Origin of the sequence: Acidicapsa ligni (assembly GCF_025685655.1) — a bacterium.
Lineage (GTDB): Bacteria > Acidobacteriota > Terriglobia > Terriglobales > Acidobacteriaceae > Acidicapsa > Acidicapsa ligni.
Map to the genome: position 1 here is coordinate 1210131 of NZ_JAGSYG010000001.1, position 229005 is coordinate 1439135.

Consider the following 229005-nt stretch of genomic DNA (forward strand, 5'->3'; position numbering starts at 1 on the left):
TGAAATGAGCCGGTAGAGATCGCCCTGCGTGATGGTCTTCTGTACCTGTTTGTAGGCACCGGTCAGCCGCTTGATCGTAGACAAATCTGCATCGGAGAGCTTGTTGAGGTTGGCTCCGATGCCCAGCGATCCCTGCATGGAAACCAGCATTCGATAGGCCATCGAGGTGCTACGCTGATTCAGCCAGTGGGGCGAATCTGTCACCCAGGCCATCATGACCTGTACGGGATATGCGTAGGTAAAGCCATCCTGAATGGTGAGCCGGTCGAGCGGATCGGTGTTGTCCGATGGCCAGACTTCATCTGTGTAATGCAGGATGCCGAGGTCTACACGGCCACCGCCACCGGAGCAGCTCTCGATCTCAACATTGGGATGCTTGACGCGCAGTTCCGCGAGGATAGAGTACAGATTGCGCGTGAACTGTACGTAGACTTTCTTCTGTTCATCGGGTGGCAGTTGATCCCAGCCCGGCTCGCTCCAGTTGCGGTTGTAGTCCCATTTGAGAAAGGCGATCTGGTTCTCGGTCAACAGTTTGTCGAGGAAGCCATAGACGTAATCACGCACATCCTGGCGCGCAAGATTGAGCATCAACTGATTGCGTTCTTCACTGCGGGGACGACCCGGAAAATTGAGGACCCACTCGGGATGTTTGCGATAGAGGTCGGAGTCCGGATTGACCATCTCCGGCTCGACCCACAGGCCAAAGTCCATATTGAGCGAGTGGACCTTATCGATCAGAGGCTTGAGTCCGTTGGGGAATTTCTCTTTGTTGACGTACCAGTCTCCTAGACCTGCGTGGTCGGTCTTACGCTGGCCAAACCAGCCATCGTCCATCACGAAACGATCAATACCCAGAGCTGCTGCTTTTTCGGCGAGCGATTCCTGTCCGGCTTCGGTGACGTTGAATTCGGTGGCTTCCCAGGAGTTGTAGATCACTGGGCGCGGGCGTGGATTGGGCGCTTCGGGCAGGATATTGGAGACGGTGAAGTGATTGAGCAATCGAGATGCTTCGCCCATGCCGTTGTGTGTGTATCCCGCGTAGAAGACGGGTGTTTCCAGCTTTTCGCCGGACTTGAGCGGATAGCCAAAATCAAACGGGTTGAAGCCGCCGGTGACGCGGACAGCATCGAGCTGATCCTGCTCGACTGTGATGCGCCAGGAGCCACTCCATGCGAGCGCGCCAAACCAGACTTCGCCATGCTCTTCGTCAACTATATCGGCCGCATCATTTTTACCGATGGCGAACCAGGGATTGATCTGGTGGCCGCTAGAGCCGCGGCGGCTCTCGAGAATGCGCTGGCCAGGGCGAACTGCCTCCTGGTTGAGTGTGAACTCGCCAGCCCAGCGGCCGCTCAGGTAGCTCAGAGTGTAGTGAGCTGGTGGCAGGGCAAAGCCTGCGGCAGCAGCCTGCTCGATCATGATGGGCTTTGCTTCATGGCTTTCAATTGTCGCCGAGCGGGCTAGAATGCCGGTAGCCGGATCGATCCTGTAATGCAGAGTGACTGAAACGGCGCGACTGATGTCCTTCAACATGATATCGAGCGAGTGCTCATCGGACCTGAAGCTGCTGACGTAATGCAGGACCAGATCACGGTTTCCATCTGCAAATGTGACCTTGAGAGCAGGCTCATGAAACAGGCCAGTGCCCCATCCTGCGTACTCCTGCGGAGTGTTGTTATAGGAAGAATCGAAGGAGGCCCAGTCCGGATTGGATTTCGGTGGAGCGATGGTATCGCTGGCTCCGATCCTGCCGCCCCAGTAGATTTGCTGTAGCTCACCGCGCTCGTTCACGCCAAAGGCATAGGTTGTATCTCCGCCATCCAGACGGAAAACGGCCTGGAACGGTGCGCGAGCCGGCTGCGTGCCTGGGGTGCTCTGCGCATGCAATGCGCCGCCCGCAAAGGATATGCCAAGAGCAACGCAAAGAAGCAGCGAAAGGAAATTTGGAAATGTTTTCAAAAAGGGACGGTTCACTGAACTTTCTCCATTCGCAGCCATGCTAACACCCCCACATGGTCTCGGGAAAAAGGAAAGGGGATCAGCCGAGGCCGGTCCCCTTGTTCGTGCATTCAACAGTGCTTTTAAGACTGGACTTCTACCAGGGATGGATAGTCGATGTAGCCCTTGTCGGTGCCGCCGTAGAAAGTAGATCGATCTGGAGTGTTTAATTCGGCGTTGATGCGAAAGCGTTCCGAAAGATCCGGGTTGGCGATGAACAATCGACCGAAGGCAATGGTATCTGCGTATCCATCCGCGATTGTCTCCTCTGCGGTATCGGCGGTGTATCCACCTGCTGAAATCAGAACTCCGTCAAAGGCATTGCGGAAGATATGCGAGGTGCGCGGGCGAGAGTCATCGATAGGATCGCCGTTGCCCGCACTGCCTACGCGCGGCTCAACCAAATGCGCATAAGCAACGCCACGCTGCGATAGTTGCTCAAGTACATAATTGAAAAGCTCAACTGGATTGGAGTCGCCCATATCGGAGAACGTGCCGTATGGTGAAAGCCGAACGCCTACACGTCCTTTGCCCCAGACTTCAATCGTTGCGTCCACTACTTCGAGGAGCAGGCGAGCGCGATTCTCGATAGAGCTGCCGTAGATGTCAGTGCGGTGATTGGTCTTGTCTTCGAGGAACTGGTCGAGCAGGTAGCCGTTGGCGCCGTGGATTTCCACGCCATCGAATCCGGCAGCCTTTGCATTCTCTGCTGCGCGACGATAGTCGGCAACGATGCCCGGCAGCTCTTCAATCCCGAGCGCACGCGGCGTCTCAAAGGGTGCATGCTTGAAGTCCGCTGTAAAAGCCAGTTGCCCGTTGGCGGGGGCGATTGCCGAAGCGGAAACCGGCAGACCTTCATCTGGGTGCAGGGAACTGTGGCTGATGCGACCCACATGCCATAGCTGCAGAAATATATATGCTTTCTTCTCGTGGACGGCCTGCGTCACGAGCTTCCAACCCTCAACCTGTTCGGGCGAATGTATCCCCGGTGCGGCTGGATAGCCCTTGCCTTGCAGAGAAATCTGCGTCGCCTCGCTGATCAGCAATCCGCCCCTGGATGCACGCTGGCCGTAGTAAGTGGCGTTAAGTGCGTTAGGTACGTCGCCGGGCTGCGTGGATCGCAAGCGAGTCAGAGGCGCAAGCACCACGCGATGCGCAAGGTGGAGTTCGCCAACTTGAAGTGGAGAAAATAAATGAGAAAAATTCGACATATCTATCGGATGCGCTGTCAGCGGTTGGGATGCAGCCATCTCAAGATGTTCATCTTCCAAGATGTCCATCGTTAACGGATCGTCATTTCAGCTCTGTAACAATCCCGTTTACATCAAAGTCGAGCTTGAGGCTTAACAGTATCCAGCCGTGTCCGCTGTGGTAGGTTACAAACTTTGCGAAGTGTGGTTCCTTCTCGAAGTTTAACGCCAGATAGACGATCTGTGTTGACGGAGAGATCACCTGCACATCCATAATCTCGAAAGATTGATATAGCCCATCCGACTCCTGGAAATGTCGCAGGATTGTTGCCAGCCGGGTTGCATCTTCATTTCCTTCCCACCTGCTGCCTTTTGACCATGCTTTCATCGCTTCGTCTGCTCCCGAGGTTTTATATGTATTCAAACCCGCGAGGACGATTGGTGGCACGCCTGCACCGCCCTGCTTTTGAGCCTGGCCTGAAGCGACGGTGGTCATAACCAGTTGCCCAAAGATAACACTCAGCAGACCAACAAGGATGAGGTGCTTACGCATAGAAATACCTTTCCAGGATAGAGGTCATAGGTTTCGGAGGCGTATAGGCATAGAGTCGTTACTGCCTCCGTTTGATTGATATACTCCACCACATGAGCATAGCTCAAAGCAATGCATCGAGACGCATGTGAATACCTTTCCCTTACTCCTGATTGTTCTCGGCGTTTTTACTATCGCGTATCGCTATTACAGCGCTCTGCTTGCCACGCGCGCCTTCATGCTGGACGATCGAAACATTACTCCCGCTCATCGTTTCAAAGACGGACATAACTATGTGCCTTCGCCGAAGTGGGTGGTCTTCGGCCATCACTTCGCGGCGATTGCCGGGGCAGGTCCACTTGTTGGGCCGACTCTGGCGGCGCAGTTCGGCTATGCTCCGGGATTGATCTGGCTGGTGGCAGGCGCTGTTCTCGCAGGCGCTGTGCAGGATCTTACCGTGTTGATCGGTTCACTGCGACACAATGGAAAATCACTGCCGTATATCGTGCAGCGCGAGATTGGTCCAATTACGGGATTGTTCGCCATGATCGCGGTTGTGCTGATCCTGATCGTGGCCATGGCTGGCTTGGCAATTATTGTGGTGAATGCCCTCAGCCAAAGCGCCTGGGGCATCTTCACCATCGGCATGACCATTCCTATCGCGATGGTGATGGGCGTCTGGATGTTCAAGAGCAATGCGAACAAGGTCACTGTAATCGGTCCATCGATCTTTGGCGTCAGTGCGTTGATCGCGTCGCTGGTAGGCGGGCATTGGATGGCGAATTCATCCTTCGCGCATCTGCTGTTATTCGATAGTCATGAGATTGTGTTGCTGTTATGCGGGTATGGGTTTTTCGCGTCGGTGTTGCCTGTCTGGCTGTTGCTGGAGCCGCGCGATTATCTCTCGACGTATGTGAAGCTGGGCACCCTGGGAGCGCTGATCGCCGGTGTATTGATCGTCCATCCCAAACTGCAGTTTCCTGCATTCACACAGTATATTCATGGCGGCGGTCCGGTAATTCCGGGCAAGCTGTTCCCGTTTCTCTTTGTCACGATTGCCTGCGGAGCTATCTCCGGTTTTCACGCGCTGGTTTCTTCTGGAACGACACCCAAGCTCATCAACAAGGAAACAGATGCGCGCTTCATTGGCTATGGAGCAATGCTGGGAGAATCGCTGGTCGGCGTGCTGGCGCTGATCGCTGCGTGTTCCATGATGCCCGGAGATTACTTTGCGATCAATGTATCTCCGGCAGTGTTTGCAGGGTTGGGAATGCACGCAGTGAATCTGCCCGAGTTCTCGCGCGAGATTGGCGAGCAGCTTGCCGGTCGCACAGGTGGGGCTGTCAGCCTGGCGATAGGAATGGCGCAGATCTTTCGCGGCATCCCAGGTATGAAGGCGTTGATGGGCTATTGGTATCACTACGCCATCCTGTTTGAAGCGCTGTTCATTCTTACGACAATTGATGCCGGTACACGTGTAGCTCGATACGTCATGCAGGAGCTGATGGGCAAGATCTATAAGCCGCTTGGGCGTACAAATTGGCTGCCCTCAAGCCTGCTGGCGACTGGGTTTATCGTGTTCTGCTGGGGCTACCTGATCTGGGGTGGAACAATCGCGACTATCTGGCCACTCTTTGGCACAGCGAACCAGTTACTCGCATCGATTGCATTGGCCACGATGACTACATGGCTGGTCAATCACGGCAAGGCTATCTATGCATGGTGCACGTTGCTGCCCGCTCTGTTTGTGCTGATCACTACAATTTCGGCTGGCGTTCTCTCTATTGAGAATATCTTCTGGCCCATGGCAATGAGCAATGTCAACGTTGTGCAGGGATGGATCGAAAGCGGATTAATGGTGGCATTTATCATCGGCGCAATCGTGATCGTTGGCTCGGCCGCGGTACGTTGTGTACGCACATTGCGCGGAGTTCCACCGCCATCGGCTACTGCTTCGGAGACTGAGCCGGGTAAGGTATCGCTTGAACCAGCAGCGCCGTTTCGCTGCTGCTAAGGCATCATTTCTTTGCGGCTATGGGTAATGGTCTTATGCCATTGCCTATTTTGATTGCATCTGCTGCGTTAGCGCTGCCAACATCCTGCGAACTCGGTGAAACAGGCGTATCTGCCCACTGTACGATCAGCGAAATGCGCCGATTTGTCGGGTCGAACGGATCGTTCTTTACGCGCAACATTTGATCGGCATAGCCGCGAACCTGCGAGATTTGCTGCTGACCAACTCCATCGGACTGTAGCAGACGACGCGCAGCATTGGCGCGGTCTGCGGATAGCTCCCAGTTGGTGTAAGTGGCAGCCTGTGAATATGGTTGCGCATCTGTATGCCCTTCGAGTAGCAGATGATTGGGCAGCACCTTGATCTGCCCGGCCAACATGCTCAGCAACTGCTGCCCAGTCTCGCTGAGCGCGGCGCTCCCGCTCTGGAAAAACGTTCCGTTCTTATCTTCAATTAACTCGATACGCAGCCCCTCAGGAGTGATCGTAATTTCGATCTGCTTGGCGAGCTTCTCCAGGTCTCTTTGATCGCGGATCGCTTTCTGAATATCATCCTTGAGCTTCAGTACATTCTGCTTGTCAATGGGGATGTCCGGAATATTGTCCTTGCTGCCCAATTTATCGGAGCCGGTTTCCTTCTGAGAGCTTCTCGGATCATTGAAATAACCGCCCACTGCTTTTCTTATTTTCACGCTGGAATTCAAGAGCCAAAGCACGATGAATAACGCCATCATCGCGGTGACAAAATCGGCATAAGCTACTTTCCACGCGCCGCCATGATGCCCGCCGTGCGCGGCTTTTTTTCGGATAACGATGATCGGTTTTTGTGATGTGGACATAGCTTAACCTCAGGCTGCTGCTGCGCTGCTTGCGGAGATACCGCCGCCTCTGCAAGCTGTTTCGGTTTCGGCAAATGTGGGGCGCACATGCGCGGGAATCGCACGTCGTGCAATCTCAATTGCAATCAGGGGTGCATTGCCTTTGAGAAAGCTCAACAGCAGTACTCGCAGCACCTGGAGATATTCATTGTGCGCATCGGCTCCCTTGGTCATGTTGGCCCCCAATGGGCCGACAAGTCCGTAGCAGAGCAGGATGCCGAGAAAGGTTCCTACCAACGCGGCGGCTACCTTGTGTCCAACTTCTTCGGGTGGTCCGCCAATGGCTCCCATAGTGATGACCACGCCGAGCACTGCGGCCACGATGCCCAGCCCTGGCAGCGCATCGGCCACAGTCGTCAGTGCGGAGATGGGCTCGACAGCGCCGTGATGATGCACCTCCGTGTCGCGCTCCATCATCTGGTCCATGTCGAATGGATCTACACCGCCGGTGATAGCCATGCGCAGCGTGTCGCATACAAAGTCGCGCACGTGATGATCCTTGAGAAAGGCAGGATACTTTTTGAAGATGATGCTTTCGTTGGGAGACTCAACATCGTTTTCGACGGAGAGCAAACCTTCCTTGCGCACTTTATTAAGGAACTCGAACATCATCGTCAGAGTCTCCAGATAACGCGTTTTGCCGAATGGAGAAGGCTTCAGCACGCCGGTTACGCCGCCCACCATGGACTTGATGATGTGCATAGGATTGGCAATGAGGAGCGTGCCCAGTGCTGCGCCGCCGATGATGATCAACTCCGCTGGTTGCACGAGTACGAGCAGATTGCCTTTTTCCATGAGGTACCCGGCAACGATCGCGCCGAAGACTACTACGATTCCTATAATTGCGAACATGCCTTCCCTCCTGATTGGGTTACACAATTGCCGCCGGCGTGGATGCTGGACTGCATAGCAAGCTGCGCGTGCCGAAGCAGGCTGGAGAGCGTTGCCATGCTTGATGTTTCGGTGCCTGCCGACTCGCCATGTGCATAACTCGTAGCTTGTGCCGCGCCGATGCTTAAAGTCAGCTCTATACGATCGCCCCACCAGCGGAAATCGGCAGTCGGGGCAAGGGAACCAAGAAGCCGCGCATGCGCATCCAGCATCTCCTGCGAGCGCTCATGGGACAGAACTAGAAACTCGTTTTCGCCCCAGCGGCCAAGGGTTTCCGTCGGCTTGAGTCCGTTTTGCAATGTGCGTTCAACGATGGAGAGCATGGCTTCGCAGGCATCGCGTCCATGTGTAGTACGTAACACAGCAGCCTGGTCTACGGTCAGCCACAGCAGGCCAAATGGCACCAGGTTCGCGCTCCACTCCTGCCATGCCATATCGAGCCGATTGATCAGAACGCTGAGTACGCTCTGATTATTTGAGGCGCTTGCTTCGCCTGCCGACTCGCCATGTGGAAGCGTGTCCACTTCCTCAATCGGATAAAAACGCAGGACTGTTCCAAGGCGTGTTCCCAGTGAGTTGCGGAGGAGAACACGATGCAGCATCGCGGGCAGAGTGTGTCCGCTACGATGACGAAGATGAACCTGCGCCGGATAGTGCTGAGAGGGATCCAGCGTGCTTGTCGCAGGTATGTTTCCATCTGCGGGGTGCGATAAATCGGGGTGAGATAAATCCGTGCGAATGGGAATGGAGTACCGAGCGTCTGTGTGGTAGAGGTCAGCAGGGCATGGCCGCGAGAGCAGATCGGCACGCTGATGGCCAGTGATGGCCGATGCTGCCGCGCTCCAGAAAACGATGCGCGAATCTTCATCAAGCACGACGATACCCTCGCTGAGGGTATCGAGTGCGGCTTCTAAAATTTCAGTGTGATCTTTGTTGTTCGTCATTGCCGGGAACCCCTGAAACGCTGTTCAGGGGCTTTATCGGCAGAGAGAACTGTAACTTCACCGGCATTCGCGAGAAGAACTCAGCAGGTTACGCCGGTCTCCTGCCGTGGCAGAGATACGATAAACTCCGTGCGGCCTGGCTGCGAGTCTACGACGATTTTGCCGCCGAAACTCTGAGTCACAATCCGGTGAACGATCTCCAGCCCGAGGCCTGTACCTTTGCCTACTGGCTTGGTGGTATAAAACGGCTCAAAAATACGCTCAAGTGATTCAGCTGGAATGCCGATGCCATGATCGGTAATAGAAATGCACAGATGATCCTCGGCTAACGCTGTGGTGGAAAGCGTTTTAGGCTCAAGCCATGTACGAACTTCGATCTGCGCACCGTCAGGGGAGGCATCAATCGCATTGTCTACCAGATTGGTCCATACCTGACTCAGCGCTACGCCGGAGGTTTGAATGCTTGCCGGACTGGCATCGAAATGCTTTGTTACGCTTACCTGCTTCAGGCGCAGCTTGTGGCCCAGCATCGTGAGAGTGCTCTGGATGCTGTCGTGGACATCGACACTGCGCAGAGTGCAGCGGTCGTCGTAGGCGAACTTTTTAACAGCCATCACCAGATCTGAAACCCGGGTAACGCTATCCTCGATGGAATCCACCAGCGATACGCTTGAAACCAGGGATTCAAGCCAGTTCAACGGATCGGAGAGGCCATCGTTTGCAAATGCTTCTCGCGTGCATTCGAGGGCCTTGGGATTGAGCCCAATTCCTACCAGCGAAGGGGCAATTTTGTAGGCGTTTTCGACTCCCGCCGATTCCAGCCACTCAGCCATCGCTTCTTCCGCGTCGGATTGCTCCAGCGAACTCATGGCCGTAACGTGGGCATGGCTGATTGCTTCGGCCTGCAGATCGCGCATACAGGAAACCTGTTCCGGGGTCGTCTTGCGGTCGCAGAAGCGAAAACTCAGCTCCTGCAGACGAAGCAGGTTGGCTCGTAACTGGGATGCGGCCCGCTTGGCCGCCGAGCCGGGATTGTGTAATTCATGCATGAGGCCTGCGGCCAGCGTACCCAGGGACACCAGCTTTTCGCGGTGAGCAGCTTCAGCCTGATAAGCCTGCATGCGCTGAGCCATGTGGCTCAATACAACCTTGCGGATCGATGGCTGGCAGGACATCATGTTCCAGAAATCCGCTTCTGAGAAACGCAGCAGAATGGAGGGGGAAGTGGCAAAGACTCGAACCGTGGGGGGCTTGCCCGCCAGCAGCAGAACTTCGCCGAAGCTCTCGCCGGCCTTGGCGACGCCGAGCCGAAAGACGGAGCCATCTTTTTCTACCCGGTCGGCGCTGACTTCCCCTTCGAGGACGATGAAATAGGCCAGGACGGGGTCCGTCGGGTCGAGGATTGCTCCATCCACCGGGATGTGGAGCAGTTCTGCCCGGCTAAGCCCACAGAGGTCTTCGGGCGTAAGGTCTGCAAAAATAGCGACCTTACTCAGTTGTTCTGCAAAATCGCCGAGTTCTACTGTCTCGGTAATGGTTTGTGGTACTTCGCCCATGTGAGTTCTACCCGCACTGTCTTCTGGCTGATTCACTTCCGCCAGTAATTTCCGGCATCTTCCATATAAGAATGGATGTGACGCTGCCCCGAAGGATTCGATTCCTGTTACCGCTTTTTGGTTATACCGCTATTTTGATGTAACCCTTCGCTGCTTTCAATAGCATTTCAACCCTAGAAACTCGCAAGATACTGGTGAGCGAATTGGACGGCGATGGATCCTTCCCCTACCGCCGACGCAGCCCGCTTTACCGACCCATGTCGAACATCCCCGGCGACAAAGACACCAGGAACACTCGTTTCCAGCAGAAACGGATCGCGGTCCTGCTTCCAGGTTGCTGCAAATCCCGGTGCAGCTTTCAGTTCCGGTCCGGCAAGGATGAACCCTTTTTCATCTCGTAAAACTACGTTTGGAAGCCATTCCGTTCCCGGAACAGCCCCAATGAACACGAAAAGAGAGCCCGCTTCGCGTACCATTTCACCGGTTGGGCTACAGGTTCTGACGGACTGAAGATGGCCGTTGCCTTCGGCTGAGAGTACGCGCGTATTGGACTCGATCACGATATTGGGCGTACGAGCGATTTCGTCAATCAAGTACTTGGACATGCTCGCTTCCAGTCCATTCGACCGAACCAGCATGGTTACCTTGCAGGCAAATTTGGCAAAATGCAACGCTGCCTGCCCGGCAGAGTTGGCCCCGCCCACGATAAATACGTCTTCGTCCTTGCAGGCAGCGGCCTCGACCAGCGCTGCTCCGTAATAAACTCCTCGGCCGGTCAGGTGCTCCACTCCGGGAATATCCAATCGCCGGTATTCCACACCGGTTGCCAGTAGCAGGACATGGCTGGAAACCTCGCGCCCGTCCGATAGCACGACAAAGCGGTATTGACCTTCCACGCGCATTCCGACCGCACGCTGGGTCAGGAATTCAGCCCCAAAACGGACTCCCTGCATGTGTGCACGCCGTCCCAGATCCGATCCGGTGATGCCAGAGGGAAAGCCGAGGTAATTTTCAATCAGGGAAGAAGAGCCCGCCTGGCCGCCAGGAGCCTCGGGTTCTATGACCAGTGTTTTCAATCCCTCGGACGCGCCGTAAACAGCCGCTGCCAGTCCGGCCGGTCCGGCACCGACGACGATGATGTCGTAGAAGTCCTGTGCCGCCTGGGTACGCAGGCCTACACGCGTGGCCAGAGCTTCCTGCTCCGGATCCACCAGTGAGCTTCCGTCGGAAAACAGCACAACTGGCAGTGCTTCCGGGTCCAGGGAGCGTTCTTTCAGGAGCTGCTGCGCGTCGTCGCTTGCTGCCGCATCCAGCCAGCGGTAAGGAACGTGATTGCGCGAGAGAAAGCTGCGCAATTGATGGTCTTTGAGCGACCATCGATGACCGATCACCCGCAGTCCCTCAAACCTTGGCTGATAGCCCGCGTTCCAGTCCTGCAACAGGTCATCCAGTACCGGGTAGAGTTTTTCCTCCGGCGGATCCCAGGGCTTGGTCAGGTAATAGTGGATGCGTGCGGAATTGATGGCGCGGATCGCGGCTTCTGTATCGGCATAAGCCGTCAAAAGCACCCGGCGCGCTTTCGGATAAATCTCCAGCGCGGTTTCCAAAAACTCCACGCCGGTCATGCCGGGCATTCGCTGGTCGCTGAGTAAAAGGGCCACGGCCTCGTCGCGCACTTTCAACTGGCGCAGAGTGTCCAGGGCAGCAGGCCCGCTTCCGGCTCGCATGATGCGATATGTCGAGCCATATTTACGGCGGAGATCCTGCACCACCGCTTCCAACACACTGATATCGTCGTCTACTGCTAGAAGAATAGGCCTGGTCATAACCGTTCTTTATTCCTGAACTCAAGTGTAGACCTTTACATCGAACGGGCCAATTGCATCGTGCTGTTATCCATTATTTTCTCTCTGTGACAAGTAAGCATCATTTCTGTAGCGCACGAAGGAACATACCTGTACTCTTGTGAGTACTTACACGGTTACGAGCGAGCATTCTTTCGGATTCAGGGCTTACTAAAGGCATGTTTCCTGGCTCAAAATGCCTCAATGCGAGACATTCTTGGGCTGTTATGATTTTTGCCGATAACAGCCACAGAGGTAGAGTTCGCCGCTGTGTGCCTGTAAGTGACAGAAGCATAGGATACTCGCAGTATTTGGTAGGAAGTGAGGCTCGATTCATGAACAAAGTTATATTGGCTGATTCCCAGGCAATCTTCCGTGCGGGCACGGCCAAGGTGCTTGCGATGGATGAGAATTTGCGGATTATTGCTCAATGTTCCGATGTCGAGCGAATGATGCACGCGATCACTACATTTCCAGGAGCGATTGTGATCCTGGCCTCAGTTCTCAAGCCGGAGATAGGGCGTCTCAATATCCTGCTTACCAGTGCCGGCAGCCGTGGAATCGTCATTATCGAAAACTCCGAATCCTCGGCGCCTTATGTTCAGCAGGGATTTCACGGAGTGCTCTTTCGCAATACCTCTGGTTCGGCCATGGTGGAGTGCGTACGTCGCGTGGCCGCCGGTGAAATCTGGCAGCCCCTGCAATCAGCATTCGTCGAGATGGCGGATGAGGATATGGTCGGTACGCGCGTTCGAGATCGCCTGACGCCGAAAGAGATGCGAATTGTGGCTCTGATCGTGCAGGGATGCAAAAATCGCGAAATCGCTACCCGCCTCAGAACCACAGAGCAAGTGATCAAGAATTACCTGCGCTCCATTTATGACAAGACCGGTGTCAGCGATCGGCTGGAACTTGCGCTCTTTACCTTGCATCACCGCGTACTGGCAGAGGCCGCAGCGGATGTCGGCAGCCGAATCGATGCCGAGGAGCGAGCCAATACGACGGAAGCTGTCGGCAAAGTCGAGTCCATATCGAGAACCGGAACATAGGCCTCCCATAGAGGCCTATAACTACTCCGTCCGCAGAGCTTCCATTGGATTAAGCCGCGAAGCCCGCTGAGCAGGCAGCCAGACGGCCAGCAGGGCTACACCGGTCAAGATGATCGGCACGCTTATAAAGACAAACGGGTCCCAGCCTTTGACTCCATAAAGCAGACTGGCTATCAGGTGAGTCAGTCCGAAAGCCGCGCCCATCCCGATCACGACTCCAGCCAGCGCCAGGCGCATTCCCTGCCATACCACCAGCTTTGTGATGCGTCCGCGATCTGCGCCCATCGCCATGCGAATGCCGATCTCCTGTGTCCTTTGCTGCACGGAATAGGCCATTAGTCCGTAGATTCCAATCGCAGCCAGAATCAATGCTGAACCGCCAAAGATCGACAGCAGCAGCATATTAAAATCCTGGCGCGCGGTTGAGCGCACAACGATCTCCTCCATGGAGCGAACCCGCGCCACCGGCAAACCGCCGCTGGATTTGCGCAGTTCTTCACTTACCATGGCTGTCAGTTGATGCGGTTCCACCTTGGTTCGGATAATCCACGAAATCGGTGCCACTTTGGAATTCAGTTCCGTCAGTCCATCGGTCATCTGGGCCAGCGGAACGATCATCTTTGGCTCCGGATTGCGATTCAGCCCACCATCCCGCACGTCGCCGACTACTCCAACGATCAATCTTGCAGGCTCCTCAAACTCCGGTCCTACGCCGTGGCCGATCAGAATCTGTTGTCCTACAGGATTTTCGCCTTTCTTCCAGAACTGTTTGGCCATGGCTTCATTGATCAAGGCCACGCCCTGCGCTCCGCCGGTGTCATTGTCAGTAAAATCGCGCCCATGCAGAATGGGGATCTTGAAGGCGTCGTAATATCCAGGGGATACGGCCATCCATCCTGCGCCGTCAGGCTGGCCGTTCTGTGGCCGCCCCACGATAGTGAAGGGCAAACCAAACCCGCCCACTAAAGGCATCGAATTCGTTGCTGCGGCCGTGACCACGCCGGGCATCGCGTTCAGCCTCTGCCGCCCCTCGCGTATCACTTGCGCCACTCCGGCAGTCTTCTCAAAATTCGGCCCATTCATGGCCATCTCAGCGGTCAGGACGTTGTGCGAGTTGAAGCCCGGATCGACCAATCGCAGAGCCACAAAAGTCCGAATCAGCAGGGAAGCGCCAATTAGCAGAACCAGCGCGAGCGAAACCTCGCTCACCACCAGCAGAGAACGCATCTTGCTGGTCCGCAGGCTGCCGCCCGATCCCTTGCTGTTCTCTTTCATGGCGCTGCTGAGATCGGGCTTCGAGGCTTCAATCGCAGGAACAAGTCCAAAGAGAATCCCGGTCAGAAACGAGATGCCCAGCGTGAAAAGTGCGACATGCCAGTCCAAACCGACCAGCACTCCATTTTCACCAATTCTGGGAATATCGCCGGGGCTCGATGCCAGCAGCGCCCGCACTCCTACGACTCCCAGAATCATCCCGAGTATTCCGCCAGCGAGTGCCAGCACGATGCTCTCCGTCAGCAACTGACGAATGATGCGGCCGCGTCCCGCGCCGAGCGCTGAGCGAATGGCGAACTCCCGCCGCCGGCTTGCAGCGCGTACCATCAGCAGGTTGGCCACGTTGGCGCAGGCAATCAGCAGCACAAAACTTACCGCGCCAACCAGCACCAGCAGAGACGAGCGCACGTCGCTAACGACGGAGTCTTTGAGTAACTGTGCATCAAACCCGCCGCGCTGATTGGCCCCGGGATACTTGCGGTTAAATTCCGCCGCAGCCAGCTTTAACTGAGCCTGTACCTGGGATAGCGTTATTCCCGGCCTCATCCGCGCCGCAGCGACAAAATAGTGTGCCTGGTCGCTCGTATTTGGGTCGAACTGGTATGGAATCCATAGATCGGCAGCCGGGTCTGTGTCGAAATCGCCAGTCACTCCAACCACGGTGTAAGGTAGATTGGCGATTGAAATCGACCTGCCAATCAGATGTGGATCGCTCCCGAACTTACGCTTCCATAGCCCATTGCTCACCACCACGACATTGCCGCCATGTGGCCGGTCTTCGTCGCGAGTGAATCCTCTACCCAGTGCGAATGGCGCTCCAAAGACGCGGAAGTAGCCCTCGGTCACATGCACGCCGTGAACCTGCTCGGGAATGCCTCCGGTCAGGTTCATGCCACCGCCGCCATCGTAGCCTGCCACGTCCTGGAAGACACTGGTTTGTTCCTGCCACACATGCAGTTTGGTCGCCGACGCGCCCGGGCCTTCACCGTCCGGACTCGTGAGCAGAATCTGTACAATCCTGTCTGGCTCTGGGTAGGACAGTGGCTTGAGCAGCACGGTATTCACCACGGAGAAGATAGCGGTGTCAGCCCCGATTCCAAGCGCCAACGCGGCAACTACCGCGATGGTAAACGCCGGATTCTTAACAAACATGTGCAGGGCATGCTTCAGGTCATCACGTAAATTGTCCACGGTAACACTCCCCAATAGAGATTTGCTTCTGAACGGATCGCCAGATATGGACTGCTTTAGATTTATGGCTCAAGACGGATTCGTGGTCTAACGCCATTCCATATGCTGGGTTACGAAAAAGAGAAGAAGATTGTTCTCGAAAAATGCCTGACGGGGGAAAGTACTGTAAGGAAGACGCACCCACGCCGTCATTTGTAATCTGACACGCAAAAATTTATTGAATTAATTGCTTCGGTGAAGCTGGCGTAGAAAATCTCTACGCCAGAAGAGGAAGATTAAATAATTCAGATAATTCGTCTGCAATGCCGGCAGCGGAAGCCAGTATGGCATTGCCTTTCAACAGGCCGTCGCCAGCTAGAAAGTCATTGACTCGGCCGCCTGCTTCTTTCACGAGGACCAGTCCGGCGAGGCAATCCCAGGAATACATATGTGTCTCCATGCAGGCATCGACGCGTCCGGCGGCAACGTTGGCCACAGCCAATGCGCCTGACCCGCCTCCGCGAAGAGCCACACCTTTGCTCATTACTTTTTCCAGCACGGAGAGATAGGCTGCCTGTGGCTGCCGCGAAGCGCGCCCCATTTCAAGCAGGGATTGATCTAGCTGCGTAACCTTTGTTGTCTTGATCTTCTCACCGTTCAGAGTTGCGCCCATACCGGTCGCGGCGGCAAACAATTCATCGCTCATCGGTGCATAGATCACGCCGATTGAGGCTACGCCATTCAACACAAAGGCAATGGACACGCAGAAATGTGCGATGCCGCGGGCAAAGTTGGACGTGCCATCGATTGGATCGACGACCCATGTGCGGTCGCTCACCTGGCCGCCATCTTCTTCGCCCAGAAATGTGTCTCCGGGGAAAGCGCCTAGCAGGCGTTCACGCACCAGCTTTTCTACCTCACCGTCTGTTGCGGTGAGGTAATCGTGTGGGCCTTTGAATTTGAAGCTCATGGCGTCGCGATCCAGAAAGCGACGCTTCTGCAGAACTCCCGCCTCGCGAGCTACGGCGCAGGCAATCAACAGCCGATGTTGCAAAGAATCTTGTGTCATGTGCTCTTTCGTCTTGAAGCCACGCAGGTGGCGTACTAAAGCTTTTCGGCTACCGACTTGGCTTGCGTAAACAACAGCAGATAATCCGGGCCGCCCGCCTTCGAGTCCGTGCCGCTCATGTTGAAGCCGCCAAAAGGATGCGCTCCGACCATCGCGCCGGTGCACTTGCGATTGAGATAAAGATTGCCGACGTGGAACTCTTCCGCGGCATGATTGAGCCGGTCGCGGTCGTTGGTGTAGATCGAGCCCGTCAGACCGAACTCAGTGTTATTGGCGACAGCCAATCCTTCTTCATAGCTATCGACCTTGATAATCGCCAGTACCGGTCCGAAGATCTCTTCCTGAGAAATCACGGCATCGGCATCCACATCTGCGATCACGGTTGGCTCAAGGAAGTATCCACCAGCCTCGGTCGGCACAGCATTACCGCCGGAGACCAGTCGTCCTTCACTCTTGCCCTGTTCGATATATCCCAGGATGCTTTTCAGTGCGCTCTCATTCACGACCGGGCCGAGACTGTGATTCTCAACCGGATCGCCCACGGTCAGCCTGGAGACACGCTCGCGCACCTTCTCGACAAACTCGTCATAGATCGAGGCTTCGACAATCGCCCGTGAGCAGGCCGAGCACTTCTGGCCGCTGAAGCCAAAGGCCGCCGCGACAACTCCGTCTGCGGCGACATCCACATCCGCATCGGCGCACACAAGGATCGAGTCCTTGCCGCCCATCTCCAGCACCGTTCGCTTGATCCAGATCTGGCCGGTCTGTGTCTTCGCGGCCAACTCATGAATATCCAATCCAACTGGCTTCGAGCCGGTAAAAGCGATAAAGCGAGTCTTGGGGTGAGCGACGATGGCATTGCCGAAAGTAGCACCCGACCCTGGGCAGAAGTTAACCACGCCTGCGGGCAGACCAGCTTCTTCCAGCACATCCATGAACAGCGCCGCGATGGTCGGCGAATCGCTCGACGGCTTCAGAACTACGGTATTACCGGTCACAATGGCCGCTGCCGTCATACCCGCCATGATGGCGAATGGGAAGTTCCACGGTGGAATCACTGCTCCTACGCCTAGAGGAATGTACAGCAGGCGATTGTGTTCGCCGGGGAATTGAATCGGCGTAGTGGACTTGGCCAGCCGCAGTGCTTCGCGTGCATAGAACTCAAGGAAGTCGATGGTCTCAGCCGTATCGGCATCTGCCTCGGCCCAGTTTTTGCCGACCTCATAGGTGAGCCACGCCGAGAACTCGAACTTGCGCAGGCGGATAATCTCTGCCGCACGCAGCAGCAGCGATGCGCGGACATCCACGCTTACGCGGCTCCACGAATTGAACGCGCGAAGTGCCGCTTCCATTGCTTCCTGTGCATGTTCCGCGCCAGCCTTTTGATGAACGCCAACGATCTGCGCCGGACGGGAAGGGTTCAGCGAAGTGATCTTGCCCTTGGTCTTTTCGCGATGGCCTCCGATAACCAGGTCATACTCCTGACCAAGACGGGTGGCCACATCGGCGAGTGCCTGGCGCATGGCGCGGGCATTTTCCGGCTCGGCAAAGTCAACTAAGGATTCGTTCTCAAACTCGCCAACTGGCAAGCGCAGCGTGATATTCGGCAGCGTCGTAAAAGTCATAACTACTCAAGTCTAGCTGAGGAACCACACCCGTTGCATCTTGCATAAAAAGATCATTTACATCTTGATATGAATACTTGACACGAATATAGGACCAATTTAGTCTTCGTTTAGCGAAGTATCCGACACATTTAGTCCTCATTCTGGAACTGGCGTTTGGACGACTCTTTTTGATGCAGTTGCTTACGAGAGCACTGCGATGTAGAGAATTTCGCTGAGGCTCTTTTGTGGAGTGGAAGTGTATGCGTTTTGTTCGACTTACTGGATACTGCCTGCTGGTTCTGGGAGCTGTTTTATCCCTCGGAAATGTGCTGCACGCCCAGGAAAAACCCTATTTCGTCACCTACTCCACCGATCTGGAAGAGCCAGGCAATCTTGAAGTCGCTCTCAAAGGGCTGACCGCCCCGCCGAAAGATGCGAATGCTTTTGTCAGCCCGACAATCGAGCTCGAATACGGCGCGACCGCGTGGTGGACGACTGAGGTTTACGCGCAGGGGCAGGCTACCGTGAACGACTCGACTGTCTTCACCGGTTTTCGCTGGGAGAATCGTTTTCGCCCGCTGCCCCGCGAATACTTCGTCACCCCGGCTGTTTACGTAGAGTACGAATCGGTCAGCAATGCGGACAAAAGCATTCTTGAAATTACGGGGCACGATGGCATCTCGCGCTTCCAGGTCAATAATGGGCAAACCCACGGCATTGTGGAGCACTCGATCGAGGGCAAGCTAATTCTGTCGAGCAATTTCAAGGGTTGGAATATTTCCGAGAACATGATAGCTGAAAAGAACATGTCCAATGAGCCGTGGGAGTTTGGCTATGCACTTGGTGCGGCGCGTTCGCTTGCTTCGGCTGGCAGCGCAAGGCGATGCTATCTTTGCCGCCAGAATTTTGATGCCGGTGCGGAACTCTACGGAGGACTTGGCGACCGCTATAGCTTCGGTCTCAAGCAGACCTCGCAGTATGCCGGGCCAACCGTGGATTTTCGCGTACCGAACGGACCAACCGTCAGCTTCTCGCCGCAGTTTGGGCTGAATGACAACAGCATCGGCACGCTATGGCGGTTCAAGGTCTCGTATGAAATACAGCAGATCCGCGATCTATTTAAGTCGAAGGACTCACGATGAAAAAGTTACTTGCTCTGATTGCTCTGATCCTCTGTTCTCCGGCGTTGCTGATCGGCGCGTCAGATGGAAAATGGCTGCATCGCGTTCCCGATGAAGACCGCGCACGCCACAATCCTTTTGCCGGACAACCCTCTGCGGCTGCCGCGGGCAAAGTTCTCTTTCAGGAGAACTGCGCCAAGTGCCACGGAACGGATGCCCTGGGTCTACACAATCGGCCGAGCCTGCGTAGTGAACGCATTCACAACGCGACGGATGGTGAACTCGCGTGGATGCTCAAGAACGGCAACCCCTACAAAGGTATGCCGCCATGGAGTTCTCTGCCGGAGCAACAACGCTGGCAGGTGATCGCCTATCTGCGCACGTTGCCTCTGTCTGTGAAGTAAGTTCTTAAGCCAGGATTCAAGCCTCAGGAGTATGCAGTGAGATCGATTCGTAAGACAGTTCGCACAAGCAACAAGAACGCGCATGGGCGAGGTATCTTTACCTTCGCGACGGTAGTTCTGTGTTCCACCAGTCTCATCATGAATGGCTGCGGCGCGGGGCAGGCTCCGGTTGCTCCTGCCAGCGAAGCGACTACTCCCGCGGCTGATTCCATTGGCGAACGCATCTTTCTCGATACACGCTTCTCCGAATATTTCGCAACGCACATGACGTCAACGAATGCTCCGCTCGCTACCGGCGACCCTGTGGTTAATACCGTTGAGACAACCAATGGAACGCTGCCTGGGCCTTTTGCCGGGCAGGCGATGAACTGCCGTAGTTGTCACTTCGTCACTGAATTTCAAGGCGTGGCTGGCGCAGGGAACCGGACGTATGCAGATTTCACCACGCGCAGTCCAATTCCGCTGACGATGAATGGTTTCACCAACACACCGCGCAACGCCATGCAGATGGTGGACAGTTTCACGGCGCGCAATACGTCGCAATTTCTGCACTTCGATGGAGAGTTTGCAACGGGGCAGGACTTGGTTATCGGCACGATGACGGGCAGAAACTTCGGTTGGTCTCCAGCGCAGTACAGCCAGGCGATTGCACATATCGCCCGCATCGTTCGCGAAGATGATGGGTCAGACCAACTTGCCGCCGATCGTACGAACAGTCTTTCGTATGGCACTTTATTTCTTGGTACCGATGCGCGCATCACGAGCGATCTGTCTCTGCCTGTAAATCAGCGCGTGGATGTTACAACTGCAACCGACCAGCAGATAGTGACCGAGGTCGCCAACTGCATTACCCAGTACATGAAAGATCTACTTTTTCAACGCGACGAGTATGGGCAATACGTCGGCTCGCCTTACGATAACTTCCTGCGTGTTAATCATCTTCCTCAGCAGGCGTTGGCAGGTGAGACGCGTGCGGCTTACAACACGCGCCTATATGCCGCAGTGCTGGCATTAAATAATCCGATCTACATCACGACGGCCGATGGAAGTTTTGCCTATCATGCGAATCCATATCAGTTCGGTGCGACTGAGTTAGCGGGACTCAAGATCTTCCTCAAGTCCGCAACTGCTGGTGGAGGAAGTAATCAACACGCGGGTAACTGCGCCGCTTGTCATCAGGCACCCGATTTCACTGACTTTATCTTTCACAACACAGGCGTAGCGCAGACGGAGTATGACAACGTTCATGGCGCTGGAGCATTTGTAAAGCTTCACGTGCCGTCACTGACAGAGCGCAACAGTTCTTTTGATTTGTATCTACCGGCGAGCACCAATCATCCAAATGCGACGGAATCAATGCGGCGTGCAGCCTCTGCTGATAATCCGAATTATGCCGACCTGGGTTTGTGGAATGTATATCTGAATCCCGATATGCCTAACCCTCAAATGGGACTCGCAAGCTTTGTCTGTGCAGCGGGCAAGGATTGCTCTGTGGATAAGGGGTTGGCGAGTACGATTGCACAATTCAAGACGCCCGTGCTGCGCGATCTTGAAGACTCTGCGCCGTACTTTCATAATGGCAGCGCTCTCAAGCTCAACGACGTGATTGAGTTCTACATCAACAGCTCAAAGCTGGCGCAGAACGGGCTACTGCGCAATGCTCCCGCCGAATTTGCAAACATGTCGATTTCAGAAGAGGATGTAGCAGCCCTTGTGGCGTTTCTGCAATCGCTGACGGAAGACTACGACGACGCGTAACCAGAGTAATGCTCATGAAAGGAAATCACAGCCATGCAAACCGATAACCCGATGCACCCTGGGCGCACGCTAGCTCGTTATCTCGCGGATCGTTCTGTAACCGAAGTAGCCAGGCATCTTGGTGTCGCGCGACCCACGCTTTCACGCCTGCTGCATGGCAGGGCGGCCATGTCTCTGGATATGGCGCTGCGTCTTTCAGAAGCGTTCAAGACGGAGCCGGACTTATGGCTCCGCCTGCAGATGCAATACGATCTGTGGGTTGCTTCGAGAAGTAAGCGGGACAAGGTGACGCCGCTTGAGCCAGGTATCGTTGTCTAGCTGCTCTGTTTAACTAAAACAGACCAGCCAGGCTTGACCTTCGATTTAGCCTTCGATGAGCTTGTCTGTCTGCTTGCTCATCTTGGCCGTTCGTGCGATCTTATCCCAGTTGAATGGGCGTCCATCGATCGCGCGTTTTACTGTCTTGAAGAGCACTACCGAGAAGACCTGCCGATAAGCAAAGCGTTGCAGCCATATGTGGAAGAGGAGCCATCCATCGCCTTTGTTCGCAGGGTGTTTGCGCTCCAGACTGAACGCGATTGCCGAGGTTACAAAGTCGATCACCATGAAGGTGAGGAAGTAAGTCAACAGCTTCTCAAAGCTGGCCGTGCTTGCTGCTTCTGGATGATAGTAGCGGTCGACAAAAAACTGTCCTACGCCAATCAGGAACATCAGATCGATGAAGGGCGATACCAGAGGCAACAGCATCTGAAAGACGAGAATATTAGGCAGCGCAAAGAGGCCCATCGCCTTATTGCGCGTGAACGCAGCACGGTGCTTCCATATAGCTTGCAGCGTGCCGAAGGACCAGCGGAAGCGTTGCCGCATTAGTCCACTGGCATTGATCGGTGCTTCAGTAAATGCCAGCGAACGATCTTCGTAAACTACCTTGAGCCCCTGTTCTAACAGGCTCATGGTGAGGTCGGCATCTTCCGCCACAGTGTTGAGTGGATAGCCTCCGGCAATCTTCACCGGGCCAGTGCGCCACGCCCCAATGGCCCCTGGCACCACGGTCACGACGTTGAAGAGATCAAGCGCACGCCGCTCGAAATTCTGACTGGTGATGTATTCAAGAGCCTGCCATCGCGTCCAGAGATTGACGCGGTTGCCGACCTTTGCATTGCCCGCAACCGCGCCGATCATAGGATCTGCAAAGTGCGGAATGAGCTTTGAAATCGCATCTGAAGCGATGACTGTATCGGCATCGATGCCAACGTAGAAATCCTCTGTCAAGCGCTCTACTGCGTAGTTAAGCGCAGCAGCTTTGCCGCCATTTGGCTTGGTGATTACGGCTACTTTGCCCGATGCAATCTCTGGCTCGTATGCTGCGCGTGCGACCTCCGCCGTCCTGTCGCTTGAGCCGTCATCGATGACGATCACATGCAGGTTGGAATAATCCGAATTGAGCACGGAGCGCACCGTGCGCACGATCACGGTCTCTTCGTTATACGCAGGCACCAGCACTGCTACACGCGGGTTAAAGCCAGGCGTAGGTTCCTTGACGCGAAGCAGCCTGTCGATGATTGCCATCACACCGATAACGATGAGACGGCCGCTCATCAGCACGTCGCCAACCAGGAAGACCATGACGATGAAATGGCCGAACAACGATAGGATGCTGAAGGCTACGGAGTCTGCCTGTGCGCGCCAATACTGCAGGCCCGTGATCTTTGGCATCACCTCGGCTGTTGTCTTGCCCATGAGCGCTGAGACCGGCACGATCTCATAACCGTGAGCTCGCAACGCGTCGATCAGTACAGGAAGCGCGGCCACCGTTGGCGCACGATTTCCACCGCCATCATGCATCAGGATTACGCTGCCTTGAAACTGCGGCTTGTCCTTCATGTTCTCAAGCTGTGCCAGTACAGAATCGGTAATCTCTTTTGGAGATTTTCTCGGATGCTCGTTCCAGTCGTCCGTGTCGATCTTGTTGCCGATGATGGTGTAGCCCATCTGCTGCACGCGATAAGCCGGCTCAGCCTGATCATCCGTATCAGGCTCTTCGTCGATATCGTATGGAGGACGGAAGTAGAGCGGCTGAATGCCCAGTTTGCTCACAAACAACCGCTCCGTCAGATTCAACTCTAGTTGTACCTGTCGTGGCGAGATTTCGCTGATGTCCGGATGCGAGTAGGTGTGATTGCCTATCTCATTTCCTTCCCGAACTAACCTCTGCATCAGGCCCACATTTTCCTGGGCTTCTCTGCCGATCAGCATGAACGTACCTTTCACATTCTTGCTCTTCAGGATGTTCAGGATTTTCGGCGTCCATGTGGGGTCCGGACCGTCGTCAAACGAGATCGCAACACGTTTGGGATCGTAGCCGTAGTACTGCAACTGGTAGGTCAGCGGATAGATATCCATGTGCTCATCGATGACGAGCCGCCGTCTCGGATCGGGTTCGTCCGTATCCACCTGTACCGTGCGCTTGCCGGGTTTGGGGGTTCCCGTGATGCGAAGAATGTCGCCTGTACCTTCAACGTCCAGATCGTGACCTGGAGGCACAACACCCAGTGCGTTAAGAGCATCCGCGGTGTTGGGTTTGTCCCAGATGCTCCAGAGAGAGCGATCCTCCTGCCCCAAAGACCAAAGCGCAAATGTCTGCAGGCCCAGCGCTCGCGCGCCTCGCATCTCGTTCAGCAAAGTCACACTATCGAGAAACCACACTACATGGCGGATGTGATCGTCTTCATCAATAAATGAGTAGTGAGGGTTGAGCGAGTCGTAATCCAGATCCAGGTCCGCATCCGCGTCCGATGCTCTTTGCCACGACTCCTGCACACTTAAATCTTCGGTGTTCAGTACCTTTGGTTTGGGATGTTTCTTATCTTTTGGATCGGGAATCGACATCGTCCAATCGAAGCCATAATTGCCCACAGCGCAGATGATTTTTTCCTTGGGCACTATCTTCAGGACGCGTTGTAGATTACTGATAAACCATGTCTGTGAAGCGATAGGCCCGGGCTCGCTGCTCTCCTCATGCTCGTCGTAGTTCATGATGATGAGCCCATCGGAGTTGGCCGCCATACGCTTTAGATTGTCGTCATCCGTAGAAACCTCGACATTGATGTACAGCCGCAGGTTATGAGCATGCATGTCCGCATACAGGTCCTGAATGAACTGCATGTACGCGTCCACGGCGTTGTCGGGCAGATTTTCAAAGTCCAGGGAAAGCCCGTGATACATGGGCAGCCCTTTAAAAAAGCTCATGATCTGCGTGTGCAAAGCATGGCTCTTGTCACTGTCCAGTACAACGGCGCCAATCGCCGGATCGAAGCTCTTGGTTTGCGGGTTGTAACTCGTCAGGTGCGGGAAAATCTCCGTATCTTCCTTTGCCGCCGCGATTACATCCTTGATCTTGTTCTGGTCGTCGGGATCATGCACTCCACGACTATCGACTGCGCGATACTCCTGCAGATCGTCCTTCGACTCCGCCATCAGATTTCCGTCTGGCTCAGAAACATGCAGCCATACGGGAAACAGGATGTCGATCTGATGCACGTGCTCTTTGAACGAGGAGTAGCTGGCCTCATTATCCGGTTGATAATAAGCGGCGCGCACGCCTTCGCCAGTGTTAAATGGAATGTCGGAGGCTTTACGCTTGGTCTTGCGGTGTGCCGGTACCCCTCGCGCCTTTTCCGCGCGCAACAAATCAGACTGCCGATCCCGCACAGCCTTATAGTTGTGCTTGGGTATGGGCAGCAGCAGATCGGGCAGGTGTTGCTCGCGAAATACATTGAAAATGAAGATAGCCACAACTATCGTCAACAGCACGGCGGCTACGTCGAAAATGCGGCGCAGGCGCTTCCATCGTTTGCGTTGCGGGTCGAAAAATATCTGGTGATCAGGAGTCATTAGGGTCCGTTAAAGAGATAGGGAAGGAACGACACCGTTTGGGTACACTCGAATCGTATGGAAGCTGGTAAGGTGCGTCAATTGAAAGAGGACAAGATCGATCCTGTGGTCAAAAACGACCAATCCATCTTCAGTGTAAGCTGGCTGGGGTGGCGTGCCATTGCGGCTGTGCTCGGTGGTTTCATCCTACGCCTTTGGATGCTCTCTGCCTTTCCACAGGTATCCGGAGATGCACTCATTTACGGCAATATCGCCAAGAGCCTGTTGCAGAAGGGGCAATTCGCGATCACTGACGGCAGCGGCGTGGCGCATTCGACGCTGATTCGCCTCCCAGGATATCCACTTTTTCTCGCCACCTGCTTCCGCCTGTTTGGCATGGAGCATTACAACGCCGTTATCTTCACGCAAATCACGCTAGAACTCGTCGCCTGCCTGTTGCTCGCGGATTTTGTGCGCCGCATCTGGTCACCACGCGCCGGGCTGAATACGCTGTGGCTGGCCGCGATGTGTCCATTTACAGCGGTGTATGCGTCTGCCCCTCTGACGGAATCGCTTACCTTTGACATGATCTGCCTGGCGCTGTGGTCGCTGGAGCGTTATCTTGCCTGCCAGCGTGCTACTGCGGGCAATCAAATACGTCAGCAGGCAGGCTGGGGGCCGCTGCTGCTCTTTACCTTGGCCATCAGTTATGCCGCCCTGCTTCGTCCGGATGGCCCGTTGCTGGCGATTGCTTTATGGCCTGCTCTGCTATTTTCCCGCAGCCTTGGTGTCGCATTTACCCCGGCATTGCGCAGAGCTTTGCTGGTAGGCGCTTTGGCCGTACTGCCATTCGTTCCGTGGACGATCCGCAACTGGCAGACCTTCCATGTCTTCGAACCGCTGGCCCCGCGTTACGCAACCGATCCCGACGAAGATCCACATCGCGGCTGGCAGCACTGGGTCAGAACCTGGTGCCTCGATTTCGCCAGCACCTACGAGGTCTATTGGAACATCCCCGATAATCCACTGGATGTGAATACTCTGCCGGAAAGAGCTCTTGGATCTGGCGAGGAGCGCGCGCAAACACTGGCACTTATCGCCGACTACAACGACAACCAGGAGATTACGCCAGCCATCGACGCACGTTTCAGGGCGCTCGCCGAGCAGCGTACAGCCCGGTATCCGTTGCGAACTCTGGTGCTTCTTCCACTGGGCAGGCTGGGCGATATGTTGCTGCGTCCGCGCGTCGAAAATCTGACCATAGACCTGCGTTGGTGGGAGTATAACCAGCATCGCCCCGAGACACGTTTCTCCTGGGGTTATGCTGCGGTTAACCTGATCTTTCTGATGCTGGGAGTGGTGGGTTTTTGTTATCGTCCGCGCTACTGGCCGTATATGGCAGCCTATATTCTGCTGCGGTGCGCGCTGCTGCTCACTGTCGAGGCGCCTGAGACCCGCTATACGCTTGAGTTTTTCCCGATCCTCTTTGTGATGGGCGGAATCGCCCTGCAGCAGATCTTTCGTTCGCGGAAAAAACAGATAGCGTCTAAAACGGCCAGCGGCTAATGGCTGGCATCTGGCGGTTAGTATTTGACCGCCAGATACTAGTGATTGATGATTTTCGTGCCCGAGGGAGTCTTGATGGTGAAGGCATCCGGAGACACCGACGCGTTCAATTTGAGATTGTGATAACTCACTTCGCGATAGTTGCCGGATATGTCATAAAACTGCTGCTTGACCGCAATTCCGTTATCCAGGTCGATCCATAGGATCGCTTTCGTGAAATTTTTCTTCACGCTGTCCTGTAGCGGAGCCAGTTCGAGCCTAGCCGTCGATACACCATCTACCTTCTCGGCTCCGGCGTAATTGACCTTCCAGTTTTTCTGCATGTCTTTGCCACTGCCGCCGATTCCCAGCGCAAGAAACGTATCGTACTCCGCGCGATTCGGGCCAGCCTGGAAGACTGTCTCCTGCTTCAGGAGCGGCTCGTAAAGCTTGAACTGCCCTCCGGCGTAAAGCATCTCTTTGGGAACGGACTTGCCGTTGTCCGTCTTGAGATGCATAGCCATCGACAACTGTCCATTTTTGCGCTCAAACTGCGCTGTACCCGCCTGCACGTCCTTGTCCGGGATAGGCTCGGTCTGCACGTTGCTCCAGGTGATGTCCGCCGCCGCAGACTTGAACTTCAGCGAAGCGGAATCCAGCTTGGCCAGCACCATCTGTAGATCGTCTGCGCCATAGGCAGGGACAACCGCTGCAACGGGAACGAAAAGCAACGAGAGAAGTGTGATCGTGCGCAGATTAGTCATAGGTCACTCAGTGCACTTAGACGAGTAAGGGTTGGAGAAGGATGCCAGAAGCGGGTTTAACGCCGCGCCCAGACCTTCCACACGGTTGGCCTTCCGGAGGAATCCCAGACGGTTTCCCAACGGACGATGGCGACAGCATCCCCTGTTACTGGTTCGATCGCGCGTTGCAGTGCGTGGCTCACGGTCGAATAATTCGCCGAGGGATCGACATGAACATCGTTGTACTGCACGGTAACGATAATGCCGTGATCGCCATCGCCTGTCACCTGGATTGGATTCACGAACGACGCATTTGCGGGCGGCTTATCGCCGTAGTTCCACAGGTGCGGCGTAACGAAAATGAACGCCAGAATCAAGGTAACCATTACGTCGTAATGGAAGCTGCCTCGCTGGTGCGTCCAGAAAAAATAGCTTTTCAACGTCTTCTGCATTCCACCTTCTATTGCTGCTCTTAACTTTGTTTCACAATGTATTCCAGCCCACCCATGTAGGGCTTTAACACCTCGGGAATTTTCACCGAGCCGTCGGCTTGTTGATAGTTTTCAAGAATTGCCAGCCACGTGCGCCCAACTGCCAGACCACTGCCGTTCAGCGTATGGACGAACTCGTTCTTGCCCTTGGCATCCGGCCCCGTCCGCTTGAATTTGATATTGGCGCGACGAGCCTGAAATCCCTCGAAATTGGAACAGGAGGAAATCTCTCGATAGAGCTCCTGACCCGGAAGCCATACTTCCAGATCGTACGTCTTGGCCGCGGAAAATCCAGTATCGCCCGTGCAAAGCAGCAGGCGCCGATAGGGCAGCTCAAGCAGTTCGAGAATCGTCTCCGCATGCCGCGTGAGCTTTTCATGCTCCGCATCAGAGTCCTCCGGGCGCACGAACTTCACCAGCTCAACCTTCTGGAACTGGTGCTGGCGAATGATGCCGCGTGTATCTCTTCCCGCCGCTCCGGCTTCCGCTCGAAAACATGGAGTATAAGCCGTTAGACTCATCGGCAGCTTCGCATCTTCCAGAACTTCGTCGCGATAGAGATTGGTAACCGGCACTTCGGCCGTCGGAATCAGCCAGTGATCGTTGTCGCGATACTCACCGGGTACGAACTCCGTTCCATCTTCACAGCGGAAGAGATCCTCGGCAAATTTAGGTAGTTGCCCCGTCCCAAACAGCGACTTGCTGTTGACCATGAAGGGAGGCAGCACCTCGGTATAGCCGTGAAGCTCGGTGTGCTGGTTGAGCATGAAATTGATCAGCGCCCGCTCCAACCGCGCGCCCGCGCCCTTGTAGACGGCAAATCGTGCTCCGCTGAGCTTGGCTGCACGCTCCAGGTCGAGAATGCCTAGCGCCTCTCCTATTTCCCAATGCGGCCTGGGGGTAAAGTCGAAAGCCTTCTTGACTCCCCAGTTGCCGACTTCGACATTTTCAGTCTCAGAGCGTCCTAAGGGAACCTCATCGCGCGTCAGATTGGGGATGCGGGCCAGCGCCTGGCGCATTTCCTCATCGAGAGCGGTCGCAGCGGAGTCCAGCGCGTCGAGTTTTTCTTTGAGCGCCTTGGTTTCTTCCATGACAGTAGTTGCGTCCTGCCCGGCTCGTTTGAGCACAGCTACCTGCTGGCTCAGTTCGTTGCGCCTGGCCTTGAACTGCTCCGATTGCGTAATTGCCTCGCGACGGCGAGCGTCCAGCGAGTGGAAATCACCCAGCAGCGCGACGGGGTCTGCTCCACGCGCGCGCAGCTTTTCTTCTACCAACGGCAAGTTATTACGTACAAATCCCAAGTCGAGCATCGCTTATCCAGCTTACTATGACCTGTTCGCCGCTTCGGTTGCAGGGGCATCCAGGGGATCGGACTCTGCCCTGTCAATCGCATTATTCGCGGTCCCCATGGTGGCTTCTTTCCAGCCGGGGAGGGTCTGGTCGCCTGTAATCAGGCGCGCTCCATCGCTGAAAGTAAAGTACGTCCATGCCCAGGTCGCGAAAATCGTGATGCGATTACGAAACCCAATCAAAAAATAGATATGAACAAGCAGCCAGGTTGCCCAGGCCATGAATCCGCCCCAATGCGCCTTAAACGGCCACTCGATCTTGGCGACAGCCGCCAACCGGCCAATTGTCGCCATATCTCCTTTGTCGAAGTAGCGAAAATTGCCGCGTTGCTTTCCCGCAAGATCAGCCGCAATAGCCTTGGCCGCGTAACGCCCCATCTGCATCGCAGGTTGTGCAACTCCCGGGACGGGCTTGCCATCCTGCTCAAAATGAGCCAGATCGCCGCATATAAATACATGAGATAAATCCGGTGGATTCAGTTGGTTATCGACAAAGACGCCCCCGCGCTTGTCTACCGGAGCGCCGAGCAGCTTTCCGAGTGGCGAGGCCTGCACGCCGGCGGCCCACAGAATCACCACCGCCTCGATCCGCTCCTCGCCCACCTTGACATAACCTGGGCCAACTTCAGAGACATGCTTGTTGGTCCAGACCTCAACGCCCAGGCTTTCAAGCTGATTTACCGCCTTCTCTGAAAGATCCGGGGGGAAACTCGACAGGATTCGCGGAGAGCCCTCAATCACCAAGACCCGCGCTTCGGACGGATTGATATGGCGAAAATCCATCTTCATGTACAGGCGGGCAATATCTGAAACCGCTCCGGCCAGCTCTACGCCGGTTGGACCGCCGCCAATGATCACAAAATTCAACGGCGGATGCCAGCCATGCTCCAGCATGTGCCGTTCGGCGAGTTCAAACGACAGCAGTACCCGGCGACGAATCTCGGTCGCATCCTCAATCGTCTTGAGCCCCGGAGCAAATGGCTTCCAATCATCTCTCCCAAAGTAGGAGTGCGTCGCCCCCGTGGCCAGGATCAGGTAGTCGTATGGCAGAATCGTGCCGCTGGTTAGCGTCAGTTGGCCTGCCGCCGTTTCATGCGTCGTCTGGATGCTGACCACCTCATCCATCAACACCTCGGTGTTGGCATTCTTTTTCAAAATGGTTCGGATCGGCTGGGCGATCTGTGCCGGCGACAACACCGCCAGCGCGACCTGATAGAGCAACGGCTGAAACGTGTGGTGATTACGACGATCGATGAGCGTTACATCCACAGGCAGTTTGCCCAGTTCGAGAGCTGCATTGATGCCTGCAAACCCTCCTCCGACGATGGCAACACGGGGCCTGCGTCCAGGCTCAGGTTTGGATTCAGCAGTTAATTGGCTCATAAGGATGACGGTTCCTCACCCTGTGAGATGCGTACCGCGAGGCAAAAGTATCGCTCTTCCGTGCCGCTATTGCTCAGGGATGTTGCTCCACCGTGAATATAAGACTGCTTGCGTTGCCGGTTGCCGCCAGTCCAATCAGATTGGTGGGCTGGCCAGCCAGCGTAAGCGGAATCACCGTGACGCTGCCATCCAACGTTGACGTAAGAGTCGTCGACTGCGCCGCCAGCAATTGTGGCTGGGCGCATCGGCCATGCTGCGGACAGGCCGGAGCCCACGCATACAACTCCTGGTAAACCGAGACCGTGCCGCCAGCCATGGGATTGCCGTTCATATCCAGCACCCTCAGCGTGACGGGCAGCAGCATGTCCGTGGCAGAAAGACTCTGACTGGTGCCAGAGATGGCGGTGAGACTGGCAAACTCTGGCCGCGAACCAAACGCGTTGAAACTCGCGCATTGGCCGCCGCCATTCAGGCAGGCAACCGAAGTAATCGTCTGCCCCTCGGACAACGGTCCAACCGCAAGCGTCGCCGAAGCCACGCCCGCACTATTTGTTGTTGATGCCGAGCTGGATGTCGAGCCGGATGTAGTCATCCCCGGGACGCTCTGCCAGGTCACTGTCTGCCCCCCGGCAGGCGCTCCACCGCTCAACGCCAGCGCCTGTACCGGCCAGCTTGTCGTGGCACCAGCCGCCAGATACAGCGTTGGAGTCAGGGCATTCAATACCGCCGCCGGACCACCGTAAAAATGCGCCTGAACACTTGCCCCATTGGTCAGCGAAGCCGTAACTACCGCAATTGAACTGTTGATCGCCGTAACCGCCATCGTTGCCCGAGCATCTCCGCTCGCTGTTACGGAGCAGGTCGTCAGGCCGCAGCCCAATGTCGCCACACCGCTCGTAACGGAGTAGATCACTGTCACGCCTCCGGCTGGTGCTCCATTCGCGCCCTCAGCGAACACGGAAAATGGCTGAGGCACATCCATCGGAACCTGGTTCGCCGGAGCAGTCACCAGCACGAGACCATCGCCGCTGCCCGCGTCATAGCTAAACCCACCTGGAATGGCCGCAGCCGCATTGAACAGAGGCAGGTCGTCCACCTCAACATCCAGAGAGCCGATAACACCCGCCATCGCCGCAGGAACCAATGCCGTAATCTCATTCGGCAAAATACTCGTCACCGTGACCGCGACTCCGCCCACCAGCACGGAATCTCCTGCACGAAAACCCATTCCATGAATCACGATCGTCCCGCCACTTACCGGCAGGCGCGCCGGAGCAACAGAGTCTGCATAGAGCACCCAGCCTCGATATGTGTAGTCCGGACGGCCATCTCCGCGCTGGTCTGCGACTGCCAGCCGGACAATATCGTTCCCACTTGTAGCCACCTGCAACCTTGTCTCGCCGGAAACAAATCCATTTTGCGCCGGGGCCGAACCAGCCGCGGCAGACCCCACCAGATCGAATCCGTCCCACACACCAATCGCAGGCATCGCCTTCGTCATGGTTGAAGTTCCCGCCTCGTTCAGTGCCTGGGTGACGATCGTGAAGATGCGATTTCCTCGCACCGGCAATGTAAACCAGTCAGTCTGGCCTACCTGCCCAAGACGACTTGTCCACATACCGCTGGAGGGCAGCAGTTGCGGCGCGCCTTCAATGCCGATTGCTGGTGCCGCTATGCTGTTCCCTGCGTTCCTCTCATTGCTTTGTGGCTCATTCCCGACTGGCTCCAGCCCTGAGGGAGCTGAGTGAACAGGGTTCGCTTCTAAAGCAGATCGCGCAATCAGAGGCGCAACGGGTCTGGCTACGGGGCGAACGTAACCTTCCTGCAACTCGCTGGCCGAGTCTGCAATAGTCAGATCTAGTGTCTTTGCATTTCCCGCCGTCATGCCTTGAACGGTCATCGTGGCTAATGTTCCCGAGGGTGTGGGCGAGCCTAGAATGTATGGACCAACGGATATCTGGTCGATATACAGAGGGTTTACCGCTTCGAAGGTAATTTCATACTTAGCCTCAGTTGCGCCCGGAGGCAGCGGAATTCCGCTCAGATCAAAATAACCTTGTAGCGACGCGTCGTCGCTTCCAAATTGATCGAGACGATTGCCATTTGCATCGGTCCATCCGGTAACCGGATTCCCGTGATTCCCGCCAAAATATCCGCCTGAAACAAAGGTCGTCGTGTACTGATAAAGCGGGTTGCCGTTGGCATCGAGTGGACGCGCCACCACATTCACGCCCTGCATTCCCATTCCATTGCGAAAGCTGATCGTCCCTTGCAGGGATATAGTATTCGCCGCTGTGAGAACCTTGCCAGGAAAGCTGAACTGGTTCGCCGCTGTCACAGGATAGATGCGGTTCAACGCCGCAATATCGTCCAGCCGTAACGTGGTCGGATCGGGGATGCATTCGCCTCCGAACGAACTACAATCGCCGCTCAAAGGAAGCATCACCGGCCATCCCAGCGCGCCATTGATCTCGGTGCTTCCAGGCGACTGCGCACCGTCATTCACCTGCGAAAAATCAAGCCCAAGGATGCGCCCGAAGGCCCGCTCCAACTGGAAACTCATCATCGTCAGCAAGCTGGCATTCGTAGCGCAGCGGCCGTTCAGCAGAATGGCGCCATGGGCCATCGTCGCATCCGGATTCATCTTGTCAATCCAGACAAAGACGCCGTTCTGCCAGCAATTATCCGGCTCGCTGGCTCCCGTGCCTTCCAGCGCATCGATCACCGATCCGTCCGCGTCGAAGATCACTCCTACTGGAGTAGCCGTCGCAGTTGCCGCCACGTCGCTGGGCTGGGCGATTGCCGACATTCCACCGTTAACCACGCCGATTCCGGGCACGATGTTGGCTCCGCTCACATTCTCCGCCAACGGACCTTTGTTCATCAGTGTCACTGCCGCAGTTGGAACCGCACTCCACGTCGCCGCTGCTGCATCCACCATTTCAGTCGCCTGCTGATTGTTGACCAGGCTATTGAGAGGGCCCTGGTCAACAAAATAACCAACCTGTCCCTGCGCCCAGTGCACCGCTTGCCCCTTCACGCCGGGATTGAAGTAGCTGACTCCAGCAACAAATTTAGGGCCGCCCGCAATGCCTGTTGTAGCCGCCAGCAAGAGGGGTAGCAGGCAAACGAGAATCTTCAACCGGGAGAGTGAAGAACAGGGCAAAGTCAAGGCGCACGCCTTTGCGAAAGGAATCCGCGATGAGCCTGGGTGCTTTCGCTAATATCCACGCGCAGAGCACGCCAGCCATCACATCGACAAAGGTAGTGCGAACGTGAACTATTTCGTGCGGCAAAGATGCATGTGACGAAAGACCTGGTGCGCGTTTGGGAACACGCACCAGCACTATTCCCAAAGCGGGATACACTGCGCGTCGAGAACCCGCCATTGCTGCCGGAGACGGGGATCTAAATTTCAGGATAGAAATCGAAAAACGCATCAATGCTCATGCGGAGCTGTCCTTCGATTTCCTCGCGCGAACCCTCCAGCACATGCATGGTGACGTGGGCTTCGTGACCGTTGGCGAGTTTGAGCGTGGCGTCCTGAACCTGGGCAACTTCGCCCTCGGGCAACAACCGTAGACCATAGATAAGCGTGAGATTAGCCATGAGCCAATCTTATCCCTAAACGCGTTCCGCCGAGAGAGTCTTCAACCCGCGATGCTTGCGCAATCGCCGATTCATCGGTTCGGAGTAGAAGCGCGCCACCAGTTCTCCCAGCAGGCCCGCCAGCACAATCACTGTTAGAAACAGTACCGGCACGAGCCGCAAAGGCTTGCCCATTGCCAGAAAAATCTGGAAAACACCCAGCACGATAAACATATGCGTGAGGTAGACCTCATAACTGCGCTGCCCCATGCGCAAGATGGGCGCCAATACCAGCGATAGAAGGTTGGAGGCTCTCCACTCCGTCTGGGCCGCCACGGCAATCACCATGCACGCCCCAACCGTCAGGATGGTCATGCTCAAACCATTGCGGCCCAGTCCCCATTGATACACGTAAAGAGAAAAGAAAAGGGTGAGGCTCATGGTCGCAGTTCCGGCAATGCCCAGAGCCCACAGAGTGGCCCGCGAAAAGCGAACCCGCGCGATCAGCAGAGCCGTCAGGCAGCCGAGTGCGATGGCATCCATGCCGCCCAGGTAGGAGTATTCGCGCCAGACCTCGTTGTGGTTGAAAGCGACCGAGCGTGCAAACGGGCCGATCACCACAAACGCCAGCAGGAGCGGAACCAGAAACTTCCCCCGGCCCAGGAATCGGCAAATGAGCGGAAAGAAAAGATAGAATGTTTCCTCGACCGAGAGCGACCACAGGATGTCCCAGTTGCCGGGCAGATAATTTCTGCTGGCTTCGAGATAGTTGACGTGGAAGGTCAGCGCCGCCAGCAACGCCCGTCCCAGTCCGCCAGTTTCCTGCGAAACGACAAAATGCTCTACCCCGGCCAGGTGCAGGCTGCTCAGCACCGCCAGTAGTAGCAACAGCAGAGGTGCGATGCGCGCAAACCGGATGCGATAAAAGCCTGCAACACTGATTTGCAGCAGCGATCCCCATCGCCGCAATGTAGTTGAAGTAATAAGAAAGCCCGAGACGGCAAAAAAGATCTGCACGCCAAGCTGCCCATTCCACACCAGGGAGTAAACAAGCTGCAGCGGCAACCCCTTGGTGTAGGGCACATGGGCGAAGAGCAGTTGCATGTTGACGTGGTTCATCAGCACAAAAAAGATGGCCAGTCCGCGAAGCAGGTCCACCCCATCAAGTCGTGTCCAGTTCTGCGCGGGAGATGCATCTAAAGCCGAAAGCATGTCTTATTGTGCCTGACAAAATTAAGCGGCTATGACGAGGGGAGTGCTATGACTCCATTCCTCGCTCCTCATCTGTAGCCCAGGGCTTATGTCAGTTGCCCATCAAGCATATGAACTCTGCGGTGGGAGTAGGAGGCAGCTTCCTCGTCATGGGTAATCATCAGGATTGTTTGACCTAAGCGTTCATTCAGATCACGGAGCAGTGTGAGAACTGCTACCGAATTCTGGCTGTCGAGATTGCCCGTCGGCTCATCCGCGAGCAGAATTGCCGGATGATTAACGATCGAACGCGCAATCGCAACTCTCTGCTGCTGACCGCCCGAAAGAGCGCGAGGCTTGTGCTTCAAGCGGTCTACGATGCCCAGCAGGCTGAGGACTTCTTTGAAAGACGAGTCAAATTCGGTATCGTGACTGCCGATATATTTGACCAGCTTGATATTGTCTTCAGCGGACAGAGTGGGCAGCAGGTTGTATTTCTGAAATACAAATCCAACCGTATCTTTGCGCAGGTTGGTACGCTCTGCGTTCGTCATGTCGGATAAGTCCCTGCCGTTGATGCGGACGCTTCCACTGGTTGGCGGAGTGAGCCCGCCCAGAACACTGAAAAGTGTCGATTTGCCTGAACCCGACGCTCCCACAACGGAGATGAACTCACCCTTGTTCACTTCAAGATTGACGCCGCGAAGTGCATGTACGTTGATATCGCCTACGCGGTATGTTTTCGTTAACTGCTGCACCTGAATGATCGGAGCTTCACTCATACGAAAGCGCCTCCGTGGCATCCTGGCGAACGGCTTTAATACCCGGAACGATGGCGCCGATCAGAGAGCCCACGATAGCAATTCCGGCAGTGATAGGCCACCATCCGTACACCGTCTCCTGATACAGACCGCCTGGTGCGAAGTGCAGCATGACCCATTGCGTAAGATACGTCATCAAAATGCCTACGGCCGTACCAAGGATGGCGAGCAGAAGCGTCTCGCGCATCAACATGCTGAGGATCAAGCCAGAAGAACTTCCAACCGCCTTCAAGATTCCAATCTCTCTTGTCCGTTCGAGAACCGCGGTATACATCGCCATAAAGACCACAATGAATCCAACGATCATCGCGATTCCAATCACCACGTAGGTAAAATTGCGCAGCAAACCGAGGCTATTCACTGAGAGCATCGAGGTAAAGTACTCCATGGTAAAGATCGGATAGCCGGGATATTTTGCCCGTAGCGAATCAACCACCGATTGCGCATTACTCGGATCATCCAACCGAAGATAGATCTGGCTAAGTCGATGTGGGCTGCCTGTAGCGTCCTGCAGCGCTTTCAGCTTCACGCAGATTCGAGCAAGCTTGCCTGGTTCGTAAATGCCAGTAACGCGCCACGCATGAGCGATCAGATTGAGTGTGTCGCCAACGTGCAAATGCTTCTCTCTTGCATAAGGCTCGTCCACGATCACGTCCGTGTCTTGAACGGGCAGGCCACCTTCCAGAAATCGAAAACCGCCGCTCATCTTGGAGAACTGGTCCATATCCAACCCTGTAATTGAGTCGAACAACTCAAGTGGCTGGATGATCGTGCCGGTAGCGAGAACAACGTGGGGTTCTTTACTGAAAACGGCAGGCAGCTTGTCGCTCAAAGGGGAGGAGCTCAGGGAAGAGAGAATTGAGCTGCCCGGAGGCCGAACAAGGATATCCGCACCGGATCCGCGTGCGCGGCGGGCGGATTCGTGCAGTGTGCCATTACTGACGCCAACAAGCGTGAGGATCATTGTCACCTCTACCGCAATGGCGAAAATGCTCAATACCGTCCGAACAGGGCGATGAGCGAGATTTGCAAAAGTAAGCCTGTTAATCACGGAACTCAATTGTATCGGCTGAGGTATGGGAGTATGCAGGATCGCCTGGTCCAAGGATTGCCCGATCCAGCACAGATCTGGGAGTTTCGTAACCGCTTCGTTTAACCACCTCGTTCACCGGCCTCGCCCACCGGTCTAGCTCATCGGTCTTTGACGCGCAGCATGGGTCGAAACCATTTCTCCCGCATCAAACAGAAGCACACAGGCGAAATTAAGCCTCAGGCACAGGAGTTGAATAGGGCGATCAGCGTAACCTGTCCGATACAATCGACAGGTCAGCTCAATTCAAACAATTCTGCTCCAGGCATCAGGGAAAACAACATGGAAGAAATTCGCGATACAGTTATTTTGGGCTCAGGCTGCTCCGGCCTTACTGCCGCCATTTACAGCGCACGCGCTAACCTCAAGCCACTTGTCCTGGAGGGTCATGAGCCCGGCGGCCAACTCTCCATCACCACCATGGTTGAGAACTTTCCCGGCTGGCCAGACGGCATCCAAGGCCCGGAACTCATTGAAAACATGAAGAAACAGGCAGCTCGTTTCGGTGCTGAATTCAAGATGAGCCACCTTGTCTCGGTCGATCTGAACGTGCATCCCTTCCGCCTCAAGACTTCGAACGGCGAGATCGGCGCACGCACCCTGATCATCGCCTCGGGCGCCAGCGCTCGTTGGCTTGGTTTGCCCAGCGAACAGGCGCTCATCGGCCACGGCGTTTCCAGTTGCGCCACCTGTGACGGATTCTTCTTCAACGGCCACGATATTGCCGTGGTCGGCGGCGGCGATACGGCAATGGAAGAAGCGCTTTTCCTGACCCGTTTCGCAACCAAGGTATACCTGATCCACAGGCGTGAAAGCTTCCGCGCCTCCAAGGTCATGTTGGACCGGACGCTGTCGAACCCAAAGATCGTGATACTAACCAATACCGTCGTGGAAGAAGTGCTGGGCGTCGAAGAAAAATCGGTCAGGGGCCTGCACATCCGCAATGTCAAGACCAACGAAAAGAGCGTCCTGCCGGTTACCGGTTTCTTCCTCGGCATCGGTCATGAGCCCAACGCCAAGATGTTTCAAGGCCAGATCGATCTGGATGAAGATGGCTACATCCTCACCAAAGACAACGTCCACACCAAGATCCCTGGCGTCTATGCCTGCGGAGATGTGCAGGACCGCCGTTATCGCCAGGCGATCACCGCTGCCGGAACCGGCTGTATGGCCGCGCTCGAAGCCGAAAAGTTCCTCGAAGAACACGGCCACTGAGACAACGCCACGCAATACGTCACCACGGTTTGAAGACGAAGAAAGCGGCCGCCACGAGGCAAACTCCGGCGGCCGCATGATTCCAGCGAAGCTGCGTACCGAAGTACAGCATCGTGAACACGGCAAAGACACACAGCGTAATAATTTCCTGAATGACCTTTAACTGCACCGGGCTGAACCGCTCTGAGCCGATTCGATTGGCTGGCACCTGCAGGCAATACTCAAAGAAGGCGATGCCCCAGCTCACCAGGATCACCTTCCAAAGCGCATCCTGGCGATACTTCAGGTGCCCGTACCAGGCAAACGTCATGCAAATATTCGAGAGAATGAGCAAAATCACTGTCCACATATCAGCTAGGATAGGCCTTGACTGCGATGGGTTGTACGGGGAGCAATCTGCATGACCGAGCAGGCCGAAATCCGCAATAATCTGACGCGCCTTGAGGATTCCATTTCCGCTGCCTGCCGTGCCGCCAACCGGCCCCGTGCGGAGGTAGAACTGGTTGCAGTCTCTAAAACGCATCCAGCCGCAGCCATCGTTGAAGCCGTAGGCCTGAGGCTGCACATCTTCGGCGAAAATCGCGTTCAGGAGTTTGCAGCCAAGTCGGCCGAATTGCCGCCAGACGTGCGCCGCCAGATGCGCGTTCATCTCATCGGACACCTGCAATCGAACAAGGCTGCGAAGGCCGTAGAGGTCTTTGACGCCCTCGACACGCTGGATTCGTTGAAGCTGGCCGAACGCCTCAATGAAGCTGCCCTCTCGCTAGGGAAGCGTATGCCTGTATTGCTTGAAATCAAGCTGAGCCACGAAGAATCCAAGGCGGGCATTGTGCCCGATTCCGCCGAACTGGCCGAGCTTTTGGAACGCCTGCCGTCCCTGTCCAATCTTGATGCACAGGGCCTGATGACCATCGCCCCGCTGGACGTGCCGGAGGACGAAACCCGCGCTTGTTTCCGCAACCTGCGACTGCTCCGCGACCGCATCAGTGCCGCGCATCCCAGGCTGAATCTGCCCGTGCTTTCGATGGGCATGAGCGGCGACTTCGCGCTGGCCATTGCCGAGGGAGCAACACGCATTCGAGTCGGCACTGCGTTGTTTGGTCGCCGCGAATATCCGGCATGATTGGCCCTGCAATTCACAGCGTGATTCGCGAAACGGCAAACGGCTGCACAATCGCCGTCCGCGCTCAGCCCGGCGCAAAGAAAACTGCCATCCTCGGCATCTATGGTGAAGGCGAATCAGCCGCATTGAAGATTGCAGTTCAAGCCCCACCAATCGAAGGCCGCGCCAACGAAGCGCTGATCGCCTTCCTGGCCGGGACATTTTCAGTTCCAAAGTCGTCTATTCAATTGCTGTCAGGTGAGTCTTCACGAAGTAAGGTCTTCCTGTTGAAAGGTGTCATTCGCTCGCAGGCCGAGGGCGTCCTTGCGTCTGTGGTTGAATAACGGCTAGGCCTCATCCGTTACACTTCGATCAATCTATAGTTCGTCTTCCGCGAGGGAAAACCTGCCCATGTCGTCGCTTTACGTCATTCTATTGGTGGTTATAGCTGTCACGCTCATGGGCGTCTCGCTCTTCCGCGCATCTCTGGTCAAGACCAAGGCCGACTATCTCGTCGCTGGCCGTTCGCTGCCTGCCATCGTGCTTGTCTTTACGCTGCTCAGTTCGTGGATCGGCGCGGGTTCTCTCTTTGCCGGGGCAGAGAATGCCTACAAGAACGGTTTCGCTGCCCTCTGGCAGCCTGCAGGGGGATGGATCGGTCTGCTGTTGATCTATTTCATCGCGCCACGCGCCCGCAAATTTGCACAGTTCACCATCCCCGACCTGCTTGAAGCGCGCTATAACCAGACGGCCCGCGTGCTGGGCGTCATCGCAATCCTGTTTGCGTATGTCGGAATCACCAGCTATCAGTTCAAAGGCGGCGGCGCGGTGCTGCACCTGATCTTTCCCGGCGTGATCTCAACCAATATGGGAACGTACATCATCGCGATCTTCGTCATTTTGATGACGGCATTGGCGGGCATGTCTTCCGTTGCTTATACCGATCTGATCATCGGTTCGCTGGTCTCGGTCATCTGCCTTATAGCCGCGCCCTACCTGCTCATTCATGCAGGTGGATGGACCGGTGTTCGTGCAGCTTTGCCAGCAACGCATTTTGAGGTGCTCGGCAATCTGACCATGATGCGCGCGTTGGAATTTCTGCTTCCCACGCTGTTACTGATGCTTGGCAACCAGGCCATGTATCAGAAGTTCTTCTCGGCAAAAAGTGAGCGCGATGCACGCCGCGCAGTCGTTGGCTGGATCATCGGAACCATCGTTCTGGAAGTTGCGATCATCTCCATTGCAGTCTTCGGCTCGGCATTGTTTCCCACGGGAGAGGTCGCGAAAAACCCGAGCGAGATCATCGCCTACACCGCGCGTAACGGATTGCCTGCATTCCTCGGCGCACTGTTACTGGCCGCAGTTTTTGCCAAGGTTATTTCAACGGCTTCCAACTTTTTATTTTCCCCGGCGACGAATCTGGTCAACGATGTCTTTGTCCGTTATATCTCGCCCAACGTCGGTAACAAGCGCGTGCTGATTGTCTCTCGCCTGATGGTTGTTTTGCTCGGCTGCTGGGCGCTCTACCAGGCCGTCTACGCACAGAGCATTCTGGAGAAGATGCTCTATGCCTATACCGTTTATTCCGCCGCGCTGACACCGGTTATTCTCGCCGCGTTTTACTCGAAACGTGTCACTGCCTGGGGCGCCGTCGCAGCCATCGCTACGGGCACAGTCGTCACTGTCACATGGGATTTGCCAGCGGTTCGTGGCCTGTTCCCAGCGATCATCTCACAGCGGGACGCGATCTTTCCAGCGCTCATCTCGGCCGTTGCCGCCTTGATTCTCGTGAGCCTGTTTACGCCCAAACCAAGTGCTGAGCAGCTAGCTAAATTCGCAGGGTAACTCTATGCCTGTTGCGCAACTGACCTTAGACGTCCGCATCGAACACGCCCGTTCTCTCAAGGATCGAAGGCAGGTCGTTCGCTCCTTGAAAGACCAGCTTCGCCAGGGATTCAACATCTCTGTCGCGGAGCTGGACGAGGCCGTCACCTGGCAGAGCGCTACAATCGGGATTGTCGGCATCTCCAATTCGCGCGATTATTTGCGTGGCCAGATGGAAGAAGTCGAGCGCGCAGCAGCCCGCATGATTCACGAACTGGGTGCAGAGCTTGCCGACTCCTGGTGGGATTTTATTGAAGGCGAAGCCTGACGCGCTTGCAGCATAGGTGCAGGTGAATCAGGCTCACTCCTGATATTCAGGGCGAGCCTTTCTCGACAGCGTTTTGATGTGATTGGCAAGTTCAATCGTCATGTAGTGGTTCAGCTTCGCGTCGAAGTCTTCCCAATCCTTGCGAAATAACGCTCGGCAAATTTCCTCAAAGCCCGCAGCATTGCCGCACATCGCGCTCAGAAAACGATATGTAGCCTCCAGCGAACGGCGAACACGATCCGCCGGACCGGAGTCACGCCTGGCCATCTCAACCAGCTTGCGAAGAGCCACGGAAGCGCCGCCCGGCTGCGATTCCAGCCACTCCCAATGGCGCGGCAGCAGCGTGACTTCGCGGGCGACCACGCCTAATTTTGGCCGACCGGCTTTACGGATCGGCTCTGGTTCTGGCGGGGAGTTACCGCCTATTATCTTCGCGGGATCGGGCGAAGTTGGATCGAACTCTTCGCCATCATCGTCGTAAAAGGCTCGGGTAGGCGATGTTTCCCGCTGGGCCATGGTCTTTCTTACGATTTCGCGGACTTCGGTTTCGGTGCCTCGCGCTAGCACTCCGAAACTTTCAAAGACGGTGCATTGACGTTCGTTGGGTGATGTCACGGCTGAATCAATCCCTTTCATTGAATTAATATCCGGGTAAAATCAATTACGATTCAAATAATACCCGGGTATTAATGTCAGATGCAAGAGTTTTATCCGGATATAAATTTTAAATTTGCCCGGATAATATTCTTCATAAAGGAGATCGCTCGTAATGCCGGTTCGATGGTCAGATTCGGTGAATCTGGCTAATCAGGTGCCAGTGTATTGAGAACCAGCTTAGAAATACGCAAGCCAGCGCAACCAGGGTGAACTTGAGTTTGGTGATCCAGCGTAGGTCACGGGACCAGACTGCGATTCCCGAGATCACAGCCAGAAAGCTCAGGAACAGCAGCAGGCCGATGACGCAGTTGAGCGCGAAGAAATAGGGCGTCCAGCCAGGGCTGGGCGGCATTATGTCATCTCCCTGGGAGGCAAAAAAACTAAGGATGCTGAGGAACAGGAAGACCCAAAACCAGGCCGCAAGTTTTGCTCCGGTCGAGAGCCAGGCCGTACCTGGTTGAGGCGCTGGGCGAGGGCGTTTGCGCAGGAAGATTCGATGGCCGAGGCGGATGATCGTTGCGAGCACGACGGCGATCAGAATGGCAAAGCTTCCACCCAGGAGCGGAAAGATCAGGTCTCCGTTTTCAAACCAGGAAACGCGCTGATCCTGTTCGCCTGCGAATTCATTGGCGAGACGAACGACTTTACCGTGCTCATCGCGAATCGCAAAAATACGCTGCTGGTCGCCGACCGCTTGCCACAGGTCTTTCCCGATGGGTTTGAATTTGACGTCATGTCCGCGCAGGTCTTTGACGTCGTCCTCGACCAGCTCGCCATCTTTGTTGATTGTGACACTGCTTTGGCTGATCAGTGCGGCGATGCGGAGTTTGGTGCTGTCGGCGCGTCGTGTCGGTTGGTAGGCGCCTTCGACGGCTTCGAGTTCCTTCCGCGAGAGCGTCAGAAAATTCTGTTTGAGTGTCGCTGGAAAGTAGCGGTCGGAGAACATGCGGATGATCTCGGGGCGCGCGTGGCCGCGGCTGCCGACGGAGTTGAAGGAGACGAAGAGCACCAGCTTCTGCGTGGGTTCAACTGCGAAAAAACTGTGAAAAGCGGTGAGGTCGCCGCCGTGTCCAATCCAGCGAAGGTTGTTGCGCCACGTCTGGTAGAAGCCCATGCAGGCGGCAGGCATATCCTTGCTGGTGCGGAACTGGGGCGTCCACATGGCAGCAACAGTTTCGGGCTTCAGAATGCGTGTGCCGTCGAGTTCGCCGCCGTTGAGCAGCGCCTGCCCGAGCCGGCCCATGTCCGGGGCAGTTGAAGAGAAACCGCCTGCGCCAACGGGATTAAAAACTTCAAAGCCCTGCGGCGGTTTTTGCGTGTCGGCAAAGTAGCCTTCCGATACGGCAAAGCCTTTTGGGGCCGGTTGATAGAACGTCGAGTGCATCATCCTTAGCGGCAGATAGATGTGGCGCCTAGTGTATTCCTCAAAAGGCTCTCCGCTCACGCGCTGCACGATGTAGCTGGCCAGGCCCACGCCGTAGTTGGAGTAGCCCGGAATTGTGCCCGGCGGGAAGATACGATTCGGCTGGTTCTGAATGAGGTAGTCGCGCAGCGAGATTTTGTACTTCTGGTTGGTGGTGACGACGAGATTGGAAACCTCCTCAAAGCCAGCGGTGTGGGTCATCAGGTTGCGCAGGGTTACGGGTTTGCCAAAGGCAGGGCGAATCTGAAAGTCGAGATAGCGATTGACATCCGTATCGAGGTCCAGCTTGCCTTGCTCCTGAAGCTGCATGATCGAGATCCAGGTGGAGAGCTTTGAGATGGAAGCGAGCCGGAAAACAGTGCTGGCTGGATCGACGGGTGTTTGCTTTTTTATGTCCGCGTATCCATATCCTTTTTGCAGCAGCACCTGTCCATCTTTCATGACCAGTACACTGGCTCCGGCGATGTCACTTCGCTCCAGTTGCAAGGGCAGGATGCCGTCGAAGAATGCTTCCAGGTCTGCTGAGTCGAGCGTATGCGCCGTGGCGGGAACAGTCGGTACTGGCTGCGCCGGGGACGCCTGGCTGGATGGAGCTGCCTGGAGCTTCGGTTTTGGCAAGGCAGGCAGCGGGCTCGGCGTGGGAGCCTGAAGTGCGAAGACAGCGGTGCAGGGAAGAAGCAAAAGTGCAGCAAGCAATTTGAGCATGGATGCTCCTGAATGCAGAATAGGAAGGAGTATAGCAGCGAGGTTGACGCGCCGATTTACCTGTTCGCTGGCGGTGCCCATTCGTTGACTGTCCAGAGGCCGGGGATCCGGTAAACCGGGGTTTCGATGGTTCTGGAGGCAGGGCTCTGGTATGCTAAGAGGTTTACCCGGGAGGAATACTATGGCAGAACCAAGATCGCGTGTGTACCATCGAAACCGGGTTGCGGAGAGCCTGCGAGAGGAGATTGGAACGATGCTGGAAGGCCAGCTTTCCGATCCTCGCATTGCGCTCTGTTACGTGACGGAAGTGGCGATGAATCCCGGCTCGAAATCGGCGCGGGTGTATATCGCGGTGGATGGCGGCGAAGAGGCAGAGAAGCAGACGATCGATGCGCTGCTGGCAGCACGTGGTTTCATTCGCCACGAACTGCTGGAGCGGCTGGGAATGCGCCGCGTACCTGATCTCAGCTTTCATGTGGATCGTTCCGAGAAGTTTCAATCGCGCATCGACGAGTTGCTGGGCCGCGTAAAAAAGCGCCAGAAACCCGCTGCCGATGCGCCCCTGGATGTGACGGCTGATGCTGGCCTTGCACCGAAGACACCGACTGCGGAGTAAAACTGATTTCTATGGCGAGCCCCCAACCCATTCGACCAGACCGCTCAGAGAGACCTCCTCAGGGAGGATATTCCGATGCTCAGCCACCGGAGGTAACCGCAATTCTGGATGCTCTCCGCGACGGCGAGCGGTTTCTCGTCTGTTCCCACTCGCGGCCAGATGGCGATGCCGTCGGTTCGATGCTGGCAATGGGAATGCTGTTGCAGCAGATGGGCAAGCGAGCCGACCTGGTAACCGCAGACCGTGTTCCGGCGGTCTATCGCAGCCTGCCGGGAGCCGATGCCATACGCACAGTGATGCGTGTTCACGGACCCTATGATGCGGTGATTCTACTGGAGTGCGATGGCATTGAGCGTACGCGCCTGCGCGGGCTGGAACCGATGTTTCTCATTAACATCGATCACCATGCGAGCGGCAAGGACTTTGGCCAGCTCAACTGGATCGATCGTAATGCCTGTTCGGTGGGCGAGCTGGTGCATCGCCTGGTGCGGGTCGCTGGCGGTACGGTAACTGCCGAGATGGCAACCTGCCTGTACACAACGCTGCTTACGGATACGGGCGGCTTCTGCTACGGTGGCATTCAGGCAAGCACCTTTGCGCTGGCAGGCGAACTGACTGCGGCGGGCGCTGATCCCGTGCGGATTGCTCGCGATATTTATTTCGCCAATCCCATGTCGAAGATGATGCTGCTAGGCACTGCCTTGAGCACTCTGCAGCGCGACGAGGCCAACGGAGCAATCGCCTGGGTGTCGATTCTGCATGAGGATATGGTTCGCTGCGCAGCGGTGGAAGAAGATTGCGAAGGTGTGGTGAACTACGCACTTTCGATCGCGGGGATAGAAGCTGCGGTCTTTCTGCGCGAACTACCCGAGGGACGCATTCGCCTGAGTCTGCGCAGCAAGATTGGAAAAGATGGAAATAGTATCAACGTGGCGGCTATCAGCGAACGTCTGGGTGGCGGCGGGCATGAGAACGCCGCCGGCTGCACGCTGGATGGTCCGCTGGAAAGCGCTACGGAGCAGATTCTTTCGGCGCTTCGTGCGGCCATGCGATAGGCAGAGCCACGGGCAGCGTAGTTTTAACATGTTGCAGTAACACGATTTATCATTGCAGGGGCTGGATCTGGTAGCCTTTGAAGATTGGGCCCATTCCCCTATGAGGCCAGGAAAGTTTTTACACTGAGACCGGTAGATTGAGCCTGAACCCAGTGGAGATGCCTCTGCCACAGCCCACCTCGTCCCCTCTCCCGCGATTGCGGCTCCCCTCGGCAGCTCTCTGCTGGGAGGTGGTCAGCCTCATCGCTTTTACAACTTTTTTTGTTTTATACGGTGTAACCCCCTTGCTGGGCGGCGCCGGGCTGGGTCTGGTGGGGGCGGATGAGCCGCGTTACGCGCAGATTGCGCATGAGATGCTGCAGAAGCTCAACCATGCGCATACCATTCGCGAACAACTGAGCGCCTGCGTCACGCCCTATCTCTATGGACGGCCGTGGCTTGAGAAGCCTGCGCTTTACTACTGGCGCGCGATGTTCGTCTTTCGCGATTTTGGTGTTTCGGACTGGGCGGCTCGGCTGCCTTCGGTTAGTTTTGCGTTGTGGCTGGTGGGGTTGACGTACCTGCACATGCGGCGCTTCCGGCGAGGCGGCCATCTGGACGCGGCGCTGATCATGGCCGCCTGTGTCGGCATTCTGAGCTTTTCTCGCGGCGCTTCGACTGACATGCAACTGGCCGCCCCGTTATCCATCGGCCTGCTGGGCTGGTACGCGTGGTACGAGACCAAGTCGAAATTCTGGCTGTTCGACATCTACTTTTTTACGGCGGTTGCGACGCTGGCTAAGGGGCCTGTAGCTCCGTTCCTGGTGTTCCTCATCATTGGGTGCTTTGCCGCTCTGCGCCGCGAGTGGTGGATTCTCAAGAAGTCGCTCTGGTGGCCCGGAGTTCTGCTCTACTTCGCGATTGTGCTGCCGTGGTTTATCGCGGTGCAGCACCAGAATCCGACCTTCTTCCGTGAGTTTTTCATGGAGCACAATCTGGAGCGCTTCGCGACCAACCGCTACCAGCACGAGCAGCCAATTTACTACTACCTGATCGTGGTGCTGGTGGCTACGATGCCGTGGACGGTGATTGCTCTGCGTTCGCTGGTGGATGGAGCGAGCAAGTCGGTGATCGAGTGGCGGATTCGTCATTCCTCCGCGGAAAAGGTCTACCAGAGTCAGCCCGGAGATGCTTTTCCGGAGTTCCTGGTGCTGTGGGCTCTGATTCCGATCCTGTTCTTTTCCCTGTCGCAATCCAAGCTGCCGGGCTATATTCTGCCGTCGATTCCGCCGATCACGATTCTTACCGGGGATTATCTTTTCCGTTGCAGGGATAAGGGACTTCAACGCTGGATTCTGCTGGGGCACGCTCTGCTGGTGGGGATCGTTACGGCTGCTGTGCTGCTGTTGCCCTGGTTTGTGGCTCACGGCACCAAGGCTGCGCCTCCCGCCAGGGCGATGGTGGTTGCCGGGCTTACGGCTCTATCCGCGGCAGTGCTGGTTCTGCTGGTGGTATATCGCTGGGGAGTAGCCAAACTACGCGTGGCAACCTGCTCGGTCATGGTGGTACTGCTGCTATTCCTGTACGGAGTTGGGCCGGTCCTATGGATTCCCGGCGTCGAGTCAAGCAAGCATACGATCGAGTTGCTGGACCGCACTTACTCTGCGCGGCCGCTTGCAGAGCGGTTGACGAAGATTGTGCCGGACAACGAGACGGTTGCGGTCTTCCGTGTTCGACGCGATATGGAGTACGGACTGGCCTTTTATCGCAACCATGCCGTGGCCAATTATGACGAGGTCGGCGTGCCGCCGGAGGAGCACATCCTGGTGGTGCGGATGGCGGGTAAGAATGGTGTGGATCTCGGTTCGCCTGCGGCTTTGAAGGAATATCTGGAAGGCCGCAGATATGAGTCGCTTTTCAGTTGGCCAGAACAGGAATTGGAAGTCTATCTAGTAGGCCCCCGCTAGAGTCTGAACTCAAGATCCAGGCGGGTTATCCAGGATTGGTCCGGGAAATTGCTGCTGTACACAGGCACTCCGCATTCGGCGGGAATCTGCGGTATGCTTTTCCCAAACATCTGCCTGGATGTTGCAACGCCTGAAGTGTCTTTGAATCGTTGCATCTTCGCGGGGCATCGGTCAGGATGGGGCGACCAAGGTAAACCCGAGGCATTGGCTATGGCTTCCAGTCTTTCGCACGAGATCCTGGATCTGCGACACTTTGCCGCACCGATGCTGCGTCCGGTGCTGGAGGCGGAGAGCGCCGTGTGGCGCGAGCGCCTCAACTGGGACTATCTCGCCTCCGCGAAACTCCTCCTGCAATATCTCGACTCACGTTCTCTGCCCGGATATGTGTCCGTTGATGCAGGGCGCGTCACGGGGTATATTTTCTGCGTATATGAAGATAGCAAAGCAGTTATCGGCGACGTGTTCGCGCTGCCTGCCAGGGCTGACGCGCTGGAAGCGTCAGGACTGGAAGCGACTGGGCAAGAGGTCGAAGAGAGCCTGTTACAGCGCTTGCTGGAACTGCTGCTGCATTCTCCCGGCGTAGACCGAATCGAGTCCCAACTACTATTGCATCCTGCTGGGGCGCATTCTAGCGTCTTTCGTCAGGCGGGCTTTGAGGAGTATCGGCGACTTTACCTCAGCCGAAGCCTGACCGGCGAAATAGTCAACCCAACGACGGAACAGGCGGCCCTCTCTGAAAATCTGGAGTTGCGTCCGTGGCAGGATTCAGACCTGAACGCTGTCGGAGCCTTGATTGCGGAGGCATATCGCGATCATCCGGACAGCCGCATCAACGATCAGTATCGGACGGTGCAAGGAGCACAACGTTTTTTGCATAACATTGTGCGATTTCCGGGATGCGGCGTATTCGTTCCACAGGTGTCGCATGTAGTCGTCAAGCGTGGCCGCCGGGAGCCGGTGGCGCTTCTGCTGGGCTCGCGGGTGAGCGCGCATTGCGGCCACATTACGCAGATCTGCGTACATCCGGAGTATCGCCGCCAGGGGCTGGCCCGGCTGCTGCTGCGGGTTGCTGCGATGCAGTTCCAACGATTGGGAATGACGGAATTGACCCTGACTGTAACGGAGTCGAATCTGCAGGCAGTGGGGCTGTATGCGGATGAAGGATACAAGCTGGTTCACAGCTTCAATGCCGCTGTCTGGGTGAGACGGACAGCGGATAGGGACTGGGGATTTGCTATCAGGGAATAATGCCTGGGGACGGATTTGTTCTTCTATCCCCTGTTTCCTGTTTTCCGTCCCTGCTTCAGCGCGCGATGAAGAACATCAACCAGCTTATGACGATGGCCGACCCCGCGAAGAGCGCGAAGCATCCAGCTCCGTAGCGGAGCATCCGTGCGGGAGCTGTGCGCTGGGTGATTCCAAAGACGACCGATGTGAAGAGCGCAAAGAGCAGAACTGCTGTGAAGTGAGAGGGTGAGAAACTCATCGCTTCCTCCCTGTTGCCAGGTTGTGCGCATCCACGGCGGCAATGACATTCAGCAGGCCGGCAACGACGATGAAGCGGGTGCCGTAGTCGGCGGTGGTCACCTGGATAGTGTCCGCACCAAGACCGAGCTGGCGGCTGATGAGATAAATTAGTCCGTTGCCCAGATCACCGGCAAGTCCAAGCATATCGAGAATGTCGTGCGCGCCAGTGTAGAGCTTGCCCTGCATGGCGATTCCGAGAAAGAACATGCCGCCGATGGAGGCCAGCAGCAGTGCTCCGCGACCCCACTTGCGTTGCAGGAAGTGTCCCGCACCGGGGATGAGCCAGCCAGCAAGCAAGGGGCCGTATTGGAAGCCAGTAGCAGTTGCGGCCTTAGGGGTCGATGTCGCCATTTGTACTTATTTTACCTCAGCGTTGCTGCCCTATTGATTTCATTGTAAGGAGTTACGCTGTGGCAACGATGTTTGTTCCCGGGTTGGAGACCAGGGCTGCTTGAAATGCGACGTTTAACTGCTCTATCGCCTCTCCCGCTACCGGGTTCATACAACAGATGGACCCAGGTAGCAGAAGAGACCTTGTTACGTCAGCTCATCTCAGAATTCATAACGGAGACTGAATTGAATTTGACGCTCTGAGGAGTAGGTGTTTCCTTTCTGTGTCACCTGACCGAATGTACCGCTGGTTGGGTTGGTATCCGGCGTATCGAGGTTGGGGTGGTTGGTAAAGTTGAAAGCCTCTGCTTTAAAGGCGACCACGTGATTGTCATGTCCTGGAATCACATGGAAGTTCTTCAGCATGGCGATACTCCAACTCTGGAATCCAGGCCCGTATATCTCGTTACGAGTCCCTCGTGGAGCAAGTGTTCCGGGCGCGGGCTGTGCAAAGGCCGTCGGATCGAACCAGGCAGCGCCGTTTCCGTTTTCGGTGAATTTCTTGGACACATGCGGAGTCCGGGTCATATCCCAAAGCTGCGTACCTGCTCCCGGTCCAACACCGGCGAAGTCATCGCCTGTCCCGACTGAGAAAGGTTCGCCTGTCTGGGCCTGCGTCGTTCCGGAGAGCTGCCAGTTGCCGACAGCGCTGCGCAACATGCGGTTATCCAGGTGGTTGCCGTAGGTGATATCCCACACGTAGTTGATGACCAGCACATTGCGAATATCGAAGTCGCTTGGTCCGTAGTTCGGGTTGCGATCGTAATAGTTCGGCAGTTCATAGCCAGGGCTGGAGCCAAAGTCCATGCTCTTCGACCAGGTATAAGCAACGCCGAACAGCAGGTGGTTGGTCATACGCCGTTTCAGATCCACCTGCATCGCGTGGTACATGGAGCTTCCGGCATTCGTGTCTTGCAGGATGGCAGAAAAACCACGGTACGGCCGCAGCGCATCCTGTGAGATAACGCCTGGATTGGCCTGCACTGTTCCGGGACGAAGCTGGTTAACCTCGTCGATCTGCGAAAGATGAAGACCACGGCGCCCAACATACGAAAGAGTGAAGGTTCCAAACTTTGGAATCTCCTGTTCGACTGCCGTATTCCAGCTCCAGGCATTCGGATCAGGGAAGTCGTATGCCTGCGAAGAGAGCGAAAGCGGAAGAGCGTTGACACCTACACCGCCCGGGTTATCCACACTGCCGGCAGTCACTGTAGAACTGGGTTGGAATGGAGCATTGCCTCCAAGCTGTACCGAGTCGCTGATGCCAATACGCTGTACGAATCGCCCACCGCCTGCACGAATGACCGTGAGTGGAGCTATGTGATAAGTGATACCGATGCGAGGCTGGATATTGCTCCAGGTCGTTTTTGAGTACCCAGGACCAAAACCGCGGAAGAGCCGGTTGAACTGTCCGTTGAGAATATCGGGCGGTACATGACCCTGAGCAGACGATGGGAACCCGCCGCCCGGAATCACAATTCCGTTGTATGGATCGCCGCCTGTCAGTTCACCCGTGGTCGGATTGACTACCGGAGCAAGCGAAGGATCCCACGACTGTTGACTGAAGACAGACTGGTTTCTCCACAGCGCATAGAACGGCTGCATCATGCTGTAGCGAACGCCATATTCAAGCAGTAGTTTTGGGGTAGCATGCCAGCTATCCTGGGCAAAGATTTCACCCATATTGCCACGAAAGAGCGTGTAAGATTTCTGCCCGATTTCACCGTAAGTATCGAAGAGCCCAAGTGCTGCATTTCCGACCGCTGCTCCGGATGTCGGATGACCGCTGCGAGTATCGGTGAAGTTGAACTGACCGTTCTGGTTGTTGGTAGATCCAGGCGTCGTACTGCTAACGCTGATCTGGTCGAAGTTGTTCTCTCCTGACCGCTCCCATAGACCGCCAAATTTCAGCGTATGAGATCCCATCACCTTGGTCACGCTATCCGCAAGCGTAGTGATCACGCCGCCCGAGTGCGATGGATACGGCCCTCCATCCAGGGTCGTGAAGTTGGCAAGATCGATTGTCGGAATCTTGTTCGGAACCAGTTTCTCCGTCGCAGGATAGATGTATGGATAATCGATTCCATAGAGTGTGCGGTTAAAGAGTCCGTTGGATTCGTCGTAGCTGATGGTGATGTGATCCGCCGAAGCAGAGAACGTCGCCTCGTTGACCATGGTCGGGGAGATCGTCCACGTGTAATGCAGAACTCCAACCTGGTTAGGCCAATGCCATCTTTGCGGCGTGCGGTCAAAATTTCCAGCAAAGGGATTGACGTAATCATAGTTATAGTTCAACAGACTAAAACGAATGTGATGCGCGTCTTTCGGAACATAATCCAGAACCAGTGTGTCCTTCCTCTGGTCCTGCGGATAGGGTGCCTGTTCCTGCCAGTTGTAGCTGCTGCTATCGGCATTCGGTGCCGGATAGGCGTTGAGCAGCGCGAGACCATTGGGGCTAAGCTGGCCCGGAGTAATAACGTTGCCGTCATAGGGTGTGCCAGTCGTCGGATTCGCCAGTTGCACTACATTCTGGTAAAAGATGTTGGCGCTCAGAAGCTCGCTGAAGTTTCCCTGCCTCATCAGCGTCGTTGGAACCTTGCCTGTCTGCGTCACCGTCTGCCGGTAGCGAAGATATTCCTGCCCTGCAAGGAAAAACAACTTCTGCTTGGATGTATTGAACAGATGGGGTATGGTGACGGGTCCATTCAGATTCCAGCCAAACTGGTTGTAGCGGAAGGGTTGTGGATGTTCGCTCAAGGCCGGCTGATCGGACTGGTTGCGCCCCCACGTGTTGGCATTCAAGAAGGAGTTACGGAGATACTCGTACACGATGCCGTGATACTCGCTGGCCCCGCTTTTTGGAACCATACGAATCATGCCGCCTGAGGTTCCACCGTACTCGGCAGGATAGCCCGTAGTGAGGATCTGCACCTGCGAAGTCGAGTCCACATCGGCCACGCCAATCTGCGTGCCGTTGCCTCGAGTACGAATCATCGGTGCGCCATCCAACGTCAAGACACTTTCATTGGCGCGTGCGCCGTTGATCGTAGGCCCGCTGAAATCAGGAGCGAAGTTGAACGAAGAGATAGCAGCATTCCTGGTAACGCCAGGTTCAAGCTGTGAGAGATAAAGTGGATTGCGTCCATTCAATTGGATCGTCTTCACCTGCTCGCTCGTTACGAGTTGACCGGACGCTGCGGATTCAGTCTGCAATGTATTTGCATCCGCTTCAACTGTCACCGTCGCGCTCGTATTACCTGGCTTCAGCACCAGATCGATCCTGCTGCCGATGTTTGGATCGAGCCGATTTCCACTGCGAACCGCGGTTGCGAAGCCCTCGGCTTCAGCGCGTATCGTGTAACTTCCCGGTGCAAGGTTCGTGATGGTGTACGCACCACTGCCATTGAGCGTGGTCGAGCGTTCTGCGCCCGTCGCATCATTACGAATTGTAACTTTAGCGTTGGCAATCACTGCTCCACTGCTATCGGTTATCGTGCCGGATACCGAAGATGTGTCAGATTGCGCATAGGAGAAATGAGTGTTGAGTATAAGTAGCAAGCACAAGGTAAAGAGCGAAAACAACCAACGAGCAGATTTACTCCTGATTCGAGTATGCATATAGCCTCCAGGGGGAATGGGGCGGAAAATTGTTATACATAACGGCGTAAATATATCTGCGACGACTATGTAAGAAAAATCTCCGCAATCAGCCTTTTATTTGTGCTTTGATATGGTTGTCAAGGGGGTAAGTAACCGGCTAACCCTAAGCAACAGTTAGAGAATAAAATGCAACAAATGCGGAAGCACAACAGGAAGCCTAGTCATCATCGAGCAACTAGTTAAATATAACTATGTATAACTCAATCATTAGCATGAGATCGAGACGCGGTAATGACTTGTGAATAACTATGCTTTTAAATTTCTTATACCGATTGTTTTAATATTTACGGAGGTTGTCCTATCCGTCGAACAGGAAATAGCTTTCCGAAACCTTCTCACCGCTCGGATGCATGCCTGAGTCAAAGGCGCTTGGAGCACGCATCCAGATATGCGCATGCAACGAAGATGAGTTCTTGCAGCAGTGTATCGAATTGCTTTTCCGGCGCGGTGGATTCAAGCAATCTCCGGCTGACTCCGGTCATCGCTCCCTGGAGCATCGCAGCGATGAGTTGCGGATCTGTCGTAAACGGTTCGCGGGAGGTCATCAGCATTTCGACGACCGCCTTATTGAACCGGCGTCCCATCTGCTGCACGATCTTCGCTCCATCTACATCGGAGCTTACCGAGTAGAGAGCGACGCTCGTCTTCGCATCCCTCATCTTGGCTTGAAGAAAAGCAGTGATGAGAGCGGTGGCCATCTGCGAAAGTGTTTTACCTCTTTGCTGAAGACAGGCGAGCTCGACGGCTGCAAGTACTTCATCGAGATGACGTCTCAACGCGGCCTGTAAAAGCGCGCTCTTGTTTGGGAAATATTGATATAAAGTTCCAACGGACACCCCTGCCCGCAGGGCTACTCTTGTTGTGGTCAACCGCTCTTTTCCAACATGGAGCAAAACCTGAAGAGTAGCCTCAAGAATGGCCTCGACGCTTGCCGTCGAACGCGCTTGAACGGGCGATTTACGGGGCTGCAGGGAGACTTTGGATAGCTGTGGCAAATGCGAACTCCTAAACTGAAGCTTTCTTCATCTAATCACATAGAAACGGATCAAATAAACGGACCAAAGGAGAAACAGAATGACGAATCAGATCAGCCTGGGCGGTAGCTTTACGTTCCCAGGTACTTCGATGACAGTGAATCGCATGGGCTATGGCGCGATGCAACTTGCCGGTCCGCATGTGTGGGGTCCGCCGCGGGATGTCGATGCTGCGATTACAGTGTTGCGAGAGGCGATTGAGGCTGGCGTAAATCACATCGACACCAGCGATTTTTATGGTCCGCATGTCACCAACCAGATCATCAAGCAGGCTCTTCATCCCTACAGGGATGGCCTGGTGATCGTTACCAAGGTTGGCGCTCGCCGAGGTGACGACAAGTCGTGGATTCACGCTCTTTCGCCGCAGGAGCTGACCGATGGCGTGCACGACAATCTTCGCAATCTCTGCCTCGACGCATTGGATGTCGTCAATCTCCGAGTTGGAGGAATTATGGGGCCATCCGAGGGCTCAATTGAAGAACCGCTCACTGTACTTGCCGAACTCAAGCGCCAGGGATTGATTCGCCATCTGGGCCTCAGTAACGTCAGCCCGGGTCAGTTAGCCGAGGCGCAGGCAATTACAGAGATCGTCTGCATTCAGAATCTGTACAACGTTGCACAAAGGAGCGACGACGCCTTTATCGAGGACCTCGCAGCGCAGGGCATAGCGTACGTGCCGTTCTTCCCGCTGGGAGGGTTCACTCCGTTGCAGTCGTCGAAACTCGATGCAGCGGCCGCGTCGCTGCAGTTCACGCCAATGCAGGTTGCGCTTGCATGGCTTCTGCAGCGCTCACCGAACATGTTGTTGATTCCCGGCACATCTTCAACCGGACATCTCCGCGAAAATCTCAAGGCCGCGTCGTTGCAGATTCCTGTTGAGATAATCGCAGAGCTGGATTCAATAAGCGCAGGTGACAGAACTGGAGACAGTGCGCTGTAAGGGCGCGCCACCCATTGCAGGGGGCTTAAAACACATGCTGCTCAGGCGCGCAATTGGTGTTGGAGCGATCCACCAGGATCGTTTCAGCACCGCCGTCGGAGCTGAATGTGAGCGAGCACACGTGCCAGATTTTGTTCTGCTGCTGGCCCCACTCGATGAGCTTTCCCTGGCCGTGCGAACCAGCCAGCGGAATCTCCAGGTGGGCGTTGCCGTTGCCATCCATCGCAACAACACTGCCGCGAATGCGCCAGCCCGGCTGCATGGGAAGACCGATCTGCGCAGCCATCACAGGCGAGCTCTGCGCCGCGTAGATCGCCGGTTCTGCGGCTGAGCGGTTCAGGCTGCTGTGACGGAAGAACAGCAGGGCACAGAGCGCAAGCAGCGGGCAGGTAAAGACCAACGCAATGATCTGCGCGTTGCGTTGAGATTTTGAATTACCTGCCACGTAAGCTTCCCCGAGCGTTATTTAGATGCGGACCAACTCCTGCTGACGTGGGCCGGTGACCCAGGCTTTCCCCGGCGAGGTGAGCATGTTGACTTCGCTGCGGACGCCGAACTGCGGATGGAGTCCGAATTGGAAATCAGGCGGCAGATAAATTCCTGGTTCCACAGAGAAGCAGGTGTTGGGCAGGATCAGGCGCTCGTCGTGAGTTTCAAAATTGTCGAGATGCGCGCCGGAGCCGTGAAGTTCGATCGCGATATTGTGGCCGGTGCGATGGGTGAAATACTCGCCGAAGCCAGCCCTGTGGATCACTTCGCGAGCCGCGTCATCGGGCTCGTAGCCGTGGAGCGGGCGGTTGGTACTGAACGCTTGTTCGACAACGGAGATAGCTGCGTCGCGCGCATCGCGGACAGCAGTGAAGACCTGCTGCTCCAGCGCAGTAGGCTCGCGGCCTATGACGCCGGTCCAGGTGATGTCGTAGTGAATGCTGTTGGGCACATCCTTACGACCCCAGATGTCGATGAGCAGAAAATCCCCGTTTCGAATTGGTTTCGAATTGGCGGCGGTGGGCTCGTAGTGCGAGTCGGCGCTGTTGGGGCCTACGCTGACGTTGGGACCGTTCTCCCAGGTGAGTCCCTCGCGACGCATGGCCTCTGAAAACCACTGCACCATATCGAACTCGGTGATGCGACCCGGGTTGCCGGAAGCCGGATGAAGCACGCGGCCAATCTCGCGAAAAGCCTGCGCAAGAATAGCGTCAATAGCGCGTTCCGCAGCGGAGTGGCTGGCGATCTGGTCGGCAGTCAGGACCGCCTCAAAGTGGCTGACCAGGTCGGCAGAGCTGACAATCTCCTTGCCGAGGCTGCGCAGAAATTCAACAGTACCAGCATCGACCATCGACACATACATGATGGCGTTGCGCGGCGAGTATTGCATGGCCAGACGTCGCGTATCCGCGAGCATCGTATCAAGGCCCTTGGCAAGCTCCTGCCAGCTTGAGTATTGCCCTTTCGTTCCGGGGAGCGTATCCAGACGCCCCGCTTCAATGCGATGGACCAGTTTGCGCGGCTCGCCATTCGCAGGGATGAGGTAGTACCAGCGACGAGTGACGTGCGCGTGCGGGTCAAGCCCGAGAATGCGTGAGGCAATAGGATCCCGATGATGGTGGTCATAGAAGAGCCAGCCGTCGAGGGAGGCTTCGCGAAGGGCTGTCTGAATCGCTTCAAGCTGCATGGGAAAAGAATACGGCATTTGCCCACCCTCAGAAAGATGCGCTCCTGCACTACAAACTGGAAGGCTTTTCTGTAGAGCGGCTCATGCGATTTTTGCTGGCACTCGGGCAGGATGTGGAGAAAGTGGTGAACGCCAAGCCGCGATCGTGATCCGCTCGAATTGCGGATAAGGCAGCCTGACTGGTTGGTGCACCTTGCATCCGCAGTAAAGAATACGGCGGACGCAAGGCAGATTTGCAGCGGTGTTGATTTTAAAAAGTTACAGAAGCAGCGCGTGGTGAAATGCCGCTAAGCTCTGCGGCCCGGGCTTCAGCGTAGGCTGCGGCCCCCAGCAGGGCAGCGCGGCTCTCAAGAATTACGCGAACCGGCATGTTGATAAGCAACTGGCTCAAGCGTCCCTTATCGGTAAAGGAGCGCATGAATGTACCGTCCTTCAGCTTTTCAAGGATTCGTGGAGCGATGCCGCCGCCGATGTACAGTCCGCTGATTGAGAGCACCTTGAGCGCCAGGTTGCCTGCTTCAGCACCATAGGCCGAGACGAACATATCCACCGTTTTCTCGCAGATTTCACTCTTCGAGGCAAGGCCCAGCTCGGTGATGACGGCATTGGGATCTTCGCTGGCCATGCGGTCACGCAGCCATGCTGGCTCTTCCATGCCGCGCACGTCGCGCAAAAAGTCGTAGATGTTGGTGAAGCCCATGCCGCTGACGACACGCTCAAAGCTGATACGGCCGTTGTACTTCTGCTTGAGAAAGCGCAGCAGGTCGATCTCATCTTCATTGCGCGGTGCGTAGTCGGAGTGGCCACCTTCGGACGGCATAGGGATGTGCTGCTTGCCGTTCCAGATCAGGATGCCTTCTCCAAGGCCGGTACCGGCTGCGATGAGCGCTCGGTTGCCGATCTGCCCTGGGTCGCCTTCGGAAAGGGTATAAATCTGGTCGGCCTTAAGCTCCGCTACTCCGTAGCCGTTGGCTTCGAGATCGTTGATCAAAAAGACGTGGTCGATCTTCAGGTTGCGCGAGAGCTCGCGGCTGTCGAGTGTCCAGGGAAGATTCGTGAGGCGCAGACGGCCATCGCGAACCGGGCCGGGTACGCCAAAGCAGGCAGAGCTGACGGTGTCGGCAGCAAGAAACTCGCGAACGATTTCTTCCAGGCCCGAATAGTCCTTGGCGGCGTAACGTTCATCGCGGCTGTATTTGAGGTTGCCATTGGTAAAGTCATACAGCGCCAAATGAACTTTGGTGCCGCCTACGTCGCCTGCAAGAATCATCGAGTTCTCTCCAAATGGCCTTTGCCGTCTGCGCCGGTAGGTGGTAGTTGGGCTGCGGCAGCCTGATCCAAAATCAAAGTGAGTATACCGCTTGCTGGCCAGATGAGTTGAGATGGCAGAGTTTCTACATCCGTGGGTCCAGTGAGAACCTTATTGAGCACAGCGGCCTTGTCTGTCCCGGCGATGAGAAAGAAGACCTCGCGGGCGTGATTGATTACCGGCCAGGTAAGCGTGATGCGCCAGGTATCTTTTTGCGGAACATGATTGGCTGCAACCAACCGGCCCATTTCATGAATGGCTTCGGTGTGAGGAAAAAGGGATGCGGTATGACCGTCATCGCCCATGCCCAGCACAACTACATCAAAGCGCGGAGCCTCTGCGCCCTCAAGGCGGAAGCTGCGGCGCAGATCGAACTCGTACTCGGCGGCGGCAATTTCAGGCTCAAGTTCGCCTTGCATGCGATGTATCTGCTCCGGGCGCATAGGGACATGATCGAGCAGGGCTTCGCGGGTCATGCGAAAGTTGCTGTCCGGATCGTTCGGCGGCACTGTGCGTTCGTCGACCCAGAAGAGCTCAAGCTGGCGCCACGGAATGCGCTGAAAAAAAGGCTGTGAAGGATCGGAGAGCAGTTTGAATGTAGCTTTTGGAGTGGAGCCGCCAGAGACAGCAATGCGTGCACGGCCTCGGGCAACAACCGCTTCCTCGATCAGCTCGACAAGGTGGAGCGTGGCACGATGGGCCAGCGCTGCCGGATCTGGCTCGACAACATACGTAATATGCAGCGTAGATGGCATGAAATGCTCCAAAGAAAGGGAAATAGGAAGCAGGGACAAGAGGGCTAGAAGAGAGAACCAGGGAATAGATATGACTTCCAAATCTATTCCCTGGCTCTGGCTACCTGTTTTTACAGCTTGCGCCAGGAGTGGTTATCGCGTTTGAGAAGTTCGTCAGAGCAGTCTGGGCCCCAGGAACCGGCTTCGTAGTTGGGGAAGGTTTCAGGCTTCTTTGCTGCCCAGGCTTCGAGAATGGGTGTGTAAAGCGCCCAAGTCGTCTCCACTCCGTCACGATGGGCAAACAGTGTCTGATCCCCAAGCATGGCGTCGAGCAGCAGGCGCTCGTAGCCGTTCGCTGAGGACTTGCCAAAGGCTGAAGCGTAGTCAAAATCCATGGTCACCGGGCACACGGATACATTCTGCGTGCTGGGTACCTTGGCTCCGAAGCGCAACGAGATACCTTCGTCAGGCTGAATGCGCATGGTGATGACGTTAGGCTGAATCGGGCCGCATGGGCCGCCTGTCGGTGTGCGGTTAAAGAGCAACTGCGGCGGCTGCTTGAACTGGATGCTGATCTCGGTAGCGCGCTTCTTCATGCGCTTGCCTGCGCGCAGGTAGAACGGCACACCCGCCCAGCGCCAGTTGTCGATCTCAAGCCGGACGGCTGCAAATGTTTCCGTGCCCGAGTTGGGATCGACGCGTTCTTCCTCGCGATAGCCGATCACCTTGTTGCCATCAATCGTGCCGGGGCCATACTGGCCGCGAACGACATTCTTGATGGGGAGCGCGGGAATAGCCTGCCAGACCTTCAACTTCTCCTGGCGAACGCTCCCGGCAGCAAAGGACGAAGGTGGCTCCATGGCGACAAAGGAGAGCAGCTCCATCACGTGATTCTGCACTACATCCCGCAGTGCTCCGGCCTTTTCATAGAACGGCCCACGGCCTTCCACGCCCAGCGTTTCGGCAGCGGTAATCTGCACGTTTTCAATGAAGTTGCGATTCCAGACTGGTTCGAAGATGCCATTCGCAAAGCGGAAGACAAGGATGTTCTGAACAGTCTCTTTGCCCAGGTAGTGGTCGATGCGGAAGACCTGGCGTTCGGAGAAGACTGCGTTGACCTGGCGGTTCAGTTCCTTGGCGGAATCGAGATCGTGGCCAAAGGGCTTTTCGATGACCGCGCCGACGGTTCCGTTCTCCGGCTTGCTCAGACCGTGCGAACCGAGGTTCTCGACGATCGCGGTGAAGTATTCAGGCGCAGTGGCGAGGTAGAAAAGACGATTGCCACCGATGCCCAGTTCTTTGGCAATATTGTCCAACTCGGTCTTGAGTCCATCGTAGCCCTTCGCATCGTCAAAGTTCATTGCGAAGTAGCGGACCTTCTTCACGAAGGATTCCAGATGGACGTCGCCCTCTGTGGCGCCGCCAAACTCCAGGATGCCTGCGCGCATGTCAGCGGCAAACTCGTCGCCCAGCGGACGACGGGCAACGCCGACGATGGCGAATTCCTTAGGCAGCAGGCCGTTTTGTTCGAGATGAAAGAGTGCAGGAAGAAGCTTCCGCTTGGTAAGGTCGCCAGAGGCGCCGAAGATAACAATAATGGTTGGTTCAGGAATACGTTCTGTGCCCGCAGGGACCTTGGATAGGTCTTCAGGGCTGATTTTCATCTGTGCTGTGGCCATATTTCTTTGCCTCGTAGTGCAGCTTTTGGCTGCTAGCTTCTAGCCTCCAGCTCGATGCCGGAGGCTTCAATCGATTGTGGATTCTCACCCAGGCCGCAAAGATGAAAATGGCCTGGATGAGGTACCCGGTTCTTACAGCTGGTAGCTAAAGGCTAGAAGCCGTCTTTCAGTCTTTCTTTACAGCATGTCCACCGAAGGCATTTCGCTGGATGGCGATCATGCGGTCAGTGAAGTTGTTTTCCTCGCGGGAGCGAATGCGCCGGATGAGCGACTCGGTAATGACCGGTGCGGAAACATTCAGATCGATTGCCTCGAAGACCGTCCAGCGACCCTCGCCGGAGTCGGCAACGTAAGCTTCCAGTCCATCGAGCGTCGGATTCTTGGACAACGCCTCGGCCGTCAGGTCGAGCAGCCATGAGCGCACAACCGAACCGTGGCGCCAGATCTCGGCGATCTGAGGCAGGTTCAGGTCAAGCGATTCCTTCTTCTCCAGGATGGTGAAGCCCTCAGCGTAGGCCTGCATCAAGCCATATTCAATGCCGTTGTGAACCATCTTGGTGAAATGCCCAGCGCCAGCCGGACCAACGTGGCCCCAGCCCTTGTCCTTGCCGGGAGCAAGCGTCTCGAAGATGGGGCGCAGGTGCTCGACTGGATCTTTATCGCCGCCAATCATCATGCTGTAGCCCTCTTTGAGGCCCCAGACGCCGCCGGAAGTGCCCACATCGACGAAGTTGAAACCCTTGGCCTTGGCCTCGGTGTGACGACGGATAGAGTCCTTGTAATTCGAGTTGCCGCCATCGATCAGGATGTCGCCGGGAGCGAGATATGGCTCCAGCTTGGCAATGGTCTGGTCAACGGGGTCGCCGGCAGGAACCATGATCCAGATGGCGCGGGGAGCTTCGAGCTTCTGCACCAGTTCTTCAAGCGTTGTTGCACCGACATTACCGGTTGCAGCAAGCTTCGCTACGGCCTCAGCGCTAAAATCGAAACCGACTACCTGATGGCCACCGAGCCGAATCCGCTCTGCCATGTTGCCGCCCATTTTACCGAGGCCAATTAATCCAAGTTGCATTCGTCTTTCCTCCATTGTTTATCAAAGCTTTTTGGTTAGAGAATCTCTAACTTCCTAAGATCATGGCGAAGCTGTTCTTCACCGATAAATTGAATTGCAGTCATACCCGAAGCCGCTGCCGCTTCGGTATTAGTGGCGCGATCGTCGATGAATAGGATGCGTTTTGCAGGGCGTCCCACGATATCGATCGCGCGGCGATAGATCGCCGGGTCCGGTTTGCGCATACCGAGGTAGCACGAGCTAAGCTGCACTTTGAGATACGGCAGCAACTCGAACTTCTCCATGCGGTACTCATGCAGCAGCCGCGACTCATTGTTAAGCAAACCAACCATCCATTTACCAGATGCAGCAATTTCGCGAAGGACTCCGACAGCATTGTCCGGAAGAAGCTTGGATTCGAGCTTCATCTCCGCAATAAATGCATCTCGCGTGAAACTGCGCGGCTCGTAAAAGATGGTTGCATCAAGGTAGGCTTCATCGGAGAGCGTGTCGTTTTCCCAGGCGTCGTTAGCGTTGGCATGACGCGCTTCAAAGGCCGCGCGATCCAACTGGAAATGGTCGAGCACGGTAGCGCGCTCAACATGATCCCATCCATTGGTAAGGAAAACCCCGCCCACGTCAAAGAGAACTACGTCGAATTGATTGGCGTGGGTGCTCGCAGAAATACTCATCAGCAACGTACCTCAAAAATTTAGATGACCGCTGCACAAGAATAAGTGGCAAAAGAAACAGAATCGGTAGTGTCACCCAAAATTCATCTGAACTTATCCAGCTTGTTCCAACTCAGCACACCGGACTCACGATGCTTAACTTAAGTTGTTAACGCCCGCGAATATTTGGCTTCGATGGCCAAAAGTTTTTTGTAACGACGTACGAAACGCGGCTCCGTCGAGACAAAATTAGCGGCGAGAAATGTGTCGGCGACGTCATAAGCCGTCTCTGTGCCGATAATACGCGCACCCATCACCAGCACGTTCATTTCGTCGTGTTCGACGCCCTGGTGTGCGGAGTAGTGGTCATGGCACATTCCAGCGCGAATACCTGGAATTTTGTTCGCAGCGATGCATACACCGACGCCCGATCCGCAGATGAGAATGCCTCTGCTGGCGACTCCGGCACGAATGGCGTCGCCAACAGCTTCGGCTGCATCGGGATAGTCAGATGGCGCGGCGGAATATACGCCGACGTCCAGCACTTCATGGCCCTTCAAGGAAAGATAAGCGCGGACCTCCTCCTTGAGGGGGAAGCCCGCGTGATCGGAACCAATTACCAGTTTCATGACTGCATTTCCTCTCAGGTCAGTCCGTTCTATGCTTTGCCGAGCAGTGACTTTGCCTGGGCAGCCACGTTTTCAGCGGTGAAGCCGAGTTCCTTCAGAACCGTACCTCCCGGTGCGGATGCACCGAAGCGATCCAGACCGATGACTGCGCCCTTGGATCCGGCAAGATACTTCCACCAGCCGAGAGTCGCACCGGCTTCGATAGCTACCTTGGGTACGCCAGGCAGCAGAATCGAGTCGCGATACTGAGGGGTCTGCTCTTCAAAGATCTTCCAGCTGGGCAGCGAAACAACACGAGCCGCGATGCCTGCCTCAGCAAGCAGCTTGGCGCCGTCGATGGCCTGCCAGACTTCCGCACCGGTGCCGATCAGCACCACCTCGGGCTTCTCGACGTCGTGGACAACGTAGCCGCCCTTGCTGACGCCTGCGTAGGCATCGATGACATTCGGGTCGAGAATGGGGAGATCCTGCCGGGACAGGGCCATGAACGACGGATGATTGCGCTCTATCGCCAGACGCCAGGCGGCAGCGGTTTCATTGGCATCCGCAGGGCGGAAGTCAGTGAAGCCTGGAACGACGCGCAGGGCCATCAGGTGCTCGATGGGCTCGTGGGTCGGACCATCTTCGCCGACTGCGATCGAGTCATGCGTATAGATGAAGAGGGAATGCGTCTGCATGAGAGAAGCCAAACGCAGGGCCGGCTTGCAGTAATCGCTGAAGACGAAGAAGGTCGAGCCGAAGGGGATCAATCCACCGTGCGCGGCGATGCCGTTGACAGCCGCCGACATGGCGAACTCACGAACACCCCAGAACACATTGCGTCCGGTCGGATCGACGTGGAAGCTGGGGCTGTCCTTGAAGATGGTCTTGGTCGAGGCGGTCAGATCGGCCGCGCCGCCAAAGAGCTCGGGGACGGTCTTTTCCAGCGCATTCAGGACTGCTCCACCGGCATTGCGGGTGGCCTGCGGCTTGCCTGCAGGGAAGCTCGGAATGGCCTTTTCCCAGCCAGCCTTGCGCTCGTTCTTCTGGGTGCGCACAAACTCGGCGGCGAGCTCGGGATGAGCTGTTTTGTAACCTTCAAAGAGCTTGTTCCATTCCGCTTCGAACTCCGCGCCATTATCTACCGCTTTGCGCCAGTTCTTCAACGCTTCGTCAGGAAGGTAGAAGCTCTGATCCTCAGGGAAGCCATAGAACTTCTTGGTGGCCGCAGTCGCTTCCGCGCCAAGCGCTTCGCCATGCACCTTGTTGGTACCGGCCTTGGGGCTGCCGTAGCCGATGATGGTGCGTACGCCGATGAGCGTAGGCTTGCTGGGTTCAGCCTGACCGGCCTTGACGGCTTCTTCAAGCGCGACCAGATCGTTGCCGTCGCTAACGCGCAGAACCTGCCATCCATAGGCCTCGAAGCGCGCATAGACATTCTCAGAGAAGCTGAGCTCGGTCGGGCCGTCGAGGGAGATGAGGTTGTCGTCGTAGAAGAAGATCAGCTTGCCCAGGCCCAGTGTTCCAGCCAGGGAAGCTGCTTCATGCGAAACACCTTCCATCATGTCGCCATCGCCCATGATTCCGTAGGTGTGGTGATTCACGATCTCAAAGCCGGGCTGGTTGTACAGGGCGCCCAGGTGCTTCTCGGCAATTGCCAATCCAACGGACATCGCAAAACCCTGACCCAGCGGTCCGGTCGTCACTTCAATGCCGTCCGTGTGGTGATATTCCGGGTGACCGGGGGTCTTCGATCCCCACTGGCGGAAGCTCTTCAGGTCGTCCAGCGAAAGCTTGTATCCCGCGAGAAACAGGGTCGAGTAGATCAGAGCCGAGGCGTGGCCATTCGAAAGCACAAAACGGTCGCGATCAGCCCACTTGGAGTTCGATGGATTGTGCTTCATCAGCTTGTGAAAAAGCAGATACGTAATCGGCGAGCAGGCGAGAGGTGCTCCGGGATGGCCGCTCTTGGCTTTTTCTACGGCATCGACAGCCAGCAGGCGCAGGGTATCGATCGACAGTTGATCCAGATCAGTAGGGAGTGGTGACATAAGCTTGGGTGTTCCTTTCCTTTGAACAAAGTACGGTTACTGCGAATCGCGGAAGTAATGCGCGAGATGAGGAAGGCGTCAGCGAATCGGGCTCAGTTGGCATAACCCTCTGCCGGTCTGATGCAGGTTTACCGTCCCTGGCGTCCTGAAACTCTCTGTTTTCAACCCTCGATTCGAATCTCATAGTTATGACCGAGCCAGCGGCTTTCATCTGGCCAGAAGAAAGTTAATGATAGCCCAGTAGGGGTTTCTCCTTGAACTGGGGTGATATCCGCGGCGAATCCGGAGGACCCTAAAGCGCGGCTATTCGTGGAGTTTGTCGTCTTCCAGCCATCGGCAGACCAGACCAGGGAAAACCGGCGATCGTCGAGTACGCGCAGCGTGTCATGTGCGTCGATTGCCTGAATAGGCCTGCGCTGGCTGAAGATCTCGATGTTGTGGTGACGGCCAACACCCTTGGAGGATGTGCGCGGGTGCTCATGCTCCGATTTATAGCGGCCATAGCGCTGGTAGACAGGCTCGATTCGGTCGAAAACCAGGCCGTCGGTCGCAGAACGAAGCAGCTTGAGGTACTCCGCATGAGCCCAGACCAGCGGACAGGCCGAGCCGGCAGGTCCGCCAAATTTGAGGTGAACTTCCAGGCGGTCGGCGGCGTCCCAAACCTGCTCCGGAAGCATGTTTCCGGCAGTTGCGTACCCCTCGTAGGTCTTGATCAGGCTGCTGATGTCCCGGCCTGCAGCCAGCTCGTAGTGAGCGCGCTCTCCGGTAAGCAGCGGCCATACGCGGCCCTGGCCGTAGGAGAGGTAAGGACCACCGTCCGAGCCCTGCCCATAGCCATCCCAGTTGTATCGCAGCCATCCTGGACCCTGCGGCAGATCGCGCTTGAGTACCGCGTCTACGACCTTGAGCGAATCGACCATCAGCGGATCGTCTGCGTTACGGATGCCGTACCGGACCAGTTCTAGGAAGCCGGCGTCGATGATCTCGCGGGCCTCAAAGTCGTATCGGGTTCCCGGTGGCCGGTTGTTGAGATGAATTCGCTCCGTGCCAGGGCCCTCTTCCATGTACGCCTCGCCTGACTCCGGCGGACGGATGCGCATGTAGTGGCGCTTCACTTCGGGCAGCAGGACTCCGTCGTTTGTGACCGTCCAGTCCTCCAGGTGAGACTCGATCCAGTCGGCAAACTGTTCCAGAAACTCGCTCAGTTCAGCGGACTGGCGGCTGCGAACAATCTCCGCAGCGCAGATGAGGCCTCCGATGACCGCAGCCAGCGTGGACGGCGAATAGCCGCTGTTTTCTTCCCAGCGCTCCTGGTGGGTAATGGGTGCATTGCGGACGAGGAATCCAGCGGCGCGTTCGACAAACGGGAAAACGTCCCAGCTGCCGAGACCGCCCGCCTTCCATAGACGCCAGGTCAAAATCAGGGGAAAGGCGACCTCGTCGAGCTGAACGCCGGTCCAATACGGGCGGCCGTCGATCCAGAAGTTCTGCGCAAAGCTGCCATCCGGCCGCTGCGTACAGGCCAGGTAGACAAGAGCGCGGCGAGCGGTATCGACACGGCCACAGGCCAGCAGGGCCGTCGCGGTCTGCACCATATCGCGCGTCCAGACCAGGTGGTATCCACCCAGGTCATCGTCGCCTTTGGACTGTCCCCAGGGAATGGAGGCCGACGCCACAAACGCGCCGGAGTAGGTCTTGTCTTCGTGGGCCAGCAGGATGTTGTGGCTGGTCTGCATCAGCAGGCCACGGTCGCCGGATTTGGCGGCAAGCCGATAAGGACTGGCGGCGCGCTGCCACTGCTCTAGGAAACGGGCAGAATTCTGCGCGAAAGGCACCGAAAGAGCGCCGACGGTCTTGGAAAGAGCAGAGTGATAGCTGTCGCCGATTCCTATGCCGATTGTGAAATCCCGGTTGCCGCGTAGGTCGAGTTCGCCGGTAAGCGCCAGATTGCCGTTGGTCGCCGAGCCGAACTGCCAATCCATGCGGAAGTCCTCGATGAGATCGCGCCAGCCATCGCTGGCCCCGGCAAATCCACAACTGACCCGCGAAAACCCGCAATCGGCGGACATAGCCAAAGCCCATTGCGCCTTCCAGGCCAGCAACATCTTTTGCCCGGCAACATCCACGGCGCGGGCGGAGTTGCCGCCGCCTCCGCCATCCATGTGCGGCGCAAGCAGGGCATAGACGCGCAATTTATCCAGGAACTCTTCGCTGCCGTTGGGACCGGCCTCTATGCGCACATGCATCAGCACCACGCTATGATGCGGGTCGCAGATGATCTCTTTCACCAACTGGTAGCGGCCCTGTACGTCCTTGTTGGTGTAGCGGACTCCCAGCGCTTCAGGGTGGATGTACTCAAAGCTGGGGATCAGATCGCGCTTTTCCTCGTGAATGAAGCTCTCCCCGTCGGTGATCAGCAGGCCCAGGTCGCGGGTCTGCGGATGATCGATCGTCGGATGGTAGATCTCATTCAGAATGCCGTGTGAGACGGTAAACCAGACACGGCTTGAGGCGGAGTAAGCGGTTCCGACGGCGTCCTTAACGCTGGAAGTCCAGCGGGGCGTCATGCCGGGCGAGCCGAATGCCTCACCCTGCTGATGGAGCCATCGGTAAAGAGATTCCTGCGGCGTTGCCTGGGACGCTTCCTGTATCAAGACGAGACCCCTATGTCTTTCTGTTGTAGCCTGCTGAATGGAACGGCTGCCCGAACGAACGATGAAATTCACAGCATTTAAATCCACCGCCCGGAATCTTCACTGATCCTTTCACTGATCCTTCAGATGAGCGAAAGCGGCCAGAAGTTCCGTTGAACTAGATAGTACCTTTCTGGTGCATCGATGCATCTATCGAATAGCATCTTTGGCGCGGATGGCAAAAGCGTAATCCGCGAAAACCGCCGAATTTTCCGGCAGCGACGGAATGGAAGATGGCAGTCGTGCCATTAATTCCCGGTTACCGTGCCGGACAAGACAACTCAGTCACAACCCCGGACAGTACAATTCTAGTGAGGAGAGACACCCATGGCTTACGAACTAGCACCACTTCCTTATGACTACGCCGCTCTCGAACCTTTTATCGATGCGGAAACGATGAAATTTCATCACGACAAGCATCACCAGGCCTACATCAACAACGTAAACGCCGCTCTCGCCAACCATCCTGACCTGGCAGCTAAGTCTGTAGACGACCTGATCAAGGATCTGGCTTCAGTTCCCGAAGAGATCAAGGGCGCAGTTCGCAACAATGGCGGCGGTCACTCCAACCACACCTTTTTCTGGCGCATCATGGGGCCCGTCGGTACCGAGGGCGTTGGCGGCGAGCCGACCGGAGCCATCGCGGAGCAGATCAAGGCCGATTTTGGCGACTTTGAGACCCTCAAGAAGCTCTTCAACGAAGCTGGAGCCAAGCAGTTCGGTTCCGGTTGGGCATGGCTCATCTTCGTCGACGGCAAGCTCAAGGTAACCAGCACGCCGAACCAGGATTCCCCTCTGTCTCAGGGACATTACCCCATCCTCGGCAACGACGTCTGGGAGCATGCGTACTACCTCAAGTACCAGAATCTGCGTCCCAAGTACCTCGAGAACTGGTGGAATGTAGTGAACTGGACGGAAGCCAACAAGCGCTTTGCCACGGCAAAGAAGTAGTTCGCAGCAGGAACCAGCGATCAGGGAATAGAAGCCCGTTTTCTGATCCGGCAGAAATTTGGTGGGGGTGGGCATGATTCAACTGCTCATCCCCATTTTGCCGTCAAACCGAATGCAGAAACGCAACCCTTTCTCTCGATCCGGGTTCACAGTTATAGGAGTTACAGCACATGTGCGTACATAAAAAAGTTACCCAGGTGGGACGAGCAATGCTGATGGTCACGGCCGGACTGATGGCTGCGGGCTTGTTGGCAGCCCAGCTTCATGCCCAGAGCTTTATTCTCAGCCAGAATGGCAAATCGGTCGGTAAGGCAAACCTGTCTCTGAAGCAGGCTGCCGGCGGCTTCGATGCCTCGTCTGAAGTCAAAATCGACATGCCCGACCTGAAGTACAACTTCTCCAATAAGCAGATATTGGACGGCAGCTACCACTTGCGCTCCTCCGAGTTAAAGGGGTCCGTGAACGGGACTTCCGCGATGGTTACCACCATTCAGCAGGGCACACAGTTTTTGATGAAGATCAATGCCAACGGCCAGGCGACCAACACGCCGCTGACCTTCCATCCGCAGTCCGTGCTGTATCCCGACTTTGATCCAGGCGCGCTGCAACTCATGCTGTATCTCGGAGCCGCCAGAAACAACCGCGACATCTGGGCCATCATCCCCAAGCAGGCCGGTTCCATCTCGGCGCTCCGAATTGCTACGGACGCCGACCGTCAGGGAACTCTGGACGGCGTTCAGATTCCTGTGCATCACTTCACCGTGACGCTTGACACCACGAAAGCCGAAGTCTTCTCCAGCCCCCGCAATGAGCTTCTGCAAGCCGAGTGGAGCGATGAAGGATTCGCGATTGTGCGCGACGGATTTAAACTGACGCCACCCGCGCGGCCAAGCGCGCCGCCTCCGGCACCGGCTCAACCGCCAGCGGGTCAACAGGGCCAACAAGCGCAGCCAAATGGCCAGGCTCCGCAGCAAGCTCCGCAACCGCAGCAGTAAGTGCTAAACAGCACGCCCCGCTGCGACCGCTGACGACCACGCCCACTGGAAGTTGAAGCCTCCAAGGTGGCCCGTCACATCCACAACTTCACCGATGAAGAAGAGGCCCGGGATATCCCGGGCTTCCATCGTTTTGGCCTGTAGATGGCGGGTATCGATGCCGCCCGTTGTCACTTCAGCCTTGGCAAAACCCTCAGTCCCAACAGGATTGAAAGGCCAATGGTGCAGGGCGCGTTCACCCGCCTCAATCGCAGCGTTAGACCAGCCTGCAGGCGCGGCAACATTGGCGAGATGTTCGGCGAGACGCTGCGGCAAATGTTCGCGCAGTGCCTGCCTGAGAATCGCCCCATCGCGACGCGTCCCAAACAGCGGCGTAAGGATGGACTGCTCCGGCGCAAGATCGACGTGAATAGGCTGCCCCGGCTGCCAGTACGAAGAGATTTGCAGGATGGCCGGACCGCTCAGTCCGCGATGCGTAACGAGCAGCTTTTCAACAAAAGTAGTTTTTGCCGATGGCGTGCTCACACGCACCAGGGTTGAAACGCCTGCAAGCTGCGTCCATTCAGCCTCAACGCCGCCGAGCAGCACCGGCACCAGCGCCGGACGCGGAGCGACCACCGACATGCCAAACTGTTGCGCGAGTTCATAGCCAAAACCAGTCGCACCCAGTTTGGGGATAGAGAGCCCACCGGTTGCGATCACCAGCGATTCGCATTGGAACTCGCCCCTGGCAGATGCAATGCGAAAACCACTGCTGTTCTTTTCAACGCGAATGCTATGCGCATCCGGAACGTGTTCCACCTTGCCGCGTTCGCACTCCGCCAGCAGCAGGTTAAGAATCGCATGTGCGGAGTGATCGCAAAACAACTGGCCCAGAGTCTTCTCATGATAGGGAATGTTGTATTTGTGGACCAGTTCGAGGAAGTGGCTGGCCGTGTAGAGCGCCAATGCGGACTTGGCGAAGTGCGGATTGCCGGACAAAAAGCGGTTGGGCTCGCAGTGAATGTTGGTGAAGTTGCAGCGCCCTCCGCCGGAGATGAGAATCTTGCGCCCCGGCAGGCCGCCGTGATCCAGCAGGGCAACGTGACGGCCGCGCTGACCGGCGACCGAGGCACACATCAGGCCCGCTGCTCCTGCGCCGATGACGATTACGTCGTATTTCTGAATGGAAGCACTCACGCGTTGACCGCGTTTTCAGAGAGCGGAAAATTCGCGCGAACCAACGTCATTGCCTCTTCCTGTGTATGGATAGACCCTTCGAGCTGGGCCTCTTCAACCGCATGCAAAATGGTTTTAAACGCTGTTCCCGGGCGGTAGCCTGCGGCGATCAGTTCTCGCCCGGTAAGCAGCGGAGCGGGGCTCACTTCCTCAGGAGGAATGGCCTCGTAGCGCTCCTTCGCGAAGTTATAGTGATCGAGATTACCGCTGCTGGCGAGGCAATCCATGCGATGCAGCGCGAGATGTTCGGGAAAGTCTTCGAGGCGAAAAAAGCGCTTGAGCGTAGACGCCTTCATGCGAGGCGTATCGGCAAAGCGCATGTGATTCTGGATGAGAGCGAGGATCTGCGCCGTCTCATCCTTGGAGAAGCGCAGGCGTCTGCATATCTCTGCACCTATGCGAACGCCAACCTCGACGTGTCCGTTGAAACGAATGCGATCCTGCGGGTTAGCTGGCGGCTGATAGGTCGCAGGCTTGCCGATGTCATGCAGTAAAGCGCCCCAGGCCAGGGTCATCGAGCATCCCGCCTCAAGCTGATCAAGCAGCATCAACGTATGAATCCAACAATCGCCCTCGGGATGATATTGCGGCGGCTGCGCAACGCCTTTCAGCCTGGAAGCCTCAGGCAACACGTGGATGAGCAGGCCTGTCGCGTCAAGCAGTTCAAAAGCGCGGCGGGCGTGGCCTTCTGTCAACATGCGCGTCAGTTCTTCACGCACGCGCTCAAGGCTGACGCCCGCGACCTTGTGCGCCAGCGAACGAATTGCAGCCTGCGTCCGTGGATCGATTTCAAACTTAAAACGCGCGGCAAAACGCACGGCGCGCAACATGCGCAGATGATCTTCTTCAAAGCGCCGCTCAGGCTGCCCAATGGCGCGGAGTACGCCAGCATCGAGATCGGCAATACCGCCAACGTAATCCAGAACAGCAGCGCGCAGGTCTGCATTCGCTGCTACTTTCTCCGGATTAAGCAACAGTCCGTTGATGGTGAAGTCGCGACGCTGAACGTCCTCTTCCGCGCTGGTGGTGTATCGAACAGCATCCGGACGACGGCCATCGGAGTAAGCTCCGTCATGCCGGAAGGTAGCAACCTCGGTTACAACAGACTGCCCATCAACTTCATCTGCGACCAGCACGACGCCGAAGTGAGCGCCAACCGAAAAGGTGCGCGGAAAGAGATCCAGCACAACATCCGGCGTAGCCGACGTAGCCGCGTCATAGTCTTTGGGCTCTCGGCCCAGCAGTAGATCGCGAACGCAGCCTCCGGCAAGATAGGCCTGGTGGCCCTCCTCATGCAATTTGCGCAGGATAGCCCGTGCAGCAGCGAATTGTGGATTGATGGGCAACATAACGGCTGTTTCTTAGGTTACAGCGAGCGAGTGTTCGCGGTCGCTACACTAGAAGAATGAGTAGGAGTGGTTTGATTCTGGGGATTGAGTCGTCCTGCGATGAGACGGCAGCGGCGGTAGTCGAGCGTGGAGCGCAGACGCGCTCGTCCATCGTGGCTTCGCAGATTGCGACGCACGCTCCCTATGGCGGCGTTGTGCCGGAACTGGCGAGCCGCGAGCATCTTCGCAACATCGTGCCCATTACCCGCTCGGCTATGGCTGCGTCCGGTTACAGCCTGGCCGATCTGGACGCGATTGCCGTCACCAGCGGCCCAGGCCTGGCAGGTGCATTGCTCGTCGGAATAACCTACGCCAAGGCACTCGCCTTTGCGCTGGGTAAGCCGCTGATCGCGGTGAATCATCTTGAGGGGCATATCCACGCAGTGCTGCTTGAGGAGCGGCAGCGGCTTCATGCCGCTTCCGGCGCAGGTGAACCAATTCCACTGAACTCAGACGAAAATGGTTTGCCAATGCCCGCGTTGGCGCTGGTCGTCTCCGGCGGGCATACGCATCTTTTTCTGGCCAAGCCGCCAGCCGCCGGTCCGGAGATCGGCGCGTGGCAGTACTCGTTGATTGGACGCACGCTCGATGATGCAGCAGGCGAAGCGTTTGACAAGGTAGCCAAGCTGCTCGGGCTCGGTTATCCCGGAGGGCCGTGGATCGACAACCTGGCCCAGTTCGGCAACCCGACAGCGGTTCCGTTCGGCTTCACGCAGATCAAAGTGAAAGCGCATCTCGAAGGGAAAACGCCGCGAACCAAGGGCGCGCAGACCGCTCCTATCGCCGATCTTGACCGGCACTTTTTATTTTCATTTTCAGGGATCAAAACAGCGGTCCTGCGCTATGTAGAGGTCCACGGACTCCGCGCCAGTTGCGACGCACGGCAGCGGACGCTGATGGAGATGATCGGCTCCGGTGTGACGCCTACATGGCGCGATGCCCGGTCGCTATGCGATCAGCAAACATTGGATCTCATCGCGAGCTTCCAGCACGCAGTCGTTGGCAATCTGCTGAAGAAGACCTTCGCCGCAGCCGAGGCGATCGGCGCAGCCAGCGTGCTGGTGACCGGAGGCGTCGCAGCCAATCGTGAACTGCGCGTGCGCTTCACAGCCGAGGCAGCGGAGCGCGGTCTTCCTGTTGCATTTCCCACGCTGGCCATGTCCACGGACAACGCAGCCATGATTGCAGCAGCGGCCTGGCCTAGGTTTCTCGCAGGAGATTTCGCAGGATGGGATCTGGAAGCAAATCCGCGGCTGACCCTGGCATAGCCGCCGGATTACCTAAGGCTTGGACAGTCCATAATTTGGCACTTTCGGCGTTAGTTTGCGCACCAGGAATTCCTGAAAAAGATTGCCAACCGCGCTGAAGCCGATGCCGCTCAGTGTGTTTTCAAAGGTCAGGCCCGCTCCGTTGCGGTTGATCGCCGGGTAATAAATATTGGAAATCCCCGCTGCCGCCAGGCTACCGATGACACCGGAATAGTCGAACTGCCAGCGCCCGTTATCGCCTTTGCAGATGACCGCGTTGGCAATGGCATAGAGCGCGCGCGAGCGAATGCTCCCCGTACCCTTGTAGAAGTAGCGCGGATCCTGCTTGAGCAGGGATGGCAGAATCGCGCCTCCGATCATATTGCTGATGAAGCCATCGGCGTAATTGGCCGCGTAGCGCTTCGCGTAGCCCTTTGCACCTTGCCCATAGCCGTCAAAATCATCGTTGGCCTGCTGGATTCCTGCCACTCCTGCTGTAGCTAGAAAGGTGAATGGATCAATCGACGATCTCCAAGCGAGATGAAATTTTTGCCGGGAGTTGAGTGGCGGCGCGTTGGGAGCGTAGATGACGTAGAAATTGGGAATAGCTCCGAAAACCCGCTGCTTTTCCTCTTCCTTGAGCTGCTCCTCGGCGACTTCTACGCGGGATGCGGTGACGCGCACTTCGCTGATCGTTGCCGAGACTGGCAGCACAATCTCGGGAGCAGCATAATTTTCACCGGCATGCAGCAGGATGGAAACCTTCTGCGTAGTGAAGCCGTTCGACGAAACGGTGAGTTCAAATGGGCCAGGAGAAACGTCTCCAAAGCTGAAATGGCCATTCGTGTCGGATGTCGTCGAGCGCTCCGGCGACAGAGCCGGGCCAACCTGGGTAAGCGTGATCCGGACGCCTTCATACACAGCGTGATCCCGATCGACGACAGTGCCCTGAATACTTGCATGAACACTGGCAGTCAGGGGCTGTTCCCCTGCAGCGGGCGCAGATGGTTGCACCGGCCCCGATGCCTGCGCCTGAGGCGCGTCGGGCAGGTTTGTGTCAGCCATTAGGGGAATGAGGTTCCCCGTCCTGCCTGGAGTCGGCTGCTGGGCCAGTATGCAAACCGGCAGTCCACAGATTGACAGAGAAGCAAGCAGGCTAAAGCCCAGCCCAAACGATCGAGCCCGTCCGCAGGAGCGAATCCGAGAGATGATCTGAATGCGGCTGGAAATACGGCGGACAGAGCCGTTCGACGCGCTACACAAACTTGCCTCGTTTCAGATTCATTTGATTCCGCTCTGGGTTAAGGAACGATGCCTAGAGAATACCGGACAGGAACGTCTATATGTATTAGACGAATATTATGTTTCATTGGAGACGGCAAAGCCGTCGTTGTAAATCGGAGGGGTAACCGCCCGCTGATACAATCGTAGAGGCCCGAATCATGCCGACTTTGCTAGCAGAACAGAGCGTTAGCCGCAGGGATGTACACCCTTTAATGACTTTTCGTCTCTTTAATACCCTGAGTGGACAACTGGATGAGTTGGCCCCGGCAGATGGCGCAGAACTGCGGATGTACGCCTGCGGGCCGACGGTCTATGACTACGGCCACATCGGAAATTTTCGTACATTTTTACAGGTAGATGTGCTCCGCCGGTTTCTGCACCTGCGCGGCATTAAAGTCCGCCACGTAATGAACATTACCGACGTGGACGACAAAATTATCCGCAACGCAGCGGCTGCCGGGCTCTCGATTGGTGAGTACACCCCCAGGTTTGAGCAGGCATTTCTGGACGATCTGGATTCGCTGCGCGTAGAGCGGCCCGAAATATTATCCAAGGCTACGGAACACATTCCACAGATGGTTACGCTGATAGAGCGGCTTGCGGCAGTGGACGCGGCATACAAGACTGAAGATGGATCGTGGTATTTCCGGCTGGCTGCTTTTCCTGAATACGGCAAGCTGAGCAAGAAGGATCTCGAAGGCATCACCGACGGCGCGCGCGTTGACGTGGATGAGTACGAGAAGGATTCCGCCCGGGATTTTGCCCTGTGGAAAGCCTCCAAACCAGGCGAAACCAGTTGGGAGACCGCCATCGGCACCGGTCGGCCGGGCTGGCATCTGGAGTGTTCCGCGATGGCGATGAAGTATCTCGGCGAGAGCTTCGATCTGCATGCCGGGGGCGAAGACCTGATGTTCCCACATCACGAAAACGAAATTGCGCAGTCCGAGTCCGTGACCCACAAGCCCCTCGCCCGGCACTGGATGCATGTGCGTTTTCTGCTGGTCGATGGACGCAAAATGTCCAAGTCGGAGAACAATTTCTATACCCTGCGCGACCTGTTGTTGAAGGGCTACAAAGCCTCCGCGATCCGGCTGGCGCTGATCTCCGTACCCTATCGTCACCAGTTGAACTTCACCTTCGAGGGCCTGACGGAAGCGACGAACGCAATTGATCGCCTGCGTACTTTCGTGGCCAGGCTGAACCAGGCAAATCTCGCCGAGGGTACAACCGAGGCGCTGCAAGCCGCGGCCCATAAGGCTGAGACGGATTATCTGGCAGCACTGGGCAATGACCTGAACACCGCCGAGGCGCGCGCGCCTATTTTCGACATGGTGCGGACTGTAAACTCGGTGCTCGATCGACTGGCAACGGATGCCGGTTCCATCCGGGCCGGGGATCGCGCCAGCGTTCTGGCGGTACTCGACAAGTTCGACGCCGTGTTCGCGGTGATTGCCGACCACGACGCAGCGCCGACCAAAGCCGCGTTGGACTGGGCCGAGGAGCAGGGCCTGCTCGAAAAAGTCGCGCCTGAGCTGCTGGTGCGGCAGGGCTTGTCCGATGAGGAGATCGACGGATTGATCGCCGAGCGAAATGTAGCGCGCAAGCAGCGCAATTTCCGGCGTTCCGATGAAATTCGCGACGAACTGGCAGCCAAGGGCGTTATCATCGAGGACTCGAAGGACGGGGTTCGCTGGAAGCGCAAGTAGCAAATCCGCAATCGGTGATAGCCTGAGCCACAAATTTCAGACCGGATCGAGGTGTACCCGAGTACCCCCGAGCAGGCCCGCTTCGCCGTGGCATAAGATAATCGACCTCTGCTCATGCGACCCAGTGAAAAGCCTGATTGAATTCACCTGGGTCTCTTCATGATGGAGATGCAATAAGTTCAAAATGGTGGCACGCATCGCAAAACACACAGGTCTGAAGCCGGATGACCTCTGAGAAAGAACGGAGACCGTATGGAAGCCAATGAAGCAATGGAGCTGAAAGAGCACGCAGAGGGCGGCGCGAACGAAGCAGCGATGCGCCCCGTAGCATTCACCATGAGCGTCCTGGCTGTGCTGGTGGCGATCACCACAGTGCTCGGGCATCGCACCCATACCGAAGCCGTGCTGACCCAGAACAAGGCCACCGACCAGTGGAATCTGTATCAGGCAAAGAAGATTCGCGCGAATAATACCGCCCTGATCACGGATCTGCTATCCGTTGTGACCGTTGCGGACAAGGCCACCGAGCAGAAGATCGTCAAAGGCTACTCCGACCACCAGGCAAAGTGGGTTGATGATCTGAAGGAAGAGCAGGAAAAAGCCGAGGGTCTGGAGACCAAAGTGGAGCACGCCGAGGCACGGGCCGATCGCTTCGACCTGGGCGAGGCTCTCCTGGAGATTGCGCTCGTGGTTTCGTCCATCACTCTGCTCACGCGCAATCGCATGTACTGGCTGCTGGGGCTGGTCTTCGGAGTACTGGGAATCCTCTCCGCCTGTTCGGTACTGTTGCTCAAATAGCACAGGGGCAACACTCTCGATAACAGAGACTCAAGCCATAACTCGGGCGTGTTAGACTCGCCGAATTATGGCTTTCCCCTTGCTTACAACGGCCCTTCTTCTAGCGAATGCATTCGCATTGCCGCAAGCTGCTCCGCCTGCCCAATCTCAGGCCCAGCCAGCAACCCAGTCTCACACTCAGTCACAGGCTGAAGCTGCGGCAACCACGCTGTACATGAGCGATATGGGCTTCACCTACGGGTATCCCTCAGGATGGGAGCTCGTCGATACCAAGCCGCTGCTGCCTGCGGCTCAATCGCAGGCTCAGGCCAATGCGGCTGACGATCCGGAAAAGCGAGGAGCCGCTTGTGCGCAGATTGGTTTTCTGGCGCGGCATGGTAGCCCCGGCTCCGTGATTCTTTCGCTAAGCATGCCTTTTGAGTGCTTTGGATCGCGCTTTACCCAGGATCAGTTGCCAGGCGTCGGCGAGGGCATGTCTCTGGGCATCAAATCCAACTTCGACATCACCACCTCGATCAAAAACACCTACAAGCTCGGAAAGCACGATATGTGGATCGAGCGTGCCAAGGGCGCTTCCAAGGGACATCCCGAGGCAATTTACACCATCGAAACGGCCTGCGCGATTCTGGATCGAGGCATGGTCTGTCTACTCGGTATGGTGAAAGACGATGCCGCGCTCCATCTCTTCGAGCAGGGGCAGGTTTCTCTGGAAGGCGATCCGCCATCAGCCCTGGTCCCCGCAAATATCTTCGCCGGACAACCGTAGCTTATAGAGGAAGATACGGTTTTTGGAGCCAGTTTCGATGGATTTTGTGCCGGTTAGATAGGGGGAAACACTACCCCATCGAGCTTTTAGCGTGGTATGCTCACGCAAACCGGACTTCATCTGAGGGCTCCATGTACAGGTCGCTATCCCATCACCGTATCGCAGCTCCTACCAGCAAACGCTGGAGCAGGCTGCGGGCTCGTGTGATCGGGCCGCGGCGACATCTGCGTGTGTTGCCCAGCCGGACCCGCCCCAGTCTCTACGCTGGGGATTAGCCTCTTCCGCAAGTCGCCTGACTTGCGTCTTCCAAATCGTACTTTTATCCGACTGCGAGATTTCTCTTCCCAGATACTGCGGGAAGCAGAGGGTCGTGGGATGTTCCCATATCGTCGAAGTCATTCATTTAAGGAGAGTTAGCCATGTCAAATTCCCATTCAAACGCCGAACTATACGCCAGGGTTGGTCCCAAGCTACATGGGACAGTGCCCGGCCCCAAGGCAGTTGCCGCTGTCGCCCACGATGATCGCGTGATCTCGCCGAGCTATACGCGCTCCTACCCGTTGGTTGCCAAGCGTGGCCGTGGAATTCGCATTGAAGACGTGGACGGAAATGAGTTCCTGGACTTTGCTGCCGGTATCGCCGTGAACTCGACCGGCCACTGCCACCCTGAGGTGGTTGCCGCAATTCAAGCGCAGGCCGCAGAACTGATCCATATTTCGGGCACTGATTTTTATTATGAATCGATGGCCGTTCTCGCCGATCGCCTCTCGGCAGTCGCTCCCATGCCCGGACCGCATCGTTTTTACTACGGCAACTCCGGCGCGGAGGCAGTGGAGTGCGCGCTCAAGCTCGCCCGCTACCACACCAAGCGTCAGCATGTGATCAGCTTCTTTGGCGCCTTCCACGGACGCACCATGGGCGCTCTCTCGCTGACCGGTTCAAAGCCCCAGCAAAAGCGGCGCTTTTCTCCACTCGTACCCGGAGTGACGCATGTCCGCTATCCCTATGCCTATCGCGGTTGTAGCGGCGGACCGCAGGAAGAAGAAGCCTTCGGCCTGGGCTGTGCACGCTATATCGAAGAGAAGCTATTCAAGACCATTCTCGCTCCTGAAGAGGTTGCGGCAATCTTTGTTGAGCCAATCCAGGGCGAGGGCGGCTACGTGGTCGCTCCCGATAACTTCATGCGCGAACTGCGCGATATCTGCGACCGGCATGGCATTCTGCTGGTGGCGGACGAAGTGCAGTCAGGCGCAGGGCGCACCGGCAAGTGGTGGGCCATCGAACACACCGGCGTTCAACCGGATATCGTCTGCATGGCCAAGGGAATCGCCTCCGGAATGCCGCTCGGCATCTGCATGACGCGGGCCGAAATCATGGATTGGGTGCCGGGTTCGCATGCCTCGACCTTTGGCGGCAACCCGGTTGCGATTGCCTCAGCGCTGGCGACAATGGACATCCTGGAGCGCGAGGGTATCGCCAATGCAGAGTATATTGGTGGCAAGATTCTCGACCGCCTGGCAGGTTGGAAGCAAAGTCACCCTCTGGTAGGCGACATCCGCGGTCGCGGTCTGATGATCGGCATCGAGCTGGTTCTGGACAAGGAGACACGCGAGCCCGCACAAGCTCTCCGCAACCGGCTCGAGACGCTGTGCTTTGAAAAAGGACTGCTGGTTCTTGGTTGTGGAGAAACATCACTGCGCCTCTGCCCTCCGCTGATCGTCAGCGAAGATGAAGCGACAGTTGCCTTGAACATCCTCGAAGAAGCACTGTCCCAGGTCGAAAAGGAACATGCCGAAACATTGGAACTGGCCTCTGTCTAGGCATAGCTCCTTCATCTCTCATCGCTTCTGAATTGTTTACGACAAAACCAATCGCCCCAACGAGATAACTTCCTCGTTGGGGCGATTGTTCTCCGGGGGAGGGAGCTCGTAAACGCCGCATTTGACCAAATGCCTGCAAGTCAAACTGCTTGCCCAGACTGTCTGCTCTGAGCCTATGAGAATAGATGCACCAAAGCTAGTCATGCAAAAGAATAAGTTGCATTTTCCCTCCGAAAACGGGATGATCATTCCCAAAATGCAATCATGGAAAAATCTGCAAACGGGCGCATTGCAGCATTGCGTCTCCAGCCTGGACTGGCTTGCGAAGCGTCGTGGCCGCATGCCCGAGCAGCCTGCACATCTCGAAACAGGCGAGCGTGGCGAAGAGGCAGCTTTTTTCTTCCTGAGACGAAGCGGCTTTACCATCGTCGCCCGGCGCTGGAACGATGGCCCGTCCCCGGGGGATCTGGACCTGATTGCCTGGCATGAAGATATGCTCTGCTTTATTGAAGTGAAGACACGAACGACGCTCGGCATGGCTCCCGCACAGGCTGCCGTGGATCAGAACAAACGAAAGATTCTGCGCAGGCTCGCCGGACAATATATGCGGCAGCTCCCCGGCGACGATAGACCGGAGACGCGCTTCGACATCGTTACGGTCTATGAGCTGGCTGGCAAGCCGCGCGAAGTTCGATTGATTGCAGGGGCCTTTGGATGGAGCGAGAGGTCTGTGCGGGAGTATTCGAATTAACTTTGAGCGTCCGTGAACTCTTCATGCCACGCCATCTGAATCGCTTCGAGGCGGCTTTCATTGGACTTCACCGGATCGTCGGCGAAGCCATCAAGCTCAGTCACCATCTTGTGCAGATCGGTGAAACGAACGGTCAGCGGATCGGTGTCCGGAAACTTCTCCTGCAATTGAATACCGATCTCTTCGGAGTCGGTCCAGAGGATTTCGCGAGGCATGGTCTAGGCTCCTGGGGATTCTGCTGCGTTACTTTCCTTCGGCGAGCGTCAGCGGCTTGCCTTCCGAGGTGTAGTTCCGGTTCCACTTGGGAATTTCGACAACGTAATTGCCGGGCTTGGTGATGACCGCCTGGCATCCAAGACGCGAATTCAATTGCTGGTCGGCAGCCATATCGAGGCGATCGATTTCGTCGTCATCCGCTTCGCTGATACCACCATCCTGGATCACCCAGAGATGGCAGGTCGTGCAGGCGCATACACCGCCGCAGGCGTGATCCAAAAAGATATCGTTGTTTTCTGCGACATCGAGAAACGACATCGGCTTGCCGTGGTGATCGTAAGGCATCGTGCCGTATTCAAACTCAACAACGCGGCCCTCGGGTTGAAAGGTGACGCGCACGAGTTTGTCGGCTGGAATTGCTTTGGTTTCTGTATCGCTCATAACTATCTCGATTCTACTTAAATTCTGCGGGTGCGAACGGGTGAGGAGCATTCACTTGCTCGCCCAGATCGTCGCTCGCTGTTTGCATCGTCTTGCCGCGCATGGCTCCGGAGACGGCGGCTTCCATCATCTTCTCTGCAAGATTACGCGTGGCCTGGTCGAGGCCAGTAGTCGCAGCACGAATCGCATCCAGATCATTCCCGGATTTGACGGTGGCCAGATGTACACTGGCGGCTTCGATAGCCACGATCTCTTCGGCAGAGATCATCTGCCAGGCCGGGCTCGCAGGCGCTTTACCCACCTTATCAAGAATGTTCTCAGCCTCCAGGCGCGCCTCGATCAACTGCCGGGCTTCGAAGTCTGTCTCAGCGTTATCGAAGGAGTCGAGAATCATGCTCTCGACCTGTTCGTCGGTAAGGCCGTATGTCGGCTTGACCTCAATCTTCGCTTCCAGCCCGCTACGCTGTTCCCGTGCGGCAACCTGCAGAATTCCGTTAGCGTCGATGAGGAACTTAACCTCGATGCGAGGCAGTCCAGCCGTCATCGGCGGAATGCCCTTCAAGTCGAAGCGAGCAAGCGAACGGCAATCCTTGGCCAGTTCACGTTCGCCTTGCAGAACATGAATCGCCACGTTGGTCTGGCCATCGATGCCGGTAGTGAAGTGCTCTGTCGCCGACGCCGGAATAGTCGAGTTGCGCTGGATAATGCGTGCCACCACCCCGCCAAGTGCCTCAATACCCAGGGACAACGGCGTCACATCCAGCAGCAGCAGTTCCTCCGTTGCCGTCGAGCTTCCAGCTAGAATACTGGCCTGTACCGCGGCTCCCAGGGCCACTACTTCGTCAGGATTCAGTTCTGTGTGCGGCTGCTTGTCGCGGGCCGAAAGCTGGAAGAGTTCATCGACCAGTTTGCGAACGGCAGGGATGCGCGTCGAACCGCCAACCAAAACCAGCTCCTGAATCTGATCGGAAGTGACGCCTGCATCCGCCAATGCCTGCCTGCACGGTCCCGCGGTACGGTCCAGAACGGGCTGAATAAGCTGCTCGTAGACTTGGCGCGGAATCTCGCGCTGATAGCGTAGATTGCCCGGCAATTCGATATCGAGCTTGGCCACAAGCTGCGAAGAGAGCGTGATCTTGGCCTCGATAACCGCTTTGCGCAGCGCCTGAATCGCGTCCGCGTGGGGACGCAGGTCGATGCCGTGATCGTTTTTGATCTCGTCCAACGCAACAGCCAGCAACAGGTTGTCGATGTCGTCGCCGCCAAGATGCGTGTCTCCGTTGGTCGCTATGACTTCAAAAATGCCGTCATTGAGCTTCAAAATGGACACATCAAAAGTGCCGCCGCCCAGATCGTAAACAGCAATCACGCCCTCTTTGGCGCGATCCAGACCATAGGCCAGAGCCGCAGCGGTCGGTTCATTCACAAGTCGCAGCACGTCGAGGCCCGCCATGCGTCCTGCATCGCGCGTAGCCTGTCGCTGAGCGTCATTGAAGTAAGCGGGCACGGTGATGACTGCCTTCGTTACCGCCGCGCCAAAGTAGCGCTCGGCGTTGCGCTTGAGTTGACGCAGAATGTACGCAGAGATCTCCGAGGGAGTGAAGTGCAGGTTGCCGAGACGAATGCGCAGCACTTCGCCGGGCTGGATATCGTCCGCGAGCCGAAAGGGAAAGAGTTTCAGCTCTTCTTCAATGTCTTCAAGGCCGCGCCCCATCAGGCGCTTGACGGAGTAGATAGCGCGCTCCGGATTCTCGATCAGGGCGCGATTGGCCGAGTTGCCGACAGTGACCGTAGGCCGCGCAGGCTCGGAAGCTGCATCGGTGACGTCGAGGGCAACAATCGAGGGCACAAGATTCGAACCGTCCACGCCGGGAATGACCACCGGTTTATCGCCTTCCATATAGGCGATAAGAGAGTTGGTAGTTCCAAGGTCGATTCCGACTATGCGTTCTTCAGGCATTTCTTTTGATTCCTAAACTGTTGCGGTTGAGAGCACTTCGTTAACATCGCGAACCAGGTTGCGCAGATAGCGGCGGCGATCGAGCAGCGCGGCCATTGCGTTCGCAGCTTTTTCCTGCGCGGCGGCATCGCCCGAATCCCAGATCGCGCCTTGTGCCGTCAGGTCATTATCGACGGTCGCCAGCAGGCTTTCAAAATGTGTGCGCGCCTGTGTCAGATCGCGATGCAGAGTCGGGTCATCCTCACCCATCTTCTGATTCATGCGCATCTCTTCAAGCTGCATATTGAGTTCGAAGACCTCTTCAAGCAGGTCTGCCGGCGGCTGGCGATCAGGAGCCTTGCCGGAGCCGGAGTTCTCCTCGCCGATCTTGAGCCCCGTAAGCTTCAGCAGGTATTCCGTGCGTTGGAGCGGGTCTCGCAATGTGCGGTAAGCATCGTTAAGCAAGGCTGTATTGGCCAGGCTCCATTGCTGTTCCTGTGCCGACGCACGCGCAAAGCGATCCGGATGTAAACGGCGGCTGAGACGATGAAACTCACGCTCCAGCGCTTCGACATCCAGGCTGAGCCTGCGTTCGAGGCCGAATACCTGAAAATAATCCGCGCCGGAACCGGGCTGTACTTTATTGCAGGCAGGGCAGAGCAGCGCTGAATCTGTGAGCGCGGCGTTACATGCCCAACAGGCTGCTGGGACTGAGGTTGTCGAAGATGTGGCCATGATTGTGAGACTCGAAAAACGAAGAATTGCTTATGAAAAGGACGAGCCGCATCCGCATGAGCGCGTCGAGTTGGGATTGATGAAGTTGAAGCCCTGCTTCATCAGCGTCTGCTCGTAATCGAGCGTCATCCCATGCAGATAGACGAAGCTCTTGGGATCGACAAAGAGACGCACACCGTCAAACTCATACACACGGTCGCGTTCCCGGGGGTTCGTGTCAAAACGAATGCTGTACGACAATCCCGAGCAACCGCCACCGAGAACCCCAAGACGCAAACCGCCCTGCTCCGGCGAAATGCCTTCCTTTTCCATGCCGCTGCGAATCTTCTCGATAGCACGCGGCGTAACGTCGATTCCCTTGGACGATGCTTTCGCGGCAGGATTCGAGCTGGACGCAGAAGCACTCGGCAGCACTGCCGCCTGGCTCTGCTGGGCCATTTGAGCAATCTGCTCCGGGGTCTGGATGTTGACGAAGTCCTGCATGGGTTTCAGCTTTCCGATTCGTGGTTCAAAAAAACGACGGGGACTTTCGCCCCCATCCGGTATTAGTGAGCGGCTACAGCGACAGCTTCCGCAGTCTCTGCAACGCCGTTCTTCTTCTTCCAGTCACCGATCGCGGCGCGGATGGCGTCTTCTGCCAGAACCGAGCAGTGAATCTTAACCGGGGGGAGGGCCAATTCCTTCACAATATCGGTGTTCTTGATTTCAAGCGCCTCTGCGACAGTCTTGCCCTTGACCCACTCGGTCGCGAGCGAAGAACTGGCGATTGCCGAGCCGCAGCCAAAGGTCTTGAACTTGGCTTCTTCAATAACCTGAGTCTCGGGATTGACGCGAATCTGAAGACGCATCACATCGCCGCACTCCGGAGCGCCAACCAGGCCCGTACCTACTTCATCGGAGCTCTTGTCCATCTGACCGACGTTGCGAGGATTGTTGTAGTGGTCGATTACCTTATCGCTATATGCCATTGGAGACCTCCTTAGGGGTCAGTGCTACTTGTTTTGATGCAAATGCCTTGCAGTAAGGTGCTGTTTAGTGCGCAGCCCACTCAATCTTGCTCAGGTCGATGCCTTCTTTGACCATTTCATAAAGAGGAGAAAGTTCGCGCAGCTTCTTCACAATGCCGATCACCTTGTCCGCGACGTAGTCCACTTCAGCCTCATTGTTGAAGCGGCCCAGACCGAAACGAATCGAGCTGTGCGCCACATCGTCACCCAACCCCAGCGCCTTGAGCACATAGGACGGTTCCAGAGTGGCCGAAGTGCAAGCCGATCCGCTCGAAACAGCCACATCGTTGATGCCCATCAGCAGGCTCTCGCCCTCGACGTAAACAAAGCTCATGTTCAGATTGCCTGGCAGGCGATGATCCCACGAGCCGTTGATTTCTACATAATCCAGTTCCGACTCAAGCTTCTTGCGCAGACGATCACGCAGACCCTGTAGCCGGGCTGCCTCGGTAGCCATCTCTTCGCGGGCAATCTCGCAAGCCTTGCCAAAACCAACGATGCTCGGCACATTCAGCGTACCGGAACGCATGCCGCGCTCGTGGCCTCCGCCGTCAATCTGGGCTGAGATCTGCACACGAGGATTGCGGCGGCGGACATACAGCGCGCCAACGCCCTTCGGTCCATAAAGCTTATGTGCCGTCAACGAAAGTACGTCGATGTTCATCGCGTTCACGTCTACCGGAATTTTGCCTATTGCCTGCACGCCATCGGTGTGGAAGATCACACCCTTTTCATGGCAGAGTTTGCCAATCTCCGCGATAGGCTGGATGACGCCAATCTCGTTATTCGCTGCCATGATCGTGACCAGAATCGTTTTGTCGTCGATCGCGCGCTTTAGATCTTCCAGATCGATGAGGCCATCTGCCTTTACCGGCAGATACGTTACGCGATAGCCGTGCTTTTCAAGGCGCTTGCAGGTATCCAGCACCGCCTTGTGCTCGGTGACCTGGGTGATGATGTGATTGCCGCGTTCTTTGTACATCTCGGCAATGCCTTTGATGGCGAGATTGTTGCTCTCGGTCGCACCAGAGGTAAAGATGATCTCCTTGGCGGTTGCGCCAATCAGCTTCGCAATCTGCTCACGCGCGTGCTCCACGGCCTGCTCTGCTGCCCATCCAAAGGAGTGATTGCGGCTGGCGGCATTGCCGAATTTTTCCGTGAAGAACGGGAGCATAGCTTCGAGCACACGCGGATCCATCTGGCTCGTCGCGTGGTTGTCCATATAAATCGGCAGGGTCACGCCTGCGGGTAGTACTGGGGAATTTGCCAAAGTGCTCATTCTCTCTCCACTTCAATCACTGCTTTTGAACTTGCGTTGCCAGAGACTGCCTGCTCTGGGGCCTCTCACTCGGAGTCGGCGCAAACTGAATCGTTACATCAAGGTCAATGAAACCAACTGGTGCGACTTGGCACGGGATGCCGCTGTTTCATGATCCACTAGGTCATAAATACTGATGCTTTGAAGAACCCCGGCGATGCTGTCATTTACCCGTGCCAGCGGTTCTTTAACCGTGCAGTGCGGCTCCACTTCGCAGGACTTGCTGCCTTTCGTGCAGGAAGTGATGAAAAGCGGCCCGTCGATCGCATGAATCACCTCAAAAGCCGAAATAGTGCGAGCTTCCTTTGAGAGCGCATAACCGCCGTTCATGCCTGCATGAGAACGCAACAGGCCGACTTTCGTCAGCCGCTGCAACACCTTTGCCAGAAGCTGCGAAGGAATCCCATAGGTATCGGCAATATCCTTGGCGCTGACAGATGGCGTCTCCGGATGCTCCGCCAGATACTTGAGCGCCATCAGGCCGTAGTCCGCTTTTTTAGTGAGCCTGAGCATACTCGACCTCGAAGTGCCTTCATCAAACCGGACCCGTTCGGTCCTATATCAGTGTACGGCCATTGCAACCGTGATTTCAATGGGCAGGTACGAATATCGGCTCCTCGGAGCCGGCAGACCGTGATATTTTGCGCATTCCGGGAAAAAGTCTGCGAATCTTTATCAAATCTCTCTTGGACAATAGAGGAAGGCTCGATACAATCTGGCGGAAAGACCTTCAAAAACTGGTCCCAAAATTCAAAATGGCTAGCCCCTGCAAACACCCGAGAGTCCGGATCGTCTCCCGTCAGGAAGACGTGGAATATGTCGAATGCCTTGAATGCGGCGAGGTATTTGATTCCGATGAGTTTCGCGATATGGAAATCGAGGAAAAAGCCTCGGATGAAATTGAAGACGAAGCAAACTGAGCCCTGACCGTTCTCCCGGCGTCTACTTCGCCGGCTATACCCAGGCTAAGGGCGGCGCTGCTGAATCGAGACGACGCTGCCACCGGAGCCAACCTCCGCTCCGTGCCCGGTCACCGTACCAATGCGTTTGGAAGCCACCCAGGCGTAATGGAAGCCGGAAGCGACCGTGAGCAGAATCGTGGTATCCAGTGCGGCTGCCCGCGCTACGGCTACCCATGCCTGCGGGTAGATGAGGTAGAGCAACACCACCCCAATCGCCACCACCTGGCTGAAACTGTTGATCTTACCCAGAATTGTCGGGTGAAAATCCCTCAGCCCGGCAATGGAGTAGAGAATCCCAGCCACCAGCAACATGCCCAGATCCCGCCCAAAGACCATCACCGTGACCCGCGCCTCCAGGATGCCCATGTGGGTAAGTACAAGAAACAGCGAGCTCAGCAACAATTTATCGGCGACCGGATCAAGGTATTGGCCAAGCATGGTGCGCTGTTGCAGCCAGCGAGCGAGGAGCCCGTCCATCGCATCCGTGCAGGCAGCAACGATGAATAGCGCAAAAGCGATATGAAATCGCCGTTCCATGACCGCCACGATCAGGAAGGGGGACAGGCAGATTCGCAGCAACGTAAGCAGATTGGGCGCCGTGCGCAAGGGGTTGATGCGCCGCGCAGGCACCATAGAATGAACATTTAAACCTGTTACGTCCGGACTGGAACCCATCCCCAGCATGTTAACGCAGTCTTACAAGAATGCCCACACATTATGACGCTGGCCATGTCGAGCCAAATTGCAAAACCGGACAGTTTGGACCGCAGCCGATCTTGCTGGTAGACTAAATAAAGACTTTTGCAGGCGCGTAGCTCAGTTGGTTAGAGCGCTACCCTATCCCAGTGATCCTTTGTTTTCATCATTTACCATCCTTACTGGATAACTTACTGGATGTCCTGCCCCCATATTTGATCGAGTCTGCATCTCGCGTTACTTGTCCTCCTCAAGGAGGAACAAACAATGGCTCGAGCAAGAACCTATGCAGATCGCGTCAACATCATCAAGATGATCAAGATCGACGGCAAGTGGCCCTTCGCCCCCGTCGTCGAGCGTAACGGCAAAATCGTCCGGGATCACGTCCTGGTCAATGGGAAAGACGAACACCACCCGGAAGGCCGCTACTACCTGGAGTGGTACGAGGCCGGGAAGAAACGCCGACAGCCAATCGAGAGATTTGAGGAAGCTGTCCCGGCCGCTCGCGCCAAGTTCATTGAGCTCCAGGCCCGCAAGGCCGGCATCCTGGTCGAACTCCCGAAGCCAGAGATTCGACCGGTGTCCCCTGCGCCCGCTCCGAACTCGGAAGCCTCGGAACCGGATCCCAGTCGGCTGACCATGGTGGTCGCTATCGACCGGTATCTGGAGTTCTGCAAGAAGCAGCGCAGCCTCCGGACGTTTCGCACCTACCGGCCGGCTCTCCAGAACTACTTTCTAAACTCGTTCACCAAGACGTATGTGGACGAGGTCGATCGCGACGACATCCTCCGATACATCGGCTACTGTTTCGACCATGGTCTCGCCGCCCGCTCGGTTTACGACAAGGTCGTGACCGTGCTCACCCTTCTCAAGCGCCATGGACACAAGAAGCTCATCGAGTCCAGCGACTGGCCCGACTACGTCGAGACCATCCGGCCCGTTTACGAACCCGAAGAGATTCATGCCATGCTCCGGGTCGCCACTCCCATCGAGGCGCTTCTGATCAAGTTCTTTCTCACCTCCGGGTTCCGGAATCGCGAAACGCGGTTCCTGTCCTGGTATGACCTCGACTTCCGGAACAGCCTGGCGCGCGTCACGTCCAAGCCGATCTGGAAGTTCAATCCGAAGAACTATGAGGAGAGAGCGGTGCCTCTACCGACTGCAATGATCGAACAACTTCAGCAGCTCAAGGAGGAGCGTGGCGCGGGCGCGGCCGATCTGGTGTTCCCCAACACCGTCGGAAAGCCGGATACTCTCCATCTCGAGATCATCAAGAAGGTGGCATGGAGAGCCAAATTGAACTGTGGGCAGTGTGTCTCGGAGCGTGGATTTAAATGTGCTCAGGGACCATACTGCGAGCGGATCTTTCTACACAAATTCCGGCACACCTTCGCTACCCAACACTTGCGCGACGGCATCGACATCCGCACTCTGCAGAACTGGATGGGACACCGCAGCATCAAGTCCACCATGGTGTATCTGAAAGGCATCCAGTCGAGAGACGCGCTTGCCAAAGTGAATGCTGGAGCGTTGGCAGCGTTCGTTGCCTGAACGAATCACCTGGTTTCGCCTAGTTGGAGAGCGCCGAAGAAATTCTTCGGCGCTCTTTTTGTCTTTGCAGCACTCAACGGGCAAGCTGATCGTCAATTTGACCGAGTTTCGAACTCGTCCCATGATCAACCGACTTCCGGTAGCTGTGCTGCTGGGAAAGGCTAGGACTTTGTCATGAAGCTGGTCGAACTGGTCGAGAGCAGGAACGAGCCGTTGCGCGTGCGTGATGTCGCACCGATCCTCGGAGTTTCCACTCAGCAGGTTTACAAGATGGCCGCCAATGGTCATATACCGTCCTTCAGAATCGCAAGCTCGATACGTTTCGACCCTGAGGATTTCGCGGAATGGCTCAGAAAGGGATGTCCGCTACGGAGCGGAGCCAACTCGAGCCGGCCATCCCGACCTGCCTGAGGGCGGTATCTCTTTCTACGCTTCTGAATTTGACTGAGTTCCGGAGCGATCGCATTCTATGCCGACCTTGAGGAGGCGCTTGTGGGGCAACGGACAAAGAACTTCACTATTGCAGTACTTGTGACCATCCTCGATGCAGGCGTAGTCGTGCACTACGGCCCGATTCTATGGCAGGTTTTTGGACCGGTCCCGTGGATGAGGCTCGCTCTGCTACTTCTTGCGGGTACAGGGACGTTTACGCTAACGGACATCTGGTCCAGACCCTTTAGCGGCTCTGGTCGGCGTCCCTTGCTTACCGAGATTAGTGAAGGTGGCGCGGCAGGCAGCCCTCGAAATTCCAAATTGGAGGGCGCCGGTGTTTGATTCCCTCGCGGATCTCTCAACAAAGCTCACGGCCACGGGATACTTTATCGACCCAGTGATGACCCAGGTTGTCTTCCTCGCGGCCAAGCTGCAGAAGCCACTTTTGCTCGAAGGTCCGGCCGGATCGGGCAAAACTCAACTTGCCCTATCGGTCGCAGCGGCTGCAGGCACGCATGTGGAGCGGCTGCAATGCTATCGAGGCGTAACTGAAGCTCAAGCGATAGGCAGCTTCGACGCTGGCCTCCAACGACTTTATATGGAGTTTTCGAAGGGACATCACGAGGACTGGAAGTCTGTACAAGCAAGCCTCATAGGCCGCGATTTCTTCCGGCCTGGACCGTTGATGCGCGCACTGGAATGCGAACGCCCCTGTGTTTTGTTGATCGACGAATTGGACAAGGTAGACGAAGGTTTTGAAGCAATGTTGCTTGAAATTCTGTCCGTTTGGGAACTCTCTATTCCCGAGTTCGGAACCGTCCGCGCTCGCAGCATCCCATTCGTTGTTCTCACAAGCAACGAGGAGCGAAGGCTCGGCGATCCGATTCGTAGACGCAGTCTCTATGTCCGGGTAGAACACCCGACACCGGAACGCGAAGCTGAGATTATAGCGAGCCGCACACCAGAGGCTAATGATTCATTCCATCGCGAGATCGCCGGAATCGCTCTGTCGTTTCGCAATTATTCGTTGGAGAAGCCGCCGTCCGTCTCCGAGATGATTGACTTTGCTCGCGCGCTCGAAGTTCTCGGAACCGAGCGAGTTACCGAAGACCATCGCGATGTCTTGATGCCGTTTCTTGCGAAGACAGAAAAGGATAGACGGCACCTTATGTTGCGCGAAGGCTTCAAGAGCCTCCTTGATGATGGTGCGCGGTTCGCCGAAAAAATGGCCGCACAGCAGGAGGTGTCGGGATGAAACATCTCGCCCTCCTTGCGGTTCTTATCTTGCCAGGCGTTGCGCTCGCACAAAGCCCGAGGAGCTTCGAGGAAGAATGCGTTGGGCGATACGCGCGCCAGTACCGTGTGCCGCCAGAGCTCATTGGAGCCTTTATCGACGTGGAATCGAACTGGAATCCGCATGCGATATCGAATAAAGGCGCGATGGGAGTTATGCAATTGATGCCAGCGACAGCTCGACGTTTTGGCGCGGACCAGCCCTTCGATCCGGAGCAGAATATTGCGGCCGGCACGCGATACGTGACAACTCTGATGTGGGAGTTCCACGGAGAAATGCGTTTAGTCGCCGCTGCTTACTATGCCGGAGACAGATGGGTTGGAAAGCGCCTCCTCGAGTATCGCAATCCGGATGTCGTCGCGTACGTCGAGGCGGTGCGACGGCACTATGTAAGGCGAAAGTACCTCACCAATCAACTTCAAAGGAGATAACGAAACATGAGACTTCGTTGGCTTATTCCGATCGCACTTCTTATCCCGCTCCGAGCCACCGCCTCCAATGGAGATCCGTCCGGTCGCGTCGTAACGCTCACTCTTCAGCAGGGTTCTATCACAACGCTCCATCTCCGCCCTGAGTTCGAATCGATTATCCATTTGCCTGAAGAGGTGACCTCAGTGGTTGTCGGCAGTCCAGGCTCCTTCAAAGTCGAACACAGCGAGGGCGAGCCCGAGTATGTCTATGTAAAACCCCTCATTCGTACTCGTTCGCAGAGCGATCTGCTGATCGCGACGAAGTCCGGCCGGCACATCGTCCTTGAACTTATCAGCGATGGAGGGAACGCGCCTACGGCTCAGCCTGTCGATTTTCTGCTTGAATACCATTCTCCCCGAAGTCTTCTGGTCGCTGGTAGCCCGGTTACCGAGACGGCACGCCCTAGCGCAGCCGAACCTGCCGCTGTGTCCAAAGCAACTCGCTCGCCAAAAGCTCTCTCAGCCATTGACGTGGAGTTTGAGCAACAGAAGTCGGTCAACGCCCCTGGTTGGAAAGCCTGGGACGGTCAACAGATCAAAACGGCGATTGGCGATATCCGCCAGTGGAACAATCAGACAGCAATTTCCTACTCCGTCTTCAATGCAAGTGATAAGCCAGTGGAAATCGTGCCACCACAAATCCAAATCACAGGTCTGACTTTCGACAAAAAGAAGAAGAAGAAAAAGAAGGCAGGCATTCTTGCGGACCAACTTGAGATTAGCGACTACCGTCTGAGCACAACTCGTTTAGAGCCGGGCGGCCGAGCCGACGGCGTAGTTGTCTTCGATCGGCCGAACTTCAAGCAATCGACTGAGAAGCTTTTCCTGCAGATCGCCCAGGCCGATCAGGTCGACAAGCCGGTTCTGGTGCAGCTCCCCTTCACTCCTCCCATCTCGGCTAACGGACGATAGAAAGGACTATCCACTATGCAATCCAATGCAACTAACGGAAACGGTCGTAGGCTAGAGCCGTTGGATCTCGAAGAGACTGCCGAACCCGCATGGGCAGAAAGCCCTAGCTCTGAGCAATCTTTCCGTAAAACCCAAGACGTTCCGGTCGCTGCAGAGCAAATCGCAACCCGAGCGACCGCGGACAAACTGTCTGGGCCCAACAAAAACAAGGTTCTAATCATTGGAGGCGGTCTCCTTGCAGCAGTCTTGTTCTTTGTCATGACCATGTTCGTAGGCAGATCTCCTGGAAAGAAAAAGACAGTTTCAGGGGTCGCTCACACTCCACAACAGAGCATCGCACCAAAAGGCAGCGTGACGCCTGTCATGGACACGGTACACAATCCGACCCAGGCTGACTCGAGCGGACAAGTCAGTCCGAACGACATCAACCGCACCAAAGCGAGCAGTGGGCATACGACGGTCAACAAGCCCTTGGCCTCTACTCAAGCAGCGATTCCGCCAAGTCCTACCGTCAACGGCAGCCTCGGCAGCGTTCCCTCATTCGCAGATACGCAACAGCACTGGGAAGAGCCTAGACCCTATGGAGAAGCCCCTGCACCTTCGACACCGCAAACGCAACAGAACGCCTTGAAGGAACCATCTCTTGTCTTCGTGAGGAATCTTACGCAGAGTACGAGCGCCTCTTCCAGAGGCGGAACAACAGAGGAAACAGCGCCCGTGCTTGATTTCGCTCCAGGAACCCGCATCCTTGCGAAGCTCACAACGGAGATATCAAGTGCTGTACAGACACCTGTCATTGCAGAGGCGCAGTACACCTATGCCATAGGCGACCGCGTCGTAATACCGGCCGGCGCCAAGTTTATTGGTCACTTGGAGCAGGCTGATCGTAGCGGCCTCGTGAGCGTGAAATTCGACGAGGTAGACCTAAAAGACAACGACAAAGAAAAGATCGAAGCATTGGGCATTGGCCTCGATCTCGCTCCAATCAAGGGAATCGTCTCAGGAAAAAATACTGGAAGGAATTTCCTGGTGCGAACCGCCTCTGGCATTGGCTCGGTAGCTGCGATGATCGTTGGTAATAACACGAGCTCCAGCTTCTCTGAAGACGACCTCATCCGTGAGAGGATCGCTGAAAACGCCGGGAACGCGGGCGACACAGAACTAATGAATCTTGCGGTCACGAACAAGGTTGTCGTCTCTGTGCCAGCAGATACGAAGATCTACGTTGTCTTCGCGAAGCGCGAGCAAAATACGGCTACGCTTCGCCCGATCGATGCGAAAACCCCTTGAAATATCCAGCTGACTGCATAAATGATAGCCCCGGCATCATGCCGGGGTTTTCGTTTGACGATGCGGCGCGCATGGCAGGCGATCTCATGCAAGCGTCGGCATAGGGAGATTGCGGCGAATCCAATATTGGACTTCGCCCTATTACCGGCTCCCATGTGGCACTGTACAGGACGCCCAATCATCGACCAGGGCAGCACCTTCTCGCCCAAGTCAAACAGAGGACGCGGGATAGTACTGGCTGCATAAATTGGTCCTTGGCGCGAGCCCATTCCCATAGGGGTCGCCTCCCTCCAATTCTAGGGGGAGTCACAGCGAAGACCAGACCTGTCAGCTATAACGGCCCATCCCCTTCGCCTTTGACCAATCGACGACTTCCATTGGTCAATAAACGAAACGCCCCATTTCCGACCCCTCTGTATCAACGCATGTCTCGCCCCATCATTTGGCCAATTGGGTTAACACGATATTTGCCCACATGGCGGTCCTGATGTGTCAGTCCTCATGATGACTGAGTTCGCGATGAAGCCAAGCCTCGTTTCCCGAGTTTAGAGGGTTTGCAGTGCCCGGACGGCATCCCTTTAGGCCGCTTTCTACTCTGCCTCTCTTCCTTATTGGTCTCTTCGGAGACTGAATTCTCAACACTACACTGATTTTCCCGCGTTCCATTATTTGACCGAGTTCTGAACTAGACGCATTTTTTCCTACACACGGATGCCGCGAGCAGCCGCGTACAGGAGAGAAAAGATATGAACACTGCATTGGCCTTCTGGCGGCCTGCTCGAGTGTCCGCCACATCATCTCAACCCACCATTCATCGTCCCCCTCAACCGAACTGGGTCCGGATTGCCCTTAAGTTCGCGCTCGCACTCATATTCCTCGGCAACCTCGTCCCGGTCGTTGCCAACGCACAGAACCTCGGCACCTCGCCTCAGTTCGGGCAGGCTGTCCAGGGACAACAGGCGACGACTGTCGAAGGCACGGTACTTAACATCGTCAACTGGGGATGCAACGTGATCGCACCCGTGATCGCGGTGGCGTGCCTCGGCATCGCTGGCTGGCACTTCAAGAGCGGCCGCGGATACATGGGCTGGGGAGTGTCCGGCGTAGCTCTCATGGTCATCTCTGGTCTCGGACGCATGGCTGAGGGCTTCATCACACAAGCGCAAGGCATTCAGTAAGGAGCCCGCGATGCCTGTGCCGCAATTCCTTTCGGATCTCCTTCAGTTATTGCTCGGTCTCGCCGTTCCCGCTGCGTTCTGCACGTTAGCCGCGGCGGGAGTGAGCCTTCGGCACGAAGGAGGTACCAACTTCCATGTCAATGGACGAACCGGGAAGTGGGTGTTGTGGACCGTCATATTCCTGACGCTCCCGCAACTTCTGTCCTGGATTGCGGCACAAGGTATCACGGTTCCATCGGGAAGCGGATCGATCGGAACAAGTTGGCTTGCGAGCATGCAAACGATCTTCACGAACTTCGTCAATCAGATCGTCGTCGCGAAGTTCGTTCCTGTCCTCGCTGCATATTTCGTACTCAAAGCTTGCCTCGATGGAGCGGCCGGTGAAAACCCCCTAGCATCCATCGTGGCTGCTCTCTTCCTGATGTCGTTGTCAGCCACGATGCAGCTCATGCAGGGATGGAACGATGGAAGCCAGTATGCGACGACGGACATGCTTGCCTCCCTATGGAATTACGTCGTTGGGCAGATCATGCCAGCGGCGGCCGGTCTGGCCTGCGTGGGTGCCGTCATCAACTTCGTCAGGCACAGACCCTGGACACGATTGATTCTTGCAGCGATCTCTTTCCTGAGTGTGAGCGGTCTCCTCACACTCTTTCAAGCTATGGCGGCATAGGGAGCCCACGATGAGTCTCAACGGCGCAATCACCAACCTCGCATCCTGGGCGGGAAACACCATGATGCCGACGATGGCTGGGATGTTCTTCGCGAGCGCAGTTTATCGCTACAGCAAGAGCAGTCCCTTTGAGCACCTTCTCTACGGCGGCTTCGCTTCACTGATGTGTTCGGGAATGCTTCGTGCATTGGAAGGCTTCGTCCAACATGCGGGCGCCACCAATGCTGATGCCTTTTGGATGGCGAGCATGAGCTTGGTGAACTGGACTGCCAACGTAATACTTCCAGTTTTCGCGCTCACTCAACTCGCCGCGATGGCGCTGCACATGGGCGGAGTGGTCTCAGAGATATATCCGGGCTCGTCCTGGATCAGGAAGTTTGTCGCTGCTGTCGCTGCCCTGATGGTTTCGGGCATCATGCGGCTCGCGGAGTCGCTGGTAACGCAAGCGCACGGAATAGGAGGGTAGGTCTATGAGTCTCGATTTGACCCCGGTTCATCGCAACCTCAATACGAAGGTCTCGTTTTTGGGTCTTGAATTTGAGGACCTGATTCTAGTGCTCGCCTTGGCCGCACTGATGAACCTCCTCGCACACTTCGTCGGTGACACCGCGCATGTGCTTGGAATGCCTCTCAACGTCTTCATGGAGTTTGTGGTGCCAGCGCTGGCCGTCCCATTTCTCATCCTGTTCAAGTATGGGCGTCCGCGAGGCTATCTCACCGATTTGATCCGATCGTTCTTCGCCCCGAAGGTGTGGTGCGCACTTGAACGAGATTCGGAGTTGACGCAGAGTTACATCGTCGGAGAGGAGGAGTGAGCCATGCAAGCTTCGATACAAAGGACGCCAGATGGATCCGTTGACGTACATCTCGACACGGAAGCTGCACGCGCTGTCTTCGCGAGTGTCCTGTTCGCTGCCCGATTCCATGAGGGCGTTGCCCCTCTCGCTCCAATTGCAGAAGAAGGACTACGAGACGTTCAACCGAGTGTGGCTCAGGGAGGATCAGGACCATGCCAATGACTTATGAACAACACGACAAAAAACTAAAGTCGCCTGCTGTTTGCGAACTGCTGCCTCTACGTGACCTGCCCGCGGGAGACAACGTGATGGTGCGTACCAATGGAGCCTTCGTCGCCGGCTATGAACTTCGTGGCATTCTTGCCTACTTTGCGACCGATGGCGACCGAAACCAAACAAAGTCGATGCTCGAAGCCCTCTTTCGCAGCATTCCAGATGTCAGCATGCGACTACAGTTCCGCTATGAGATTTCCGAGCATCTTGGTGACCTTCTCGACAGCTACGTTCAGCAACAGCGTAGCGAGCAGCCTGAGGTCATGGCCCTCGACGCTCACCGAATGAGGATGTGGATGGAAAAGGAGCACAACGGCTTTTACTTCGAGAATCGTCTACACATCTACCTCGTATGGGATCCGCGAATCCACGCCAAGCTGTATCACTCGGCGCAGCAGAACCGGAAGCTCGGCGGGTTCACCATGAGCCAGAAGAAGGCAATCGAGCGGACGCGCCGGGAGCATGAAACGTATCTCGCAGAATTTGAGTCGATCTTGCGAGGTATCGAGGGATCGATGGAGGCGGCGAATCTTGGTAGCAGAAGGCTATCAACACAGGAGTTGTTCGAGGAACTTAAGCATTCCCAGCATCCGTCTCGGCGCGACCACCGCCCTTATGTGCCAGGCGAAGAGATGTTTGAGTATCGCAGCGCGCGAGAACAGGCAACGCAGTCAAGCATCCTCAATGAGACAGAAAGCTACCTCAACATCGATGGATACCTTCATTCCGTCGTGAGTCTCAAAGAGTTACCGGACGCGACGTTTCCCGGCATGTTGCAGAACTTCTCCACTCTTGGCTTTCCCGTCGTCATCAGCGCACAGGTCGTCATTCCCGACCAGGTGAAGGTCCTCAAGGGATACAAAAAGCGCCTGCAGAAGATGACCGCTGCGCAGAAGGATGCGAATGGCAATTTCAAATCCAATCCTGAAGCGGAAGTGGCTCAAGCACAACTATTACAGATTCAGCGGGACATCATCTCTTCTTCTCTCAAGACAGCGAAGCTGAGCCTCTCCGTTGTGGTGCGGACCTCCCAACAGGCGATCACACTTAGCGATCTGGAACGCTCTGAGCGGGAGCTCGCCAACCGAACGCAGGAGGTACTAAATGCCTTCACACACATGAATGGTGCGAAGGCCGTAATGGAGACCATCGCGAAGCGGCGAATCTTTCTCGGGACATTGCCCGGTATGGCCGAGCCTGACAAACGCGATCAGGACATGCTCACGTCGAATGTCGCCGATCTCGTACCGGTAGAGATGCCGTGGACCGGGACCCGCCGCAGTCCACTGATCTTGTTTGAGACACCCTATCGGCAGCTCATTCCCTTCTCGATGTTTGATCCCGATCTCTCCGACGCTAACGGATTGCTAATGGCAAAAAGTGGTGGAGGAAAGACACTCGCCGCGCAGCAAATGCTGCTGATGGCAGCTCGCGCCAATCCCCTTATCTCCATACTCGAACGCGGCGATTCATACCAACCATTGGTTGAGTTGATGGGCGGCGAGATGATTGAAATGTCGCTCGACAGTGACCAGACGATTAATCCATGGGACCTGCCAAGAGGAGAGACCAGGCCCTCGAACGATCAGATTTCGTTTCTGAAGAACCTGACTCGCCACATGCTTGGGGAGAACACACCTCCGGACCTGGACATCGACCTGCTCGATAGTGTTCTGCTCGAAGCGATTGCCTCTACCTATAAGCGCTGCAGCGCTAAGACCTCGAACCCGGTGCCGATCTTCGGAGATCTCGCGGCGGAACTCGCGCACTGGCAAGACCGCGATCGTAACCAGAAGATCAACGCGATGGCGCAGATGGCTTCGACGAAACTACGTGCCTGGGTGGACGAAGGACCGTACGCGCGGCTCTTCGACAGGCCGACTACGGTTCAGTTGAACAATCCATGGCTTTACTTCAATGTCGAAAAGCTGAAGGATGACCCTCGCCTCGAACGGGCCATGAGCCTGCTCATTGCTCATACCGCGACCTATCGAGCCTCGGGCTCCACGGGACAGCCGAGTATCGTACTGCTCGATGAGTGCTGGGCGTTGCTGGAGTCGCCGATCCTGGCGAGCGTCGTCGTTCAGCTCTTTCGGACCGCTCGAAAGCGCAATGCCAGCGTATGGGGCATCAGTCAGACCCCCGAGGACTTCGTGGGCACTCCGGATAGGCCGAATGAGCATGGCGCCGGCATCGTCAAAAACGCGACGACCAAGATCATCGGCAAGCAGCCCGGCGACATGACTGCTCTCCGTGAACACGTCCACTTGAACGAGACTGCCCTCAATCAGATCAAGACCTTTGCGCACCCAAAGAAAGGCCACTCCGCCGAGTTCCTCATCGCTGTTGGCGAAAAGGCGGAATCAACCCATGCGATTCGAGTCGTTCCGAGCGCAGTCGACTACTGGATCACGACCACGTATGCGCGCGAGCGGAATTTTCGGAAGTACTGGCTGGGGCAGCACCGGCAGCTTCCATTGATCGAGGCATACGAGGCGTTGGCGGCAACGTATCCTCGCGGTCTTGCAGAGTTTGGCCCTCTGGCAGTGGAATTGTCCGGAGAGATGCAGGAGGCGGTCGCCCAATGAATCAAGAAGACACCAGATCAACGGACGATCAACCTTCGGATGACTCGTCTCGCATCGCCGGGTCACCCGTCAATCCGAGGCCGTCCATCGGTTCTCGTTGGAAGAGGAGACTGATGCTATCTCTCCTTGCTCTGGAAGTGTGCTTCGCCGTGCCGCGATTAGCCCACGCTCAATTCAGCATCTTCAATTCGATCTTCAGTTCCATCCAGAGTGACATGGGCACCTCGCTCAAAGCGATCAACCAGATCAAACAGCAAATACAACAGCTCTATCAGACGACAGTCTGGCCCTTGGCGGCGCTCAACCAGGCGCGGGGGTTCGTGTCGAGTTCGATTAACACCTACCGCAACTCCATGAATCAAATCTTCACCACCAGATCCAGCAGCGCTGTTCTTCCAGGTCCTCAACAGTTCGAGACCTTACTGCATAGCCGGCTGTCGTCCCAGATCCCCTCGCTGCAAACGAGTTTCACTACCAACTATGGCGCGATTCCCCAAGTGAATACAGTGCGGCCCCAGGACCGCGTCATGATGGACATGGACGACGCCTTGGGCCAGCAGAACCTCAAGACAACCCTGATCGCCGATCAAGCTCAAGACGTCACGATTCAGGCGGCGAACCAAATGGAGAATCAGGTAGCCACGACTACCCCCGGCTCCAACCCATATCTAACGGCAGAGGCCCAAGTAGCGAATCTCCGGTGCCAGGCATACATGCAAAAAATGCTTGCTGCAGAGCTACGGCAAGAGGCCGGCCGTATCGCCCATGACAACGCACTCGTAAAGAGCAGGACCACGTCATCCGGCGGGATTAACAGTATGGTCACCGGAGCGCTCACCGGACATTGAGGAGAATCGCCATGACAGACACGAAGAAAAACCCGATGAAGCTGCGCAAGCCCTTCTTCTCGCGGCGCAAACAACAACCTGAGCCATCGAAGACGATGCCTGACATCACGGCCACTCATCCCGTGCGTCGTTGGTATCGGCCGACTCTTTTGAAGACTGTCATGGTGGCGCTCGCGCTGGTGATCATCGTGCCGACTCATGCAAATGGTCAGTTCGGCATCGACACCGCTGCAATCATTGCGGCCTTGCAGAAAATGCAGTCGCTCATGAGCACTTATATGGCGGCTCCGCTAAAGACCATTAACCAATCCGAACAAAGTATTTCCAGTTACGAACAGCAGGTGATGTACCCCTTGACCGCGATCAACCAGGCCAAGAGCTCAATCACGCAGTTCGAAAGTCAATTCACGAACATCAACAACATGTTCCATGTGAATGTGTCGAGTGCCACGTTGCCGCAGTCACAGAGTTTCGAAACGACCTTGCTGTCCCGCAATGCGAGCAATGTTCCAAGTGTATCTTCCCAGTATCAATCGGTGTATGGCGTGGTGATGGCGCAGAACACGGCGTCGCCTCAAGTCCGGACGATGACCGACATGACGGACGCGCAGGCTCAGGATGCTATGAAGCGCGCACTTCAGATCGATGCGTTGGCGGAGAGCGAACTTACTGCAGCGACCCAGATGGGTCAGCAAATCTCACAAGCTGCACCGGGGAGCGCTCCAATTCTTGAAGCAGAGGCCGATATCTGGGTCGTCCGGGCGAATGCCTATACGCAGGCAGCCTTGGCGGAACTGATGCGAACCCGTGGCATCGATCTAGCCAACCAGAGCAAGACCTCGAAGCTCGCGGCCTCCGACAACATAAACAACAACGGCGTCGTAAGCGGAGCGCTGACCAATAGGTGAGTCCATGATGATGCTCTCAATCTTTAGCCTTCATTCAAACATGTCAGCTCTCGCGTTCTTTCAGGGAACGCAGTTGAGCTTGTTCGAAAGCTTTCTGACCCAAGCCATCTCAGGGATCAATTCGACCAGCATCACGTCAGGCATGCAAAACGTGGCCTACGTGGTACTGCTTGTCGGATTCCTGTGGCAGGTTTATCAAGCTTCTCTGCATGGTGGCGATGTTCGCGGATTGGGTGTCAGTCTCATCAAGTACGTGGTCACAGCAGTTGTCGTGATGAATTACAGCGCAATCTTTACGACGGTCAACCAGGGCTTCGTCAACGCGGGCAACTGGATTGGTAATGCAACTGGGTTTGGCAATCTCCTGGACAACTGGAAGACAGATATCAGTACCCAATACAGCCAGGATGGAGTACAGCAAATGTGGGGCTTGGTCACAGGCTCTATCGCTGGCCTGATCGACGGGGTATTGATCCTGGTGGCCTATCTTCTCTATCCGTTCGTTATCGCCATCTTCGGTTTCTTCTATATTTTTTATGGTTCGGTCCTTTATATCTTTGGTCCGATCGTCATTGCGCTCATGCCGCTTGGTGCAACGAATCGCATCGCCAAGGCGTATGTAGAAAACGTCTTTATCTGGAATGCGTGGCCGATCTTATATGGAGGTTTCGGCGCTCTGCTCGGCGCGGTTCAGATGGGCCAGGTTGGGCAGATGCTGAACCAGAACAATTTCCTTGGGGGGCTCGGTAATCTCGAGGGCTCGTTCCTGATTGGTGCAGCGAGCATCATCTACTCTCTGGCGATCGCGGTAATACCTTTCATTGCCAAAAAGATCGTCAGCGGCGAGGTGGGAGCGACGGCAGGCGCATTGATAGGTGCGGCAGCTACCGCTGTGACTGCCGGTATAGCTGCAACGGAAGGAGTTGCTGCGGGGATATCCGGCGCCTCCTCAAGTGCTGGTCCGGCCGCCCAAGGTGGAACGAATTCGTCCGCAGCTTCTTCTCCTCGCTCTTCGACGGGCGGTCAGGGCAATCAACCCGCGGCTCCCCAAAGGGGCGCCCCAACAACAGCAACGACAGCGAAGTCGTCTTCAGAACGTTTTGCTACGCAGCTATCGGAAAGCGGCTCCTCTTCGGACACTCAAGGCGATATGGTCGCAGATAATATACGCGGCAGCTTCAATGACGCATTCAATCCGCGGCAGGAGTCAGCGTCGGAGCCCACACATAACTCAGAGCAAAGTACCGGTTCTGACCAGTCTGCTAGTGCACCTTCGCGGGAAGGCCCGTATCGGGATGCTTCATCGGTATCCGCGGGGAAGGGTTCACGGAATGCCGGTCGAACAAGTGCTGGACGGGGTCCTACGCCAGCTCTGATGCGTCCGCACGGCTTGGCCACATGGGGTGCTTTCCATGCTGCACGACTGGCAACGAAGGGTGCGATTGGGGCAGCCCGCGTAACAGGCATAATGCCCCAGCGCACCAGCGGGAATACCAGAGAAACAAATCCCTAATGAATGTTTAGGTACGAAAGGAGACGGGGTATGGCAAGCAAGGAAGCGACAGCGAATGATATTGGACCGCGCCCGAAATACTACGAAATGGATGGGGCGCGTCTTGCAAATGCAAATCGAGCATGGCTGCTCGCTTTCATCATGGCTGCCCTCGCAGCACTCGCGCTGGTATTCGCCATAGCGGTGCGCCTAAAGCCTCCGACGGTGATTCGTATTGGGGCCGATGGCGAGCCAGTTGTTGTCGGCCAGTCGTCGCCCGTGTCTACGAGCTCTGCCGGCGATCCGTATCTGAGCGAAATCTTCGTGAAGCGCTTCCTTTCGGATTACCTCAATTACAGTCCTTCCAACGTAGATGACCATTGGGCCACTGCTTTAAACCGGATGACTCGAAACCTTCGCGGTCTCACCCTTAAGGCAATGTCCGACAACAATCTACGTGGCAAGATCGACGACGACCAGATCCAGTCCGTCTTTCACCTTCGTGAGGTCGACCCGGTGGCGGGAGAGCCTCTGACTTATCTTGTTTACGGCGTGAAGGATGTCCACCACATCACGAACGGCAACGAAGTCACCGATCACTTCGTGAACGAGTACAGAATTCGCCTCGTCGCGGACCGACGTAGCGAAGCCAATCCTGATGGCCTCTGGATCGCTGAATACAGCGAGCACCCCATCGACGGGGAGCGCAGGAACGCCATCCTTTCTGCCTCCGACCAGACTGGCAACCAGTAAGGAGAAGCATCCATGGAAACAGTTCAACAGAAAGCAGTCGATCAAATGCCACAGCAAGTGCCGGCCACGACGAGTGGAAGAAAGGGACGAAAAGGTCGTTTGCCGGAGGAATCCGCGCGTTACTTCCTCGCGAAAGAGGGTTCGTCTCCACAGAAGCCGGAGCTTGGAGAAGAAGCACCCAATGAGAGCCAGGCTCTCATCAAGGCATTCCAGCAAAAGACCGGCGTGATCTACGTCGTAACGGCCTACCGCGCGGAGGCAGAGATACAAGGAGGCAATCCGGTTTTGATCAAACGGCCGTTGGCGAAGTAGCGGCAGAGGTCAGCAACGAATTTCAAAGAGGAGATAACCCTGATTTCAGGCTCTGTCAGCCTCTCTTGAACCCTTATCGCATGGCGATGAGGAATTCCGCGCTGACCCGGTTTCCATCACTGAGACCTGGTTCGGTTCATAACCACCCCTAACACAGGTGACCAGGAGCGAAGAGATGGGACTCGGGACAGCGAGATCTCAATCACTTATCTGGAGCGCCAGACAGTGAGGAGAAACGATGACAGCGAATACGATGCAATCCGTTACCGGCCACTCGAAGCTCATTCTTGAGTTGTCGATTGACTCGTTTGGAATTGTGACACGCAAGAATCCAGAACTGGGCCGGAGAGACACGCTTGAGGGAACACTCCTCACGCAGGTCTATCCGGGCATCAAGGTAGCACGCGTGAGTGTGCCGACCGAGCTCGACTCCTATGAGCAATCACTGGTCGAGAGCCGGATGGCCAACCTGGTCTATCAGGGGGTGCAGTACAAACTTGCAGGCGCTAGCGGGGCGGCGAAGGACGGACGTTTCTACTTCGTAGATTCCGATCATGCGAAGGACATTGCTGAGCGCTTTCAGCACTGGCCGGAGGCAGCGATGGTGTATTTCTCCATCCTCATCTCTGACTGCAAGACTGTAATCGAAGAAATAAACGTGACTGTTCTTGTGGTCAAGGATCATGTCCTTGGCACCAACGACTGCCGTGGATGGCTCCGAGAATCCCTGTACCGGAAGCTCCAGCTTCCCCAGGATCGATTCGCCCAGTTTCGACTGGCCTTCGATGCACGTGAACCGAAGCAGGCTAAAGGTGCTGTAAAGGCAATGAGCGACCGCGCAGCTGACAAGCTCGGGGTCGATATCATTCTGCCGGAAAGCTCCTGCAAGCCCGAACTGAAGGGATCAGGCAAGTTCATCCCCCAGGCGAAGACCACCGGAAGGCTTATTCAGGGACCGGTCATTCTGGGAATCAAGCAGTCCTCCCGAAAGACCTTCTATGGCTCAAGCTACACGCTGGCCGAAAATGCTTCAGAAGAAGCCTTGCGTACCGAAATCATTCCTCCGACCATCGAGGAAGTTCGTCAGGTCCGCAAGGCATGGGAGAACGGTGATTATGCCGCTCTCCTGAAACTGTTAGGACGGAACGAGGAAGAGGAGATTGGCTTTGACGATAGCTTCGATACAGAAAGCTTCGATGAAGCCGCAGTCACCGCTTCCCAGGAAGGTTGTGATCCGTCAGAAGCGGTGCTTCTGGCTGACAAGAGCGGCAGCGCGATTCGCATTCCGTTCGTTGCCAACCAGTTGAACCGTAAGCTGGCACGCTGGGCCTTTCGCGCAATGACAGGAGGGACACTTCGTCTTCCTGCGTTCGCTCTGGCCGACGACGGAGTCCTCGTAGAGCACGGAGGGAAGATACTCTCTGCGTCTGATTGGATCCCGAAGGATAGCGCCATTACCTCCCTTACCTCAGAGCAGAGTTTGTGTGTCCGGTATCCCATCCGGATGCAGGAGGATCTGTTGCCTGTCCGCCATCTCCGTGATGACGAACTAGTAGCGCGTCTATCAGAAGCACTTGGCAAAGCAGAATTACCTGAAGGGTTGATTCACCACATTCTTCGCACCCAGCTTCGTATGCATGGAACCTACATCCTGCACTCGGAGATGGCGGCAAAGAACGGCGGCGACTTCGACTACGACACAATCTGCACCATTCCGTCCGATCAGTTTCCGCGGTTTGTGGCGGGCCGGATCGCGTATGGAGAGCATTTCACCAATCCAGAGAAGACCAAGACCAAGGCCCGTTCTCTGTGGTGGAACGTACATCTGGTTGCCATGAAGGCACGTGGGAACAAGATCGGTACCATCACCGATCTGAAGACTTCGTGCGTGGCGGCCGGCAGGATTGACAAGGCTTACGAGCTTGTCATTCAACTGCAAAACGCTCTTGACTCCCTCAAACACAAGGTCAGTGTGGATGAAGGAGTCGTGAGCGAAATCCGCAAACAGGTCACTCCCGCTCCCTGGCTTCGCTTCAAGCGTGAGCGCAGGGTGTCGGATATGCCCATGCACCTCGAAGTCGCCAACACCGACAAGGTTGGCCGGATGTACAACGTGGTGCGCAAGGAGTTAGGCGACCTGGAACAAGAAAAGATGGCTATGGAGGACTTCCGCGGTCTATTTACTGGCCAGACGGTCAGTAAGGAGATGTTCAAGGAATGCCAACTGGTCAACAACATCTTTGGCGACATCGCAACCCGCATCGCTGAACGCGAGGCCAGTCTCCGTTTGGAGCTGAGCAATGCGCAGGCGTTCTGGGAAGCGGTCCGTCAGGGAGAAGACAAAGAACTGCGGAAGTCAGCCGTGCTTGCTCGCAATAAGGCGCAGGCAGCGGTCTGGGAGTCTGAAAAGGAGGCGAAGCAGCAGTTTCGCTCGCTCAACCTGTTCATGCACTTCTGGGCGCAGGGCAAAGAGGACAACCGGGCAGCCTGGGCACAGGGTATGGCACATGTCGTCACCAGTGGCAAAGGTACCGGAGCGGCCCTCTTTCACAGCTTCCCGCAGGAAGTAGTCGATGCCTTCGCAGAACAAACCGGAGGAACCAGCGTTCCGGTGCGGCGGCCAAAGACGATCGATGGATACGTCGAGTTCGATGAAGAACAGCGCGCATATCTCATCGAAATTATCCCCAATCCGGGGAGCGAAGACACAAAGAAGGCGATCTTTCTCTTTCAGTACAAGGGGAACCGCCAGCTCGTCTTCGAAGACACGAGGATCTCTCCTTTTGGGGCAGATCCCTCTTAGCCCGGCCGGAGGAGGTGCGGCTTTCACTGCGCCTCCTCTCGCTGGAGATTCTGTCGCCTCGAACAGGCGCACGGAGGAGAATATGAACCGCTTATGGCTTGCTTCGATAGCGCTGCTCGCAATCTCGGCGAAGGCGCAAAACATCAATTTCCCCGACATCCCACATATCCACACAGCATTGAATCACCTCACTGTGATTGATGTTGGAGAACCCATTCAGGGGGTTGCTGCCGCCGATCCGGATTCCTTCCAGATCGAACGCGAAAACGACAAGGTGCTTCTCCAGCCTCTCAAGGAAGGGGCATCTACCAATCTGATCCTATGGACAGCGTCACGCCAGATCTCTTATGAGCTTGATGCGCCGGGGGACCTGGCCAAGATGAATGTTTTGGTGCGGAATCTTCCCCCTGCCACTCACGTAGCAGCTGACGCACCAACCTCCAACGAGCGGCAGCAGATCGCAACGGCGGCCACAACAGAGGCGATACTAGGAGCCAAAGAAATTCTTCCCGAGCAACCGGCAAAGACGCCACTCGCCGCAGTATCAGCCTCCGTGGTCCGGGTTTTGCATACCAGCGGCGGAACGTATATCCAATACGTGATCGTCAATCATTCGAGTTCACCGTTTCGGGTGACCACCCCATCCGTCACCCACCTTCAGCCAACTCAGACTCAGGTGTCACTGGTGGCTCTTCGTAATCGGCAACTCTCAAGTCAAACGCTGAGCACTTTCAAAGCACGGCCCGATGGGATCGTGAGCGACGTTTCAGGTGAATCACAACAGGCCGACATCGCTCCGGGCGCTTCGACGACGGGCTATGTTCTCGTTCGAACAGCGGCTGGTTCTGCTCCGGAAATCTATCAGCTGAGTTTTGGATCGACACCGTTGGGACCTCTCGTTGAGGCCGTGGTGATCTGAGATGGCCGGCGATCGTCTCATCACGCCCGACGAAGCACGGCAGATGTTGCGGCAGATCTACTCCGCGGACGGCGAGATCAACCTCCGAGATGTGCTGCGCAGAAACGCATCGGACCCGATAAGGCCGTTTACTGAGAAAGGCCGACTGCGTCCTGGCACACTCCTTGTTATCAGTGGCGCAATGTTGTTCCTGCTGATCGCGATCTTCCTGTACTTCAGCATCGGCGCGAGAGGGTGAACACCATGTATGACGACCGTAGACAGTCGCCGCGGGGTGCTGAGGATGTTGCCGGGATCGTCGTTCTCGGAGTCTGCGCTCTTGTTGCAGCATTTTGGTATGTCGGCGTGTCCCGCTTGCACCTTCGCAACTCACAGTGTCTCGAACTATTTCTCGATCTCGCCATTGTGCTATTTGGTGCAGGGTTCATTCTCTCCGACCTCGTAGGCAGACGGGTGCGTCGAGAGGAAGCATGGCCCCATCCGGCTTTACATATACCGGGCGTCGTTGAGGAGCTAAATCTTGGCCGTGCCCACGACGAAGGCACCACTTTGCTTGGGTATAACGTTCACGGCGAACCGTGGTTCTGGCCGGATTCCGTCCGGCTCAAGCATGGGGTGATCGCCGGCGGAACGGGTGCTGGAAAAACGACATTTTTGCAGAGCATCATTGCGCAGGATGTGAACCGTACCTTCCACGGCAAACGCATGCCCATCATTATCTTTGATGGCAAGGGCGACCAGGCATTTGTCCAGGAGCTGTTACCGCACATTGAGGCCGCCGGCCGCATGGAAGATCTGCGGCTGATCGATCCTTCCAACCCGCAGGAGTCATGGTCGTACAACCCGCTCTACAGTCCCGATTCGCTTTACCAGGAGCACGTTAACTTCATTTTCAGCTCGTTCGGGATGCGCGAAGACTTCTTTGCCGGACATCAGGAAGCGTACTTATCGGATCTGGTCCGCATTCTCTATTACACCGGCAAGGTCTTTAACATGCGCGATGTCCTCGTCATGGCCCTGGACGAAAAGGTGCTTAACGAGCAGATTGGCATTGCGCAGAAGAGGATCGAAAGCAGCACATCTATATCCCTGACGATGCGAATGAACTTCGAGATGTCCGTCAAGGTGATCCGCAAATCCCTCGCTGACCGCGAGAGAGTCGCCAAAATTCAGGGCCTGCTCAATGAGTTGCTTGCGTTCCTCGAGGACGACCTTTCTATCGTCACGGGCTCTTACCAGAACATGCTCACGATTGAGGATGTTGTCGATAAGAGCCTCATCCTCGTCATCTCGCTGAACTCGAACAAGAATAAACGGGCCAGCGAAGCTCTCGGTAAGATTCTCCTTCAGAATATCCGGCTCATGGTCGGCAAGCGCTACCAGCAGATGTTGACATTGAACCTGGAGGAAGAGCCTATCCTCAGTGTGATCTGCGACGAGATTGCACGCTACGCGGATCCCGACTTTCCGCAAGTACTGCAGACCGCCAGGGGCGCTCGTGTCTCCTTTCTATTTTCCTTTCAGGCGGTGCCGCAACTCGAGAATGTGAGCCGTGCGTTTGCCGAGGAAGTATGCTCAGCCCCGGGAACCAAGATGCTCATGAATGGTACGGACGAGTCAACCGCCCAGTGGTTCCTAAAAGCATCGTCTCGTGTCCTCCGTAAGCGCCGCAGCCTGGCCGTCCGCAGGACCGGGGTCTTCAGCCAGAAGTACACAGAGACCGGCACCGGCAACGAGAGTGACTTCCGTGAGACCAGATCGCGCGAAGAACACATCAAGAACATGCCGGTCGGCCAATTGGAAATTCTTATGGTCGATTCACGGGAGGGCACACTGCACTCTCACCTCCATGCTCGCCAAGCATTGACCTACCGGCCGGAGGAGATGAAGTCCCTGCTCTATCCACGAATGCAGGATGTCATCGATCCCAAAGTTGGAGCCAATTTGCGATTCAGCGGTGACGAGCCGCGTCGCGGCCGCCGCAGGACCGCCGGTACATTGGCGAGTTTCTGGACCGGGGAGGAAGCATGAGATCCGTATATCATACGGCGCTTTTCGGCCTCACTCTATGTGTTTCGTCCGTCTGCGCAGCACAGTCCCCACAACCGGCCGCACCATCCCATCCGGCTGCGAAGCGCTCCCAGGGTGTCATCGACTATGCCCTGGGAAAGATCAACCCAGGCAATAAGGACTATGGCGACTCTGCCGCTAACGCACGAAGCGAGGTTGTCGGCGCTACCATCCAGAATCTCTATTTCTGGTCGAATGTTGTCAGTCTCACACTTCTTGCCGGAGCGTCCGCAGCACTTGTGCTCGTCCTTCGCACGCAGGATAAGCGGGAGATCATCGCCGCGAATCTTATTTCCCAGCTATGGAATGGCCGCGTTGTCGACCGCAAAGAGATCGTTCGCCGCACGGGACTCTACAACGCCCTGGTGGAGGCGAAGAACTCGTCTCTCACTGCAGTGTCTCCCGTCATCGAGGAAGAGAATCGGGACGTTCCGATTTCTGATGGGACGATACGGACACAGCCCGGACAAAAGAGTCGGGTACAATCAAAGACGGCAGCGCCCAAGTCGCCGTCCTCCACAGGAGAGACCGGCACTTTGCCTCCCGGTGAGCTGGCAGAAAAAGCCATATTCCTGGAAGGCCAAAATCAGGCGCTCCGCAATTCAGAACGCAACCTTAGAGACCGCCTGAATCAGGTTTCCCTCGATTTAGAGCAGGAACGGCGTCGCAATCAGACGCTGAAAGGTGCGTAGGAGGATTGTGTGAAAACACCCAATGACTTCCGGAATCAGGATGAATGGCTGGCGTTTGTGCGCACTACAGTTCCGCCAGCAGACGTTCCTTTTGCTCTCGCCATGGGGCGCACGGGCTTGTTTCAGCAGTTTTATGAGATCCGGTCAAAGCCGTTCCCGCAGCATTTTTCTTCCGAGATTGAGCGTATCTCCGCTCTGCATGAGCCGGACAGAACCAAGGAGATGGAGACTCTCAACGACAGCATCATGGGAGACGCGATCCAGTTCTTGATGACGGCTGCCGCCGGAGTATCGACCGGAAGCGAGCCCATGTACCAGTTCACCCCGCGAGGAGTGATCGAGGAACTGCAGGAACACCTGCGGACAAAGAACCCCTACTTCGCTCTGTGGACCCACTACCGGGAGAACATCACAGGACGAGATGGCGCTCCGGATTGGCGCGAATATGCGATCCAGAAGATGCAGACCAATGATGATCGAGAGATTGATTTTGCGGTCCTGATCTCCGAATTGGGGCGGTGTCTTGAGCTGTACTACCAGCGAGAGATGGCACTTCCCAAGCGTTTCTACTTTCAGATCTGGTTCCTCTATCGCACACATGGTCCCGAACGCAACGTGATGACGCGGGTACTGGTGCAGGAGCTGGTGGAAGGATTGGAGCCATGCGGGTCCGCATAGTTGGCCTCGGTACGAACTGGTGGTCGGCGCGTCCGCTGGACGCGGCCGACCGCTTTTGTTTTCGGCGCAATGCTGCATGGTTCAATTCGGCCGGTCTGAAGTATGGGAACCGGTTACGCCTCTGCTGGGTCTATCCGGGACAGGTTCGCTTCAATCGATCCAGCGGCTTCAACCCTGAGTTTCCCAATCGCGTCCTTGGCAGCAGTTTCGAGTGCAAAGGACCGAACCGGATGCACGACCGAATGCATTTGCTGGCCACCCGCCGGCTCGGCCGAGACGAAGAACCCGAACGATATCTCGTGACCTTCACGGAACAGATCTGCGGTACGATTCGATTTAGCCGTCCAGGTTGGATGAGCAATGGTACGCAGTTGATCTCTGTCAGCCTGCGCCATGATCGCTACGAAGTGATGGCGCTCATGGGCGCAGACGACTGGATCGCAAGCGACATCGGCCCTTGGAAGCTTTCCCAGGATTGCTCACGATTGGTTCTTTCAGATTCCATTTCTGGAGGCCAGCCATGAGATACCGCAAGGGTTGCATTGCCATTTCCGACGAGCACGATCTTCCTGTCCTGCTCCACATTCGGAACTCACGAGCCATCACACTCAACCAACTCCACCGTCTCTTGGCCGGGGAACGAAGCGGCGTGCACCGCCGCAGCGTGCAATGGAGAGTGACCCGTCTGGAACAGGCCGAGCTTGTCTCGCGCATGACATCGAGCCAGTTCTTTCGCCAGCCGATCTATCGAATCACGACGCTCGGCCTCGGTTATCTCGAGATGCGCGGGCATACATTGATTTCGCTTCCGTCGACTGGCCGCCACATTCTGAACGAAACGCAGGTCTTTCATGCGCTCGAACTGGTCGAGACCCGGCTGGCATTGCGCGAGGGAGGACTGCTCCAGTCCTGGCAAAGCGAGCTCGAAGTGACATCCAGAAACCTTGTCTTCTATGGCGGCGCCTCGAAGGATTACGATGCGCTCGCCACCCTTCGGACCGAAGAAGGGACACGGAGGCTCGCCCTGGAGTACGAGCGAACGATCAAAAGTTCGGCACGATACAGGGAGATTCGAGAGGTGCTGAACGCAGACAAGATGGCAAATGCGATTCTTTATCTCACCTCAAACCACGACGTCTCGCATGTTCTTGCAATCGAATTGCGCGGCGTGAAGAAGACCATCGGCGTAGCACTGAGCGAAGATTTTCGTCACGATCTTCTCATCACTCCCGTGATGATGATCAGTCCAGCTCCCGCAGTCACATCATTTGGTGAGTTCCTTCAACACGCTGCGCTGGTCACACATGCTGAATCCGGGATGCTTTTGCCAGCCCTTTGACTACCAGTTGCCAACCGATAGCCAGCCGATTGAAACCCAACTGAGTGCCGATAGCCAGCCTTTTCTGTGCGATTGAGCAGATTTGGTCCTCGTAACCCCTCATTCTTTCAAGCGTTTGCGATCTGACTATCCCTCTGTTTTGGGTTGATTTTCGGCTGAGTAGTGAAAAGTGAACGGATTTGCGAATTGAAGCCTGTTCGGTCACTGCGCCCCACAGAACTCATCTGACAACGGAGGTAGTAGATGTGCCACTCACTCGATGAAGTGAAGCGCCTTGTTGCGCGCTTCTATGGTTCCGTCGCGTTTATGATCAATCATTCCGGCGGAAAAGACTCTACTCGCATGCTCGGTTTTGCTCGTGAGAACTTTCCCAATGTCGTCACCCTTGCGGTGATGGCCGACACTGGATTCGAACATCAACATCCGATATCGGCTATGGACTTCGCACGCTCCCGGTGTGCAGATTTCGATGTTCCACTCACCGTTGTCCGTAACCCCCACCGTACTTATCTCGAGATGGTGGAGCAGCGTGGCATGTTTCCGTCGGCGCAATACCGGCAATGCACCTCGGATTTGAAACGTGGGCCTATCGAGAAGTACATTCGAACGCTTCCGTATCGGCTGATCTTTAACTGCATGGGAATTCGTTCAGAAGAATCTCGGCCGCGTTCGAAGTTGCAGCCGTTGTCATTGAATTCGTCGTTGACGACGCGGACTCGCACGGTCTACAACTGGTTTCCGATCTTCGGACAAACTCTATCTGACGTGCTGGCGTGGCACCGTGAGAACACTATTCCGCTCCACCCGGTGTACGTGCCTGATTTCCATAACGACGGAACTACTGGCGGTTATTTGCGCCGTTTGTCATGCCGTCTCTGCATCTTTTCGACGGACGCCGATCTGTTAGCTATCCGCCAGCGCGATCCTGAAGCATTCCAGGCTGTCTTGGAATTGGAGAAGAAGATCGGCTTCACGATGCGCTCCACCGGCAGTCTGGTGCAGATCACCGATGCGGCGCAGTCTGTGGTCGACACCCGTAGTGCCCAGGGGTGTCTTCCTTTCTAAGCAGCAATCCCCCCAACTCTCCTTCGTTGTTTCCACCGCCATGCCCCACCTTAACGCTGCCGTCTGGCAGTCCCCCTGGCTTTCGGGAATTGAGTCCCGATTTCATTCCCACATTTTTCTCCCGTCGCTCTGTTCACCACTCTCCCCAACAGCCAACCGGCGTGCCTCTACGCCGGTTGCACCAACGCATTTTCTGGAGGCCACCCAATGCTGATGCTGTATCTATTCAAGGTTGAGGTGTTCGACCTCGGCCTCAACTACTCGTATTCGACCGACTGCTTTGTCATCGCGGACACGCACGAAGATCGCGGTCGGCTCATCCGTTACCAGTTCGGTAATCACAACGGGAGCGTTGTGAAGCGGTCAGTGCTTCTGGGAGCAAGAGCGTTGTCGTGTTCAGAAGTTGTCTTGCTAGAGAGGTCGGCTGGCACAACTGACAGTGTGTGGCTCGCAACTTGCTTACGGACACGACCCTCTATGCCGAATGTCCGTCACCTCCCTCGCCTGGAGAGTGATGAAGACATGTACGAACTTATGGAGCAAGCGCCTGACCGTTATGACGGGCTCCCGCTCCTGACGGATCAGTACATCCACGGCAAACACTTCTCCCGGAACGGTTCAGTCGCGGCCAGCTTATCGACCGCGGCGTGAGCCGCGATGTAATCACTATCCACGCAGCCCCCTGTTCCCCTCATCCCTCAACCAAGGAGAAACTCATGTCCTCTCTTCCGTCACCTGTTGCGGAGGTGACGCACCGTCACACCTCCACTCTGCCCACCTACTTTCTCACCCGGATCGTCATCGCCGTCTTCCTCACGGGGATGGACACCCTCGTCTTCGTGAAGTCCGCCCTCGAAGGCCTCCGCAACAGCATCAGCATGCCCATCTTGCACTGGTTGCTGATTCTGGCGTTGCTCGGCATTGCTCTCTCGTTGGCGCATGTCTGGTACAAGACCTTGCGCTATCGGCGGCCAACCAAACCCAACACCCACAACCCGTTCCTCTAGAAAGGAGAGAACTCATGACCCGCAGTCTCGGAAAGATGTTCGCTTACCCCCTCATGGATTGGCACGACCAGGCCAAGGACTCTATCGATCAGGACGTCAATGCCTTCCTCGAACTTGGTGAAGCCATCGCCACTCGGTGGATCCAAACCCAAAAAGGCGTGATGCTCCTGCAGATGGTACCTGGCGACCTTACCTCCGGCGCCATCTATGTGCTGGATCGCATTCGTCAGGTCTGGTACATGCTTTCGTTCGAAGCCTGCGAGTGTGAGTTCAGCAAAGAGAAGTTCGATCTAGCCTTCTGCGAGTACAAGCTTTTCCACTACGTCGACCAGCCCGGTCTCCTTCTGGACCGAGTTCCTGCCGGCCGAGCCTAACCTTCCCAGTTCCGGCCCAACCTGACAACTCAACAATCAACCCACTTCTTTCTCAAGGAGAAGCCGCTATGCGTCTGTCCGCAGGTCGAATCCGCTCCATCAATCGCTGTCTCGCTTTTCACGGCAGCATCATCTGCAGTGGCTCGGATACACCAGTCCGCCGTGCCGTTCTGCTGCCGAAGCCACCGTCGCCCACGCTGAAAGTCGTCGCCGTGCCGAAGCAGAAAGCCGCCTGAACCATCCACCTCAAGCCGGAATCGGCGAGCAAGTGCGTTCCTCATGCACTGGGCTCGCCGTTTCCTTGGAAATTTGACCGAGTTGTGAAGCCGGGATAAAACCTCCCCAGATTGGAGAAAGGAGATACCTCGTGTACGCCAACTTCCGTGTAACCCGCGATACCGCGAGCGACTTCATCCGGCTCTTCGTCAATCGCCGTGCCTTCGGCATGCAGGCTCACAAGCCATTACCGAATGGAAAGGTCCCATACTTCCTGGCGAAGGACTGGACGACCAAACAACCCAAACCCCTCGATAACGATGTCGTGCGAATGCATCTGAACGGCGATGTCACCATCAACCTCTACGCCATCAATCCAGAGACACAGAGGTGCAAGTGGGTGGCGATCGACGGCGACTTCGATGGCGCTGTCGAGGCCCTCTTCAAACTTCAGTGGGAACTCAAGCAGGACGGTGTAGAGGCTGCCATCGAGCAATCGCGCCGAGGCGGTCATCTATGGATCTTTGCGGAGACGCCTTTGCTCGCTGCGGAATGCCGTATCTATATCTACAACCTTGCCCTCCGCCTGGGGGTTCCGATAGTCGGCGGCGGTCTAAAGCAAGGCATCGAGGTTTTTCCAAAACAGGACACCGTGGAAGACGGTGAGTATGGCAACGCACTTCGGGCGCCGCTCGGTGTTCATCGCAAGACCAACCGGCGTTATTGGTTTTACGAAGCGTCGACTGAGCCAGAGCCACAGCTGGCTTATCTGAACGGCCTTAAGAAACTCACTGAGGCCGAACTCCACACCTTTATTAAGGGTATGACTCTGCCGGAGAACTACAAGCCTCCTGTACATGAGCCGTACGTCCCTCGTCCAGCTCGAGACGGACAACAGGAGTTCCGGATTCTCGACTATGTGCGGCCACGCACAAAGGATCGACGTAACTGGTGGGCACCATGCCCATCGTGCAGGCAGGCTGGCAAAGACAAGTCGGGAGATAATCTCGCCATTCAGATCGCCAACCCGCGCTACTACAAGTGCTGGGCTGGCTGCAGTGCGGATGATATCCGACTCGCGCTGGGTCAACCGATCCGCAAAAAGCAGATGGCATAGGGAGGAGCGAGACGATGCAAGCAAACAAAACCAACAGGGCTGACAAGAACACCTTAGCTCCTTCCCCATATGTCCAGTACGGCATTCCGCTTGGCCGCTCCGCACTTCGAGGGCTCGAGAAGCGAGGTATCTTCTGTCAGACCTCCATCTCGGTAGAGCACCAGCATCTAGCGAAGCGATATGTTTTACGCGGTGTGGAATCAGGCGGAGCTGTCTCGGACATGGGGCGATACTGCGCTTACCTGGACATCGACGGCTCTCCTATGCCGTGGTTGCAGCCGATCGATTCAATCTCGGGTAATGGCCGACATGCTGTGGTCGTGGCGCCCGAGTTCATACGGCTTGAGATGTTTCGTATAGGCAGGACCTACGAACTTGCCGTTACGCGGCACACACTTACTCCGCAAGAAGGATTGCCCAAGCCCCGAATCACGTCTGTCCTTCTATTCCGTGGACGCGACGGCACTCTTTCGCTTGACCTTTGGGCGCCGGAGAATCGTGCGCTCCGGGGTACGATTACGCCGTCTTTCTACTCGGAAGGCGGCGAACTTCGCGAGATTCCAAAGAGCTTCCAAGATGCAGTGAAGAGTGCTACGAATGCCTTAAGCTGCCTGGCCTGCAAGCATGTGCATGTTGCCGTTGCGCGAAGCACGCAACGGAACCTGCTCGCATCGGTCTGATACAGAACTACAGAGGAGCAACGATGTCTCAGCATGTGTTTCGCACGACGGACCGCGTTGGACAGCTAGTCACAGTCACGCTTGGCTATGATCGTCCCCTCGATTACGTCTTCTGCACAGTGTTTCGTGGCGGCGAGGAGGATTCACCACTTTACACAAACCTTGACGACGAGGACGCTGGAACACACCTGCAGGAAGTTAGCTACTACCGCAGTGTGCTGGAAGGCCTCGGCATCGACGTGCCCGAGACGATGTTTGCCGAGGTCGAGTCAGACCAGGCAAATGTTGTAGGCAACCGGTTCGTTGACCACACAAAGTAAAACTTCTGGACGGAAGGACATTCCGAACGATCACCTACCCCACCTTTTGCGGTGGGGTTCACTTTGCACGTCATTTGACGAAGAAGGGACGATTCTATGTGCTGCTGTGATCAACCTACAGTGAACGGTGAGTTCGGCTACAAGTGGCAGCCGAATGATGCGCCGATGGTTCGTAGACCCGATGCTCCTGAACTTCTGGAGGGGCAAAGTCTTCTCCACGATGAGGCAGGCCGTTGCGGAGGACTCGACAGCCACTGCCACCACTACCGTGTCGTGCAGTGGTATTCCAGCGTATATCTTCTGGTGCGTCACGGTGGCGGCGATGAATCCTTCCGACTCTGCACCACAGAGAGTCTTCTCGATAGCTTGTCAGCACTTGATTCGACGGCACGATATTGGTTTTTGAACGCTATCTATCACGCCTACGGCGACGGGACAAAGGTAGCGACGGAGAAGACAAACAATTATTGGCGCATGGCCGCGGCAGATGGCCGCATCAAGACCCGGAAACTGCGCGGGCGGGATGCAGTGAAGGTCTCTGTCGAGCCGAAACTCGATCCCATCCCAAATTGAATAGCTTGTCACCATGGAGACGATCCGGTGGCAGGTTTCGAGGACATCCAGGATGAAAGCCGATTTCAGCTACATGACCGGGAGCGACGGTTTCACGAGCATCCTTCCCGATACCCCTGAGGCAGAACGCGAATACAACCGCATTTTTGCCGAAACCGGGAGCTTACGACTGACGCCATTGGAGTTCCACGAGTTCCGGCAGAAGGCACGCGCCGCCGGCTATTCGGTACGGAAGCTCACGCCCAACAATGCAGAGATAAGCGTTGGAGAACTCGCTGGGTTGTTGGAACAAGAGAACCAGTCGTTTTGATACCACGAAGTTCGCCCAAGTGGCGGCAAGCTCGGGCGAGCAGTAGGAAAACCAGCAAACAAACAACAATTTCATTCCTCAGGAGGTCCTCATGGCGAGGTCCGTCAATAAAGTCGTCTTGCTTGGCAATGTAGGAAAGCAGCCCGAGGTTCGCAATACTCGGAGTGGCACCGTTGCCGAGCTCTCTCTCGCAACCAATGAACGCCGGCCTGACGGTCAAGGCGGATGGCAGGATCACACAGAATGGCACAGCCTCGTCGCCTTTGGGCGAACCGCCCAAATCATCGCCGAGTATGTTCGCGTTGGCACTCCGCTCTTCATCGAAGGCAAGCTGCGTACGGATTCATGGGACGACACTAACGCTGGCGTGAAGCGGTACTGGACGAAGGTCATGGTCCTCAATCTCGTCCTGCTCTCCCACGGTGAGCGGCGTTCGACCGTTGAAGACTATCGAGCGGATCCGGAAGATTTTGGCTCTTCCTATGCCCACATCCCGGATGGGCAGATCACCGCTGATGAAATTCCGTTCTGATCACTGCGTTGCTGAAGTTGAAAAGGAGATCACATGCCGACTCCAAGGAAGTTTTCTGCCGAAGAGCAACGGAAGCTGTTTGCCCTTCTCGAAACACCGTTCTCGCCTTCTGAAGTGAAGTGGCGTGTCGTTCGGAAAGGACAGCGAGGTCGCCGTGGCAAAGTTCTGCCATACGTCGATCCACGCGCTTACACCGACCGCTTGAATCAGCTCTTCACCCCTGCCGGATGGTCCCGGACGTACAACCTGGCCGCCGTCCCGAATGTGGTCAGGAGGATTGACGGCCGTGAAGTCGTCACGGGCAAGGTCCTCGTCAACTGCATCCTGACCATACATCGACTCGGCGTCCATACCGGAAACGGGGAGGAATGGGCCGACAGCTCTATGGCTGTCACGTCTGCGGAAGCGCAGGCTTTCAAACGGGCATCAAGCTGCTTCGGTCTCGGCCGCTATCTTTATCGCATCTCCGAGCGCTGGGTGGACCTTGATCGTCGCGGAATGCCAAAGCGCTTTCCGGCTCTGCCGTTATGGGCATTGCCACCGGACGTCATCATCGAGCATGGCGCAGAGCCAAGAGGGCCGATCGACCCGAAACTAACCGGGAAGATCGAAGCCTTCCGCAAGCTGTTGGGAAGTGCCGTCTATACGGAGATCCTCTCCCGAGCCGGCTTCTCCCATGATGCTCGGCTGATCCCAAATGCGAACCGCCAGAAAGACGCGCTCAAGTGGATGGAAGCGGCTGCACGCGGCTATGACCGCGTGCGCCATCTCGCATCGGGCCGCGGTGCAGAGCAACTGGACGCGGTACTCCAGCATTTGAAGTTGAATGCCGTACACGACCTTCCCAGCCTCGACGCATTGCGCTTTGTCGTCGACACACTCGAATCCTTGTTGCCCCAAAATGCAGCATAGCCAAGTCGTTTCAATCAAATCCCAACCAAGGGCGGCGACCAGCCGCCCTCTTCGTTTGGAGGAACCATGCGCAACGTGCAGATGCTTCGCACCGAACCAAACTTCGTGAGCGTACCCCTCGAACATGCAGTCTACTGCGAAAACTGTGAAACCGTCTCGAACTCCCGGAGAGACCGTTGTGGAGTGTGCGGGAGCGAAGCGATTCTGGCACTCGCAGCCATGATTGGCGGAGTTCCGCCCAGTCCTGATCCTGGTGCCCCGTCGCAGCGCAGATCGTGCCGATTTTCGCCTTGGAGCGGCTAAGCGCCGCATAATCCGAAGGGAGCCTCATATGCCTGCCTCATTGCTGATAAAAGATGCCCAATCGCCCTACAATATAGGTATTGTTCGGGAGTCGACTACTTTGACGACTGCTTCACAACAGTATTGGGCACTCCGGCAGGTGCAGGTAGAGGCTAAGATTGCTCGCTTTGAGTCAACCGCCTCCACCCCGGATGCGGAACTCAATTGGAAGAAGTTCTGCGCCGGAGGATTCTCGTTTCTGGATCGCCTCCTACGGATAGCTAGTGACCGCTTTGAAGGGCCGCTTCGGGCACAATGGAATGGAAATAAGCATCTTGCACGAGACGCCAAGCGACTATTTATGGCCGATGCGATTGTCGAGATTCTGATTCCGTTCTCTCATGACCCCCTCCAGTTCGTGAAGCTCGGTCCACGCTCTACAGCGTATGAAACTAGTACATTGAAGGCTTCTGACCATACCCACTTCTATGAGCTTGGAAAGCCCTATCTTGGAATCTCATGGAAGAGTGTTTGCCTGTTTGCTCTGACCCCCAGCGGACAATGTGTACCGCTGGATACGTTTTATGTCGATACTCCAGACGGCAGTAGATGGTCCACTGATCCGGTCGTGCCCGGAGTATTTGCAAGTGTCGCCAAGGAATTCGGTCCTAACCTGAAGTTGATCGAAACTCAGTTTGCGCCGTTTCTGAGCCTACTCACACGGAAGCGGAACTTGGCGAGAGAGGAAAATGCCCTCTCTCGAATAACAAACTCAGTGAAAGTTTGGGATCACCTTCATCTGCCTGAAGCGCAAAAAATTGAAATACTCCGCGCAGTGGAACTTTTCGAGAGAGGTGACCCGGCAGCGCCAAACGGGTTGCTTCTCACTGGACCGTCTGGAGTTGGAAAGTCTCTACTTGGAAAGACCATCGCGGAGACCGCAGGTTGCAACTTTCAGCATCTGACGCCAGCGACACTCAAGCTGGATCACCTTGGAGGAAGTGGACGCAAAGTGCGCGAAATATGGGAGGAGGCTCGACGAAATGAGCCATCTATTCTTTACCTCGATGAGTGTGAGGGAATACTCGGACGCCGGGGCGCCGCTGAGACAGACATAATTTCTACCGAGATCGTCCAGGCTTTTCTTTCCGAATGGGACGGCCTGGATAAAAGCTCTCGAGTCTGGGTAATTGGGGCGACCAACCGCAGGGATCTCCTGGACGACGCCATTCTCTCTCGATTCGGGTGGGAAATGCAGATCAGTCTGCCTTCAGAGGAGAACCGCATTCTCATCCTCCAACAGGAACTAAAGGATGCGGGTATCGAATTCCCATTGTCTCCCGAACTCGGACCTCTGACGCAAGGAATGAGCGGTCGAGACCTTCAGGAACTTGCCCGTGCTGCGCGACGTGCCGCTCATCCGGAAATAGCCGGGGAAGAACACCTGCGGGCTGCGATCGGTAAGCGGAGAACGGGACGTAATACTCAGGTTTCGCCCCAGTCCCGATGGGTCACATTAGTTATCGATCCGAACACGATGAACCGACTGAAGCTCGTTTGCAACCTCCTGCGAGAGTCTGACAAATGGGCAGCACAAGGTTTGTCGATTCCTCGCGCACTCCTCCTCGACGGTCCTTCCGGGACGGGCAAGACGGAGATTGCAAGAACCCTTGCAAACGAGAGCGGACTGACGTTCGTGGCGGCGACGACTGCGGACGTCAAAGCCAACTTCCTTGGACATAGCGGCAATCGGGTCAAACAACTCTTCGATCGAGCGCGATCGAATTCGCCTGCCATCCTGTTTCTCGACGAACTCGATATCATCGCCCCTAACCGATCGAGCGTCGGCGGAGGCGATCCCTTGACTGATGAAATCGTGGGGCAACTCCTCCAGGAGATAGATGGGATCCAGATTCATGACAGTCATGTCTTCCTTTTGGCAGCAACCAATCGGCCTGACGCGATCGATCCGGCTGTACGGAGCAGGTTTGAGGAGACTCTGGTCATTCCATTGCCGGACAGGAACAGCCGTACACGGTTGATCTCGATTTTCCTAGGCGGCAAGAAGCTCGGGTTTCCGCTCGAAGATGGGGCGGTCCTGCTGGCCGACTTGTCCGATGGCAGAGGTTGGAGCGGGCGGGACCTGAACAACTGGATTCGCTCGGCTGAACAGAAGGCCCTGATACGTGCTCTCGAAGCTGGCGGCCCGGAACATTACTTAATAGGGCTCGACGACTTCGACTGATCTGTCTCTGGGCCGCAGTACCCTTGTGGTTCGACGAGCGCGTTCGAGCCTTCCTCATCGTAACCCCTTTATCGGAAAGATTCACACGGATAAGAAGGCCGCCATTATGCGCGGCCTTCGCCTTTACATGCCCCAAAAGACGTTCCGTTGGGTCAATCCGCGGTGTGCCCAAAATGGACCCGCACCACAACATCCCTATGCAGGCATGGAGAGACTATGCGCAATGTTGCTCGTATCAAACTCGGATACTATCCGCTTCCACCATCGGAGGGAGAGCGTCTCAGAGGTTTGCTGAAGTTTCCTACTGAGGGAGCTTCTGTGTTGGATCCCTGTGCCGGCACCGGCGCAGCGCTCCATCAGCTTACGGAAGGAGCTATCGTCGAGCGATTCGCAATCGAACTGGACGCGGACAGAGCTCAGCGTGCGACTGAGGCGGGCATCACCACCGTTCACGGCAATCTCTTCGATGTGCAGGCTAAATCAGGGAGTTTCTCATTTCTTTACCTCAATCCACCTTATGACTCCGAGGTTGCTGCTTTTGGTAACAAGCGCATGGAACTGCTCTTTCTGCAGCGAACGTTTCGCTGGCTTGTTCCGGGTGGCATCTTGCTCATGGTCGTCCCTCACGCTCAACTCGAGGATTGCACCGATCTTCTGTCCGACGCATTCAGCCGGTTTCAGGTATTTCGACTGACTGACCCGGAATCAGAGCGCTTTGATCAGGTCGCCTTGATCGCCGTGCGCACTCGTGTCAGCGGCGCGGATTATGAGAAGAACCGAGAGTTCCTCATATCGACGATCTGGCAAAAATCCCTGCCTCTTCTTACGGGCGAAGAGCCGCCCTATAACGTGCCCCCATCTGCCTCCGCAGAGCTGTTCTATCGAGGGCTTCCTCTGGACGAAGTAGAAGGCCTCGTCTTGTCATCGGCCGCATGGAACAAGACGCGCTCTTTTCTTCTTCCGAAGGAAGAGTCCTCTGTGGGGCGGCCGATCACTCCTCTGCATGGGGGACACGTTGGCTTGCTTTGTACGGCAGGTCTGCTTAACGGTGTCTTCGGTACTGAACAAGAACGCCACATCGCTCGATGGAGGACCGTGAAGTACGTCACCACCTTCGAAGAGAAGATCGACGGTTTCACCGAAGTGCACAAGCGAGAGCGGTTCTCGAACGAACTGGCACTCGTCTATGAGGACGGACGGACGCTGGTGCTCACCGATGAGAAAAAGAAGGAGAACAAGGATGCAGAACGCACATCTGAGGCTCGGGCGGCTTGAGTACCAGCGAAGCTCTGTCAAAACGCAGACGCACATTTTCGTCCACGTGTCGCAGTACGTCGGCGAAGACGAACAAGCGCATCTTCTCAGCTACTTCGGGAACGATGCGGAGGTTGCAGCGGTCACGGCTGCCATTCAGGAGAATCACCGGTTCGACCTGATCTTTCCGGATGGAAAGAAGCAGCGAATCGGTTTCGGCTCAGACGCCACCTGCTACAAGGGAAACCTCAACCTGCCGAAGCAAAAGAAATCCCTGCGTCATATCGTCGCGGTCTCCTCATGGCTTCATGCCAATGGTGGCGCCGGCCGGACTTTTCTGCTCAATGAGGACGCTGAGGATCTGGCATGGGCGACGCTGGTGAGTCTGCAGGGGCTTCCTGCCGATCCTCGCTGGGGCACCAATATCCTTAAAACCTTGCGCCAGGAGAACAAGCTCGTTTCATTGGCAGGAATCGGCTGTACCCCTGCGGTCGTTCACGCTACACGCCAGGAACTCCTGGAACGTATCGGTCAAGCATGCTCCACCCAAGTATTGCCCTTTCCCGAAAAGAACGGACCTATCCTCTGGCCGTCCTTTGAAGTGAAAGACGTCTTGGCGCAGGGCATGAGTTCTTAGGAGGTGTTATGCAACAGCCACTCAACGAACCCAAGACCTTTGCTGAGATGGTGCTCGTACTGCTTGAGGATCGATTTCCCTGGTTAGGCAGCGATGAACCTGTCTCGGGTGCAGACACCGTCGAACAGCTCTCCGCATTACACCAGCGACTGGTACAGACGCGAAGTCTCAACAGGAGTGTTCCCCGATAACTCCATCCTCTCTTGAGAGGTACAGAAGCGCAAAGTAACTGCTCATCAGACGGGCCGGCGAAAGCCGGCCTTCAACATTTTCAGAGCCGCCTGGAGGCCGAAGTGGATACCTACCATGATTACCTTCGCACCTATAGTGCAGAACTCGGGACACGCATCGTTGAGATGTATCCGCCGCTGCAAGGTCCGAAGGATCCTATCGCACCCGCGCTGAAGGGTCTTCTGCGAAAGCCATTACCGGCCCAGGCGATGACAATCACGGGAGCCGCGAAGTACCTGCAAATGGAAGACTCGGTCCGACTCGTTGGCGAATGTGGGACCGGGAAGACTCTGATGTCCATCGGGATTGCCCACGCCCATGCGGACGGCAAGCCTTATTCGACGCTGGTCATGTGTCCACCCCATCTCGTACTGAAGTGGGCCCGCGAGGTGCTCATCACCGTCCCGCGAGCGCGCGCCTTCGTCATCTATGATCTGCGCAACGGCGGTGATCCCTCCAAACCACACGGTGTCGTGGAAGTCGGCATGCGCAATGGACACGCCGTCGCCAGAGGTCTCAAGACGAGCGTCTCAGAGCTGCGGAAGATGAAACGCAAAGGCTGGCGCAAGCTGTGCTCTGGTCCGGCATACTTCATCGTCAGCAAGGAGACCGGCAAACTCAGCTACTTTTGGAAGCATGCGTATACAGTTCCGAAGTCTGGGAGTTCGCGTACCTGCGTCACGAATCCAGATACAGGCGCGGTCGTTCCCAACCCGGAAGGTGGCCATCTCCTTAAAGCAGACTTCGACGAGGTGAAGTACTCGGAGCAGATCATGCGCCCGGGCGGAACAACCAACTACTCTCCCTTGTGGGAGGCGGACCGATCGAAGATTCAGCGAGTAGCGCCGCTTGAGTACATTGGCCGCTACATGAAACGTTTCTTCGACTACTCCTTCGCCGACGAATTGCACCAACTCGCGAACGACACCGCACAAGGGAATAATCTCTCTGTCCTGCGGCGTTGTGCCCGCAAGCTCATCGGAAACACCGGCACCCTAATGGGAGGGTATGCGTCCGACCTTTTCCACATCCTTTATCGGATGGAGCCCTGGAAGATGGTAGAAGCCGGTTACGAGGCAGGCAATCAGGGGCAGACTGACTTCCAGTCAACCTATGGAGTGCTTGAGGCGATCGAGAAGATCCCGGACGCCGACAAGGCCTGCACTCGTTCCGCCAAAAGCACGGTGCGTCTCTCGAAGAAGCCAGGCGCTTCGCCTCTGCTCTTCGGGAAGTTCCTAATGAGCTCGACTGTCTTTGTTTCGCTTGAAGACATTGCCGACTTTCTACCGCCCTATGAGGAGAGCGTCTGCGAGGTTGCCCTCGATCCAGAACTCCGCAAGGCTTATACCAAGATTCAGGAAGACATCCAGAAGGCACTCCAGGCGAACCGCGGGAACCGCAGCCTGATGAGTCTCATGCTGCACCGCCTGATGCTGTATCCGGATCATCCTTTTGGTATCGGAGAGATCTGGGGCAAGCGGTTCGATCCCAAAGTCAATCGACTCGTGCCGTTTCTCGTTACGACCGCGCCCGATCTTCCGAAGGACGATTTGTACGCGAAGGAACGTAAGCTAATCGAAGACATTCGGGAAGAACTGCGACAGGGCAGACGGTGCCAGGTCTTTGCAACCTTCACTGGGGAACACGATGTCCCAGAACGGCTTCAGAGCGTGCTGCAACAGGCAGGCTTTCGCGTTGCCGTTCTGCGCTCCAGCGTACCCACTCTCAAGCGAGAGCAATGGTATGAGAAGCAGGTAAAGGAGGGAGCGGAAGTCATCATCGCCCATCCGAAGCTGGTCGAGACTGGACTCGACCTGCTGTGGTTCCCGACGATCTACTTCTATGAGACGGGTTACTCGCTTCACACGTTGCGGCAGGCGTCGCGCAGGTCATGGCGCATCGGCCAGCGGCTCGATGTCCGGGTGAAGTTCCTTATCTATGACGAGACAACACAGCGCACCTGCCTTCGACTGATGGGCAGGAAGATGCTTGTGGCGCTCATGATGGAAGGTAAGTTCTCCGGAGAAGGACTCCACTCGATGGATGCCGATGACGACATGCTTGCCGCGATGGCGCGTGAGTTGGTCGAGAAAGGCGGCGTGGGCGAATCTGCCGATGCCGTCTGGGGTGAATTGCGTCGAGAACGGGCTGCACAGTTAACTGCCGCACCCGCTGCTCCTTCGCTTCCTGCGTTCGAGATGGATACAGACACCGACGATTTGTTCGCTGGTATCCACAAAACATCCGCTGCGCCCGCTCCTGGGCCTGTGCTGGTGCATTCGCAGCCGAAGAAGAAGAAAGAGCCTCTGTGGCCGACAGGGTATGTCATCGGGGATCAGATGCGACTCTTCGGCTAATCCCAGGTGTTCACCCGAGTCAGCCACGTGCTACAGTTCCATCGGGAGAACAGCTCCAACGGGCCAGCTTATGGCCTTACAAAGGCAGGAAAGAGAGTCAGCTTCGGCTGGCTCTTTTTCTTTGCGTGGAGAGTTATGCCCAAAGGACCTTTTCTTGCGTCCGAGTTCACCCCAACACAATGGTCGACAGCCGAGGAAAAGGCGCAGTTCGGGAACACGCTCCTGCACTTCATCGAAAGCGAATGGAAGGAGACGCTGTTCACCAAGAAGCTCTACAACCGGCTAATGAACACGTTTGGCCATATAGCCCATTATGTGGAGGGCGCGATTATGCGGAGTGTCACCACGAAGACCGCTGGGAATGGCGCTCCGGCACCAGATCGCTCCGCATAATCCCAGCCTAAATTTGCTCTCGAAAGCCGTAAGGACGTAGTCTTATCTTGATCGTGCGTATTTTCCGCCAATTCGGTGCATTGGTCTTGCTGCTGGCAAGCTGCCTGGCTCCAGCGATGGCCTGCATGGTTCCCGATGCTCAGATGAACACCGAGGAGCGTGCGTGCTGCCGGGCGATGAAGAGCCAATGCGGGCAGATGGAAATGCCGGCATCGCATGGCTGCTGCCAGAAGACTCCGGCGAGCGTACACGATAACGCGCTCGACACGAAGGCAGTTGTATTCCACCCGATTGTAGTTTCCTTTATCTGGTTGGCTGCTTTTGAGTTGGTACATCCGGACTCTATTGTCACCGGATGGCTCGAACGTCCAGACTACTCTCCACCACAATCTCCGCCCTCGACCATCTCCATCTTAAGAATCTAGTCCGCTCCTCTCTCGCACTCTACTTTTGCCGAGCGCGCTCACTTGTCTGCGCGTTTTGGCGACTGCCATGAACTGCATTTGAGATTGGAGCTTCCGTATGAACGTGGTCCCTTTGTTGACCGCCACGCTTGTGCTGACCGCCGCGTTTTCTGCTTTTGGGCAGACGCCGGAGGTGAGCACTCCCACACCCTTGTCCCAGCTTTTAGCTGAGGCCGGGGCAAACAACCCACAAATCTCCGCCGCCAATTATGGCGTGCGAGCGGCCCGGCAAATGGCACCGCAGGTGACTACGTTGCCGGACCCGAAGTTCACCTACCAGCAGTTCAGTGTGGGCAGCCCGAAGCCGTTTGCTGGGTACACCAACAGCGACTTTTCCTACATCGGTGTCGGAGCGTCGCAGGAATTGCCCTATCCAGGGAAACTGCGGGCGCGAGGGACCGTAGCCGATCGTGATGCTGACACCAAGCAAGCCGAGGTTGAAGTTACGAAGTCCGGCATCGCCGATGTGGTAAAGGCTGACTATCTTCAGTTGGCTTATCTGCAACAGACACTCGGAATCCTGCGACAAAACGAAACGGTGCTTGACCAGCTTATTCAGGATGCAACGGCCCACTATCAAGTGGGCCAGGGAATGCAGCAGGATGTCCTGCAGGCGCAGGTGAACCGGACGAAGATCGTGAAAGAGATCACGATGCACCATCAGCAGATGGGAGAGATACAGGCCCATCTCAAAGGGCTGCTTAATCGGGATCAGAGTTCGCCGGACATTGTTACGGAAGACCTGACCGCTACTCCGATCCAACGGACCTCCGAGGAGCTTCTTGCGATGGTCCGGCAGAGCAACCCCCAGATCCAGGTCGATGCAAGCTCCATTCGGAGACAGGATGCGCAGGTGGCGTCCGCCAAGCGTGAGGGCAAGCCGGACTTCGAGGTCGGTTATCTCTACGAGAACACCGACCGCAAGTACCGGGACTATTACATGTTCTCCTTCGATGTGCGTCTTCCTCGCAGGAAGCGTGTCGATGCAGAGATTGCAGAGGCCACAGAGAGACGCTCCGAATCGCAACGGACACTCGACGCGCATCTGCAACAGCAACTCGCAGAGGTGCAGCAAGGCTATGTCAAAGCAACCAGCGATGACGAGCTATTGAAGGAATACAAGGAAGGTCTGATCCCGCAATCCGACGCAGCCTTTCGAGCGACATTGAGCGCCTACGCCTCCAACCGCGAGGAGTTCATTCATGTTCTTTCTTACTTCACCGACACCCTCAACCTGAAACTCGAATACGCGCAGACCCTCGTGGATCACGAAGCCGCCTTGGCCCATCTCGAAACTCTGACAGGAGCGACACTGCGATGAACAAATACATTTTGAGAACCTCACTTGTCTGGATCATTGTTCTTGCAGCTATCGCAGGGATATGGGCCTTCCGCTCTCATTCAATCAAGCTGCCAATGTCACAGAAGTCGCCGATGTCCGGGGAGATGCAGCCTGTAGCCTCTGGTCCGGCTGTCGCTGCGGACGAGGCAAAGCCATCCATGCCCGACATGCCAGAGATGAAGATGGATACTCCGCTGGTTCCGGTGCAACTCACACCCGAGCGGATGCAGAGCATCGGCGTGCAGACCGGCACGGTCGAATACAAACAACTGAGTGATGATATTCGTGCGACCGGCACGGTAGACATCAATGAGCGTCTCCTCTCTTACGTGCAGGTACGCTTTCCCGGCTATATCCGCAAAGTCTTCGCCAATGCCACCTATCAATATGTCAGAAAAGGTGAACCACTCTTCACCATCTACAGTCCGGACCTCGTAGCAACTCAGCAGGAGTATCTGCTGGCACGGCAGAACCAGAAGACCATGAGCGCCAGCACTGTCGATGGTGTTGCGGACGGTGCGGCTACACTTTCCACCGCGGCAGAACAGCGATTACAGCAGTGGGATATACCCGAGAGTGAAATCGCAAAGCTCAAGGAGACCGGCAAACCGGTCACTGACCTCACCATCAACTCACCAGTTGAGGGATACATTACCGAGCGAAATGCTCTACCCAATATGTATGCCGAACCCTCGACCAAGCTCTACACCGTTGCCGACCTGTCGCGCGTGTGGGTCTACGCCCAAGTCTTCCAGGACGACATAGGCCGGATAAAGCCTGGCGATTTGGCGCAGCTTACTGTCGATTCGTATCCAGGCCGCACCTTCTCCGGCCAGATCGAAGAGATCCTGCCCCAGGTAGATATGGCGACGCGCACGGTTCGCGTTCGGCTGGCGATGGCCAATCCGGGACTCAAACTGAAACCGGGCATGTTCGTGAATGTTGATCTGAAGACCAGCCTGGGAAGACAACTGATCGTGCCTGCTTCGGCAGTCTTTCAATCCGGCACACGGCAACTGGTTTTCCTCAATCATGGCAACGGCAGTCTTGAGCCAAAAGAGATCACCATCGGTCCCCGCGTCGGCGATGACTTTGTAGTGCTCAAGGGACTGAAAGCACACGACTCCATCGTGACCTCAGCCAACTTCCTCATCGACTCGGAGAGTCAGTTGCAAGCTGCGGCAGGTTCCTTCGTGCCACCCCCACCGGGTTCCGGGGGAAGTTCTTCAACAGCGAATGCACCTGCTGCACAGGCAAACATCGACTTCACTACCGATCCCAACCCGCCGCAAAAAGGCAGCAACGTCTTTCGGGTGAAACTTACAGGCGCAGATGGAAAGCCCACCACCGGAGCTGACGTTTCGGTCACGTTTTATATGGCAGCGATGCCCGCGATGGGAATGGCCGCAATGAACACAAATGCCAAACTCATCGACAAAGGCAACGGCATGTATGAGGGAAGCGGTTCACTTGGCTCGGGCGGCACATATCAGGTCACCATCTCCGCACAGAAAAACGGTCAATTGATCGCAACCAAGCAATTGCGCGTGAACGCGACAGGAGGCATGTAATGCTTTCCAAAATCATCGAAATCTGCGCACGCAATCGCTTTCTCGTTTTTACTGCTGTACTGCTACTTACCCTTACCGGAATCTGGTCGCTACAGCATGTACCGCTGGACGCACTGCCCGACATCTCGGATGTGCAGGTCATCGTTCACACGGGTTGGGCAGGTGAGCCCCCCGATGTCATCGAGGACCAGGTGACCTATCCCATCGTCACCAGTCTGCTGGCGGCTCCGCATGTCAAAGCCGTTCGCGCGCAGACCATGCTTGGCGACTCCTACGTCTACGTCGTTTTTGAGGACGGCACGGACCTCTACTGGGCGCGCTCGCGGGTTATCGAGTACCTGCAACAGATCAGTGGGCGTTTACCCGAGAACGTGCATCCTTCGATTGGTCCCGATGCGACGGGCGCGGGCTGGGTCTATGAGTATGCCATCGTCGATAAGAGCGGCAAACGCAGTCTTGCCGACCTGCGCAGCTTACAGGATTGGCATCTGCGCTATGCGCTGGAGACTGTGCCCGGAGTTGCCGAGGTAGCCAGTATCGGTGGTTTCGTCAAGCAATATCAGGTACAACTTGATCCCAACAAACTCCTTGCCTACGGCATCCCTCTCTCTGCCGTCATCGACAAGGTGAAGATGAGCACGAATGAGGTCGGCGGTCGCGTTCTTAACCTGAGCGGCGCGGACTACATGATCCGCGGCCTCGGCTACCTGCGCTCGCTGGACGACCTCGCTACGGTTGCCGTCGGCAGCAAAAATGGGACACCTGTCCTGATACGCGACCTGGGAACGGTGAGCTTCGGCCCAGACATCCGCGAAGGAGTTGCCGAGTGGCATGGAGATGGAGAAACCGTTGGCGGGATTATCGTCATGCGTCAGGGCATGAACGCGCTGAACGTCATCAACGGAGTGAAGCAGAAATTGCGTGAGATCGCCCCGTCTCTTCCGCCCGGTGTCCAGATCATGACGGGATACGATCGCTCCGACTTGATCGAGGCTTCGATCAAAACGCTCCAGCGTGATTTGACCGAAGAAGCCATTATCGTCAGCCTCGTCATTATCATCTTCCTGTTTCATTTCCGTTCTGCACTCATTGCAATCATCGCCTTGCCTATCGCGGTGCTGATGTCTTTCATTCCTATGTACTGGCTAGGAGTGAGCTCGAACATCATGTCGCTGGGTGGCATTGCATTAGCGATAGGTGTGCTCGTCGACGCCTCGATTGTGATGGTTGAAAATGGCTATCGCCATCTTTCAGAACGGCAGGAAAACGATCCAAGCCCGGTATCCGAATCAGAGCGGCAGACGATTCTTATCAACTCGGCCAAGCAGGTTGGTCCGGCACTCTTCTTTTCGTTGATTATCATCGTCGTTTCCTTTATGCCGGTCTTCCTGCTCGAAGCGCAGGAGGGGCGCATGTTCCGTCCGCTGGCATGGACCAAGACCCTGGCGATCGGATCTTCTTCCATTCTTGCCATTACCCTCGTGCCAGTCCTGATGGTCTTGCTGATTCGAGGGCGGCTCAAACCGGAGAATGCGAATCCCATCTCGCGTGTCACACAGGCAATTTACCTGCCCATCCTGAAGTTCTGTCTTCGCCATCGTTGGCTCACCATTGGGGTCAACCTGATCTTTCTGCTGGTCACGTTTCCGCTTGCAACACGTTTGGGCAGCCAGTTCATGCCTGCCCTCTTTGAAGGTTCCGCGCTTTATATGCCGACTGCTCTCCCCGGCATCTCCATTGAGCAGGCGAAGGTACTCCTGCAACAGCAGGATCGCGTCCTTCGCAGCTTCCCGGAAGTGGCCAGCGTATTCGGCGCGGTTGGCAGATCAGACAGTGCAACTGACAATGCGCCACTCGATATGTATGACACGACACTCATGCTCAAACCACGGGAGCAATGGCCCGCCGGGATGACCTACGAAAAGCTCATTCAGCAGATGGATGAGAAACTCCAGTTTCCGGGACTCTCGAATACCTGGACGAGCCCGGTCGAAAATCGCCTGGACATGGAGCTGACCGGCATCAAAACTCCGCTGGGCATGAAGGTGCAGGGGCCGAATGTCGACGGCATTCAGCACCTGGCTTCGCAGCTCCAGACTGTTCTCTCTGGGCTTCCGCAGGTGCGATCCGTCTTTGCTGAGAAGGTCGCGCAGGGTTTTTATGTCAATGTCGATGTGAATCGGGAGGAGGCTGCCCGTTACGGTCTCACCATTGCGGACATTCAGACAGCGGTTTCATCTGGCATCGGCGGGCAAAATATTGCGGAAAATGTCGAAGGCCGCGAACGCTATCCGATCAATGTCCGCTACCAGAGAGACTTCCGTGACAATGTCGAGCAGATGCGTGGAGTCCTCGTCGGTACTCCATCCGGGGCACAGATTCCTCTGGGGCAAGTAGCGAAGATCTCATTCACGCATGGGCCTGCCATGATTCGGGACGAAGACGGTGCGCTGACGGGGTACATCTACATCGATCTCAAAAACTCCGACTACGGCGGCTTCGTCGCACAGGCAGACAGACTGATTCATGACAAACTCGCCTTGCCTGCAAATTACACCTTCCAATGGTCGGGAGAATATGAACTGGAACTACGCGCCAAACAACGTCTGCAACTGATACTTCCAGTCGTCTTCTTCGTGATCTTCCTGTTGCTATACCTTGTCTTTCACTCGGTAGCTGAAGCGCTTGTCCTCATCTTCCCAACCATCTATGCGATGAGTGGAGGGTTGCTCCTGCAATGGCTGCTTCACTACAACTTCAGTGTCGCGGTGGCGGTCGGCTACATCGCGCTCTTTGGGATCGCAGTGGAGACCGGCGTGGTCATGGTGGTGTATCTTCATGAAGCTCTCGAACACAAGCTGCAATCCGGCAAGGCATTGACGAATGCCGATGTGGAAGAGGCAGCCATTGAAGGCGCCGTTCATCGTTTGCGGCCAAAGCTCATGACCGTCTGCGCCGTTCTCGCCAGCCTGGTCCCGATCTTTTGGGAATCCGGCATCGGCTCCGACGTCATGAAGCCGATTGCCGCGCCTATCGTCGGCGGCATGATTACTTCCACCATCCACGTCCTGATCCTTGTACCCGTCTTCTTCGTCATGATGAAGGAACGCGCACTACGGAAAGGACAGCTACACGCAAAGAACCAAGTCGCTACACATTAGTCCGGGGAGATCAATCCAGCCTTCAGCGGCCTCGTGGGAGGAAACATCGAGTCTCCTCCCACGACTTGACTCTGGAGTACACTCCAGACTTTATGCTGGATTCAGCAAGGAAGGCGAGATGCAGATCGGTCAGGTCGCACAGAGCACGGGACTGAGCATAGACACCATCCGCTTCTATGAGAAGCAGGGGCTGGTTCATGCACCTCCGCGTAGCTCAGGAGGATACCGGGTCTATGACGACCGGGATGTGGAGCGGTTTCAGTTCGTGGGCCGCGCCCAGAATCTCGGCTTTTCTCTTCAGGAGATACGAGAGCTCTTGGTCATTGAGAACAGCAAGGGAGATGGCTGCTCCCACGTACATGACCTGATCGCGGCAAAGATCGGCCAGGTGAAGGAGAAGATCGCGGAGTTGAAACGGATTGAATCGCGGCTGACAAAGGCCCAGAAGCAGTGCAGCGCGGCACTGATGAAAAGCTGCCCTGCGGAATGTCCAGTTCTCGAAGAACTTGAGTCGGGTGCGAGAAAGAGTTGACATGAAAATCGAGATCTTATATTTCAAGGGATGCCCGAACCACGAGCCAGTTGTAAAGCAGGTTCAGCAGATATTACGTTCCGAACAAATCAATGTGCCGGTTGATGAGATAGAAGTCACAGATGCAGCGATGGCCCAAAAGGTGGGTTTTCTTGGCTCACCAAGCATTCGCATTGATGATTTAGATATTGAACCGGATGTTCGTGGGCTACAGACATTCGGGTTTGGCTGCCGGACCTACTCCGATGCGGAGGGGCGGCGATCCGGGATTCCCTCCGCAAATATCATCAAACGGGCCTTATACGAGGCGTCGGCTCCTGGTGTCACGTCTATGAGCGAGCCAGGATGAACAAAGGTCAAAAGACCGACTATGGCGTTCTTGCCGCCGGAGGTGCTGCGGCAATCCTTGCCTCGACTTGTTGCCTCGGACCTTTAGTTCTTGTACTGCTGGGTTTCAGCGGTGCGTGGATTGGGAATCTGACTCGTCTGGAGCCTTACCGCCCTTATTTCTTATTGGGAGCTATCATTGCGCTCGTCTTTGCAGCGCGCCGTATCTTCCGATCTGCTAGTGCGTGCAAACCGGATGAAGTTTGCGCCCTGCCGAGAACGCGTCGTCTCTATAAGCTGTTGTTCGGAATCACCGTTCTGCTTGTGCTGGTTGCAGTCGCATTTCCGTATGTCGCCAAATTCTTCTACTGAGTGTTCGCTATCGAGGAGGTAATAACCTTGAAGACTTTCAAGTGTACCGTCACTGTTCTATCCGCTCTTTTGCTCGCCGTCCCAGCCTGGGCCGCCACACGCACGGCTACGCTCGATGTTCCAGGTATGACCTGTTCGACGTGCCCCATTACCGTCAAAAAGGCGCTGAACAGGGTCGCGGGAGTCTCGAAAGTGGATGTCAGGTTTGAAAAGAAATTGGCCGTGGTCACTTACGACGATGCCAAAACCAACGTGCAGGCCCTTGTCAAAGCCACGACCGATGTTGGCTTTCCCTCCACACCGGAGATACCGCGCAAGTAAGGAAAGGAGGAATGTAGGGTGAACGCGGATAATTGCACAACAAAGGATCTCGTCGTTAGTCGAAGCTCAATCAGGCTTTGGTATTTACCTGCGGTCCTTGTATTGACCGGATTGGCTTGGCAGCAGGGGCGAATCTGGCTCTGCTTCCCGGCATTCACAGTGATGGGAATAGCATGTCTTGCCAATGCTGCCCGGTGCGGACGACTCCATTGCTACGTGACCGGCCCTCTTTTTCTTGTCGTAGCTCTCTATGTTCTGCTCGCCGCATTCCAATTTGTGCCAATGTATGCAAGCCTTACCTTCCTGATCGCTCTCGGCATCACGTCACTCACATTTATTGCGGAAAGGTCCTTCGGAACATATAGGGGCAACAGTTGTCGATGCGTGCGATAGATATTCTTTAGAGCCCTCCGTGGCGGAGCAGCAGCCCGAGACTCCCTGCTTGATAGAGGATCAGGACGCCGAGTGCGATCAACACGACGGGAGCCACGCGATGCCCATACCGGCGAATGGGCGAACCCAATGTTGGGTGATTGACCATCCAATGCGCGACGAAGCACCACAGTGCGGTCATCACCATGAATATCAATCCGATCACGGCAATTTCTTTGTGTGACCGGATAGCTAACGAAGGTATATAGATCCCGATGTTGTCGCCGCCATTCGCCAGTGTCACGAGCGCCACAGTTGTCGCACGTCCGTTACGTCCGGCATTGACATGGTGCTCTAAACTCTCTTCTGTCGCATTGCGTTCGCGGTACAGATCGAAGAGTTTGTTCACGCCAATCAGAATCGGGACCACTCCTAACAATCCGATATAAGCGCGTGGAAACACGAGAGAAAGCAGGGATGCTGCCACGCTCACGCCAAACAAAGCAGCAATTCCAAGGTACTGACCGAGCACAACATCTCGCGCACGGAACTTCGGGTCGGCGAAGAACCCGATCAGCACAAAGACATCATCGATATTGGTCGAAGCAAAGAGCACGATGGCCATGCCAAGCAGTGCGAGCAGAGAATCCATTCATCAGACCGTTCGTATTTTGAAGTAGCGCAAGATACAGCGTACTTCAAAGAGCAGAAGGACCCACTGCACCGCGCGCGGTCATGTTGTCTATCCGCAGCCTTTGTCGCGCATGGCCCGGCTTCCTTCGATGATAATGGGGACTCGTATTGTGAAAGAAACCTCGGGAAAGGGTGCGTGCAGATGAGCGACTGCGGTTGCGAGGCGAAGACCGACTCTCCAGCACAGCGACAAGTTCTCTCGATCGCTCTGGGGTTGAATGCCACCATGTTCGTCGTTGGCCTGGTTGCCGGGCTGATTGGTCAGTCGAGCGGGTTGATCGCCGATTCTCTTGATATGTTTGCCGACGCGGTTGCCTACGCCATCGCATTGAGTGCTTTCAACCGCGGTACGGCCTTTAAGGCGAAGGCTGCAATGGTGAGTGGCGGAGTGCTGCTGATCCTTGGTATCGGTGTCCTGTTGGATTCTATCCGCAGAGGTGCATTCGGCAGCGCTCCAGAGAGCCACGTCATGATGGGTGTTGCGAGTATCTCACTTCTGGTAAACGCAACTGTCCTATATCTTTTGGGCAAATACCGCGATCAAGGAGTGCATCTGCGCGCCACCTGGATCTTCACCCGAGTGGACGTGATAGCCAACCTCGCGGTCATTCTCTCCGGTATGACGATTTTGCTTACTGGGTTCCGTTTCATTGACCTCATTGTCGGCGGGGCCATCGGGCTGTATGTCATCAAGGAAGCGTTCGAGATCATCGGCGAAGCGAGGGAAGCTAGCGAAAAAGCGCATCAACCATAAACAGTGTCAATTCCTGCTACTTCACTGTTACATGCAGTCGAGCGCTTTTCTTCTTCCCGGTCGCTTCCACATAATGCACAAAAGCGTAGTAGCTTGAAGGCTGATAATACTTTGAACCCAAGGTTATGTCGCCACAGTACCGGTTCACGCCATTTTGACGCAGATGGGCGGTTGTGGGTTCCTCTTGGAGCCTGCCGACGAGCAACCTGAAATCCACGCTAACCCCTTGGATGTTACTAACGCTAGTTGGATTACCACCTTGGAACAGAACGCAAAAGTGATTTTCGCCCCGTGTCAATTTGCCAGTGTCATTCGTTAGCACGATGGACATATTTCTTGCTCGCTTCGTTGCAATTGTCTTATCTGGAACGTTCACAGCGGGCGACGCCGCAACGAACGTCTCACCGAGAATGAACATCACGAAGAGATACGAAGTCGCTTTCCGAAATAATTCTGATTTGGCCTTCATAGAATTCCTCCTACTGGTCCCCGATCAACTTGGACTCTTTGCGTCTTTCAACCCATAGATAGAGGGCTGGAAGAACGAGCAGTGTCAGTAGCGTGGAAGTGACCAATCCGCCGATAACAACAGTTGCCAGAGGCCGCTGTACCTCTGCGCCAGCTCCGTGAGACACAGCCATAGGAATGAAGCCCAGGCTGGCTACGAGTGCAGTCATGAGGACTGGCCGTAAGCGTGTATGCGCACCTTGTTCCACGGCAACCTCAATAGGCAGATCCTTCTGGTGCAGTTCGCGGATGTATGTCAATAAAACGATGCCATTCAAAACAGCGATTCCAAAGAGCGCGATGAAACCGACTCCGGCTGAGATGCTGAACGGCATTCCGCGCAGAAGGAGGGCGACGATGCCTCCCGTCGCGGCCAAGGGAATATTCAGAAAGATCAGTACTGCGGGAAACGCGGACTGGAAGTTAAGATAGAGCAGGACGAAGATGAGCGTGAGCGCCGCAGGCACGACGATCATCAGCCTTTGGCTTGCGCTCTCAAGCTGCTCGAACTGACCGCCCCACTCCAACTGATATTCACTTGGAATAGTCACCTTCGCGGCGACTGCTCTCTGCGCGTCCGCCACAAAACCCGCCAGATCACGTCCACGGACATTCACTCCGACACTGATTCGGCGTTGCCCGTTATCGCGGCTGATCTGTGCAGGGCCTTCCTCGTCCTGAATATCGGCGAGTTGTGCCAGCGGAATGAAATGTCCCTCTCCATCGCCGACACGCAGATTGCTGATAGCTTCGGAACTGGCGCGCTGTTCCTGCGGGAAGCGCACCTGCATAGTGAAGCGGCGGTTTCCTTCCACGATCTCGCCTACCGGCTTACCGCCGATGGCTTCGATGGTATCGAGCACATCCGATTCATCGAGACCATGACGAGCGAGAGCTTCGCGCTTGATGCGGATTCGCAGGTAAGGCAGCCCGGCTACCCGTTCCGTATTGACATCGGCTGCTCCAGGTACTTTGCTGACCACCGCCGCAATCTGGTCGGCTTTTCGCCGCAGCGTGTCCAGATCGTCTCCGTAGAGCTTGATGGCAATGTCGCTACGCGAGCCGCCTTCCATCAGCTCCTGCATACGCATCTGAATCGGCTGCGAAAAGCTATAGACTGCGCCGGGGGCTTCTTCCTGCAGGCGCTTCTGCATCGCATCGATCAGTTCCTCTTTGCTGCGCTTTGTCGGCCATTGATCCACGGGCTTCAACGTCACGTACACATCGCTTTGGTCGATAGCCATCGGATCGGTTGCAACTTCAGGGCTGCCAGTGCGACTGAAGACCGTGGCTACTTCCGGGAACTCGCGCAACACGGTCTCGATGATCTGGTTGCCGTGCAGGGACTCGGAGGTGGAGATGCCGGGCACCCGGTACATCATCACCAGAATGGAGCCTTCATCGAGCGAAGGAATGAACTCGGCACCAAGGAACGGAATGGCGATCAGAGAGACCGCAAAGATGCCGACGGCAATCCCTGCGGTCCAGACTGGATAATGCAAGGCTCGTTGCAGAAGCGGACGATACCACTGATCCATCTTCCGCATGAGCCATGTGTGTTTCTCGGCCACTTTGTTGCGCAGCACATACCAACTCAGGACCGGCATCAGGATCAATGCGATGACAAGCGAAGCGAGCAGGGCGAACAGAACCGTTGCCGCCATCGGCTTGAACATCTTGCCCTCGACTCCGCCCAACGTCAGGATCGGGATGTAAACCAGAACAATAATCAGCACTCCAAAGAAGATCGGTTTGGCGACTTCACGGGCCGCCGACAGAATCACATCGCTGGCTTGTTCCTCCGGTTGTTTCTGATGCAGGCGGCGAAGGATATTCTCGATGATGACCACCGAGCCATCGACAATCAGGCCGAAGTCGATTGCGCCAAGGCTCATCAGGTTGCCCGAGACCTTCGCCTGCACCATGCCGATAAAGGCAAATAACATCGACAAGGGGATTGCGAGCGAAACAACGACACCAGCCCTGAAGCTCCCCAACAGCAGAAGGAGAACGGCAATCACCAGAATGCCGCCTTCGATCAGGTTCCGAGTGACCGTACGAATCGTCCGGTTCACCAGATCCGTGCGGTCGTAGAGCTGTTCAACGCGCACGCCTTCGGGGAGAGTCTTCTGAAGGTCGGCCAGACTGTCCTTGACCCGAATGGCGACGGCGCGGGAGTTTTCTCCGATCAGCATCATGGCGACGCCAACGACGATCTCTCCCTTGCCGTCCTGTGTGGCGAACCCTCGCCGCACCATCGGCGCGAAGTGGACGTTGGCGATATTCCGAATCAGGATCGGAGTGCCAGTGGACGAGTTTCCGACTACGATGTTTTCGATGTCGGACAGGCTGCCGATCAGTCCTTCTCCACGAATAAGAGACTGCTGTTCGGAACGCTCCAGATACGCGCCACCGGCGTTCGCATTGTTCTTCGAGAGAGCTTCAATGACGCGGCGCAGCGGTATGTGGTATCCGGTCAGCTTGTCGCTGTCCACTTCCACCTCATACGTCTTCAATTCACCTCCCTGCGTGTTCACTTCGACAACGCCGGGCACACCGCGCAGTTTCGGAGCAATGTCCCAATCGAGGATGCTTCGCAGCTCCATCGGGCTGTGTCCCGCGCCAGTGACCTTGAACTGATAGATTTCTCCGAGGCCAGTGGAGATCGGACCCATCTCGGGCACGCCTACTTCTGCGGGGATCGATTCTTTGGCTTGCGGCAGACGTTCATTGACCAGGGTTCGACAGAAATACGGGTCCATGCCGTCTTTGAAGTAGACGGCGACATAGGAGAGTCCGTATTTGGAGGTGGACTGGATGCGCGTGATTCCGGGCAAGCCACGCATGGCGGTTTCGACGGGAAACGAGATGAGCTGTTCGACTTCCAACGGAGAGAGACTTGGAGCGCGAGTCAGTACCAGGACCTGATTCGGTGTGATGTCCGGTTCCGCGTCGATGGGCAGGTTGCGCAGAGAGAGGAATCCGATGGCTGCGACAAACACGGTCGCCAGCAGAACCAGAACACGATAGCGTAAGGCAAGTTCGACAAGGCGCTGCATCGTTAGTCCTCCCCCAACTCGCCACCGGCGAGGATCGATTTCAGATGGAAAGCGCCCTGCGTCACAACCGGCTCTCCCGGCTTTAGCCCACTGATAATCTCTGTCTGGTTGTTGACGGTGACGCCTTTCTCTACCTCGCGTTTTTCAAATTGCGTTTGGGAGCGGCGAATGAAGACCACATTCTTGCCCTCCACCTCCTGAAGAGCACTTGCGGGCACGGCGATAGCCTGCTTGCTGAACTTGGTGGGAAGTTCGATGTTGGCGAACATATCCGTCTTCAGGCGCAGATCGCTATTGGCTACTTCGCAGCGAACACGGGCCGTTCGCGTCTGCGGATCGAGCACATCGCTGATGTAGGCCACTTTGCCCTCGAAAGACTGGTTGGGATAGGTATCCACTGTGATGAAAGCACTCTGCCCAATGCGGAGCCGTCCGAGGTCTTTTTCATATACCTCTGCCTGGACCCACACGCGAGAGAGATCGGCAACGGTGAAGACATTCCGGCCCGCATCGACGACATCTCCAGGAGATGCCTGCGTCTTGGTCACGACTCCTGAGAAGGGCGCTTTCAACGGAGTCAGAAATGTGGCGCGAGGATTATCATCGGCAATTCCAAAACGGTGAAGCCGCTGGCGTATGCCGTCGATCAGGGCTTGTTGCGAACGAATGTCCGCTTCGATCCCTTCCTTTTCGGCCTTGCTTGACTCGGAATCTTTTTCCGCCCCAGCGCCAATGTCCGCAAGACGGCGGCTACGCTCTGCCTGCCGGGTCGCCGGAATCAGTTGCGCCTTGAGGCGTTCGAGATCCGCGCGTGCCGATTGTTCTTGCGTAAGGAGTTCTCCAGCCTCGATGTTGTCGAAGACCGCAAGTGTCTGTCCGGCTTCTACCCGGTCTCCGATCTTAGCCCGGACTTCTACGATGCGGCCACGCGCCAAGGGGCCAATGATTCCGATCTTGCTATCAATCGGCTGGACGGTTCCAGTAGCCCGAAGGTACTCGTTCAACTGCGTAACAGCAGCCGGAGCGACGACCATGCCGATGTGCTGTTGCGCCGATACGCTCATCTCGACGAGATTGCTTTTGTTGGCGGACTCCGCCTGCGACTCGCCTTCCTCTTTCTGAACATTCTTTCGATTGCAGCCGGTGAACAGCAGCGTGCCGCAGAGAGACAAAACAAGAATGCGTTTCATGGATGGATTCCTCCTGTGGCGCGTTGAACTTCTGCCCATGTGCGGGCGGCATCTGCCTGCGCGTCGATATAAGCCAACTGGGTGTCCACCAGACGGCGCTGCTCGTTAAGCACATCGAGCAGCCGTAATTGTCCGAGCTTGTAAGCCTCGCGGATCACGGAGAGATTGTTCGTTGAGGGATCGAGCACCCCGCTCTGGAGAAGCTGTAAGGAATCCGCAGCCGTGCGCCACCGCTGGTAAGCTGCTTCTACTTCGAGTGGAATATTCCTCTCCAGATACTCTCTCCGCAGTCTCGCGCCGGAGGTGCGGGCCGTTGCAGCCTGCACGTTGCCAGCCCCGCTCCGACTGGTACGGAGCGGTATGGAGACTCCGAATTTGAGAATGTCGTCCCGGTCTCTTAGGGGGCTGAGTGCACCGCTGCTGTTATATCCAAACAGGCCGTCGAACTGGTTATCCTGCCGGGTGTAGCCAGCCGAGAGCGTCACGTCCGGTTTTGCTTCCGCTTTTGCCAGCTCGATGCCCGCCGCCTCCTGTTCTTCCTCAAGCCGCGCTGTCTTCAAATCCGAGCGGTTCTCCAGAGCCTGCCGTTTCAGAGTGTCGAGGTCCGTCGGAGCCGCTGCGGGAATCTCGGAGTCTGGAATCGGTGCGGTTTGGTCAAGCCCAGCCAGGCGGCGCAATTCAAGCTCCGCCGAGGTAAGACGGCCTTGTGCACTTCTGCGGGAGACTTCAGCGCGGCTGATCTCGACTTTGAGCAGACTGGCTTCGAGTGGGGCGACATCGCCTTCCTTGACACGAGCCTCGGTGAGTCGAAGCGTGTCTTGATTCAGACCAATCAGATCGCTCAGTACCTTCAGCTTGTGCCGCTCCGCGGATACCTCTGCGTAGGCTGCCGTAATTTCATACGCGAGTTGCGTGGAGCGCTGCTGAAAATCAGCTTCCGCTATGCCGACAGAAAACTCGGCGACGCGGATGCGCCTTCCTCTTTTCCCGAAGGTCTCGATGGATTGGGAATATTCCGCCCCGTATTGCTCTTCTCCGATGGTGCCCAGCGGTTTTCCTGTCGCTCCGTCCAGACCAAGAACCGGAGCAGGCCGTACTCCAGCCTGTCGCGTGAGGCCCTTCGCTTCTGCTATCCGTTCCCGGACGGCAGCCAGGTCTTTATTGTTCGCAATTCCTGCGCGCACCAGATCGTCCACGGTAGAAAGCGTGGACGGAACCTGCTGTGCTCCCAACAACAATGCCGGGAACAGCAGTGCGGGCAGGAAGAAGACACTTCTTCCTCGCATACACATCTCCTGAATTAGCTTTTGAGACCGACTGGACTACGGATTTAAGAAAGCTGGGGAGGATGGTCGATATGGGAGGGAGCAAAGAGAGGTTGTGGAACTGCCTCATCCGGGTATGCCGGAACCACCGTCTCTTGAGGTTCAAAGACAAGAGGTTTCACGGCGACCATGTGCGCGCAGCAGCACAGGCAATTGTCGCCTGACTCCTGTGGTTGGCCCTTGTGATACGGATGCGAAATGGAGCAGTCGGAGTCTGGGAGAAGATCGCAGGCAAGAATCTCCACGCTCGCAAAAAGCACGAGAAACATTGCCGTAAAACGAAACGTCTTGGACCAGAATCGCATCTGTCTCTATCTTGCCACAGTCGAGTGTCTCGGAGCCCCGCTTAGCGCGATTCAGTGGGAATCAGGCGAATCGTTATGCTGGGACGGTATGGGTGCTCAACCTCTCCTGTGCCAGCAATTGCAGAACACGTCGCCTGATCTCATCGCGGGTCTCTCGTACTGACTCAATCCCTTGTCCTTTGGGGTCCGGCAGCGGCCAGTCGTCGCGCCTGAGACCGGGAACGTAAGGGCATTCATCGCCGCACCCCATCGTGACCAGCATCTCGGCATTTTGCGCCAGCTCTGCTGTGAGTTTTTGCGGTTTCGCATTGCTGAGGTCGATTCCCACCTCGCGCATCACCTGGACAACTACTGGATGCACATGCTCGGCAGGGTGGGTTCCGGCGGAGATGGCTTGTGCAAGACCTGGATCGGCTAGCTGGTTAAAGAATGCCGCCGACATCTGCGAACGTCCGGCATTGTGAACACAGGCAAAGATAAAAGTACGCATTTATTCTCCAACTTCTTTGATTGGCGCGATCTATTGATGCCCGATCTTGTCGATTTCCTTCTGTATGGCGAGTTGGCCGAGAGTCGAGAGAGGTAAAGACAGGAACAGGCTGATTCTCCGATCCAGAATGGAGAAGGTGTCACGAAACGCCCGCTCTATTTCTGCTGGCGTGCCGACGGCGGCGGCAGGATCGGGCACTCCCCAGTGGGCCGTCAAAGGCTGTCCTGGCCAAACCGGGCAGATCTCCTTGGCAGCGTTGTCGCAGACGGTAAAGACGAATTGAAGCTGGGGCGCATCCGGTTTGGTGAACTCATCCCACGACTTGCTGTAAAAGCCTTCGGTGCTGAGTCCTGCAGCCTCGATCTGTTTGAGCGCTTCAGGGCGGACAATACCCGCAGGATGGCTCCCGGCGCTGTATGCGGTGAAGTTGCCGCGTCCCTTACGGTTCATGATCGCCTCGGCCATGATCGATCGTGCCGAGTTACCGGTACAGAGAAACATTACGTTGTAGTGCTGTGCGGCCATCGTTCGACTCTCCTCGCTCATCCAGCGCTTCACTTTGCCGGAGCGCAGCAGTTCGGCCCGCAACAAGGAGCCTGAGCGGTCTCGGAGGGTTTGACGGCGTAGACCTTAACGCTCGCCGCTGCAGCATTGACGTCATACTTGGAGAGCAGGTCAGTTAGGTCTTGATGCAGGCTCGCTGGTGTATCCGTCGAGCAGCAGGATGTGGTGGCCTCGGAGTCCATAGAGGGCGAGCAGCAGCCAGCTTGGTTCTCGACTTTGGCATAGGCATTCAGATCTGCGCCGCTGTCCACGATCTTGACGTGCTCGAACCCAGCAGCAAACAGCCCGTCCCGGTAGTCATTGATGAGAATCGCGCCGCCGATGCAGCCGACGTAGGCCGCCATGCTGGCCGCTACCTCGGGCGGAAGTTCGCTCTTAAGAGCAATATCGCTCACAGCCAGCCGGCCACCCGGTTTCAGCACTCGCGCAATTTCCCGGAAGACGGCGGGTTTGTCAGGAGCGAGATTGATCACGCAGTTGCTGATGACGCAATCAACTGAGGCATCAGGCAGCGGAATCCTATCGATGGTCGATAGATGGAACTCCACATTCTTGTAACCACCTGCAATCGCGTTCGTGCGGGCTCGCTCGATCATGGCCGGAGTCATATCGATGCCGATCGCCTTGCCCTCAGGTCCGACCAGGGGAGAGGCGAGAAATACATCCAGGCCGCCACCCGAGCCGAGATCAACCACGACTTCACCCAGGCGAATCGATGCAATTGCTGTTGGGTTCCCGCATGAGAGCCCCATGTTGGCTTCCGCCGGGATGGAAGTCAGTTCCTCAGCGCTGTAGCCAAAAGCCTGGGCAACAGCGGTTACACCTGCGTCATCGCTGGACAGCGAACTCTCTGCCACCGCTCCGTACTTCGACTTCACCGATTCAAGTAGCTGCTCTGCCATGATGTCCTCCAGACATATCTGTCAAAGCGACTATATTTCTTTCCTACACATCCGTCAATGCGAATATAATTCGGACATGGCAGCGAAACAGGCATTCAACATCGAGCGGTTCTTTCAGGCACTTGGCGACAATACTCGCCTCCGGTTGCTCAACCTGATGGGCGACCAGGAAATATGTGTGTGCTACTTCGTCGAAATTCTGGATCAACCTCAACCGAAGATATCTCGTCACCTTGCATATCTGCGCAGCGCCGGCATCGTTGCAACCCGACGAGACGGGAAGTGGATGCACTACCGGATCGTCATGCCGCCCCACATCGGAGCCACCCAGATTCTCCAACAGACTCTCGGTTGGCTGAAGGAAGACCGTGCGATGCAGGCTGACCGTGCACGGCTATCCAAGGCATGCTGCACTCCCGCTAAGTTCGTCGCGCTTCAGGGCGCACCTCTTCCAATTCCTGTTGATCCAAGTACCGTTTCCGCGTCGAGGTAATCCTATGTCCAGCACCCCCTATACACAAGGCCAGGTCTGCGCGCCAATGCCGCGCAAGAAATTGTCTTTCCTCGACCGTTACCTAACGCTCTGGATCTTCCTCGCCATGGCGATAGGTGTCGCAGTCGGACACTTCGTTCCTGGGTCGGCGGCCTTTGTGAACAGTTTTCAATCCGGCACCACAAACATTCCCATTGCCATCGGACTGATCATCATGATGTACCCACCTCTGGCTAAGGTTCGGTACGAGAAACTTGGCGAGGTCTTCCGCAACCGCCGCGTCCTCGGCCTTTCGCTGGTTCAGAACTGGATCATTGGCCCGCTGCTCATGTTCGGCTTGGCTTTGACGTTCCTACACGGTGAGCCCGCATACATGCGCGGTCTGATCCTGATCGGGATCGCCCGTTGCATTGCAATGGTATTGGTCTGGAATGAGTTGGCAGGTGGAGACACAGACTACGTTGCCGGCCTCGTCGCACTCAACAGCGTCTTCCAAGTCGTTTTCTACAGTCTTTATGCTTGGGTTTTCATCACAATCCTGCCCACTTGGTTCGGCTATCAGGGATCGGTTGTGAACATCAGTATCGGGCAAATTGCTCACAGCGTCTTTATCTATCTGGGAATTCCATTCCTCGCGGGTGCGCTAACGCGATTTGTACTTGTACGAGTGAAGGGCGAAGAGTGGTACCGGACGCAATTCATTCCTAAGATCAGTCCCTTTACCTTGTTCGCGCTACTGTTCACGATCCTGGTCATGTTTTCCCTTAAGGGGGATCTGATCGTCCGCCTTCCGTTCGACGTCCTGAAGATTGCAGTTCCGTTGGTTGTCTATTTCATCATCATGTTCCTTGTCAGCTTCTGGATGGGCAAGAAACTTGGTGCGGACTATGCGCAGACGGCGACCCTCTCCTTCACCGCAGCCGGAAACAACTTTGAGTTGGCGATCGCTGTGGCTGTCGCAGTCTTCGGCCTGAACTCAGGCGAAGCTTTTGTTGGGGTGATTGGGCCGTTGGTCGAGGTCCCCGCTTTGATCGGCCTCGTTAACGTGGCGTTCTGGATGCGTAAGCGATACTTCAAAGCGGCGGAGCCAGGGTTCGAGGTCCATCCCGTTGAGACCGCTCCATAGACATCCGGACAAGGGAGAAGCAAGATGAAGTTTCTGATCATAGGTGGCAGCGACGCCGGCATTGCCGCTGGACTCCGCGCTCACGAACTCGATCCGAGTTGCGATATTTGCCTCGTGCTTGCCGACGAGTTTCCCAACTACAGCATCTGCGGTCTGCCCTTTTATCTGAGCGGAGAGACCCCCGACTGGCATTCGCTGGCTCACCGAACGGAGTTCCCGGGCATCTCGCTTCTGCCCAGTCACACCGCAGAACGTATCGACCCAAAGTTGAAAACCGTTCAGGTGCGGCGCAAGGACGGCAATGAGGTCGAGATTGCCTACGATAAGTTGCTGATTGGGACAGGCGCCCGTCCGGTTCGACCGTCCATCGAAGGGTTCGACTTGCCAGGGGTATTTCCGCTGCACACGATGGAGGACAGCTTTGCCGTCCATCGATTCCTCGATGAGCGGCAACCGAAATCAGCCGTCATCGTCGGGGCCGGGTATATAGGTCTGGAAATGGCCGATGCGCTTACTCACCGCGGTATCCACGTCAGGATCGCAAGTCGTACGGAAAGGATTCTCGCGACAGTCGATCCATCTCTCGGAGAGCACGTCGAAGCGGAGATGCAGAAGCATGGTGTGGAGGTCTTCAATCGCGTGGAGATCAACTCAATTTCGAATTCAGGTGAGCAACTAACCGTTTTGGGCACATCGGGCTTCGCAGCCACCGTCGACCTGGTCCTCGTTGCAGTCGGCGTTCGGCCTAACAGCGAGCTGGGTATTGCCGCTGGCATCACAACCGGAGCAAAGGGTGCATTGCAGGTCAGCCGGCACATGGAGACCAATCTCCCCGATGTATACGCGGCTGGCGATTGCGTGGAAACATGGCACAGGCTCCTCAATCGGAACACTTACCTGCCGCTTGGCACGACAGCGCACAAGCAGGGACGGACGGCCGCGGAGAACGCGCTCGGTCACACCCGCGAGTTTGCTGGTTCCCTCGGAACTCAGGTCGTAAAGCTTTTCGACATTGTCGCGGCACGGACGGGGCTACTCGAAGATGAAGCACTAAAAGCTGGATTCGATCCGTTCACGATCGAGACAACGGTGTGGGATCACAAGGCATACTATCCCGGCGCTCGCGAGTTGCGTTTGCGTGTGACAGGCGATCAGCAAACCGGAAAACTCCTCGGAGCACAGCTCCTGGGACACAAGCAATCCGAGGTCTCGAAGCGTGTCGACGTGTTTGCCACCGCTCTCTTTCATCGCATGGACGTTGAGGAATTAAACGAGCTCGATCTGAGCTATACCCCTCCACTATCAAGTCCCTGGGACCCGATTCAAATGGCATCTCAGGCTTGGACGCGAGCTTTGAGTGCGGCACAATCGACCTCCCTGCAAACGGCTTAGCGAACAAGCAGATATTTACTCTGGATTTCGTCCGCTCGGAATTGTCTCCTTGATCCAAAGGAGGCAACATGCTCGAACACCACGTAAGTGCAAAAATCACTCGGAAAAGGCTCTATGCGGGGCCTGCCGCTAATCACGTCGACGACTTCTCGGATTGGTTACATGCCCGAGGGTATAAGAAGCGAACGGTCTTTAGGATGCTTCAATCCTTCGCAGCGTGGACCGATTGGCTCACCAAGACTGGAAGAACTACTGGAGACTTTGCCGAGGGGCTGCAGGAGTGTTTGAAGTATCTAGCCGAGGTGCCCTATACCCCTTACCAACGAGGGCCCAGACTGGAATCTCTCAGCGTTGTACGGCACTTCCTTCGGTTCCTCGAAGAACGCGGCCTACTTCCGGAAACTACGTCCCGCGATTCTCACGTCTCCTCCGTGCCGATGCTCCGAGAGTTCTATTCATGGATGCTCGAGCATAGAGGTGTCACGCGGGTAACTTTGGATATTTATCAAAGAGTGCTCGAAGAGTTCGTCACTACGGTCGGAAACAATCCAAGTGCTTACAGCCCAAGAACGCTGCGCGAGTTTGTTCTAACGCGAGGAGCACGCCACGGTTCCTCGTACGCGAAGCTGGGAGCTACAGCAGTGCGCAGCTACCTTCGATTTCTTGGAGTTACAGGACGTTGCAAGGTGGGACTGGAGTACGCGCTGCCTGCTCATGCTTCACGGAAATTGTCATCGATACCAAAGTTTCTCGTATCTGAAGATGTAGATCGCCTCGTTGCTTCCTGTTCCACCGACAAAACCGGACTGCGAGATAAGGCCGTGATCCTGCTTTTGTCCCGTCTAGGGCTTCGTGGGGGTGATGTCGTTCGGTTGCGCCTGACCGATATTGACTGGGAGAACGGAAAGATCAAAGTGTGTGGCAAAGGGCGCCGTCACGAGTTGCTCCCGCTGCCCCAGCAGGTGGGAAAGGCAATCCTGCGATATCTCCAGAAGAGTCGTCCGGCATGTAGAGCGAAGGAGTTGTTCGTTACGGTCCCACCGCCGTATCGGAAGCTAAGCTATCAGGCAGTGGGCGGCATCGTGCGTAGGGCCATTGATCGCGCCGGGGTCAGCTCACCTGCGTGCGGGGCTCATGTTCTCCGGCATTCTGCCGCGACAACGATGCTGCGACAAGGTGCATCCCTTGCCAGTATCGGATCTGTCCTTCGCCATCGTTCACCACAGACGACTACTCGGTATGCCAAGGTGGATATCGGGATGCTATCCACGGTCGCCCAGTCGTGGCCGGGGGTGGTGTCATGCTAATGACCTCCGTCGAACGCTATATCGCACTCCGTCGAAAGCTTGGTTATGGCCTCCTTCAGACAGATCGGTTGCTCAAGGCATATGCCCAATTTGCCAAGTGCCAGGGTGATACCTACGTCAAGGTCTCAACTGCCGTGGCATGGGCAACTGCGGCGTCTACTCCGGGCACCAGGTACGTTCGCCTCAATGCGGTCGTGCTGCTTGCTCGTTTCCTTCACGCGGAAGACGCAGGTCATGAAGTCCCTCCGTCACGCCTATTCCCACCTCCACAGGGCAGATTGATGCCTTACATCTACTCCGCAGATGAGCTGAGCAGACTCGTCGCTGCCGCGACGAAGCTTCCCAAAACATATGCTCTACGCCGAGCGACGTATGCGACACTCTTTGGCCTGATCGCTTCTACTGGACTGCGGATATCGGAGGCGCTCAATTTACGGTTGAGCGATGTTCAGCCAGGCGGCGTTCTTCTCATTCGTAGAGGCAAGGGCGGCAAGAGTCGGCTGATCCCTTTGCATTCGACAGTTGTGGCGGCATTGAATGCCTATCTCGAGTCCCGCTCGATACTTCCCACTGCCGATGATCATTTGTTCCTGTCCGCGGGGATGCGGGCCATTAGCCGGAGTATGGCGAATTACACCTTTCGCCGTCTGGCGTTCCACGCTGGAATCACCCAAACGGGGACCCGCCCTTGCCGAATTCATGATCTTCGGCACACGTTTGCTACTCGATCTTTGGAGAGGTGTCCGACGCGACGTGAAGATGTTGCTGCTCATTTCGTTGCGCTGGCGACGTACCTTGGGCATGTAGACATCACGCACACCTATTGGTATCTCGAGGCGACCCCAGAACTGATGACAGACATTGCCGCGTCTGCCGAGGCTCTGGTCGGCAAGGAGGTTGCATGACACCCATCGCACCCCTCATCACTGCCTTTCTCCGAGAGCACATGCCGGTCGAGCGCGGCTACAGTCCCAACACCTGCGAAACGTATGCTCATGCGTTTCGGCTCCTGTTCGAATATGCGTCAAGCCGTCTCCGGAAAAGGCCATCTCAACTGTGTATAGAGCACATCACCGCAGATTTGGTGCTCGACTTCCTCGGACATATCGAAAAAGCTCGCTCAAACTCCTCCGTTACACGTAACTCCCGCCTTGCCGCAATCAAAGCCTTCATGCGGTACGTCGAATTGCGCGCACCGTCTTCCCTTGAGCAGGCGCATCAGATCCGTGCGATTCCAACGAAGCGACATGATCAAGCCCTGGTTCAACACCTCACCATGAAACAGATGTGGGCGATCCTTGACGCTCCAAATCTGGCAACTCGCTTAGGCATCCGAGATAGAGCGATGCTGCATCTTTGCTTCGCTTGCGGTCTTCGGGTGTCTGAGTTGGTGGAGTTGCCTCTCGATGGCTTGTCCCTGCGGCATCCGCCAAGCATCCGTGTGTGCGGAAAGGGCAGGAGGGAGCGTTGCCTCCCGCTATGGAAGGATACTGCCAAGGATCTGCGAGCCTGGTTGGCTGTTCGTGGTCCGGTCCGCACTTCGGAGCTATTCGTGAATGCTGCGGGAGATCCCATGACACGAGCTGGCTTCGAATACGTCCTCGAGAGGCACGTCAAGGTCGCAGCTGAGAAGCTTCCCGACCTAAAGGGGCGTTCTGTCTCCCCTCATCAACTTAGGCACAGTTGCGCTGTGATCATGCTTCAAGCCACTCGCGACGTTCGAAAGGTCGCACTTTGGCTGGGCCACAGCGATATGCGCACAACGGAAGTCTATCTTCGTGTTGATCCGTCTGAGAAGCTCGAGGCTATGGAGGCGGTTCTTCCACCGAGCCTGCGTCGTGGGCGCTTCAAAGCCCCTGACGCTTTGATTGCATCTCTCCTGGGATCACCATAGCGCACACTTTGCAGCATGGGATTATGCGGAGTGAGATGGCGTCGGAACTGTGCTCTTACGCGGTTCTTGCGTCGACGCTCCGCATAATCACGCCCTCCACATAATGCGCGTTATGCGGTGCACCGCATAACGCCCACTATAACCAAGGGGGCTTCTATAGCGAATGGTTCACCACAGAGCTGGACCGCCTGCGCTTCCTCGATCATCTCTTGCGCTGGCCCTGCTATGGAGATCCGGCATATACCTTCTGCGATGTCGAGCGAGCCTTACAACGTGAGGTGCGCGCCCGCAATTACCGCGGGAAGCAGCAAGTCGTTGTTGCAGAGGCGATCCGTGCCTTCGAGATGGCAACACTCGAAAAGCTTGAGGCGAAGTATCGACAACCTCGCTCGGAGAGCCTCTCTTCCGAGCAGAGTGCGCGCACAGGTGCTTCGATCCGGCAATCGCCACCGGTCGCCATCGAACCGGCCCAAGGGACTCTGTTCTAAATCTCATCGTATCCAGGAGGCGACATGGGATACCCCGTGTTCTACAGTGGCGAAGTCGACGTGCAGCCACCGCTCTCAGCGGCACATGCCCTGATGGTGGAAGACGTCGTGAACATGCGAGAGACCGACGAGACTCGTCCGATTTTCGCAGCCATCCAAGCAAGTTCAGAGCCAGACCTGCCGGGGTACGGCGGTCAGCTCGTCGTTTCGGAAGACCGCTTCACTCTCGGCCCAGAGGAGGGAGAAAGCCGTCATGGCCTCCGTCCCTGGCTTGTCTTGTTGTTGGAGCACTTTTTCATTCCGCAGGGCTACGTTCTCAATGGGGAGATCAGCTGGGACTCGCCGGACGACGCGGAAGACCGAGGTACCGTCTACATCGAGACCAACAGACTAGAAACGACGGATGTCCTTTTCTTCGATCCGGGTCCGTCGTGGAATCCCAACGACTACGCAGATGACGTTTTGAAAGCCGCCCTTCAAAGTCTATTGGAGAGTGCGGATGCTACCGGCTGCACACCGGATCTCTCCGTCGTTGCGAGCGAACCGCTCACTAAAGTTCGTGAACTGATGGCAAAGATTCCGTAGCAAAGAGCCCTTTCCGTCCCGCCCGCGCCGCCCATTGAGGCGGCGCTTTCGTTTGCCCAAACCGATTCCCACCAGGGAGACGCAATGGAAGTCCATTCTCTTGAAACCAACTCCTCTGTTCCTCCACCGCTGATATCCGCTCCTCGAACCCAGAAAGCCCGGGGTATCGCTGCCCTTGCACAGTTTCAGGCGGCTCATCTCGTCCCGCCCTTTCAGGTGTATCCAGCGGATCGGGTCCTCCCGGAACAACTGATTGGATACTTCTCCCGCCCCTGTCCGATGCGGCCACGTCATGGATTTGTCGATTCCCGCACGATTTCCAACGTCGAGGATGGACAGGATTTGATCCGACGCACCCTTGACGCTGACCCGGAGGCGGAGATCGTCACCATGCCACTCGTCAAAGCTGCGTATAGCGGTATTTGGACGCGAGGATCGCTTACGGTCGGTATGGGGCATGATGGTGCCACGTGCGGGACCTCGGCATGGTCCATCCCGGCTTTGGGCAATCTGGTATCGGACTTCACCATGGGAGAGGCGGGTGTCCAGGACACTCCGTACGTGGAGGTGCTCTGGCCCAAGGATGATTCCGGCTATCGACTGGTCCAGCTTCGGGATGGTCCAGAACTGCCGCAGACAGCTGATTTCATCCCGGGTCGCATGAAGGTCGAGCGCGTGATTGTGGCATACGGCGACCTCCTGGCGTGGGAAGAGGAGATGCAGGACGCCGAGACGGGTACAGTCGTCTACCACCCTAACGGTTCTCTCGCGTCCCACTATGCCATTCATGCGGTACTCAACTGCGTACCGCTACTCATCAGCCGTGAACCGCAGGTGGGCGAATGGCTCGAGCCTAAAGGTGAAGCTCCCCGCGGTTCCGACATCGAGGCGCTTCGGGCAGGATTTCACTTGGCGCTTTCTCTCAAGGTGACCTATGAGGAAGCAGCGCATGTGATGCTCGCCGGCTGCCACCATCTCTCTGTCTGGACCGGAAAACACGACGATCTGCTCGGCCTCGCGCTGGGATTCGCCTACCGCCTCACCATTGCTGCGGCTCTGGGGGAGATGAGGCATGTTCCGGACAGCGGAAGGGATCGGGACGAGATCGAGTGTCGGGACGATGTCTACGATGCCTGCTGGAACGCTATGCGCGCTCCCGCCACGCGAAGTTCGTACGAGGCGGCCTTACGCGACTTTCACGGACTCATCTGGAAAAGGGGTTATGGAGGCGCGAAGTGGTTTTACTTCGCGCGATGGGCAGCGCTCCTGCACAACCACCTTGTGACGGGAGAGGCAGAGCTCGCCTTGCAGACGCTGAATCAATTGGTCCACTGCGCCCACAACAACGGATGGGCGTTCAACAAGTTTGTGCCCAACGAAATGCTGACACAGACGGCGCGGAATCCCATCTCGACGCTCATTCTGTGCGGCCCTCTCCTCTATCGTGTCCACCGCTTCGTCGATCAACGTCGGCTCAACCTTTCACAGCGCTTCCTTCACCATGCGGCTCCAATTCGCATACCGGTCGGAGAGCCCAACTTCGAAGTAATAGACGAGGAAGAACGCGAGGACGACTGGTCCGAGAGAAGGAGCTGCGATGTGCCGTTGGCAAGACGAAAGTCCAGATCTCTACGACGTGGAGTTCGAGTTCGAACAAGCGCTCTTCGAAGATTCTCGACTGCAGAAGACATCCCCTTCTAACCAAGTCAGTCACTACTCGTGGCTGGCGCCACTCTGCGCCCATCAGCCTCAGTGTGTCCTCAAGAGTACGGAGGGCGGGTGGAGCGTCTTCGCGGGGGCGGGTCCGGACTGCATCAGCAGCATGAACCGCTTTGATCTCCTGCTCAATCTCTCCGGCGACTCCCTCTTCAGGCGGCACATCATCCCTGTGCCGGCGCTCGCACAATGGGAGGGTGATGGCCCAATGTCACGCGAGATTGTGCTCGATTGGCCCGACATGGGGATCGTGGAGCTGCCTCGTGCCTTCTGGGTGAAGCTCGTCGAACAGCTCACCGTCACGAATGCGAGCATGCTCGTCTTCTGTGTTGGTGGTCACGGACGGACCGGCACTGCGATCGCTTCGTTGATGGTGGCGTGTGGCTGGACCAGCTCCGATGCGATCGGATGGGTTCGCGCCCACTACTGCGGCCGCGCCATCGAGACCGATGAACAGGAGCAGTACATCCGTTGGATCGCCGGCGAGGTGACTGAAGCTTCTCCCAAGAAGACCAGGAAAGAGCGTCGTCTGAAGCGGCTTCCTTTCTGAGCTTAGGTTCGCATCGCCACATCGCAACGAACGTAGAGCGCTCCACATGAACCTGAAATTCCTATCCAGGCCCGTATCGCGCGGGCCTTTCTCTTTCCGGAAGGGTGACCTATGTCCTACCCACCTTCAGAGCACCACAACAGTTGCCCCAGATGCCCGATCGTCGGAGAGAATCCGCAGGACAAACCCGAGTGGTATCAATTCCTCGCACTCCGATTCAACATCCGCATCGCCCAAGGGCTCACTCGTATCGAGATGCTGCACCGGGTTGACCCCCCGGCGCTGGCCACCTGGCTTGAGTCCACTCAAATTTGGGAAGCTCATCTCGATCATCTACCGCCCGATCTCGGGCCGGGCATCATGGTGACCCTGCCAAACAACTGTGGAAGGCTCTTGATCGACGGCAACCATCGCGCAGCCCAGTCGCTTCGGGAAGGGAGGGAATTCCTGGTTTATCTGTTACCAGAGAGGGCCACCTATAAGCTCCTGTGTAAGAGCATGTCCAAGCGCGAAGCGGAGTTCTACTGGAAACGACTGAAGGCGTCGTGACCAAAGTTGGTTAGTTTGGTTAGAAGTCAGGTAGGCATCACCATACTTACCCAAACCGTGATATCCTCAGAATGCGAATGAGAGGCGAAGACGATGGCGGTAAAGACCCAACGCACTTCGATGAAACGGGATGTGAGGATTGCGAGCTACGACGCCGTCCTCCCCAGAGTGATGGTAGGAACCGGCCGCGAGGTCAGCGCTGCTCTCAGCCAAAGTCCGGCGCGCCGCACCCTGGCCGTAACCTTTGACAGTGAGCAAGAACAAGAGGCAGCGGAAGAGGTTTATCGCCGTATCGGCGAATTTCTGCCCCAACTTATCCGGTCACGCCGGCAGGACAAACTCTCGAAGGTCGTCGAAGGCTTGCTTCCCGAGATGGCACCCTCCCGATCCGCCCTTGTGCAGGTCCGGATGCAGGCGGAGGCACGCTCGCAGATCCTCACTAGCGGAGACTACGTTCGTGCGGCCGATGTCGCGAAGCTCGCCGGTTACAGCGACAACAATCCGAGTGCCCAGCCGAGCAAGTGGAAGCGAGATGGGGCGATTTTCGTGGTCGAGCACAACGGTGCCGACTACTTTCCACTTTTCGGCCTGAACCCGGAGAAGAGCTACAAGCCGTATGCAGCGGTAGCCGAAGTGCTCAAGGTGTTCGGCGCGAAGCGGAGCGGATGGAGCATCGCGTTCTGGTTCGCTGCACTCAATAGCTTCCTCGACGATCGGCGTCCCCAGGACCTGTTGGCGGCCGAGCCTGATCTCATCGTTGCCGCGGCGAAGGATGAGGTGGAGGGGCAACAACATGGCTAAGCCCGCGGCTTCTTTGGAGCCGGGCCGGGCCCTGGACGCGACTCTGATTGAGTGGGGAAAAGACAAGACCTTCTACCGCGTGCATCACGAGCGCTTTCGCGGAGATGCTTTCAACCCAACTCGCCGCGGCAACGCAAGGTTCAGCCCGATCTACGACCCATCCGGAGCGGTCATCCCGACCCTCTACGCGGGGAGCACTCTCGACTGCGCTCTGATGGAGACCGTCTTTCATGATGTTCCCTATAAACCCGGATTCAAGCGCATCTCCCTCAGTGTTCTCGACGGACAGGTGCGCTCGGTCATCACATTCAAGCGCAACCTGCAGCTCATCGATCTGGGCACAATTGCGCTTCACAAGCTGGCGATCAAGCGCAACCAGTTGATCGATACGACGAAGGCCCATTATCCCCGCACCAGGAGGTGGGCTGAGGCGCTTTACAAGCAGGTCCCAAAGGCGCAAGGACTTCGATGGACGTCACGACAGGATGACCGTGGTCACGCCGTCCTGCTTTTCGGATCACGGATCAAGCCTACGGACCTCGATGCAGAGCCTGAAGCAGCATCCCTGATCGAAGAAGGTGAAGTCATACTGCCTGTGCTCGATCTCGCCCTCAGACTCGGTGTCGTTCTCGTCGATTGAGCGATACCCTCCGGCGTAAAAACTGTTACCCACCTAAAGTCTCCTCGGGCGCCTCGACGCCGCGACTCCCCTTGTCCGTAGAGTTACGGAACCTCTCATCCATCCATTCATCACCTGAGAGAGTGGGGAATTTTTGAATCGCAAACATTCCAACCGTTGTAAAGGAGAAGACCAGCGATGGCCACCACGACCACCACCAAACTCAAGACAACTGTGCTTTTACGCGAGTTTTACTACAACGGCGTTCGTATCCCCGATCCTGGGCCAGAGATGACGGTCGATCAGGTCCGCGACCTGCTCACCCCACGCTTTCCCGAGATCGCCACGGCCTCAGTAGAAGGTCCGGAGGATACAGGCAATGTGCTGCGCTACAAGTTCAGCCGCGCGATCGGGGAAAAGGGCTGACTTATGTCCTCGTCAGGGATGACAAACGATGAACTGCTCGCGCTGTTCGCCGCCAAAGCATCAGCGCCTCCGCCGGAGGCGACCCAGCTTCTCGTGAGGCACCTGAAATGCAAAGAATCGATCGCAGTCGCACGGATCGTATCCGACGCCATCCACCAGCACACCATGCACGGGAGCCAGAGGCTTGCACCGCCGTCAGAACTATTGCCACCTCTGGCGTAGCCACGCTGGCTCCATCCTTCGCGCAGGCATTGCCATCCCTGGCCGATGTGTCCACCGCCTATACCCATGAAGCACGCGCCGAGCTACTCTACGACCTGTGCGCGGCTCTCTCAAAGCAGGGTCTGGGAACGCCGGAGACGTGGGAGACCTGCAAAGAAAACTGTCTGGTCTTCGCCGAACATGCGATCATGCGTGGGATCGGAGAAGACCGCTGGAACGTTCTGAAGCGCAATGCTGAGTACCATCTTTCGGTCAGCGACGTTGCCGATCAAGACGGCTATGATGTCCCTCTCGGCAACGGCAAACTTGCCGTTACGATCGAGTGCAGCGGGTGCGGGTATCTCAAGATCGGACCTGCCATCGACGCGCTTGAAGAAGAAGCAGACGGTTTGGGAGCGGCCTTCTACTGGATCCTGACGTATGCGCTTTACCGCGTCATGCGGGTCTACAACCACTCCGACGCACTGGAGTATGAAGAGCGGCTAAGGGAATCGGCGGAGCATGAGGAAGACCGCGGAGATCAGTATGAGTTTCCCGAAGTCGAGAAGGCCATTCCCGAGTGCATCCGCAAGACGCTCGAGAGCGGCTATCGCGAAGCATACCGGAGCGCCAGGGGTATATTGCGGCATCACCGCAGCGAACGTTACAAGACATGGCTCGAAAGGCTCTATCGCATAGAACGATTGTCGAGACTCCGCTCCAAGCGGGAGTACCTCGATGGCGATTATTACGATGGTCCACCTCTGCCATCCCTCCTCATTGCCTTCAAAGAGCACGATGCTGTTACCGCGTGCTTCGATGAGGAAGGCCAATACATGCTCGAAGGCAGCGCCGAGCCCGCACTCATGGTGCACTTCACTCCGAGCAAGCCGGAAGAGGTCCTCGTCGCGATCCAACGGGTCGAGCGCTTTCTTGCTTTCAACTATGAGCTCTTTCAACTTGTGGAAGAGCTGCAAGAGTGGGAGAAACGTCATGCAGGTACATCTGTCGATCGGGGAGAACCATCGCTTCGAGCTGCGTGAAGCGCTACTTGTCTACAAGGGCAACCAGAGCAGCTTCATCACACACCACGAGATAAACCTTCATGAACAAGCACCTCCCACGCTCGGGCCTGCCCAACCCCTGACGCTGTCGTTCGTTGAATCTCTTGTACGCTCCCTCGGAGGAAATTCCGATGCAGAGGTGCTTCCGGAGAATGTCCTGGCCAAAGGAGAACGGACGCTTGTCTGGTGGAGTCCGGCGAGATACGAACAGATGTTTTACACGAATGCGGAAGGCAAGGCATCGGACCTCAATGGGAAGACCTTTGCGCAGCCGCCATTGGTCTGGAGAGTTTCGCACGGCCGCCTTAAGATTCGTGCGTTGACGGAAAACAAACGCCCCCACGCAAAGACCAAGCTGGCATTCGCGCCATTCTGGAATATCTCCAATAGCGGAGAGGTCTGCCTGGGATCGATGCGTTGTCCTGATTCGGCCGCAGCATCCGCAATTTCTGCTTGGGAGCGGGGCTTCTACGAGAGCGCATTCACGCATGGAAATGTAACCCGATTGACCCGGCACAAAGGCGGCTTCGAAGCGATGTGGGGCGAACTGGCAGGCAAGCGTAAACCTTTCCCATGCAGCCAACTGATCTCCATGCCGGAGACATTGGCTCAGTTTGTGCGTGGCAGCGGTCGGTAGTCCGGCAAGGCTATAGAGAGGAGAGGCGCTATGCGCATAGAACACTTGATTCCTTCCGATCTTCTTGGCCGGCGACCGGTTCGCGTTCTGGTTGTCGGTGCGGGAGGAAGCGGCAGTGCCGTCGTGATGGGACTGCCGTACCTCGATCAGGCGATGCGAGCGTGGGGCCATGCCTATGGATTGGACGTCACGCTGATGGACGCCGACGTCGTATCGGAGACCAACTGCGTTCGTCAGCCGTTCTCGCTCTCGGACGTTGGGCTAAATAAGGCCACGGTCCTCATCAATCGCATCAACCTGTTCTGGGGCACGAGTTGGTCCGCTCTTCCTCATTTCTTCCACGAGCGCTCGCTCGATCGAAGCTATGATCGGGTACCCGATCTGGTCATTGGGTGTGTCGATACACGGGCAGGCCGGAGGGCTATCGATAGCGCCTTCCAGCGAGCTTTGGGCCTATGTTGCTACTGGTTGGATCTTGGCAACAACTCTGCCAGCGGACAGTATGTTCTTGGCCAGCCACAGAACCAGCGCAATCGAAGAAAGGCAGAGCGCCTGCGTACGGTGAGCGAACTCTTTCCCGAGATCATCGATACGGACGCCGGCGAGAGTCCGCTGCCAAGTTGCTCCGCGATCGAGGCCCTCGATCGGCAGGAACCATTCATTAATCAGACCCTTGCCTCGAGCGCTCTGGCCATGCTCGCCCAACTCTTTCGTTATGGTTCTCTCACGTACCATGGCGGTTTCTTCAATGCCCGGACCGGACAAATGAGCGCACTTCCGATCGATCCCGCGCTCTGGAAAAGGGCAAGGCGTCGGGCCGGTGCAGCGGCTCGCCAATTGACCGCAACTTAGTCTCGATTGCGATCGAGAAGGCTATCGTGGAGAAGATAGGAGCTCTCCTCCATGGCACCCCTTGATCCCGTTCTAGCCCTTGAAGCAAAAGTCCTTACCGTACTCGCCTTCCGCAACGGACCTATCGAAGACCTGCATGCTGGGAAAACCTGCCCCTTATGCTCTGGCGAACCCGAGTATTCCCACATCACGGATGCGGAGATGAAGAAGTTGATGCAATCCGCTGTAACCCAGGTCTACCGTCTCCTCTGGCAAAGAGAGAATGACGCCGAAGGTTACGCCAAAGCGCTCGCGCTCGGAGAGCGTTACATCAAGAACTGGGACGACCCAGTACCCAAGACATGATCTTTCACCTGCGAGGAAATCCATGTTCAAAGAACTTGCCCCCTACCTGCGGCAGCGCGCCGTCCTGATGACCGTGACCCATCTGGAAGATGACCAGATCCGCGTAAACATCGTTCCCAAAAAGCTCAAAGACGGCGAAAACGAGGCTCTGACCACACCGCTTAGTGTCACCGGGACGGCCGAAGAGTTGGATCGGGAGTTGCCCGATACCTTGACTAGCTATGTCGCCTCTCACCTCCAGCTGAAGAACACCCTCGAAAAGGCGAAAGAGGAGATGGAAGCCGCAGCCAAAGCAGCTCAAGCTGAGGCGCGCGCGAAATCGAAGACTTCGGGAAAGAAAGAGCCTTCAGGCCAAGCGGTCACAAAGGCGGCTGAAACTGCGAAGTCGGTAGAGCTTCCGAAGCCTGCTGCGCCGAAGAGCCCCAGCCTCTTCGACATGGGACCAGCGCCATCTCCCGAGCCTGCTTCTCCCACCCCGGCTCTTAGCGTCCAGAGTGAATCCTCGGAAGAGGACGAGATCCTTTCCGAGATCAATGAGGACGAAGACAGCGAAGAGCTTCCGGACGCGGCATAGGAGTACACGGAGCATGGGACGCCAGAAAGCCATCGGGCTTTTGGCGTCCCTTTACTCCGTTAGCCCGTCCTGGCCTCCCAGCGAGAGCTGTCTAAATTTAGAATCGAGTCCCTTGGAACCAGGTCGAGAGTATCCCCTTCTTATGCCTGATCCAATGCGATGCCAATATTGCCGCAGTAAGAACGAGGATCGAAGAACGAACAATCTTCGAAACTCGAATAAATCGTACACCCGATCCAAATCGTCAGCACCTAGAGATCTTGCCAGCATCTACGCGAATCAGGCCATCAGAGCGTGAAGCTCACAAGCCTTCGCAGGAGATCACTACGTTTCAAGACGCCTCCAGCAGATCCGGAGCCTAGCTCTGGTTTTTTCTATTGCGACGGAAGCCATAGGCCTTCTGCAGAAAATCTATCCCCTCTTCAGTTTCTCCTGTCATTCCATCTCACACTCGAAAGGCTGCATTCCATGGCTGCTGCAACGATTCCTGTTCCCACCGAAACCAAATCGCCGGCTCCCGTGCTGATGGAGCTGGCCGTCGACCGGGGTCAATTCCTGGCCGAAGTGCAGGCCGCAACCCGCGTCACGGAGGGCAAGAGTACCATCCCAATCCTCACCCATCTCCTGCTAAGGACGACTAACAATGGTGCACTCTCCGTCACCGGAAGCGATCTCCAACGTACGATCACGACCGAGTGTCCGGCAGCCGTAAAGTCCCAGGGAGCAGCCGCAGTTCCTGCGCAAAAACTGCTTACGTACCTCAAGCTGCTTCCGAACGGTCAAGTCAATCTCAAGCTCTTAGGAAACGATCGACTTCAGATCACGGCTGCAAATTCGCGGACGAAGATTCCGGGGATGAAACCCGAATCCTATCCGGCGATTCCGGTTGCATCCGGGGTGCTAATCCGCCTCAGTGCACGCGCCTTGCGCACAGTGATCCGTCAAAGTCTCTTCGCTGTAGCCACGTCACAGGACAAGTATCTTCTAAACGCCGGATTGCTCTTGCTCCGTTCCGACCGTATGGGTATGGTTGCCACCGATGGCCGACGCTTGTCGATGGTTGAAGTGCATGACGAAGCCCTCGCAGGGGAAGAATTGAGGAAGGTGCTGCTTCCCAGGGAATGCATGAGCGACCTGCTCGCTTTGTTCTCCTGGTCCAAGGAAGAGACGATCGAGTTCCGCGAAGACGAGACCTGTCTTTACTTTCAGCTCGGCCCTCGCAAACTAAGCGTACGCAAGCTCACGGACCAGTTTCCGAACTATGAGGCGATTCTGCCGCGTGACAATACCAATTCTGTCGTCCTCGCATCGTCCGATCTGCTCGCTTCGGTGCAACGCGTCCTCCAGTTCGCCGATGAGCGTTCGAATGCTGTCAAGCTTCACCTTGCCGACAACTTGCTGACGCTCAGCGCGTCGATGGCGAACCACGGAGAATCTCAAGATTCACTGCCTTTGAGCTATAACTCCACTCCGGTGACGATCGGATTCAATGGAGCCTTTCTGATCGAGTTCATTAAAACCATCGGAGCGGAAGGAGAACTGCGCCTATCTCTCAAGGATTCCGCTTCTGCGGCCGTCATCACTCCAGAGGCATTCAATCCCGAATATCAGCAGCGCTACGTTGTGATGCCGATGCGCGTATGAAGACCGCTGTTTCTCTCCTGCAACGCGGGACGCCGATACCGATACTCACACTACCTTCCTATAATGAGGTAGATGCAACGTGTTCGCCCTTTGGCGTACGTGCTTGCGACTGGAGGCCAGCCATCGCGAAGGCGTATCCCTTGAACTGGCCCGCCGGGTGGCAGCGAAGTTCCACCCGGCGGCGCTCTCAATTCAGAAAATCGTACGATTCTGCTCACCGTTCTCTCCTTTACGAGATCGGTAAGATGGGCGGGACAAAGATCATTGTCTCCACGAACCTCCCACTGTATCGGGATGGCTACCCGATGACCAGCGCCATGGAACCTAACGACCCCGGGGTAGCTGTTTATTTTGTGCTCGAAGGCAAGCCCATGGCGTTTGCCTGTGACCGGTTCCAGTATGTGTACGAGAACATCGAAGCAATCGCTAAGACCATCCATGCCTTGCGTGGTATCCAGCGCTGGGGCGCTTCCGACATGATGGAACGCGCCTTCACAGGGTTCAAGGCTTTGACGGACGGCCCATCGGAGGACTGGAGACAGGTCCTCGGGTTCGATATGTTCGAAACGGTGACACGAAAGATGATCGAGTCGCATTATCGCGAATTGGTCAAACAGCATCACCCGGACATGGGCGGCGATCGTGAAGACTTCGAGCGGGTGATGCGAGCTCGCGAAGCAGCAATTGACGAATTGACCTATACCAGCGAAAACTGAGTCTTTTCGTTTCGGGTGCTACGCCTGTGTCGGGACATGCGCCACGATGCGATGTGGTTCGATCCCTCCCTGTGTTCAAACCAGTACCGATGAAAAGCCATCCCCGGATGGCCGTTTCCATTTCCGCGCCTCTCGACGCCGGAGGACACATGCTCTTTGATATATCGGAGTTCCGCGCACCGCTACCGAACGATGTTCAGGTCTTTGCGTCCGGCGCGAACCGCCTTTCGGAAATTCGAGGATTCGCAAAGCTGGGAATCGCCATCGGTGTGGCCGTGAACCATCTGAATGAATCTGCCATCGCCGAACTCATTACCATCCAGCAGCCTGTGATGATCGACAGCGGCGCATTCAGCGAAGTCGTCGCCGGCACTAGTGGCATCCGTGTGACTTCACCTATCACCGACCAGGAGTGGCGACGCAGGCTCGCCATCTATCTTCGGCTCGCCTCTTCGCTCCGCCAGAAAGCGATATTGGTGGCACCCGACCAGGTCGGTAACCAGCAGGAAACATTGCTGAGGCTCGAGCGATATCGCACTGAGCTTACTTTGATCGCTGCTACGTCAGCGACGCTCCTTTTGCCGTTACAAATCGGAAGTATGTCTCATATTGAGTTTCTGACGGCAGCCGAACGCGCAGCAGGTATCCCTCTGGTGCCCGCAATGCCAATGCGCAAAGCTGCAACTTCGATCTTCGCCCTGACGGAGTTTGTTCGGGAAGTAAAACCCCGCCACGTTCACCTTCTCGGCATGGGAATCGAAAACCATCGCGCTAACAAGATCCTTCGACTCATCCGACATTTCAGTCCGCGGACGAGCATCAGTCTCGATTCGAACCGGATGCGTGCCGTGACGGGCATTGGGCGGCCGATGACGATGACCGGGACAGCGTTACGGTCGACCGACGCGGAAGGCATCTACGCTGAGGTCGACTCGCCGGTCCTTGCCCTGACGGGAGACCGTTTCGATTACACCGATTCGATCGCTTTCCCATCAGGGTGGTGCACCGCTGAACAGCTTTACTCGATCGCAGTATCCGTAGGTATGCTGGCCGGTGAGTCCGCGAAGTTTCGTCGCGATCCCGACAGCTTTCTTCAGGGACCGTTCCGCGACAACGCTGAGATCTCCTGGATGGAATACCCACTGATGGAACTGGGGCTCAATCGAGCCTGGGAAGCCTACCTCGACCAGACAATCCGATCGGCGGTTCGCACAGCCGCAATCGTGAGCGTCTTTCAGGACTCCTCCATTCGAAGGCGATGTGCCTAATGACGCTTTCTCGGAGTGGCGAAGATTTCCGCGCCGACATCCGGTGCTGGCATGACACTTTTCGCTTCCAGTCGAATGAAACGCCTTACCCATTCCACCCACCCACACCGCGAGGTACTTCCATGGCCCACCTTCCCGTACTTACGAGGGACCAACTCATCGAGATGGCTATCGAGATTCTCCGTGTAACGAATGACGGTGACGAACTTTCACCACAGGACCTGAAGCTCGTTGAACTTGCGGTCAACAACAGGCTCGACTCCGAAGGTATCGCTTTGTTCCAGGAGCTGTACGGCAACGCCGCCAAAGCTGAAGGCTACACGAAATCCTATCTATTCCAGATCGAGCACCTGACGATCGACCAGCAAGGCTTCGTGTATTGGAGGGGCTCCATCGTCGAGCATTTTGATCATGCCCTCTGGAAGCAGGCCGGCTGGAAAGAGCGCATGCTGTCCGATGCGCAAAGCGTGGCCGCACGCTGCCGGGATCTCGAGCTCCGAGGAATACGGCCGAACGTATCGAATGTTCTCAACGGCCACTAAGAGTTGTACGGTGTGTTTTGCGGAGACTTCGCATCAGACCTTCTCCACCCGTCACATCTCCTCTATCCATCGTAGGCCCGGACTACGGGCGAAGGACGCGTCATGAAACCCGCCCTACATACGTTTGCCTATAGCGACCCAGTTCGTCGCATGATTGATCCCTATGAATGCGGATGGCAGGATGGCGGATGTTTTATCTTCGCCGTCGCCCTCTGTCTCTGGCTCGCTCCTGATGCTGAGCCCGCCTGCCTTTATCGAGCATCGCTCAAAGACGAACAGACTGCCGACCACTGGGTCTGCCATATCGATGGATTCTTCCTCGACAGCGACGGAGTGTACACCGAGGCCGGTTTGCTCAATCAATGGAACCATCATCCCTGCATGAAGGAAGCGATGATGCTGGAGGCTCCGGCGTATCCGCCTCGCGTCGTCTCCGTACTCACAGACGATCGTGTCTCGCGAGAGATCAAAGCGTTACTGGAGGCCAGAATTCGGTCACCCGAAGAAAGACGAACTTCTTTCCGTGCTTGGCCGCGGACTCGAGGACTTCGTGCCGACCCAGAACCGAATAGCTTAGTTCGGGAAAAGACGTTCCCCCCCCAAAAATCCTTAGAGGAGTCGCGAATGGCAAATGCAACGAATCTCTCTGTCCTTGAACTCTTGGGGATGGCCAACGAAGCTTATCCGGACGGATTTCTCGCCTGCTACTTCGACAAATCTACAGGCCAGCGTAAAGAAGGTTCGGGAGACAGCCTTGCGCAGTTCATCGTCTCGGAGCTAACGGAGACCTTCGATCCCCAGGCCTCTTCAGTCGAGCAGCGAGAAAAGGCCCAGCATGTCTTGGAGAACGCGATCGGCACTCTTCGCGGGGTGGTCGACCGACTCGAAATGTCAGCGGCAACTCCCATCCATCTCCGCCTGGAGAGATTGTGTGACGTGCAGAGGCTTATCAGCGAGTTCGGGGAATGGGGTGAACATCCCAAAGTCCCGCGCTCGGACTGGCAATACGAGGTCGCGAACGGCGACTCCCAGCGCGGCTATTGGGACTTCGTGGCGGCAAAGCTCGAATGAGTGCTTCTCGGCAATGCGGTAATGGCATAACGACTCTGGCTTCATCTAGTCGTGTTGTGGATGCTCATTCTGTTCTGCAGGAACACGACCGCCGGAAAGAAGTCGCACAAGGCGCGGAAAAATTAGCGCCACAATAAAATAGGCGACCGTGACGGCGAGCGCCAGCAGAGGAAGCCCCGCGCCGCAAGCCATTCCGATCCCGGTGACGAGCCAGACGGTGGCAGCGGTGGTGAGGCCTGAAACCCGGTCGCCTCGGACAAAGATCAGCCCTGCGCCGATGAAGCCAATGCCAGTCACGATCTGCGCCGCCACACGAGACGGATCCAGAACAACACGACCATCGATCAGGACGTCTGTGAATCCGTACTTTGAGACCAACAGGAAAAGGGCGGCTGTGGTACCGACGATCGTATAGGTGCGAAGCCCGGCGCTTTTGTGACGGAGCTCGCGTTCCAGTCCAACAAATGCTGAGAGCAGAAATGCAATGCCCAGCTCAATGATTTGATCAAGACTCTGTCCCGTTGGCTCGATGATCCGCATGCAACTATCTTATGGAACTCGGCCTTAGCTTGGCTAAACAGGGCGGCTCCTAGCATCCGACTTGCCTCATAGCGGATGGCCAAGTGCGTGGCCGGTGCTCGATAGACGACCCGATCACCCGAATCAGTTTTGTGAGGCGATGGAAGAAGCAGGCTACTAGCTTGCTCCCTCTTCGCATCGTGAAGGAGCACCTATGACAAAGGCGAACAGAATTTCCCCTGCCCTCAATCCGGATGCCAGAGTCCTACTGACAACGCAGAAGGATAACGGCACGAACTCCATCCATCTAACCCTGGCGCTCAAGATCGACCTGGCCCTGTTGCGCAGGCAGAAGCGAGCTCTTATCGGCCTCCACGAGGGTTCCCCAGTGTCGTCCGAACAAGAAGAGGCCGCCGAAGGCATGCTTAACATGATCGACTTCATTCAGGATTCGATCCTCGATCAGCAACTAGCGACTGAACAGGACATCTTCCCTTCTTTGCCGAGCCTGTTCGACGTCGTGTAGATGCTGATTCCTAACCGCTAGTGCGGCATTCACAGAGGGTTCGAAATCGCAATGTGGCCGCCCGGCCCGGAAGGACACGCGGCACATCATCGCGGTGCCGCGTTGGCATTAGGACGCGCTTCATCCGTCTAGCCGACCGAAGAACCTGAAAGCCGGTCACCGAGGAGATAGACATGAGACGAAGTCGAATCCGGATCGCCATGGATGCTGGAAAGCTCTGGGCCGAACAACAGCTGAAGAAAGGCATCCAAATTACTCCTTCCTCCGCCGAAGAGGCGGCCAGCGAGAAATTTGCTCATATGGGATCGCGGCACCTGTTCTGGTGTTCTGCACTCGATATAGCACCGCAGAACGCCGCGGTAGAAGACGATGCAGGAGATAAGACTGCCAGCGCTCCCAACTCTCGATAGCCTGAGCCTTGCAGCCGGATCGTGATGGAGGTCCTGATCATCGGTCTTGATCGGGACGAAGCGCATGTTCTTGCACTCGACGGCCTCGGCAATGGCTTCCGCATCAACGAAGTCGTTCTTGTTGGACGTCACAAGCGGCTTCACGAACTGCGCTGCGATCAGCCTCACATCATGGCCTTGCTGCCGTAACGCTCTACCGAGAAAATGCGCTCCTGAGCAGGCCTCCAGACCGATCAGCGAAGTCTGCATGTTCGCCGTGAATATCAGTAGTTGCTTCTGCGTGAACTTCTTCTTCACCAGCACCTTGCCGGCGGCACCGAGCGCCACGAGGTGAAACGTCGTCTTGCCCAGGTCAATGCCTACCGAACGAATCTGCATGTCGATGATCCTCCTCTGAAACCGCTGCTTACATCCTCCGCCCAAGCGGAAGGGGGTTACAGCGGCGAACCATCTCATTAGCCGACTAAGGGAATGTTTGCAAAGGAACGGCATTCTCCGAGCCCGGTTGGTGCAGATTATTCTTCTATTCTCCTCCGTGATACGCTTCTGCTGGTAAGCAGCCCCTGGTCCTCGGTCGGATACAAAAGGAGCAGCCCGAAAGCAGATTTATCCTTGAGAAAAGCGAGGTCTTTATGCCCACAGACGGATTGAGAGACCCCTGCTATGCTCGATTGACCGAGCAGCAGGAAATTGATGCAAAAGCTGCTGACGACATAGGTAACCTAGATCTGCTGAAGCTGGTCTGCCATAAGTGTGGCCAGACGATAGGGGCAAAGGTAATGCCTGCATACAAACTGGCAACCAACGCCGGGAAGCATTTTGAGGCTGATCCTTATCCGCATGAACGGCCCAAAGCACAACGGCCCCGTGCGCTCAAGCGCGGCCCCCGCAAGTAAGGTCAATCTGGCCGGTGGCCCGCTCGAGTGGTGAGGTCAGGTGGCCCGGTCATAAAATAGTCCGGAAATCGTCGTGCCCCATCCATCCACGGTTTTATCGTGGATGGATGGGGCACGAAGCACAATCAACGCGCAGCCAACTAACGCCAGCCTCGATTACTCCGCATAAACGCCCATTGCGGAAGCCATCGGTCTATCTTCTAGGCTCAACGAGTGCATTGGCCTGAAGACGCCAGTTGAGATCCGTAACATAGACGGTGAGTATCGACTGGCACGTCGTGTTCAAGCAAGATAGTTCTCGATCATTAGTGCTAGCTCTTTTGATCAGGTTTGGGCTCATTGTCTCAAGCCAAACAAGCCCGTGCGTCTTCATTAGGGATATCAAAACGCTATATCACGCGCAGATTCAAACAATCGCGTCCGCATATCGTGATGCTACACGGTTCAGGAGAGCGCGGGATAGCTCGTGTAGCCGGCAGCGTCTCCTCCGTAGAAAGTCGTTGGGTCCGGTTCATTCAGAGCGGCGCTGAGTTGCAGCCGCCTTGGCAGATCCGGATTGGCTAGAAACGCACGGCCGTATGCGACTGCGTCCGCATGCCCACTCCGTATCGCTTTCTCGCCCTTGGGCCCGTCATATCCACCATTCACAACGTAGAGACCTTTCCAAAGCGTTCTCAGGTAAGCAGACAACGCGAGATCCTCCTCGCTGCTTCCCTTGCTGTCCTGCGCCTGTTCAACGACATGAAGATACCCGAGCCCATAGCCGTTGAGTCTTGCAACTGCGACGGAGAAGGTATCGCGTGGGTTGTCATCCGACATATCGTTAAAATCAACCGTCGGAGAGATGCGCACGCCGATCTGCTTGCTGTCCCAGGCTTCCAGAACCTGTTCAACTGCTTCCGTGAGAAAGCGGACTCTATTCGCGGCAACACCTCCGTATTTATCGGTTCGCTGATTCGTTCCTGTTCGGAGAAATTGATCGATCAAGTATCCATTCGCCGCGTGAATCTCGACCCCGTCGAATCCGGCTTCCTTTGCGTTGGCCGCTGCCCGTTGATAATCGGCGAGGGTTTCTTTGATCCCGCTAGCCGTCAATGCAACCGGCTCTGAAACCTGTGCTGCACCCGTGGCGATATGCGTGTGGGCATTGGCGCGGATTGCCGACGGAGCAACGGGTTGCACGTTGTTTGGCAGCAAGGACGAATGAGAGATTCGGCCGACATGCCACAACTGCAGAAAGATTCGGCCTCCACTCTTATGAACGGATTCCACTATTTGCTTCCACGCTCGCACCTGCTCATGGGAATGAATCCCTGGAGTATTGAGGTACCCCTTGCCCATGGGCGAGATCTGCGTCGCCTCGGTCACGATGAGGCCAGCCGAAGCGCGTTGGGAGTAGTAGGTAGCCGCGAATTCGCTCGGCACGCCATCTGCGTCGGCGCGTGTGCGCGTAAGGGGCGCCATGAAGACGCGATTTGCCAGGACCAAAGATCCAAGCTGAACAGATTCGAACAGATTCGGCATTACTGTACTCCTGTTGGTCTAGCGACGCAGTGGGTTGTTTGTGATGAGCCGGTGCTGGAGAATCTCTGTTAGGTTTCGACACGCCCGCTCGGTTCCTACGCTGCAGCCAAGGCGGCGTAGGAACCTCTACTCAACAGACCGTCGTTACTTCGCAACTGCGCGGGCAGCCTCTTCGATCACATCGACTACCACGTCCGGGAAAGTGACGGGGATGGCGTGCGAAGACTTCAGCTCAATGACGGTAGAGTGGGCACGATCGGCTTCGAACTCGAATTCTGCCTGGGGAATGACGGGATCGAGCAGGGGCCTGATTTGCCAGCTCGGCTTGCTCGCCCATGCAGCCGATGTCAGTTTATCGTTGAGGGCTTGCAAGGCGATGGGGCGCTGGGTGGCGATCATCAGCGCGAGCACGCTCTCGGGCACGTCGGCGGCGAGGAGGTAGCTGTACTTCTCGGCTTTGACGAGGAGATTCGTGCCGGTGGTACCGTCGGGCAAGGTGTATGGGATCAGATCGACGGACGAGGCGAAGTCGCCGCCGGGAAACCGTTCGAGGCAATCGTTTGTAGATTCCCCGACCCCGGGCATAGGGGAGCCCGCGTAGACCAGGCCCTTGACCTTGGGGTCATCCCCGGCCTGGGTGATGACGGCCCCGCCGTAGGCATGAGAGACGAGGATTACGGGCCCCTCGATCGTGTCCAGCAAGCTACGCAGGTAGGCAGCGTCGACGAACAAGCCCCGCAAGGGATTGGAGAAGACCTTGAACGGGTAGCCTTCCCGCTGGAGCCGCTGGATCACTCCATGAGTCCAGAGCGACGAGTCTTCGACGGCCCCGTGTACGAGCACGATAGTAGGCTTTAGTGATTTGATATCCATTGTGATTCCTCGCCATGAGTGTTGCGTTAGGGATGGGCGGCTGGCTTGCGCATTGAGCCAAGCCGCCCAAGATCATCATCTGTTTCGTAATGAAGAGCCCGCCGAAGGCCCTATTTCTGGGCGACCACCTGCAGCCGATGAACCTTAGGAGCCACCGAAAATAGCTCCTCCGCCTTCTCCACAAGCTCCTGCCCAGCCTCGCCGTTTACATGGGCTTCGCGTGCAGCTTCATCATTGAAGGTGTCGAAGACTCTATAGACTCCAGTCTCCCCCTCGACTTTCGCCGCGTGCCACGACAGCGTTCCAGGCTCTTTTCTTACCAGCGTGGCCTCCTTCTCCAGAAACGCCTCGACTTCCGCTTCCTTCCCCGGTTTAGCCTTCAACTCAACAAGCAACGCGAACTTAGCCATTTCGACACATCCTTTCTTGAACAGTGGTTTGGTTGATAGTTCCTTCTGTGCGAGGTTCTAGGCCTCAGACTGAAATGCCGGATCGAGTTCCGTAGGGGAAATGTGATCCAGGTAATTGCTCATCGTCTTGAGAGCGACTCCGATCAGAACCTCAAGTACCTGGTCCTTTCTGTACCCGGCGGCGAGAAAGTTATCCATGACCTCCGCGCGCACATGTCCGCGTTCACGGACGATCACCTTAGTGAGGGCGACAAGCGCCTCTAACTTCAGATCGGACACAGGTTGGTTGGCCCTTACTGCCGAAACAACCTCGGCCGGTACATGCATGAAAGCCTTCAGCAGCGTGCTGTGAGCTGCCATGCAGTAGCCGCAACTGTTCTCAACGCTGGCGGAGAGCAGGATGATCTGGCGCTCCACGGCACTCAGGCTGCCCTTATCAAAGGTTTTTTCCAGCCCTACATAGCCCTCGAGCAAAACAGGAGAGTTTGCGAACACTCCAAAGAGGTTTGGAATGAACTTGAACGACTTTTGGATATTTTCCAGGATTGGACGAGACTTCTCAGGTGCGGTTTCCACGCCGAGCGGAGTGAAGAGGGTGATTTGCTGATTCATTTGGTGTATTCCCTTCGTAAACCTCATTCAAGACAGACAGGTCTGTCTTGAAGCATAGAAAGAGTAGAGACAGACTGGTCTGTCTTCTGTCAAGATAAATCCGATGAAAGCACAAAAACAATCCGATCCGCGGGAGAGAATCCTGGAGGCTGCCGACCGCCTCTTCTACACAGAGGGTGTACGTGCAACCGGTACCGAGAAGATCATGTCCGTCTCCGAGGTCGCAAAGGCGACCTTCTATCGGCATTTCCCGAGTAAAGATGACCTCGTGATCGCCTACCTTGAATATCGCGACCGATCCTTCTTTGAATATCTCGATACCCCTGCGCCCCCGGAAGATATCCATGAAGCCTTAGCCAGAATCGAACGGGTCGTAAATCGAGCCGACATCATCGGATGCCCGTTCCTTCGGATCGCATCTGAGTACCCGGATTTTGACCACCCCTTCCATCGCGTGGCGGTCGAACACGAAAACAAGTTTCTTGCCTATTTAATCAATCTGCTAGAGCCCTTCGCAATCGACACAAGGGCGGCGGCCGCGGCGTTACTTAGCGTCGTCGATGGAGGCCTCACCACGAGAATGCTCTATGGGACATCGAAAGAGGTTCCGATTCTCGCGCCCGCCGAGGCAGTACTCAAAAGCTTTCAGAGCGCGCGCACTCAACGCCGCAAATGATGGCTGTCATGATGAAGCCTCATCCCGGCAAGTCCCCCCGGGTTCAGCTTGCGGAGCGCGGTCTGCCCTCTCTCGATTGATGACCCAAAACATCAAGTGAAGTGTGCGCACTTTTACACCCCCCCCCTTCCACTCTTCCTGGCCTTTCTTTGCGCCTTCATCGGGGCCGCTTGGCGTCGCCTGGTGCAACATCGTCGATGCGCTCATCAAGGCCGGGTAAAAAGGCGGCTTCACGCGAATTGGGGAATGGGACGACCGGAAGACGGTCTCTTCTGATTGCGCAAACGAAAGGCCGCTATGCCCCTTAGGCACGTAGAAGCTGCACTTCGCGCATGCCATCCGATGCGGACATTGGACGAAATAAGCGTTCGTACAGAACCCATGTCCAAGGTCATAGTAACGCCAGGGCTCATCGCGAGCGCTCACACCGTTACTCGGACAGCGCGCCGCCGCCGACACTCTGAATCAGTTCGCCCGGGTTTCGGATCAGCATGTCGAGGAGCATGGAATCGCCTACCTCTATCGGCTTCGTTGCGAGGCCACTTTTCCGACTCGCGAAGAGTTTCTGGTTGCCCTACCCGCTGTGGTGGACCCCAAAGCGCGCAACGGCCGGAGTGGTTCGAAGAAAAGTGGGACGCGCCCCAACGCATGCTCTTCGGATGAACGTGGGCCGAGTCTAACCGCGCCCTGAAAGGAAAACCTATGTTTGAGGCATATCGAATTCTCCCAGTGCTCGAATGGGAAGGCAATGATGAGAGTCGACAGCTCGAATCATTCACAACAATCGAACTGGCAACTGAAGCCCAGCGGCGGATGCTTGAGATCGACCCCGATGCCGATCTTGATATTCGTCTCTTCTGGACGATCTACGGCATCAACGCGGAGTCCAATGGAATGCGCTCCGAGGAAGCCATCTCCGATGTGGAAGATTAAGCCGCGGCACACGCCCTCCTGAGAAAGCTCATCGGTCCATTCGCCACGGACCCGAAGGCCCCCAGCGGGGGATATTACGTCCGCCTGTCGAATGAGATGAAGTCGACCGATCTCCCTTTCAAAGCATCAGACTGGACCACGGCCGATGCCGACAGGTTACTCGGCCTCGCGGATCAGCTACTCGATGACTGGGCAGAGGACGCGGTGCAGGGCGGCAAACCGGATGAGGATTATGAACGACGTTCGGCCGAGTGGACGGCAATTGGACCTCTGCTGGTCTCCGGGCCGACCATGCTCCGGGGGCTTAGGGAGATTCTTGACGTCTGCCAAGGCTCCCCCGACCCAATGGCTATGCACTGCGCTGCATTGGCTGGTTCCGCTATCGCGGCGTCGGATCATCGGGTCCCCTGCGGGTGAAGAGGATCCGATCCCGGAATCTCACTCGGGCAAAAACTCGCACAGCGCGTGCGAGTTTTGTAAGTGATTCATTCACAGGACCTTGTGAACTCCTACGCATCTTCGTCGAAGCCAGATAACAGTGACGCCACCTGGCCTGGGCTTGGGAGCTGTCCTTGAAGATCTCTAGGTACGTCCGGAGTGACGGAGTAAGCCGAAACGCCGATCGGAGCGGAGGACTGTTTCAAGGCGTACTCCACGACCAGTCGATTTTTGGATTTACAAAGGATGATGCCGATCGAGGGTTGCTCATCCGGCAGCCGGACGGTTTCGTCCAGCACAGAGAGATAGAACTGCATCTTCCCGATGAATTCAGGCTCGAACTCCCCAATCTTCAGTTCCAGGGCGACCAGAGCGCGCAGCCGGCGGTGATAAAGCAGCAGGTCGATAAAGAATTCACGCTCGCCGACCTGAACTCTATATTGGCTGCCGACGAAGGTGAACATGTCCCCCATCTCTCGCAGGAAGGACTCTACGCGGCCTGTGAGAGCACGCTCCAGTTCCTTCTCGCTGTGCTCATTCTCCAGATCAAGGAATGCAAAGGTGTACTCATCCTTGACGGCGAGTTTTGCCTGGATCTTGACGCTTTCGGGAAGCACAGACTCGAAGTTCGTCTGACTGTTCAGGGTCCGATGAAAGACATGGTTCTCAATCTGATGGACGAGTACGTCGCGAGTCCATCCGTATTTTCTGCAACTGCGAATGTAGAATTCCCGTTCCTCTTCGACCTTGCATTTCTCGAGGATTGTGATGTTGTGCGACCAGCCTATTTCTCGCACGAGCTGTGCGAGTTTTTCACTACCCTGATACGCCTCATAGAACGTTTTCATTCGCCAGAGGTTTGCGGCAGAGAATCCATTCGCTCCGGGAAACTCCTCGCGGAGATCCCGGGCAAGATTGCCCACAACCGATTTGCCCCAGGTGTCTCCCTGCTGCTTCTCCACGATCATGCGCCCGATGTCCATGTAGAGAGCGATCAGCCCCTGATTGACGACGCGCAACGCATCGAGCTGGGCCGAGCGGATTCGCTCTTTGAGAGCCTTCAGAAGCCTTTCGTATTCCTGCGGTGAAGCCGGGGTATTCGTCACAGCCGCTTGATCCATCCCAAACCAGTTTAGCCGGAAGCCCGAGCTAATCCACCCTCCTCGCGAGGACGGTGTTTCTTACCCTGCACCTACAAGGAAATTCCATGAAACCATCCAAGCTCTATGAGGCGCTTCATGCGCTCATTGGCGAGCGTGTGCCCCTGCATATATGGGGACCATGCGGCGTCGGCAAATCTCAGATCGTTGGGCAAGTGGCTGCCGACCTTAGCTACAGCTTCCTCGACGTACGGGCTGTGCAGCTTGACCCGGTCGATCTCCGAGGGTTACCTCGCATCGCGTCGGACCAGACCGAATGGGTGCCCCCGAAGTTTCTTCCGACTACTGGAAAGGGCATCCTGTTTCTCGATGAACTGACCTCCGCGCCGCAGATGACGCAGGCTGGCTGTTATCAACTTGTGCTCGATCGCAAGCTTGGGGAGTACGAACTGCCCGATGGATGGGTTGTGATTGCTGCCGGCAATCCCGCTTCCGAGCGCGGCGTCCACTTCGCGATGCCGCGGCCGCTGCGCAACCGGTTCGTGCATCTTGAACTCGAGGCAGACCTCGATGATTGGTGCCGATGGGCCGTCAAATCCGGGATCAGGCCGGAGATCATTGCCTTCCTGCGTTTCAAGTCAGAGCTGTTGCATGCGGCCGACATCACGGCAGATGCCAACGCATGGCCCACTCCGCGTTCCTGGGAGATGGCATCGAGCGTTCTGTCAGGCATAGCTCGCCGCAGGCAAAGCGCCTTGCTCTCCGGCACGAACGAATTCGAGACGCAGCTTCTGGACGGCACCGTAGGGACGGCGGCCGCCTCCGAGCTAACAGCGTTCCTTCGTCTCTTCCGGCAGCTTCCGTCGATCGACGAGGTCCTGCTTACCCCGGACACGGCGACGGTGCCAACCGAGACTTCGGCACAGATTGCCATCTCAACCGCACTCGGCCGCGTTATCTCAGACGCCTCCATCGGGAGAGCGCTTCGGTATCTCGACCGCCTGCCGACCGAGATGCGCGTGATGGCGATTTGTGACGCCGCCGCGCGAGACAAAGCCATCACGCATACCCCAGATTTTGTTCGCTTTGGTGTGCAACACAGGGAGGTCCTTCAATGATTACGGAGCGGGCGATGCTCGTCGCTGTCCATATCAGCCTATGGACGGCTGTCAAACATGATCGCAAGATTAGCCAGGATGTCGCCCATCAACACGGCGCCCATCTCGGAGCCGGTCGGTACAACAAACATCTTCTCAATGGAGCTGACAAGCTGGATGCGCTTCGGACGCTCGCCGGCCAGATCCGCCAATACCTCTACAAGATCACCTTGCCATGGTCCGACGAGGGTCTGCGGCTGCTGCCGAATGAGCTCTACTTCGACCTGATGAAGCGTATGCGGGAGTTCGAAACAGCGTTCGAGCAGGGGGTCGAAGACTTCCTTTTGGTATATCCCGGTTACATCGAGCAAGTGAAACCGGAGTTGAACGGTCTCTTCCGCGAGGAAGATTACCCTTCTCTGGACAGGTTGCGGGGGAAGTTCTCTCTGTCTCTCAAGATTCTGCCGATCAAATGCGGTGCCGATTTTCGGGTCAAGATGTCGGCCGAAGAACGGGCGCGCATTGCGCGGGAGATCGATGCCGACGTCCGGCAGGCGCTCACAGAGGGGACCGAGGATCTATGGAAGCGCTTGCGGGAAGTCGTCTCGCATATGGTCGCCCGCCTGAACGAGCCGGAGTCCCGGTTCCATGCGTCGATGGTCACCAACGTAGCCGAGCTGGTCGAGATCCTGCCACGGCTTAACGTGAACGGCGATCCAGACCTCAATCGTTTGGCCACCGAAGCCCGCGAGCGTCTGTGCAACTACTCCTCACAGGAGTTGAAGAAGCACGATCTCCTGCGGGTCACGACAGCAACCGATGCCGCGGACATCGTCGCGGAGATGGACAATATCCTGCGAAATCGAGATGCACAGACGAAGCTCGTCCCCGTCCCCGTTGCGGATCCTACGGTGGACCAGATCTTCTCCCATATGTCCGCGTTCCTGGAGGCGCCCGCCGCCGCATGAGAGATGACATACCCGTCCTCAAACGCATCGAGAAGGCCCGTACTACCCTCCTTCTCGACCATCCATTCTTCGGCTCGCTTCTTTTCAGGCTCAAAGGACGTGAGACCCGCTCGGTGAAGACGATGGCCACTGATGGCATCTCGCTCTACTACAACCCTGACTTCGTCGATACGCTCAACACTTCGACGCTGGCAGGCACACTCGCGCACGAGGTCATGCATCCGGCGTTGCGCCATCACACTCGCCGCGCCGGGCGCGATCCAAGGAGATGGAATGAGGCCTGCGACTATGCCATCAATCCGCTCTTGCTCGATGCGGGACTCAATCTTCCCGAGGGAATTCTCGTCGACGATCGCTTCCGCGGAATGAGCGCGGAGGAGATTTACAACCGGCTGACATCGGAGAGCGAAAAGGCATCCGGTGCGGATGAAGAGGCTCAATCAGGCGATGGAGGTCAAAGCTGCGAGCCCGACGACAACGGGAAGGCAGACGGGCCGATTGCCCCCACCAGTGACGGCGGAGTCGGCCAGGTCCTGGATGCTCCTGTCGGGGGCGAGGACGTGCCCGATGTCGAAGAACAAGAGCGCGAATGGACCATCGCCGTTCATCAGGCAGCTACGGTAGCAACTCGCGCCGGAAAGCTTCCCGCCGGTGCTGACCGTACGCTCGAAGGAGCGGCGGAAGCATCGGTCAACTGGCGCGAATTGCTCAGCCGCCTCTGGTCGGAGACAACACCTGCGGACTACAACTGGGCTCGTCCGAATCGCCGCCACATCTGGGCAGGGCTTTATCTGCCGGGCGTGCAGCGGGAGGGTGTCGGAGAGATCGCCATTGCAGTCGATTGCTCTGGCTCCGTGAACTCGCGACAGTTGCGGCTCTTCGAGGCCGAGGTTCGTTCGATCCTCGAAGGACAGCGGCCACAACGAGTCCACGTCCTCTACTTCGATGCGGTCGTTCACAAGGTCGAGACGTACCAAGCCGGCGAACAGGTGTCGCTCAGGCCTTTCGGTGGCGGTGGAACGGAGTTCGGGCCGTGCTTCGAATGGTTGGAGACGAAGGGGATCCAACCACAGACGTTGGTCTTCCTGACCGACTTGTACGGGAGCTTTCCTCCTTTCGCACCCGACTACCCTGTCCTCTGGGCATCAACGGGCAGTCGACAGGCACCCTTCGGTCAGGTCGTTCCGATGCAGGCTGCCTAACTACATAGGAGAGGGAAATAACCTTGCAATCCAACGCCGGGATTCGCGAGACAGTACACGTGGATCCCCGTACGATTGCAAGATGACCACTGAGATTGATCCCCACCGTCTCATTCAACTACCTGAATCCAGGAGCCCCTTCCGCAGCAGTCTGACTATGGTCGTCGGTTCAATGAGGAGTGCTGGTGTGGGCTACCGTGAGGCCGTTCGCCAATTCGAAGCTGCATACGTGAGCGAGGTTATAACGATAAATCGTGGACATCTTGGCAGGGTTGCAGCGCAATTAGGAATGCACCGTAATACCGTTACGCGTATGCTTCGTGACTTAGACCTCAAGAAGCGGTTCTAACCTGTTGAGCCCTATCTTCCGGCAGCGAACCTCGCGAGCAGATGATCGAACCCTCTCTGAGCGACGTAAGCCAGCGCTAATGACGGTTTACATCGGCTCGCCGCTCACCGAAGCGGGAGATCGGCCAAATCTGGTTATGATGTTGAAGATGTTCTTGGATATGTTCCGCCTATGATCGCCTCGACTTCCGGAAGACCCTTTGTGGTGCGTGATCCAGTGCACGGCTATTTAACCGTGGCTCCCCATGAGCGATTAGTGGTCGACGCGCCGATCACACAGAGGTTGCGGCGTATCGGCCAGACGGGACTGGCCGAGCTGGTATTTCCGGAAGCAAAGACATCCAGGTTCGTCCATAGTCTGGGTGCCATGCATCTCGCCTCTCGGTTCGTGGTCGCCGCTCTCGAGAATGCGACCCAAAAGGATGTCCAGGACTTTTTCGCGGATGTGCGGAAAGAGATCGACTGGGCGACTCTTCGCCCGGAAGACTTGGATGAGTTGCTTCAGCATTCGGGGGCGCTCGATGCTCTGTCTGCTATTCGCTTTTCGAGCTTCACGGACCCAGCGTCTTCGCAAGGGAAAGAGAACCGTCGATTGCTGGCCCTGATCGAAGGTGCCCTGAGACTGGCTGCACTGTTTCATGATCTCGGCCACCTGCCTTTCAGCCACGATTTGGAGTTCGCACTGCAGGACTTCGCCTCCTTCAGGGAATCTACGGGTAAACCGTTGCCATCCTCGACTCGCGCCATTGCGAACTCAAAGGCTCCTCATGAGGAGATTGGACATGCTCTCGCAGACATCGTCTTTCGGCTCTTACCCGAATCGAAACAAGCCGTACGGCATGTATATTCATTAGCCGGACGAATCCTCGACACTCCTGAGCCGGACTACGGCGTTTTCAAGCACCAACCGGCCTCAGCTCTTCAATGGCTCCATTCGTTGGTGGACGGGGAGATCGACGTCGACCGGGCTGACTACCTCTTGCGCGATGGACAGGCATTGGGGCTCGACTTTGCGCAATATGATCTGGATCGTCTGGTCTCAAACCTCGTGCTGATCAGAACGCCCGAATTGGGGTATTCCACGGCGATTAATGAGCCGGGCTTAGCAGCCCTCGAGAGCTATTGCCTGACCCGCTCGCGGAGCCATCAGGTCTTTGTAAGACATCACAAGGTCAGCCAGGTGGGGACGGCACTTCGATACGCTTCGTCTCAGTTGATGGATGTAGCTGCTGCAGAACCTTTGTTGGAGTTCCTTGCGAACCTAAAAACCGTCGACTCCGACGAGGAACGGTCGGCCGCCCTCGGGCAATATGCTGTCCTCGACGACGGCTGGTGTTTCCAGGCTCTGCGGACGCTCCAGAAAGATACCAAGGAACCTCTGCTTTCCGCCTGTCTCGGAGTAGCTCTTGATCGAGCGCCACGGCTCAGAAGCATCTGGAAGAGAAAGGGCGACCTCACCCCGGAGCAATTCTCGACGCTCAAGGCACATATCCAGGATTTGACATCCGCAGATGGTAAGGTTCGACTCCAGGGCGCGAGACGACGGTTGACCAAGAAGGGTGTCCTCTTTGCGCTCCATCGCTTCCGTCCCTACGTGGAAGATCGTTCCTCCGGGGAGAGCGTAATGCTCATTCGAGCGAAAGATGGTCAAACTCGCCCCGCATCCCAAATGAGTCCGCTCATTCGGCATCTTCGTGAGCTGTGGACGGAAGATATTCATCTATATGCCTTTGCGGAGCAAAACAACCCGATTACTATCGACGAGGTCCTTGCTCTTCTCGGTACCGAAGAGGACTCTAGCGCGTAAATGGGGGCTGCCGGGCTGAAGTGGGACGTGTCATAATGAAGACGGTTGATGCTCAAAGGGGTCTAAATATGTTCAATTTCCAAAATGCGCTTCAGCGCTGGAACGGCGAGTATATTAGCTTGACTGACCTCCAGCGACGCCTGAGCGAGCTTCGCCTTGAGCATCTTGGCGAGGTTCCCCCTGAAGTTGGCGTGCGGGAATTGCTTCTTATGGCACTGGAGCGTGGCTGGATCGTGGAAGAACAGTCCGGTCAGCTGCATATCCAGGTCCCGGAAGAAGTCGCGGCTTAATCCTGTTTCGGGCCGTCCCCGTAGCGAGAGACCGTTCGCTCAACTAGGAGCAAAACCTTGAGAGCTGAATTACACGAAGAGTTTGTTGCTCTTTGTGCCCTCTTCCCTTCGGGGGAGTTGTCGGAGGAGGAGTGGGCGCTTCTGCAAGTCCATCTTGCATACTGCGACTCCTGCCTTGCGACCTTCCGGAACCGCCAGCACCTCGCGGAGAATGGCTCCGCTACCGCGCTCAACGGTCGATAACGTCAATTGCGGAATAGCAAGCACGAGAGACCCCAACATGGGTCATGGAACATGCTTCTAATTCCGGCAGGCATTGGATGCCAATCTTCGCCCAACCGGCGACTTAGGGCTGCACTCGATAGGGGCTTTCACAGCTTCACAGACCCAGCGCTGCAAAGCTCTAAGCCCGGCCAATTGAAACTGTGAGTCGCGTCCAGTCCATCAGAAAACCCATGAAGAGCGACGAACGGAGGGGCGGTACGCCCCTTTGCGGTTGAGCAAGTCTGCCGGGACCTACAGCGAAGCCCGGTATTGGTCCCTGTCGGTCCGTAGCTTGCCGAGATACTCGGCACCATCGGCGGAACGCAGGAAATCTACCTGTTGCATCCAGTTCTGATGTCGAGAGTCGTTGGCCTCCCAGATCGCGCTGGCGACATGGGACAACAGCCGATTGAACCATTGCTCGGTCATTCTCTGAGCGAGATCGCCGCGGTTTTGGCGACACCATGCAATCGCCGTATCCATGAGAGAGTTTAGCCGTGCGGCTTGTGGCGGGTGAGAGAGCTTGTATACGCTCTCCGCATCAAGTTGCGGGACTGGTCTAAGCATGAAATAGGCGCCTATCGCGACAACCACCAATGAGAACAGCAGGTCATCCTGATCGGCGAGAGAAATAGTATTCCGGTTCAGAACGGTTAGTCCCTCAGATCGCTCGACTCCAGCGATCCAGTTTCCCATGATGTGATAGATCGCGTATGAATCCGCGTCAGCCTCCAGAGCTTGCTCTGAAAGACCTCCAGCGTACCCGTCATCATGAATTTCGTGGCGGAGAGTTGATCCTTCAAACCCCATAACAGAATGGCCGTGGACGATATGGGTGTACTCGTGCGAAACGATAAAAAATATGGCGATGTGGAAGAGCACGAGACCGAGGCCATCCGAGATATCTTCCGCTGCGTCGAGTCCGAGCAAAGAAAGTAGATCTATGGAGCGGCTAAGTCGTCCGCAAAGCGTCATCAGGGTCTCGATGAGGGGTATTGTCACACCGATAAAAGAGTATCCGTCGTGGCGGAAGGCTATCGCGTTCGAGAGGGATGATCGGATGTAATCGAAATGAAAGGGCGGATGGCTCCGATGCTCCGGCACTTCCCGTTCATTCGCGAGCGCAAAGTTGAGGCCCTGTTGGAGCCTGAGGAGAATTTCCTTGAGACCCGGAATCTCCAGACATTCGAGGTCATCTTTGCCCTGATAGATTTGCTGCATGGAAGGTGTCTGTGCGTGGAAGTAACGGTCGAAGAGAACTTCGGGCGGAGTGGACACTTCTATAGTGTCTCGCTCCAACCTCCTATCCAGCTAGTCAATTGTGCGAGCGTTGAGGCAGCAGATGTCCCTGTGACATTCTGAATACAGTTAAAAGACAAGTCCGCACTCCGCAGCCATCCGATTCCTGTTTTTATGATCGCGAGTATTCCCGGTGTCTGCGACAGAGGTGATGATTCATGGCCGATCGACGAACTTGCCGAGGATGTGGCGTGGACATGCGTGGAACCGCAACTCGGGAGCACATTCTTCCTCAGTGGCTGCACCCGTACATTGAGCTACCGGGCGTGAATCTCAACCATCGGGCCGTCGACGAGGAAGGGGTTACCCTCCTGCGAAGTCACGATCTCAGGAACTTTACCTTCAAGTCCATCTGCAGCAGCTGCAACAATGGCTGGATGTCACGGCTTGAGGCGGATGTGAAGCCGCTCCTCTTGCCGCTTATCGAGGGAAGGCGTTCGGCTGGCTCCCTCGCAGAGGCAGAGATAACGCTTCTCGCGCGCTGGGCGTTCAAGACTGCCTTCATGATCCTGCCCGGACAGAAGACGAATTCCGTACCGTGGCACCTATTTGAGAGATGGGCAGCCGGCGGAGCCGGTGATCCAAATCCCGCAGTCGTTTTTGCATTGAGTAACCTGCAGAGCACGAAGGGATTCGGTTATGTTACCGAGTCAGATGACCTGGAAGACTCGCCAGTGCACCCAGTCAATTTAAGAGTTGTTATCTGTATTCGGTCACTACTCCTCGTCGTTTTGCTGCCGTTGGACGATCGGGCACGAGTTCCTGGGATAGGCCACCCCTTGTACCGGTTGCTGTGGCCGCCCAATGTCAAACCCATCTATGTGCCGGGTGAAGTCATTACAGACGCTGCCCGAGAATACGGTGCATTCATCAAGTATCTCGCTGGTTTCGCTCACGCTGGCGTTCCATCCGATCGCGCATAGGGATCTGCTCTGGGAGTTCTCTTTTGAGCAATGTGAGATGCATGTCGTCGGCGCATCGCCGGCCTATGGACCTGGGTCTGGCTTAGAAGGGATCGGCCGACTGCTCTCGCTCCGCGAGAGGGGAGAGAGCGCTTGATCTGCCCACAGCAGACCTTTGACAGATCGCCAGCGTCGATTCAAAGCGACTTTCCGATTCCTCTTATCTAACCTCCAGATTTAGGGATTTATATACTTAAGTCCCTTTGAAGTTTTGACGAGGATAATGAGCTTAAGGAGCCCGTTCTGATGACTGAAAAAGAGATAGTCGAGGCGGCAAACACCGAAATTCGCCAATATGCTGAGGGTCGCCGCAAAGATGTCGCGCGGGGGGCAGAGACGCCTGAACTGGCCGCGTTATTGGTCCAGAAATATGGGTACGGCGTGCTCAAAGGAGTGCGAATTGCCCTTGGGCGCGCAATCAGCCACGATGTACTCGATGAAGAGGTTGCGAAGATCGATCCTGACTGGCGCGAGCACATGCACCAGCGTTGGGCGGCGCGACCGGCTGAAGTCGATAAGAAGACTTTGGAAAATTAGTTATAAAATCCCCCAATTTATCAACATTCCGTTCGATCACGTCTGCTTCCCGGAAACGGTGTCGGTCGATAGCGGGTTTCATTGGCAGCAGGAGGAGCATTGTGCGCTCTTAGATTTCCTGATTCAAGGAGGAGATTTCAATGGACAATTTGGTCCGCATCTTTACCGATGGCTCTGCCATCGGTAACCCAGGGCCCGGCGGCTGGGCAGCGGTATTGATTTGTGGCAGGAAACGATGGGAGATGTCGGGCGGTATCGTTTGGACAACCAGCTCCGAGATGGAGCTCGTAGCGGCGATTCAGCCTTTGCGTTCTCTTGCCTGCGGAACTCGTATCGAGCTTCGCTCTGATTCTCAATCCTTGGTTCGCGGTATGCGCTTCCTTGTTCAGCGATGGCAGACCCAGGATTGGATCAATCGGCGAGGCATCCCTATCCAGTACAGACACCACTGGGAAGAGCTCTCGATTCTGAACTCCAGACTTCACATTCAGTGGCGCTGGTTGAAGGGGCACAATCATCACCCCATTCAATGCAGAGCGGATGAACTCGCCTACCGCGCCGCCAGAGAACATTGGAACCTTCAGAGGAAAGCTGCTTAGCGGGCTTCCTCATCGGTCTCCAACAAAAACGACAAATTTTGAAAAGGAGAAGGCTATGACGTCTGTAGTTGAATCCAACTCGCTGTTCCAGATCGATGGTGAGCTGGATGACCTGTTGGAAGAGATGCAGTTACAAGCCGAGGGTGGTTGTGAGGTGCCACCGGAACTGATCGCCCGGTTCCACTGCTTTTGCAACGCCCACGGGGAGAAAGTCGACAGAATTGGACGTTTCGTGCGGATGATGGAATCGCGCGAACAGCATTGCCGGAACGAAGCTGCGCGCCTTGGCGACAGAGCGCGTGCGACCGCGAACAAGGTCGAGCGAACCAAATCTATGGTTCTTTACTACCTAGTCAGCCGCGATCTGAAAAAGGTCGAGGGCCAGGAGTTTACGCTCCGTATCCAGAAGAACAGCCAGGACTCCGTGAAGGTCACCGACGAGGAAGCCATCCCCACAGCGTATCGAAGGATCGAAGCGAGGATGGACGGCACCCTTTGGCAAACCGTCCTTTCGCTGCTGCCCGACGAACTGAGTAAGTCCCTTGAAATGTGTGTTCACGAAGCTAGGCCCGATTCAGAGGCAATCAAGTCCGCAGTCTCGAGACAGGAAGAGGTTCCGGGAGCCCTTGTCCAACGCGGTTCCCATCTCAGGGTCGCCTGATCCATCTCTTCGGCGTGTCAAAGTGACGTATGCTTGGACGCCGGCTAAGCTGTCAGGCCCAGTCTGATCTTCTGGACACTGGGTGTCCCCTCGAAACGTTTAGGCGACATCAATTCCCTCCAGAAACTGGCTCAAGGTCAATCCAAAGGCCCGGGCCAGCGCGGCCAGATTTCGAAGTCCGACCTCCCGAACCCCTCGTTCGAGATCGGAGATGTGAACCTCGTGGACTCCGGAGTGTTGGGCGAGGTCAATTTGCCTCCAGCCCTTCTTCTTCCGAAGTTGACGGATTCTGTCTCCGACTTGTATGCATACGTCCGCCTGCATTCACCTAGCATTGGCTTAGTGTAAGCACTATATTTAGTGCATGCACTCTCTGGCGGCTGATTGGGCGAGATTCTCCGGCAGTCAATCCAACCCCAAAAATCACTTTCATGCTGATGCTCTGCGAGGCGCGCTCATTCAGGGTAGCTAAATCTTGCGCTCGAAATCGAGGCCAGGACGCGATGCAGCATGTTTCAACGCAACCTGAATAAAGCGAGAAACTCCTTGATAAACATGACTTTACACGAGTTGGTTGTTCAAATAGCGCGGGCTCTGGTCGATTATCCGGACCGAGTGAGACTGGACTCCCGCCAAGAGGATGGAAAGGCGATTCTCCGTCTGTTCGTCGATCCTAAGGACGTCGGTCAGATCATCGGAAAGGACGGTCGCATCGCACGCTCACTGCGGACCATCGTGGGCGCAGCCAGCATGAAGCTCCGATACCGCGTATCGCTCGAGATCATGAACAGGCTCGATGCAATGGAACAGGGCGGCAATGGCGAATCAATGTCCAAGACAGGCTTACCTCACAGCGAGGAGGAACCCAATGAAGCGTGATTCACAGACTGAAAAGAGAGGAACGCGGAAGCGCGGCTTGAGCCAAACCCCGTCCTTGAGACCCGAAGCTGCTGCTCCTTCCCTAAGTGGCAGCTTCCGCTTCAACGAAGCCGTCGGTAAAGTGATCGACCAAATCACTTGGGTCTCGATGCCGGGAGATGTCGGGGCTTTCGAAGTGCGCTTCACTGACGATACGTTTCTGTTTCTTGAGCCGCTCCCCCGATTTGTGTTCAGAGCGAGACTGCTCAGATCGACGGATGGCCAAATCGAAGACCTTCGCGACTACGGCGTTCTGCCCGATCGAGCGGTGGCGTAAGACCTTTCTAGGTCGGCGAGGCCCTTATCGCAGCAGTTCCCCTGCGCCGCTCATTTTGGCCTCTCCTTAGAGAGGCCAGGCCTCTTCCTCTACGGCATAACTGGTCAGTTCGCCCTCTTCCGGATTAGGATTCGATGAACTCACAAAGTAGGCCACCTGTCTATCTACGTTCATAGATAGAGATCGCTGCGGATTGCCGAAATGATAGTGCAATGCCGCACGCGAACCGCCGACAAAAAACAAGCACTCTCGACCAGGCCTTCCGCGTTGTGTTGAAAGAGTTGCGCGAAGCGAAAGGTTGGACTCAGGGCGACCTCTCGGAGGCGTCGGGGTATCGGCAAAACTTCATCAGCAATATCGAGACCGGCAGGCAGACTCCTCGCATCACCGTCGTGTTCGATCTCCTCGAAACACTCGGCAAGAGGCCCGATCTCTTTATGAGAGCCGTGCTGAAGCGGATCAAGACGAAACCTCCGGTCCCGAGAACCCGGCGGCAATAGGCCTCAAGAGTCCTTATCTACGTTCGTGGATACCGTTGGGCGACCGCTGGATTACCAAAGATGTGTCGGCATTTCATTAGATCCTGTGAAAAATTCGGGATGCCCGCATGCTCTTTCTTGCAATATTGACCCTTATAACCTGTCACGACGCGGTCGCTGCCGACTATAATCACGACTAAATAGTCGCAATGCCCGCCGAGTTCACACCCGACTAGGATCAAATCCATTGTCACTGCCAGGTGTTATGAAATCTATTCTTCTCGTGGACGACGAACCTGTTGTCTCGGCCGGTTTGCAGCGCACTCTCCGTCGTTTCGGCTTCATCGTTGAGCTAGCCGAAACTCCTGAGGCAGCACACGCATGGATCGAAAAGTCACAGTTTGACCTGATCCTCGTGGACTTTGACCTCAGCAAGTCGTCCGGAGGATCTAGTCCTGGTATCTATGGAACGGGGCTAGTCCGCGAACTCCGTGCGGCCAAGATCAACGTTCCGATACTGATGTATACAGTGCTTGAAGGGGAGTGGTATGAGACTGCTTCCCTCGACGCCGGAGCCGACGACTTCATCCTCAAACGTACTTCCAAATCAACTCTCCTCTCGCGGCTTCATGCCCACATCCGCCGGCACGAACGGGAGATGGGGAAGAGTCCGAGCAGCACGCGCAGGCTCGGTATCGGGCGTTTCGTCCTGGACCGGGAAGCACACGTTCTGGCCGCTGACGAGAAGCCGATCCCCCTCACGGTAAAGGAAACGAGGCTTCTCGAGGTGCTGGCGGCAAGTCCCGGAAGGATCGTCCCCACTCAGGAGATATTGGACAAAGTGTGGGGAAATGAGCTGCAGAAGTCCCCTGCCGCTCTGACCAGCGCGATCAAGCGGTTTCGTCAAAAGCTCGACGAGAACGACGTGCAGGACATGATCGAGAACGTCAAAGGACGAGGCTTCAAACTCGCGCCGGACAGTCTCGGTGAAACACCCTCCCGATAGTTTGCTATACGGTCAGTGACCGAGCCGGAACACTCTCGTCTCCGCGTCTATAAAGGATGCATTGCGTGAGCCCGCGTGTCCTGACCGCGGTTTGAAGGACACATCCGCACGATCGATATGAGATCAGGCTGATCTGCTGGTACGTCCACAACAAGCTCTCAACAAGTCCTCTTTCCAGTCGGCCAATTCGATGGTCACTGATGCCACGATCATCGATCGCGGGGGCTCTCCCATCCAGGTGAATTTGCTCTCCCCCCCAGCAATGGAGGGACGATCCTGCCTATTTCCCCTCAAATCAGAAATCCCTTTCCAGCGCGTAGAGCTATGTAAGGAGGAATACTTGAGCGCACAGAAGCTTCAGAAGATCGATAAGTCTCGTGACCATGAGCAGGTATTCCTCAATCACTATGACTGGCTGCTCAAATGGGCCCGACAACTTGCCCAAGGTTCTCGGGAAGAGGCCGAGGATCTGGTGCAGGACCTATATGTAAGGTTCGTCCAGTCCAAGGCAGCGCCGGATCTTACAGATGATGACCGCCTCCGCGGCTATCTCTATCGAACCCTGAAACACCTCTTTATATCGAGAAAACTCCGAAACGGTGGAGACGCATTGTCGAGTCTGCTCGTCGTCGATTTCGATTCGCTCGAATACGCTCTCACTGCGGTAGACCGAAGCCAACTTCTTCTGGTTCGAAGCGATCTGGCGAGTATCTGCGAGTACGCCTGCATACGTCGGAGCACCCATCGAGCTGCCAATGCCCTCATCCTCAGATTCTTTCTGGGATATTTTCCATCCGAGGTCGTTGCGCTTCTCCAGACGAATCGAGCCGCAGCAGACAAGCTGATTCAAACGGCCCGTCTCGAAGCGAGGACTTTTCTCGCAAAGCCAGCCAATCTCCACTTCATGGGACTCGACACGAAACGTACTCCGAGGTTTCCAGCGTATCTTCCCGATGATCCCACTGCGCTGCTCGCCGAACTTCGTCGGCGCATCTTCTCGGAGCCTGAAGGCGCCTGCCTCTCCGAGCTCGAAATAGAGGAGAAATACCATCCAACCTCCGAGCTTAGGCTCACGACTCCGGAATTGGCACACCTGTTGAGCTGCAGCTCTTGCCTCGATCAGGCGAATAAGACATTGGGGTTGCCGACTCTCTCACAGCGGCTCTCGTCTGAGGGCGGCGACCACGATGATTCCGATCCATCAACGCCCCGTATTGACGACCAAGGACCGCGGCTTAGAAGGAAGTTCCGCGAGACCTTTGAACATCGTCCCATGAAGCTCCAAGTAGCGGTGAACGGCGAAGTCCATGGCGTTCAACTGATCACTTCGGTCCATAGCAAATTTCAGATCAAGCTGAAGCCTCTAACCCGCCTCGAATTTGTAGAGGTACTGAGTGAGCAAGGGGTCCGTCTGCTCTATCACGATCTGGAAGACGGAGATATCGACAATCCTGTAGCCCAGAGTGCCGAGGTGCAGCTGAGCGACGATCGGAAACTCACCGTCGTTGTAACCCTGGAAGGGGGAGTGCCGGTCGTTGAGGTCTCTTACTTCGATCCTCTTGTCGAGGAGAGCTCGGTCGTAGACGCGGCTACCTTCTCCTCGGGAAAACAGAATCCGACCAGAACCGCGCGAAGCCACCAGAAGCCGCATAGCGGTTGGACGAAGTTCGTCTCATGGCTGCGCGACATCAACTGGACCTGGAGTCGAAACCTCGTTATAGCGGCTTTGACTGTCTTAATGATCGCGCTCAGTTTCATCGTTGCCGACCGCCAAATCGGAAGGACTAAAACCCCTATTGCTTCTCGACTCCTTGCCGAAGCACAGCACAGAGGCGAAGCCGCCATCCCGATCGGTGGAGCGGCGCACAGGACCTTCTCGTTCGAGGTCCGCTCAGGGAATGGAGAACTGCTGCAGTCCGGCAGAGTTGAGACCTTACGCGGTCATGCTCCGAGCCGGACCGCTCTCAAGCTACTTAGCGCGAATGGGAAGTTGCTCGCTGGCCAGTGGACGAATGGTGCAGGAAAACAATCGAGATATCCTTCAAAGTCCGGCCTTAGTCCAGACGCTTCCCAGACTGCGACCAGCGAAGCATGGATGAATGTCCCTGAGGCTGATGGCTTCGAGCGAATCACTGGCGATCCCACCCGCCTCAGCGTTGTTCACGAGACAGACAGCTATAGGGTGTCCTATGGCGGCGCTGAAGGTCCGCACAAGACGCCTATTGTTTCAGCGCAGCTAGTCCTTGCGAGCGATACGATGCGGCCAGTCGCTGAAACAATCCGCATTGAAGATCGAACTCAGACTCGCGAGTACCGATTCAAGGAGCTGAGCTACGAACTCGTGTCCCCCAGTAAGGTACGAGACAGCGATTTTGAGATTGACCCGAGTCTAGTGGCTCCGGTTTCCGGAACGAGTGTGTTGCCCATGCCCATTCCTTCGGGCGGAGACGCACACCTTGCTCTTCAGGTCTTTCAACTGCTCAGCAACCTCGGTCCGGATGTAGAGCGGCTACTCGACGTGGATCGATCACCGGATGGATCTGTCGTAGTCAGTGGCGTCCTTCCTTCTCAAGAGCAGAAGAATTCGGTTGCCCATGTCTTCGGATCACTCGATGCCGGGCACCGGCTTAGGCTAGCCCTTCATTCGAGTGACGAGCCGGTAGAGACGTCGGGACCTCATGGCCCGCTTCGCGTTGAATCGCTCCCTGCCATTCCCGTGGAGAACGGCCATCTACCGTTCGATGCCGAACTGAGAGCGGGGCTTACAGGTCAAGGACTGTCGGGACATGATCTCGATGTCCACATAGGCCAAGTCGCCACCGATGCGCTGGATCGGGCGGCGCGGCTTCATCGCGAGGCCTGGACCATTCGTCAGATCGCCGCCCACGGCTTCCGCGTCGAAGAGCTTCAGTCCATGCAGCCAAACGACAAGATGCTCTGGCTAACTCTTCTCGACAAACACACTCGGTCATACGCGCAGGAACTGGGTCAGCTCGATGCAGCTCTAACACCTCTACTCCCAATAGGTGAGGCCCCATCCAGTTCAACTGCGCCACCGCCCACGACTTTGAAGGAGCTAGGCGCAGTCGCGGAAGCTCTGAACCTCGATAGCGAACGTCTCGACCAGGTTCTCACGTCGGGTCTAACACTATCGCCAACAGATCCCCCCACGACCCACAACGTACCAGACATCGCCGAGCTGCTTGCTGATTTGCGAATAGAGGAGAGCATGCTCCACGAAACCGTCGAGCGCCTCCAAGCTGCAAGACCCTGAACACGCCGAGTAGCAAACCACAATTTAGCCAGAACCGGCTTTTCCCAAGCCTAAGGATAACTATGCCCCTGACTGTCTCGTCGTGTCGAAACTTTGTCGTTTGGATAACAATTGTCGTCTTCTCCTTTTGCGTACTGCCCTATGCGCTAGCGGATGTGGCATCAGCCAGCGTCTCCATAGCGATCACTGATACGTCAGGAGCGCTAGTCCCGGATGCCTCTGTCGTGATCACCAACCTGGACTCAACTCAGGAACAGCGAGCGCGGAGTGGACGAACCGGTTTGATCACATTCGCCTTTCTGAAACCTGGCCGTTACAAGATTGTGGTGGAGAAGCAGGCTTTCGCAGAAGTTACAGTTAGCAACCTCGTTCTGCACGTAGGCGATGTCAGGGCTCTGCAACTCATTCTCAAGGTGGGTCCAGCTAGTCAGAGCGTAACCGTAGATGGCAGCGGTCTTAGTTTGAATACGACTGACGCGTCTGTCAGTACCGTGATCGATCGAAACTTTGTGGCCAATATGCCTCTGAATGGGCGGAGCTTTCAAGATTTGTTGACGCTCTCTCCCGGCGTCTCCCAGATCCCAGTGAATCTCTTTGGGGGTACGGTGGGCGGTGTCGGATACAGCGGAGAGATCGTCGTCAACGGGCAAAGGACGGAGTCGAATTACTTCACGGTAGATGGAGTAAGCGCAAATACCGGCGTATCTGCCGGCTCTTACGGAGGAGGAGCCGGGTATGCCGGAGGGGTGGCTGGTGAAACCGCTTTGGGGAGCACTCAGAGTCTCGCCTCGATCGATGCTCTTCAAGAATTCCGAGCGACAACGTCTACCTACTCAGCCGAGTACGGACGCACGCCAGGAGGACAATTCGCTTTTGCGACACGCTCAGGCGGTGATACTTTTCACGGCACGGCGTACGACTACCTGCGCAATGACGCTCTCGACGCTAGTAATTGGTTCAACAATTACCTTAGTAAACCGAAAGGGAAGGAACGCCAGAATGACTTCGGAGGCACGTTAGGCGGTCCCATGCTTATTCCGCATGTTTATAACGGAAAGCAAAGGACCTTCTTCTTTTTCTCATACGAGGGCCTTCGTCTCGACTCGCCACAAGCCGCAACCCAGGTAGCCGTTCCTAGTGTCGGCCTTCGGCAACAAGCTCCAACAGCTCTCCAACCCGTGCTCAATGCTTTCCCTATACCAAATGCGAATTCGGACGGCCTGAATGATGGCCTTTCATACTATATCGAGACGGTCTCCTACCCGGCACGATTGGATAGCACGAGCGCCCGAATCGACCACAACATCAGCGAAAAGTGGAAAGTGTTTGGGCGTTATGCCTACACTCCGTCCAACAACACGTCTTATGCCGGAGCAATTGCGAACTCAACAACAGGTAGCCTCGGCTCTGTGACATTAGGGTCTACCAACGTCTTCACACAGCGCCAGAACAACGATTTTCGCTTCAACTTTACTCGCAACTCCACCGCCACTGTTGGCACCTCAACGAACTTGGGGGGCGCTGTCCCCTTCAATCCCATGACGCTTCCGGGGTTGGCCAGCAGTAGTTCTGAAGTGGCTGTCATTTTCACCTATGGGCCAGAGGCCAGTTTTCTGCTCCGCACGGCACCCGCCACTCAAGATCAGATGAATCTCACCGATACGTACAACCTCAACATCGGCAAGCATGATCTCCGATTCGGAATAGATTGGAGACGCGTCGAAACGACCGCGAACACCAGCAGCCCGCTTGAAGGTTTCTACTTCGAGAGCCCAACCCAAATCCCCACAAATGCCCCCGGCTTTGCGATTGCGGAAGCCTTTCCTCAGATCAAGCCTGTTTATACCAATTTCTCTGCGTTCGCCCAGGACGAGTGGAAGGTTAGCCCGAAATTGTCTTTGTCGCTGGGATTGAGGTGGGATGTCAATCCACCTCCCGGAAGCGCAGGGGGCCCTACGCCATATACGCTTAACGAAGTCTCAGATATATCAACTGCACAGCTAGCTCCTGCAGGTACGCCCTTGTGGAATACCGATTGGCACGGCTTCGCCCCCCGACTGGGGATGGCGTATCAGGCCAACCAACATCCGGGGCACGGAACGGTCTTGCGCGTCGGCTACGGTGTGTTTTATGACACGGGCAACCTCTTAGGCTCCCAAGGATTCGGGGGTATCGGTATTGCCTCCTCTGCCACTGTCACGGGCGCCAGCTTTCCCTTGACCGCATCACAATTGCAGGTTCCTCCGGCGAGTGCAGCTAAGCCATATTCCACAACGGTTTTCGCGTTCAATCCTGCGCTCACGCTTCCTTATTCCATGCAGTATAACGTCGCGCTTGAACAGCAACTTTCCGACAGACAGAGCTTCACGGTGAGTTATGTTGGGTCTTCGGGAAGGAAGTTGCTCTCTGAGTTTGGCTATTATCCGGGCCAACTTGGTAACACCAACTTCAGCACCTCGGGTTTCGCCGAGGTGACAGGAAACCTCGCTTCATCTTCATACAACTCGCTTCAGGCAAAGTACCAACACACCCTGGCAGCGGGCTTTCAAGGGCTCATCTCCTATACCTGGTCCCACTCAATCGACGATGCGTCGGCAAATACCTTGCTCGATAAACTTCAACGCGCGAGTTCCGATTTCGATATAAGACATCAGCTACAAGCTGCAATTACTTATGAAGTTCCGGCCCTCCATACGCAAGCTGCGTTGGCTTCAATAGTAGGTCACTGGGGCGCAGACTTGAGACTACAGGCACGATCAAGCCTTCCGCTCGACATTGGAGCCCCCGCAACCGTCGTCCCATCAACAGGCGAGCAGTTCGAATATCAGCCCAATTTTGTGAGTGGGCAGCCTACGTATCTTTATGGATCTCAATACCCAGGCAAACGAATTCTTAATTACAAGGCCTTTGTGGCTGCCCCCGCGGGTGTTCAGGGCGATGTCCCCCGGAACTATGCTAGGCAATTCGATGCCGTTCAAACTGATATCGCGCTCCGACGCACTTTTCCAATCCGTAAACAAACAAACATACAGTTCCGCGCAGAGGCATTCAATCTGTTCAATCATCCTCAGTTTGGATCTATCTATAACTTGCTCAGCTATGGTCCCACGGAGTTCGGTTATGCCTACAACACCCTAAATGGTCAGCTTGGAGGGCTGAATCCCTTGTATCAAATCGGGGGACCTCGGTCGCTTCAGATGATGCTGAGAATCGCGTTCTAGTTGAGCCGAACGTACTAACGCGGCTTTCGGCGAGCGGGCTGTAGTGTCTTTGTAAAGAGGGGAAGGGACAGCGTGTTATCTATTCGGCCATTCGGAAGGTTCGTAACTCGGTATCCAAGGCGTGCGTTCAACGCAATTCTTTCCCTCGCAGTGTGCATTGTTCCTGGTTTCGCAGTTGGCCGAGCTCAACAGCGGGTTGTCACAGTTGACGACTGCGTCTCGATACGGAGAGTGGTCGACGGCCCGCTGTTATCGCCAAGCGGAAAGGAAGTGGCATTTGTCGTCAAGAATCCAGATGTTGGTACAAACCAAAATCTGTATGAGCTTCGAGTGAAAAGGACGACGCCGGGCGTCGGATCCGTGAACGGCAGGGTCATCTTGCGAAGCAGTGGCGGAATATCCAAGGTTCAATGGCTCGGCGATGGTGTTCACCTTGCTGCTCTAATCGATCAGAATTTTGGTCTTCGCAAGGCGAGCAGAATAGTGCTTGTCGATTCACGCTCATCCCGCATGAGCGACGTGACAGTTGCAGGCGGTGCTTTGGACTACACGGCAAGTTCCGACGGAAACGCAATGGCCTACCTGACTAGCGTCGTACCCCAAGGTGCGGCCAGGCCCTCCTCCGATCCAATCAAAGAAACTCGCGGATTTTATGTGCCGTCCGGGTATAGCTCTTTGTTGCTTGGGGGGAAAGGCGCAGTTCGTTTGATGAAATCGGCAATCTGGCTAGTGCAAAAGTCTGTTGCGCACCCTGGCTGGTCGAAGCGATCGCTAATCCCATTTCCCGATGCACCTGGGGCAGCGATGGAGCGAGGCGAATTCAACCGCGTGACGGCGATGAGTATGTCTCCAAACGGGCAATACATTGCCATCGCTTATGAGCTCCAGGCAGTCATCGAACCGTGGGCAAGTAACAGAACGGTCATGGCGTATCGCAATTCGTACAGTGCTAACCCGATTGTCCTGGGACTGTACGACGTTGCTGCAGGCAAGTTCGTGAATATTCCTCGCGTGCCTTTTCCGCGGGCTCCAATCTGGTGGGCAAGCGACAGTAGTTCGTTCGCTGTGGTGGGCGCTTCGCCTCTGGGAAGCCGCTGGGAATCGGAGGATATTAAGGCCAACACAGACCCTAAAGGAGCCTCGAGCTTCCATATTTTCGCTATTGAGGTCCTAGGCATGCGTCTTTCGCGTGTGCTAGGCGCAAACATGATCGTGCAGGGAGTGACGGCGGTCTCTTGGAACCACGGAAATACTGAAATGAACGTCGAACTTAGTCGCGGCGAGAGCTTTCATCTCGCTCGTTCCAGAGGCGAATGGGCAATCACAAGTCGTCTGGGAAAGGCTATACACTTCGACCTCAGCGACCAAGTCACAGTTGATGGACAGCATTTCGTCGGCCTACATGAAGAGCCAACAGTACCACCGGACCTCTGGTCAGTCGATCAGGGGTCTAATCAGAAGCCGATCAGGCTCACGAATCTGAATCCGCAGATCAACGGCTTGGACTTCGGGGAAGGAAAAGACATCAGCTGGATGAATAAGTATGGAGGAGAAGTGTCAGGCCGACTGCTAACGCCATCAACGACGCTGACGGAGGCTCCCTATCCTCTCGTGATTATGCTGACATGGCCAGACAAGAGATTTGTCTGCGATGCGCAATACACCACAGCTTTCCCACCTATCCCATTGGTAGACGCGGGTTTTGCCGTGGTGATGTTCAATGTATATGACTCGTACGCTGGCTCCACAAAACCCGCCGGACCGCCGCTAGTCGAGGAGGCGAACTCCACGGTCGCAAGTGTTGAGGCCTTGGTGGATTACTTACAACGGCTTGGCATAGCATCAAGGGACAATATTGGAATCATCGGTTTTAGCCGGTCCAGTTGGAAATTGGACTATCTACTCACTCATTCAGATCTAAAGCTAAGGGCGGCCTCTTCCGCTGACGGTGGCATTGGCAACTATGGCGGTGCATTTATCTACGATGGAGGGTCGCCGGCCGCGCAACTTGCCACCGGTTACGGTGGCTCCTTCTATGCATCTCGTTCTGAATGGTTATCAGGCGCTCCTGCCTTCAATGCAGACAAGGTAAAGACGCCGCTCCTCATGGAATACACGGGGGGCACTCTACAGGATGAGCCGCTCTCGGCATACGAGTTCCAATCGGCACTCGTGGGTCTGAATAAACCGGTGGAACTGTTCTTTTATCCACGCGGGGATCATCCGCTCGATACACCGTTCGAACGAGTAGCATCGCTGCAGCGAAATGTAGATTGGTTCCGTTTTTGGATGCAGGGCAAAGAGGCCGCATCACCAAGCTACGACCCTGATCAGTTCGATCGATGGCGCAAGCTAAGAGGTCTGCAGGAGACAAGCGGGGACTTGGAGAAAACTCACAACCGCTAGAAGTTCCTTGCCTACTCGTCCAGATCGTAGGCTAACCCGCTACTCCGCGGGGCTAAAGGATCTAGCGATTCCACCACAGGGCCAGACTTGATATGCATACCCTGGATCGCTACGGATGCGGGAGCCAAAATGGCTACGGACGGTTTTTGATAGGTTGTCATGGAGCTGTACCTCGTGTCTTTGAAAAACCCCGTTCAATTGCTTGTCACACTGAACCGGAATTGGAATTCGCAGAAAGCCTCGCGGGTGCACCGGTTCCTTCGTGCACCCACGAGAGGGTTAGCGACCTACTCATCCAGATCATAGGCGAAACCACTGGTCTGGGCTTGCTGTGGATTGAGCGCATCGGTCACGTTCCCAGAGTTCTTGATATGCATACCCTGGATCGCAACAGAAGCCTGAGCCAAAACAGCTACGGACGGTTTCTGATAGGTTTTCATGATCTTCACCTCCTTTCATTTGGATTTGACTCCGATCAAGAATCAGGGCCTGCGTAAATAAATGCGCAAGCCACTCGGTTCAAGCTTGATTCCATCAACACGGAAGCCCGTGTGCCGCAACGGCTTTCTCATCGTGGTCAGCGCTAATATCGTTCTCGCGATTGTCCCAGGCGATGACACCTAACGAGGTCTGGCGGCGCAACCACTGCTCAATCGACAGAGCGGTAATTAGATGTCGGGATTCTGACACTATGCCGTGTTCAACGTGCCTCAAACGGTTACGAATGAGGTCGGTATCGAAGAGGACACCGTGTGACATCCATCTCTCAGCGAACAAAGACTTCAACAGCTTCTGCTGGTCACGCAATTGTGCTGCAGGGGCCCGATGAGCAAACCATTTCGATGTTCGCGACAGTACGAAATCGGGGACTAAACCCTGGAGCGAGCGACGCATAAGTCGACGTCGTTGCCCGGGGCGAATCACTTGGTTGCGGGGAATTGAAGCGACATACTCATAGAGAGACCTGTCCAAGAATGGATATCGCTTTTCTGACATGCCAACTGGTGTAGGTTCTTGACAGCTCAATTGAGCCGAAATGGTATACCTGATCGTCTCCGCAAACAGATGTGTCGGAGACAACACGCGCCAAGGCGAGAATGTTTCTAGGATTGGATTGGGCCGTGTCGGTCGGACAAGGACCCAGGGGATGTCGCCCTGAATATCGAGGAAGGATGCAAGTGAGTATCTGGCCGTCGCTAAGGTGAAAACGCTCTTAACAATCGCTGAGATCGGCTTTCTCTTCTCTTGGCTCCAGCACCATAAGGAGGCCGCGAAGCGTGGCAAGTTAGGACTCAGCAGGTATTCCAACAGCTCGAGAGCTTCGTACTGAACACCACCCAACAATTCGTCTCCGCCGAGGCCACATAAGGTCACACGTGAACCGGTAGCTTGATGCACGCCATCGATGATTCCAGCCCAGTGCAATGATCTGGCGAAATATCCAGGGCTCGCTATTTTGTATCGGTTCGGTACCGGCGAGAAAGCCTGCTCTCGGGTCTGGCGATTGAACTCTGCAACCGATAAGTGGTGGCCGACCTTTCCTCGGTGGGCTTCGACAGCAGTAAAGTACGGCCTTTCATCGCCGGTTGGCTCATCGGCGTCAAAATACGAGATGGTCTCGATATCTGGTGTGTCAACCGTACGACGAATGTCGTCGGCCATACAAACGATGGCAGTAGAATCGAGCCCCCCGCTCAGTTCCGACAGGATCGGGCGATTCGATCTGAGGCGCCTCCGGACTGAGTTACGGAAAAGCTCTATGAAGTGTTCTTCATAATCGCTGTCTTTCTGATAGCGAACACGACTGTGCGGATTGAGTGCCCAATATCGAGTAGAACTGCACTGTCCTCCCCGCCTAACCGTCAGAAAATGTGCCGGAAGCACACCTTTGATTTCTTCGAAGGAAGTCGTTCCAAGCCGAGGATATGGGAAAAAGCATCCAGCGATATGATCTTTGTCTACATGAAGGCCCGGACTTCTATCAGTTGCGAGCGACTCAAGCGTAGTACTCCATATCAGGCGCGAGCTTTTTCGGATATAGAAGAGGGGCCTCACACCGAAGCAGTCTTTCGCAAGATAAAGTTCTTGCTTTGTCCTGTCCCAGATCGCTAGTGCCCAATCCCCGAGAAGCTCAGCGAAGGTGCGGGTCTCCCATTTCTGGTAGGCAGCGACAACAAGATCGAGATCGGTCGGAACATGGTCAGATCGGAGTCCTAAGCGGGATGCGATCTCTTCGCGATTATCCAATCGCCCGTCCCATGTGAAGACACGGTTCCCACATACCATCGGCTGCATCTCGCGCTGAGCCTCAGACGTGGTGTGAAATGCTCGGAAAACCAACCCGACATTTCCTTCATGGTGCTGCGCTCCTCCGTCCGGACCGGTTCTGTCAAGGGTCCGAGCAAGTTCGAAAAGCTCCGACTCTCCGATGGAATCACGCGGGTCGAATTCAATTATTCCCGCCAGCGCGCTCATCAGCAAACCTCCAACACGAGAAAGGACTCGCGTGAAACCAATCTGTCGTCAATGACTTCGCCAGATACCTCCACCCAGGCATGGGCCCTGAAAGGAAGTTGTTGGGCGCCGATGATCATCTTGGCTGGCAGTCCTCGCTTCCGGAGCATTTTAACGAGGACGACGGAGCGCTGGAGACACAGTGCCTCTCTCGGATAAAAGGCACAAGCACAATTCAATGCACGGCTTACGGACTCACAGATCTCAGGCCTGTGCGATCGTATCTCCCGGAGAGGATATTGTTTCACCTCGTTATGAAGATCAGCCATATTGTGCTCGCGCATAAAGTGGTCGTGAGCGATCAGTCTGGCGTAGGCTTCAAAGAAGCGCCCTAACGTTCTCATATTGCCTCCTTCGATGGGGAAACCTCTCCGAGCTCCGCGATGAGAAAGGACAGACGAGACGTGAGAGCCTGGATACGGTCTCCCAAGGGAAGAACCGGTTTATGTCCTCTATGTTCCGTGTAGTCGAGGACTATCGGATGCTCCTGTCTCCTAACCGTCCGCAATTGGGCGATCATCTTTCGGGCGTGGAGAGCGTCGCACCGCTTATCGCGATCTCCCGAGATGATTAGAGTTGCGGGATAAGACAGTTCCTTGGAGATACGATGAAATGGCGAAAGTCTATGGAGAGACGCAAACTCATCTGGGTTATCTGGGGATCCGAATTCGCTTATTGCACCACGTGCGACTCCGAATAGATGGAACCGCGTGAGATCGGTTATGGGTCCAAGCGCGACCACCGCCCGAAATAGCTGTGGCTCTTGAGTCATGGCGCATAGAGCCAACAAAGCGCCGTGACTCTGGCCTGCTATACCCAATTGTTGAGACGATGTGTATCCTTCTTCAATCAACCAATTTGCAGCACCAAGCAAGTCGTCCACAGAAATCTGCTTTCGTTCTCGCGCCGCAGCTAGTTGCCACTCCAAGCCCCCCTCGCCTCCTCCGCGTACATGGGCCGTGGCGCAAGTGAAACCGGCTTCAATAAGAACCGCTAGCAGAACGCTAAACCGCGGGGAATTGCTCACGCCACCTCCACCGTAAGCGCTAAGCAACAGAGGTCCTCCCTTGACCTGGTCTTTAGGGCGAACTAGGGTAATGGGAATCTGGACACCATCTTTCGACCGATAGGTATGGCTTTCCGCAGCCGGCTTGTCAACAGGCAACAGGTCGGCCTGCTGCCACCACCGAACACTCTCTCCAGTCCTCAAATCCACCGCATAGATGGTCGGGGGAAGTGCGATATCGCTGTGACCGTAAAACAATCTGTCATTGACAGCATCGACTTGACCTATCACCGCCGTTCCAGTTTCCGGGTAGCGAATTTCTCGGACTAGACGACCGGAACTCGAATAGACACGCGTTATAGTGATGTGGCCGTGTAGGTAATGCGCGACGATGGCGCTTCCCCAGTGCTCATAGCTGTATAGAGATTCTGTTGCTTCGGGAACTACATCTACCCATGAATCAGGGGTGGGATCATCGACAGGTATAGAAACAATCCGGCCAAGTGGAGCCGCATATGTTGTTAGCGCTTCGATTCGTGTGTCGCTGAGGCGGACACCTAATCTAGCTCCCCTCAAGTTCACTATTTGTCTCGCTGGTTGTCCTGTCGAAATGGGATGGATGAAAAATTGCGATCGGGGCTCTGAATCAAGAGACACCATTAAATAGCCAAGAGAAGATGCGTCGATGGAGTCCTGAACAATCAACCGGAGTGCAGGACCATCGCCGCCATAGAAAATCTCATTATCTGCGCGTTGATCCGAACCTAACGTGTGATACCGGACCGCGCGACGGGCCAGATATTTGCCATCTGTCTCTTCTTGCACATAATAAAAACCCTCCTCTTTAGCGCTGAAGACCAAGCCTCGATAGAATCCGCGCGGTATGCGATCGGAGAGTAGACATCCTTGAACGAGATCGTAAATGTGAATATCTTGTACATCTTCTCCGCCTGTTCTGACTCCAAACACCAGATATCGACCACTAGGCGAAACCCGCAATATTGCCAGAGACGTATGCACATCGAGTCCAAGAGAGTCGATCGAAATGAGTTTGTGTTCGACGCCCATCTTGTCGCGGTTATGGATTGAGCTTTGCTCCTCTTCGGCTCTCCTCTTGAGAAACAACAGTCCGCCGCGTCTATCGGGTATTGGAATACCCACCACCTCGACCGATAGCAAAGTTCTCACGCGGTCTTCGATTGAGGCTCTGAGGCGCGCATGATTTCGCAAGTAGCCCCGAAACCTGCCCTGCTCTTCGCGAATGAACGTCCGGGTTGCTGGTGAATCCTGATCTTCCAACCATCTGAAGCAATCCTCCACCTTGATCCCATGTCTAATGAAGGTTGTTGATCCGGACTCTGCTTGCGGACTTGTAATGGCTGAACTCATGCTGCTACCTCCAGCACAGAATCCAGTTCACGTTTGATTCTCCGCACCATGGACCGAATGGTTGGCCAGATGTCGTTTGGGCTAGGTCCGTGAATGGCATTGGCCCAAGTCGTGACAGCATACCCGAAGGCAGCAACCGCGGGTGCCAACCTCGTTGTCTTTGCCAGCTCTTCTGGACTAATAACGTCCTCCCAGTAAGAAGCGTATGTTTGACGGAGGGAGGTGACTTTTTGGGAAACCGCAGGTTGAGACAGCTCACAATTAGCCAACAAATGCTCGGCGCTCATGAAAGGATGCCCTATATAAGCCTCAGCCCAGTCCAGGAACACGATGCGGTTCGGAGCGATGATGATGTTTCCGTGACCGATGTCACCGTGCAGTAGAGTATTGGGCATCCCAGACCCCATAAGGGCAATCAGCGCGACTTCGATGCGTTCTTTGAGACTACGAAGTTCGTCACCACCCAAAGGCCGAACTTTGGTGGACACTTGAGCGAGCATCGCGCGCTGCACATCTTCGAAGAATGGTCCAGCCAATGAAGCGAGACGGTCGCATCCCCACTCTTTGGCCCCAGCTCTTCGAAGATCCGCCACCCGTTCAATCGCGCTCTTTTGCAAGGTTGCCAATGCCTCAAGTGCGGATTCCCATGCTCGCACTTCGTCTAAGTCGCTAAGCGGCTGGCCGGCTACATCTTCCGCAACCCATCCTTGCCATTGAGGAAATGAACCAAGCAGTTTTGGCAAATACGTGGGAAAGTGCCGGCTCAATTCGAGTGTCAACGCATACTCATGCGTATTTGGCTCTCCGACCGCTTTGAACCACACCCTGTCTCCGTCTTCATATGACAGCTTGATCAGGGAGAAGTTAACCCCTTGGTTTATCTGCCGGACTGCGGGGATGCTGGTTGTCTGTCCATAGCACCTCGTCATAAGCATGAGCTCGTCGATCCAGCCGATCCTCGCGAATCTCCCGAGCTTTGTTTCCTCCCCTCTCATAAGCTTGCTAATCAATACCGTCTCTCCCGGTGTCAATTGGTGTGGGCTTATTTCGGAGAGCGTCGCGAGCGACATGTTTGACGGCAGAGTGGATCGTGAAGGGAGGATTTCGTGGACTGAGCAACAATCCTGGCTACCTGGAGCCGGAAGAAGAGCGAGTTGTATCGTACGCAAGCCGAACGTCTCTTCGATCTTCTGGGTTAGAGCCTCTGCAGTTCGTGAATGGAGCACGATTGACTCCGTAGGGAGCACGGGTCCCGAGTCAGAATGTATAGTCATGATCCTCATAGGTATCGGCTCGATCAGAACTAAGCGGAAACTAACAGTTGTTTCGGATTTCATGTTATCGACCATGTTGCCGTTTCCCCTTACTTCTTTCTGCAACTAAGCGTGAAGTTCAATCAAGTGCTTGTCCTTCAGATCTGCCATGAACTCCGCAACATCTGCGGATACGATGGAGATATTGCTGCCGGTATCGGATGCAATAGTTGCCGCGATATCTTCCGAGGTATCGCCCTTTACAAGGCGCTCCCAGATATAGGCCCCGATCGGGTTCATGCTGATAAACAAATCTCTATCGATGTCGAGGATTATGGCTCCATCGTGGTCGACTACAGACCGAAGGTTCGGGCGCACAGCGATCATCGTGTACTCCAATGGGAACTGAGGTACCGGGGCTCCCTGTCATTCGGTACAGGGCTAGCGATCTTCGTTGATAGGACGAAGTTGCTCAGAAGCGAGAGACTCGCAGGAGCCGAGCAGGTGGATGATGGAGCGAACGATCCAGATGAACTCATACACGCTGTCCAACTGTGAAAACGAGTCTGCGCCCCGCCATAAAAACATGCAATCTAAAGTAGGTCGCAGGATGCGACAAAATTGCGGCCGCTCGCACGGCAACGCCGCTAGCAGCGTTACATTGGCTCAGAAGCTAGTAGGGTTCTCTGATGCTGGAAGCAAGACGCTCATTGCGCTTGATCCTCTCGCGTTCCGCACGGCCCCACGCGGTTGGTTTCTCATGCATATGCTTTTGAAAAAAACGCGCGAAGTCACGAAGCTCGTCGTATCCGAGCAAGTTCGCGATCACGCTGAGCTTGGGTGGCGGCATCATCGTGAGCAGCGATTGAGCCAAGCTAAGTCGTGCATCAATTTGACATTGGCTCATCGTCGTACCGAGCTCGTCGGAGAATGCGCGTTCCAGGGTTCTCATCTCGATCCCAAGCTCGTTCGCGATCGTCGCGAGACGGAGCTTTGCATCCCCGTGGAACATCAGGATAAGCGCGTGCATAGCGCGTGGAGGATCCTGGAGTACAGCGTAGAGCTCATCATCGGGCGACGATCTCACCGCTCGGATTCTTTCGATCGCTTGCCTTTCGATGGGCGAAAGCTCTTCAGGGGGTCTGGTCGCCACGAATCAGTCCTCAAGTCAGCAGTTCCACGGCAGTTCGGCGTCGTATATGGGGAATCCGCGTTTCTTTCCCTGGACAGGCGACGGAGTCTAATTCAGAGCGAGACGTCGTTGAGCCCGAACACATCGCTATACGTGCGTGACGAGACCAGCATATCCCACAGAAAGAGAGCGTCCTGATGGATCCTGTGGGTATCAGCATTCTCCGTCTTGGACCTAGAGCGAAAGCCCAAAGTTAGTGCCAGAGTTTGTCGGAAGAGTGGACTCTTGACCCAGCCCTGTAACTCCTGGAGTTTCGCATGCATCCTTCGGAAATAGGGAAGCTCTCATGGCACCTTCTTGCGTTCGGCCGAAGGGATTGCGGCTCTCTTGCCCTGCATCAGGGAGACAATCGTCAAACTGGCTCACATCAAAGGAAACTATGCGAACCGATGCTATGTCAACAGACTGATGTAACTCTGGAGTGGTAAATGAAGTCTACGGGAGATACGCGTTGGCTCATAGGATGGCTGCATCCGCATGCGAGGTTCGTCCTGTTTGGACTCGCCTCATCGGTCGCTGCAGGCGCAGTGGCGACGGCAGATCCGTTGTTCATGCGGCACTTGATTGATGTGTCTCTGCCGCAGAAAAAGTTAGCCGATTCTCTCGTAACGGTACTAGCGTTGGCCATCTGCTTCGTCGGACGATCTGCCCTTGGGGGGATGAGCGGGCTTCTAAGCTTCCGTGTAGCACAGTTGCTGGGCCAAGACCTCAAGGTGAAGCTGCTGGAGCACATGACAAGCTTGTCCGCCGATTGGCACGAACGAACCTTGCTCGGCGATAAGCTCAGTCGGATCGATCAGGATGTCACCCAGATCTCTCAATTTGGATCAGAACTCGCGAACTCAGTGGTACGGGCGATTGTCTTCTTTGCTGTCAACCTCGTCATCATGTTCCTATTGAACTGGAGAATGACACTGCTAGTCCTCCCTCTCTTGCCCGCGTTTCTTTGTGTCCGCCGAAGGTTTCGTAAACTAATCGAACTCCGGGCGGACCTGGCGCAAGCGGAAATCGGTAAGGCGGCCGGCTATGTCACGGAGCATCTTGGCGCGGTACCCCAGATTCAGCTTCTGGGAGCCGAAGAGGCGCGCGTCGCACGCTCAGTAAATGCTTGGATGGATGTTCTAAAGGCGCAATGGGCTCAGCGGCGCACAGAAATCGCGTTCAGCATCGCGGTCACGAGCGTCTTGGCCTTTGCAATTCTTCTGGTGCTCGGATTTGGCGCCCACGAATACTTGCGCGGCCTGTTAAGCCTCGGCGGACTTGTAGCGTTCTATGCTTACGTCACCCGAATCTTCGAGCCGGTATCGACGGCCATGGAGCTGTACTCGCGAACTCAACGCATGTTGGCGAGCGCGCGACGAGTACGAGAGATCCTGCAGACGGTGTCGAGCGTTACGGACACCGGAACTGTTGCGGAAATGCCCGTACCCTTTGTTTCCGGCCTGACATGTGATGGAGTTTCTTTCTGGTATCGACCCGGTGAATTGATCCTCGATAAGGTGTCATTCAAGATTGGGTGCCAGGAACATGTAGCTCTCATCGGCGCGAGCGGATCAGGAAAGTCTACCCTCGCGCGTTTGCTTGCTCGAATCGCCGATCCCACATCCGGACTTATTACCCTCGAGGGAAGGCCCGCGGCCGACTACGCGCTGCAGGCATTGAGGCGCGCAGTCTGTTATGTCCCGCAGCAGCCCGTGCTCTTCTCTGGGACCATTCGCGACAACTTGCTCCTCGCAAACCCACGCGCGACCACTTCTGATCTTCACCGAATCATGGAGGTCACCCGACTGCAGTCAGTACTGGAATGTCTTCCAAATGGTTTGGACACAGTTCTCGGCCCGGAAGCTGCGGGACTCTCGGGAGGAGAGCGGCAACGACTTGCGATAGCGCGAGCCTTATTGCGTCAGCCGGCGATCCTGGTGCTCGATGAATCGACTTCCGCTCTCGATCTTCCGACAGAGCAGGCCGTATTGCGAGCAGTCGCCAAATGCTGCAACGGAAAGGCACTTGTGTTGATCTCGCATCGGCTTCGTTCTATAACGTGGGTCGACCGAATCATCGTTTTGGACACCGGAACAGTAACCGCTCAAGGATCTCATGCGACGCTCTATCGCGAGTGCGCGCTCTATCGAGATCTCTATGAGAGCGATGACGATCTGCAGTCGGAGGGCGATCCTGCGAACATCGTCAATGCATATGCTGACCTGATCGCGCAGCATCGATGAATGACTAGGCAACATTAGCGACTTGGGAGCGCCGCCTTTCGTCTCACAAATCCAGACCTGTCCCGGAATTGATAGGCGAGGCGAACGGGTAAGCTCGCCCCGCCATTTCTACTTGGCAGTACTTGCTTTCTTAGCAGCCGCTCGTTTTTTCGCGGCATCGGACATCTTCTTTCGAGTAGCCGCAGAGACAACCCGCTTCCCGGGCGCGGTCTTCACTGGAGAAGCCTTCTTGGCAGTCGTGTTCTTGCCTTTCGTCTTCACCGGTGCAACGGCAGTGGCATTTGCCTGTCCACGTGTTCCCGCAGCCGTTGCATCCTGCAAAAGAGAGTCACGAATCTGTGTGAGGCGCGTGATCCTCTTGGTAAGATCGGCAATCTCCTTGTTCAATTCTGCTACTGCACCAGGTACGCTCATCCATCCTCCAATTGGGCGGGCTTAACAGCGCCTGCGCCTCGCCAATCGTATCAAGTTCCGGAAAGCTCGTCGGAGAAGGGGCATAGGGATGGAATGCACCCAGAGGACCCAACAGTGCTTTCGATGCGCCACACGAGCTTAATAATGCACGAGATGGTCAGGGCTGATAGGACCGGAACGCCCAAGCGCATTCCGCACACATTCCGCTTCTCTTCAGCAAGTCTTACACGATGGGAAGAGAGATCAGGAACTCAGCACCTTGAGGTTCGAGGTTCCTTACCGCTACGTCGCCGCGATGTACCTGCGCCACCATCCGAACGAGGGCCAAGCCCAGACCCAGCGAACCGAACTTGGCAGGGCGGGTGAGATTCTCTCCTCGAAACGCAAACTCGAAGATTCTCGGAAGCACTTCCGGCGGTACGCCAGTGCCCGAGTCCGTAACCCGAATCTCTGCATTATCCCCTTTGCGGTTGACGCTGATTACAATCCATCCTCCGCTGGGTGTGTACTGGATCGCATTCGAGATCAAATTCTCTACGGCGCGTCGAAGCAAATTCTTTTCGATACGGAGGAGACCGGGATTCTGGTCGAACCGCAGATCCAGATGGATGCCTTTTTCAGCGGCCTCAAACTCGAAGACCTCCACGGCATGTTGAAGCATCAAGTCCAACGTAGTCTCGACGAAATTTCTATCGATGTTGCTTTCGAGGATCGCGAACTGACTAATGGAGGCAATGACTTCTGCCAACAGGGTAATTTCAAGATGCGCTGACTCCAGAATGGTCTCTCTCTCCTCCGGGTTCATGTTGCCGTCGAATTCGAGCGCTTCGATTCTCGAAAGCACTCTGCTCAATGGCGAGGCGAGATCATGGCTAAGGAATGCGAGCCATTCAAGGTGGAGCTTTTCCCTTGCCGCAACCTTTCTCTTCGATTCGCGCGCCTGTGCGATGAGGAGTTGTGCATTTGTGGCAAGATCGCGAATCTCGTGCTCAAGGAGCAACTGCCGCAAGGGAGATGACAATCGGTTCATTGCCTCGAAGCCGTCACCGACGCTGGAAGAAGATCCTTGAACCCCTTCGGCTACGACGATGCCTATCGACTTGCAAAGTTCGCGGAGAGACCTGCGGAAGAGCATTCGCGCGAGCCAAAACGCCGCTGTAAAAACTAGAGATGCAGCCGTAAACATTACCACGAGCGATCGCGGACCCATGATGAGTCCAAGAAGCTGTGGCGATGGGAACGAAGTCATTTGACAGACCACCTGGTCCGCCACAGAACATGACGACTACGCCACCTCTGATCGTTCGCAGAAGGACTGATGCCGGATGTCTCGCCATCGCATCGGCGAGTCTGGCCTTGTCTCAGCATCTCTGATCATGATGTACTTCGAACGGCTCTGGTTTTAGCTTCGAGATGACAGCCGGAAGTCGATAATCTCGTCTCACCGATGAACAGATCCTGAGAGAAGGGCCGAGCAACAGTCACTTCAAGAACAAAATCGCCCGAATGTTTTCGTGACGAATCTTTGGTGCAGAATAGCAATCACACGCCATTGGCGAATCTGAGTTCGTATTCTCAACTACCTTATCATGTCGTTGGGATGCAGGCGAAGTAGTACTTCCTGCAATCACACGTTCCACTGGGTGTAACACGCAGCACAACTTAGCAAAACTGGAGGTGTGACTACACTACGACATCGGTTTGGCAGGCGCATCGCGGAACTTCGGAGAATTTCCGGGATGAAACAAGAAGTATTCAGTGAAGCGATTGGCCTCACCGCGAAGGCTGCCGGGGACATTGAAAGAGGCATGGCATTTCCCAAACCGGAGAAGCTGGAGAAGATCGCGGCCGCCCTAAAGGTCCCTCTCAAGGAACTGTTCGACTTCGAGGATTCTCGCTATATTCCCCCACCGCCGCCCTTGCAGACGACGGAGAAGCCCCGGGCGGCGAGGAAATCACGATAATGTGAACGGGTATCTTAGAGGCCCAAAGGGACTCGTGCGAACAGTTTTCTATCCACCCAAAAGACCCTGGACGACGACGAAATCGACGAGGAGTACGTTGCTCCGGATCACCGTATTAGCCTCCTAAGCTCAGACTGCGGAAGGTGCGGCGGACTGTGGAACTCGTTCCACCATGCTGATGCTGTAGCTTGGTTTACCGTCACGATCTCGCAGCAGGGCTACGGTCATCTTCGTGAATAGAACGTCGCCATTTCGAGACATAAGTCGCTTGTTCACCTGATAGCGGTCGATCTTACCTTCGATAAGCGAGAGAAACAGCTTCCGGCCTTCCGGAAGATCCTCTGGGTGAACCAACTGCGAAAACCGCATTCGCTGCAACTCGTCCGCTTCGTACCCGACCATTTCTTGGAACAGCATATTGCTCTCAAACGGCTCACCCGAGGTGTTCACGAGAACGATTGCTACAGGGGCATTTCGAAAGAGCGATCGGAAAGCGTCCTCATCTCGGCAGTCCTCTTGGCTCCATGTTTCGTCCGATTCCAAAATCTTCGCCACACAAGCAAAAGACGAGGGCTCTTGCGTAAGTGGATCGCTGATCACATAAAAACTACAGGACACCGCAAGAGGGTGTCCTGTCTGGAAATGTCTCAAGCGAACTGTCTGAGTCGTGAAGCCGATTTTCTGCAAAGGTAGGAGATGAAGCATTTCCTTGATACGAATGCGGTCCCCATCGACAAAGAACTCTTCGAGGGAAGTCTCATTGATCTCGGCCTCATCGTATAGTCCGAGCATGTCTTTGCCGGCATCGTTGAGAAAGAACGTCTTCCGATCGAGTTGAGCTACACACATGAAATCCGAAGAGCTCTGCACAAGAGATTCCAGATTCTTCAGTTCGAGCTGGTCTGAATGGCCGCCGTCATCGGCCCTTGCAATAAAACCCACGAGACCAATCAAAACTCTGGAATGGTTAAAAATGGGAGAACCCGAGATTCGCGCGTAAAAGCGGGAGCCGTCCTTCCGTGCTCTCACCGTTTCGATATTTACGAAAGATTTTCCAGCCTGCAGATGTTCCACCAGATCGGCCCAGCTCTCGCGCTGGCTTTCGGGCAGAGGTGGGGTTAGACCGACGATGTCCTCATCATTCCAGCCGTAGATCTCACGGAAGGCAGGATTACAGCGCAACACTTTACGGTTCACATCGAATAGCGCAATTCCAACGGGTGCGCGATCGAGCATGATCCTCATCTCGTCTCTTTCCGTTTGTAGCGTGTTCCACTGTTGGCGGTAGGACCCCAGCAACCAGCTCATCGCCGCACAGAGGATCAGGAAAGATAGGACCGCCGAGATGTTGGTAGAGTCCGAGCGGATGAGCCGAAATAGAACCGCTGCTCCTACCGATGTGATCAATCCGGCCGCTCTACCCAATCGCCAACTGACGACAACGGTGGTTCCCAATAAGACTGCGGGTGGCCATATCGCTCTGCCGCCAAAAGCGATTACTAGGAGGAAGGCTGCTGCCAACACTGCGAAGGCAATCGCATCTCGTCTTTTGAACGCCTGAGAGAGGCGAGTCTTAATCTCTGAAAATCCCCATAATCCCATTGCTCTACGTCCCCGGCCCATATTGCGCTGGATCTTCAAGCGCAGCCGTAAACCCATTGGTATGGCTCAGATCTGGGAATACGAGGATCGCTGACTCCTGTCCTCGCAAAAGCACTTGCGTACCGAGACCTCTCGCCGAAGGGATCCTTGGAATGGGAATCTATCATCGAGCGAACTTCGGAGGTTGAAGTATCGTGCCGAAGCCAAACATCGTGTCCGGAGCTCTGGACTCTTGAGTGGATGATCATACCCGAAGTTCGATCTATAAAGATCGAACTTTCGTCATAGATCGCGGGTCTCCAACTCGCTCCGTGCACCTTAGCAGGCACGCTTTATGTTGCATCGGGCCACGCCCTACGCGTATCAGGACAACGACAGGAATTCTGTGTTCCCCGCGTCGATATAGAAGAGCGAACCAAGGTACGCTACTAATCGTAGGCAGTGACGAGGGTCTTCAATTGTGCGCGAGTGGGCACGCAAACGAGGTGCTGCTAGGTGCAAGCGTTCAGCAGAGCAAAATGGCCGATCGTCGTCACCGTCGCTATCGTGGCGATCGCAGCAATCCTGATACAGCAGAACCGCATTTCCCGGAGTACCGCCGACGCGCTTCTTTCTCGTGCCGACAAACTCTCCTGGGATAACCAGTGGCTGGAGGCGAATCCCCTTTATGCCAGGGCTGAGATCGAGTTCTTGCATCAGGGCCAACCATCGAAGGCTCTCTATGCACACGTCAGTCAGTTCATCGTGCGAGCTGAGTCCGATCCGATACCGTCGCTTCTGATAGAACTTCAAAAGGATCTGAGCTTGCCACAGGCGCGGGAGCCAGAGACGCATCTCCGCATCCTTGTCATTCAGGGCATGATCGAAAGCAATTACGACGCAGGGTTGGCACGCAATACCTGGCAAGAGGTAGAGGGGATCGCTGAGAGCCGCGGGCACTACCTTCTGATGGCGCGCGCGATAGGGGAGCAAGGATTAGCCGCATTCCTTCTCGGCGATTTCTCAACCGCAAAAAAGCTGGTGACGCGGGCGTGGTTGGCCGCCAAATACCTTCATGATGATGCCGCTCACGTCCGGTACGCGAGTATGTATGGAGCCGGACTCGTTGAACTACAGAAGTATGACGAGGCAATCCATGTACTCGATGAAGCCATCGATACATCGGCACGTTCAAAGACGGTGGCCTATCCGAGCATCGCGATCAACTTCAAGATTGATGCGCTTCGAGGTCTCGGACGTTACTCCGAGGCTTTGCAACTGGCGGATCAAGCCATCCAAAGGCTGCCATCGGCAAGACTCGACGCGCATCTGTACCAGATCATGACGTCCAAGGGAGAGGTCTACGGCAACGCCGGCAAGTGGAACGAAGCCATTGTGCAATACACAATCGCGCTCGAGTATGCACGCAGGCTCAAATATTGGAGAGGAATCGTTCAAACCGGAGGCCTGCTTGCTCTGGCTTACGAGAAGCAGAATCGAATCCAGGATGCACTGGTGACTATCGATGAAGCCATCCAGGCAAACAAAATGATCCCCGCAGAACTCTACTTCTCTCCACGTAACATGGCCATCAAGGCGGAGTTGCTAGATAAGCTGGGAAAACAGCGAGAATCCTATCTTCTGCACGAGAAGAGCTTGGGATTGTTCGACTCTCTACTCGCTACGGCGCCGACTCGCAACGTTGAGCGAGAGCTTCTCAATCAGATGCGCGATGTGTATTCCAGATATTTCGAGTCTCTCTGCCGGGAAGGCAATCTTAACGAGGCGTTTACGACAATTGAACGAGCGCGGGGCAGAATCCAGGCCCAGTCTATTTCGGAACGTCCGTCTCCATTGCCCCACGATCCGACCGACGACGAGCGGAAGGTCGCGCAGATGAACCTCAGCCTGATCGAGAACAACGACCCGGGAGTGGCAGTGAAATTAGATCGCGCCCTAGTCGAATCGAATCTGCTTGCCGCTGATACGACGTTGTCTGGACAGACCTTCCGTAGACCCTTGGAATTGTCCCAGGTACAAGCCCATCTAGGCCCGAAAGAGCTGGTGCTGGAGTATGTTCTCGACGATCCTGCATCGAGCGTTCTCGTAATCACTGCTAGCGGAGTTAAGAAGTACGATTTGCCATCAGGCGATGAGATTGAACATCTTGCCTCGCGATACCGAAGAGAGATCCACGATCGAAAGACCGACACCGAACTTGCGCGCAAACTGTTCAGCGAATTGATTGGCCCGATTGCTGAGTATCATGACAAACAAGAAATCATTATCGTTCCGGATGGTCAACTCCACCTCCTGCCCTTCGGCTCTCTCATGGAAAACAATGAGTATGCGATTCAAACACACAGCTTCAGTGTCAGCCCCTCGGCGTCGGTTCTGGCGTTGTTACGAGATCGAGAAGAACAGAACCAGGTAGGCTCTCTGGGTTACATCGGTGTAGCCGCATCGTCTGAACCTCAAGCGAGAAGCAGTTGGATTACACGATGGGCATCCTTTGGCAGAAGCGGGTCGCTCGACCCTTTGCCGCAGAGCAAACGAGAGGTGCAGACAATCGCCGGCTATTTTCCGGGAGCGGCTACGGTGCTCCTCGGTCACGAGGCTACAAAGGCCAACTTTACGGCTCGTCCCCTCGATCAATATCGTGTTGTTCATCTCGCCTTGCACGGCTATGCCGACATCGAACACCCGGAACGGTCGGCACTTGTTTTCGCTCCCGACGCGGCCAGAAAGAGCGACGGAATCATGGACCTTCAGGCGATCCAGAGACTTCGGTTCCGGGCCAGCCTAGTCACCTTGTCAGCTTGCGACACCGGTGTGGGGCCGATCAGCGAGGCGGACGTCGACAATCTCGCCAATGCTTTCATCGAGGCCGGTGCGGAAAGTGTCGTCGCTGCGCTCTGGGACCTTGAAGACCAGACGACTGCACTTCTGATGACGAACTTTTATAAGAACCTAAGTATGCACGAACGAAAAGGCGAGGCACTCCGTAACGCTCAGCTTGACATACTCGCCGCAGGGCTGCCTCCATACTATTGGGCGAGCGTCGAGGTTTTGGGGGATGCTTCCGAATCAGTCTAAGAAATCGGGCCAAGGAGGATAGAAGCGTGCAGCAGTCTTCATTGAACGAATCCCAACGTGGAGAGATTCTCGAAGCGATTACAAAGACAGTCACTAAGAAGTTCTACGACCCTCAATCGACGCACGAAGATTGGGATGCCGCTGTGAGAAAGCACCGATCCGGGATTCTGTCCGCGTCGTCGGACGAGGAATTCGAAGCCAGGGTTGCCGGACTCTTGACTGAACTGAAGAGCTCCCACATGGGTTTCTATCACAGTGGGCTAGCGCGCTGTACAAGCAAGATGGCGCTCTGCGCTGTGTATTCTGCCGGATCGTCGGAGGACGGACCCCGGTGGGTCTTTCAGGACGTCCACGAAGGAGGACCTGCAGCTGACGCAGGCATTAGAGTGGGCGACGCCTTGATTGCCGTCGACGGTCGCTCATTTCGGCCGCCTGACCATCCACTGTTCGCGATGGGGTCCACGGTAACCATTGAGGTGGCAACCATTGACGGTCGGCATAGGACCCATCGTGTCTCGATTCCGCTCGTCAAGGTAAAGCGAAACCAGCTGCCTAAGGTCGAGCCGAATCCAATTGTCTCGGCGCGGCGTGTCGGCGAAAGCACCGGATATATGCGGATTGCCAGTTACCCGGGTGAAATCGGTATCGACGTCGCAAACGACATCTCACGCGCGCTCCAGAATCTCGGCCCTATCGACCGCCTGGTCATTGACTTGCGCGGCAACAGTGGCGGAGGGATTGGTGTGCTGCGAGTGATGAGCCTGCTCACTCCGTACAAACTCGTGGTCGGAAACTTCTCCAATGGGAGATTGAAGAGCAGCTCGGACGCGCCGAATGGAAGTTTTGTCCTCAACCAGATTCCAGCGACGAAGCGTGGTCTGATTCCTCTGGCTTTCCGCTTCTTCACACACCTTCTCGCACGCAAGCTGACCGGCAAGAAGATGCCGATCACCGTCGTCACCGAAGGACCAGGCTATCAGCCATTTCATGGCAAAGTGGTCATTCTGGTTGACCGTCACACCGCCAGCGCCAATGAGATGCTGATCGCTTTCGCTCGCGAGCATAAATTGGCCCGAATTGTTGGGGAAGCAACTCCGGGACGCGTGCTCGGTGGCAGCAAATTCAAATTGCCATATGGCTATTGGCTGGCGCTACCAGTCGGTTCGTACAGAACAAGAGGCGGAGATTCCATTGAGGGCAAGCCGATACCCCCTGATGTCGAAGTCCCGTTCGATGCTCGTGAGGCGCAGGAAGGACGGGATCCGCAGCTGGAAGCGGCGCTTCGGGTAGTAAGCCAACTCTGAGTCTGCATTTTGTCGCATCCTGCGACCTACTTTTTCTTGTTTCTGCAAGCCAGGGATGTCAGACTCTCTTCGGAAATGCTTAAGCCGCGCAGAAGTTGCGCGGTAAGAGAGTATCGCGGGCTGAGCACTGATGGGACCATTAGGTCGTCTCATGAACGCTGTGTATAGGCTCAGTTCGTCATCCTGGGCTATGTGCGGTGGTATGTGCAGAGGACCTTTGCCGATCCGGATTACGATTGCTTTCGACTGCTCCTGATAGAGCCCGGCTCGAGGACTGTCTTGACTAGACGGGATGGCTTGCGGTGGGTCCTGCCTCGAGTGACCATACCTCGTTGGAGCCGGACTGCGCCGAATGTCCAGTCAGAGATTAGAGTTCAATTTAGTCTTCAGGCTATTGTCCTCGATGAGCTTGAGGCGCCCGCTCACGATTCGTTGATCATGGCTGAAGTTATCGAACGTCCCGCGACGGGGATCGATAGCTCATTCTCCTGGAGGAAGCTCGAGGAGCTGGCGATGGATGAGTTTGTGGACGAGGAACTTCTATCCGTCCAGAGGCTGCTATTCGAAGGTTCGACGGGCCGCGGACAGTTCTCTCGCTTAGGTTGGATCGGCGATGTATTGGCTTGGGCCGCTGCTCATACCGATGTGGACCCAGGGCAATTTGTGGAGATCAAGCAGATCAATGGCTCGTCCAGTTCCGCATTAATCCGGCTTACGACTGCAGCCGGTGCGGCGGTATGGTTCAAAGCAGTTGCGGATCCCGAGATGACCGAGTACCGCATGACTGCTGCTCTTAGAAAGCTTTTTCCCGATTATCTTCCAACGTTTCTTGCTATGCACGATGTATGGCACGCTTGGTTAATGGAGGATGCCGGCCGCCCTCTGGATGACATGGAAAATGCGCGACCTCGCCTTTTTGAAGAAGTCGCCCATCATCTTGCGGACCTGCAGAAGGCCAGCATTCCTCGAGCGTCATCTCTTCTCGATCAGGGGTGCGCGGACCTGAGACTTTCCGCTCTTTGCGCCCAAATGCCTGGAATCATGGCGTCTCTGGAGGAGGCTGTCGAGGTGCCCGATTATGGGAGCCATAGCTATCTGCGTAAGGCTAGGATACGAGCTCTCCACAGGACCTTTCAGGATGCTGCCGATCAACTGCAAGCCAGCGGCGTCCCGGACACATTGGTTCATTCGGATATCAGTACGGAAAATATCCTCATCGCAGATGGTACTTGCATCTTCACCGATTGGGCACAAGCTGCGATCGGCAATCCGTTTGCGAACTTCGAGCAACTGAGGATGCAAGTGGCACAGCATCAGAATGCAGCGGTCGTCCAGGAAAGACTGCTTGCTGCTTACATGCGCACATGGTCAAGTCAGCTCAGTGCTCCGCAAATTCGACAAGCGTTTACGGCTATACCACCCATCGCGATTGCCATGTATCTGAGCACGCGGCGCGATTGGCTTAGCCCCGAGAAATTGCGAGAGCAACAGTTTGTGCGTTATGCAAGGAGTATGGCACGTCAAATGGATCGTGCCGTTCAGGAGTACGAGGCACGGGAAGCACTGACAGCTTGAAGGAGGTTCCACACCTGGTTAGTTGATGGTTACGGGATAGTAATATGGCGCTCCGTCTCCAAGGCGCTGAGTCCCGAGAAGGTAGTTTCCGGCTTGTACCTGGTTAAGGTTCATCTCAACATGTAGTTCGAGGTGTGGCCCATCTGCCGTAGCGGTGCCTTCGGCCGATGCTACCAACGAAGACGTGCTCTTATCTCGGGTCAGGAAGATGCGATAGGTTCCGGATGGACTGTAGTAGGGGAGGATAAGATGCAAATTCAGGAGCCTGCTTGGTAACAGGATCGGATGTGGCGCCGATGCCTCGGTTCCTCGCGAGACGCCATCGCCGCTCAGATCAACTAACATCGAGACGGAGTTGTTCGACGCGCTGGAGAGACGCGCTACCTCTTCGGTCCGCTCCCGCTGGTGCAACGCAGACCACGTGAAAGCAATCAGGCTGAGGCATGCAGCGATGCCAGCAAGCTTCCAGTTCCAAATGATCGACCGAGCCAGTCGGATCCGCGGTGACTGCATATCCCTCGTGCGTTGACGTCGCAATTCGATGAGGTCGCGGGTGCATTCGGCACACCGCATAATGTGGAGTCCGTTCAATTCGGCGAGTTCGACATTCCTCGGCGCTTCGACGAACGCTCGAAGAGTGGCAGGGCCAGGGCAGCCAATCCGATCGGGGTTCGGATGGTTCTTCAGCACATACTCCTCTGCTTTGGTAAACAGAAGCGTATCGTTCTCGTCGTCCTCCTGGAAAGTTCGGGAGTTGTTCACGTAACCCTTTCCTGGCTTTCACCGGCGTATGCCGGTATCTACTATGGCCGCACTTGAATGCCCAGCCTCTTTCGTATACGAGCGAGTTCACGTCGGCATCGAATGCGGATCGATTCCTGTGACGTCTGTACCTCTTCGGCCACTTCGTCCCATCTGCTACGAGCACCATAGCGCATCATCAGGGCGCGTTGTAGCTCTGGAGGAGTGTCGCGGAGAAGTGTGGCGAGATCGTGTTCTGCATGAATGGCGTCGGCCGCGGGGGCGACCGGCGACAGTAAGAATTCGACATCGTCGCTCGTTCCTTCCAACGTTAGTTTTGATCTTGCGCGGCGCTCTCGGCGTACTGCATTTCGATAAGCGCGCACAAGCATCGTCTGCGCCTCTTCGACGTCGACTGGTGACAGGTCCGCAAGTTCTTCCTTCACCTGCTGAATGGCAGCTTCCATTAGTTCGTGGGCAAGAGATTCGTCGCCCAACAAGGTCGATGCCATGTGTTTGGCATCAGGCCATTCCGCCCTCACGGCAGCCCGCATGATCGGCGCAATCCAACGCCCGTGGGGTGTAAACCCAATTACCCAGACGAGATCTGAAGGCGAAGGGGATGCCATAGGGGGCCCACAGAAGAGCTTAGAGGGAAGCACTGTTGCTTCGACCTTGCCCTGTCTAAATCCAAAATACCCAACTCTCAAGGAAAAATCCACATAGTCGCTTATTTTTCCAGATTGACATGTCCGGTTTTCTCTTTCTCGATGGCTTAAAGAGTGTAGGGGTTTTTTCCCTTGTTCACCCAATCATTCGAAGAGGTGCATATGGCTGCCCTTCCCCAAGTGCAAGAACAGCAGCAGTCGTGGAGTAAAGAAGCCTTCGCTATGGCTCGTCAGGCGAAGGTGCTTTCCGGGAACAAGCTGGAACAACTGGTCGTTCGATTGCAACGCCACAGCGGTCGCTCTAAAGAGGCGTGCTGGAAATTCATTATTCAGCAAGGCCTCCAGGAAAAAATGGATCATCGACGCTGGACCGGCGACGAAATCGAGACGTTGAGAGAAGAGCTGGTTAAGCGATCCATCGAGGAAGTCGCTAAGAAACTCGATCGGACGCCCGAGGCAATCCGCAGCATTCTCAAGCGGAACAAACTCAGGGTCCGGGACATTCGCTGCGATCTTTTTTCAGTGGAGAGCCTCGCGGCGGCCCTCCATATCAGAAAGTCTGAGATTCAATACTGGATCGATCAAAATTGGCTTCCGGCAACGATGAGAAGCAAAGGACGCATGCGGTTCTACACCATTACGCCGGAAGCTCTCCTTCACCTCCACAAACATCACCACATGGACGTCCTTCGCCGTGGCCTTCCAAATCAGTCGCTCTTTGAGGCTTACGTTCAATACTGCTACTCCCCGAAGCATACGGTCGGCGAACAGCTCCTGGATGTGCGTCGAGATAAACGTGAACGAGCCGCCTTTTCTGCAATCTCAAAATCGAGGCAAGAAAATCAGAAAGACCCGGAGGATGAAGATGCTGGTGAAGAAGGAAGATATCAAATCCGGATCTGAGGCAGGGCGTCGCCAGTCCCTTCCGGCAGAGGCTTGTCCCTACTGCGGGCGTCAGAAGGAATATGATCGCATCTCACTTGGTGAGCTAGCGACAAGTATTCTTTGTGTCATTCTCCTCATGGCCATCGCTATACCTCTTGTTTGCATAACTGAGCATTGGCTGGAGCATCAGGGGCAGAAGTCGTTCGACAACTTGATCTGGCGGGAACGGATCGAGAACTGGTAATCCATCAGGCAGACGGTTGTTGGCTCCGCAACTTAGGTGGGTTGTAATCTTCTTCAATGTTGAGAGCATACCGTCGGCGTAATTTCATTCCGGCTGCCGAGATGATGGTCCGAATCGAACGCGCCGTCCGTCCTTGCTTTCCGATAATCTTGCCGGCATCTTCGTTGGCCACGTGCAAATTCAGAGTTATCGCTCCGCCTTCTTCAAAACACTCGACAGTTACTGCATCGGACTCGTCGACAAGACTTTGCGCGATCATCAGTACTAGCTGTTGCACTGACTCATCCGCAGAGCACTGAGAATTCGAAGTTGTCATTTCGTTGTCTCCTTCGCATGTCTTCGGTGCGATACCACGCTATGAATAGCTGGGCGCATAGTCCCGCGTCGAGGCTTGCAGCGTGTTTCCTATTCACCGTGAGGAGCAGGTGAACTGGCATTCAAATCACCGTACCAACAACTCCCTCCATTCTACAAATCTGTTCTTAGCGGCACGAAATAGGCGTCGTGTCGCCATTCCGTTCAGTGAAACTCACTTTCCCCTTTCAAAGAAGGAGCTTCGAAATGTCTCCCGTTGAGAACGTGCGCCTAAAACTGGCCGTAGCTTATGACAGGTTCCGTCGCAGTCCCGTTCGATCGTTGTTTAACCTAACCCTTCGCCTGGCGGGTGCATTCCTCGTGACCGAGATCGGGCATCGAACTGGCGTGTCCGACCTGATTATCTTTCCGATGACGTTGTTGGTCATCATCGTCATCTCCCTTTTGTGCCACGTAACATGGCGATGGTGCGATGAAAAGCCATTCCCCTCACGGCCTAAGGACTGATCTCGCGCGGGCGTGGGGAAATTGCGACACGTCTTGCAGAAGTCGGTGCCGAAACTCAGCCCGACGATGATCTCTTTGCCGGCGTTTCCCCGAGGTCCGATGCCCGAATGCCGCGAGGTCCCCGCGGGGTGCGCAGTTTGTCGGCAGTATCATCGAACTCTTCGAGTGGTGGCGGAGGACCAAAGGGGATGCGTGTCGGCGCTTCCTTGCGGACCTCATGGATCGACCCTAGGTAGATCGTATTGAGTCCATAACGAGCGTTGAGACTATCAAGGGCAGTCATCACTCGTTCTCTTGCGCTCTCTTGCTGGAAGGGATCAATGCCGAAGAGGTCCGGCGACGGCGCTCCATCAAGATGGGTGAGAGCTACCGATAGGTCTGATGGGATGTAAGCGGGAACGCGGGGCCAGATCGCAATCAAGTGTTCCTGAAGTGTGTATGGATCGTGGCACGGCTCGATCCGGATATTGCATGCAAACGTGGGATGTTCGCGGAAGCCGACCTGCAAGGAAATTCCTCCTGCCCAAAGATCGTTACGACGCATCTTGCGGGCCGTCGAGTGAAGCAACTTCAACGCCACAGCTCGTGCTTTATCGAGAGTCCTGCAATCCGGAGGCAGGATATGCTGGCGGCTCAGGGTTTGTAATGGCCGCGCGGGAGGCTCAAGAAAATCTTCTCCACGCAGCCAAAGCCAAAGCCGGTCACCTAAGACACCACCCCAGATCGTGTGCATCCGTTCTCGTGTCAGGGCGCATAGTTGGCGCATGGTGTTGACTCCTTCGGTATGAAGTCGTTCCTCCATCCGCTTTCCTATTCCGGGAATGTCGCCGAGCTGCAGGCTGTACAGCGACTGGGGCAGGTAGCGATGCTCGAAGATCATCAGCCCATCTGGCTTTTGCATGTCGCCAGCGATCTTGGCGAGCAAGCGATTCGGTGCAAGGCCGACCGAACAGCGCAATGTGATGCCTACGGTGCGAAGCTCGTGCTTAATTTCATAGGCGATCGCTGTTGCACGTTGCAGCGTGCGCTCCCGGCCGATGAGCTGACAGGCGAATTCGTCGCAGGACATGACCTGTTGGATAGGGATACACCGTTCGATCGCAGCTGCTATGCGGTGATGGTACTCGACATAAAGTCGGGGGCGAGCTTCAACGACGATCAAGTGAGGGCATAATGCCTTCGCGTCGGCGACGCCGGTGCCCGTCTTGATGCCGTATGCCTTGGCCTGGTAGCTGGCGGCAATACAGCAGGTCGAATCAACATCCACTGGAACGATCCCGACAGGCTGGCCACGCAGTTCCGGACGCAACTCTTGTTCGATCGAGGCAAAATAGGAATTTAGATCGACAAACAGCCAATTGATCGAGGAATCGGCCATCATTTCCCCGCCAAACGCGCATACTGTTCCGGGGTCAGCCAAAGATCCACGTTGCCACGGCCCGCATGCATAGCTTGCTCGACGGCCTGCCTGGATGCCAAATCACGGAAGCCGTTGCTTCGCCCGATCATCTCAACTATCGCGTCAGGGGCGGTAAACGTGCGCGGGCGCGCTGCCGGCGTTCGAAGGTCCCCCTCCAGGAATGTGCAATGCCATTGATCCCGGCGAGCGAACGACATATGGACGCGGTGAAGTTTCGGCGTGGGATTGCGTTCGGCTGAGCATTTGTCGCAGGCTCGTTCTCCCGGAGGCTGCCAAAGCAGAACATCAAGGTGGCGTCCGCAGAAACAACAAATCTTCCCTGCGGCTCGCATTCGGGTTGTCGAAGCTCGTTCGCCGCCCATGACCCTAAGATAGGCGAAGAAAGAGCGAAAATCATCCACAAACTACATCTAATTGATCCAACAGGAGTTAGTCATTCGAATTCCGAGCAGGAGCTGGCCAGGCGTGCCGAGCCTGAGAAATTCGAAGACTGGACCTGGAGAGTGTTCGTTTCGTTCACCTCGTGAGCAGATCCAAAGCATTTCCCATCGCCTCGTAGCCTGCGTCACTCGGATGCAGATGGTCGCCGTGGTCATATTTCGGTAGATACTGCTGCGGATTTCCCGGATCCCGAGTGACCTGATCAAAATCGGCGACGCCATCAAAGGTTCCACTGGTACGAATCCATTGGTTGAGAGCGGAACGGACCGCCTCACCTTTCTCGGAGTAGTAGCCCGCGCCCTTATAGGGAGTCAACGTAGCTCCAATCACTTTGATGTGAAACGTATGCGCTCTATCGACAAGCTGCTTCATTCCAGTTTCGAGGTCGATCACCGAGACGTCATCTGCAGGAGCACGCGGATGCGATAACCTGCCGATATCGTTGATACCCTCAAGAACGATCAGATACTTGACGCCGCTCTGCGTGAGGACGTCCCGATCGAAACGGGCCAACGCATTCTGCGCCCAGCCATCATTCAAAATGCGGTTTCCATCAATTCCTTCATCCAGCACGCTGAGTTGCGCAGAACTCCTATTCTTACTTAGCTTGACTGCTAGATAGTCGGGCCATCGATGGTTCGCATCGACGGTCGAGTAGGCACCGTCCGTAATCGAATCCCCAAACGCGACAACAGCCCCCGCATCGTCATTGCCCGCGAGCACATCGATTCCGTCCAGAAAATACCATGAGGTCTGTTTGCGGGCATCATGAAGCGTGGCCGCAGTGGTTTCATTTCCCTCGACCATGTAGTTTGTCTGTCTTGCGTCGGAATGGTAGGTATAGTTCGGCAAATCCTGACTAGGTAGATAGAAGCTCACCGTCACATCGGAAAAGGCGGGCAAGTTTATATCCACCGGGTCGCTATACATCTCGGCTCCGGCTGGGATCTTTACTGTGATCTGCCCGTTGAACATGAGCGGACGATCTGACCCTTGCTGAGTATCGCCATTACCAGCACTGAGAGCGATGTGTGCGCTGCTGATTTGCAATGGCAATATACCGTACCGATTCGTGAAACGGACCCGAACCCGGTTACCACTGATCGATGTATGCACAATCTCGCGTAAGGTTGCGTTGCTGAAAGGGAGAAGCCCGCTGTCGTTCATCGGGATCATCGGCGCTGTGGCCCAGGTGCCTACCCAATGAGAATGAGGCTGTTGAACGTTCCGGCCTGCTTCTTGTGGGAAGGCCTGAACGGCAGCCAACGCCAACAGTCCGAATATTCCCACGCTGTGAATCCACTCTTGTTTCAATCGGTGCATGCTCTCTCCTTTGTGGTCTGATTCTCTAGCTTCGTTGGCCTAGTCATACATTGCCCTCCATCGAAAAGTAGCGGCTTGGGGCAATGCCAGTCACGCGTTTGAACATTGCAGTGAAGCTCCAGGCCGTCTCATAGCCGACGGTGCTCGCAATCTCCGTGAGCGGCCGCCCCTCAGCCATCAGCGGTAGCGCCGAAAAGGCGCAGATATGATCGCGCCATGCCTGAAAGGAGAGGTGCGCTTCGCGCTGAAGAAGACGGTTCAGTGTTCGTCGGGAAACTCCGAGACGTTTAGCCCATTGATCGAGTGTGCTCCTGTCGTTCGGAGTTCTCAGGAGTATCTCTTCCATGCTCTGAAGACGTCGATCGTGTAACTTTGGAAGGCCTACAGGATTGATCGCAGCCCAGTTGATCTCACCGAGTAAAGCAGCGATAATTCGGGCGTCCTGCCCTTTCTCGTCATATTCAACGGGCATATCCATCACGCGGAGTATCAATTCACGGAGCAAAGCCGAAACTCCGATCATCCTGGCAACTCCAGGCGCTTCGAAAGGACACGCGTCTGTTCGGATGTAGAGAGTCCTTATCTGCACCGGACCGATGCTCCCGGTCCGATGAAGACACCCAGGGGGCAACCACACGGCCCTCTGCGGAGGAACGATCCAACAGCCGGAATCGAACGTTACCTTCATGCTGCCGGACGCGGCATAGAGAAACTGCGCGCGGGAGTTGGCATGCATGAAGCCGATATAACCACCGGCATGGTCCTTCGAGAGCGCCGAAACCGGTCGCGCGACCGTCTGCAGATACTCATGTTCATCGGGTCTCATTTCCATGGCCTGATCGACGTAAGGGTTAGTGCACTACGAGGAATATCCCTTCTCTTTATTCCGCAGTGACTGACTCAGAACAATTCGAGAACGAGTCGCCATCATCCTCGACTGTCGCCTCACAACGGCCCCAAAGGATGCATCGTGACGCCTTCGCGATTCGATCGCGTGAATCGACGCCACCCCCATTGGGAGAACAATCGCCGCAGCTACGGGAGGTTTGGGTGCACCTTTGTGTGGCGATGTCTTCACGAGGATCGCAATCGTGAGCGCAAGAAAGGCAACCGCCAAGACCCAGAGGACGGGTCCTATCCACTTGTGTTTAGGTACAGCTCTTCTATGCCTTCGAATACGACCGTTCATGCTCGTCCTCCGCAGCTACACGCCGATTCAGAAAACGCTCGTGGCAGGTCGTAATCATCTGGTGCGCCGCTGCGGTGTCTTTCCACCCCAAGGCTTTTGTTCGTTTTCCTTCGAGGTCTTTGTAGGTCGAGAAGAAGTGCGAAATCTCCCTCAAAATGTGAGGGGAAATTTCCGTAAAACACTCGATTTCGCCGTAGCGTGGATTTCCGGTAGCGTAGGCTAAGATCTTTTCGTCAGGTACGCCCTGATCCAACATCTCGAACATGCCAATCGGGCGTGCATGAAACACGCAGCCAGGAAACGTCGGCGATTCCCCGAGCACAAGAATGTCGAGCGGGTCACCATCCTCGGCGAGCGTCTGTGGAATGAAGCCATAATCGGCCGGGTAGTGTATAGGTGAATGTAAATTTCGATCTAGCCGAAAGACATGGAGGATCTTGTCGTATTCGTACTTGTTCGAGGAGTCTTTAGGGATCTCGATGACCGCAGTGACAATCTCAGGCGACTGTTTGCCGATCGGAAGGTGGAGATAATTGGTCATTTGTGCTCCCTCTCAATGCGAGTGCGGGAGCACAAAAAAAGACACTCCTACACGAAGGTGTAGGAGTCATCAGTCATCCATTTCGGAAGACGGTTTCGGCGGATTCCATCGCCAGTTGCTAAAACGATTTTAGCTTCAAAGAGAGCTTCCACTCAAGCAGCTGAATCGATCCGGGCCTGTTGCGCTCTCAGACATCTTCAATCCACGCGCTGCATGAGGCGTTTTGCCAAAGACCCTCTACCATCCAATTCAACCCCTTCTCCGTCACGCAGCCATGCCGGCAAGGGGAGAAGAAGATAAGAAGACAGGCCTTGCAGCATTGGTTCATAAGTGCCGCGCAGCAATCTCATTGTCTCCTCGACCTCGGCACCACTCTTCCACTCAAACCCTGAAGCTACGAGCAGAGCAGCCAATTGCTCAAATTTCTCCTTGGGAAGACGTCCATCAGGTTGCGGTATAGGTTTTACATTTAGAGAGCGCCCAATTTCGATGAGCATGCGACGTGCAGCAGCGAAGGTCCCTCCAGCCTGGAGAGGAGACATTTTGTCCACCCCGGCTACGATAATCGTGCAGCAATCAAGGATGATCGCCAGGGAAGCAAGCCAGGACTGTTTCTCGTGCTGAGATCGATAGAAGCCCAACATTGGGTAGGAGGAGTGGCTCTCGATCAACTCTGCAGCCCAGGCCTCCCACTCTCGAAGCCATTCATTCAATTCATGAAGATTCCCTTCTGTCCCATATCGGGAGAGCACAGTTCCGGCTGTAGGAGGCGATCCGGCACGAGCGTCCAATTGAATTAGCTGCAGATCGCGTTGCGAGAAGTGGTGATAGAGGACCGGGAGGTATCCCACCATGAGGCCAATGAATCCAAACCCGATTCCCGCTTCTACGAAGATGAGGAGGTGCGAACCGAGCGTCTGTGCTGTAGGCACCTCTGCTCCGAGGGTAAAGAAGGCATCACCGCTCATGTACATCTGATGAGCGAGTGTAGCCGTCACACCGGAGCTGGCGCCGACTTGAAGAGCATACTGCAGAAACCCGAAGCCTGTAATAAGGCCGACCCCCCAGCAAGCGAACAGCAATACCATCGAAAGCGGACCGTAGATGCCCAGGAAGCTTTCACGGGCCGTCCCCACGCGCAAAATCGCTCCCATACGGGACCAGACCGCCCAGGTCGCGCGATAGAAATAGTGGACGAACCGAAAATTGCGTTCCACTCGCCGCGGAAGCAGGACAACTTCGAAGGCATCCTGAAGGGAGGCCATGATCAGGATGATTCCCACGAGCGCTGCAAGGCGGTAGCTCACGTGTGAGAAGTATACTTACCCGCGCGACGCCGGGTCGCCAGCCGACCGAACTACACTCTGGCAGATCGACCGACCATACAGACCCTGCTTTGCATCATGTATCGATTTGCGGAAGTCTTCTCCTATCCTGTCCTCAAAGCGCCCAATCGATGAAAGCTGGCCTCTTAGGCGGTCCGATCAGAGGAAGCGTATATGGCCCGTCCGTAGATGCGCAGGAAGTCAGATCTCGAAATCCAAAGCTCCGTTCTCCTCGGCACACGTTTTCCCTTTCGCGCACCATACGGATGAAAGGCCCACATCAACCCACCGACGAGGACGTTGTCTAGGAAATCGTGAATCCGCTGGGGAGCAGTCCTCTTTGGGTACTCGATCGTGAAGCCCAGTTCACGAAAAACTCTCTCTACACGGTCCAATGAGACTGTCAAAGAGGCGTGGACTCCCTCGAAGTCCGCTAAATCGCCATCTGCCATCGCCCAGTCGGCCAGCAGCATGAGCGAGAAGCGAATTCGTCGTTGCAGGCAGAACCCCCAACCGAAGAGTTCATGCGGGCCAAGACAATGAATAAGGTGTTCATTCCAAAAGTGCAGTTCCAGCAGTCGGGCACCTTGCGTTATCACTCTGGCATCGGGAAGAACAACCTCGGACGGACATCGGCTGACCGATACTCTCAGAATGCAGTCAGAGCGCTTCGAGAACTCCCGTATGCCGGTGCAGAATCGCAACAAGAAGTCGATGATCCGAACGCCGAGAACGACCGCTTCCCGTCCATAGCGCGAAAGAGGTTCGGGAATGGTAAACCTGCGCTGGGTAAGTTCAGGTTGCAAGGGAATGGAACTTGGCGATTGCTTGAGCTGGCTGGACATACACCTCTCCTGACATACATCAGAAGGGGTCATCAGTCCGGGGACGTTTCAGGGCGAACCCCATCGCCATCAACAATTCTCAGTCGACTTCAGAGAATGCCAGTTTCTTTCGCCCGCTGTCAATGGCATCTCCATGCCCGTGCGTAATTGCTTTCCTGCACGAGCGTGGCTGTTCAACGCCATTCTGATTGCCTCCAAGCCACAATCTCAAGAGAGGGGCGTCTGGTGGCGAGCTTGACAGCACCAAAGCTCATTGGATATACGTTGAAGTCAATCCAAGGGTGATGGAGTCCACCCCGCTGCCGTCGCTATCGTACGGATGATGACTCCTATGAATCTTGAATTCATAGGAGCCGCTATGTCCGCTACGTTCCCACTTACGCCTCAGGCGCAAAGTCCTTCCCCGTCTCTTCATAAGGGTCAAGCCGAAAGAGTCTCTTCCCTCTTGAGTGGAATTTTTGACGATTACTCTGGCCCTCCATTTTCAATCAGGTTTTGGGATGATTCCGTCTGGCGTTCGGCGGTGGACGAAAGCGTCTTCGAGATCTTTCTTTGCAATCAAAACGCATGGCATACCTTGTCAACCGCACCCGACCAAGTATCGCTCGGCGAGAAGTACATTAAGGGTGAAATTGAGGTTGCTGGAGATCTGTTTCTAGCCCTTCGAGCACTCCCCCAAATTGAGCAAGCGCTGCAAGACTACCTGCCGGGAACCTCATTCCGAACTGCCGCAAAGCAGCTGATTAACCGGACATCACGGGCTTTGCACTGGGGCGCCGTGCATTCAAAACGGCGGGATGCGGCAGCCATTTCCCACCATTACGATCTACCTCCGGAGTTTTACAAACTGTTTCTTGGTCCGTCGATGGTGTATTCGTGCGCCTACTTTCGAGATTGGAGAAACGATCTATACACAGCACAGTGCGACAAGATGGATTTGATTTGTCGCAAGCTTGACCTGAGCGGTCGTGATCGCTTCATGGATATCGGATGCGGTTGGGGAAGCCTTGTACTTCATGCTGTCGAAAAGTATGAAGTGGTTGGCTATGGGGCTTCCCTCAGCCAGAGGCAAGTGGACTATGCCAATGAGCGGATCGCCGGTGCAAATCGGAAAGGGCAAGCGCAGGTTTACCTGAGTGACTTCCGTGATTTAAGCGAAGTCCAGGCGCCGGTGACGAAGCTGGCAAGCGTCGGCATGTGCGAGCACGTCGGACAGACCCACATCGATGCATATTTTCGAGAGGCATATCGTTTGCTCCTGCCAGGAGGGCTCTTCTTGAACCACGGCATCACGCAGTCGACCCATGCAGCGAATGATCGACCGTCATTCATGGATCAGTATGTCTTTCCAGACGGTGAATTGTTGACACTCACGGAGATGACCCGGGCGGCCGAAGGCGCAGGGTTTGAAGTCCGTGACGTGGAAGACCTGCGAGAACACTATGAAGAAACGCTTCATCGGTGGGTTGAGGCGCTGTGCCTTCATGAACGAGAAGCCATTGCGTTGACAGATCACGAGACCTTCCGCATCTGGAAGTTATACATGACGGGATCTGCGGAAGCCTTTAGAAGAGGCGATATCGCGATCCTTCAGCTTCTCTTGAGCAAGAATGCCGAGGGGCAAAGCGCAGCTTCTAAAGTGCGGGAAGACTGGTATCGCCATTTCTAGTGTCGTTCTTTGACGCGCAATACAACCTTGGCGATGGAGTTCGCCGGTGACGCGCGTCGATTGGGCTCAAGAGAGGGCCAGCGAGTTCATAAATTCAACAAGGAGCAACAAATTTGATTACTAATGACCACTTCCTCTTTACCAGCGAATCTGTCACGGAAGGTCATCCGGACAAGATCGCTGATCAGATCTCTGACGCTATTCTCGATGCTTGCTTGGCGCAGGATCCGTTTAGCCGCGTGGGTTGCGAGACGCTCACGTGCACTGGTCTTGTCGTCGTCGCAGGCGAGATCACGACGAATGCATATGTCGATTTCCAGACCGTAGTCCGCAATACCGTGAAGGAAATTGGTTATGACCACGGACTCAAAGGCTTTGACTCCAATACCTGTGCGGTGATTTCTACCATCAACCGCCAGTCTCCTGACATCGCCCAGGGCGTAGATACAGGGGGC

At 55.9% G+C, this 229005-nt stretch carries 221 protein-coding genes, 1 pseudogene and 3 riboswitches (2 of these 225 running past the window's edge); of the genes and pseudogenes, 134 read left to right on the top strand and 88 right to left on the bottom strand.

Annotated elements, in window-relative coordinates:
- From OHL19_RS04810 to OHL19_RS04820, 3 genes are all read right to left on the bottom strand, one after another.
- A protein-coding gene (locus tag OHL19_RS04810; protein WP_263356460.1) for an alpha-galactosidase crosses the window boundary here: on the bottom strand, positions 1-1974 show its 5' portion. The gene continues 285 nt to the left of window position 1, outside the view; only the first 1974 of its 2259 coding nucleotides appear in the window; the start codon lies at positions 1972-1974; its stop codon lies off the left edge, out of view.
- A gap of 107 nt (positions 1975-2081) precedes the next feature.
- Positions 2082-3278, bottom strand: a complete 1197-nt coding sequence (locus tag OHL19_RS04815; RefSeq protein ID WP_317890539.1) for an alkene reductase — start codon at positions 3276-3278, stop codon at positions 2082-2084.
- Between the two features lie 13 nt (positions 3279-3291).
- Entirely contained in the window at positions 3292-3741 is a 450-nt protein-coding gene (locus OHL19_RS04820) for a hypothetical protein (RefSeq protein ID WP_263356461.1), read from the bottom strand.
- A 127-nt stretch (positions 3742-3868) separates the two neighbouring features.
- On the opposite strand from OHL19_RS04820, the gene OHL19_RS04825 reads away from it, so the two are divergent.
- Entirely contained in the window at positions 3869-5734 is a 1866-nt protein-coding gene (locus OHL19_RS04825; protein WP_263356462.1) for a carbon starvation CstA family protein, read from the top strand.
- A 4-nt stretch (positions 5735-5738) separates the two neighbouring features.
- Here OHL19_RS04825 and OHL19_RS04830 read toward each other — a convergent pair whose 3' ends face one another.
- The 5 genes from OHL19_RS04830 to OHL19_RS04850 form a co-directional block, all read right to left on the bottom strand.
- A complete protein-coding gene (locus OHL19_RS04830) occupies positions 5739-6572 on the bottom strand; it encodes a flagellar motor protein MotB (RefSeq protein ID WP_263356463.1) in 834 nt (277 codons plus the stop codon).
- A 9-nt stretch (positions 6573-6581) separates the two neighbouring features.
- Positions 6582-7463 carry a flagellar motor stator protein MotA gene (motA, locus tag OHL19_RS04835; RefSeq protein WP_263356465.1) on the bottom strand — a complete coding sequence of 294 codons (882 nt, stop codon included), beginning with the start codon at positions 7461-7463 and terminating at the stop codon, positions 6582-6584.
- Positions 7448-8446: a sensor domain-containing diguanylate cyclase gene (locus OHL19_RS04840; RefSeq protein ID WP_263356466.1), complete on the bottom strand. Its 999-nt coding sequence runs from the start codon at positions 8444-8446 to the stop codon at positions 7448-7450. The genes motA and OHL19_RS04840 overlap by 16 nt, the downstream gene beginning before the upstream one ends.
- An 80-nt stretch (positions 8447-8526) precedes the next feature.
- Positions 8527-10038, bottom strand: coding sequence for a sensor histidine kinase (locus OHL19_RS04845; protein ID WP_263356468.1), 1512 nt, complete (start codon positions 10036-10038; stop codon positions 8527-8529).
- A gap of 137 nt (positions 10039-10175) precedes the next feature.
- Positions 10176-11828 carry a response regulator gene (locus OHL19_RS04850; RefSeq protein ID WP_263356470.1) on the bottom strand — a complete coding sequence of 551 codons (1653 nt, stop codon included), beginning with the start codon at positions 11826-11828 and terminating at the stop codon, positions 10176-10178.
- Positions 11829-12181: 353 nt separating this feature from the next.
- Between OHL19_RS04850 and OHL19_RS04855 the strand changes: the two genes are divergently transcribed.
- Complete coding sequence (locus OHL19_RS04855) at positions 12182-12895, top strand: response regulator transcription factor (protein WP_263356472.1); 714 nt, start codon at positions 12182-12184, stop codon at positions 12893-12895.
- 21 nt (positions 12896-12916) lie between these two features.
- Here the strand turns inward: OHL19_RS04855 and OHL19_RS04860 are convergent, their stop codons facing one another.
- From OHL19_RS04860 to pruA, 3 genes are all read right to left on the bottom strand, one after another.
- Positions 12917-15361, bottom strand: coding sequence for an ABC transporter permease (locus tag OHL19_RS04860; protein ID WP_263356473.1), 2445 nt, complete (start codon positions 15359-15361; stop codon positions 12917-12919).
- 256 nt (positions 15362-15617) lie between these two features.
- Positions 15618-16409, bottom strand: coding sequence for an inositol monophosphatase family protein (locus tag OHL19_RS04865; RefSeq protein ID WP_263356474.1), 792 nt, complete (start codon positions 16407-16409; stop codon positions 15618-15620).
- 35 nt (positions 16410-16444) lie between these two features.
- Complete coding sequence (gene pruA / locus OHL19_RS04870) at positions 16445-18034, bottom strand: L-glutamate gamma-semialdehyde dehydrogenase (RefSeq protein ID WP_263356476.1); 1590 nt, start codon at positions 18032-18034, stop codon at positions 16445-16447.
- Positions 18035-18276: 242 nt separating this feature from the next.
- Here pruA and OHL19_RS04875 point away from each other — a divergent pair, with 242 nt between their 5' ends.
- From OHL19_RS04875 to OHL19_RS04890, 4 genes are read left to right on the top strand one after another with little or no spacing between them, the layout of a single operon-like run.
- On the top strand, positions 18277-19158 hold the full coding sequence (locus OHL19_RS04875; RefSeq protein ID WP_263356478.1) for a hypothetical protein: 882 nt from the start codon (positions 18277-18279) through the stop codon (positions 19156-19158).
- Positions 19155-19541 carry a c-type cytochrome gene (locus tag OHL19_RS04880; protein WP_263356480.1) on the top strand — a complete coding sequence of 129 codons (387 nt, stop codon included), beginning with the start codon at positions 19155-19157 and terminating at the stop codon, positions 19539-19541. The genes OHL19_RS04875 and OHL19_RS04880 overlap by 4 nt, the downstream gene beginning before the upstream one ends.
- 36 nt (positions 19542-19577) lie before the next feature.
- Positions 19578-21299 (top strand): hypothetical protein, encoded by a 1722-nt coding sequence (locus OHL19_RS04885; protein WP_263356482.1) that lies wholly within the window; start codon positions 19578-19580, stop codon positions 21297-21299.
- A gap of 33 nt (positions 21300-21332) precedes the next feature.
- Entirely contained in the window at positions 21333-21617 is a 285-nt protein-coding gene (locus OHL19_RS04890; protein WP_263356483.1) for a HigA family addiction module antitoxin, read from the top strand.
- A 45-nt stretch (positions 21618-21662) separates the two neighbouring features.
- On the opposite strand, the gene OHL19_RS04895 is transcribed toward OHL19_RS04890, so the two are convergent.
- A complete protein-coding gene (locus tag OHL19_RS04895; protein ID WP_263356485.1) occupies positions 21663-25193 on the bottom strand; it encodes a glycosyltransferase in 3531 nt (1176 codons plus the stop codon).
- Between the two features lie 72 nt (positions 25194-25265).
- Between OHL19_RS04895 and OHL19_RS04900 the strand changes: the two genes are divergently transcribed.
- Positions 25266-26738 carry an ArnT family glycosyltransferase gene (locus OHL19_RS04900; protein ID WP_263356486.1) on the top strand — a complete coding sequence of 491 codons (1473 nt, stop codon included), beginning with the start codon at positions 25266-25268 and terminating at the stop codon, positions 26736-26738.
- 38 nt (positions 26739-26776) lie between these two features.
- Here the strand turns inward: OHL19_RS04900 and OHL19_RS04905 are convergent, their stop codons facing one another.
- From OHL19_RS04905 to OHL19_RS04945, 9 genes are all read right to left on the bottom strand, one after another.
- Complete coding sequence (locus tag OHL19_RS04905) at positions 26777-27481, bottom strand: LolA family protein (protein ID WP_263356488.1); 705 nt, start codon at positions 27479-27481, stop codon at positions 26777-26779.
- Positions 27482-27537: 56 nt separating this feature from the next.
- Positions 27538-27912: a hypothetical protein gene (locus tag OHL19_RS04910; protein ID WP_263356490.1), complete on the bottom strand. Its 375-nt coding sequence runs from the start codon at positions 27910-27912 to the stop codon at positions 27538-27540.
- 20 nt (positions 27913-27932) lie between these two features.
- Positions 27933-29261, bottom strand: a complete 1329-nt coding sequence (gene serS, locus OHL19_RS04915; protein WP_263356492.1) for a serine--tRNA ligase — start codon at positions 29259-29261, stop codon at positions 27933-27935.
- 15 nt (positions 29262-29276) lie between these two features.
- Positions 29277-30683 carry an NAD(P)/FAD-dependent oxidoreductase gene (locus tag OHL19_RS04920; RefSeq protein WP_263356493.1) on the bottom strand — a complete coding sequence of 469 codons (1407 nt, stop codon included), beginning with the start codon at positions 30681-30683 and terminating at the stop codon, positions 29277-29279.
- 73 nt (positions 30684-30756) lie between these two features.
- Positions 30757-33855 (bottom strand): IPT/TIG domain-containing protein, encoded by a 3099-nt coding sequence (locus OHL19_RS04925; protein ID WP_263356496.1) that lies wholly within the window; start codon positions 33853-33855, stop codon positions 30757-30759.
- 236 nt (positions 33856-34091) lie between these two features.
- Positions 34092-34292 (bottom strand): allantoinase, encoded by a 201-nt coding sequence (locus OHL19_RS04930; RefSeq protein WP_263356498.1) that lies wholly within the window; start codon positions 34290-34292, stop codon positions 34092-34094.
- A gap of 15 nt (positions 34293-34307) precedes the next feature.
- Positions 34308-35483 (bottom strand): acyltransferase family protein, encoded by a 1176-nt coding sequence (locus tag OHL19_RS04935; protein ID WP_263356499.1) that lies wholly within the window; start codon positions 35481-35483, stop codon positions 34308-34310.
- A gap of 86 nt (positions 35484-35569) precedes the next feature.
- A complete protein-coding gene (locus tag OHL19_RS04940) occupies positions 35570-36244 on the bottom strand; it encodes an ABC transporter ATP-binding protein (RefSeq protein WP_263356500.1) in 675 nt (224 codons plus the stop codon).
- Positions 36237-37334: an ABC transporter permease gene (locus OHL19_RS04945; RefSeq protein ID WP_263356806.1), complete on the bottom strand. Its 1098-nt coding sequence runs from the start codon at positions 37332-37334 to the stop codon at positions 36237-36239. Before OHL19_RS04945 ends, OHL19_RS04940 begins: the two co-directional genes overlap by 8 nt.
- Before the next feature lie 321 nt (positions 37335-37655).
- On the opposite strand from OHL19_RS04945, the gene trxB reads away from it, so the two are divergent.
- Positions 37656-38588, top strand: coding sequence for a thioredoxin-disulfide reductase (gene trxB, locus OHL19_RS04950; RefSeq protein ID WP_263356501.1), 933 nt, complete (start codon positions 37656-37658; stop codon positions 38586-38588).
- A 19-nt stretch (positions 38589-38607) separates the two neighbouring features.
- On the opposite strand, the gene OHL19_RS04955 is transcribed toward trxB, so the two are convergent.
- Positions 38608-38937 carry a DMT family protein gene (locus OHL19_RS04955; protein ID WP_263356502.1) on the bottom strand — a complete coding sequence of 110 codons (330 nt, stop codon included), beginning with the start codon at positions 38935-38937 and terminating at the stop codon, positions 38608-38610.
- A gap of 51 nt (positions 38938-38988) precedes the next feature.
- Here OHL19_RS04955 and OHL19_RS04960 point away from each other — a divergent pair, with 51 nt between their 5' ends.
- The 4 genes from OHL19_RS04960 to OHL19_RS04975 all read left to right on the top strand — a co-directional run bounded on the left by OHL19_RS04960 (position 38989) and on the right by OHL19_RS04975 (position 41842).
- Positions 38989-39711 carry a YggS family pyridoxal phosphate-dependent enzyme gene (locus tag OHL19_RS04960; protein WP_263356503.1) on the top strand — a complete coding sequence of 241 codons (723 nt, stop codon included), beginning with the start codon at positions 38989-38991 and terminating at the stop codon, positions 39709-39711.
- The gene (locus OHL19_RS04965) at positions 39708-40034 is read left to right on the top strand and encodes a DUF167 domain-containing protein (protein WP_263356504.1); all 327 of its coding nucleotides are present in this window, start codon (positions 39708-39710) and stop codon (positions 40032-40034) included. Before OHL19_RS04960 ends, OHL19_RS04965 begins: the two co-directional genes overlap by 4 nt.
- Before the next feature lie 67 nt (positions 40035-40101).
- Positions 40102-41535 carry a sodium:solute symporter family protein gene (locus OHL19_RS04970; RefSeq protein WP_263356505.1) on the top strand — a complete coding sequence of 478 codons (1434 nt, stop codon included), beginning with the start codon at positions 40102-40104 and terminating at the stop codon, positions 41533-41535.
- A gap of 4 nt (positions 41536-41539) precedes the next feature.
- Entirely contained in the window at positions 41540-41842 is a 303-nt protein-coding gene (locus OHL19_RS04975) for a DUF503 domain-containing protein (protein WP_263356506.1), read from the top strand.
- Between the two features lie 33 nt (positions 41843-41875).
- Here the strand turns inward: OHL19_RS04975 and OHL19_RS04980 are convergent, their stop codons facing one another.
- On the bottom strand, positions 41876-42478 hold the full coding sequence (locus OHL19_RS04980) for a DUF2239 family protein (protein WP_263356507.1): 603 nt from the start codon (positions 42476-42478) through the stop codon (positions 41876-41878).
- A 148-nt stretch (positions 42479-42626) separates the two neighbouring features.
- Entirely contained in the window at positions 42627-44627 is a 2001-nt protein-coding gene (locus OHL19_RS04985) for a serine hydrolase (protein WP_263356508.1), read from the bottom strand.
- 181 nt (positions 44628-44808) lie between these two features.
- On the opposite strand from OHL19_RS04985, the gene rbfA reads away from it, so the two are divergent.
- The 4 genes from rbfA to OHL19_RS05005 all read left to right on the top strand — a co-directional run bounded on the left by rbfA (position 44809) and on the right by OHL19_RS05005 (position 49492).
- Positions 44809-45243: a 30S ribosome-binding factor RbfA gene (gene rbfA / locus OHL19_RS04990; RefSeq protein WP_263356509.1), complete on the top strand. Its 435-nt coding sequence runs from the start codon at positions 44809-44811 to the stop codon at positions 45241-45243.
- Between the two features lie 11 nt (positions 45244-45254).
- Complete coding sequence (locus OHL19_RS04995) at positions 45255-46298, top strand: DHH family phosphoesterase (RefSeq protein WP_263356510.1); 1044 nt, start codon at positions 45255-45257, stop codon at positions 46296-46298.
- A 137-nt stretch (positions 46299-46435) separates the two neighbouring features.
- Entirely contained in the window at positions 46436-48244 is a 1809-nt protein-coding gene (locus OHL19_RS05000; RefSeq protein WP_263356511.1) for an ArnT family glycosyltransferase, read from the top strand.
- Positions 48245-48454: 210 nt separating this feature from the next.
- Positions 48455-49492, top strand: coding sequence for a GNAT family N-acetyltransferase (locus OHL19_RS05005; RefSeq protein WP_263356512.1), 1038 nt, complete (start codon positions 48455-48457; stop codon positions 49490-49492).
- Between the two features lie 55 nt (positions 49493-49547).
- On the opposite strand, the gene OHL19_RS05010 is transcribed toward OHL19_RS05005, so the two are convergent.
- From OHL19_RS05010 to OHL19_RS05025, 4 genes are all read right to left on the bottom strand, one after another.
- The gene (locus OHL19_RS05010; RefSeq protein WP_263356513.1) at positions 49548-49730 is read right to left on the bottom strand and encodes a hypothetical protein; all 183 of its coding nucleotides are present in this window, start codon (positions 49728-49730) and stop codon (positions 49548-49550) included.
- Positions 49727-50122 (bottom strand): DUF6677 family protein, encoded by a 396-nt coding sequence (locus tag OHL19_RS05015; protein ID WP_263356514.1) that lies wholly within the window; start codon positions 50120-50122, stop codon positions 49727-49729. The genes OHL19_RS05010 and OHL19_RS05015 overlap by 4 nt, the downstream gene beginning before the upstream one ends.
- Before the next feature lie 201 nt (positions 50123-50323).
- Positions 50324-53779, bottom strand: a complete 3456-nt coding sequence (locus tag OHL19_RS05020; protein WP_263356515.1) for a TonB-dependent receptor — start codon at positions 53777-53779, stop codon at positions 50324-50326.
- A 401-nt stretch (positions 53780-54180) separates the two neighbouring features.
- Entirely contained in the window at positions 54181-54816 is a 636-nt protein-coding gene (locus OHL19_RS05025) for a TetR/AcrR family transcriptional regulator (RefSeq protein ID WP_263356516.1), read from the bottom strand.
- Between the two features lie 79 nt (positions 54817-54895).
- Here OHL19_RS05025 and OHL19_RS05030 point away from each other — a divergent pair, with 79 nt between their 5' ends.
- Positions 54896-55795, top strand: a complete 900-nt coding sequence (locus tag OHL19_RS05030; protein WP_263356517.1) for an aldo/keto reductase family oxidoreductase — start codon at positions 54896-54898, stop codon at positions 55793-55795.
- Between the two features lie 25 nt (positions 55796-55820).
- Here the strand turns inward: OHL19_RS05030 and OHL19_RS05035 are convergent, their stop codons facing one another.
- On the bottom strand, positions 55821-56240 hold the full coding sequence (locus tag OHL19_RS05035) for a cytochrome c oxidase assembly factor 1 family protein (protein ID WP_263356518.1): 420 nt from the start codon (positions 56238-56240) through the stop codon (positions 55821-55823).
- Positions 56241-56261: 21 nt separating this feature from the next.
- The gene (locus tag OHL19_RS05040; protein ID WP_263356519.1) at positions 56262-57488 is read right to left on the bottom strand and encodes a M24 family metallopeptidase; all 1227 of its coding nucleotides are present in this window, start codon (positions 57486-57488) and stop codon (positions 56262-56264) included.
- A 26-nt stretch (positions 57489-57514) separates the two neighbouring features.
- On the opposite strand from OHL19_RS05040, the gene OHL19_RS05045 reads away from it, so the two are divergent.
- Positions 57515-57619, top strand: a complete 105-nt coding sequence (locus OHL19_RS05045) for a hypothetical protein (protein ID WP_396126661.1) — start codon at positions 57515-57517, stop codon at positions 57617-57619.
- Positions 57620-57720: 101 nt separating this feature from the next.
- Here the strand turns inward: OHL19_RS05045 and glk are convergent, their stop codons facing one another.
- The 8 genes from glk to OHL19_RS05085 all read right to left on the bottom strand — a co-directional run bounded on the left by glk (position 57721) and on the right by OHL19_RS05085 (position 68299).
- On the bottom strand, positions 57721-58740 hold the full coding sequence (gene glk, locus OHL19_RS05050) for a glucokinase (protein ID WP_263356520.1): 1020 nt from the start codon (positions 58738-58740) through the stop codon (positions 57721-57723).
- The gene (gene pgl, locus OHL19_RS05055) at positions 58737-59534 is read right to left on the bottom strand and encodes a 6-phosphogluconolactonase (protein ID WP_263356521.1); all 798 of its coding nucleotides are present in this window, start codon (positions 59532-59534) and stop codon (positions 58737-58739) included. The genes glk and pgl overlap by 4 nt, the downstream gene beginning before the upstream one ends.
- Before the next feature lie 110 nt (positions 59535-59644).
- Positions 59645-61192: a glucose-6-phosphate dehydrogenase gene (gene zwf, locus OHL19_RS05060; RefSeq protein WP_263356522.1), complete on the bottom strand. Its 1548-nt coding sequence runs from the start codon at positions 61190-61192 to the stop codon at positions 59645-59647.
- Between the two features lie 166 nt (positions 61193-61358).
- Positions 61359-62264, bottom strand: coding sequence for a phosphogluconate dehydrogenase (NAD(+)-dependent, decarboxylating) (gene gnd / locus OHL19_RS05065; RefSeq protein ID WP_263356523.1), 906 nt, complete (start codon positions 62262-62264; stop codon positions 61359-61361).
- Between the two features lie 35 nt (positions 62265-62299).
- The gene (locus OHL19_RS05070) at positions 62300-62935 is read right to left on the bottom strand and encodes an HAD-IA family hydrolase (protein WP_263356524.1); all 636 of its coding nucleotides are present in this window, start codon (positions 62933-62935) and stop codon (positions 62300-62302) included.
- Positions 62936-63075: 140 nt separating this feature from the next.
- Entirely contained in the window at positions 63076-63543 is a 468-nt protein-coding gene (gene rpiB / locus OHL19_RS05075; protein WP_263356525.1) for a ribose 5-phosphate isomerase B, read from the bottom strand.
- A 29-nt stretch (positions 63544-63572) separates the two neighbouring features.
- The gene (gene tkt, locus OHL19_RS05080) at positions 63573-65573 is read right to left on the bottom strand and encodes a transketolase (RefSeq protein ID WP_263356526.1); all 2001 of its coding nucleotides are present in this window, start codon (positions 65571-65573) and stop codon (positions 63573-63575) included.
- A 161-nt stretch (positions 65574-65734) separates the two neighbouring features.
- A complete protein-coding gene (locus OHL19_RS05085; RefSeq protein ID WP_317890540.1) occupies positions 65735-68299 on the bottom strand; it encodes a glycoside hydrolase family 15 protein in 2565 nt (854 codons plus the stop codon).
- 294 nt (positions 68300-68593) lie between these two features.
- On the opposite strand from OHL19_RS05085, the gene OHL19_RS05090 reads away from it, so the two are divergent.
- Both OHL19_RS05090 and OHL19_RS05095 read left to right on the top strand, forming a co-directional pair.
- Complete coding sequence (locus tag OHL19_RS05090; RefSeq protein WP_263356527.1) at positions 68594-69217, top strand: superoxide dismutase; 624 nt, start codon at positions 68594-68596, stop codon at positions 69215-69217.
- Positions 69218-69387: 170 nt separating this feature from the next.
- Entirely contained in the window at positions 69388-70212 is an 825-nt protein-coding gene (locus tag OHL19_RS05095; protein ID WP_263356528.1) for a hypothetical protein, read from the top strand.
- Between the two features lie 3 nt (positions 70213-70215).
- On the opposite strand, the gene OHL19_RS05100 is transcribed toward OHL19_RS05095, so the two are convergent.
- Together OHL19_RS05100 and OHL19_RS05105 are read right to left on the bottom strand one after the other, a co-directional pair.
- Positions 70216-71391 carry a BaiN/RdsA family NAD(P)/FAD-dependent oxidoreductase gene (locus tag OHL19_RS05100; RefSeq protein ID WP_263356529.1) on the bottom strand — a complete coding sequence of 392 codons (1176 nt, stop codon included), beginning with the start codon at positions 71389-71391 and terminating at the stop codon, positions 70216-70218.
- Positions 71388-72779, bottom strand: coding sequence for a CCA tRNA nucleotidyltransferase (locus OHL19_RS05105; RefSeq protein WP_263356530.1), 1392 nt, complete (start codon positions 72777-72779; stop codon positions 71388-71390). The genes OHL19_RS05100 and OHL19_RS05105 overlap by 4 nt, the downstream gene beginning before the upstream one ends.
- Before the next feature lie 56 nt (positions 72780-72835).
- On the opposite strand from OHL19_RS05105, the gene tsaD reads away from it, so the two are divergent.
- Positions 72836-74086 (top strand): tRNA (adenosine(37)-N6)-threonylcarbamoyltransferase complex transferase subunit TsaD, encoded by a 1251-nt coding sequence (gene tsaD / locus OHL19_RS05110; protein ID WP_263356531.1) that lies wholly within the window; start codon positions 72836-72838, stop codon positions 74084-74086.
- 12 nt (positions 74087-74098) lie between these two features.
- On the opposite strand, the gene OHL19_RS05115 is transcribed toward tsaD, so the two are convergent.
- Positions 74099-75130 (bottom strand): carboxypeptidase-like regulatory domain-containing protein, encoded by a 1032-nt coding sequence (locus tag OHL19_RS05115; protein ID WP_263356532.1) that lies wholly within the window; start codon positions 75128-75130, stop codon positions 74099-74101.
- A gap of 431 nt (positions 75131-75561) precedes the next feature.
- On the opposite strand from OHL19_RS05115, the gene cysS reads away from it, so the two are divergent.
- From cysS to OHL19_RS05140, 5 genes are all read left to right on the top strand, one after another.
- Positions 75562-77055 carry a cysteine--tRNA ligase gene (gene cysS, locus OHL19_RS05120; RefSeq protein WP_263356533.1) on the top strand — a complete coding sequence of 498 codons (1494 nt, stop codon included), beginning with the start codon at positions 75562-75564 and terminating at the stop codon, positions 77053-77055.
- A 252-nt stretch (positions 77056-77307) separates the two neighbouring features.
- A complete protein-coding gene (locus tag OHL19_RS05125; RefSeq protein WP_263356534.1) occupies positions 77308-77853 on the top strand; it encodes a DUF4337 domain-containing protein in 546 nt (181 codons plus the stop codon).
- Positions 77854-77932: 79 nt separating this feature from the next.
- Entirely contained in the window at positions 77933-78619 is a 687-nt protein-coding gene (locus tag OHL19_RS05130; RefSeq protein WP_263356535.1) for a hypothetical protein, read from the top strand.
- A gap of 419 nt (positions 78620-79038) precedes the next feature.
- Positions 79039-80439 (top strand): acetyl ornithine aminotransferase family protein, encoded by a 1401-nt coding sequence (locus tag OHL19_RS05135; RefSeq protein WP_263356536.1) that lies wholly within the window; start codon positions 79039-79041, stop codon positions 80437-80439.
- 241 nt (positions 80440-80680) lie between these two features.
- Entirely contained in the window at positions 80681-81190 is a 510-nt protein-coding gene (locus tag OHL19_RS05140) for a YraN family protein (RefSeq protein ID WP_263356537.1), read from the top strand.
- Here the strand turns inward: OHL19_RS05140 and iscX are convergent.
- The 9 genes from iscX to OHL19_RS05185 form a co-directional block, all read right to left on the bottom strand.
- Positions 81187-81405: a Fe-S cluster assembly protein IscX gene (gene iscX / locus OHL19_RS05145; protein WP_263356538.1), complete on the bottom strand. Its 219-nt coding sequence runs from the start codon at positions 81403-81405 to the stop codon at positions 81187-81189. The genes OHL19_RS05140 and iscX overlap by 4 nt on opposite strands.
- A gap of 28 nt (positions 81406-81433) precedes the next feature.
- Complete coding sequence (locus OHL19_RS05150) at positions 81434-81847, bottom strand: 2Fe-2S iron-sulfur cluster-binding family protein (protein ID WP_263356539.1); 414 nt, start codon at positions 81845-81847, stop codon at positions 81434-81436.
- 13 nt (positions 81848-81860) lie between these two features.
- Positions 81861-83807: a Fe-S protein assembly chaperone HscA gene (hscA, locus tag OHL19_RS05155; RefSeq protein WP_263356540.1), complete on the bottom strand. Its 1947-nt coding sequence runs from the start codon at positions 83805-83807 to the stop codon at positions 81861-81863.
- 12 nt (positions 83808-83819) lie between these two features.
- Positions 83820-84521, bottom strand: coding sequence for a Fe-S protein assembly co-chaperone HscB (gene hscB, locus OHL19_RS05160; RefSeq protein WP_263356541.1), 702 nt, complete (start codon positions 84519-84521; stop codon positions 83820-83822).
- A gap of 30 nt (positions 84522-84551) precedes the next feature.
- Complete coding sequence (locus OHL19_RS05165) at positions 84552-85004, bottom strand: HesB/IscA family protein (RefSeq protein WP_263356542.1); 453 nt, start codon at positions 85002-85004, stop codon at positions 84552-84554.
- Positions 85005-85066: 62 nt separating this feature from the next.
- Positions 85067-85489, bottom strand: coding sequence for a Fe-S cluster assembly scaffold IscU (iscU, locus tag OHL19_RS05170; RefSeq protein ID WP_263356543.1), 423 nt, complete (start codon positions 85487-85489; stop codon positions 85067-85069).
- A 64-nt stretch (positions 85490-85553) separates the two neighbouring features.
- On the bottom strand, positions 85554-86807 hold the full coding sequence (locus OHL19_RS05175) for an IscS subfamily cysteine desulfurase (protein ID WP_317890541.1): 1254 nt from the start codon (positions 86805-86807) through the stop codon (positions 85554-85556).
- A gap of 93 nt (positions 86808-86900) precedes the next feature.
- Positions 86901-87359, bottom strand: coding sequence for an RrF2 family transcriptional regulator (locus tag OHL19_RS05180; protein WP_263356544.1), 459 nt, complete (start codon positions 87357-87359; stop codon positions 86901-86903).
- A 452-nt stretch (positions 87360-87811) separates the two neighbouring features.
- Positions 87812-88483, bottom strand: coding sequence for a CDP-alcohol phosphatidyltransferase family protein (locus tag OHL19_RS05185; RefSeq protein WP_263356545.1), 672 nt, complete (start codon positions 88481-88483; stop codon positions 87812-87814).
- Between the two features lie 288 nt (positions 88484-88771).
- Between OHL19_RS05185 and OHL19_RS05190 the strand changes: the two genes are divergently transcribed.
- From OHL19_RS05190 to merP, 51 genes are all read left to right on the top strand, one after another.
- Entirely contained in the window at positions 88772-90055 is a 1284-nt protein-coding gene (locus tag OHL19_RS05190) for a tyrosine-type recombinase/integrase (protein ID WP_263356546.1), read from the top strand.
- Positions 90056-90229: 174 nt separating this feature from the next.
- Entirely contained in the window at positions 90230-90466 is a 237-nt protein-coding gene (locus OHL19_RS23000; RefSeq protein WP_396126637.1) for a helix-turn-helix domain-containing protein, read from the top strand.
- Positions 90467-90547: 81 nt separating this feature from the next.
- Positions 90548-90829, top strand: a complete 282-nt coding sequence (locus OHL19_RS05195; protein WP_263356547.1) for a hypothetical protein — start codon at positions 90548-90550, stop codon at positions 90827-90829.
- A complete protein-coding gene (locus OHL19_RS05200) occupies positions 90822-91742 on the top strand; it encodes an AAA family ATPase (protein WP_263356548.1) in 921 nt (306 codons plus the stop codon). The genes OHL19_RS05195 and OHL19_RS05200 overlap by 8 nt, the downstream gene beginning before the upstream one ends.
- The gene (locus OHL19_RS05205; RefSeq protein WP_263356549.1) at positions 91739-92212 is read left to right on the top strand and encodes a lytic transglycosylase domain-containing protein; all 474 of its coding nucleotides are present in this window, start codon (positions 91739-91741) and stop codon (positions 92210-92212) included. Before OHL19_RS05200 ends, OHL19_RS05205 begins: the two co-directional genes overlap by 4 nt.
- A 6-nt stretch (positions 92213-92218) precedes the next feature.
- Positions 92219-93163 carry a hypothetical protein gene (locus OHL19_RS05210; protein ID WP_263356550.1) on the top strand — a complete coding sequence of 315 codons (945 nt, stop codon included), beginning with the start codon at positions 92219-92221 and terminating at the stop codon, positions 93161-93163.
- Between the two features lie 258 nt (positions 93164-93421).
- Positions 93422-94453: a hypothetical protein gene (locus OHL19_RS05215; protein ID WP_263356551.1), complete on the top strand. Its 1032-nt coding sequence runs from the start codon at positions 93422-93424 to the stop codon at positions 94451-94453.
- 746 nt (positions 94454-95199) lie between these two features.
- Positions 95200-95631 (top strand): hypothetical protein, encoded by a 432-nt coding sequence (locus tag OHL19_RS05220; RefSeq protein ID WP_263356552.1) that lies wholly within the window; start codon positions 95200-95202, stop codon positions 95629-95631.
- A gap of 10 nt (positions 95632-95641) precedes the next feature.
- On the top strand, positions 95642-96304 hold the full coding sequence (locus tag OHL19_RS05225) for a hypothetical protein (protein ID WP_263356553.1): 663 nt from the start codon (positions 95642-95644) through the stop codon (positions 96302-96304).
- A gap of 10 nt (positions 96305-96314) precedes the next feature.
- Positions 96315-96770: a hypothetical protein gene (locus OHL19_RS05230; RefSeq protein WP_263356554.1), complete on the top strand. Its 456-nt coding sequence runs from the start codon at positions 96315-96317 to the stop codon at positions 96768-96770.
- A 4-nt stretch (positions 96771-96774) separates the two neighbouring features.
- Positions 96775-97119 carry a hypothetical protein gene (locus OHL19_RS05235; protein WP_263356555.1) on the top strand — a complete coding sequence of 115 codons (345 nt, stop codon included), beginning with the start codon at positions 96775-96777 and terminating at the stop codon, positions 97117-97119.
- 194 nt (positions 97120-97313) lie between these two features.
- Complete coding sequence (locus tag OHL19_RS05240) at positions 97314-99962, top strand: VirB4 family type IV secretion system protein (protein WP_263356556.1); 2649 nt, start codon at positions 97314-97316, stop codon at positions 99960-99962.
- Between the two features lie 113 nt (positions 99963-100075).
- Positions 100076-100810: a hypothetical protein gene (locus tag OHL19_RS05245; RefSeq protein ID WP_263356557.1), complete on the top strand. Its 735-nt coding sequence runs from the start codon at positions 100076-100078 to the stop codon at positions 100808-100810.
- Between the two features lie 11 nt (positions 100811-100821).
- Positions 100822-101718: a hypothetical protein gene (locus OHL19_RS05250; RefSeq protein WP_263356558.1), complete on the top strand. Its 897-nt coding sequence runs from the start codon at positions 100822-100824 to the stop codon at positions 101716-101718.
- A 4-nt stretch (positions 101719-101722) separates the two neighbouring features.
- Positions 101723-103231 carry a type IV secretion system protein gene (locus OHL19_RS05255; protein ID WP_263356559.1) on the top strand — a complete coding sequence of 503 codons (1509 nt, stop codon included), beginning with the start codon at positions 101723-101725 and terminating at the stop codon, positions 103229-103231.
- A 30-nt stretch (positions 103232-103261) separates the two neighbouring features.
- The gene (locus OHL19_RS05260; protein ID WP_263356560.1) at positions 103262-103963 is read left to right on the top strand and encodes a VirB8/TrbF family protein; all 702 of its coding nucleotides are present in this window, start codon (positions 103262-103264) and stop codon (positions 103961-103963) included.
- Between the two features lie 12 nt (positions 103964-103975).
- On the top strand, positions 103976-104275 hold the full coding sequence (locus OHL19_RS05265) for a hypothetical protein (RefSeq protein ID WP_263356561.1): 300 nt from the start codon (positions 103976-103978) through the stop codon (positions 104273-104275).
- 238 nt (positions 104276-104513) lie between these two features.
- On the top strand, positions 104514-107078 hold the full coding sequence (locus tag OHL19_RS05270; protein ID WP_263356562.1) for a hypothetical protein: 2565 nt from the start codon (positions 104514-104516) through the stop codon (positions 107076-107078).
- 82 nt (positions 107079-107160) lie between these two features.
- Positions 107161-107997, top strand: a complete 837-nt coding sequence (locus OHL19_RS05275; RefSeq protein WP_263356563.1) for a hypothetical protein — start codon at positions 107161-107163, stop codon at positions 107995-107997.
- A 1-nt stretch (position 107998) separates the two neighbouring features.
- On the top strand, positions 107999-108235 hold the full coding sequence (locus tag OHL19_RS05280) for a hypothetical protein (protein WP_263356564.1): 237 nt from the start codon (positions 107999-108001) through the stop codon (positions 108233-108235).
- Between the two features lie 5 nt (positions 108236-108240).
- Entirely contained in the window at positions 108241-110028 is a 1788-nt protein-coding gene (locus tag OHL19_RS05285) for a type IV secretory system conjugative DNA transfer family protein (RefSeq protein WP_263356565.1), read from the top strand.
- A complete protein-coding gene (locus tag OHL19_RS05290; protein WP_263356566.1) occupies positions 110025-110759 on the top strand; it encodes a hypothetical protein in 735 nt (244 codons plus the stop codon). The genes OHL19_RS05285 and OHL19_RS05290 overlap by 4 nt, the downstream gene beginning before the upstream one ends.
- 9 nt (positions 110760-110768) lie before the next feature.
- A complete protein-coding gene (locus OHL19_RS05295; protein ID WP_263356567.1) occupies positions 110769-111437 on the top strand; it encodes a hypothetical protein in 669 nt (222 codons plus the stop codon).
- A complete protein-coding gene (locus OHL19_RS05300) occupies positions 111422-111961 on the top strand; it encodes a hypothetical protein (RefSeq protein ID WP_263356568.1) in 540 nt (179 codons plus the stop codon). Before OHL19_RS05295 ends, OHL19_RS05300 begins: the two co-directional genes overlap by 16 nt.
- Positions 111958-112776, top strand: a complete 819-nt coding sequence (locus OHL19_RS05305; RefSeq protein WP_263356569.1) for a hypothetical protein — start codon at positions 111958-111960, stop codon at positions 112774-112776. Before OHL19_RS05300 ends, OHL19_RS05305 begins: the two co-directional genes overlap by 4 nt.
- Positions 112777-113040: 264 nt before the next feature.
- The gene (locus tag OHL19_RS05310; protein ID WP_263356570.1) at positions 113041-113841 is read left to right on the top strand and encodes a phosphoadenosine phosphosulfate reductase domain-containing protein; all 801 of its coding nucleotides are present in this window, start codon (positions 113041-113043) and stop codon (positions 113839-113841) included.
- Between the two features lie 522 nt (positions 113842-114363).
- Positions 114364-114492 carry a hypothetical protein gene (locus OHL19_RS05315; protein ID WP_263356571.1) on the top strand — a complete coding sequence of 43 codons (129 nt, stop codon included), beginning with the start codon at positions 114364-114366 and terminating at the stop codon, positions 114490-114492.
- 65 nt (positions 114493-114557) lie between these two features.
- A complete protein-coding gene (locus tag OHL19_RS05320) occupies positions 114558-114848 on the top strand; it encodes a hypothetical protein (protein ID WP_263356572.1) in 291 nt (96 codons plus the stop codon).
- 14 nt (positions 114849-114862) lie between these two features.
- Positions 114863-115222: a hypothetical protein gene (locus OHL19_RS05325; RefSeq protein ID WP_263356573.1), complete on the top strand. Its 360-nt coding sequence runs from the start codon at positions 114863-114865 to the stop codon at positions 115220-115222.
- Positions 115223-115290: 68 nt separating this feature from the next.
- A complete protein-coding gene (locus OHL19_RS05330; protein WP_263356574.1) occupies positions 115291-115458 on the top strand; it encodes a hypothetical protein in 168 nt (55 codons plus the stop codon).
- A gap of 131 nt (positions 115459-115589) precedes the next feature.
- A complete protein-coding gene (locus OHL19_RS05335) occupies positions 115590-116555 on the top strand; it encodes a TOTE conflict system archaeo-eukaryotic primase domain-containing protein (protein ID WP_263356575.1) in 966 nt (321 codons plus the stop codon).
- A 14-nt stretch (positions 116556-116569) separates the two neighbouring features.
- Entirely contained in the window at positions 116570-117235 is a 666-nt protein-coding gene (locus OHL19_RS05340) for a hypothetical protein (protein ID WP_263356576.1), read from the top strand.
- Between the two features lie 23 nt (positions 117236-117258).
- Positions 117259-117555, top strand: a complete 297-nt coding sequence (locus tag OHL19_RS05345) for a hypothetical protein (protein ID WP_263356577.1) — start codon at positions 117259-117261, stop codon at positions 117553-117555.
- A gap of 120 nt (positions 117556-117675) precedes the next feature.
- Entirely contained in the window at positions 117676-118128 is a 453-nt protein-coding gene (locus OHL19_RS05350) for a hypothetical protein (RefSeq protein WP_263356578.1), read from the top strand.
- A 52-nt stretch (positions 118129-118180) separates the two neighbouring features.
- On the top strand, positions 118181-118438 hold the full coding sequence (locus OHL19_RS05355; RefSeq protein ID WP_263356579.1) for a hypothetical protein: 258 nt from the start codon (positions 118181-118183) through the stop codon (positions 118436-118438).
- 91 nt (positions 118439-118529) lie between these two features.
- Complete coding sequence (locus OHL19_RS05360) at positions 118530-118970, top strand: single-stranded DNA-binding protein (protein ID WP_263356580.1); 441 nt, start codon at positions 118530-118532, stop codon at positions 118968-118970.
- 33 nt (positions 118971-119003) lie between these two features.
- Positions 119004-119882: a Rad52/Rad22 family DNA repair protein gene (locus OHL19_RS05365; RefSeq protein ID WP_263356581.1), complete on the top strand. Its 879-nt coding sequence runs from the start codon at positions 119004-119006 to the stop codon at positions 119880-119882.
- Between the two features lie 331 nt (positions 119883-120213).
- Positions 120214-122409, top strand: a complete 2196-nt coding sequence (locus tag OHL19_RS05370) for an AAA family ATPase (protein WP_263356582.1) — start codon at positions 120214-120216, stop codon at positions 122407-122409.
- Between the two features lie 216 nt (positions 122410-122625).
- On the top strand, positions 122626-123684 hold the full coding sequence (locus OHL19_RS05375) for a class I SAM-dependent methyltransferase (RefSeq protein ID WP_263356583.1): 1059 nt from the start codon (positions 122626-122628) through the stop codon (positions 123682-123684).
- Positions 123650-124300 carry a hypothetical protein gene (locus OHL19_RS05380; protein WP_263356584.1) on the top strand — a complete coding sequence of 217 codons (651 nt, stop codon included), beginning with the start codon at positions 123650-123652 and terminating at the stop codon, positions 124298-124300. The genes OHL19_RS05375 and OHL19_RS05380 overlap by 35 nt, the downstream gene beginning before the upstream one ends.
- A gap of 8 nt (positions 124301-124308) precedes the next feature.
- Positions 124309-124491 (top strand): hypothetical protein, encoded by a 183-nt coding sequence (locus OHL19_RS05385; RefSeq protein ID WP_263356585.1) that lies wholly within the window; start codon positions 124309-124311, stop codon positions 124489-124491.
- A 102-nt stretch (positions 124492-124593) separates the two neighbouring features.
- Complete coding sequence (locus OHL19_RS05390) at positions 124594-126888, top strand: helicase-related protein (protein WP_263356586.1); 2295 nt, start codon at positions 124594-124596, stop codon at positions 126886-126888.
- 135 nt (positions 126889-127023) lie between these two features.
- Entirely contained in the window at positions 127024-127281 is a 258-nt protein-coding gene (locus tag OHL19_RS05395; RefSeq protein WP_263356587.1) for a hypothetical protein, read from the top strand.
- 47 nt (positions 127282-127328) lie between these two features.
- On the top strand, positions 127329-127706 hold the full coding sequence (locus OHL19_RS05400; RefSeq protein ID WP_263356588.1) for a hypothetical protein: 378 nt from the start codon (positions 127329-127331) through the stop codon (positions 127704-127706).
- A 97-nt stretch (positions 127707-127803) separates the two neighbouring features.
- Positions 127804-129066, top strand: a complete 1263-nt coding sequence (locus tag OHL19_RS05405; RefSeq protein ID WP_263356589.1) for a TolC family protein — start codon at positions 127804-127806, stop codon at positions 129064-129066.
- Positions 129063-130658: an efflux RND transporter periplasmic adaptor subunit gene (locus OHL19_RS05410; RefSeq protein WP_263356590.1), complete on the top strand. Its 1596-nt coding sequence runs from the start codon at positions 129063-129065 to the stop codon at positions 130656-130658. The genes OHL19_RS05405 and OHL19_RS05410 overlap by 4 nt, the downstream gene beginning before the upstream one ends.
- Positions 130658-133819, top strand: a complete 3162-nt coding sequence (locus OHL19_RS05415) for an efflux RND transporter permease subunit (RefSeq protein ID WP_263356591.1) — start codon at positions 130658-130660, stop codon at positions 133817-133819. The genes OHL19_RS05410 and OHL19_RS05415 overlap by 1 nt, the downstream gene beginning before the upstream one ends.
- 118 nt (positions 133820-133937) lie before the next feature.
- Entirely contained in the window at positions 133938-134351 is a 414-nt protein-coding gene (locus OHL19_RS05420; RefSeq protein ID WP_263356592.1) for a heavy metal-responsive transcriptional regulator, read from the top strand.
- Between the two features lies 1 nt (position 134352).
- Complete coding sequence (locus OHL19_RS05425; protein ID WP_263356593.1) at positions 134353-134700, top strand: DUF2703 domain-containing protein; 348 nt, start codon at positions 134353-134355, stop codon at positions 134698-134700.
- Positions 134697-135050 (top strand): mercuric ion transporter MerT, encoded by a 354-nt coding sequence (gene merT, locus OHL19_RS05430; protein WP_263356594.1) that lies wholly within the window; start codon positions 134697-134699, stop codon positions 135048-135050. The genes OHL19_RS05425 and merT overlap by 4 nt, the downstream gene beginning before the upstream one ends.
- Positions 135051-135077: 27 nt before the next feature.
- The gene (gene merP, locus OHL19_RS05435) at positions 135078-135371 is read left to right on the top strand and encodes a mercury resistance system periplasmic binding protein MerP (RefSeq protein ID WP_396126639.1); all 294 of its coding nucleotides are present in this window, start codon (positions 135078-135080) and stop codon (positions 135369-135371) included.
- 400 nt (positions 135372-135771) lie between these two features.
- Here merP and OHL19_RS05440 read toward each other — a convergent pair whose 3' ends face one another.
- Positions 135772-136395 carry a cadmium resistance transporter gene (locus OHL19_RS05440; protein WP_263356595.1) on the bottom strand — a complete coding sequence of 208 codons (624 nt, stop codon included), beginning with the start codon at positions 136393-136395 and terminating at the stop codon, positions 135772-135774.
- 183 nt (positions 136396-136578) lie between these two features.
- On the opposite strand from OHL19_RS05440, the gene OHL19_RS05445 reads away from it, so the two are divergent.
- Positions 136579-137190: a cation transporter gene (locus tag OHL19_RS05445; protein ID WP_263356596.1), complete on the top strand. Its 612-nt coding sequence runs from the start codon at positions 136579-136581 to the stop codon at positions 137188-137190.
- A gap of 16 nt (positions 137191-137206) precedes the next feature.
- Here OHL19_RS05445 and OHL19_RS05450 read toward each other — a convergent pair whose 3' ends face one another.
- The 8 genes from OHL19_RS05450 to arsM form a co-directional block, all read right to left on the bottom strand.
- Positions 137207-137659: a hypothetical protein gene (locus OHL19_RS05450; RefSeq protein WP_263356597.1), complete on the bottom strand. Its 453-nt coding sequence runs from the start codon at positions 137657-137659 to the stop codon at positions 137207-137209.
- Between the two features lie 10 nt (positions 137660-137669).
- Positions 137670-140756, bottom strand: a complete 3087-nt coding sequence (locus tag OHL19_RS05455) for an efflux RND transporter permease subunit (RefSeq protein ID WP_263356598.1) — start codon at positions 140754-140756, stop codon at positions 137670-137672.
- Between the two features lie 2 nt (positions 140757-140758).
- Positions 140759-141946, bottom strand: a complete 1188-nt coding sequence (locus OHL19_RS05460) for an efflux RND transporter periplasmic adaptor subunit (protein ID WP_263356599.1) — start codon at positions 141944-141946, stop codon at positions 140759-140761.
- A complete protein-coding gene (locus tag OHL19_RS05465) occupies positions 141943-143232 on the bottom strand; it encodes a TolC family protein (RefSeq protein WP_263356600.1) in 1290 nt (429 codons plus the stop codon). The genes OHL19_RS05460 and OHL19_RS05465 overlap by 4 nt, the downstream gene beginning before the upstream one ends.
- 44 nt (positions 143233-143276) lie before the next feature.
- Positions 143277-143576 (bottom strand): hypothetical protein, encoded by a 300-nt coding sequence (locus tag OHL19_RS05470; protein ID WP_263356601.1) that lies wholly within the window; start codon positions 143574-143576, stop codon positions 143277-143279.
- Between the two features lie 73 nt (positions 143577-143649).
- Positions 143650-144066 (bottom strand): arsenate reductase ArsC, encoded by a 417-nt coding sequence (locus tag OHL19_RS05475; RefSeq protein WP_263356602.1) that lies wholly within the window; start codon positions 144064-144066, stop codon positions 143650-143652.
- Positions 144067-144096: 30 nt separating this feature from the next.
- A complete protein-coding gene (locus OHL19_RS05480) occupies positions 144097-144591 on the bottom strand; it encodes an arsenate reductase ArsC (protein WP_263356603.1) in 495 nt (164 codons plus the stop codon).
- Between the two features lie 29 nt (positions 144592-144620).
- Positions 144621-145532 (bottom strand): arsenite methyltransferase, encoded by a 912-nt coding sequence (gene arsM, locus OHL19_RS05485; RefSeq protein WP_263356604.1) that lies wholly within the window; start codon positions 145530-145532, stop codon positions 144621-144623.
- 76 nt (positions 145533-145608) lie between these two features.
- On the opposite strand from arsM, the gene OHL19_RS05490 reads away from it, so the two are divergent.
- The 24 genes from OHL19_RS05490 (at position 145609) to OHL19_RS05605 (ending at position 166392) form a co-directional block, all read left to right on the top strand.
- Positions 145609-146025 (top strand): ArsR/SmtB family transcription factor, encoded by a 417-nt coding sequence (locus OHL19_RS05490; RefSeq protein WP_263356605.1) that lies wholly within the window; start codon positions 145609-145611, stop codon positions 146023-146025.
- Positions 146026-146029: 4 nt separating this feature from the next.
- A complete protein-coding gene (gene arsB / locus OHL19_RS05495) occupies positions 146030-147151 on the top strand; it encodes an ACR3 family arsenite efflux transporter (protein WP_317890542.1) in 1122 nt (373 codons plus the stop codon).
- A gap of 24 nt (positions 147152-147175) precedes the next feature.
- The gene (locus tag OHL19_RS05500; protein WP_263356606.1) at positions 147176-148543 is read left to right on the top strand and encodes an FAD-dependent oxidoreductase; all 1368 of its coding nucleotides are present in this window, start codon (positions 147176-147178) and stop codon (positions 148541-148543) included.
- Positions 148544-148611: 68 nt separating this feature from the next.
- Positions 148612-149850, top strand: coding sequence for a tyrosine-type recombinase/integrase (locus OHL19_RS05505; RefSeq protein ID WP_263356607.1), 1239 nt, complete (start codon positions 148612-148614; stop codon positions 149848-149850).
- Positions 149850-150755, top strand: coding sequence for a tyrosine-type recombinase/integrase (locus OHL19_RS05510; RefSeq protein WP_263356608.1), 906 nt, complete (start codon positions 149850-149852; stop codon positions 150753-150755). Before OHL19_RS05505 ends, OHL19_RS05510 begins: the two co-directional genes overlap by 1 nt.
- A complete protein-coding gene (locus OHL19_RS05515; protein ID WP_263356609.1) occupies positions 150752-151744 on the top strand; it encodes a tyrosine-type recombinase/integrase in 993 nt (330 codons plus the stop codon). Before OHL19_RS05510 ends, OHL19_RS05515 begins: the two co-directional genes overlap by 4 nt.
- 209 nt (positions 151745-151953) lie before the next feature.
- The gene (locus tag OHL19_RS05520; RefSeq protein ID WP_263356610.1) at positions 151954-152232 is read left to right on the top strand and encodes a hypothetical protein; all 279 of its coding nucleotides are present in this window, start codon (positions 151954-151956) and stop codon (positions 152230-152232) included.
- A 24-nt stretch (positions 152233-152256) separates the two neighbouring features.
- Positions 152257-152817: a hypothetical protein gene (locus OHL19_RS05525; RefSeq protein WP_263356611.1), complete on the top strand. Its 561-nt coding sequence runs from the start codon at positions 152257-152259 to the stop codon at positions 152815-152817.
- 84 nt (positions 152818-152901) lie between these two features.
- Positions 152902-154518 (top strand): hypothetical protein, encoded by a 1617-nt coding sequence (locus OHL19_RS05530; protein ID WP_263356612.1) that lies wholly within the window; start codon positions 152902-152904, stop codon positions 154516-154518.
- A 121-nt stretch (positions 154519-154639) separates the two neighbouring features.
- Positions 154640-155083: a protein-tyrosine phosphatase family protein gene (locus OHL19_RS05535; protein WP_263356613.1), complete on the top strand. Its 444-nt coding sequence runs from the start codon at positions 154640-154642 to the stop codon at positions 155081-155083.
- Positions 155084-155194: 111 nt separating this feature from the next.
- Entirely contained in the window at positions 155195-155632 is a 438-nt protein-coding gene (locus OHL19_RS05540; protein WP_263356614.1) for a hypothetical protein, read from the top strand.
- Between the two features lie 93 nt (positions 155633-155725).
- Positions 155726-156433, top strand: coding sequence for a hypothetical protein (locus OHL19_RS05545; RefSeq protein WP_263356615.1), 708 nt, complete (start codon positions 155726-155728; stop codon positions 156431-156433).
- Positions 156426-157073: an RES family NAD+ phosphorylase gene (locus OHL19_RS05550; protein ID WP_263356616.1), complete on the top strand. Its 648-nt coding sequence runs from the start codon at positions 156426-156428 to the stop codon at positions 157071-157073. Before OHL19_RS05545 ends, OHL19_RS05550 begins: the two co-directional genes overlap by 8 nt.
- A 177-nt stretch (positions 157074-157250) precedes the next feature.
- Entirely contained in the window at positions 157251-157478 is a 228-nt protein-coding gene (locus OHL19_RS05555) for a PRTRC system protein C (RefSeq protein WP_263356617.1), read from the top strand.
- 107 nt (positions 157479-157585) lie between these two features.
- A complete protein-coding gene (locus OHL19_RS05560) occupies positions 157586-158722 on the top strand; it encodes a hypothetical protein (RefSeq protein WP_263356618.1) in 1137 nt (378 codons plus the stop codon).
- Positions 158673-159380 carry a PRTRC system protein B gene (locus OHL19_RS05565; RefSeq protein WP_263356619.1) on the top strand — a complete coding sequence of 236 codons (708 nt, stop codon included), beginning with the start codon at positions 158673-158675 and terminating at the stop codon, positions 159378-159380. Before OHL19_RS05560 ends, OHL19_RS05565 begins: the two co-directional genes overlap by 50 nt.
- Positions 159381-159410: 30 nt before the next feature.
- Positions 159411-160232, top strand: a complete 822-nt coding sequence (locus OHL19_RS05570; RefSeq protein WP_263356620.1) for a PRTRC system ThiF family protein — start codon at positions 159411-159413, stop codon at positions 160230-160232.
- 51 nt (positions 160233-160283) lie between these two features.
- Positions 160284-160577, top strand: coding sequence for a hypothetical protein (locus tag OHL19_RS05575; RefSeq protein ID WP_263356621.1), 294 nt, complete (start codon positions 160284-160286; stop codon positions 160575-160577).
- Positions 160578-160599: 22 nt separating this feature from the next.
- Positions 160600-161151, top strand: coding sequence for a PRTRC system protein E (locus tag OHL19_RS05580; protein ID WP_263356622.1), 552 nt, complete (start codon positions 160600-160602; stop codon positions 161149-161151).
- Between the two features lie 468 nt (positions 161152-161619).
- Positions 161620-162795, top strand: coding sequence for a DNA polymerase III subunit beta (gene dnaN / locus OHL19_RS05585; protein WP_263356623.1), 1176 nt, complete (start codon positions 161620-161622; stop codon positions 162793-162795).
- A 245-nt stretch (positions 162796-163040) separates the two neighbouring features.
- Positions 163041-163511: a J domain-containing protein gene (locus OHL19_RS05590; RefSeq protein WP_263356624.1), complete on the top strand. Its 471-nt coding sequence runs from the start codon at positions 163041-163043 to the stop codon at positions 163509-163511.
- A 107-nt stretch (positions 163512-163618) separates the two neighbouring features.
- Entirely contained in the window at positions 163619-164779 is a 1161-nt protein-coding gene (locus tag OHL19_RS05595; protein ID WP_263356625.1) for a hypothetical protein, read from the top strand.
- The gene (locus tag OHL19_RS05600) at positions 164779-165321 is read left to right on the top strand and encodes a hypothetical protein (RefSeq protein ID WP_263356626.1); all 543 of its coding nucleotides are present in this window, start codon (positions 164779-164781) and stop codon (positions 165319-165321) included. The genes OHL19_RS05595 and OHL19_RS05600 overlap by 1 nt, the downstream gene beginning before the upstream one ends.
- 102 nt (positions 165322-165423) lie before the next feature.
- Complete coding sequence (locus OHL19_RS05605; protein WP_263356627.1) at positions 165424-166392, top strand: hypothetical protein; 969 nt, start codon at positions 165424-165426, stop codon at positions 166390-166392.
- Between the two features lie 45 nt (positions 166393-166437).
- Here OHL19_RS05605 and OHL19_RS05610 read toward each other — a convergent pair whose 3' ends face one another.
- Positions 166438-166932 carry an MgtC/SapB family protein gene (locus OHL19_RS05610; RefSeq protein WP_263356628.1) on the bottom strand — a complete coding sequence of 165 codons (495 nt, stop codon included), beginning with the start codon at positions 166930-166932 and terminating at the stop codon, positions 166438-166440.
- A 193-nt stretch (positions 166933-167125) separates the two neighbouring features.
- On the opposite strand from OHL19_RS05610, the gene OHL19_RS05615 reads away from it, so the two are divergent.
- The gene (locus OHL19_RS05615) at positions 167126-167437 is read left to right on the top strand and encodes a hypothetical protein (RefSeq protein WP_263356629.1); all 312 of its coding nucleotides are present in this window, start codon (positions 167126-167128) and stop codon (positions 167435-167437) included.
- A gap of 347 nt (positions 167438-167784) precedes the next feature.
- On the opposite strand, the pseudogene OHL19_RS05620 reads toward OHL19_RS05615, so the two are convergent.
- Positions 167785-168225, bottom strand: a pseudogene (locus OHL19_RS05620) (IS110 family transposase); the annotation flags it as partial.
- A 254-nt stretch (positions 168226-168479) separates the two neighbouring features.
- On the opposite strand from OHL19_RS05620, the gene OHL19_RS05625 reads away from it, so the two are divergent.
- Positions 168480-168743 carry a hypothetical protein gene (locus tag OHL19_RS05625; RefSeq protein WP_263356631.1) on the top strand — a complete coding sequence of 88 codons (264 nt, stop codon included), beginning with the start codon at positions 168480-168482 and terminating at the stop codon, positions 168741-168743.
- Between the two features lie 444 nt (positions 168744-169187).
- On the opposite strand, the gene OHL19_RS05630 is transcribed toward OHL19_RS05625, so the two are convergent.
- From OHL19_RS05630 to OHL19_RS05645, 4 genes are all read right to left on the bottom strand, one after another.
- Positions 169188-170267: an alkene reductase gene (locus OHL19_RS05630; protein WP_263356632.1), complete on the bottom strand. Its 1080-nt coding sequence runs from the start codon at positions 170265-170267 to the stop codon at positions 169188-169190.
- 144 nt (positions 170268-170411) lie between these two features.
- Complete coding sequence (locus OHL19_RS05635; RefSeq protein WP_263356633.1) at positions 170412-171140, bottom strand: alpha/beta fold hydrolase; 729 nt, start codon at positions 171138-171140, stop codon at positions 170412-170414.
- 110 nt (positions 171141-171250) lie between these two features.
- Positions 171251-171550 (bottom strand): putative quinol monooxygenase, encoded by a 300-nt coding sequence (locus OHL19_RS05640; RefSeq protein WP_263356634.1) that lies wholly within the window; start codon positions 171548-171550, stop codon positions 171251-171253.
- 57 nt (positions 171551-171607) lie between these two features.
- Positions 171608-172162, bottom strand: coding sequence for a carboxymuconolactone decarboxylase family protein (locus OHL19_RS05645; RefSeq protein WP_263356635.1), 555 nt, complete (start codon positions 172160-172162; stop codon positions 171608-171610).
- A 103-nt stretch (positions 172163-172265) separates the two neighbouring features.
- Between OHL19_RS05645 and OHL19_RS05650 the strand changes: the two genes are divergently transcribed.
- The 3 genes from OHL19_RS05650 to OHL19_RS05660 all read left to right on the top strand — a co-directional run bounded on the left by OHL19_RS05650 (position 172266) and on the right by OHL19_RS05660 (position 174188).
- Positions 172266-172838 (top strand): TetR/AcrR family transcriptional regulator, encoded by a 573-nt coding sequence (locus OHL19_RS05650; RefSeq protein ID WP_263356636.1) that lies wholly within the window; start codon positions 172266-172268, stop codon positions 172836-172838.
- Positions 172839-173540: 702 nt separating this feature from the next.
- Positions 173541-173771: a hypothetical protein gene (locus OHL19_RS05655; protein WP_263356637.1), complete on the top strand. Its 231-nt coding sequence runs from the start codon at positions 173541-173543 to the stop codon at positions 173769-173771.
- Positions 173772-173867: 96 nt separating this feature from the next.
- Positions 173868-174188 carry a hypothetical protein gene (locus OHL19_RS05660; RefSeq protein ID WP_263356638.1) on the top strand — a complete coding sequence of 107 codons (321 nt, stop codon included), beginning with the start codon at positions 173868-173870 and terminating at the stop codon, positions 174186-174188.
- A gap of 92 nt (positions 174189-174280) precedes the next feature.
- On the opposite strand, the gene OHL19_RS05665 is transcribed toward OHL19_RS05660, so the two are convergent.
- Complete coding sequence (locus tag OHL19_RS05665; protein WP_263356639.1) at positions 174281-175315, bottom strand: PDDEXK nuclease domain-containing protein; 1035 nt, start codon at positions 175313-175315, stop codon at positions 174281-174283.
- A 101-nt stretch (positions 175316-175416) separates the two neighbouring features.
- On the opposite strand from OHL19_RS05665, the gene OHL19_RS05670 reads away from it, so the two are divergent.
- The 6 genes from OHL19_RS05670 to OHL19_RS05690 all read left to right on the top strand — a co-directional run bounded on the left by OHL19_RS05670 (position 175417) and on the right by OHL19_RS05690 (position 181021).
- On the top strand, positions 175417-176427 hold the full coding sequence (locus OHL19_RS05670) for an AAA family ATPase (protein ID WP_263356640.1): 1011 nt from the start codon (positions 175417-175419) through the stop codon (positions 176425-176427).
- On the top strand, positions 176424-177374 hold the full coding sequence (locus tag OHL19_RS05675) for a hypothetical protein (RefSeq protein ID WP_263356641.1): 951 nt from the start codon (positions 176424-176426) through the stop codon (positions 177372-177374). The genes OHL19_RS05670 and OHL19_RS05675 overlap by 4 nt, the downstream gene beginning before the upstream one ends.
- Positions 177371-178576: a vWA domain-containing protein gene (locus tag OHL19_RS05680; RefSeq protein ID WP_263356642.1), complete on the top strand. Its 1206-nt coding sequence runs from the start codon at positions 177371-177373 to the stop codon at positions 178574-178576. Before OHL19_RS05675 ends, OHL19_RS05680 begins: the two co-directional genes overlap by 4 nt.
- Before the next feature lie 172 nt (positions 178577-178748).
- Positions 178749-178925: a helix-turn-helix domain-containing protein gene (locus OHL19_RS23005; RefSeq protein WP_396126662.1), complete on the top strand. Its 177-nt coding sequence runs from the start codon at positions 178749-178751 to the stop codon at positions 178923-178925.
- A gap of 171 nt (positions 178926-179096) precedes the next feature.
- Positions 179097-180731 (top strand): HD domain-containing protein, encoded by a 1635-nt coding sequence (locus tag OHL19_RS05685; RefSeq protein WP_263356643.1) that lies wholly within the window; start codon positions 179097-179099, stop codon positions 180729-180731.
- A gap of 35 nt (positions 180732-180766) precedes the next feature.
- Positions 180767-181021, top strand: coding sequence for a hypothetical protein (locus tag OHL19_RS05690; protein WP_263356644.1), 255 nt, complete (start codon positions 180767-180769; stop codon positions 181019-181021).
- 69 nt (positions 181022-181090) lie between these two features.
- Here the strand turns inward: OHL19_RS05690 and OHL19_RS05695 are convergent, their stop codons facing one another.
- Together OHL19_RS05695 and OHL19_RS05700 are read right to left on the bottom strand one after the other, a co-directional pair.
- A complete protein-coding gene (locus OHL19_RS05695) occupies positions 181091-181303 on the bottom strand; it encodes a hypothetical protein (protein WP_263356645.1) in 213 nt (70 codons plus the stop codon).
- A gap of 234 nt (positions 181304-181537) precedes the next feature.
- Positions 181538-182563: a hypothetical protein gene (locus OHL19_RS05700; RefSeq protein ID WP_263356646.1), complete on the bottom strand. Its 1026-nt coding sequence runs from the start codon at positions 182561-182563 to the stop codon at positions 181538-181540.
- 218 nt (positions 182564-182781) lie between these two features.
- Here OHL19_RS05700 and OHL19_RS05705 point away from each other — a divergent pair, with 218 nt between their 5' ends.
- The 4 genes from OHL19_RS05705 (at position 182782) to OHL19_RS05720 (ending at position 185343) form a co-directional block, all read left to right on the top strand.
- Positions 182782-183507 carry a hypothetical protein gene (locus tag OHL19_RS05705; RefSeq protein ID WP_263356647.1) on the top strand — a complete coding sequence of 242 codons (726 nt, stop codon included), beginning with the start codon at positions 182782-182784 and terminating at the stop codon, positions 183505-183507.
- Positions 183508-183792: 285 nt separating this feature from the next.
- Positions 183793-184083, top strand: a complete 291-nt coding sequence (locus OHL19_RS05710) for a hypothetical protein (RefSeq protein ID WP_263356648.1) — start codon at positions 183793-183795, stop codon at positions 184081-184083.
- A 140-nt stretch (positions 184084-184223) separates the two neighbouring features.
- Positions 184224-184682 (top strand): ribonuclease H family protein, encoded by a 459-nt coding sequence (locus tag OHL19_RS05715; RefSeq protein WP_263356649.1) that lies wholly within the window; start codon positions 184224-184226, stop codon positions 184680-184682.
- A 55-nt stretch (positions 184683-184737) separates the two neighbouring features.
- Positions 184738-185343 carry a siphovirus Gp157 family protein gene (locus tag OHL19_RS05720; protein WP_263356650.1) on the top strand — a complete coding sequence of 202 codons (606 nt, stop codon included), beginning with the start codon at positions 184738-184740 and terminating at the stop codon, positions 185341-185343.
- A 99-nt stretch (positions 185344-185442) separates the two neighbouring features.
- Here OHL19_RS05720 and OHL19_RS23010 read toward each other — a convergent pair whose 3' ends face one another.
- Entirely contained in the window at positions 185443-185667 is a 225-nt protein-coding gene (locus OHL19_RS23010) for a helix-turn-helix domain-containing protein (RefSeq protein ID WP_396126642.1), read from the bottom strand.
- Between the two features lie 186 nt (positions 185668-185853).
- Here OHL19_RS23010 and OHL19_RS05725 point away from each other — a divergent pair, with 186 nt between their 5' ends.
- The 7 genes from OHL19_RS05725 (at position 185854) to OHL19_RS05755 (ending at position 196924) form a co-directional block, all read left to right on the top strand.
- Entirely contained in the window at positions 185854-186222 is a 369-nt protein-coding gene (locus OHL19_RS05725; RefSeq protein ID WP_263356651.1) for a KH domain-containing protein, read from the top strand.
- The gene (locus tag OHL19_RS05730) at positions 186212-186538 is read left to right on the top strand and encodes a hypothetical protein (RefSeq protein WP_263356652.1); all 327 of its coding nucleotides are present in this window, start codon (positions 186212-186214) and stop codon (positions 186536-186538) included. The genes OHL19_RS05725 and OHL19_RS05730 overlap by 11 nt, the downstream gene beginning before the upstream one ends.
- A 212-nt stretch (positions 186539-186750) precedes the next feature.
- Positions 186751-187038: a helix-turn-helix domain-containing protein gene (locus OHL19_RS05735; protein ID WP_263356653.1), complete on the top strand. Its 288-nt coding sequence runs from the start codon at positions 186751-186753 to the stop codon at positions 187036-187038.
- 244 nt (positions 187039-187282) lie between these two features.
- Complete coding sequence (locus OHL19_RS05740; protein ID WP_263356654.1) at positions 187283-188023, top strand: response regulator transcription factor; 741 nt, start codon at positions 187283-187285, stop codon at positions 188021-188023.
- Between the two features lie 340 nt (positions 188024-188363).
- Positions 188364-191297 carry an RNA polymerase sigma factor gene (locus OHL19_RS05745; protein ID WP_263356655.1) on the top strand — a complete coding sequence of 978 codons (2934 nt, stop codon included), beginning with the start codon at positions 188364-188366 and terminating at the stop codon, positions 191295-191297.
- Positions 191298-191359: 62 nt separating this feature from the next.
- Positions 191360-194518: a TonB-dependent receptor gene (locus tag OHL19_RS05750; protein WP_263356656.1), complete on the top strand. Its 3159-nt coding sequence runs from the start codon at positions 191360-191362 to the stop codon at positions 194516-194518.
- Positions 194519-194848: 330 nt separating this feature from the next.
- Positions 194849-196924 carry a hypothetical protein gene (locus tag OHL19_RS05755; protein WP_263356657.1) on the top strand — a complete coding sequence of 692 codons (2076 nt, stop codon included), beginning with the start codon at positions 194849-194851 and terminating at the stop codon, positions 196922-196924.
- Positions 196925-197211: 287 nt separating this feature from the next.
- Here the strand turns inward: OHL19_RS05755 and OHL19_RS05760 are convergent, their stop codons facing one another.
- The 7 genes from OHL19_RS05760 to OHL19_RS05785 form a co-directional block, all read right to left on the bottom strand.
- Positions 197212-197364 (bottom strand): hypothetical protein, encoded by a 153-nt coding sequence (locus OHL19_RS05760; protein WP_263356658.1) that lies wholly within the window; start codon positions 197362-197364, stop codon positions 197212-197214.
- Positions 197365-197458: 94 nt separating this feature from the next.
- Complete coding sequence (locus OHL19_RS05765; protein WP_263356659.1) at positions 197459-199399, bottom strand: asparagine synthetase B family protein; 1941 nt, start codon at positions 199397-199399, stop codon at positions 197459-197461.
- The gene (locus OHL19_RS23015; protein ID WP_396126663.1) at positions 199399-199722 is read right to left on the bottom strand and encodes a lasso peptide biosynthesis B2 protein; all 324 of its coding nucleotides are present in this window, start codon (positions 199720-199722) and stop codon (positions 199399-199401) included. The genes OHL19_RS05765 and OHL19_RS23015 overlap by 1 nt, the downstream gene beginning before the upstream one ends.
- A 56-nt stretch (positions 199723-199778) precedes the next feature.
- Positions 199779-201833, bottom strand: a complete 2055-nt coding sequence (locus OHL19_RS05770; protein WP_263356660.1) for a prolyl oligopeptidase family serine peptidase — start codon at positions 201831-201833, stop codon at positions 199779-199781.
- Positions 201830-202903 (bottom strand): aminoglycoside phosphotransferase family protein, encoded by a 1074-nt coding sequence (locus OHL19_RS05775; protein ID WP_263356661.1) that lies wholly within the window; start codon positions 202901-202903, stop codon positions 201830-201832. Before OHL19_RS05775 ends, OHL19_RS05770 begins: the two co-directional genes overlap by 4 nt.
- 309 nt (positions 202904-203212) lie before the next feature.
- A complete protein-coding gene (locus tag OHL19_RS05780) occupies positions 203213-203473 on the bottom strand; it encodes a PqqD family protein (RefSeq protein WP_263356662.1) in 261 nt (86 codons plus the stop codon).
- A gap of 286 nt (positions 203474-203759) precedes the next feature.
- Complete coding sequence (locus OHL19_RS05785; RefSeq protein ID WP_263356663.1) at positions 203760-204116, bottom strand: helix-turn-helix domain-containing protein; 357 nt, start codon at positions 204114-204116, stop codon at positions 203760-203762.
- A 590-nt stretch (positions 204117-204706) separates the two neighbouring features.
- On the opposite strand from OHL19_RS05785, the gene OHL19_RS05790 reads away from it, so the two are divergent.
- On the top strand, positions 204707-206503 hold the full coding sequence (locus tag OHL19_RS05790; RefSeq protein ID WP_263356664.1) for an ABC transporter ATP-binding protein: 1797 nt from the start codon (positions 204707-204709) through the stop codon (positions 206501-206503).
- A gap of 108 nt (positions 206504-206611) precedes the next feature.
- Here the strand turns inward: OHL19_RS05790 and OHL19_RS05795 are convergent, their stop codons facing one another.
- Together OHL19_RS05795 and OHL19_RS05800 are read right to left on the bottom strand one after the other, a co-directional pair.
- Entirely contained in the window at positions 206612-206917 is a 306-nt protein-coding gene (locus tag OHL19_RS05795) for a hypothetical protein (RefSeq protein ID WP_263356665.1), read from the bottom strand.
- 223 nt (positions 206918-207140) lie between these two features.
- Positions 207141-208166: a sensor histidine kinase gene (locus tag OHL19_RS05800; RefSeq protein WP_263356666.1), complete on the bottom strand. Its 1026-nt coding sequence runs from the start codon at positions 208164-208166 to the stop codon at positions 207141-207143.
- A gap of 430 nt (positions 208167-208596) precedes the next feature.
- On the opposite strand from OHL19_RS05800, the gene OHL19_RS05805 reads away from it, so the two are divergent.
- Positions 208597-208881, top strand: a complete 285-nt coding sequence (locus tag OHL19_RS05805) for a helix-turn-helix domain-containing protein (protein WP_263356667.1) — start codon at positions 208597-208599, stop codon at positions 208879-208881.
- 129 nt (positions 208882-209010) lie between these two features.
- Here OHL19_RS05805 and OHL19_RS05810 read toward each other — a convergent pair whose 3' ends face one another.
- On the bottom strand, positions 209011-210126 hold the full coding sequence (locus tag OHL19_RS05810) for a PAS domain-containing protein (RefSeq protein WP_263356668.1): 1116 nt from the start codon (positions 210124-210126) through the stop codon (positions 209011-209013).
- 121 nt (positions 210127-210247) lie between these two features.
- On the opposite strand from OHL19_RS05810, the gene OHL19_RS05815 reads away from it, so the two are divergent.
- From OHL19_RS05815 to OHL19_RS05830, 4 genes are all read left to right on the top strand, one after another.
- Positions 210248-210442 (top strand): hypothetical protein, encoded by a 195-nt coding sequence (locus OHL19_RS05815; protein ID WP_263356669.1) that lies wholly within the window; start codon positions 210248-210250, stop codon positions 210440-210442.
- A 536-nt stretch (positions 210443-210978) separates the two neighbouring features.
- Positions 210979-213558, top strand: coding sequence for a CHAT domain-containing protein (locus OHL19_RS05820; RefSeq protein WP_263356670.1), 2580 nt, complete (start codon positions 210979-210981; stop codon positions 213556-213558).
- A 26-nt stretch (positions 213559-213584) separates the two neighbouring features.
- Positions 213585-214862, top strand: a complete 1278-nt coding sequence (locus OHL19_RS05825) for a S41 family peptidase (RefSeq protein ID WP_263356671.1) — start codon at positions 213585-213587, stop codon at positions 214860-214862.
- Between the two features lie 438 nt (positions 214863-215300).
- Complete coding sequence (locus OHL19_RS05830; RefSeq protein WP_263356672.1) at positions 215301-216437, top strand: phosphotransferase family protein; 1137 nt, start codon at positions 215301-215303, stop codon at positions 216435-216437.
- Between the two features lie 18 nt (positions 216438-216455).
- Here the strand turns inward: OHL19_RS05830 and OHL19_RS05835 are convergent, their stop codons facing one another.
- Both OHL19_RS05835 and OHL19_RS05840 read right to left on the bottom strand, forming a co-directional pair.
- Entirely contained in the window at positions 216456-217199 is a 744-nt protein-coding gene (locus tag OHL19_RS05835; protein ID WP_263356673.1) for a hypothetical protein, read from the bottom strand.
- A 41-nt stretch (positions 217200-217240) separates the two neighbouring features.
- Positions 217241-217807, bottom strand: coding sequence for an RNA polymerase sigma factor (locus OHL19_RS05840; protein ID WP_263356674.1), 567 nt, complete (start codon positions 217805-217807; stop codon positions 217241-217243).
- Positions 217808-218008: 201 nt separating this feature from the next.
- On the opposite strand from OHL19_RS05840, the gene OHL19_RS05845 reads away from it, so the two are divergent.
- A complete protein-coding gene (locus OHL19_RS05845; RefSeq protein ID WP_263356675.1) occupies positions 218009-218749 on the top strand; it encodes a hypothetical protein in 741 nt (246 codons plus the stop codon).
- Between the two features lie 230 nt (positions 218750-218979).
- Here the strand turns inward: OHL19_RS05845 and OHL19_RS05850 are convergent, their stop codons facing one another.
- Positions 218980-219291, bottom strand: coding sequence for a KH domain-containing protein (locus tag OHL19_RS05850; RefSeq protein ID WP_263356676.1), 312 nt, complete (start codon positions 219289-219291; stop codon positions 218980-218982).
- A gap of 245 nt (positions 219292-219536) precedes the next feature.
- Between OHL19_RS05850 and OHL19_RS05855 the strand changes: the two genes are divergently transcribed.
- A complete protein-coding gene (locus OHL19_RS05855) occupies positions 219537-219797 on the top strand; it encodes a hypothetical protein (RefSeq protein ID WP_263356677.1) in 261 nt (86 codons plus the stop codon).
- A 55-nt stretch (positions 219798-219852) separates the two neighbouring features.
- On the opposite strand, the gene OHL19_RS05860 is transcribed toward OHL19_RS05855, so the two are convergent.
- The 6 genes from OHL19_RS05860 to OHL19_RS05885 form a co-directional block, all read right to left on the bottom strand.
- On the bottom strand, positions 219853-221178 hold the full coding sequence (locus OHL19_RS05860) for a Y-family DNA polymerase (protein ID WP_263356678.1): 1326 nt from the start codon (positions 221176-221178) through the stop codon (positions 219853-219855).
- A gap of 555 nt (positions 221179-221733) precedes the next feature.
- Entirely contained in the window at positions 221734-222981 is a 1248-nt protein-coding gene (locus tag OHL19_RS05865; RefSeq protein WP_263356679.1) for an SGNH/GDSL hydrolase family protein, read from the bottom strand.
- A gap of 43 nt (positions 222982-223024) precedes the next feature.
- Positions 223025-223807: an AraC family transcriptional regulator gene (locus OHL19_RS05870; protein WP_263356680.1), complete on the bottom strand. Its 783-nt coding sequence runs from the start codon at positions 223805-223807 to the stop codon at positions 223025-223027.
- Positions 223808-224144: 337 nt separating this feature from the next.
- Positions 224145-224711, bottom strand: a complete 567-nt coding sequence (locus OHL19_RS05875; RefSeq protein WP_263356681.1) for an inorganic diphosphatase — start codon at positions 224709-224711, stop codon at positions 224145-224147.
- A gap of 53 nt (positions 224712-224764) precedes the next feature.
- Positions 224765-224833: riboswitch (Fluoride riboswitch) on the bottom strand.
- A gap of 75 nt (positions 224834-224908) precedes the next feature.
- The gene (locus OHL19_RS05880) at positions 224909-226018 is read right to left on the bottom strand and encodes a two pore domain potassium channel family protein (RefSeq protein ID WP_263356682.1); all 1110 of its coding nucleotides are present in this window, start codon (positions 226016-226018) and stop codon (positions 224909-224911) included.
- A 164-nt stretch (positions 226019-226182) separates the two neighbouring features.
- Complete coding sequence (locus tag OHL19_RS05885; RefSeq protein ID WP_263356683.1) at positions 226183-226881, bottom strand: YkoP family protein; 699 nt, start codon at positions 226879-226881, stop codon at positions 226183-226185.
- Positions 226882-226897: 16 nt separating this feature from the next.
- A riboswitch (Fluoride riboswitch) is annotated at positions 226898-226958 on the bottom strand.
- Positions 226959-227152: 194 nt separating this feature from the next.
- A riboswitch (Fluoride riboswitch) is annotated at positions 227153-227220 on the top strand.
- A gap of 19 nt (positions 227221-227239) precedes the next feature.
- On the opposite strand from OHL19_RS05885, the gene OHL19_RS05890 reads away from it, so the two are divergent.
- Both OHL19_RS05890 and metK read left to right on the top strand, forming a co-directional pair.
- Positions 227240-228550, top strand: coding sequence for an SAM-dependent methyltransferase (locus OHL19_RS05890; RefSeq protein ID WP_263356684.1), 1311 nt, complete (start codon positions 227240-227242; stop codon positions 228548-228550).
- Between the two features lie 113 nt (positions 228551-228663).
- Positions 228664-229005, top strand: the 5' portion of a protein-coding gene (gene metK / locus OHL19_RS05895) for a methionine adenosyltransferase (RefSeq protein ID WP_263356685.1). 810 nt of this gene lie beyond the right edge of the window; only the first 342 of its 1152 coding nucleotides appear in the window; it begins with the start codon at positions 228664-228666; the stop codon falls past the right edge of the window.

Excerpts from the sequence above, each read along its gene's own strand:
- OHL19_RS04815 (WP_317890539.1), bottom strand. The coding sequence starts at position 3,278 with ATGGACATCTTGGAAGATGAACATCTTGAGATGGCTGCATCCCAACCG.
- OHL19_RS04820 (WP_263356461.1), bottom strand. The coding sequence starts at position 3,741 with ATGCGTAAGCACCTCATCCTTGTTGGTCTGCTGAGTGTTATCTTTGGG.
- OHL19_RS04830 (WP_263356463.1), bottom strand. The coding sequence starts at position 6,572 with ATGTCCACATCACAAAAACCGATCATCGTTATCCGAAAAAAAGCCGCG.
- motA (WP_263356465.1), bottom strand. The coding sequence starts at position 7,463 with ATGTTCGCAATTATAGGAATCGTAGTAGTCTTCGGCGCGATCGTTGCC.
- OHL19_RS04840 (WP_263356466.1), bottom strand. The coding sequence starts at position 8,446 with ATGACGAACAACAAAGATCACACTGAAATTTTAGAAGCCGCACTCGAT.
- OHL19_RS04850 (WP_263356470.1), bottom strand. The coding sequence starts at position 11,828 with ATGACCAGGCCTATTCTTCTAGCAGTAGACGACGATATCAGTGTGTTG.
- OHL19_RS04855 (WP_263356472.1), top strand. The coding sequence starts at position 12,182 with ATGAACAAAGTTATATTGGCTGATTCCCAGGCAATCTTCCGTGCGGGC.
- OHL19_RS04865 (WP_263356474.1), bottom strand. The coding sequence starts at position 16,409 with ATGACACAAGATTCTTTGCAACATCGGCTGTTGATTGCCTGCGCCGTA.
- pruA (WP_263356476.1), bottom strand. The coding sequence starts at position 18,034 with ATGACTTTTACGACGCTGCCGAATATCACGCTGCGCTTGCCAGTTGGC.
- OHL19_RS04875 (WP_263356478.1), top strand. The coding sequence starts at position 18,277 with ATGCGTTTTGTTCGACTTACTGGATACTGCCTGCTGGTTCTGGGAGCT.
- OHL19_RS04880 (WP_263356480.1), top strand. The coding sequence starts at position 19,155 with ATGAAAAAGTTACTTGCTCTGATTGCTCTGATCCTCTGTTCTCCGGCG.
- OHL19_RS04890 (WP_263356483.1), top strand. The coding sequence starts at position 21,333 with ATGCAAACCGATAACCCGATGCACCCTGGGCGCACGCTAGCTCGTTAT.
- OHL19_RS04895 (WP_263356485.1), bottom strand. The coding sequence starts at position 25,193 with ATGACTCCTGATCACCAGATATTTTTCGACCCGCAACGCAAACGATGG.
- OHL19_RS04905 (WP_263356488.1), bottom strand. The coding sequence starts at position 27,481 with ATGACTAATCTGCGCACGATCACACTTCTCTCGTTGCTTTTCGTTCCC.
- OHL19_RS04910 (WP_263356490.1), bottom strand. The coding sequence starts at position 27,912 with ATGCAGAAGACGTTGAAAAGCTATTTTTTCTGGACGCACCAGCGAGGC.
- serS (WP_263356492.1), bottom strand. The coding sequence starts at position 29,261 with ATGCTCGACTTGGGATTTGTACGTAATAACTTGCCGTTGGTAGAAGAA.
- OHL19_RS04920 (WP_263356493.1), bottom strand. The coding sequence starts at position 30,683 with ATGAGCCAATTAACTGCTGAATCCAAACCTGAGCCTGGACGCAGGCCC.
- OHL19_RS04930 (WP_263356498.1), bottom strand. The coding sequence starts at position 34,292 with ATGGCTAATCTCACGCTTATCTATGGTCTACGGTTGTTGCCCGAGGGC.
- OHL19_RS04935 (WP_263356499.1), bottom strand. The coding sequence starts at position 35,483 with ATGCTTTCGGCTTTAGATGCATCTCCCGCGCAGAACTGGACACGACTT.
- OHL19_RS04940 (WP_263356500.1), bottom strand. The coding sequence starts at position 36,244 with ATGAGTGAAGCTCCGATCATTCAGGTGCAGCAGTTAACGAAAACATAC.
- trxB (WP_263356501.1), top strand. The coding sequence starts at position 37,656 with ATGGAAGAAATTCGCGATACAGTTATTTTGGGCTCAGGCTGCTCCGGC.
- OHL19_RS04955 (WP_263356502.1), bottom strand. The coding sequence starts at position 38,937 with ATGTGGACAGTGATTTTGCTCATTCTCTCGAATATTTGCATGACGTTT.
- OHL19_RS04960 (WP_263356503.1), top strand. The coding sequence starts at position 38,989 with ATGACCGAGCAGGCCGAAATCCGCAATAATCTGACGCGCCTTGAGGAT.
- OHL19_RS04965 (WP_263356504.1), top strand. The coding sequence starts at position 39,708 with ATGATTGGCCCTGCAATTCACAGCGTGATTCGCGAAACGGCAAACGGC.
- OHL19_RS04970 (WP_263356505.1), top strand. The coding sequence starts at position 40,102 with ATGTCGTCGCTTTACGTCATTCTATTGGTGGTTATAGCTGTCACGCTC.
- OHL19_RS04975 (WP_263356506.1), top strand. The coding sequence starts at position 41,540 with ATGCCTGTTGCGCAACTGACCTTAGACGTCCGCATCGAACACGCCCGT.
- OHL19_RS04980 (WP_263356507.1), bottom strand. The coding sequence starts at position 42,478 with ATGAAAGGGATTGATTCAGCCGTGACATCACCCAACGAACGTCAATGC.
- OHL19_RS04985 (WP_263356508.1), bottom strand. The coding sequence starts at position 44,627 with ATGCTCAAATTGCTTGCTGCACTTTTGCTTCTTCCCTGCACCGCTGTC.
- rbfA (WP_263356509.1), top strand. The coding sequence starts at position 44,809 with ATGGCAGAACCAAGATCGCGTGTGTACCATCGAAACCGGGTTGCGGAG.
- OHL19_RS04995 (WP_263356510.1), top strand. The coding sequence starts at position 45,255 with ATGGCGAGCCCCCAACCCATTCGACCAGACCGCTCAGAGAGACCTCCT.
- OHL19_RS05005 (WP_263356512.1), top strand. The coding sequence starts at position 48,455 with ATGGCTTCCAGTCTTTCGCACGAGATCCTGGATCTGCGACACTTTGCC.
- OHL19_RS05010 (WP_263356513.1), bottom strand. The coding sequence starts at position 49,730 with ATGAGTTTCTCACCCTCTCACTTCACAGCAGTTCTGCTCTTTGCGCTC.
- OHL19_RS05015 (WP_263356514.1), bottom strand. The coding sequence starts at position 50,122 with ATGGCGACATCGACCCCTAAGGCCGCAACTGCTACTGGCTTCCAATAC.
- OHL19_RS05020 (WP_263356515.1), bottom strand. The coding sequence starts at position 53,779 with ATGCATACTCGAATCAGGAGTAAATCTGCTCGTTGGTTGTTTTCGCTC.
- OHL19_RS05030 (WP_263356517.1), top strand. The coding sequence starts at position 54,896 with ATGACGAATCAGATCAGCCTGGGCGGTAGCTTTACGTTCCCAGGTACT.
- OHL19_RS05040 (WP_263356519.1), bottom strand. The coding sequence starts at position 57,488 with ATGCCGTATTCTTTTCCCATGCAGCTTGAAGCGATTCAGACAGCCCTT.
- glk (WP_263356520.1), bottom strand. The coding sequence starts at position 58,740 with ATGATTCTTGCAGGCGACGTAGGCGGCACCAAAGTTCATTTGGCGCTG.
- pgl (WP_263356521.1), bottom strand. The coding sequence starts at position 59,534 with ATGCCATCTACGCTGCATATTACGTATGTTGTCGAGCCAGATCCGGCA.
- zwf (WP_263356522.1), bottom strand. The coding sequence starts at position 61,192 with ATGGCCACAGCACAGATGAAAATCAGCCCTGAAGACCTATCCAAGGTC.
- gnd (WP_263356523.1), bottom strand. The coding sequence starts at position 62,264 with ATGCAACTTGGATTAATTGGCCTCGGTAAAATGGGCGGCAACATGGCA.
- OHL19_RS05070 (WP_263356524.1), bottom strand. The coding sequence starts at position 62,935 with ATGAGTATTTCTGCGAGCACCCACGCCAATCAATTCGACGTAGTTCTC.
- rpiB (WP_263356525.1), bottom strand. The coding sequence starts at position 63,543 with ATGAAACTGGTAATTGGTTCCGATCACGCGGGCTTCCCCCTCAAGGAG.
- tkt (WP_263356526.1), bottom strand. The coding sequence starts at position 65,573 with ATGTCACCACTCCCTACTGATCTGGATCAACTGTCGATCGATACCCTG.
- OHL19_RS05090 (WP_263356527.1), top strand. The coding sequence starts at position 68,594 with ATGGCTTACGAACTAGCACCACTTCCTTATGACTACGCCGCTCTCGAA.
- OHL19_RS05095 (WP_263356528.1), top strand. The coding sequence starts at position 69,388 with ATGTGCGTACATAAAAAAGTTACCCAGGTGGGACGAGCAATGCTGATG.
- OHL19_RS05105 (WP_263356530.1), bottom strand. The coding sequence starts at position 72,779 with ATGTTGCCCATCAATCCACAATTCGCTGCTGCACGGGCTATCCTGCGC.
- tsaD (WP_263356531.1), top strand. The coding sequence starts at position 72,836 with ATGAGTAGGAGTGGTTTGATTCTGGGGATTGAGTCGTCCTGCGATGAG.
- OHL19_RS05115 (WP_263356532.1), bottom strand. The coding sequence starts at position 75,130 with ATGGCTGACACAAACCTGCCCGACGCGCCTCAGGCGCAGGCATCGGGG.
- cysS (WP_263356533.1), top strand. The coding sequence starts at position 75,562 with ATGACTTTTCGTCTCTTTAATACCCTGAGTGGACAACTGGATGAGTTG.
- OHL19_RS05125 (WP_263356534.1), top strand. The coding sequence starts at position 77,308 with ATGGAAGCCAATGAAGCAATGGAGCTGAAAGAGCACGCAGAGGGCGGC.
- OHL19_RS05135 (WP_263356536.1), top strand. The coding sequence starts at position 79,039 with ATGTCAAATTCCCATTCAAACGCCGAACTATACGCCAGGGTTGGTCCC.
- OHL19_RS05140 (WP_263356537.1), top strand. The coding sequence starts at position 80,681 with ATGATCATTCCCAAAATGCAATCATGGAAAAATCTGCAAACGGGCGCA.
- iscX (WP_263356538.1), bottom strand. The coding sequence starts at position 81,405 with ATGCCTCGCGAAATCCTCTGGACCGACTCCGAAGAGATCGGTATTCAA.
- OHL19_RS05150 (WP_263356539.1), bottom strand. The coding sequence starts at position 81,847 with ATGAGCGATACAGAAACCAAAGCAATTCCAGCCGACAAACTCGTGCGC.
- hscA (WP_263356540.1), bottom strand. The coding sequence starts at position 83,807 with ATGCCTGAAGAACGCATAGTCGGAATCGACCTTGGAACTACCAACTCT.
- hscB (WP_263356541.1), bottom strand. The coding sequence starts at position 84,521 with ATGGCCACATCTTCGACAACCTCAGTCCCAGCAGCCTGTTGGGCATGT.
- OHL19_RS05165 (WP_263356542.1), bottom strand. The coding sequence starts at position 85,004 with ATGCAGGACTTCGTCAACATCCAGACCCCGGAGCAGATTGCTCAAATG.
- iscU (WP_263356543.1), bottom strand. The coding sequence starts at position 85,489 with ATGGCATATAGCGATAAGGTAATCGACCACTACAACAATCCTCGCAAC.
- OHL19_RS05175 (WP_317890541.1), bottom strand. The coding sequence starts at position 86,807 with ATGAGCACTTTGGCAAATTCCCCAGTACTACCCGCAGGCGTGACCCTG.
- OHL19_RS05180 (WP_263356544.1), bottom strand. The coding sequence starts at position 87,359 with ATGCTCAGGCTCACTAAAAAAGCGGACTACGGCCTGATGGCGCTCAAG.
- OHL19_RS05185 (WP_263356545.1), bottom strand. The coding sequence starts at position 88,483 with ATGGGTTCCAGTCCGGACGTAACAGGTTTAAATGTTCATTCTATGGTG.
- OHL19_RS05190 (WP_263356546.1), top strand. The coding sequence starts at position 88,772 with ATGGCTCGAGCAAGAACCTATGCAGATCGCGTCAACATCATCAAGATG.
- OHL19_RS23000 (WP_396126637.1), top strand. The coding sequence starts at position 90,230 with ATGAAGCTGGTCGAACTGGTCGAGAGCAGGAACGAGCCGTTGCGCGTG.
- OHL19_RS05205 (WP_263356549.1), top strand. The coding sequence starts at position 91,739 with ATGAAACATCTCGCCCTCCTTGCGGTTCTTATCTTGCCAGGCGTTGCG.
- OHL19_RS05210 (WP_263356550.1), top strand. The coding sequence starts at position 92,219 with ATGAGACTTCGTTGGCTTATTCCGATCGCACTTCTTATCCCGCTCCGA.
- OHL19_RS05215 (WP_263356551.1), top strand. The coding sequence starts at position 93,422 with ATGACCATGTTCGTAGGCAGATCTCCTGGAAAGAAAAAGACAGTTTCA.
- OHL19_RS05220 (WP_263356552.1), top strand. The coding sequence starts at position 95,200 with ATGAACACTGCATTGGCCTTCTGGCGGCCTGCTCGAGTGTCCGCCACA.
- OHL19_RS05225 (WP_263356553.1), top strand. The coding sequence starts at position 95,642 with ATGCCTGTGCCGCAATTCCTTTCGGATCTCCTTCAGTTATTGCTCGGT.
- OHL19_RS05230 (WP_263356554.1), top strand. The coding sequence starts at position 96,315 with ATGAGTCTCAACGGCGCAATCACCAACCTCGCATCCTGGGCGGGAAAC.
- OHL19_RS05235 (WP_263356555.1), top strand. The coding sequence starts at position 96,775 with ATGAGTCTCGATTTGACCCCGGTTCATCGCAACCTCAATACGAAGGTC.
- OHL19_RS05240 (WP_263356556.1), top strand. The coding sequence starts at position 97,314 with ATGCCAATGACTTATGAACAACACGACAAAAAACTAAAGTCGCCTGCT.
- OHL19_RS05245 (WP_263356557.1), top strand. The coding sequence starts at position 100,076 with ATGCTATCTCTCCTTGCTCTGGAAGTGTGCTTCGCCGTGCCGCGATTA.
- OHL19_RS05250 (WP_263356558.1), top strand. The coding sequence starts at position 100,822 with ATGACAGACACGAAGAAAAACCCGATGAAGCTGCGCAAGCCCTTCTTC.
- OHL19_RS05255 (WP_263356559.1), top strand. The coding sequence starts at position 101,723 with ATGATGATGCTCTCAATCTTTAGCCTTCATTCAAACATGTCAGCTCTC.
- OHL19_RS05260 (WP_263356560.1), top strand. The coding sequence starts at position 103,262 with ATGGCAAGCAAGGAAGCGACAGCGAATGATATTGGACCGCGCCCGAAA.
- OHL19_RS05265 (WP_263356561.1), top strand. The coding sequence starts at position 103,976 with ATGGAAACAGTTCAACAGAAAGCAGTCGATCAAATGCCACAGCAAGTG.
- OHL19_RS05270 (WP_263356562.1), top strand. The coding sequence starts at position 104,514 with ATGACAGCGAATACGATGCAATCCGTTACCGGCCACTCGAAGCTCATT.
- OHL19_RS05275 (WP_263356563.1), top strand. The coding sequence starts at position 107,161 with ATGAACCGCTTATGGCTTGCTTCGATAGCGCTGCTCGCAATCTCGGCG.
- OHL19_RS05280 (WP_263356564.1), top strand. The coding sequence starts at position 107,999 with ATGGCCGGCGATCGTCTCATCACGCCCGACGAAGCACGGCAGATGTTG.
- OHL19_RS05285 (WP_263356565.1), top strand. The coding sequence starts at position 108,241 with ATGTATGACGACCGTAGACAGTCGCCGCGGGGTGCTGAGGATGTTGCC.
- OHL19_RS05290 (WP_263356566.1), top strand. The coding sequence starts at position 110,025 with ATGAGATCCGTATATCATACGGCGCTTTTCGGCCTCACTCTATGTGTT.
- OHL19_RS05300 (WP_263356568.1), top strand. The coding sequence starts at position 111,422 with ATGCGGGTCCGCATAGTTGGCCTCGGTACGAACTGGTGGTCGGCGCGT.
- OHL19_RS05305 (WP_263356569.1), top strand. The coding sequence starts at position 111,958 with ATGAGATACCGCAAGGGTTGCATTGCCATTTCCGACGAGCACGATCTT.
- OHL19_RS05315 (WP_263356571.1), top strand. The coding sequence starts at position 114,364 with ATGTACGAACTTATGGAGCAAGCGCCTGACCGTTATGACGGGCTCCCG.
- OHL19_RS05320 (WP_263356572.1), top strand. The coding sequence starts at position 114,558 with ATGTCCTCTCTTCCGTCACCTGTTGCGGAGGTGACGCACCGTCACACC.
- OHL19_RS05325 (WP_263356573.1), top strand. The coding sequence starts at position 114,863 with ATGACCCGCAGTCTCGGAAAGATGTTCGCTTACCCCCTCATGGATTGG.
- OHL19_RS05330 (WP_263356574.1), top strand. The coding sequence starts at position 115,291 with ATGCGTCTGTCCGCAGGTCGAATCCGCTCCATCAATCGCTGTCTCGCT.
- OHL19_RS05340 (WP_263356576.1), top strand. The coding sequence starts at position 116,570 with ATGCAAGCAAACAAAACCAACAGGGCTGACAAGAACACCTTAGCTCCT.
- OHL19_RS05345 (WP_263356577.1), top strand. The coding sequence starts at position 117,259 with ATGTCTCAGCATGTGTTTCGCACGACGGACCGCGTTGGACAGCTAGTC.
- OHL19_RS05355 (WP_263356579.1), top strand. The coding sequence starts at position 118,181 with ATGAAAGCCGATTTCAGCTACATGACCGGGAGCGACGGTTTCACGAGC.
- OHL19_RS05360 (WP_263356580.1), top strand. The coding sequence starts at position 118,530 with ATGGCGAGGTCCGTCAATAAAGTCGTCTTGCTTGGCAATGTAGGAAAG.
- OHL19_RS05365 (WP_263356581.1), top strand. The coding sequence starts at position 119,004 with ATGCCGACTCCAAGGAAGTTTTCTGCCGAAGAGCAACGGAAGCTGTTT.
- OHL19_RS05370 (WP_263356582.1), top strand. The coding sequence starts at position 120,214 with ATGCCTGCCTCATTGCTGATAAAAGATGCCCAATCGCCCTACAATATA.
- OHL19_RS05375 (WP_263356583.1), top strand. The coding sequence starts at position 122,626 with ATGCGCAATGTTGCTCGTATCAAACTCGGATACTATCCGCTTCCACCA.
- OHL19_RS05380 (WP_263356584.1), top strand. The coding sequence starts at position 123,650 with ATGCAGAACGCACATCTGAGGCTCGGGCGGCTTGAGTACCAGCGAAGC.
- OHL19_RS05385 (WP_263356585.1), top strand. The coding sequence starts at position 124,309 with ATGCAACAGCCACTCAACGAACCCAAGACCTTTGCTGAGATGGTGCTC.
- OHL19_RS05395 (WP_263356587.1), top strand. The coding sequence starts at position 127,024 with ATGCCCAAAGGACCTTTTCTTGCGTCCGAGTTCACCCCAACACAATGG.
- OHL19_RS05405 (WP_263356589.1), top strand. The coding sequence starts at position 127,804 with ATGAACGTGGTCCCTTTGTTGACCGCCACGCTTGTGCTGACCGCCGCG.
- OHL19_RS05410 (WP_263356590.1), top strand. The coding sequence starts at position 129,063 with ATGAACAAATACATTTTGAGAACCTCACTTGTCTGGATCATTGTTCTT.
- OHL19_RS05415 (WP_263356591.1), top strand. The coding sequence starts at position 130,658 with ATGCTTTCCAAAATCATCGAAATCTGCGCACGCAATCGCTTTCTCGTT.
- OHL19_RS05420 (WP_263356592.1), top strand. The coding sequence starts at position 133,938 with ATGCAGATCGGTCAGGTCGCACAGAGCACGGGACTGAGCATAGACACC.
- OHL19_RS05425 (WP_263356593.1), top strand. The coding sequence starts at position 134,353 with ATGAAAATCGAGATCTTATATTTCAAGGGATGCCCGAACCACGAGCCA.
- merT (WP_263356594.1), top strand. The coding sequence starts at position 134,697 with ATGAACAAAGGTCAAAAGACCGACTATGGCGTTCTTGCCGCCGGAGGT.
- OHL19_RS05440 (WP_263356595.1), bottom strand. The coding sequence starts at position 136,395 with ATGGATTCTCTGCTCGCACTGCTTGGCATGGCCATCGTGCTCTTTGCT.
- OHL19_RS05445 (WP_263356596.1), top strand. The coding sequence starts at position 136,579 with ATGAGCGACTGCGGTTGCGAGGCGAAGACCGACTCTCCAGCACAGCGA.
- OHL19_RS05450 (WP_263356597.1), bottom strand. The coding sequence starts at position 137,659 with ATGAAGGCCAAATCAGAATTATTTCGGAAAGCGACTTCGTATCTCTTC.
- OHL19_RS05455 (WP_263356598.1), bottom strand. The coding sequence starts at position 140,756 with ATGCAGCGCCTTGTCGAACTTGCCTTACGCTATCGTGTTCTGGTTCTG.
- OHL19_RS05460 (WP_263356599.1), bottom strand. The coding sequence starts at position 141,946 with ATGAAACGCATTCTTGTTTTGTCTCTCTGCGGCACGCTGCTGTTCACC.
- OHL19_RS05465 (WP_263356600.1), bottom strand. The coding sequence starts at position 143,232 with ATGCGAGGAAGAAGTGTCTTCTTCCTGCCCGCACTGCTGTTCCCGGCA.
- OHL19_RS05470 (WP_263356601.1), bottom strand. The coding sequence starts at position 143,576 with ATGCGATTCTGGTCCAAGACGTTTCGTTTTACGGCAATGTTTCTCGTG.
- OHL19_RS05475 (WP_263356602.1), bottom strand. The coding sequence starts at position 144,066 with ATGCGTACTTTTATCTTTGCCTGTGTTCACAATGCCGGACGTTCGCAG.
- OHL19_RS05480 (WP_263356603.1), bottom strand. The coding sequence starts at position 144,591 with ATGGCCGCACAGCACTACAACGTAATGTTTCTCTGTACCGGTAACTCG.
- arsM (WP_263356604.1), bottom strand. The coding sequence starts at position 145,532 with ATGGCAGAGCAGCTACTTGAATCGGTGAAGTCGAAGTACGGAGCGGTG.
- OHL19_RS05490 (WP_263356605.1), top strand. The coding sequence starts at position 145,609 with ATGGCAGCGAAACAGGCATTCAACATCGAGCGGTTCTTTCAGGCACTT.
- arsB (WP_317890542.1), top strand. The coding sequence starts at position 146,030 with ATGTCCAGCACCCCCTATACACAAGGCCAGGTCTGCGCGCCAATGCCG.
- OHL19_RS05500 (WP_263356606.1), top strand. The coding sequence starts at position 147,176 with ATGAAGTTTCTGATCATAGGTGGCAGCGACGCCGGCATTGCCGCTGGA.
- OHL19_RS05505 (WP_263356607.1), top strand. The coding sequence starts at position 148,612 with ATGCTCGAACACCACGTAAGTGCAAAAATCACTCGGAAAAGGCTCTAT.
- OHL19_RS05510 (WP_263356608.1), top strand. The coding sequence starts at position 149,850 with ATGACCTCCGTCGAACGCTATATCGCACTCCGTCGAAAGCTTGGTTAT.
- OHL19_RS05515 (WP_263356609.1), top strand. The coding sequence starts at position 150,752 with ATGACACCCATCGCACCCCTCATCACTGCCTTTCTCCGAGAGCACATG.
- OHL19_RS05525 (WP_263356611.1), top strand. The coding sequence starts at position 152,257 with ATGGGATACCCCGTGTTCTACAGTGGCGAAGTCGACGTGCAGCCACCG.
- OHL19_RS05530 (WP_263356612.1), top strand. The coding sequence starts at position 152,902 with ATGGAAGTCCATTCTCTTGAAACCAACTCCTCTGTTCCTCCACCGCTG.
- OHL19_RS05535 (WP_263356613.1), top strand. The coding sequence starts at position 154,640 with ATGAACCGCTTTGATCTCCTGCTCAATCTCTCCGGCGACTCCCTCTTC.
- OHL19_RS05540 (WP_263356614.1), top strand. The coding sequence starts at position 155,195 with ATGTCCTACCCACCTTCAGAGCACCACAACAGTTGCCCCAGATGCCCG.
- OHL19_RS05545 (WP_263356615.1), top strand. The coding sequence starts at position 155,726 with ATGGCGGTAAAGACCCAACGCACTTCGATGAAACGGGATGTGAGGATT.
- OHL19_RS05550 (WP_263356616.1), top strand. The coding sequence starts at position 156,426 with ATGGCTAAGCCCGCGGCTTCTTTGGAGCCGGGCCGGGCCCTGGACGCG.
- OHL19_RS05555 (WP_263356617.1), top strand. The coding sequence starts at position 157,251 with ATGGCCACCACGACCACCACCAAACTCAAGACAACTGTGCTTTTACGC.
- OHL19_RS05560 (WP_263356618.1), top strand. The coding sequence starts at position 157,586 with ATGCAAAGAATCGATCGCAGTCGCACGGATCGTATCCGACGCCATCCA.
- OHL19_RS05565 (WP_263356619.1), top strand. The coding sequence starts at position 158,673 with ATGCAGGTACATCTGTCGATCGGGGAGAACCATCGCTTCGAGCTGCGT.
- OHL19_RS05570 (WP_263356620.1), top strand. The coding sequence starts at position 159,411 with ATGCGCATAGAACACTTGATTCCTTCCGATCTTCTTGGCCGGCGACCG.
- OHL19_RS05575 (WP_263356621.1), top strand. The coding sequence starts at position 160,284 with ATGGCACCCCTTGATCCCGTTCTAGCCCTTGAAGCAAAAGTCCTTACC.
- OHL19_RS05580 (WP_263356622.1), top strand. The coding sequence starts at position 160,600 with ATGTTCAAAGAACTTGCCCCCTACCTGCGGCAGCGCGCCGTCCTGATG.
- dnaN (WP_263356623.1), top strand. The coding sequence starts at position 161,620 with ATGGCTGCTGCAACGATTCCTGTTCCCACCGAAACCAAATCGCCGGCT.
- OHL19_RS05590 (WP_263356624.1), top strand. The coding sequence starts at position 163,041 with ATGGGCGGGACAAAGATCATTGTCTCCACGAACCTCCCACTGTATCGG.
- OHL19_RS05595 (WP_263356625.1), top strand. The coding sequence starts at position 163,619 with ATGGCCGTTTCCATTTCCGCGCCTCTCGACGCCGGAGGACACATGCTC.
- OHL19_RS05600 (WP_263356626.1), top strand. The coding sequence starts at position 164,779 with ATGACGCTTTCTCGGAGTGGCGAAGATTTCCGCGCCGACATCCGGTGC.
- OHL19_RS05605 (WP_263356627.1), top strand. The coding sequence starts at position 165,424 with ATGAAACCCGCCCTACATACGTTTGCCTATAGCGACCCAGTTCGTCGC.
- OHL19_RS05610 (WP_263356628.1), bottom strand. The coding sequence starts at position 166,932 with ATGCGGATCATCGAGCCAACGGGACAGAGTCTTGATCAAATCATTGAG.
- OHL19_RS05615 (WP_263356629.1), top strand. The coding sequence starts at position 167,126 with ATGACAAAGGCGAACAGAATTTCCCCTGCCCTCAATCCGGATGCCAGA.
- OHL19_RS05625 (WP_263356631.1), top strand. The coding sequence starts at position 168,480 with ATGCCCACAGACGGATTGAGAGACCCCTGCTATGCTCGATTGACCGAG.
- OHL19_RS05630 (WP_263356632.1), bottom strand. The coding sequence starts at position 170,267 with ATGCCGAATCTGTTCGAATCTGTTCAGCTTGGATCTTTGGTCCTGGCA.
- OHL19_RS05635 (WP_263356633.1), bottom strand. The coding sequence starts at position 171,140 with ATGGATATCAAATCACTAAAGCCTACTATCGTGCTCGTACACGGGGCC.
- OHL19_RS05640 (WP_263356634.1), bottom strand. The coding sequence starts at position 171,550 with ATGGCTAAGTTCGCGTTGCTTGTTGAGTTGAAGGCTAAACCGGGGAAG.
- OHL19_RS05645 (WP_263356635.1), bottom strand. The coding sequence starts at position 172,162 with ATGAATCAGCAAATCACCCTCTTCACTCCGCTCGGCGTGGAAACCGCA.
- OHL19_RS05650 (WP_263356636.1), top strand. The coding sequence starts at position 172,266 with ATGAAAGCACAAAAACAATCCGATCCGCGGGAGAGAATCCTGGAGGCT.
- OHL19_RS05655 (WP_263356637.1), top strand. The coding sequence starts at position 173,541 with ATGTTTGAGGCATATCGAATTCTCCCAGTGCTCGAATGGGAAGGCAAT.
- OHL19_RS05660 (WP_263356638.1), top strand. The coding sequence starts at position 173,868 with ATGAAGTCGACCGATCTCCCTTTCAAAGCATCAGACTGGACCACGGCC.
- OHL19_RS05670 (WP_263356640.1), top strand. The coding sequence starts at position 175,417 with ATGAAACCATCCAAGCTCTATGAGGCGCTTCATGCGCTCATTGGCGAG.
- OHL19_RS05675 (WP_263356641.1), top strand. The coding sequence starts at position 176,424 with ATGATTACGGAGCGGGCGATGCTCGTCGCTGTCCATATCAGCCTATGG.
- OHL19_RS05680 (WP_263356642.1), top strand. The coding sequence starts at position 177,371 with ATGAGAGATGACATACCCGTCCTCAAACGCATCGAGAAGGCCCGTACT.
- OHL19_RS23005 (WP_396126662.1), top strand. The coding sequence starts at position 178,749 with ATGAGGAGTGCTGGTGTGGGCTACCGTGAGGCCGTTCGCCAATTCGAA.
- OHL19_RS05685 (WP_263356643.1), top strand. The coding sequence starts at position 179,097 with ATGATCGCCTCGACTTCCGGAAGACCCTTTGTGGTGCGTGATCCAGTG.
- OHL19_RS05690 (WP_263356644.1), top strand. The coding sequence starts at position 180,767 with ATGAAGACGGTTGATGCTCAAAGGGGTCTAAATATGTTCAATTTCCAA.
- OHL19_RS05695 (WP_263356645.1), bottom strand. The coding sequence starts at position 181,303 with ATGTTGGGGTCTCTCGTGCTTGCTATTCCGCAATTGACGTTATCGACC.
- OHL19_RS05705 (WP_263356647.1), top strand. The coding sequence starts at position 182,782 with ATGCGTGGAACCGCAACTCGGGAGCACATTCTTCCTCAGTGGCTGCAC.
- OHL19_RS05710 (WP_263356648.1), top strand. The coding sequence starts at position 183,793 with ATGACTGAAAAAGAGATAGTCGAGGCGGCAAACACCGAAATTCGCCAA.
- OHL19_RS05715 (WP_263356649.1), top strand. The coding sequence starts at position 184,224 with ATGGACAATTTGGTCCGCATCTTTACCGATGGCTCTGCCATCGGTAAC.
- OHL19_RS05720 (WP_263356650.1), top strand. The coding sequence starts at position 184,738 with ATGACGTCTGTAGTTGAATCCAACTCGCTGTTCCAGATCGATGGTGAG.
- OHL19_RS23010 (WP_396126642.1), bottom strand. The coding sequence starts at position 185,667 with ATGCAGGCGGACGTATGCATACAAGTCGGAGACAGAATCCGTCAACTT.
- OHL19_RS05725 (WP_263356651.1), top strand. The coding sequence starts at position 185,854 with ATGTTTCAACGCAACCTGAATAAAGCGAGAAACTCCTTGATAAACATG.
- OHL19_RS05730 (WP_263356652.1), top strand. The coding sequence starts at position 186,212 with ATGAAGCGTGATTCACAGACTGAAAAGAGAGGAACGCGGAAGCGCGGC.
- OHL19_RS05735 (WP_263356653.1), top strand. The coding sequence starts at position 186,751 with ATGCCGCACGCGAACCGCCGACAAAAAACAAGCACTCTCGACCAGGCC.
- OHL19_RS05740 (WP_263356654.1), top strand. The coding sequence starts at position 187,283 with ATGAAATCTATTCTTCTCGTGGACGACGAACCTGTTGTCTCGGCCGGT.
- OHL19_RS05750 (WP_263356656.1), top strand. The coding sequence starts at position 191,360 with ATGCCCCTGACTGTCTCGTCGTGTCGAAACTTTGTCGTTTGGATAACA.
- OHL19_RS05760 (WP_263356658.1), bottom strand. The coding sequence starts at position 197,364 with ATGAAAACCTATCAGAAACCGTCCGTAGCTGTTTTGGCTCAGGCTTCT.
- OHL19_RS05765 (WP_263356659.1), bottom strand. The coding sequence starts at position 199,399 with ATGAGCGCGCTGGCGGGAATAATTGAATTCGACCCGCGTGATTCCATC.
- OHL19_RS23015 (WP_396126663.1), bottom strand. The coding sequence starts at position 199,722 with ATGCGCGAGCACAATATGGCTGATCTTCATAACGAGGTGAAACAATAT.
- OHL19_RS05770 (WP_263356660.1), bottom strand. The coding sequence starts at position 201,833 with ATGAGTTCAGCCATTACAAGTCCGCAAGCAGAGTCCGGATCAACAACC.
- OHL19_RS05775 (WP_263356661.1), bottom strand. The coding sequence starts at position 202,903 with ATGTCGCTCGCGACGCTCTCCGAAATAAGCCCACACCAATTGACACCG.
- OHL19_RS05780 (WP_263356662.1), bottom strand. The coding sequence starts at position 203,473 with ATGATCGCTGTGCGCCCGAACCTTCGGTCTGTAGTCGACCACGATGGA.
- OHL19_RS05785 (WP_263356663.1), bottom strand. The coding sequence starts at position 204,116 with ATGCACGCGCTTATCCTGATGTTCCACGGGGATGCAAAGCTCCGTCTC.
- OHL19_RS05790 (WP_263356664.1), top strand. The coding sequence starts at position 204,707 with ATGAAGTCTACGGGAGATACGCGTTGGCTCATAGGATGGCTGCATCCG.
- OHL19_RS05795 (WP_263356665.1), bottom strand. The coding sequence starts at position 206,917 with ATGAGCGTACCTGGTGCAGTAGCAGAATTGAACAAGGAGATTGCCGAT.
- OHL19_RS05800 (WP_263356666.1), bottom strand. The coding sequence starts at position 208,166 with ATGACTTCGTTCCCATCGCCACAGCTTCTTGGACTCATCATGGGTCCG.
- OHL19_RS05810 (WP_263356668.1), bottom strand. The coding sequence starts at position 210,126 with ATGAGGATCATGCTCGATCGCGCACCCGTTGGAATTGCGCTATTCGAT.
- OHL19_RS05815 (WP_263356669.1), top strand. The coding sequence starts at position 210,248 with ATGAGCCGAAATAGAACCGCTGCTCCTACCGATGTGATCAATCCGGCC.
- OHL19_RS05830 (WP_263356672.1), top strand. The coding sequence starts at position 215,301 with ATGGCTGAAGTTATCGAACGTCCCGCGACGGGGATCGATAGCTCATTC.
- OHL19_RS05840 (WP_263356674.1), bottom strand. The coding sequence starts at position 217,807 with ATGGCATCCCCTTCGCCTTCAGATCTCGTCTGGGTAATTGGGTTTACA.
- OHL19_RS05845 (WP_263356675.1), top strand. The coding sequence starts at position 218,009 with ATGGCTGCCCTTCCCCAAGTGCAAGAACAGCAGCAGTCGTGGAGTAAA.
- OHL19_RS05850 (WP_263356676.1), bottom strand. The coding sequence starts at position 219,291 with ATGACAACTTCGAATTCTCAGTGCTCTGCGGATGAGTCAGTGCAACAG.
- OHL19_RS05855 (WP_263356677.1), top strand. The coding sequence starts at position 219,537 with ATGTCTCCCGTTGAGAACGTGCGCCTAAAACTGGCCGTAGCTTATGAC.
- OHL19_RS05860 (WP_263356678.1), bottom strand. The coding sequence starts at position 221,178 with ATGATGGCCGATTCCTCGATCAATTGGCTGTTTGTCGATCTAAATTCC.
- OHL19_RS05865 (WP_263356679.1), bottom strand. The coding sequence starts at position 222,981 with ATGCACCGATTGAAACAAGAGTGGATTCACAGCGTGGGAATATTCGGA.
- OHL19_RS05870 (WP_263356680.1), bottom strand. The coding sequence starts at position 223,807 with ATGAGACCCGATGAACATGAGTATCTGCAGACGGTCGCGCGACCGGTT.
- OHL19_RS05875 (WP_263356681.1), bottom strand. The coding sequence starts at position 224,711 with ATGACCAATTATCTCCACCTTCCGATCGGCAAACAGTCGCCTGAGATT.
- OHL19_RS05885 (WP_263356683.1), bottom strand. The coding sequence starts at position 226,881 with ATGTCCAGCCAGCTCAAGCAATCGCCAAGTTCCATTCCCTTGCAACCT.
- OHL19_RS05890 (WP_263356684.1), top strand. The coding sequence starts at position 227,240 with ATGTCCGCTACGTTCCCACTTACGCCTCAGGCGCAAAGTCCTTCCCCG.